Annotated in this window: 189 protein-coding genes and 1 riboswitch (2 of these 190 cut by a window edge); of the genes, 109 read left to right on the top strand and 80 right to left on the bottom strand. The window is 71.0% G+C overall.

The window, feature by feature from the left end; genetic code table 11:
- The 3 genes from LHA26_RS18010 to LHA26_RS18000 all read right to left on the bottom strand — a co-directional run.
- Positions 1–1,037: the 5' portion of a M61 family metallopeptidase gene (locus LHA26_RS18010; RefSeq protein WP_252168465.1), read on the bottom strand. 832 nt of this gene lie to the left of the window's left edge; the window shows 1,037 of its 1,869 coding nt (coding positions 1–1,037); it begins with the start codon at positions 1,035–1,037; the stop codon falls past the left edge of the window.
- Positions 1,038–1,316: 279 nt separating this feature from the next.
- Positions 1,317–1,949: an NAD(P)-dependent oxidoreductase gene (locus LHA26_RS18005; RefSeq protein ID WP_252168464.1), complete on the bottom strand. Its 633-nt coding sequence runs from the start codon at positions 1,947–1,949 to the stop codon at positions 1,317–1,319.
- Positions 1,946–2,113, bottom strand: coding sequence for a hypothetical protein (locus LHA26_RS18000; protein WP_252168463.1), 168 nt, complete (start codon positions 2,111–2,113; stop codon positions 1,946–1,948). Before LHA26_RS18000 ends, LHA26_RS18005 begins: the two co-directional genes overlap by 4 nt.
- 160 nt (positions 2,114–2,273) lie before the next feature.
- Here LHA26_RS18000 and LHA26_RS17995 point away from each other — a divergent pair, with 160 nt between their 5' ends.
- From LHA26_RS17995 to LHA26_RS17975, 5 genes are all read left to right on the top strand, one after another.
- Positions 2,274–2,846, top strand: coding sequence for a TetR/AcrR family transcriptional regulator (locus LHA26_RS17995; RefSeq protein WP_252168462.1), 573 nt, complete (start codon positions 2,274–2,276; stop codon positions 2,844–2,846).
- A 45-nt stretch (positions 2,847–2,891) separates the two neighbouring features.
- Positions 2,892–3,338 (top strand): MarR family winged helix-turn-helix transcriptional regulator, encoded by a 447-nt coding sequence (locus LHA26_RS17990; RefSeq protein ID WP_252168460.1) that lies wholly within the window; start codon positions 2,892–2,894, stop codon positions 3,336–3,338.
- A 5-nt stretch (positions 3,339–3,343) separates the two neighbouring features.
- The gene (locus tag LHA26_RS17985; protein WP_252168459.1) at positions 3,344–4,594 is read left to right on the top strand and encodes an MFS transporter; all 1,251 of its coding nucleotides are present in this window, start codon (positions 3,344–3,346) and stop codon (positions 4,592–4,594) included.
- Positions 4,591–5,349: a dienelactone hydrolase family protein gene (locus LHA26_RS17980; RefSeq protein ID WP_252168458.1), complete on the top strand. Its 759-nt coding sequence runs from the start codon at positions 4,591–4,593 to the stop codon at positions 5,347–5,349. The genes LHA26_RS17985 and LHA26_RS17980 overlap by 4 nt, the downstream gene beginning before the upstream one ends.
- A 355-nt stretch (positions 5,350–5,704) precedes the next feature.
- Positions 5,705–6,091: a RidA family protein gene (locus LHA26_RS17975; RefSeq protein ID WP_252168456.1), complete on the top strand. Its 387-nt coding sequence runs from the start codon at positions 5,705–5,707 to the stop codon at positions 6,089–6,091.
- Between the two features lie 160 nt (positions 6,092–6,251).
- Here LHA26_RS17975 and LHA26_RS17970 read toward each other — a convergent pair whose 3' ends face one another.
- Positions 6,252–7,136, bottom strand: coding sequence for a LysR family transcriptional regulator (locus tag LHA26_RS17970; RefSeq protein ID WP_252168455.1), 885 nt, complete (start codon positions 7,134–7,136; stop codon positions 6,252–6,254).
- A 234-nt stretch (positions 7,137–7,370) separates the two neighbouring features.
- Between LHA26_RS17970 and LHA26_RS17965 the strand changes: the two genes are divergently transcribed.
- The 8 genes from LHA26_RS17965 to LHA26_RS20205 all read left to right on the top strand — a co-directional run bounded on the left by LHA26_RS17965 (position 7,371) and on the right by LHA26_RS20205 (position 15,106).
- A complete protein-coding gene (locus LHA26_RS17965; protein WP_252168454.1) occupies positions 7,371–7,709 on the top strand; it encodes an EthD family reductase in 339 nt (112 codons plus the stop codon).
- 36 nt (positions 7,710–7,745) lie between these two features.
- Positions 7,746–8,666, top strand: coding sequence for an NAD(P)-dependent oxidoreductase (locus LHA26_RS17960; protein ID WP_252168453.1), 921 nt, complete (start codon positions 7,746–7,748; stop codon positions 8,664–8,666).
- Between the two features lie 12 nt (positions 8,667–8,678).
- Entirely contained in the window at positions 8,679–9,539 is an 861-nt protein-coding gene (locus tag LHA26_RS17955) for an alpha/beta fold hydrolase (protein ID WP_252168451.1), read from the top strand.
- A 41-nt stretch (positions 9,540–9,580) separates the two neighbouring features.
- Positions 9,581–10,147 carry a VOC family protein gene (locus tag LHA26_RS17950; protein WP_252168869.1) on the top strand — a complete coding sequence of 189 codons (567 nt, stop codon included), beginning with the start codon at positions 9,581–9,583 and terminating at the stop codon, positions 10,145–10,147.
- Between the two features lie 48 nt (positions 10,148–10,195).
- Positions 10,196–10,801, top strand: a complete 606-nt coding sequence (locus tag LHA26_RS17945; RefSeq protein WP_252168868.1) for a sigma-70 family RNA polymerase sigma factor — start codon at positions 10,196–10,198, stop codon at positions 10,799–10,801.
- A complete protein-coding gene (locus tag LHA26_RS17940) occupies positions 10,788–11,432 on the top strand; it encodes an NrsF family protein (protein WP_252168867.1) in 645 nt (214 codons plus the stop codon). The genes LHA26_RS17945 and LHA26_RS17940 overlap by 14 nt, the downstream gene beginning before the upstream one ends.
- Positions 11,433–11,547: 115 nt before the next feature.
- Positions 11,548–12,144 carry a DUF308 domain-containing protein gene (locus tag LHA26_RS17935; protein WP_252168866.1) on the top strand — a complete coding sequence of 199 codons (597 nt, stop codon included), beginning with the start codon at positions 11,548–11,550 and terminating at the stop codon, positions 12,142–12,144.
- A gap of 55 nt (positions 12,145–12,199) precedes the next feature.
- Positions 12,200–15,106: an aspartyl protease family protein gene (locus LHA26_RS20205; RefSeq protein WP_367890755.1), complete on the top strand. Its 2,907-nt coding sequence runs from the start codon at positions 12,200–12,202 to the stop codon at positions 15,104–15,106.
- Positions 15,107–15,872: 766 nt separating this feature from the next.
- On the opposite strand, the gene LHA26_RS17920 is transcribed toward LHA26_RS20205, so the two are convergent.
- The 3 genes from LHA26_RS17920 to LHA26_RS17910 form a co-directional block, all read right to left on the bottom strand.
- Positions 15,873–16,055 carry a hypothetical protein gene (locus LHA26_RS17920; RefSeq protein ID WP_252168865.1) on the bottom strand — a complete coding sequence of 61 codons (183 nt, stop codon included), beginning with the start codon at positions 16,053–16,055 and terminating at the stop codon, positions 15,873–15,875.
- 368 nt (positions 16,056–16,423) lie between these two features.
- Entirely contained in the window at positions 16,424–17,923 is a 1,500-nt protein-coding gene (locus tag LHA26_RS17915; protein WP_252168864.1) for an alginate export family protein, read from the bottom strand.
- A 49-nt stretch (positions 17,924–17,972) separates the two neighbouring features.
- Complete coding sequence (locus LHA26_RS17910) at positions 17,973–19,316, bottom strand: dicarboxylate/amino acid:cation symporter (RefSeq protein ID WP_252168863.1); 1,344 nt, start codon at positions 19,314–19,316, stop codon at positions 17,973–17,975.
- A gap of 223 nt (positions 19,317–19,539) precedes the next feature.
- Here LHA26_RS17910 and LHA26_RS17905 point away from each other — a divergent pair, with 223 nt between their 5' ends.
- The 13 genes from LHA26_RS17905 to LHA26_RS17845 all read left to right on the top strand — a co-directional run bounded on the left by LHA26_RS17905 (position 19,540) and on the right by LHA26_RS17845 (position 35,872).
- Positions 19,540–21,222, top strand: coding sequence for a sensor histidine kinase (locus tag LHA26_RS17905; RefSeq protein ID WP_252168862.1), 1,683 nt, complete (start codon positions 19,540–19,542; stop codon positions 21,220–21,222).
- Complete coding sequence (locus tag LHA26_RS17900) at positions 21,219–22,502, top strand: sigma-54-dependent transcriptional regulator (protein ID WP_252168861.1); 1,284 nt, start codon at positions 21,219–21,221, stop codon at positions 22,500–22,502. Before LHA26_RS17905 ends, LHA26_RS17900 begins: the two co-directional genes overlap by 4 nt.
- Positions 22,503–22,765: 263 nt before the next feature.
- Positions 22,766–23,095 carry a UrcA family protein gene (locus tag LHA26_RS17895; RefSeq protein WP_252168860.1) on the top strand — a complete coding sequence of 110 codons (330 nt, stop codon included), beginning with the start codon at positions 22,766–22,768 and terminating at the stop codon, positions 23,093–23,095.
- Positions 23,096–23,144: 49 nt separating this feature from the next.
- The gene (locus tag LHA26_RS17890) at positions 23,145–24,416 is read left to right on the top strand and encodes an efflux RND transporter periplasmic adaptor subunit (RefSeq protein WP_252168859.1); all 1,272 of its coding nucleotides are present in this window, start codon (positions 23,145–23,147) and stop codon (positions 24,414–24,416) included.
- Between the two features lie 14 nt (positions 24,417–24,430).
- Positions 24,431–25,111, top strand: coding sequence for an ABC transporter ATP-binding protein (locus tag LHA26_RS17885; RefSeq protein ID WP_252168858.1), 681 nt, complete (start codon positions 24,431–24,433; stop codon positions 25,109–25,111).
- Positions 25,112–25,121: 10 nt separating this feature from the next.
- Positions 25,122–27,560 (top strand): ABC transporter permease, encoded by a 2,439-nt coding sequence (locus tag LHA26_RS17880; RefSeq protein ID WP_252168857.1) that lies wholly within the window; start codon positions 25,122–25,124, stop codon positions 27,558–27,560.
- Entirely contained in the window at positions 27,553–28,797 is a 1,245-nt protein-coding gene (locus tag LHA26_RS17875) for a TolC family outer membrane protein (protein ID WP_252168856.1), read from the top strand. Before LHA26_RS17880 ends, LHA26_RS17875 begins: the two co-directional genes overlap by 8 nt.
- Before the next feature lie 33 nt (positions 28,798–28,830).
- Positions 28,831–30,216, top strand: a complete 1,386-nt coding sequence (locus LHA26_RS17870) for a sigma-54-dependent transcriptional regulator (RefSeq protein ID WP_252168855.1) — start codon at positions 28,831–28,833, stop codon at positions 30,214–30,216.
- Complete coding sequence (locus LHA26_RS17865; RefSeq protein WP_252168854.1) at positions 30,206–31,537, top strand: sensor histidine kinase; 1,332 nt, start codon at positions 30,206–30,208, stop codon at positions 31,535–31,537. Before LHA26_RS17870 ends, LHA26_RS17865 begins: the two co-directional genes overlap by 11 nt.
- Positions 31,538–31,613: 76 nt before the next feature.
- Positions 31,614–33,146: an 8'-apo-carotenoid 13,14-cleaving dioxygenase gene (locus tag LHA26_RS17860; RefSeq protein ID WP_252168853.1), complete on the top strand. Its 1,533-nt coding sequence runs from the start codon at positions 31,614–31,616 to the stop codon at positions 33,144–33,146.
- A 118-nt stretch (positions 33,147–33,264) separates the two neighbouring features.
- The gene (locus tag LHA26_RS17855) at positions 33,265–33,699 is read left to right on the top strand and encodes a DUF2231 domain-containing protein (RefSeq protein ID WP_252168852.1); all 435 of its coding nucleotides are present in this window, start codon (positions 33,265–33,267) and stop codon (positions 33,697–33,699) included.
- Positions 33,699–35,018 (top strand): PQQ-dependent sugar dehydrogenase, encoded by a 1,320-nt coding sequence (locus tag LHA26_RS17850; protein WP_252168851.1) that lies wholly within the window; start codon positions 33,699–33,701, stop codon positions 35,016–35,018. The genes LHA26_RS17855 and LHA26_RS17850 overlap by 1 nt, the downstream gene beginning before the upstream one ends.
- Positions 35,015–35,872, top strand: coding sequence for a transporter (locus tag LHA26_RS17845; protein WP_252168850.1), 858 nt, complete (start codon positions 35,015–35,017; stop codon positions 35,870–35,872). The genes LHA26_RS17850 and LHA26_RS17845 overlap by 4 nt, the downstream gene beginning before the upstream one ends.
- 18 nt (positions 35,873–35,890) lie before the next feature.
- Here LHA26_RS17845 and LHA26_RS17840 read toward each other — a convergent pair whose 3' ends face one another.
- A complete protein-coding gene (locus tag LHA26_RS17840) occupies positions 35,891–37,957 on the bottom strand; it encodes a TonB-dependent receptor (RefSeq protein ID WP_252168849.1) in 2,067 nt (688 codons plus the stop codon).
- Positions 37,958–38,170: 213 nt separating this feature from the next.
- On the opposite strand from LHA26_RS17840, the gene LHA26_RS17835 reads away from it, so the two are divergent.
- Positions 38,171–39,163: an alpha/beta hydrolase gene (locus tag LHA26_RS17835; RefSeq protein WP_252168848.1), complete on the top strand. Its 993-nt coding sequence runs from the start codon at positions 38,171–38,173 to the stop codon at positions 39,161–39,163.
- Between the two features lie 34 nt (positions 39,164–39,197).
- Here LHA26_RS17835 and LHA26_RS17830 read toward each other — a convergent pair whose 3' ends face one another.
- Both LHA26_RS17830 and LHA26_RS17825 read right to left on the bottom strand, forming a co-directional pair.
- Positions 39,198–40,487, bottom strand: a complete 1,290-nt coding sequence (locus LHA26_RS17830; RefSeq protein WP_252168847.1) for an MFS transporter — start codon at positions 40,485–40,487, stop codon at positions 39,198–39,200.
- Between the two features lie 74 nt (positions 40,488–40,561).
- Positions 40,562–42,277: a c-type cytochrome gene (locus LHA26_RS17825; RefSeq protein WP_252168846.1), complete on the bottom strand. Its 1,716-nt coding sequence runs from the start codon at positions 42,275–42,277 to the stop codon at positions 40,562–40,564.
- A 115-nt stretch (positions 42,278–42,392) separates the two neighbouring features.
- On the opposite strand from LHA26_RS17825, the gene LHA26_RS17820 reads away from it, so the two are divergent.
- Positions 42,393–43,301: an NAD(P)/FAD-dependent oxidoreductase gene (locus LHA26_RS17820; protein ID WP_252168845.1), complete on the top strand. Its 909-nt coding sequence runs from the start codon at positions 42,393–42,395 to the stop codon at positions 43,299–43,301.
- A 13-nt stretch (positions 43,302–43,314) separates the two neighbouring features.
- On the opposite strand, the gene LHA26_RS17815 is transcribed toward LHA26_RS17820, so the two are convergent.
- The gene (locus LHA26_RS17815) at positions 43,315–45,285 is read right to left on the bottom strand and encodes a glycoside hydrolase family 97 protein (protein WP_252168844.1); all 1,971 of its coding nucleotides are present in this window, start codon (positions 45,283–45,285) and stop codon (positions 43,315–43,317) included.
- A gap of 93 nt (positions 45,286–45,378) precedes the next feature.
- Here LHA26_RS17815 and msrA point away from each other — a divergent pair, with 93 nt between their 5' ends.
- On the top strand, positions 45,379–46,059 hold the full coding sequence (gene msrA, locus LHA26_RS17810) for a peptide-methionine (S)-S-oxide reductase MsrA (protein ID WP_252168843.1): 681 nt from the start codon (positions 45,379–45,381) through the stop codon (positions 46,057–46,059).
- 67 nt (positions 46,060–46,126) lie between these two features.
- Here the strand turns inward: msrA and LHA26_RS17805 are convergent, their stop codons facing one another.
- On the bottom strand, positions 46,127–48,418 hold the full coding sequence (locus tag LHA26_RS17805) for an O-linked N-acetylglucosamine transferase family protein (protein ID WP_252168842.1): 2,292 nt from the start codon (positions 48,416–48,418) through the stop codon (positions 46,127–46,129).
- A gap of 195 nt (positions 48,419–48,613) precedes the next feature.
- Here LHA26_RS17805 and LHA26_RS17800 point away from each other — a divergent pair, with 195 nt between their 5' ends.
- Positions 48,614–50,020 carry a carbohydrate porin gene (locus LHA26_RS17800; RefSeq protein WP_252168841.1) on the top strand — a complete coding sequence of 469 codons (1,407 nt, stop codon included), beginning with the start codon at positions 48,614–48,616 and terminating at the stop codon, positions 50,018–50,020.
- A 24-nt stretch (positions 50,021–50,044) separates the two neighbouring features.
- Here the strand turns inward: LHA26_RS17800 and LHA26_RS17795 are convergent, their stop codons facing one another.
- Entirely contained in the window at positions 50,045–51,049 is a 1,005-nt protein-coding gene (locus LHA26_RS17795; protein WP_252168840.1) for an SDR family oxidoreductase, read from the bottom strand.
- Positions 51,050–51,380: 331 nt separating this feature from the next.
- Between LHA26_RS17795 and LHA26_RS17790 the strand changes: the two genes are divergently transcribed.
- The 5 genes from LHA26_RS17790 (at position 51,381) to xylA (ending at position 58,861) form a co-directional block, all read left to right on the top strand.
- On the top strand, positions 51,381–53,915 hold the full coding sequence (locus tag LHA26_RS17790) for a glycoside hydrolase family 9 protein (protein WP_252168839.1): 2,535 nt from the start codon (positions 51,381–51,383) through the stop codon (positions 53,913–53,915).
- 73 nt (positions 53,916–53,988) lie between these two features.
- The gene (locus tag LHA26_RS17785) at positions 53,989–54,936 is read left to right on the top strand and encodes a polysaccharide deacetylase family protein (protein ID WP_252168838.1); all 948 of its coding nucleotides are present in this window, start codon (positions 53,989–53,991) and stop codon (positions 54,934–54,936) included.
- 22 nt (positions 54,937–54,958) lie between these two features.
- Positions 54,959–56,065 carry a glycoside hydrolase family 43 protein gene (locus LHA26_RS17780; protein WP_252168837.1) on the top strand — a complete coding sequence of 369 codons (1,107 nt, stop codon included), beginning with the start codon at positions 54,959–54,961 and terminating at the stop codon, positions 56,063–56,065.
- 5 nt (positions 56,066–56,070) lie between these two features.
- Positions 56,071–57,519 (top strand): xylulokinase, encoded by a 1,449-nt coding sequence (xylB, locus tag LHA26_RS17775; protein WP_252168836.1) that lies wholly within the window; start codon positions 56,071–56,073, stop codon positions 57,517–57,519.
- Between the two features lie 10 nt (positions 57,520–57,529).
- A complete protein-coding gene (gene xylA / locus LHA26_RS17770) occupies positions 57,530–58,861 on the top strand; it encodes a xylose isomerase (RefSeq protein ID WP_252168835.1) in 1,332 nt (443 codons plus the stop codon).
- A 39-nt stretch (positions 58,862–58,900) separates the two neighbouring features.
- Here the strand turns inward: xylA and LHA26_RS17765 are convergent, their stop codons facing one another.
- Positions 58,901–59,380, bottom strand: coding sequence for an RES family NAD+ phosphorylase (locus tag LHA26_RS17765; RefSeq protein ID WP_252168834.1), 480 nt, complete (start codon positions 59,378–59,380; stop codon positions 58,901–58,903).
- The gene (locus tag LHA26_RS17760; RefSeq protein ID WP_252168833.1) at positions 59,377–59,811 is read right to left on the bottom strand and encodes an Xre family toxin-antitoxin system antitoxin; all 435 of its coding nucleotides are present in this window, start codon (positions 59,809–59,811) and stop codon (positions 59,377–59,379) included. Before LHA26_RS17760 ends, LHA26_RS17765 begins: the two co-directional genes overlap by 4 nt.
- A gap of 97 nt (positions 59,812–59,908) precedes the next feature.
- Between LHA26_RS17760 and LHA26_RS17755 the strand changes: the two genes are divergently transcribed.
- Together LHA26_RS17755 and LHA26_RS17750 are read left to right on the top strand one after the other, a co-directional pair.
- Positions 59,909–60,451, top strand: coding sequence for a 3'-5' exonuclease (locus LHA26_RS17755; RefSeq protein ID WP_252168832.1), 543 nt, complete (start codon positions 59,909–59,911; stop codon positions 60,449–60,451).
- Positions 60,452–60,487: 36 nt separating this feature from the next.
- Positions 60,488–60,719: riboswitch (cobalamin riboswitch) on the top strand.
- A gap of 166 nt (positions 60,720–60,885) precedes the next feature.
- The gene (locus LHA26_RS17750; protein WP_252168831.1) at positions 60,886–61,938 is read left to right on the top strand and encodes a HoxN/HupN/NixA family nickel/cobalt transporter; all 1,053 of its coding nucleotides are present in this window, start codon (positions 60,886–60,888) and stop codon (positions 61,936–61,938) included.
- 6 nt (positions 61,939–61,944) lie between these two features.
- Here the strand turns inward: LHA26_RS17750 and LHA26_RS17745 are convergent, their stop codons facing one another.
- From LHA26_RS17745 to LHA26_RS17710, 8 genes are all read right to left on the bottom strand, one after another.
- Positions 61,945–65,223: an error-prone DNA polymerase gene (locus LHA26_RS17745; RefSeq protein ID WP_252168830.1), complete on the bottom strand. Its 3,279-nt coding sequence runs from the start codon at positions 65,221–65,223 to the stop codon at positions 61,945–61,947.
- Positions 65,220–67,118 (bottom strand): Y-family DNA polymerase, encoded by a 1,899-nt coding sequence (locus LHA26_RS17740; RefSeq protein ID WP_252168829.1) that lies wholly within the window; start codon positions 67,116–67,118, stop codon positions 65,220–65,222. Before LHA26_RS17740 ends, LHA26_RS17745 begins: the two co-directional genes overlap by 4 nt.
- The gene (locus LHA26_RS17735; protein WP_252168828.1) at positions 67,033–67,794 is read right to left on the bottom strand and encodes an ImuA family protein; all 762 of its coding nucleotides are present in this window, start codon (positions 67,792–67,794) and stop codon (positions 67,033–67,035) included. The genes LHA26_RS17740 and LHA26_RS17735 overlap by 86 nt, the downstream gene beginning before the upstream one ends.
- Before the next feature lie 110 nt (positions 67,795–67,904).
- Positions 67,905–68,480, bottom strand: a complete 576-nt coding sequence (locus LHA26_RS17730) for a histidine phosphatase family protein (protein WP_252168827.1) — start codon at positions 68,478–68,480, stop codon at positions 67,905–67,907.
- Positions 68,481–68,550: 70 nt separating this feature from the next.
- Positions 68,551–69,825, bottom strand: coding sequence for a cation:proton antiporter (locus tag LHA26_RS17725; protein ID WP_252168826.1), 1,275 nt, complete (start codon positions 69,823–69,825; stop codon positions 68,551–68,553).
- A gap of 83 nt (positions 69,826–69,908) precedes the next feature.
- The gene (locus LHA26_RS17720) at positions 69,909–70,571 is read right to left on the bottom strand and encodes an HAD-IA family hydrolase (RefSeq protein ID WP_252168825.1); all 663 of its coding nucleotides are present in this window, start codon (positions 70,569–70,571) and stop codon (positions 69,909–69,911) included.
- A gap of 63 nt (positions 70,572–70,634) precedes the next feature.
- Complete coding sequence (locus tag LHA26_RS17715) at positions 70,635–71,141, bottom strand: GAF domain-containing protein (RefSeq protein ID WP_252168824.1); 507 nt, start codon at positions 71,139–71,141, stop codon at positions 70,635–70,637.
- Entirely contained in the window at positions 71,138–72,076 is a 939-nt protein-coding gene (locus LHA26_RS17710; RefSeq protein WP_252168823.1) for a GGDEF domain-containing protein, read from the bottom strand. The genes LHA26_RS17715 and LHA26_RS17710 overlap by 4 nt, the downstream gene beginning before the upstream one ends.
- Before the next feature lie 336 nt (positions 72,077–72,412).
- On the opposite strand from LHA26_RS17710, the gene LHA26_RS17705 reads away from it, so the two are divergent.
- The gene (locus LHA26_RS17705) at positions 72,413–72,820 is read left to right on the top strand and encodes a BLUF domain-containing protein (RefSeq protein ID WP_252168822.1); all 408 of its coding nucleotides are present in this window, start codon (positions 72,413–72,415) and stop codon (positions 72,818–72,820) included.
- A 19-nt stretch (positions 72,821–72,839) separates the two neighbouring features.
- Here LHA26_RS17705 and LHA26_RS17700 read toward each other — a convergent pair whose 3' ends face one another.
- From LHA26_RS17700 to LHA26_RS17690, 3 genes are read right to left on the bottom strand one after another with little or no spacing between them, the layout of a single operon-like run.
- Entirely contained in the window at positions 72,840–74,573 is a 1,734-nt protein-coding gene (locus LHA26_RS17700) for a glycoside hydrolase family 13 protein (RefSeq protein ID WP_252168821.1), read from the bottom strand.
- Positions 74,574–74,619: 46 nt separating this feature from the next.
- Positions 74,620–76,464, bottom strand: a complete 1,845-nt coding sequence (locus LHA26_RS17695; protein ID WP_252168820.1) for an alpha-amylase family glycosyl hydrolase — start codon at positions 76,462–76,464, stop codon at positions 74,620–74,622.
- A gap of 56 nt (positions 76,465–76,520) precedes the next feature.
- Complete coding sequence (locus LHA26_RS17690; protein WP_252168819.1) at positions 76,521–79,454, bottom strand: TonB-dependent receptor; 2,934 nt, start codon at positions 79,452–79,454, stop codon at positions 76,521–76,523.
- Positions 79,455–79,752: 298 nt separating this feature from the next.
- On the opposite strand from LHA26_RS17690, the gene LHA26_RS17685 reads away from it, so the two are divergent.
- Positions 79,753–80,757: a LacI family DNA-binding transcriptional regulator gene (locus tag LHA26_RS17685; protein ID WP_252168818.1), complete on the top strand. Its 1,005-nt coding sequence runs from the start codon at positions 79,753–79,755 to the stop codon at positions 80,755–80,757.
- A 112-nt stretch (positions 80,758–80,869) separates the two neighbouring features.
- Positions 80,870–83,407: a glycoside hydrolase family 31 protein gene (locus tag LHA26_RS17680; protein WP_252168817.1), complete on the top strand. Its 2,538-nt coding sequence runs from the start codon at positions 80,870–80,872 to the stop codon at positions 83,405–83,407.
- A gap of 22 nt (positions 83,408–83,429) precedes the next feature.
- Here LHA26_RS17680 and LHA26_RS17675 read toward each other — a convergent pair whose 3' ends face one another.
- Positions 83,430–83,828, bottom strand: coding sequence for a hypothetical protein (locus LHA26_RS17675; protein ID WP_252168816.1), 399 nt, complete (start codon positions 83,826–83,828; stop codon positions 83,430–83,432).
- Positions 83,829–83,928: 100 nt separating this feature from the next.
- Positions 83,929–84,180: a hypothetical protein gene (locus tag LHA26_RS17670; protein WP_252168815.1), complete on the bottom strand. Its 252-nt coding sequence runs from the start codon at positions 84,178–84,180 to the stop codon at positions 83,929–83,931.
- 148 nt (positions 84,181–84,328) lie between these two features.
- On the opposite strand from LHA26_RS17670, the gene LHA26_RS17665 reads away from it, so the two are divergent.
- Together LHA26_RS17665 and LHA26_RS17660 are read left to right on the top strand one after the other, a co-directional pair.
- Positions 84,329–85,750: a M20/M25/M40 family metallo-hydrolase gene (locus tag LHA26_RS17665; protein ID WP_437441271.1), complete on the top strand. Its 1,422-nt coding sequence runs from the start codon at positions 84,329–84,331 to the stop codon at positions 85,748–85,750.
- A 55-nt stretch (positions 85,751–85,805) separates the two neighbouring features.
- A complete protein-coding gene (locus tag LHA26_RS17660) occupies positions 85,806–86,285 on the top strand; it encodes an OsmC family protein (RefSeq protein WP_252168814.1) in 480 nt (159 codons plus the stop codon).
- Positions 86,286–86,295: 10 nt separating this feature from the next.
- Here LHA26_RS17660 and LHA26_RS17655 read toward each other — a convergent pair whose 3' ends face one another.
- The gene (locus LHA26_RS17655; RefSeq protein WP_252168813.1) at positions 86,296–87,648 is read right to left on the bottom strand and encodes a M28 family metallopeptidase; all 1,353 of its coding nucleotides are present in this window, start codon (positions 87,646–87,648) and stop codon (positions 86,296–86,298) included.
- Between the two features lie 70 nt (positions 87,649–87,718).
- Positions 87,719–89,866 carry a sugar nucleotide-binding protein gene (locus tag LHA26_RS17650; RefSeq protein WP_252168812.1) on the bottom strand — a complete coding sequence of 716 codons (2,148 nt, stop codon included), beginning with the start codon at positions 89,864–89,866 and terminating at the stop codon, positions 87,719–87,721.
- 188 nt (positions 89,867–90,054) lie between these two features.
- On the opposite strand from LHA26_RS17650, the gene glf reads away from it, so the two are divergent.
- The 4 genes from glf (at position 90,055) to LHA26_RS17630 (ending at position 97,849) form a co-directional block, all read left to right on the top strand.
- On the top strand, positions 90,055–92,487 hold the full coding sequence (gene glf, locus LHA26_RS17645; protein WP_252168811.1) for a UDP-galactopyranose mutase: 2,433 nt from the start codon (positions 90,055–90,057) through the stop codon (positions 92,485–92,487).
- 46 nt (positions 92,488–92,533) lie between these two features.
- A complete protein-coding gene (locus LHA26_RS17640) occupies positions 92,534–94,180 on the top strand; it encodes an MFS transporter (RefSeq protein WP_252168810.1) in 1,647 nt (548 codons plus the stop codon).
- Between the two features lie 52 nt (positions 94,181–94,232).
- Positions 94,233–96,641, top strand: a complete 2,409-nt coding sequence (locus LHA26_RS17635) for a DUF3772 domain-containing protein (protein WP_252168809.1) — start codon at positions 94,233–94,235, stop codon at positions 96,639–96,641.
- 104 nt (positions 96,642–96,745) lie between these two features.
- Positions 96,746–97,849 (top strand): aldose epimerase family protein, encoded by a 1,104-nt coding sequence (locus LHA26_RS17630; protein WP_252168885.1) that lies wholly within the window; start codon positions 96,746–96,748, stop codon positions 97,847–97,849.
- Between the two features lie 10 nt (positions 97,850–97,859).
- On the opposite strand, the gene LHA26_RS17625 is transcribed toward LHA26_RS17630, so the two are convergent.
- Together LHA26_RS17625 and upp are read right to left on the bottom strand one after the other, a co-directional pair.
- On the bottom strand, positions 97,860–98,345 hold the full coding sequence (locus LHA26_RS17625; RefSeq protein WP_252168808.1) for a PilZ domain-containing protein: 486 nt from the start codon (positions 98,343–98,345) through the stop codon (positions 97,860–97,862).
- Between the two features lie 91 nt (positions 98,346–98,436).
- Positions 98,437–99,066, bottom strand: a complete 630-nt coding sequence (upp, locus tag LHA26_RS17620) for a uracil phosphoribosyltransferase (RefSeq protein ID WP_252168807.1) — start codon at positions 99,064–99,066, stop codon at positions 98,437–98,439.
- Between the two features lie 167 nt (positions 99,067–99,233).
- On the opposite strand from upp, the gene LHA26_RS20110 reads away from it, so the two are divergent.
- Positions 99,234–99,359, top strand: a complete 126-nt coding sequence (locus LHA26_RS20110; protein WP_302898092.1) for a hypothetical protein — start codon at positions 99,234–99,236, stop codon at positions 99,357–99,359.
- Between the two features lie 88 nt (positions 99,360–99,447).
- Here LHA26_RS20110 and LHA26_RS17615 read toward each other — a convergent pair whose 3' ends face one another.
- On the bottom strand, positions 99,448–99,813 hold the full coding sequence (locus LHA26_RS17615; RefSeq protein WP_252168806.1) for a response regulator: 366 nt from the start codon (positions 99,811–99,813) through the stop codon (positions 99,448–99,450).
- Between the two features lie 232 nt (positions 99,814–100,045).
- On the opposite strand from LHA26_RS17615, the gene ahpC reads away from it, so the two are divergent.
- The 3 genes from ahpC to LHA26_RS17600 all read left to right on the top strand — a co-directional run bounded on the left by ahpC (position 100,046) and on the right by LHA26_RS17600 (position 102,827).
- Positions 100,046–100,609: an alkyl hydroperoxide reductase subunit C gene (gene ahpC, locus LHA26_RS17610; RefSeq protein ID WP_252168805.1), complete on the top strand. Its 564-nt coding sequence runs from the start codon at positions 100,046–100,048 to the stop codon at positions 100,607–100,609.
- 76 nt (positions 100,610–100,685) lie between these two features.
- Positions 100,686–102,269, top strand: coding sequence for an alkyl hydroperoxide reductase subunit F (gene ahpF / locus LHA26_RS17605; protein WP_252168804.1), 1,584 nt, complete (start codon positions 100,686–100,688; stop codon positions 102,267–102,269).
- A gap of 150 nt (positions 102,270–102,419) precedes the next feature.
- Positions 102,420–102,827: a hemerythrin domain-containing protein gene (locus LHA26_RS17600; protein ID WP_252168803.1), complete on the top strand. Its 408-nt coding sequence runs from the start codon at positions 102,420–102,422 to the stop codon at positions 102,825–102,827.
- A gap of 6 nt (positions 102,828–102,833) precedes the next feature.
- Here the strand turns inward: LHA26_RS17600 and LHA26_RS17595 are convergent, their stop codons facing one another.
- Entirely contained in the window at positions 102,834–104,255 is a 1,422-nt protein-coding gene (locus tag LHA26_RS17595; protein WP_252168802.1) for a cyclic nucleotide-binding domain-containing protein, read from the bottom strand.
- Positions 104,256–104,782: 527 nt separating this feature from the next.
- Between LHA26_RS17595 and LHA26_RS17590 the strand changes: the two genes are divergently transcribed.
- The 5 genes from LHA26_RS17590 (at position 104,783) to LHA26_RS17570 (ending at position 113,124) form a co-directional block, all read left to right on the top strand.
- Positions 104,783–106,039 carry an efflux RND transporter periplasmic adaptor subunit gene (locus tag LHA26_RS17590; protein WP_437441270.1) on the top strand — a complete coding sequence of 419 codons (1,257 nt, stop codon included), beginning with the start codon at positions 104,783–104,785 and terminating at the stop codon, positions 106,037–106,039.
- A 105-nt stretch (positions 106,040–106,144) separates the two neighbouring features.
- Complete coding sequence (locus tag LHA26_RS17585; RefSeq protein WP_252168801.1) at positions 106,145–109,336, top strand: efflux RND transporter permease subunit; 3,192 nt, start codon at positions 106,145–106,147, stop codon at positions 109,334–109,336.
- Between the two features lie 11 nt (positions 109,337–109,347).
- Entirely contained in the window at positions 109,348–110,757 is a 1,410-nt protein-coding gene (locus LHA26_RS17580; protein WP_252168800.1) for an efflux transporter outer membrane subunit, read from the top strand.
- A gap of 41 nt (positions 110,758–110,798) precedes the next feature.
- Positions 110,799–111,788 (top strand): 2-hydroxyacid dehydrogenase, encoded by a 990-nt coding sequence (locus tag LHA26_RS17575; RefSeq protein WP_252168799.1) that lies wholly within the window; start codon positions 110,799–110,801, stop codon positions 111,786–111,788.
- 46 nt (positions 111,789–111,834) lie between these two features.
- A complete protein-coding gene (locus LHA26_RS17570) occupies positions 111,835–113,124 on the top strand; it encodes an Hsp70 family protein (RefSeq protein ID WP_252168798.1) in 1,290 nt (429 codons plus the stop codon).
- 16 nt (positions 113,125–113,140) lie between these two features.
- Here the strand turns inward: LHA26_RS17570 and LHA26_RS17565 are convergent, their stop codons facing one another.
- On the bottom strand, positions 113,141–114,337 hold the full coding sequence (locus LHA26_RS17565; RefSeq protein WP_252168797.1) for a threonine ammonia-lyase: 1,197 nt from the start codon (positions 114,335–114,337) through the stop codon (positions 113,141–113,143).
- A 177-nt stretch (positions 114,338–114,514) separates the two neighbouring features.
- Here LHA26_RS17565 and LHA26_RS17560 point away from each other — a divergent pair, with 177 nt between their 5' ends.
- Positions 114,515–115,318 (top strand): CsgG/HfaB family protein, encoded by an 804-nt coding sequence (locus LHA26_RS17560; protein WP_252168796.1) that lies wholly within the window; start codon positions 114,515–114,517, stop codon positions 115,316–115,318.
- On the opposite strand, the gene LHA26_RS17555 is transcribed toward LHA26_RS17560, so the two are convergent.
- On the bottom strand, positions 115,315–115,977 hold the full coding sequence (locus LHA26_RS17555) for an NAD(P)-dependent oxidoreductase (protein ID WP_252168795.1): 663 nt from the start codon (positions 115,975–115,977) through the stop codon (positions 115,315–115,317). The genes LHA26_RS17560 and LHA26_RS17555 overlap by 4 nt on opposite strands.
- 24 nt (positions 115,978–116,001) lie before the next feature.
- Positions 116,002–116,868: an SDR family oxidoreductase gene (locus tag LHA26_RS17550; RefSeq protein ID WP_252168794.1), complete on the bottom strand. Its 867-nt coding sequence runs from the start codon at positions 116,866–116,868 to the stop codon at positions 116,002–116,004.
- Between the two features lie 99 nt (positions 116,869–116,967).
- Here LHA26_RS17550 and LHA26_RS17545 point away from each other — a divergent pair, with 99 nt between their 5' ends.
- From LHA26_RS17545 to LHA26_RS17530, 4 genes are all read left to right on the top strand, one after another.
- The gene (locus LHA26_RS17545) at positions 116,968–117,864 is read left to right on the top strand and encodes a LysR family transcriptional regulator (protein ID WP_252168793.1); all 897 of its coding nucleotides are present in this window, start codon (positions 116,968–116,970) and stop codon (positions 117,862–117,864) included.
- Positions 117,865–117,951: 87 nt separating this feature from the next.
- On the top strand, positions 117,952–119,544 hold the full coding sequence (locus LHA26_RS17540; protein ID WP_437441272.1) for an amidase: 1,593 nt from the start codon (positions 117,952–117,954) through the stop codon (positions 119,542–119,544).
- 108 nt (positions 119,545–119,652) lie between these two features.
- A complete protein-coding gene (locus tag LHA26_RS17535; protein WP_252168791.1) occupies positions 119,653–120,603 on the top strand; it encodes a bifunctional helix-turn-helix transcriptional regulator/GNAT family N-acetyltransferase in 951 nt (316 codons plus the stop codon).
- An 86-nt stretch (positions 120,604–120,689) separates the two neighbouring features.
- Positions 120,690–121,241 carry a DUF2076 domain-containing protein gene (locus LHA26_RS17530; RefSeq protein ID WP_252168790.1) on the top strand — a complete coding sequence of 184 codons (552 nt, stop codon included), beginning with the start codon at positions 120,690–120,692 and terminating at the stop codon, positions 121,239–121,241.
- Positions 121,242–121,313: 72 nt separating this feature from the next.
- Here LHA26_RS17530 and LHA26_RS17525 read toward each other — a convergent pair whose 3' ends face one another.
- Positions 121,314–122,429 carry a glycoside hydrolase 5 family protein gene (locus tag LHA26_RS17525; RefSeq protein ID WP_252168789.1) on the bottom strand — a complete coding sequence of 372 codons (1,116 nt, stop codon included), beginning with the start codon at positions 122,427–122,429 and terminating at the stop codon, positions 121,314–121,316.
- Positions 122,430–122,451: 22 nt separating this feature from the next.
- A complete protein-coding gene (locus LHA26_RS17520) occupies positions 122,452–123,582 on the bottom strand; it encodes an aldose epimerase family protein (RefSeq protein ID WP_252168788.1) in 1,131 nt (376 codons plus the stop codon).
- Between the two features lie 414 nt (positions 123,583–123,996).
- Here LHA26_RS17520 and LHA26_RS17515 point away from each other — a divergent pair, with 414 nt between their 5' ends.
- From LHA26_RS17515 to LHA26_RS17505, 3 genes are read left to right on the top strand one after another with little or no spacing between them, the layout of a single operon-like run.
- Positions 123,997–126,792 carry a TonB-dependent receptor gene (locus LHA26_RS17515; protein ID WP_252168787.1) on the top strand — a complete coding sequence of 932 codons (2,796 nt, stop codon included), beginning with the start codon at positions 123,997–123,999 and terminating at the stop codon, positions 126,790–126,792.
- Positions 126,793–126,846: 54 nt separating this feature from the next.
- Positions 126,847–127,854, top strand: coding sequence for a family 43 glycosylhydrolase (locus LHA26_RS17510; RefSeq protein WP_252168786.1), 1,008 nt, complete (start codon positions 126,847–126,849; stop codon positions 127,852–127,854).
- The gene (locus LHA26_RS17505; RefSeq protein ID WP_252168785.1) at positions 127,851–128,885 is read left to right on the top strand and encodes an arabinan endo-1,5-alpha-L-arabinosidase; all 1,035 of its coding nucleotides are present in this window, start codon (positions 127,851–127,853) and stop codon (positions 128,883–128,885) included. Before LHA26_RS17510 ends, LHA26_RS17505 begins: the two co-directional genes overlap by 4 nt.
- 5 nt (positions 128,886–128,890) lie before the next feature.
- On the opposite strand, the gene LHA26_RS17500 is transcribed toward LHA26_RS17505, so the two are convergent.
- The gene (locus LHA26_RS17500) at positions 128,891–129,844 is read right to left on the bottom strand and encodes a helix-turn-helix transcriptional regulator (RefSeq protein WP_252168784.1); all 954 of its coding nucleotides are present in this window, start codon (positions 129,842–129,844) and stop codon (positions 128,891–128,893) included.
- A 251-nt stretch (positions 129,845–130,095) separates the two neighbouring features.
- On the opposite strand from LHA26_RS17500, the gene LHA26_RS17495 reads away from it, so the two are divergent.
- Together LHA26_RS17495 and LHA26_RS17490 are read left to right on the top strand one after the other, a co-directional pair.
- Entirely contained in the window at positions 130,096–132,090 is a 1,995-nt protein-coding gene (locus LHA26_RS17495; RefSeq protein WP_252168783.1) for a C1 family peptidase, read from the top strand.
- Positions 132,087–132,389, top strand: a complete 303-nt coding sequence (locus tag LHA26_RS17490; RefSeq protein WP_252168782.1) for a hypothetical protein — start codon at positions 132,087–132,089, stop codon at positions 132,387–132,389. Before LHA26_RS17495 ends, LHA26_RS17490 begins: the two co-directional genes overlap by 4 nt.
- Positions 132,390–132,411: 22 nt before the next feature.
- Here LHA26_RS17490 and LHA26_RS17485 read toward each other — a convergent pair whose 3' ends face one another.
- Complete coding sequence (locus LHA26_RS17485; RefSeq protein WP_252168781.1) at positions 132,412–132,792, bottom strand: DUF4267 domain-containing protein; 381 nt, start codon at positions 132,790–132,792, stop codon at positions 132,412–132,414.
- A 96-nt stretch (positions 132,793–132,888) separates the two neighbouring features.
- Between LHA26_RS17485 and LHA26_RS17480 the strand changes: the two genes are divergently transcribed.
- Positions 132,889–133,503 carry a TetR/AcrR family transcriptional regulator gene (locus LHA26_RS17480; protein ID WP_252168780.1) on the top strand — a complete coding sequence of 205 codons (615 nt, stop codon included), beginning with the start codon at positions 132,889–132,891 and terminating at the stop codon, positions 133,501–133,503.
- The gene (locus tag LHA26_RS17475) at positions 133,500–135,056 is read left to right on the top strand and encodes a cryptochrome/photolyase family protein (RefSeq protein WP_252168779.1); all 1,557 of its coding nucleotides are present in this window, start codon (positions 133,500–133,502) and stop codon (positions 135,054–135,056) included. Before LHA26_RS17480 ends, LHA26_RS17475 begins: the two co-directional genes overlap by 4 nt.
- Here LHA26_RS17475 and LHA26_RS17470 read toward each other — a convergent pair.
- Positions 135,050–135,865 carry a TrmH family RNA methyltransferase gene (locus tag LHA26_RS17470; protein ID WP_252168778.1) on the bottom strand — a complete coding sequence of 272 codons (816 nt, stop codon included), beginning with the start codon at positions 135,863–135,865 and terminating at the stop codon, positions 135,050–135,052. The two genes, LHA26_RS17475 and LHA26_RS17470, sit on opposite strands and share 7 nt — an antisense overlap.
- Before the next feature lies 1 nt (position 135,866).
- On the bottom strand, positions 135,867–136,019 hold the full coding sequence (locus LHA26_RS17465) for a hypothetical protein (RefSeq protein ID WP_252168777.1): 153 nt from the start codon (positions 136,017–136,019) through the stop codon (positions 135,867–135,869).
- 125 nt (positions 136,020–136,144) lie between these two features.
- Here LHA26_RS17465 and LHA26_RS17460 point away from each other — a divergent pair, with 125 nt between their 5' ends.
- From LHA26_RS17460 to LHA26_RS20105, 7 genes are all read left to right on the top strand, one after another.
- A complete protein-coding gene (locus LHA26_RS17460; RefSeq protein WP_252168776.1) occupies positions 136,145–137,218 on the top strand; it encodes a catalase family protein in 1,074 nt (357 codons plus the stop codon).
- 132 nt (positions 137,219–137,350) lie between these two features.
- Positions 137,351–139,645 carry a putative bifunctional diguanylate cyclase/phosphodiesterase gene (locus tag LHA26_RS17455; protein WP_252168775.1) on the top strand — a complete coding sequence of 765 codons (2,295 nt, stop codon included), beginning with the start codon at positions 137,351–137,353 and terminating at the stop codon, positions 139,643–139,645.
- Between the two features lie 158 nt (positions 139,646–139,803).
- Positions 139,804–140,556, top strand: a complete 753-nt coding sequence (locus tag LHA26_RS17450; RefSeq protein ID WP_252168774.1) for an SDR family NAD(P)-dependent oxidoreductase — start codon at positions 139,804–139,806, stop codon at positions 140,554–140,556.
- A gap of 70 nt (positions 140,557–140,626) precedes the next feature.
- Positions 140,627–141,784 (top strand): UV DNA damage repair endonuclease UvsE, encoded by a 1,158-nt coding sequence (gene uvsE / locus LHA26_RS17445; protein WP_252168773.1) that lies wholly within the window; start codon positions 140,627–140,629, stop codon positions 141,782–141,784.
- A gap of 35 nt (positions 141,785–141,819) precedes the next feature.
- A complete protein-coding gene (locus LHA26_RS17440; RefSeq protein ID WP_252168772.1) occupies positions 141,820–143,871 on the top strand; it encodes a S9 family peptidase in 2,052 nt (683 codons plus the stop codon).
- Between the two features lie 287 nt (positions 143,872–144,158).
- Positions 144,159–144,452 (top strand): DNA-directed RNA polymerase subunit alpha C-terminal domain-containing protein, encoded by a 294-nt coding sequence (locus LHA26_RS17435; RefSeq protein ID WP_252168771.1) that lies wholly within the window; start codon positions 144,159–144,161, stop codon positions 144,450–144,452.
- Between the two features lie 155 nt (positions 144,453–144,607).
- A complete protein-coding gene (locus LHA26_RS20105) occupies positions 144,608–145,612 on the top strand; it encodes a Tim44 domain-containing protein (RefSeq protein ID WP_302898091.1) in 1,005 nt (334 codons plus the stop codon).
- A gap of 51 nt (positions 145,613–145,663) precedes the next feature.
- Here LHA26_RS20105 and LHA26_RS17420 read toward each other — a convergent pair whose 3' ends face one another.
- Both LHA26_RS17420 and LHA26_RS17415 read right to left on the bottom strand, forming a co-directional pair.
- The gene (locus tag LHA26_RS17420; protein WP_252168770.1) at positions 145,664–146,206 is read right to left on the bottom strand and encodes a hemerythrin domain-containing protein; all 543 of its coding nucleotides are present in this window, start codon (positions 146,204–146,206) and stop codon (positions 145,664–145,666) included.
- Between the two features lie 84 nt (positions 146,207–146,290).
- A complete protein-coding gene (locus LHA26_RS17415; RefSeq protein WP_252168769.1) occupies positions 146,291–147,241 on the bottom strand; it encodes an alpha/beta hydrolase in 951 nt (316 codons plus the stop codon).
- Between the two features lie 125 nt (positions 147,242–147,366).
- On the opposite strand from LHA26_RS17415, the gene LHA26_RS17410 reads away from it, so the two are divergent.
- The 5 genes from LHA26_RS17410 to LHA26_RS17390 all read left to right on the top strand — a co-directional run bounded on the left by LHA26_RS17410 (position 147,367) and on the right by LHA26_RS17390 (position 150,934).
- A complete protein-coding gene (locus tag LHA26_RS17410; protein WP_252168768.1) occupies positions 147,367–147,636 on the top strand; it encodes a hypothetical protein in 270 nt (89 codons plus the stop codon).
- A gap of 50 nt (positions 147,637–147,686) precedes the next feature.
- A complete protein-coding gene (locus tag LHA26_RS17405; RefSeq protein ID WP_252168767.1) occupies positions 147,687–147,935 on the top strand; it encodes a hypothetical protein in 249 nt (82 codons plus the stop codon).
- A gap of 151 nt (positions 147,936–148,086) precedes the next feature.
- Positions 148,087–148,863 carry a cell wall hydrolase gene (locus tag LHA26_RS17400; protein ID WP_252168766.1) on the top strand — a complete coding sequence of 259 codons (777 nt, stop codon included), beginning with the start codon at positions 148,087–148,089 and terminating at the stop codon, positions 148,861–148,863.
- 137 nt (positions 148,864–149,000) lie between these two features.
- Entirely contained in the window at positions 149,001–150,026 is a 1,026-nt protein-coding gene (locus LHA26_RS17395; protein ID WP_252168765.1) for a GGDEF domain-containing protein, read from the top strand.
- 80 nt (positions 150,027–150,106) lie between these two features.
- Positions 150,107–150,934, top strand: a complete 828-nt coding sequence (locus tag LHA26_RS17390) for an ATP-grasp fold amidoligase family protein (RefSeq protein ID WP_252168764.1) — start codon at positions 150,107–150,109, stop codon at positions 150,932–150,934.
- On the opposite strand, the gene LHA26_RS17385 is transcribed toward LHA26_RS17390, so the two are convergent.
- On the bottom strand, positions 150,925–151,647 hold the full coding sequence (locus LHA26_RS17385) for an SDR family NAD(P)-dependent oxidoreductase (RefSeq protein WP_252168763.1): 723 nt from the start codon (positions 151,645–151,647) through the stop codon (positions 150,925–150,927). The two genes, LHA26_RS17390 and LHA26_RS17385, sit on opposite strands and share 10 nt — an antisense overlap.
- A 123-nt stretch (positions 151,648–151,770) precedes the next feature.
- Here LHA26_RS17385 and LHA26_RS17380 point away from each other — a divergent pair, with 123 nt between their 5' ends.
- Both LHA26_RS17380 and LHA26_RS17375 read left to right on the top strand, forming a co-directional pair.
- Entirely contained in the window at positions 151,771–152,133 is a 363-nt protein-coding gene (locus LHA26_RS17380) for a winged helix-turn-helix transcriptional regulator (RefSeq protein ID WP_367890754.1), read from the top strand.
- Positions 152,134–152,234: 101 nt separating this feature from the next.
- Positions 152,235–152,741, top strand: a complete 507-nt coding sequence (locus tag LHA26_RS17375) for a DUF1993 domain-containing protein (protein WP_252168762.1) — start codon at positions 152,235–152,237, stop codon at positions 152,739–152,741.
- 31 nt (positions 152,742–152,772) lie between these two features.
- Here the strand turns inward: LHA26_RS17375 and LHA26_RS17370 are convergent, their stop codons facing one another.
- The 4 genes from LHA26_RS17370 to LHA26_RS17355 all read right to left on the bottom strand — a co-directional run bounded on the left by LHA26_RS17370 (position 152,773) and on the right by LHA26_RS17355 (position 156,268).
- On the bottom strand, positions 152,773–153,285 hold the full coding sequence (locus tag LHA26_RS17370; RefSeq protein WP_252168761.1) for a cupin domain-containing protein: 513 nt from the start codon (positions 153,283–153,285) through the stop codon (positions 152,773–152,775).
- On the bottom strand, positions 153,282–154,160 hold the full coding sequence (locus LHA26_RS17365; protein ID WP_252168760.1) for an alpha/beta fold hydrolase: 879 nt from the start codon (positions 154,158–154,160) through the stop codon (positions 153,282–153,284). The genes LHA26_RS17370 and LHA26_RS17365 overlap by 4 nt, the downstream gene beginning before the upstream one ends.
- 205 nt (positions 154,161–154,365) lie before the next feature.
- Positions 154,366–155,298, bottom strand: a complete 933-nt coding sequence (locus LHA26_RS17360; protein ID WP_252168759.1) for a LysR family transcriptional regulator — start codon at positions 155,296–155,298, stop codon at positions 154,366–154,368.
- Between the two features lie 136 nt (positions 155,299–155,434).
- Positions 155,435–156,268 carry an RMD1 family protein gene (locus LHA26_RS17355; protein ID WP_252168758.1) on the bottom strand — a complete coding sequence of 278 codons (834 nt, stop codon included), beginning with the start codon at positions 156,266–156,268 and terminating at the stop codon, positions 155,435–155,437.
- 299 nt (positions 156,269–156,567) lie between these two features.
- Between LHA26_RS17355 and LHA26_RS17350 the strand changes: the two genes are divergently transcribed.
- A complete protein-coding gene (locus LHA26_RS17350) occupies positions 156,568–156,738 on the top strand; it encodes a hypothetical protein (RefSeq protein WP_252168757.1) in 171 nt (56 codons plus the stop codon).
- A 1-nt stretch (position 156,739) separates the two neighbouring features.
- On the opposite strand, the gene LHA26_RS17345 is transcribed toward LHA26_RS17350, so the two are convergent.
- Complete coding sequence (locus LHA26_RS17345; protein WP_252168756.1) at positions 156,740–157,291, bottom strand: hypothetical protein; 552 nt, start codon at positions 157,289–157,291, stop codon at positions 156,740–156,742.
- Between the two features lie 235 nt (positions 157,292–157,526).
- Here LHA26_RS17345 and LHA26_RS17340 point away from each other — a divergent pair, with 235 nt between their 5' ends.
- Positions 157,527–158,006, top strand: coding sequence for a YaiI/YqxD family protein (locus LHA26_RS17340; RefSeq protein WP_252168755.1), 480 nt, complete (start codon positions 157,527–157,529; stop codon positions 158,004–158,006).
- 48 nt (positions 158,007–158,054) lie between these two features.
- On the opposite strand, the gene LHA26_RS17335 is transcribed toward LHA26_RS17340, so the two are convergent.
- Positions 158,055–158,387, bottom strand: a complete 333-nt coding sequence (locus tag LHA26_RS17335) for a PilZ domain-containing protein (protein WP_252168754.1) — start codon at positions 158,385–158,387, stop codon at positions 158,055–158,057.
- A 224-nt stretch (positions 158,388–158,611) separates the two neighbouring features.
- Here LHA26_RS17335 and LHA26_RS17330 point away from each other — a divergent pair, with 224 nt between their 5' ends.
- Together LHA26_RS17330 and LHA26_RS17325 are read left to right on the top strand one after the other, a co-directional pair.
- A complete protein-coding gene (locus LHA26_RS17330) occupies positions 158,612–159,175 on the top strand; it encodes a GAF domain-containing protein (protein ID WP_252168753.1) in 564 nt (187 codons plus the stop codon).
- Position 159,176: 1 nt separating this feature from the next.
- Positions 159,177–161,003 (top strand): diguanylate cyclase, encoded by a 1,827-nt coding sequence (locus LHA26_RS17325; RefSeq protein WP_252168752.1) that lies wholly within the window; start codon positions 159,177–159,179, stop codon positions 161,001–161,003.
- Between the two features lie 46 nt (positions 161,004–161,049).
- Here the strand turns inward: LHA26_RS17325 and LHA26_RS17320 are convergent, their stop codons facing one another.
- Together LHA26_RS17320 and LHA26_RS17315 are read right to left on the bottom strand one after the other, a co-directional pair.
- Positions 161,050–164,820, bottom strand: a complete 3,771-nt coding sequence (locus LHA26_RS17320) for a PAS domain S-box protein (protein ID WP_252168751.1) — start codon at positions 164,818–164,820, stop codon at positions 161,050–161,052.
- An 82-nt stretch (positions 164,821–164,902) separates the two neighbouring features.
- Positions 164,903–165,292, bottom strand: coding sequence for a DUF4440 domain-containing protein (locus tag LHA26_RS17315; protein WP_252168750.1), 390 nt, complete (start codon positions 165,290–165,292; stop codon positions 164,903–164,905).
- A 151-nt stretch (positions 165,293–165,443) separates the two neighbouring features.
- On the opposite strand from LHA26_RS17315, the gene LHA26_RS17310 reads away from it, so the two are divergent.
- Both LHA26_RS17310 and LHA26_RS20100 read left to right on the top strand, forming a co-directional pair.
- Entirely contained in the window at positions 165,444–165,830 is a 387-nt protein-coding gene (locus LHA26_RS17310) for a VOC family protein (protein ID WP_252168749.1), read from the top strand.
- A 65-nt stretch (positions 165,831–165,895) separates the two neighbouring features.
- On the top strand, positions 165,896–166,348 hold the full coding sequence (locus LHA26_RS20100; RefSeq protein WP_302898089.1) for a MarR family winged helix-turn-helix transcriptional regulator: 453 nt from the start codon (positions 165,896–165,898) through the stop codon (positions 166,346–166,348).
- Here the strand turns inward: LHA26_RS20100 and LHA26_RS17295 are convergent.
- Positions 166,326–166,790 (bottom strand): ester cyclase, encoded by a 465-nt coding sequence (locus LHA26_RS17295; protein ID WP_252168748.1) that lies wholly within the window; start codon positions 166,788–166,790, stop codon positions 166,326–166,328. The two genes, LHA26_RS20100 and LHA26_RS17295, sit on opposite strands and share 23 nt — an antisense overlap.
- A 307-nt stretch (positions 166,791–167,097) precedes the next feature.
- Between LHA26_RS17295 and LHA26_RS17290 the strand changes: the two genes are divergently transcribed.
- Entirely contained in the window at positions 167,098–168,210 is a 1,113-nt protein-coding gene (locus tag LHA26_RS17290) for a YeiH family protein (RefSeq protein WP_252168747.1), read from the top strand.
- A 12-nt stretch (positions 168,211–168,222) separates the two neighbouring features.
- On the opposite strand, the gene LHA26_RS17285 is transcribed toward LHA26_RS17290, so the two are convergent.
- From LHA26_RS17285 to LHA26_RS17270, 4 genes are all read right to left on the bottom strand, one after another.
- Positions 168,223–169,038: a spermidine synthase family protein gene (locus LHA26_RS17285; RefSeq protein ID WP_252168746.1), complete on the bottom strand. Its 816-nt coding sequence runs from the start codon at positions 169,036–169,038 to the stop codon at positions 168,223–168,225.
- A 106-nt stretch (positions 169,039–169,144) separates the two neighbouring features.
- Positions 169,145–169,381, bottom strand: a complete 237-nt coding sequence (locus tag LHA26_RS17280) for a hypothetical protein (protein WP_252168745.1) — start codon at positions 169,379–169,381, stop codon at positions 169,145–169,147.
- Positions 169,378–169,599: a hypothetical protein gene (locus LHA26_RS17275; protein ID WP_252168744.1), complete on the bottom strand. Its 222-nt coding sequence runs from the start codon at positions 169,597–169,599 to the stop codon at positions 169,378–169,380. The genes LHA26_RS17280 and LHA26_RS17275 overlap by 4 nt, the downstream gene beginning before the upstream one ends.
- Before the next feature lie 249 nt (positions 169,600–169,848).
- Positions 169,849–170,715: an aldo/keto reductase gene (locus LHA26_RS17270; protein ID WP_252168743.1), complete on the bottom strand. Its 867-nt coding sequence runs from the start codon at positions 170,713–170,715 to the stop codon at positions 169,849–169,851.
- Positions 170,716–170,823: 108 nt separating this feature from the next.
- Here LHA26_RS17270 and LHA26_RS17265 point away from each other — a divergent pair, with 108 nt between their 5' ends.
- From LHA26_RS17265 to LHA26_RS17245, 5 genes are all read left to right on the top strand, one after another.
- Entirely contained in the window at positions 170,824–171,522 is a 699-nt protein-coding gene (locus tag LHA26_RS17265) for a dihydrofolate reductase family protein (protein WP_252168742.1), read from the top strand.
- A gap of 107 nt (positions 171,523–171,629) precedes the next feature.
- Entirely contained in the window at positions 171,630–172,280 is a 651-nt protein-coding gene (paoA, locus tag LHA26_RS17260; protein WP_252168741.1) for an aldehyde dehydrogenase iron-sulfur subunit PaoA, read from the top strand.
- Entirely contained in the window at positions 172,277–173,230 is a 954-nt protein-coding gene (locus LHA26_RS17255; protein ID WP_252168740.1) for an FAD binding domain-containing protein, read from the top strand. Before paoA ends, LHA26_RS17255 begins: the two co-directional genes overlap by 4 nt.
- Positions 173,227–175,446: an aldehyde oxidoreductase molybdenum-binding subunit PaoC gene (gene paoC, locus LHA26_RS17250; protein WP_252168739.1), complete on the top strand. Its 2,220-nt coding sequence runs from the start codon at positions 173,227–173,229 to the stop codon at positions 175,444–175,446. The genes LHA26_RS17255 and paoC overlap by 4 nt, the downstream gene beginning before the upstream one ends.
- 41 nt (positions 175,447–175,487) lie before the next feature.
- Positions 175,488–176,540, top strand: coding sequence for an NAD(P)-dependent alcohol dehydrogenase (locus LHA26_RS17245; protein ID WP_252168738.1), 1,053 nt, complete (start codon positions 175,488–175,490; stop codon positions 176,538–176,540).
- Between the two features lie 52 nt (positions 176,541–176,592).
- Here LHA26_RS17245 and LHA26_RS17240 read toward each other — a convergent pair whose 3' ends face one another.
- The 3 genes from LHA26_RS17240 to LHA26_RS17230 form a co-directional block, all read right to left on the bottom strand.
- On the bottom strand, positions 176,593–178,212 hold the full coding sequence (locus tag LHA26_RS17240; protein ID WP_252168737.1) for an NAD(P)/FAD-dependent oxidoreductase: 1,620 nt from the start codon (positions 178,210–178,212) through the stop codon (positions 176,593–176,595).
- A gap of 142 nt (positions 178,213–178,354) precedes the next feature.
- Positions 178,355–180,400 (bottom strand): alpha-glucosidase, encoded by a 2,046-nt coding sequence (locus tag LHA26_RS17235; protein ID WP_367890753.1) that lies wholly within the window; start codon positions 180,398–180,400, stop codon positions 178,355–178,357.
- On the bottom strand, positions 180,397–181,473 hold the full coding sequence (locus tag LHA26_RS17230) for an LLM class flavin-dependent oxidoreductase (protein WP_252168736.1): 1,077 nt from the start codon (positions 181,471–181,473) through the stop codon (positions 180,397–180,399). Before LHA26_RS17230 ends, LHA26_RS17235 begins: the two co-directional genes overlap by 4 nt.
- Positions 181,474–181,677: 204 nt before the next feature.
- On the opposite strand from LHA26_RS17230, the gene LHA26_RS17225 reads away from it, so the two are divergent.
- Both LHA26_RS17225 and LHA26_RS17220 read left to right on the top strand, forming a co-directional pair.
- Entirely contained in the window at positions 181,678–184,011 is a 2,334-nt protein-coding gene (locus LHA26_RS17225; protein ID WP_252168735.1) for a TonB-dependent receptor, read from the top strand.
- Between the two features lie 47 nt (positions 184,012–184,058).
- Positions 184,059–185,237 (top strand): MFS transporter, encoded by a 1,179-nt coding sequence (locus LHA26_RS17220; RefSeq protein WP_252168734.1) that lies wholly within the window; start codon positions 184,059–184,061, stop codon positions 185,235–185,237.
- 140 nt (positions 185,238–185,377) lie between these two features.
- Here LHA26_RS17220 and LHA26_RS17215 read toward each other — a convergent pair whose 3' ends face one another.
- Positions 185,378–186,391 carry a type VI secretion system protein TssA gene (locus tag LHA26_RS17215; protein WP_252168733.1) on the bottom strand — a complete coding sequence of 338 codons (1,014 nt, stop codon included), beginning with the start codon at positions 186,389–186,391 and terminating at the stop codon, positions 185,378–185,380.
- A gap of 110 nt (positions 186,392–186,501) precedes the next feature.
- Between LHA26_RS17215 and LHA26_RS17210 the strand changes: the two genes are divergently transcribed.
- Genes LHA26_RS17210 through tagH form a run of 3 tightly spaced genes read left to right on the top strand, consistent with a single transcriptional unit; the run spans position 186,502 to position 190,231 of the window.
- The gene (locus tag LHA26_RS17210) at positions 186,502–188,400 is read left to right on the top strand and encodes a type VI secretion system Vgr family protein (RefSeq protein WP_252168732.1); all 1,899 of its coding nucleotides are present in this window, start codon (positions 186,502–186,504) and stop codon (positions 188,398–188,400) included.
- Positions 188,397–188,936, top strand: a complete 540-nt coding sequence (locus LHA26_RS17205) for a DUF6931 family protein (RefSeq protein WP_252168731.1) — start codon at positions 188,397–188,399, stop codon at positions 188,934–188,936. The genes LHA26_RS17210 and LHA26_RS17205 overlap by 4 nt, the downstream gene beginning before the upstream one ends.
- Positions 188,933–190,231, top strand: coding sequence for a type VI secretion system-associated FHA domain protein TagH (gene tagH, locus LHA26_RS17200; RefSeq protein ID WP_252168730.1), 1,299 nt, complete (start codon positions 188,933–188,935; stop codon positions 190,229–190,231). Before LHA26_RS17205 ends, tagH begins: the two co-directional genes overlap by 4 nt.
- Before the next feature lie 90 nt (positions 190,232–190,321).
- Here the strand turns inward: tagH and LHA26_RS17195 are convergent, their stop codons facing one another.
- The 5 genes from LHA26_RS17195 to tssK are packed head-to-tail and all read right to left on the bottom strand — an operon-like array spanning position 190,322 to position 197,704.
- The gene (locus LHA26_RS17195) at positions 190,322–191,107 is read right to left on the bottom strand and encodes a PP2C family protein-serine/threonine phosphatase (protein ID WP_252168729.1); all 786 of its coding nucleotides are present in this window, start codon (positions 191,105–191,107) and stop codon (positions 190,322–190,324) included.
- Complete coding sequence (gene tagF / locus LHA26_RS17190) at positions 191,107–191,616, bottom strand: type VI secretion system-associated protein TagF (RefSeq protein ID WP_252168728.1); 510 nt, start codon at positions 191,614–191,616, stop codon at positions 191,107–191,109. Before tagF ends, LHA26_RS17195 begins: the two co-directional genes overlap by 1 nt.
- Positions 191,613–194,999, bottom strand: coding sequence for a type VI secretion system membrane subunit TssM (gene tssM / locus LHA26_RS17185; protein ID WP_252168880.1), 3,387 nt, complete (start codon positions 194,997–194,999; stop codon positions 191,613–191,615). The genes tagF and tssM overlap by 4 nt, the downstream gene beginning before the upstream one ends.
- A gap of 3 nt (positions 195,000–195,002) precedes the next feature.
- The gene (icmH, locus tag LHA26_RS17180; RefSeq protein WP_252168727.1) at positions 195,003–196,361 is read right to left on the bottom strand and encodes a type IVB secretion system protein IcmH/DotU; all 1,359 of its coding nucleotides are present in this window, start codon (positions 196,359–196,361) and stop codon (positions 195,003–195,005) included.
- On the bottom strand, positions 196,358–197,704 hold the full coding sequence (gene tssK, locus LHA26_RS17175) for a type VI secretion system baseplate subunit TssK (RefSeq protein WP_252168726.1): 1,347 nt from the start codon (positions 197,702–197,704) through the stop codon (positions 196,358–196,360). The genes icmH and tssK overlap by 4 nt, the downstream gene beginning before the upstream one ends.
- 366 nt (positions 197,705–198,070) lie before the next feature.
- Here tssK and LHA26_RS17170 point away from each other — a divergent pair, with 366 nt between their 5' ends.
- Genes LHA26_RS17170 through LHA26_RS17160 form a run of 3 tightly spaced genes read left to right on the top strand, consistent with a single transcriptional unit; the run spans position 198,071 to position 202,145 of the window.
- Complete coding sequence (locus tag LHA26_RS17170) at positions 198,071–198,823, top strand: response regulator (protein WP_252168725.1); 753 nt, start codon at positions 198,071–198,073, stop codon at positions 198,821–198,823.
- A 26-nt stretch (positions 198,824–198,849) separates the two neighbouring features.
- Positions 198,850–199,752: a cytochrome-c peroxidase gene (locus tag LHA26_RS17165; protein WP_252168724.1), complete on the top strand. Its 903-nt coding sequence runs from the start codon at positions 198,850–198,852 to the stop codon at positions 199,750–199,752.
- Positions 199,749–202,145: a DAHL domain-containing protein gene (locus LHA26_RS17160; protein ID WP_252168723.1), complete on the top strand. Its 2,397-nt coding sequence runs from the start codon at positions 199,749–199,751 to the stop codon at positions 202,143–202,145. Before LHA26_RS17165 ends, LHA26_RS17160 begins: the two co-directional genes overlap by 4 nt.
- A 6-nt stretch (positions 202,146–202,151) precedes the next feature.
- On the opposite strand, the gene LHA26_RS17155 is transcribed toward LHA26_RS17160, so the two are convergent.
- The 10 genes from LHA26_RS17155 to tssB form a co-directional block, all read right to left on the bottom strand.
- Positions 202,152–204,404: a serine/threonine-protein kinase gene (locus tag LHA26_RS17155; protein ID WP_252168722.1), complete on the bottom strand. Its 2,253-nt coding sequence runs from the start codon at positions 204,402–204,404 to the stop codon at positions 202,152–202,154.
- Between the two features lie 13 nt (positions 204,405–204,417).
- On the bottom strand, positions 204,418–207,060 hold the full coding sequence (gene tssH, locus LHA26_RS17150; protein ID WP_252168721.1) for a type VI secretion system ATPase TssH: 2,643 nt from the start codon (positions 207,058–207,060) through the stop codon (positions 204,418–204,420).
- Positions 207,057–208,094 carry a type VI secretion system baseplate subunit TssG gene (gene tssG / locus LHA26_RS17145; protein ID WP_252168720.1) on the bottom strand — a complete coding sequence of 346 codons (1,038 nt, stop codon included), beginning with the start codon at positions 208,092–208,094 and terminating at the stop codon, positions 207,057–207,059. The genes tssH and tssG overlap by 4 nt, the downstream gene beginning before the upstream one ends.
- Complete coding sequence (gene tssF, locus LHA26_RS17140) at positions 208,058–209,926, bottom strand: type VI secretion system baseplate subunit TssF (protein WP_252168719.1); 1,869 nt, start codon at positions 209,924–209,926, stop codon at positions 208,058–208,060. Before tssF ends, tssG begins: the two co-directional genes overlap by 37 nt.
- Entirely contained in the window at positions 209,926–210,450 is a 525-nt protein-coding gene (tssE, locus tag LHA26_RS17135; protein WP_252168718.1) for a type VI secretion system baseplate subunit TssE, read from the bottom strand. The genes tssF and tssE overlap by 1 nt, the downstream gene beginning before the upstream one ends.
- Positions 210,447–211,247: a type VI secretion system accessory protein TagJ gene (locus LHA26_RS17130; protein WP_252168717.1), complete on the bottom strand. Its 801-nt coding sequence runs from the start codon at positions 211,245–211,247 to the stop codon at positions 210,447–210,449. Before LHA26_RS17130 ends, tssE begins: the two co-directional genes overlap by 4 nt.
- Positions 211,248–211,353: 106 nt before the next feature.
- Positions 211,354–212,835, bottom strand: coding sequence for a hypothetical protein (locus LHA26_RS17125; RefSeq protein WP_252168716.1), 1,482 nt, complete (start codon positions 212,833–212,835; stop codon positions 211,354–211,356).
- An 81-nt stretch (positions 212,836–212,916) separates the two neighbouring features.
- A complete protein-coding gene (locus LHA26_RS17120) occupies positions 212,917–213,405 on the bottom strand; it encodes an Hcp family type VI secretion system effector (protein ID WP_252168715.1) in 489 nt (162 codons plus the stop codon).
- Positions 213,406–213,455: 50 nt separating this feature from the next.
- Positions 213,456–214,949, bottom strand: coding sequence for a type VI secretion system contractile sheath large subunit (tssC, locus tag LHA26_RS17115; protein ID WP_252168714.1), 1,494 nt, complete (start codon positions 214,947–214,949; stop codon positions 213,456–213,458).
- Positions 214,950–214,974: 25 nt separating this feature from the next.
- Positions 214,975–215,505 carry a type VI secretion system contractile sheath small subunit gene (tssB, locus tag LHA26_RS17110; protein ID WP_252168713.1) on the bottom strand — a complete coding sequence of 177 codons (531 nt, stop codon included), beginning with the start codon at positions 215,503–215,505 and terminating at the stop codon, positions 214,975–214,977.
- Positions 215,506–215,742: 237 nt separating this feature from the next.
- On the opposite strand from tssB, the gene LHA26_RS17105 reads away from it, so the two are divergent.
- From LHA26_RS17105 to LHA26_RS17095, 3 genes are read left to right on the top strand one after another with little or no spacing between them, the layout of a single operon-like run.
- A complete protein-coding gene (locus tag LHA26_RS17105) occupies positions 215,743–216,801 on the top strand; it encodes an acyl-CoA dehydrogenase family protein (protein ID WP_252168712.1) in 1,059 nt (352 codons plus the stop codon).
- The gene (locus tag LHA26_RS17100) at positions 216,795–217,544 is read left to right on the top strand and encodes a PIG-L deacetylase family protein (protein ID WP_252168711.1); all 750 of its coding nucleotides are present in this window, start codon (positions 216,795–216,797) and stop codon (positions 217,542–217,544) included. Before LHA26_RS17105 ends, LHA26_RS17100 begins: the two co-directional genes overlap by 7 nt.
- On the top strand, positions 217,534–218,112 hold the full coding sequence (locus LHA26_RS17095; protein WP_252168710.1) for a class I SAM-dependent DNA methyltransferase: 579 nt from the start codon (positions 217,534–217,536) through the stop codon (positions 218,110–218,112). The genes LHA26_RS17100 and LHA26_RS17095 overlap by 11 nt, the downstream gene beginning before the upstream one ends.
- Here LHA26_RS17095 and LHA26_RS17090 read toward each other — a convergent pair.
- On the bottom strand, positions 218,002–219,027 hold the full coding sequence (locus tag LHA26_RS17090; RefSeq protein WP_252168709.1) for a glycosyltransferase family 2 protein: 1,026 nt from the start codon (positions 219,025–219,027) through the stop codon (positions 218,002–218,004). The genes LHA26_RS17095 and LHA26_RS17090 overlap by 111 nt on opposite strands.
- Before the next feature lie 137 nt (positions 219,028–219,164).
- On the opposite strand from LHA26_RS17090, the gene LHA26_RS17085 reads away from it, so the two are divergent.
- The 5 genes from LHA26_RS17085 (at position 219,165) to treF (ending at position 227,696) form a co-directional block, all read left to right on the top strand.
- Positions 219,165–219,710 carry an RNA polymerase sigma factor gene (locus LHA26_RS17085; RefSeq protein WP_252168708.1) on the top strand — a complete coding sequence of 182 codons (546 nt, stop codon included), beginning with the start codon at positions 219,165–219,167 and terminating at the stop codon, positions 219,708–219,710.
- A gap of 40 nt (positions 219,711–219,750) precedes the next feature.
- On the top strand, positions 219,751–220,653 hold the full coding sequence (locus LHA26_RS17080; RefSeq protein ID WP_252168707.1) for a FecR family protein: 903 nt from the start codon (positions 219,751–219,753) through the stop codon (positions 220,651–220,653).
- 139 nt (positions 220,654–220,792) lie between these two features.
- Positions 220,793–223,447 carry a TonB-dependent receptor gene (locus LHA26_RS17075; RefSeq protein ID WP_252168706.1) on the top strand — a complete coding sequence of 885 codons (2,655 nt, stop codon included), beginning with the start codon at positions 220,793–220,795 and terminating at the stop codon, positions 223,445–223,447.
- 150 nt (positions 223,448–223,597) lie between these two features.
- On the top strand, positions 223,598–226,048 hold the full coding sequence (locus LHA26_RS17070; RefSeq protein WP_252168705.1) for a TonB-dependent receptor: 2,451 nt from the start codon (positions 223,598–223,600) through the stop codon (positions 226,046–226,048).
- A gap of 55 nt (positions 226,049–226,103) precedes the next feature.
- Complete coding sequence (gene treF / locus LHA26_RS17065) at positions 226,104–227,696, top strand: alpha,alpha-trehalase TreF (protein ID WP_252168704.1); 1,593 nt, start codon at positions 226,104–226,106, stop codon at positions 227,694–227,696.
- Here treF and ada read toward each other — a convergent pair.
- Positions 227,666–228,389, bottom strand: partial view of a bifunctional DNA-binding transcriptional regulator/O6-methylguanine-DNA methyltransferase Ada gene (ada, locus tag LHA26_RS17060; RefSeq protein ID WP_252168703.1) — the 3' portion only. The gene runs 413 nt beyond the window's last position; the window shows 724 of its 1,137 coding nt (coding positions 414–1,137); its start codon lies off the right edge, out of view — the gene reads right to left on this strand; its stop codon occupies positions 227,666–227,668. The two genes, treF and ada, sit on opposite strands and share 31 nt — an antisense overlap.

The following is a 228,389-nucleotide window of genomic DNA, read 5'->3' as shown; positions in this document are numbered from 1 at the left end:
CCCCAGAATTCGGTCTGCCCCTCATAGACCCACAAGAGGCTGTCGCTGACGGGCGTGTTATAGTCGGGCGCGAGCAGGTCGGCGGGGATGCGATACCGTCCGTTCCAGGCGTGCACATATTCATGCGCGATCAGATCGACGCTGTTGAGCTGCTTGCCGGGCTCGCGCAGATAGTTTGCCGGCAGGTCGTTCTCGCCCTCCTCGCGATGTTCGACGCCGCCCGTGCCGAGCCGGTCGGTGAGCGACACCAGCATGTCGTAGCGGGTGAAGGGCGGCGCGCCGAAGATCTTGCCCGCCTGCACGATCAGCGCGCGGAGCGGGCCGGCGGCGGCATCGGCGGGGGCGAGGTCGGCGGGATCGTCGGCGAGCAGCGCGACCGTTATCGGCTGCGCGGCGCCCGGCGTGAGCGGGATGATGCGGGACACTTTGGCGCCCCATACCGGCGCGTCGACCAGGCGCTCGAGGGCAACGGGCGCGAAGCGGATCGCACCCGCATCCTCGCCCGCCCGACGGAGCGCGCCATAGGCGTGCATGCCCTTGGGCAAGGTCAGCCGCGCCGCGACCTGGATCCGCGCGACATCGCTTCCTGCCGGATAGAGCAGCAGCCTCTGCCATTGCACATTGACCTGCGCCTCCCGCAGCGTGTCGGCATCGGACAGGATCTGGAAGTCCAGCGTCACCGAGGTCGCGCCCGGCGGTATGGCGAGGTGGAAGGCATGGACCTTGCGGGGATCGCGCCGCCACGCGATCCGGCGGCCATCGGCGGTCGCGACCAGACCGGCCAGCGCCTGGATCGGCACGGTGGGGGCGTGGCTGGCCGCCTCCCATTGCGGATAGAGAAGGGTCAGCGGCCCGGGCGTCGCGGGGATCGTCTCATGGACGGTGAAGATGGCATGGTCGGTATCGGTGGCGTCCACCGCCAGGCTGATCGGCGGGCCCGATGCGCTGCCCGTCTGCGCGTCGACCTTCCCAGCGGCGCCGAGCGCCAGCGCGCTGGATGCGATCGCCGTGAGCAACATTTTGCACGTCATCAGCATCTGTCCGTCCATCAGTGATCGCGCCAGGCGGATGCCGCTGCGCGCAAGGTCTCGGCCTAGATCGTCCAGGCGCGCGGGCCGCGTCGGGCGCTCTCAGCTCGGGGCGGCAGCCTCGCACCGGCGGCCACCCAGATCCCGATGCTCATCCCCCGCTCGCCGCCCCTGCCCAGGCGCAATCAGATGCCGTTCAAAACGTGCCGTAAATCCCCTGCGCTCACCCGTCTAGCGAGACGTAGCGGGAGCGCGAGCGGGCATTGTTCAGCCAAGCAGCCTGCGCGTTCAACGGGAGATCGCGTACATCTGGCCGGCCATTGCCGGGTCGGCCACCGCGCGCGCCAGGAAGTCGGCGAGGTCGCTCCGGGAGATCGTCGTGATATCAGGCAGCGTGCCTCCGGCGCCGACGCGGTAATGCTGGGTGAGCGGTCCGTCGATAAGACGCGCGGCGCGCACGATGGTCCAGTCGAGCCCCGAGCGCGCGACGAACGCCTCCATCGCCCGCATGTCGGCATATTTGTGCCGCAGCAACGGCTTGACGAGCGCGCGGTACCAGGCGGGCGCCGCAGGCTTGTCCAGCACGCCTATCGAGGACACGAGCACCAGCCGGGCCACGCCCGCCGCCCTCATACCGGTGACGATCGCGCGTGCGGAGTCGCGGTAGAAGGTCATCGGCCGCAGCGAGGCCCAGAAACCGGTCACCCCAAGCACGGACAGCACCGCCTCCTGCCCTTCCAGTGCCGCCTGGAACGAAGCCGGCTCCAGCGCATCGCAGCTCACCGCCCTTAGTCGGTCATACGAGAGGCCGAACGCTCGGGCGTCGCGGACCAAGGCGGTCGCCTTGTGGCCGCGCGCCAGAAGCTGCACGATCAGGTCCCGCCCGGTGCGTCCGCCGCCGCCGAACACCAGCAGCTTCATCGGGCGGTGCCCTGCGCGAGCGTCTCGGGCGGCGGGCTGAAGATAGTGATCGGGCATCCGTCGGGCTCGCCGAAGCTCATCGGCTCGAGAGGGTGAGGCGCGGCATGGACGCCGGCGACAGCGGCGACATCGTCCGTGACGACATGTGTGTAGGCGAACCGCATCTTCACCCTCCAGCAGGCGCTCCGCATCATAACGGTACGATACTGTGCCGTGCTGTATCAGCCGCACTTTCAAGCCGCAAGGCTTCGGACGGAGGGGACGATGCCCTGTCCCGATGCTAGAGAGCTATTGCGCAGGAGAGGGAAAGGCGGCGGCGAAGGCATGGCGGAAAAAGTCTCCCCCACTTTGGACAAGCGGGTCGCGCGATCGCGCGCGACCGTCCTCATGGAAACCTACCGCCAGTTGTCGGAGGGGGGGATTGGCGGGGTCAGCATCGATGCGGTCTCGAAGCGATCAGGCGTGTCCAAGACGACGATCTACCGCCACTGGCCGTCCCGCTCGGCGCTCCTGCTGGAGGCCTGCGCGAGCTTCGGAGCGCCGGCGCGGGTGCCGGGAACGGGTAGCCTTCGCGGTGATCTCCATGCCTTGCTGACAAGCCTGGCCGGCGCGCTGGACGGGACGCCCTGGAGCAAGGCCTATCCGTCGATTTTGGACGCGGCCGAGCGCGATCCGGAAATCGCCACTGTCCAGAAGCAGCTGCACGCGGCCTTCATGGCACCGTTCGAGGCCGTTCTGCAGCGGGCCTGTGCAGCGGGCGAAGCTTCGCTTCAGGGGCGCGCCACAAGCGAGCTCGTCGCACGCCTCGTGGGCCCGCTCTTCTTCCGGCGCTGGTTTTCGCGCGAGGCCATAGATGGCCGGTTCGTGGACGCGATCATAGACGCCGCCCTCAAGTAAGAAGGCAGGCTTGCAAGTCTGCCTTCTTATCGGTACGGCGGACGCATGGCGAAACCGAACGAGCCTCCCGGCGCCGAACTCGGCGCGCTGGTGGACGACCTGCTGCAATCGACGGGCATGCTGCTCCGGCGGCTCCGGTCGGAAGCGGCGGCGGAGGAGCTGAGCCTGTCCCAGGCGGCGGTGCTGGGGCGCCTCGCACGCCAGGGGGATGCGACGACGGCCGATCTGGCGCGCGCGGAAGGCGTGAAGCCGCAGTCGATGGGCGCCACTCTGGCCGGTCTCGAACAGCAGGGGCTGGTCGCACGGCGACCGCACCCGACCGACGGGCGTCAATTCCTGTTCCGGCTCACGCCCGCCGGCCAGGCCGCGCGCGACCGGCGACGCTTGTTGAAGCATAAATGGCTGACCGAGGCGCTGGGCGGCGTCACCCCCGCCGAGCGCGCGGCGTTGGGCAGCGCGCTTGCCATTCTTCGCCGCCTGAGCGCGTCCTGAGCGCCGTGGCGCGTTCCGACACTTTGCCGGCCCGGTTTCCGCTTCCGGCCAATCTCCGCGCGCTGGCGCATCGCAACTACCGGCTCTGGTTCGCCGGCGCGCTGGTCTCCAATATCGGCACCTGGATGCAGCGCACCGCGCAGGACTGGCTGGTGCTCACCATCCTGACCCACTACGACGCCCGCGCGGTCGGCGCCGTCATGGCCTTCCAGTACATTCCGCAGTTTCTGCTTCTGCCCTGGACGGGGCATGCCGCGGATCACCTCGATCGCCGACGCCTTCTGCTCCTCACCCAGGCCGTCATGGGCGTCCTGGCGCTGGGCCTTGGCGGGTTGACCATCTCGGGCATGGTGAGGCTGTGGCAGGTCGATGCGTTCGCCCTGCTGTTCGGCGTGGCGGCGGCGTTCGACGCACCGGTGCGGCAGACCTTCGTCGGCGACCTTGTCGGCGACGCGGACCTTGCCAACGCCGTGGCGCTCAACTCCACCTCGTTCAACGCCGCCCGGATGCTGGGTCCTGCGGCGGCGGGTCTGTGCATCGGCGCAATCGGCACCGGCTGGGCGTTCATCGTCAACGGCGTGTCTTTCCTCGCCGTGCTGGTGTCGCTGACCCGGCTCCGGTCGGATCAGCTGCACGGCCATGAGCGCCGCCCCCGCGCGACGGGCGCCATGCTCGCGGGCTTCGGCTATGTCGCCCGCCGGCGGGATCTGCGGACGATCACGGTCATGCTGTTCCTCATCGGCACGTTCGGCCTCAACACGTCGATCTTCATCTCGACCATGGCGGTCGGCGTCTTCCACGCCGACGCGACGCGCTTCGGCCTGCTCAGCTCGGCCATGGCCATCGGCACCTTCGCCGGCGCGTTCATCGCCACCGGCCGCGACCGGCCCCGTTTTGCGACGTTGACCGGCGGAGCCGCGCTCTTCGGCGCGGCGTGCGCCGCCGCCGCGCTCTCCCCGAGCTACTGGCTCTTCGCCTGTGCGCTGGCGCTGGTCGGCCTCGCGGCCCTGACCGTCACCAACTGCTCGAACACGCTGATGCAGCTTTCGAGCGCCCCCGAGATGCGCGGGCGGGTGATGGCGATCCGCCTCGCCATCGCGCTCGGCGGCACCCCGCTCGGCGCACCGCTGGTCGGCTGGGTCGCGCACGACGCCGGACCACGCTGGTCGATGGGCGTCGCGGCGGCGGCGGGCCTGGTCGCGGCGGCGATCGGCTGGCGATATCAGAACTGGACGGCAACGGAGACGGACTCATGACCCACGCGCGCCTGCACGTTCGCACCGACGACGGCGACTGCCCGTGCCAGCTCTTCGCCCCGGCAATCGGCGAGGGGCCCTGGCCGGCCGTGATCGTCTATATGGATGCGGGTGGCATCCGGCCTGCCATCGAGCAGATGAGCCGGCGTCTGGCCGATGCCGGCTATGTGGTGCTGCTGCCCGACCTGTTCTACCGCTACGGCCCCTATGGCCCGTTCGTGCCGAAGCAGGTGTTCGCGGGCGACTTCCGGGCGGTGCTCGGCCCATTGGTGGCGACGACGGACAACCTCAAGGCGGCCGAGGATAGCGGCGCGCTGCTGGCGATGCTCGACGCGCGCGGCGACGTGGTCGGGCGACGGGTCGGCGCCCTGGGCTTCTGCATGGGCGGGGGCATGGCGATCGCCGCGGCGGGCCGGTGGCCCGACCGCTTCGCGGCCGTCGCGAGCTTCCATGGCGGCCGGCTCGCGACCGACGCGCCGACCAGCCCGCACCTGTTCGCGCCCATGCTCGAGGCCGAACTCTATGTCGCGGCGGCCGAGGACGATGCGTCCTACCCCCCGGACATGGCCGAGCGGTTCGAGGCGGCGCTCGACGCGGCCGGCGTGCGCTATCGTGCCGAGACCTACCCCGCGGCGCATGGCTGGATGAAGCCCGACTTCCCCGTCTATGATCACGCGCAGGCCGAACGCGGGTGGCGCGCGATGCTGGACCTGTTCGGACGCACGCTGAAGGGATCCGCCGACGCGGCCAGCTAGGCGCATGGGACCCGTAGGCGGACGGTCGGGCCATCGGTGCGGCTCCCCCGCTTCTGCTTTCGTCCGTCGCGTAACTCTCATCGCCTTCGAGCTGTCCCGCCAGCGCGTATTCGGCTGCGTCGATGCCCGGCGGATCCTCTATAATGGCATCAAGAATTGTGCCTCGCGCCCGGCAGGAGCCGCTTCGGTTTGATAGGCTTTGCGGGGCGCACGCTCGAGCCGCTGCTGCGCGACAAGAGGCGAGGCGTGCCGCGCGTCGAAGATCGCCCTGTGCTGGACGGCCTTTCTGAACGCCGCGCTCCGGCGCGCCGGCCGCGAAAGAACAACCGCTTCCCCCAGGCAAGAGGACAGGCCCATGCGCATGACCCCCATCAATCCCCGCGACGGCATTTACCCGGCCACCGACGATTATGTGCACGCGATGGAAGTCATCGGCGCAGCCCGCTTTCTGTTCGTCAGCGGCACGATGGGGCTTGATGGCGAAGGGCACGCCCCCGAAGATCTGGACGCGCAGCTCGCGCTGATCTGGTCCAATATCCGCCGCATCCTCGCCGAAGCGGGCATGACGACGGGCCATATCGTGCGGCTGACAAGCTATCTGCGTGATGCCGCCTATGCCGAGGCGAACCAGAAGGCGCGCATCGAGGCCTTGGGCGACCGTCGTATCCCGACGACCGCGATCGTGGTCGAGACGCTGGTGCCGGAATGGCTGGTCGAGATCGAGGTCATCGCGGCCGCGTGAGCCGCTCGCACCTGCGCCTCGCCCTTCCGTGGGGCGCCGGTCGCGGAGGCACGGCCGCCGGAATGCAACGCCCGCGCCGCGGATCACCGCGTGAACCGCATCAGCCATGCCCGCGTCGCGGTTAGCCGACGCCCGCATGGGCCGCTGTTTGACAGGCCCGTCAGCCGCTGCCCTCGTCGAGCCGCCTCTCGTCGTGCAGCGCCGCATGGGCGACGACCCGCTCGATAAAGGCCCGCAAGCGGCTGAGATGGCGGAGGTCGCGATGGTAGCCCATCCAGATCTCGCGCCCCGGCGGCGGCGTGGGCGGGTCCAGACGGCGCAAGCCGGCCAGCTGGTCGCCGACCGGCCGTGGCAGCACCGCGATCCCGAGGCCCTGTGCGCAGAGCCGCGCCTGCACGTTGCGATTGTTCGATCGCACCGCGACGCGCGCGTTCGGAAAGCTCTCCGTCAGCCACGCAATGTCCGGGAACTGGCCCGTGGACGTGTCGTGGGTGATGAGCCGGAAGCCGCGGCCGTCGCCGAACACCGGCTCCGGCGCGTCGGCGGCGACATAGGCGCCGTAGCGCAGGCCCACCAGTCGTCGCTGCACAATGTCGGGCGTGTCGAACGGAACGATGCGGAAGGCGATGTCCGCTTCGCGCTGCGCGAGGCTGAACAAGCGCGTCCCCGTCAGCACCTCGATCTCCACCCTGGGATGGGCCTGTGCATAATCGGCGAGGACGGGAGGCAGCATATAGGCGCTGAACCAGTCGGCCGACGAAATCCGCAGCGTGCCGTGGAAATCCTGCGCCTGCCCGGCGAGGCGGCGCGCCATCGCCAGCGCGCTCTCCTCCATCTGCTCCGCCAGCGCGACGATCGACGCCCCTTCCTCGGTCGGGACCAGGCCCTCGGCGGTCCTCTGGAAGAGCGTCTGGCCGCTTGCCTGCTCGAGCGCCTTGAGCCGCCGGCCGACCGTGGGGTGACTGAGCTGCAGCGCGCGCGCCGCGCCGCCCAGCGTGCCTGCGCGCGCGACCGCCAGGAAGATCCGGACATCGCTCCAGTCCATCGCTCCGCCTTACAGATGTGAACCGCTGCCGGATAGACCGCCGGCGCGCCGGACCGACAGGCCCGGCGCGCAACCGCCTCGGCCGCGCGATCACAACTGAACGCCCGATGTGCAGAAACGTAAGTTTTCGCGGCATGACGCGCGCCTATCTCGTCCAGGCACAGGCAAGACGTCGGGGCCGCCCAAGATCGGCGCGCTCGACGGAGGTCAAATGCAACAGCGGGAGACGTGACCATGAACGATGGCAAACAGGCCGTCCGCACCTTCGTCTATTATGAAGGCGCCAGCGACGCGCGCTTCGATCGCGATTTCTACACCAATCATCATCTGCCCTTGTGCCTGGATTCGTGGGGTCGCTATGGCCTGCAAAGCGCGAGGGCCTTTTACGCTGCCGACGGTGCGGCCGGCACGCTGGTGATCTGCGAGTGCATTTTCCGCGACGAGGAGGCGCTGCAAGCCGCCTTCGCCTCTCCGGAGACACGGGCGGTAATGGCGGACGTGCCGCGCTTCACCGACCTTACGCCGATCCGCACCCGTCCCGTGCCGATGGACCCCTTCCCGTCGGTGGACTGAGGACCGCCCCTTCCGATCCGATCATGGGAGAATGAGATGCAGATCGGCATCATCGGGCTCGGCGCCATGGGCGCCCCGATCGCGCGCAACCTCGTCAAGGCCGGACACGAGGTGCGCGCGTGGAACCGCACCCCGCCGGCGCCGGACGCCATGTCCGGCCTCGTCCTTCTCGACGATCCGGCAGCCGCCTTCCAGGCCGAAGCCGTGCTCACTGTCCTTTCGGACGATGCCTCGATCCGGGAGGTCGTGCTCGAGCCAGGGCTTGTGCGCCGCGCCCGGCCCGGTCTGGTCCATGTCGTCGTCTCGACCATCTCGGTCGCCTTCGCGCAGGCGCTGGCGGAGCTGCACGCGCAAGCGGGGCTCGGCTATGTGTCGGCGCCCGTGCTGGGGCGCCCGGACGTGGCCGCCCGGGGCGCGCTCAACATGCTGGTGGGCGGCGCGGCCGCGGCGGTCGCGCGCGTCGAGCCCGTGCTCGCCGCGACGAGCCAGAGGCTGTGGCATTTGGGCGAGGCGCCCGAGCGGGCGAACGCCGCGAAGCTCGCGGCGAACATGATGATCGCGATGGCGATCGAGGCGCTCGCCGAGGGCGCGGCGATCGCGGAAAGCGTCGATCTCCCCCGCGCGCGCTTCTTCGAACTCGTGCTCGGCACGCTCTTCTCTGGGCGCGCTTACGAGACCTACAGCGCCCAGATTACCGACCGTGCCTACGAACCGAAGTTCAGGGCGGCGCTGGGGCTGAAGGATCTGAGACTCGCGGCGGAGGCGAGCGCGCGGACCGGCCGCACGCTGCCGATGCTCGAAGCGGTGCGCGCGCGATTGAGCGAAGCGGTCGCGGCGGGCCTTGGAGACAAGGACTGGTCGATCCTCGCCGAGCTGAGCCTGGAGAGCCGCGCCCCGCACCGGCTTGAGGGCGGCGCGACGCCGCCGCCCGCCGCCACCCAAATTCCAAGCAACTGAGGAGAGCAGGCGATGATCGCAGCTCTGGACGGATTTACGCAGCAGATGGTCCCGGCGAACGGAATAGCGCTTCATAGCGTCACCGGCGGCGACGGGCCGCCGATCGTCCTGCTCCATGGCTTTCCGCAAAGCTGGTGGGAGTGGCGCAAGGTCATGCCGTTGCTCGCCGATCGTTTCAGCGTGGTGGCGCTGGACCTGCGCGGTGCGGGCTTCTCCGACTGTCCGGCGGACGGCTACGACAAGGCCACGCTGGCCAAGGACGTGCACGCGGCGATGCGCGCGCTCGGGCATGAGCGCTATGCGGTGTGCGGCCACGATATCGGCGGCATGGTCGCGGTGGCGGTGGCGGCCACCCACCGCGACACGGTCACCCATCTGGCGGTGCTCGACGTGCCGCTTCCCGGGTGGAGCAAATGGGAGGCGACCGCCGCCGGCCTTTGGCATTTCGGCTTCCATATCAAACGCGATCTGCCCGAACGCCTGATCCATGGGCGCGAATATGACTATATCGCCGCCTTCGTGGCGGAGCGGATGTACGATCACACCCATTTCGATCCGGAAGATCTCGAGATTTTCGCACGCGCCCTGGCGCTTCCGGGCAGGACCCGCGGCGCGATGGAATGGTATCGCGCCTTTGCGGCGGACCATCCCGCCGCGCTCGCATGGAAGCGCCAGCCGCTTGAAATGCCCGTGCTAGCGCTTGGCGGCGAGCATCGCTTCGGCCCGCACATGGTCGACATGCTCAAGGAGTTCGCGCGCGACGTGACCGGCGGTTCGATCGCGCGCGCGAGCCACTATGTCGCGGACGAGCGACCGAAGGAGGTGGCGGCGGCGCTGATCCGCTTCCTTGGCCGGGCAGCGCCGGGCCGGTGAGGCGTTTCGGCCACCCCCCCACACATGCAAGGAGATCGACCATGTCTACCCCGTCGACGGTGCGCGGCATCAACCATATCGGCATCACCGTTCCCGACATCGAGGCCGCCAAGGCCTTCCTCGCGGCGGCGCTCGGCGGCCAGCTGATCTACCAATCCTTCGGCCCGGCCGATCCGCCCCGGCAGGGCGAGGCGTTCGAGCGCGCCACCGGCGCCGCGCCGGGCACGGTGGTCCGGGCGCAGGCGATGGTGAAGATCGAGACCGGGCCGGATCTCGAGCTGTTCGAGATGCACGGGCCCGATCAGGCCGCGCCGGCGCGGGCGAGCGATTTCGGGATCACGCATTTCGGGGTCTATACCGATGATATCGACGCGGCCGTCGCGCGCTTCGTCGCGGCGGGAGGAGCCGCGCTGACCGCGCCGCGATCGATCCCCTACGCCACCGAAAAGGGCGAGAGAAACAAGGTCTGCTACTGCCGCATGCCCTGGGGGACGACGATCGAGTTCATCACCTTGCCCGATCGCATGGCCTATCGCGACCACACCGCCCTGCGCCGGTGGCAGGACGAGGATCGCGCCGCTTCATCCGGTCAGTCATTCTCGCAATAAATCTTTTTAGGCGGTGACCATCGCGTCGCGAGCGACGAAGAACAGGGCATGGTGATCGATCCGATCTTCAGCGCCAAGCCGGCCCCGGCCCTGCCTCGATCGCGCGTCGACGCGGCGGCCGCAGGGCGCGGCGATGCCTGGGGCGCGCTGATGGCGGCGGCGCAATCCGGCCATGGCGGCGCGTACCAGCGGCTCCTGACCGAGATCTCGGCCTGGCTGGCGCAGTATTTCCGCCGGCGCCTGCCAGCCGGAGAAATCGACGACGCGGTGCAGGAGACGCTGATGGCGGTGCATCGCCGCCGCCACACCTATGATCCGCGCCTGCCGCTCGCCCCCTGGCTGGCGGGCATCGCCAGGCGCAAATGGATCGATCAGCTTCGCGGCATGGGGCGCCGCTCCGCCGACGCCCTTCCCGCCGATCTCGCCACCCCCGGCCACGAGGCGGCGGTGACCAGCGCCTCGGTGCTGGCCGGCCTGCTCGACCAGCTGCGCCCCGCGCAGGCGCAGGTCATCACGCTCGTCAAGCTGCACGGGTTCAGCGTGGAGGATGCCTCGCGCGAGACCGGCCTGTCCGCATCGGCCGTGAAGATGAATATCCACCGTGGCCTTGCTCGCCTTTCCTCGATCCTAGAGACAAAAGATGACGTCGACTGACGCGCTGATCCGCACCCTCTCCGCCGATCTCGTCGCCGTGAGGCGCCGAAGCGTGCCGCGCGAGGTGGCAGCGCTGGCGGCGGTCGGCGTGGTGGAGGCGGGCCTGCTCCTGGCCGCCGGCGCGATGCGTCCGGACATGGCGCAGATGATCTCGACACCCTTCATGCTGTGGAAGATCGGCAGCCTGGCGCTGCTGGCGGGCGTGACCGGCCTCGTGGCGGTGCGCTCGCTCGCCCCGCCCGCCACGCCGCGGCGGGGGATGATGGCCGCGCTCGCGCTGGCGGCGCTGACGGTCGTCGCGGGGCTGTTCGTCACCCCGACGGGAGCGGGCGGCTTGCCGCTGCTCCAGCGTCTCTCGCCCGTCCACGGCCTGCTCTGCGCGACCGCCATCACCGTGCTGTCGCTGCCGATGATGGCGGCGCTGGCGGTGCTGATGCGACGCGCGGCGCCGGTGCGGCCGCGTCAGAGCGCGCTCGCGTGCGGGCTGGCCGCCGCGGCCTCGGGCGCGCTGATCTTCACGATCTGCTGCCCCATGAACGATCCGCTCTACGTCATCGTCTGGTACGCGCTCGGGGTCGCCGCCGTCGCCTCGGCCGCGCGCTGGCTCCTGCCCAAGCGCTTCCGCCTCTAGACTCCCGCCGCGCCGCGCCCGCGCGGCCCGCCATTTCCCCGCGCGCTCGTCTCTCGAAGCCTGTGCCTCGGGATCGGACGGCGCGCGCCCTTTCCGCCTCGATCTGGAGTTCGCCATGACCATGAGTTTGACACGCCAACCGCCCGTGACCCGCGCCGGCGCCGCGTCCCACTGGCTCAAGCGCTATTATTTCACGCGCTTCCTCGTCTCGGCGCTGTGGGTGCTGCTCGCCTTCGCCGTTGCGCGGCATGTGCCGCCGCTCGCCGCGGTGATGCTGATCGGCTACCCGGCCTGGGATGCGCTCGCCAATTATGTCGATGCGCTCCGCAGCGGCGGCCTCGCGCGGAACCGGGCGCAGGCGCTCAACGTCGCGGTCAGCCTCGTCACCAGCTTCGCCGTATCGGTCGCGCTGGGCCGCGGCCCCCACGCGGTGCTGTTCGTCTTCGGCGTGTGGGCGTGGTTTTCGGGCGTCCTGCAACTCGCCGCCGCGGCCAAGCGGTGGAAGACCGCCGGCGCGCAATGGGCGATGATCCTCAGCGGCGCCCAATCCGCGCTCGCCGCCAGCTTCATGATCAAGATGGCGATCGGCACGAAGGCGGTCGGCATCGCCGACGTGGCGCCCTATGCCGCCTTCGGCGCCTTCTATTTCCTGGTGTCCGCCCTCTCGCTGACGGTGAGCGACGCCCGCAAGGCGACCAAGAAAAGCCGGTGAGCACGTCGCCGACCGCGCGCCTCCGCGCATCCTCTCACCCGGAGACGAGAGCCTCGTGACTTATGGCTATTTCCGGACGGCGCTTGCCGCGCTTCTCGCCGTCTCTTCCACGCAGCCCGCGGCGGCGGCGGGCGACGGGACGACCGCGGATCGGGGCCGCGCCGCGCCTCTGGCGCTCACCGTGACCCTCCCCAAGCGCTTTCCGACCAATGTGCACGGGCGCTTGCTGGTGTTCGCCGAACGGGCGACGCCCGCGAACGCCGGGGCCGACGAGATCGATCTCGATGACCAAGCCGGCGCCGTGGCCGTGGCGGCGCGCGACATAGCCGGCTTCGGCGCCGCCCGGCGCGCGATCATTGACACCGATGCGAACGCCTACCCCATGCGCTTCGCCGCGCTTCCGCCCGGTTCCTACCGGGTTCAGGCGGTGCTCGATCGCGATGGCGACTATACTTACGCCGGTCGCGGCGCGGGCGACCTGGTCTCCAAGGTCGTCACCCTCGCCTTCCCGGTCACCTCGCCTCCTGAGATCGCCCTGGAGCGCCGCCTTCCGCCCCCCGCCGGCCAGTTCGACACCACCGGCCTTCCACGCGCCGCGGCCGCGCAGATCGCCGCATCGCGTCCGCATCTTCATGACGAGCGCATCCCGTCGCCGACGCTCACACGCTTCCACGGCGGCCGCCGCCTCATCAAGGCATGGGTGCTGACGCCGCCCGGCTACGACCCCGGTGCGCGGATCACCTATCCGACCGTGTTCACCGCCGGCGGGTTCGGGGCGACGCACAAGCTCGACGGCCAGCAGCTCTCCCGCCAATGGCATCTGATGGAAACGGGCGCGATCCCGCCTGTGATCTGGGTGGCGCTCGATTATTCGACACCCAACGGGACGACCGAATTTGCCGACAGTGCCAACAACGGGCCCTGGGGCGAGGCGCTGATCCGCGATGTCCTGCCGAGCCTGGAACGGCGTTACCGCATGGATGCGCGGCCGAGCGGTCGCTTCCTCACCGGGCACAGCTCGGGCGGCTGGTTCGCGCTCTGGGCCATGGTCCGCTATCCGGCGCTTTTCGGCGGCGCCTGGGCGTCGGCGCCCGATCCCGTCGACTTTCACGATCTTCTCGGCGTGGATCTCTATGCGCCGGGGGCCAATATGTACCGGGCGCCGGATGGCGCGCCGCGCGTACTGGAGCGCGATCACGATCGCGTGATCACGACCATCAGGGACGCCGCGCGGCGCGAGGCCGTCCTCGGCACCAGGGGCGGGCAACTCCGCTCGCTCGAAGCGGTCTTCTCGCCGCGCGGCCGCGACGGCGAGCCCGCCCTGCTCTTCGACCGCCGGACCGGCGCCGTCGATCCGAGGGTGGCGGCCTATTGGCGGGAGCATTTCGATATCGCGCACCGGATCGAAGCCGCCTGGCCGCGCTCGGCGAGGCAGCTCGATGGCAAGATCCATGTCGTGGTGGGCACCGCCGACTCCTATGGTCTGGATGGTCCCGTGCACCGGCTCGATGCGCTTCTGCGGACGCTCGGCGCGCGGGCGGACATCCGCTTCGTGCCGGGCGCGACGCACAGCCTGTCGATGCTCTACGCGAAAGACGGCGACCGCGACGCCTTGTGGAAGGAGATGACGCGCGCGATGCAGGCGGTCGCCCGGCCCGATCCGGGCATCGCCGCCGATCGGACCGCATCCGCGCTCCCGCCAAGCGCCCCGCCCGTCTTCGCCGCCCTGGCCGACTGGGACATGAGCCGGGCGCGCGCGCTCGCGCACGCCATGCCTCCCGGCGCCGAACGATGCGCGGCCGAGGGCGTGATCGCGGTGCGGGAGAACCGGCTCGAACAGGCGGCGCGATCGCTTCCGCCCTGCCTGGCGACGCTGGAGCAGACACGGTCCTCCCATGCGCGCATGGCCTTCGAGGCGCTCCTCGATGCCGCCCTCCGCCAGGGCGACTATCGGCGGCGCCATGATCTGCTCGTGCGCTGGCTGCGCGCCCATGCGGGCGACACGGCGCCCGACCAAGCCGCCGATCTTCGGGACGAACTCGGAACGGCGGCGGCGTTGCGCGGCGTGCCCCGCCCGCGCGTCACCGGCCGCGCAATGGCCAGGCTGCGGAGCTATCTCAACCCACTGGGCACACGGACGGTCGATCTGACGGTGCGCGCCGTCACGCTGCCATGGCTGATCGATACCGGCGCCAATATCTCGGCCGTGTCCGAGAGCGCCGCGCGGCGCATGAACCTCGCCGTCCGGGACGCCGGCTACGAGGTCGTGGGGACGACCGGGCGAACGACGGCGACGCGGATCGCCGTTATAGACCGGCTGCCGCTCGGCGGCATCACGCTCCGCAACCTGGTGGCGCTGGTCGTACCGGACGCGGCCCTGCGCATCCGCTCTCCCCGCGCCGATTATCAGATCGCGGCGATCCTCGGCTATCCGGCGCTGGCGCAGCTCGGCCGCTTCAGCATCGATCCGGACGGCAGCGTCGAAATCGATCGCGCCGCGCCGCCGCTGCGATCGGGCGCGAGGCTCTACATGAACCGGCTGACGCCTGTCGCCGAGGTCGAGATAGCGGGCCGTGGCGGTCTGCTGAGCCTCGACACCGGCGCGAACAGGACCACGCTCTACGCACGCTATGCGGCCCGCTTCGCCGACCGCGCCCCTCGCTGGTCGCGCAAGCGCGAGACCGCGCTGGGGCTGGGCGGCGGCCAGGCCGGCGAGGTGCTGGTCGAGCCGGATCTCACGATCAAGGCCGGCGCGGCGACGATCACCGACCATGACGTGACCATCGCGCTGGACGGCGACCGGACGAACCCGGTGCTCGGCAATCTTGGCCAGTCCGGCCTGGCCTTGGCGGGGCGCTACACGGTCGACTTCCGATCGATGCGGCTGCTGCTGGGAGCGGAAGGGGCGCAGCGCAACGAGGTCGATGCGTCCTGCCGGGCAGGCGGCCCCGTCAGATGCTAGCGGACATCAGACTTCCTGTACGAATACACCCGGAGGTGCGACCGATCCTTCGATCCTTTACCGGTCCGCATCCAGGAGCGAACGATTGCCTAGTGCCGCCGCCGGAGAGATGGTCATACGTGTAAGCCAGGTTCATGACAGTGTCCGCCGCCCCAGTTCTCCGAAGGCGTATGTACAAAAGCCAAGCCAATGAACAAGTTTCTAGAATTCAAACCACAGAATAATACGAGCTGCTTGATGTCGGCACGCGCTTCTTCATCCGATCGGCGCCGCAAGCTCTCACTTGAGTATCAATCACGATTAACGCTTCCTGCAGCCCTGGCAGAAGATGCGTGCCATGTGGATCGGCGGCACGATTGGTAAGCCACACTCGGAGAGCCTGTCTCAAAGATTGGAAAAGCAACTGGCAGGCGTTTGTCTTCATCGCGCCCCCGGCAGCTTGGGCTGGGGATGGTGGCGGAGAGCCACACAAGATCGAGCGGGCACAACAAGCTGCAAACGTACAAATGTTCGGCGCTGGTCTTCGCCACGCCTCCGGTTGCGGACGCCTTGGAGCAGCAGGTGAAACCACAGCCGGCGCAGCGTACGAGCGACGGCTACGGCGTCGATTGCGAGACGGGCGCTCTGTCAGAAATGAGGACCAATGTGCCGACCGATTCCCTGCAAGTTGTGAGGCCACGCCTCCATCCGCGGATGTAATGGCCGTCGAAGGCCGCGCCGTCTTAACATAGGTCGTGCCACCACTTGGCCTAAAAGCGCTTGCCTCTCACACCTTAGCGGCATCGCTGAAGAAGGCATTCGCCCGCGCCGAAAGCCGGGCGGCAACGCGATCGGAGAAGATTCCCGCCAGAATGCCGATCGCGCAGAATGCCATGTAATTATTGCTCCCGGTGGCAATCGAGGAGGCGCTACCGAGGACCGCGCTGCCCCCGCTCAGCACCACCAACACGCACAGAGCAATTTGGTTGTAAGCTGTCGGGCAAGGACCCACTGAGGCGGCCTATCGCTGCTTGGACGATCCCATAAGCGGACATTGTTCCATTCGCCGTTTTGACGGCTCTGCCGGATCGAAGCGCATCCAGCCCCCTGGTGGAGCAGGCGCGAGCGTCAACCGGCCGCGTGAACTGGCAACCGGGCGCGCAGCGATGCATCGCCGGCGAGCCTGACCGACTCAGGGCCCACCACTTGAACCCCGAGGCATTGCGTTCTCGACGAGAAACCAGTGTGGTTCTCGGGCATAAGCCAAGCTCGTGGAGGGCATTAAGCTTCGTTTTGAGTCCAAGCATCTCGCCCAGCTGTCGCCGCCACACAGTGTCGTCAGAAGCGGAAGCTCGCCCAGCCCGCGACAAAGTCGGAACTTCGGAAGCCGGCCTGGGTCAGGGCGCCGCCGGCTTGGAGATGCTCGTAGCGGCCGGTGAAGGACAGGCGCGGCGTGATCGTCCAGACGAGCTGCGCGCGCGCGGTCTCCCCGATCTTGCGCGCGCGGACATTCTGCGTGCCCGCAAAGGCCGATCCATTGGCGCGATAGACCGCATCCTTCACGCTGTCCCGCCACGAAAACTGATACTCGATCGCCGCGCGGACCTTGGGCAGGAGCTGGACGCTGAGATTGGGCGCGGCCGCGATCAGGTTGGTGGGCGTCGCGTAGAGCTGGTAGCTGTAATAGACATTGTTGCCGAACGGCGCGAGCGCGGCATTCAGCCGTCCCTTGCCGTAGGAACCGCCGCCGCTGCCATAATCGGCGTGGACGCCGATCCGCGGCGCGGCGCGGCCCTTGCCCAGGCGATAGCTCTGCGCGACAAAGGCCTGCCAGGCGGAGATCGGGCGGCCATCGAAATGGCCCGCCTGGTGGTTGACCGTCCAGTCGAGATTGACGGGCCCGATATCGCCCCAGACATGAACGCCGTAGAATTGGCGCTCCTCGCGCGCCGACCGCCCGCCCCAGATCGCGGCCCGGTTGCGCAGCCGCCAGACGAACGGATCGAGATAGAGCTTCGACGTGCCGAACAGGTGCGTCGGCAGCACGATCCCGGTCGAGATGCCGGTGAAGCGGCGGCCGTCCGAGTTTAGGTCGTCGCCCGTGCCGCCCTGGGTGTTGCGCGTGACGGTGAAGTCAAACAGATCGATCCGGACGGATCTGGTCCGCGCCCATCCTCTGATCCCGTTGAAGGTGAGGAAGATGGTGTTGTTGTCGCGCGGCACGGTGAGCAAATTGGGTCCGTCGGCGAAGGTCTGGCGGCCATAGCGCAGGCCGACATCGGTATTGGCGAGGCGCCCCGTCAGATCCGCGAAGGATTGCTGGACGACGAGCGTGTTGCGCAGATTGCCCGAGGGCACGCCGATATTGGCGCCGCTGATGCCGCCATGGGCAAGCTCGCCATAGACGCGGAGGTGCTCGCCAATGTGAAGATCGGCGCCACCGACGATGCGGGCGATATCCTGGCGCTGCGCCTCGCTCTCCCGCAGATCGGGGTTGGTGGTCACGTTCATGCGCAGCCGCAGTTCACCCGACAAAGTGAGATAGACGAGTCCATCGGGCGTGAGCGGGAGATATTTGAGCCTGTCCAGGACATCCTTGCGCTGCGCCGCTTCGCGCGGTGCCCGCCAGACCTCCGCCCAGCGCGACTGATTGTAGCCGCCGGTGGTGACGCCATGGCCGATCGCCTCGGCGGGGTAACTTTCCGAAAGCGGCGCGGCGAGCGTCTGGCGCGGGCGATCGGACGGGCCGATGACTTGGGAGAGAGCGGGAGCGGCGCAGCCCAGGAGCGCGAGCGCGAGGGAGGCGGCGCCGATGCGGCGTCGCGGCAGGATCTGCATGGGATAGTCCTCGACATGGGCAAGCGGCGCGGCCGCCCGCCCGAGGGGATCATTCGGCCGGAACGGCGTCGGCGGGATGCGGCTCGCCGCGCGGACCGGCCTGACCGGCCAGCGCCTGGGCGAACCGCGCGCGATCCAGCCGCCCCTCCCAGCGCGACACGACCACCGTGGCGACCGCATTGCCGATGAAGTTGGTGAGGCTGCGGCACTCGCTCATGAAGCGGTCCACGCCCAGGATGAGCGCCATGCCGGCCACCGGCACGCTCGGCACGATCGAGAGCGTCGCCGCCAGCGTGATGAAGCCGGCGCCGGTGACGCCCGCCGCGCCCTTGGACGAGAGCATCGCGACGGCGAGGAGCAGCAATTGCTGGCCGATCGTCAAGTCGACGTTGCACGCCTGCGCGATGAACAGCGCGGCGAGCGTCATGTAGATGTTGGTGCCGTCCAGATTGAACGAATAGCCGGTGGGGACGACCAGGCCGACGATCGACTTGGGGCAACCCGCCCGCTCCATCTTCTCCATCAGTGAGGGCAGCGCGCTCTCCGAGGAGGAGGTGCCGAGCACGAGCAGCAGCTCGGCCTTGAGATAGCCGATGAGCTTGAGGATGGAGAAGCCAGCCGACCAGCTCACCGCGCCGAGCACGACAAGCACGAAGAAGAGGCTGGTCAGGTAGAAGGTTCCGACGAGCGCGGCGAGATTGGCGAGCGTGCCGACGCCATATTTGCCGATGGTGAAGGCCATCGCGCCGAACGCGCCGACCGGCGCCGCCCGCATCAGGATCGCGACGACCTTGAACATCGCCAGCGACAGGTCATCGAGCCCGCGCAGGATACGGTCCCCGCGCGGGCCGATCAGCGCCAGGCCGATGCCGAACAGGATCGCGGCGAACAGCGTCTGGAGGATGTTGCCCGCCGTCAGCGCCGTGAGGAAGCTTTCGGGGATGATACCCATGAGGAAGCCGGTGAGCGTCGTTTCGTGCGCCTTCGCGGCATAGTCGGCGATCTTGGCGGTATCGAGCGTGGCGGGATCGATGTTGAGCCCGGCGCCCGGGCGGACGACGTTGGCGACGATCAGCCCGAGGAGCAGCGCCACCGTCGAGAAGACCAGGAAATAGGCGAAGGCCTTGCCCGCCACGCGGCCTACCGCGGCGAGATCGCGCATGCCCGCGATGCCGGTCACGATGGTGAGGAAGATCACCGGCGCGATGATCATCTTGACGAGCTTGATGAAGCCGTCGCCGATCGGCTTCAGCGCCTCGCCCGTGGCCGGCGCGAAATGGCCGAGCAGCACGCCGAGCGTGATCGCCACCAGCACCTGGACATAGAGTTGCGCGTACCAGCTCTTGGCAGCGGCACCGCCCCCGCCTTCTTGCGTGTCGGTTCTCCGGATCATCGCATCACCTCTCCTCTCCGCCACTGCCGGGCGGTTGTGTCGATGCGCCATGATCCGCCTCTTCCCCTGCGGGCGAAGACGTCCGTGCTATTATTTGAATAACAATATCTGTCAGTGACTTAGCTGCCCCTGCCCGGCCACCGTGATGCAGAATTCGGCACAGGCTCCGGCGGCCTTGTGCAAATCCTTGCACAAGGCGGCGATCCCGCTAGGCTTGCGGTCCATGGCGCGGCCCGCACGATCGAACTGGCTCTGGGTGGTGGGCACGCTCGTCTGCGCGCTGGCCGTCGCCATGCTCGCGGGCGCGATCGCCAGGCATCGCGCCATGGCCGCGCTTGCCGCCTCGACGCGCGTCGATGCGCAGCTGCGCGCGTCGCTGCTCGACAGCGAGATCGCGCGCTACCGGCTCGTTCCGCTCGCGCTGGCCGACGATCGCGACGTGGTCGACACCCTCGCCGGGCGGCGGGGTGCTGCGGACGCGCTCGACCGCAAGCTCGAGGCGCTCGCGCGGACGACGGGCGCATCGGTGCTCTACCTCGTGGATCGACAGGGCATCGCGCTCGCCGCCAGCAACTGGAACACGCGCGCGAGCTTTGTCGGCGCCCGCTACGGGTTTCGCCGCTATGTTCGCGATGCGCTTGCCGCGGGGTCCGGCGCGCAATACGCCATGGGCACGGTCAGCCGCCGCCCGGGCCTCTTTCTCTCGCGCCGAACCAATGGCGGCGGCGTGATCGTCATCAAGCTCGAATTCGATCGGGTCGAGAAGGACTGGCGGCGCGCCGGCGGCGATACCTTCGTCGAGGATGCGCGCGGCATCGTCGTCGTCACCAGCCGACCGGCGTGGCGTTTCGCCGCGACGCGGCCGCTGTCGCGCGCGGACCTCGCCGCCGTGCATGTCGAGAGCAGCCTGCCCGCCGGCATGGTGCGCCCGCTGCGGATCGGCGGCGAGCGCGTCTCGCAGACGGTGCCCACCGCCTATCCGGGCTGGACCCTGACGCTGAGCCGCGCGGCCGAAGGGATCGAGCGGCCGGCCGCGCGTGCCGCGTCGATCGGCGCGGGTCTGGCGGTGATCGCATTGGCGGCGCTCGGCTGGGGATCGCGCCAGCGCGCCCTGCTCAATCGCCGGCGCACCGCCGAACTCGAGGAGGCCGTGGCGACGCGCACCGCCGAACTCACCCGCGAGATGGACGAGCGCGCCGCAAGCGAGGTGCGGGCCGCCGAGCTTCGCGAGGGTTTGCGTCAGGCCAACCGGCTGGCCACGCTCGGCCAGGTCACGGCCAGCGTGGCGCACGAGACCGCGCAGCCCGTGGCCGCGATCCGCACCTATGCGCAAACCAGCGCCACGCTGCTCGATCAGGGCGACGGCGAAACCGTGCGCGCCAATCTGGCGGCGATCGCGCGGCTCGCGGACCGGATCGGCGCCGTCACCAGCGAATTGCGCGGCTTTGCCCGCCGCAGGACGGATCATCAGCGCCCGGTCCTGCTCGCCGACATCGTCGACGGCGCGCGCCTCATCCTCAAGGAGCAGCTTCGAAGCGTGCGACTGGTGGCGCCGGCGATCGATCCGACGCTGGCCGTTTGGGGCGGGAAGGTCCGGCTCGAACAGGTGCTGGTCAATGTGCTGCAGAATGCGCTGGAGGCCACGCGCGGACAGGCCGAGCCGGCGATCACCCTCGATCTCGCGGTCGAGGAGCGCAGGCTGGTACTCGGAATTCAGGATAACGGCCCTGGCATCGGCGAGGATGTGGCGCGCCGGCTGTTCACACCCTTCGTCACCAGCCGGCCGGACGGGCTCGGGCTGGGGCTCGTCATCGCGCACGACATCATGATCGAGTTCGGCGGCGCGCTCCGCCATGTTCCAGGCCCCGCCGGCGCACGGTTCGAGATCGAGATGGTGCGGCCATGACCGACCGGCCCGTCGCGCTGGTCGAGGACGACGCCGATCTTGCGGCGGCGACGACGCAGCTTCTGTCGCTCAACGGCTATGCCGTGCAGCGCTTCGGCGAGGCACGCACCGCGCTGGCCGCAATTGACGCGGCGTATGAAGGGATCGTCGTCACCGACATCCGCATGCCCGGCATGTCCGGCATCGACTTGTTTCGCGCCTTGCACGAGCGCGACGCGGATCTTCCCGTCATCCTCATCACCGGCCACGCCGATGTCGCCACCGCCGTCGACGCGCTGAAGGCGGGTGCGTGGGATTTCCTGACCAAGCCGTTCGATCCCGACATCCTGCTCGGCGCGATCGGGCGGGCGACGGCGGCGCGCCGGCTGGTGAGAGAGAATCGGACGCTGCGCGATGGGGATGCGAACGGCGTCGCCGCCCGGCTGATCGGGCGCAGCCCGGCGATCCAGCGGATCCGCGACATGATCCCGGTGCTCGGCGACACCGATATCGATGTGATCGTGGAGGGCGCCACCGGCACCGGAAAGGCGCTGGTCGCGCGGCTGATCCATCGCGCGGGCCGGCGCGCGCGGCACCGCTTCGTCGCGATCGACTGCGCGACCGTGCCCGCCGCCGCCGTCTCCGATCTGTTCGGCGCGCAGGGCCTGATCGCCCGCGCCGATCGCGGCACGCTGTTCCTCGACAATCTCGATCGCGCCGAGGCGGCGCTTCAGCGGCGGCTGATCCCCTTCGTCGAGGATCGCTTGATCGGGCATGCCGCGCGCGAGCCTCGATCGCTCGATGTCCGCATCGTCGCCGCGCTCGACGAAGGGCAGAAGGTTTCGATCGACGTCGCGCTCTATCATCGCCTCGCGGCCGTGTCGCTGCGCCTGCCGAGGCTCGCGGAACGGCCCGAGGACGTGCCGCTCCTCGTCGCGCATTTCCTGCGAAGCCTTGCCGAGGCCCATCACCGGCCCGCGCCCGCGCTGGCGGACGCCACGATGCTGCTCAGCCGGCGCACCTGGCCGGGCAATATCCGCGAGCTCGAACTCGCGGCGGAAAGGCTGGTGCTGGGGCTGCGCGAGGATGCCGGCAGCGCAAGGACCGACGCGCCCCTGCCGGACCGCGTTCGCGAGTTTGAACGCGCCGCCATCATCGACGCCGTCACCGCCGCCAACGGCGAGATCGTCCGCGCGATCGAAGCGCTCGGCATCCCGCGCGAGACATTCTACTATCGCGTCAAACGCCTCGGGATCGACATCGCGGCGCTGCGCAAGCCGAGGGCGAGGCCTTCCGGCTGATCCGCAAGACCGGTTGAGCAAGCGGCGGGAGAGAGGGACGACCGCCGCGGTCCGCCCCAAGGGCTGACGCGCCGATCCGGCGCCTGACCCCCGCCACTGTCCGGTTCCGGACAGGGCTTCTGTCCGCTTCCGGACAGGCGCACCGGCGCCGACGGAGCGGCTTCCCCGCGTCGCCACGCTTTTCCCGCCCCGTTCCACTTGGCATGCATCCTGCAAAGTGGGGGAGGACCGTCGTTCCGGCGGTCTCGTGAAAGGATGACGGGATGCGCACTACCCTGCTCAAGCTCAGCCTGGCCGGTCTCGCCCTGATCGGCGGCGGCGCGGTCGCCGGCGTGGCGGCCGCCGCCGCCGGGCCCGACGCCGGCCTCCAGCGGATCGTCCTGCTGAGCGATCTCAACCTCCGCACCGCCAGCGGGCGCGCGGCCGCCGGCCGCCGCATCGCCACTGCCGCGGACCAGGTCTGCGACGACCAGGGCAGCCGCGATCTCGCGCGTGCCACCTGCCGCGCCCGCGCCCGCGCCGAGGCCTTGCGGTCGCTCGACGCGCGGGTCGCCGCCCTCACCGCCGCGCCCGTCCTTGCCGACGCGCGATGATCGGCATGAGGGAGCACCCGGGCGCGGCGGTGCGGGCGGGCGCGCGCGGATGAGCGAGGCGCCCGCATCCTCCACCCCACCGGGCGCGGCGATGGACCGGCGCATCGCGCGGCGCGCCGGCCGCCGCTGGCGTCTGCCCGCCGGCGCGGCCGCCGGCGTCGGGCTGCTGTTCGCGGCGTGGCACGTGCTGCCCGCGAAAGGCTCCACCGACATGGCGGCCGCCGATGTCGAGACCGGGCTGGTGACGCGCGCGCCGTTCGACGATGTGCTGCCGGTGCGCGCCACGGTGGCGCCCGCGATCACCACCTATGTCAGCGCGGTATCGGGAGGCCAGGTGGCGCGGCTGCTGGTTGCGGACGGCAGCATGGTCGCGGCCGGCCAGCCCCTGGCGACCCTGCTCAACCCCTCGCTGAAGCTCGACATATTGACGCGCGAGGCGGCCATCGCCAGCCAGCTCGGCACGGTCTCCGCCGATGATCTCGCCCTGGAAAAGGGCCGGCTCGATCGCGCCACCCAGACCGCCGCCGCCGGCTATGACCTGGTCAAGGCGCGGCGCGATCTCTCGGTGCAGCAGCAGCTCCACGAGCAGGGCTTCGTCTCGGATGCCGGCGTCGCCACCTATTCGGAACAGGCCCGGTATCAGGCGGACCGGCTCTCGCAGCTCAAGGCCGGACAAGCCTCGGAGCAGCGGATCGCCGCCCTCCAGGCCGGCCGCCTCCGCGATACGCGCACCCGGCTCGTCGGCACGCTGGCCGCGGTCGAGCAGAGCCTCGATGCCTTGACGCTCCGCGCGCCGGTCGCGGGGCGGCTCACCAATTTCACCGTCCAGCCCGGCCAGAACCTGAAGCCCGGCGATCCGGCCGGCCAGATCGACAGCGAGGGGCGCTGGAAGCTGGTGGCCGATGTCGACGAATATTATCTCGGCCGCGTCCGCGTCGGCCAAAGCGCCACGGGCGAAGGCAATCTCCGCCTCACCGTCATCAAGGTGCTGCCGGCGGTGACGGACGGCCGCTTCCGCATCGAGCTGGGCTTCGCGGGCGCCGCGCCGCCGCTCAGCCGGGGCCAGGCGATCGACGTCCGGGTGGTCCTCGGCGCGAGCCGGAGCGCGGTGATCGCGCCCACCGGCGCGTGGCTGGACAGCGGCGGCGGGGTCTCGGCCTTCGTGCTCGACGGCGCCGGCCGCCATGCCGCGCGGCGCGCGATCCGCGTCGGCGCGCGCAATCCCCGGGCGGTGGAGATATTGGCCGGCCTCCACCCCGGCGACCGCATCGTCACCTCCGCCACCGACACGATCAAGGGCGACGCCCTCAACATCCGCTGATCCGGAGACCTTCTTTGATCCAGCTTCAATCGATCCAGCGCCGCTACGTGTCCGACGAGGTGGAGACCACCGCGCTCGCCGATATCGACCTTGACGTGCGCGCGGGCGAGTTCCTCGCCATCATGGGGCCTTCGGGCTGCGGCAAATCCACATTGCTCAACACGCTCGGCACGGTCGATCGGCCCTCGGCCGGGCGCTATCTGTTCAACGGCCGCGATCTCGCGCAGCTCGACGAGGCGGCGCTCGCCCGGTTCCGCTCGGAGAGCCTGGGCTTCGTCTTCCAGAGCTTCAACCTCATCGACGAGCTGACCGTGCAGGAAAATGTCGAACTCGGCCTCGCCTATCGCCGGGGCGGCGGCGGCGATCGGCGCGCCCGGGTGGCGGCGGCGATGGACCGGGTCGGCATTTCGCACCGCGCGCGGCACTTTCCCCACCAGCTTTCGGGCGGACAGCAGCAGCGCGCGGCGATCGCGCGCGCCATCGTCGGCGCGCCCGAACTGATCCTGGCGGACGAGCCCACCGGCAATCTCGATACCGAGAATGGCGCGCAGGTCATGGACATTCTGACGAGTCTCAACGCCGAGGGAGCGACGATCGTGATGGTGACCCATTCGCCGGCCCATGCCGATATTGCGCGGCGCCGTATCGACATGCTCGACGGCCGCATCGTCTCGTCCGTCGCGCGCGCGCTCTGAGGAGGCCGGGATGGATCGCCTCGCCCTGACCGGCTTTCTCCGCGCGCTCGCGCGGCACAAGCTCTACGCCGCGCTCAATATCGGCGGCCTGGCGCTCGGCATCGCCGTGTTCCTCGTGCTCGGCCTCTATGTGCGGTTCGAGACGAGTTTCGAGCGCTGGCTGCCCGGCGCGTCGCAAATCTGGCTGCTCGAGACCCGCGCGGCGGACGATAATGGGCCGGAGGCGCGGCAGAGCACGCCCATGGCGCTGTGGAGCGCGATCGCGCGCGATCTGCCCGATACGCTCGGCACCCGGATCGACGCCAACCGCGCGATCGTCGTCCGCGACGGCATCGGCGTGAACGAGACGCTCGCCCAGGTCGATGCCGACTTCTTCAAGCTGTTCGAGCTGCCCGTGCTCGAGGGCAGCACGGCCGCGGGCCTCGCCGATCCCACCGCGATCGTCCTCACCCGCAAGACCGCCGCCAAATATTTCGGCACCGCGTCGCCCGTCGGCCAATCGATCCGGCTCGTCTATGACGGCGTCAGCCATGTCCACCACGTCATCGCCGTGGTCGCCGATCTTCCGCGCAACACCGATCTGGACGATTTCGGCCTGTTCGCGCGCCGGATCCTTACCGAGGATCCCGCCGATGACCGGTACCGGCGCGACCATGAATGGAATTATGGCGGCCCACAGACCTATGTCCGGTTCGCGAGCGAGGCGGCCGAACAGCGGTTCGCCGCCGCCCTGCCCGCGCTGCTCGCCCGCCATGTCGCCAGCGAGACGCCGGACGATCCCACCTATCACATCAAGATCGTGCCGAGGCGCCTCACCTCGGTCCATTTCGATACGCCCGGATCGCGGCTCACCGTCACCACGCTCGGCACGGTCGGCCTGCTCACCCTGCTTCTCGCGATCGTGAACTATGTCAATCTGGCGAGCGCGCGAGCCGGGCTGCGGGCGCGCGAGGTGGCGATGCGCAAGGTGCTCGGCGCCAGCCGCGCCGCCTTGCTCCGCCATTATCTGCTCGAAGCCGTCGCCACCGCCGCCATCGCCGCGCTTCTCGGCCTGGCGCTCGCCGAGGCGGGGCTGCCGCTGGTCAACGCCGCCGGCGGGCTGGCGCTCGTCATCCATTATGGCCCGAGCCATGGCGTGCTGCTGCCGCTCGCCGCGCTGGTGCTGCTCGTGGGCCTGCTCGCGGGCGCCTATCCCGCGCTGCTGCTGGCGCGCTTTCCCGCGGCGGCGGTGCTGGCCTCGGCCCGTGCGCCGGGTGGCGGACGCGCCGGGGCGCGCGTGCGCGAGCTGCTCGTCATCTTCCAGTTCGCGGTGGCGATCGCCTTCATCGTCGGCACGCTGGTGCTGGTCGCGCAGACACGGCATGTCCGCGCCGCCGATCTCGGCTTCCGGCGCGACAATCTGCTCGTGGTGAAGTCGCTCTCCTCATCGAGCCTCAGCGACGGCCAGCGGGATACCCTGCTCCACCACTTCGCCACGCTGCCCGGCGTGCGCGCGGTGAGCGCGGCCAATACGGTGCCCGGCCACGGCTTCTTCACCTCCTCCTCCAACTTTCCCGTGCCGGGGCTCGCCGGCGACGGACCTTCGGTGGATTTCTTCGAGGTGACGCCGGGCTATCTCGAGACGATCGGCGCGCGCCTGCTCGCCGGGCGCCTGTTCGACACCGCGCATCGCGGCGACTTCAATCCCAATGCCAAGAACCCGAAGGGCACCAACGGCCCGCTGCGGACCAATGTCGTCCTCAACCGCAGCGCGGTCGCGGCGCTGCACCTGGGGTCGCCCCAGGCGGCGATCGGCAAGAGCTTTGGCGGCGCCACGCCCAAGACGGTGATCGGCGTGGTCGAGGATCTGCGCTTCGATTCGCCCCGGCAGGTGGTCGCGCCCACGCTCTACAGCGCGGTCGAGCGCAATCCCGCCATGGTGATCGGCGTGATCCGCTTCAGCGGCGATCCGCAGGCCATGCTCGCCGCCGCGCGCGAGGCCTGGCTGCAAGACGCGCCCGAAGTGCCCTTCCAGGCCGAGACCGCCAACCAGGCGCTCGACAAATTCTACAAGCGTGACGTCCACACCGCGCGCCTTTTCACCATCGGCGCGCTGCTCGCCGTGCTGATCGGCTGTGTCGGGCTCTGGGGCCTCGCCTCGTTCAACACCGCGCGGCGGGTGAAGGAGATCGGCATCCGCAAGACGCTGGGCGCCTCCTCGGCGGATATCGTGCGGCTGCTGATCGGCCAGTTCCTGCGGCCCGTGCTGATCGCCAATCTGTTCGCCTGGCCGCTCGCCTGGCTGGCGATGCACACCTGGCTCGCCGGCTTCGCGGATCGCATCGCCCTGTCGCCGCTCTTCTTCGTCGCCGCGACCGTGCTGGCGCTGGTGGTCGCGCTGGGAACGGTCGCCGCCCAGTCGCTCCGCGCCGCGCGCGCCACCCCGGCCTGGGCGCTCCGCCATGATTAAGCCGGCGCTGCTCATGCTCGCCCTGCTGGCAGGGCCGGCGGGGGCGGAGACGCTGCGCGACGCGGTTCTGGCGGCCTATGCCTCGAACCCGGTGCTGGGGGCGGCGCGCGCCCGGCAGGAGGCGCGCGCCGAGGCGACGGAACAGGCGCGCGCCGGCGGCCGCCTCACCCTCGCGGCGGATGGCGCGGGCGGCTACGACAAGTTCGGCTATGGCAAGGGCGTCGGCGTCGGCGCCTCGGCGCAGCTGCCGATCTGGACCGGCGGGCGCGTGTCGAGCGCGGTGCGCGCCGCCAGTGCCGATGTCGCGGCGGGGGCGGAGGGGGTGCGCGATACGCAGGGCGCGCTGCTCGAGACCGTCGTCTCCGCCTATGCCACGCTGCTCTACGATCAGCAGGCGATGCGGATCGCCCGCGCCGATATCGCGCTGCTCGATACGCAGGTGGCGGATTCGCACGCGCGTTTCACGCTCGGCAACGCGACGCGCACCGATGTCGCGCGGCTCGAGGCGCAACGCGCGTCCGCCAACGCCACGCTGGCGAGCGTGGAGACGGCGCTCGCGGCCGATCTCGCGCGCTACCGGGCGGTGGTGGGCCATGAGCCGGACGCGCTCGCCCCGCCCGCCATCGCGCCCGCCGCGCTGCCGCCCTCGCGCGACGAGGCGCGGCGGCTGGCGCTCCTCGCCAATCCGCTCTACCGGCAGAGCCAGGCCGCCGCCGATGCCGATGCGGCGCGGATCGATCAGGCGCGCGCCAATGGCGCGCCCAGCCTGGCACTGGGCGGCGGCTATGCCCGCGACTATGATCTGGCCGGCCGCACCGGCAGCGGCTTTCCGGTGATCGCCAATGCGGGGCTGATGCTGCACGTCCCCATCCTCACCGGCGGGCTGGTCGCGTCGCAGGTGCGGCAGGCCCGCGCCGAGCATCGCGCGGCGCTGTTCGACATGGAGGCCGCCGCGCGCGATGCGGTGCGATCGGCCGATGCCGCCTGGGCCGCGCTCGCGGGCGCCCGCGCCCAGGCGGAGGCGAACCGGCAGAGCGTCGACGCCGCCGAACTCGCGCTCAAGGGCGTGCGCGCCGAATATGCGTTCGGCCTGCGCTCGACGCTCGATATCCTCGTCGCCGACGAGAGCCTGCGCGGCGCCCAGCTCGCGCTCGCCAGCAGCGAGAGCGCGATGCTGGTCGCGCAGGCGGCGCTGCTCCACGCCACCGGCCGCCTCGATGCCGACGCCTTTCCTTGAGCCCAGCGGCGCGCCCGCTAAGAACGACAAGCCATGCCGGATATGTTCGACCTCTGCCTGATCATCGACGACGATGAGGATGTGCTGCTCTCGGCGCGGCTGGTCATGCGCGACCTGTTCAGGCGCGTGGTGGTGGCGACGACGCCGCAGCAGGGCCTCGCCACGCTCGATGCGGCGCTGCCGGACCTGATCCTGCTCGATGCCAATTTCGCGCGCGGCGCCACCGATGGCGCCGAGGGCTTTCGCTGGATGCAGGCCTTTCTGGCGCGCGATCCCGCCGCCGCGATCGTGCTCATCACCGCCCATGGCGGCGTGCAGATCGCGGTCGAGGCGATGAAGCGGGGCGCCACCGATTTCGTGTCCAAGCCCTGGAACAACGAGCGGCTGCTCGCCACCGCCCGCACCGCCGCCGCGCTCCGCCGGTCGCGCGGGCGCAGCCCGGCGGCGCCGGCCGGGGCGCCGGCAACGACATCGCTGCTCGGCGCGTCGCCCGCCATGGCGCGCGTCCTCTCGCTGATCGACAAGGCCGCGCCCACCGAGGCCAATGTCCTCATCCTCGGCGAGAACGGCACCGGCAAGGAGCTTGTCGCGCGCGAACTGCACCAGCGCTCACGCCGCGCCGCCGGGCCGCTGCTCTCGGTCGATCTCGGCGCGATCGCGGAAAGCCTGTTCGACGCCGAATTGTTCGGCCACGCCAAGGGCGCCTTCACCGATGCCAAGACGGATCGCGCAGGCCGCATGCAGGCGGCGCAGGGCGGTACGCTCTTTCTCGACGAGGTCGGCAATCTGCCGCTGCATCTGCAGCCCAAGCTGCTCACCGCGCTGGAGAGCCGCACGGTGACGCCGGTCGGCAGCACGCGCGCGGTGGGAATCGACGTGCGGATCATCTCGGCCACCAACATGGCGCTGGACCAGCTCGCCGACGAGCGCCGCTTTCGCCAGGATCTGCTGTTCCGGCTCAACACGGTGGAGATCCATCTGCCGCCGCTGCGCGAACGGCCCGAAGATATCCCGCTCCTGCTCGATCATTATCTGCGCCTCTACGCGCGCAAATATGACAGGCCGGACAAGCCGGTGCCGGCGGCCGTGCGGGATCGGCTGATCGGCTTCGACTGGCCGGGCAATGTCCGCGCGCTGCGCCACGCCGCCGAGCGCGCGGTGATCCTGTCGGAAGGCGACCACTTCACCCTTGCCGATTTTCCGCTCGGACCGGCGCCCGCGCCCACGCCGCCGGTACAGGCGCCGGCCCAGGCGCATGGGGAGGATGCGGAGGGCGCGGATCTCAATCTCGACCGCGCCGAGCGGCGCCTGATCGAGCGCGCGCTCAAGAAACATGGCTACAACATCTCCAGCGCCGCCGCCGAGCTTGGTCTCACCCGCGGCTCGCTCTACCGGCGGATGGAGAAACATGGGCTTTGAGCGGCGGCTGGCCGCCGGCTTCGCGCCGCCGGCGATCGGGCTCGCGCTCGCCGTCACGCTGCTCGGCTGGCTGATGCAGCGTAGCGGCTTCTACGCCGACAAGCTGCTCGTCGCGCTACTGGCGCTGTCGATGCTGTGGCTGCTCTGGATGCGGACGCGGCGGACCAACCAGCTGATCGCGCGCTTCGTCGCGGCGCTGGAGCATGGCGATCTCACCCAGGGTTTCCGTTCGCGCGATCGCGGCGCGGGCCTGGACGAACTCGGGGCCGCGTTCGACGGCGCCTTGCAGCGGCTGCGCGCGGAGCGGCTGGCGAGCGCGGACGAAACCCGCTTCGCCGCCGTGCTCGCCGATGAGGCGCCGACGCCGATGCTCGCCATTTCCGGCGAAGGCGTGGTCCACCTCGCCAACAAGGCGGCGCGACGGCTGTTCCGCGAGAGCGACGGCCGCGCGGCCGCGCATTTCGCCCGCTATGGCGCCGAATTCGCGGATGCGCTGCGCGCCGCCGCGCCGGGCACAAGGCGTGTCTGCCGGCTGCTGTGGAACGGGCTGTGGCAGCGCGCGGTGCTCGCGGTCGCCGTGGCGGACCGGCAGGGGCAGCCCTGGCGCATCCTGTCGGTGCAGATCATCCAGGGCGAGCTGGACGCAGCCGAGATGGCGACCCAGACCGATCTGGTGCGGGTATTGACGCACGAGATCATGAACTCGCTCACCCCCGTCACCTCGCTGGCGGCAAGCGCCGCGCGGCTGCTGGCGCGCGACGATGATCCCGAAGCGCGCGGCGATGCGCGGCGCGCCGTCGAGGCGCTGGCGCGGCGGGCGGGCGGAATCGCGCATTTCGTCGAGTCCTACCGCAGCTTCAGCGAACGGCCGTCGGCGCGGATCGCGCGGTTCGCGGCCCTGCCCTGGCTGGACGAGCTGGTCCGCTCCTTCCGCGCCACGCCGCAGGCGGCGGGCGTCGCGCTCGCCTGCGCGCTGGAGCCCGAGGGGCTGATGATCGCCGCCGATGCCGATCTGCTCGGCCAAGTGGTGCTGAACCTGCTCAAAAACGCCGGCCAGGCCGTGTCCGGAATGGCGCGGCCCGAGGTGGCGCTGGCGCTGACGGGGGAGGAAACCGGGCGCGTGCGGCTCAGCGTCAGCGATAACGGGCCGGGCGTGCCCGCCGGGCTGGAGGAGGAGATCTTCCTGCCATTCTTCACCACCAAGGCGGATGGCACCGGGGTCGGGCTCAGCTTCGCGCGGCAGGTGGTGCTGCTGCACCAGGGCCGGATCGGCCTCGCCCCGCCGCTGCTCGGAGGCGCGACCATCCAGCTGATCGTGTGACGCGCCGCCGCCGCCATGTCACCTCCGGCGCGCCGGCGCGTTGAGCCTGTTCGGCGACAGGGAGGCGAGACACGGCATGGGCAAAGCGCAAGGCAGGGCGGCGGCCCCTTCCCCGCCCATGGCCGAGCGGCTGATGGAGGCCGCCGAGCGCGCCTTCGCCGCCATCGCCTCGCCCGTCATTGCGGGCATCGCCGCCTTCAACCGCGCCCGCGTGCCCGCGCGCGATGCGCCGCACCCGCTGCTCACCGGCATCCATACGCCGATGACCGAGGAACTGACGCTCGACGATCTCCGCGTCGAGGGGCAGATTCCGGCGGCGCTGGACGGCCGCTATGTGCGGATCGGGCCCAATCCGGTGGCGCCCGACCCGCGCCTCTACCATTTCTTCACCGGCGACGGGATGATCCATGGCGTGCGGCTACGCGGCGGCCGAGCGCTCTGGTATCGCAATCGCTGGATCCGCTCCACCGAGGTCGCCAAGGCGCGGCGGGTGACGCCCGCGCCGGGCCCGCGCCATATCTTCGACACGGTCAACACCTCCATCCTCCACCATGCCGGCGCGGGCTGGGCGCTGGTGGAGGCGGGCAGCACGCCGGTGCGCTTCGACGAGCATCTCGAGGCGCAGGCCTATGACGATTTCGCCGGCACGCTGCCCGGCTCCTTCACCGCCCATCCCCGCCGCGATCCCGCGACAGGCGAGCTGCACGCGCTCTGCTACGAGGCGACCGATCCCAAGCGCGTCCGCTACAATGTGGTCGATCAGGGCGGGCGCGTGCGGCGATCGGTGGTGATCCCGGTGTCGCATGGTCCGCTGATCCACGATTGCGCGATCACCGCGCGCTACGTGATCGTGCTCGATCTGCCGCTCACCCTCTCGATGCGGGTGGTGCTGGCGGGTCGCGGCTTTCCCTATCGCTGGAACCCGGATCATCCGGCCCGGCTGGGGCTGTTGCCGCGCGAGGGGGAGGCCGGCGATATCCGCTGGATCGCGCTGCCGCCCTGCTTCGTGTTCCACACCGTCAACGCGCAGGATCTTCCCGACGGGCGCGTCGCGCTGGACGTGATCGGCTATGATCGCATGTTCGCCGGCGACAATGAGGCGCCCGACGAACAGCCCAGGGGCCTGGAACGCTGGCTGATCGATCCCGAAGGCGGCACGGTGACGCAGACCATCCTCGACCCCACGCCGCAGGAGCTGCCGGTGATCGACGCGCGGCGCCAGGGTCGCCCCTATCGGTTCGCCTATGCGCTCGGCCTTCCCGCCGAGCCCAGCGAGACGCTGGTGGGCGAGGCGCCGCTCATCAAACATGATCTCCACGCCGGCACGCGCGCGATGCACGCCTTTGGCGCGGGGCGGATCGCGGGCGAGTTCGTCTTCGTGCCCGCCTCTCCGGAAGCGGACGAGGATGAGGGCTGGCTGATCGGCCTGGTCATCGGGGCCGATGGCCGGTCCACCGCGCTGGAGATATTGGACGCGCGGCGGATCGAGGCGCCGCCGGTCGCGACGGTGCGTCTGCCCCATCGCATCCCGCCCGGCATCCATGGTGCCTGGCTGCCGGCGGAGGCGCGCGGCCACGCCCGTCCGCAGGATCGGGGGCATCGCCACTAACCTGGGACAATGGCTTACGATTCCCGGCGGTTTTCACGAAACCAATAAGCGGCCGCCGGGTTCGTGTGTCCAGTCCATTGCCACCGCATGTCGCGATGCGGCGGACGCAGGAGGAATCATGGCGAGACCAGCCGCCGCCGGATATATCGCCCGGCCCGTCCACCCCTTCTTCGTCAGCCTCGGCGGCACGCTGCTGATGGCGGCCTTCTTCACCGACTATATGTACGCAAGCAACGCGCTGATGCAGTGGGCCAATTTCTCGGCCTGGCTGATCACCGGCGGGCTGGTGCTGGCGCTGGTGGCGACGATCATCCTGCTGGTCGAGCTGGCGCTGCGGCGCACCGGGCCGATCCGCTGGCTCGATTTCGCGCTGCTCGCGGTCGCCGCGCTGCTTTCGATCGCGAACGTCTTCATCCACACGCGCGACGCCTGGACCTCGGTGGTGCCGAGCGGCATCACCCTCTCGGCGATCACCGCCATCCTGCTGCTGATCGCCGGGCTCCGGGGCTGGCGCGTCACCGCCGATCCGGTCATCACGCGGGGAGATTACTGATGCGCGCGACCGCCGTCCGCCAATCCGCCCCGTTGCTCGCGCTGGCGGTGCTCGCCGCCTGCAGCGGCAAGGGCGGCGATCCGTCCCGTCAATATGGGCCCAACCCTTATCTGCCGGACGAACATCAATACTTTCTGCCCCCCATGAGTGTGCCCAAGGCGGTGGGCTGGAAGCCGGGCGAGGCGCCCAGCGTGCCGGCGGGGCTGCGCATCCAGCCGCTCGCCACCGGGCTGATGCATCCGCGCGTCGTCTATACCCTCCCCAATGGCGACATCTTGATCGTCGAGAGCAACAGCCCAGGGTCCAAGCCTTTCCGCCCCAAGGATTATATCCAGGGCAAGGTGAAGAACCGCGCCGGCGCGGGCGCCAAGGGCGGCAACCGCATCACTTTGGTGCGCGATACCAATGGCGATGGCGTGCCCGAGCTTCGCACGGTGCTGGTCGATCAGCTCCACTCGCCCTATGGCGTCGCCTGGGTGGATGGCACGCTCTATGTCGCCAACACCGATGCGCTGCTCGCCTTCCCCTATGCGCTGGGCCAGACCCGGATCACCGCGCCGCCCAAAAGGCTCGCGGATCTGCCCGCCGGCCCGATCAACCATCACTGGACCAAATCCATGGTGGCGAGCCCGGACGGATCCAAACTCTATATCGGTGTCGGATCGAACAGCAACATCACCGAAAATGGCATGGACGCCGAGCAGGGCCGCGCCGCCATCTACGAGGTGGATCGGCTGACCGGCGCCAAGCGCATCTACGCCACGGGGACGCGCAACCCGACCAATCTCGCCATCCAGCCCGGCACCGGCCAGCTCTTCGCGGTGGTGAACGAGCGCGACGAGATCGGCCCGGATCTGGTGCCGGACTATCTCACCTCGATCCGCGAGGGCGGCTTTTATGGCTGGCCGTACAGCTATTGGGGCCAGCATGTGGATGTGCGCGTGCACCCGCAGGATCCCGCCAAGGTGGCGCAGGCGATCAAGCCCGATTACGGCCTCAGCTCGCACGTCGCGGCGCTGGGCGTCACCTTCAGCCAGGGGCAGACGCTGTCGCCGCGCTTCGCCAATGGCGCCTTTGTCGGCGAGCATGGCAGCTGGGATCGCGATCCGCTGAACGGCTATCAGGTGATCTTCGTGCCCTTCGTCAACGGGCGGCCGAGCGGCAACCCGATCCCGGTCGTCACCAACTTCCTCGCGCCGGACAAGAAAACGGTGCGCGGCCGGCCGGTCGAGGTGGCGCTGGACCGCACCGGCGCGCTCTTGGTGGCGGACGATGTCGGCAATACCGTCTGGCGGGTGAGCCGCGCCGGCGGACGGTGAGCCGCGTCGACGGATCGGCGGCGGGCGCACTTTCGGCTGGACCAGCGCTGGGAGACTGGAAACGCGCCGCCCTGCCGCTCGCGCTGATGATGGCCGCGCCCGCCATCGCCGAGGATGGCGATCCGCGCTTCTGCCCCAGCCGCCCGTCGCTCGGCTCGTCCGCCTGCACGACCAAGCCGGGCGAGGTGCAGCTCGAAGTCTCGGCGGTGGACTGGCAGCGCGATCGCAGCGGCGCCGGGCGCGACACGAGCACCAATTTCGGCGATTTCCTCGCCCGGGTCGGGGTCGGCCCCAGCACCGAGATCCAGATCGGCTGGATCCCCTATGGCCGCGACCAAATGGTGGACGAACCCGGCGGCGCGGTGCAGCGCACGCACGGAATCGGCGATGTTTCGCTCGGTTTTCGCCAGAATCTGCGCAATCCGGACGGAAAAGGCCTCTCTTTCGGCATCGAAGGGGCGGTGACGCTGCCGACCGGACACGGCGCGATCGGCGGTGGCGATTGGGCGGCCAGCATCGACGTGCCCATCTCCTACCAGGTCAGCGATTTCCTGTCGCTCAGCCTGACGACCGAGGCGGATGCCGCGGTCGATCAGGATCGCAGCGGACGCCATTTCGCCGGCGACATGATCGCCACCGCCAGCCTACACCCGGTCAAGCGCGTCACGCTCTATACCGAGGCGGAGGTGGTGCGCGATCAGGATCCGAGCGGCCACACGACCCAGGTCTTCGCGGGCGAGGGGCTGGCGGTGAAGGCGTCGAAGCGGATCTCGCTCTGGGCCGAGACCGTGGCCGGGCTCAATGCCCAAAGCCCCGATGTCCGCACCTATACCGGCTTCACCATCCTGTTCTGATCCGCGCTGCGCCCCCGCTCAGAAGCTGAAGCGGGCGGTTCCGAGAAGCGAGCGCGGCGCGCCCGGCACGTTGAGCAACGGCGAGGTGCCGTGGCCCGCGACGATGTAGCGCGCATTGCCGAGATTATAGGCGTTGAGCTGGAGCCGGACCGGGCCGACCAGCACCCAGGCGACCGCATCCACCGTCACATAGTGCGGCAGCACGGTGGTGTTGGCGGGATCGGCCCAGCGATCGCCGACATAGTTGAGGCCGCCGCCCAGTCCGAACCGCCCGGCGAAACTCCGGGTGACGAAGGCGTTGACCGCGTGGCTGGGGGTAAGCGTGGCGCGCTTGCCGACAAAGCCGGGATTGGCCGAGGCGGTGACGCGGGTATCGAGATAGGCATAGCCGGCGGTGGCGTGGAAGCCCGAGGGCAGATCGGCCTGGGCCGACAATTCCACGCCGCGCGTCCGCTGGGTGCCGATCGGCACCAGCCGCGTGGGATCGAGCGGATCGCTGCCCTTGATATGCGTCCGGCGCAGCAGGAAGGCCGCCGCCTGGAGGTTGAGCCGGCCGCCCAGCAGCGTGTATTTCGCGCCGGCCTCGGTGTTCCGCGTCTGCTCCGGCGCGATATCGGCATTGTTGGCGGCGAGCGCGAAGCTTTCGGCCGAGGGCTGGAAGCTGCTGCTCCACGAGACATAATAGGACTGGGCGCGATCGGGCTGGAAGACCAGGCCGGCACGCGGGCTGAGCTTGCGATCGGTGCGTGCGAGCGGCGACTGGCCGGGCAGGCGCTGGACCGTCTTCTGCATGAACCAGTCGTAGCGGGCGCCGATCAGCGCCTTCAGGCCATGGCCGAGCGTGGCGAGATCCTGCACATAGAGGCCGCGATTATCGAGGCTGGTGCCGGTATCGGCGCTGAGCGCGGTGAAGCTCGCCGGATCGATCACGGGCAGCACCGGCCTGGTGAGCGAGGTGGTCGCCACCCGGCGCGCCAGCAGCGTCCGCGCATCCTTGGCCTGGTGCGCGATCTCGAAACCATAGAGCAGCACATGCTCCATGCCGCCGCCGTGCAGCGTCTGCGTCAGCTCGGCCAGGTTGGACCAGCCCTCCTCGTCGCGATCCAGCCCGCCATGTTGCAGCGTCACCGTGCCCGCGCCCACGTCCACCGCGGTCGAGGAGGTGTTGCGGCGGTTCAGGACGTAGCGATAATGGCGGAAGCCGTCGCGGAAGCCGAGCGCGTCGGAAAAGCGATGGGTGAGGATCAGCGTCTGCGAGAGCACGCGGCTCGCCGTCACATCGGCGTCGCGCGCATTGGCCGCGCCATAATAGGTGCCGCGCGGCACGTCGACGGGGCGGCCGTTGATCGCGGGAATGCCGAAATCGGTGAGCCGCCGGTCGCGCAGATAGTCGGCCGTCGCATAGAGGTTCGTGTCGCCGCCGGCGCCGAGCAGCAGCGAGGGCGCGAGCGCGAAGCGCTTGAGGAATTGCTGCTGGCGGAAGCTGCCATCATCCTCATAGGCACCCGTCAGCCGGAAGCCGGTGCCGCCATGGCGATCGAACCGGCCGACATCCCATTCGGCGCGCTTTTGATCGAAGGCGCCGGCGGAGAGCGTGAGCGAGGTGATCGTGACATCGGGCTGTTTCAGCACGCGGTTGATGAGTCCGCCGGAAGAGCCGCGCCCGTACAGCACGGCGGCCGGTCCCTTGATGACCTCGACCCGCTCGGTGTTGGAAAGATCGCGGAAGTAGAGCGCGTCGTCGCGGAAGCCGTTGACGAACTGATCGGCGATCGCGCTGAAGCCACGGATGCTCACCTGATCGCGCTGGCCATCGCCCGACGAGAAGGCGACGCCGGGCACATTTTTCAGCGCATCCTGAAGCGACAGCGCGCGCTGGTCGAACAGCAGCTGCGCGGGGACGACCGCGATCGACTGGGGAATGTCGCGCAGCGCCGCCGGGATCTTGGCGGCGGACGTGCGGACGGGCGCATAGCCTTCATGCTCGCCGCTGACGACGATCGCCTCCCCCTCGCCCGGCTCGGCGGGCGTCGCCGCACCGGCGACCGACGGCAGCAAAATGGCGCACGCAAACACAAGGCGCATCCTCTGCGCCGCACGATGACCGGACACTCTCACCCCCCTTCTGGTGCGAACGCCTCGCATTAGCGGCACCTGGGCGGACGACGCAACGCCAAAATGGAGGCGATGCCGCCCGCCCCGGTTCGCAGCCTCGCGCTACTCGGCCAAGTCTTTGTTCTTGTTGGCTTTGACTTGGCGGCTTCGGTCGGGAATGCTGGCTTCGGTCAGGAGAGATCGATGCGCTTGTTGAACCGACGCGAAACCTTGCTGGCCGCCTCGGCGGGCGGACTGCTCGGCGGTGCCGCCGCCGCCGCCTCACCCGTCGCCGCGCCCGGCGCCTGGCCCGCCTATCCCGCCGAGGAGATCGCGCTCTGGCCCGGCACCCCGCCCGGCGCGCCGGCGGTGCTGCCGGTGGAACAGGTGATCGAAACCGGCACCGCCGCGCATCATGGCCGCATGGTGAAGGGCATCGCCCGGCCCCGGATGAAGCTGTTCCGCCCCGCCAAGCCCAATGGCGCGGCGCTGCTGGTGATGCCGGGCGGCGGCTATTCGGTGATCGTGATCGACGTGGAAGGCTATCAGATCGGCCCCTGGCTCAGCGCGCGGGGCTGGACCGTGTTCGTCCTCTATTATCGCCTGCCGGGCGAAGGCTGGGCCGGGCGCGCCGATGTGCCGCTTGCCGATGCCCAGCGCGCCATGCGGCTGATCCGCGCCCGCGCGCGGGATTATGGCGTGGATCCGGAGAAGATCGGCGCGCTGGGCTTTTCGGCGGGCGGCCATGTCTGCGGCGATCTCGCCACCCGCTTCGCCACGCCCGTCTATGCGCCCATCGAACCCGCCGACCGGCTGAGCGCGCGGCCGGCGCTGGCGGCGCCCATCTATGCCGTCCAGTCGATGCAGGCGCCGCTCGCCCATGGCGGATCGCGCGACATGCTGCTGGGGCCGGACCCGTCCCCCGCGCTGGAGGCGGCGCACAGCCCGGCGCGCAACGTCACCCCCGCCACCCCGCCCTGCTTCCTTGCCCATGCCGAGGATGATCGGACGGTGTCCGTGGAGAACAGCCTCGAGATGCGCGCGGCGCTGAAGGCGGCAGGCGTGAAGGTGGAGACGCACCTGTTCACGGCGGGCGGCCACGGGCTGGGGCTGCCGGGCCCGATCGGCGCGCCGGCGCGCAACTGGCGGACGCTCTTCGCGCTGTGGGCGCAGGCGCAGGGACTGGGGCTGGGCTGAGCGCGGACGCGCGCGATCGACGGCGCGCTGGCGCTCAGGCGGGGCGCCGGCGGCCGATCGCGAGCAGCGCGACGAGGCTCACCGCCGCCGCCGCCGCGAGATAGCCCCCCACCGCGCCCAGGCCATGGCGCTCGGCCAGCGTCTGCGCGATCACCGGCGCCAGCGCGCCGCCCAGAATGCCGCCGATGTTGAAGGCGAGCGACGAGCCGCTGTAGCGCACGCGCGGCGGGAACAGGCCGGGCAGCCAGGCGCCGAGCGGACCATAGACGAAGCCCATCGCGGTCAGCGCTAGGGCGAGGCAGACAAACACCAGGTCGAGCCGCCCCGATCCGAGCAGCGGACCCCAGAGCGCGCCGACCAGCATCGTCCCCAGACAGCCCCAGATGAGCACGCGGCGCGGATCGAGCCGGTCCGCCCACCAGCCCGCCGCCGCGATCCCCGCCGCCATGAACAGGATCGCGCCGAGCTGGACGCGCAGGAAATCCTGCTTGGCATAGCCGAGCGCGGTGGTGCCATAGCCGAGCGCGAAGGCGGTCGCGCAATAATAGAGGGCGAAGCAGGCGACGACGCCGAGCGTGCCCGCCAGCGCGGCGCCGCCGTGCCGGCCGAGCACCTCGGCGATCGGCACGCGCGGCGGCGGCCCCTCGGCCTGCGCGCGCGCGAACACCGCCGTCTCCGTCAGCGTCAGCCGCACCCACAGTCCGAGCGCCACCAGCAGCGCGCTCGCCGCGAAGGGCACGCGCCAGCCCCAGGCGCGGAACTGGTCCGGGCTCAGCAGCGCGCCGAGCAGCAGGAAGAAACCGTTGGCGAGGATGAAGCCGACCGGCGCGCCGAGCTGCGGCACCATGCCGAAGCGGCCGCGCCAGCCGGGCGGCGCATTCTCCACCGCCAGCAGCGCTGCGCCGCTCCATTCGCCGCCCAGCCCCAAGCCCTGGCCGAAGCGCAGCAGGCAGAGCAGCAGCGGCGCCCACCAGCCGATCGTCGCGTAGCTGGGCAGGAGCGCGATCGCGGCGGTCGATCCGCCCATCAGCAGCAGCGAGGCGACGAGCGTCGATTTGCGCCCGATCCGATCGCCGAAATGGCCGAACAGCACGCCGCCCAGCGGCCGCGCCAGAAAGGCGAGGCCGAGGCTGGCATAGGCGGAAAGGAGCTGCGCCGAGGGCGAGGCGGCGGGGAAGAAGAGCGGGCCGAAGACGAGGCTGGCGGCGGTGGCGTAGATATAGAAATCGTAGAATTCGACCGCCGTTCCCACCAGGCTGGCGATCAGCACCCGCCGCGTCTGCCGCGCCTCGCTTCTGGTGAAGACCGCTTGCTCTGGCGTCACCCGCCGCTCCTCCGCTCATGCCCGGCGCCGCTCATAGGACGGGCGGCCGCCGGGCGCGAGCGGAGAGTGGCGCGTCAGCGGCCGCCGTGCGCGATCGACCAGATATAGGCGGCGACCGCGTCCGTCTGCGCCGGCGTCAGCGTCGCGCCGCCATAAGGCGGCATCGGCGCCGGATATTTCTTGGGATGCGGGACGCCGGCGACGATCACACGGCGGATCGCGGCGGGCGAGCCATCGCCCCACAGCCATTGCCCGTCCGACAGGCGCGGCGCCACCGCCGAGCCTTCGCCGCCGGGGCCATGGCAGCCGGCGCAGGTGCCATCGGCCACCGCGCCCGCATAGATGCGCCGGCCGAGCGCCACCATCGCGGCGGTCGCACCCGGCGGCACCGGGGCCGACGCCGCGGCGGCGCTGGCGGCCGGTGCGCGCACGGGGCCCGGCGCCGCGACGGCGACGCCGGTGAGCGCGGCATCGGCGGGACCGGAATAATGGATGCGCCAGATCCGTCCGGCCTTGTCGTCGCCCACATAGAGCGATCCGTCCGGCGCCATGGCGAGGCCCGAGGGCCGGTGCGCCGCGCCGCCGCTGGCCTTATCCGCGCCCGCGAAGCCGTCCGCGAACACGATCGCGGCGCCGCTCGCGCGGCCGTCCCGGAGCGGCTGGAAGACGATGTTGAAGCCGCCCTGCGGCCCCGGCGCGCGGTTCCACGAGCCGTGAAAGGCGATGAAGGCGCCGCCGCGATAGGCCTGGGGAAATTGCGTGCCGCCATAGAGCAGCAGCGCGTTGGGCGCCCAATGCGCGGGGAAGCTGGCGATCGGCGCCACCTTGGTGGCGCAGGCGCCGACCGCATGGCCGCCATCGCCGCCATATTCGGGCGCGAGCACCAGCTTCTTCTGGCCCGGATCATAATAGCAGCGCGGCCAGCCGAAATCGCTGCCGGGGCCGACCGCCACCAGCTCCTCGGCGGGCAGTTCCTGGCCCTGGACGGCGGTGTAGAGGCGCGGCCAATTCTCGTGCAGCTGATCGCGGCCATGCTGGGTGGCGAAGAGCCGGTCGCGCCCGTCGAGCGCGAGGCCCACGGCGTTGCGGATGCCGGTGGCGTAGCGCGCGGCCGGGGCGAAGGGCTGATCATGGCCGGCGGCATCGAAGCGCCAGATCCCGGCGCGCGTCGCAAGCTCGGCGCAGGGGGTCAGCCCCGGCGAGCCGGGCTGGCGATTGTCGCGCTGACAGGCATTGGTGGCGCTGCCCGAATTGACGAAAAGCGCGCCCGCGCGGGTGATGGCGATGCTGTGCGAATGATGGTCGCCGGTGGTGGGCAGGCCGCGCACCACGGTTTCGGCGGCGCCCGTGGCGCGGCCGGCGGCGGGATCGAGGCGGATCCGGCGGATCGCGTCGCCATCCTCCAGATAGACATAGCCGTCATGCAGCGCGAGGCCGGTGCCGCCGGTCGGCGCCTGCACGATATGCTCGATCGCCTCGGCATGGCCGTCGCGATCGGCGTCGCGCAGCAGGATCAGCCCCGCCGGGCCGCCGCCCTCGGCGCCGCCCTGGCTATTGGCATAGACCCGGCCCGCCGCGTCGACCGCGAGATGGCGGACATGGCCGAGCCCATCGGCGAAGACGGTGGCGCAGAAGCCGGGCGGCAGCACCAGCCCGCCATTATCGCCGGTGCAGCCGCCGCGCGCCGCCGCCGCGTGCGCACGCGGCGCGTCCGCCGGCGCCTGTGCCGACCCGCAGGCGGCGGCCAGCACGCACAGCCCGATCCGTCCGCCCCATCGCGTCTTGCCCATCGGGCCTCTCCTCATGCCTACGCCACCAAAACCCCCGCGCGCGAGGCTAGGCGGCGGCCCGGGGCCGCGTCAATCGCGCGGAACGGCGCGCGCGCTCGCGCTTTGTCGGCGCACCATGGACGATTGCATCATCATCGGTGCCGGGCCGGCCGGGCTCACCGCCGCCATCTATCTGGCGCGCTACCATCTCGACATCCGCCTGTTCGACAGCGGCTCGAGCCGGGCGGCGATGATCCCCTGCACCCATAATCATGCCGGCTATCCCGATGGCATTAGCGGCGTGGCGCTGCTCGAGCGGATGCGCGCCCAGGCCGCGCGCTACGGCGCGCGGTGCGAGCCGGTGCGTGTGGAGGCGCTCGCCACGGACGAGGCGGGCTTCCTGGTCCGCACCGGCACGGCCGAGTATCGCGCGCGCACCGTGTTGCTCGCCACCGGCGTGGTGAACCATCGGCCCAAGGCGCTGCTCCCCGATGTGCATGATCCGGCGCTGGCGCGCGGCCTGCTGCGCTATTGCCCGGTGTGCGACGGCTATGAGGTGACCGACCGGCGCGTGGCGGTGATCGGCACCAGCGACCATGGCATGCGCGAGGCGCTGTTCCTGCGCGGCTTCACGCGCGACGTGACGCTGATCGCGCCCGATGCCGCGCACAGCCTCGATCCCGCCTGCGCCGAGCGGCTCGACGCCGCCGGGATCGCGCGGATCGACGGACCCTGTGGCGGCTGGGCGATCGAGGGCGATCGGCTCGCGCTCGATACCGCCGCCGGCCGCCTCGCGTTCGACAGCGTCTATCCCGCGCTCGGCTCGCGCATCCGCTCGCATCTGGCGATCGAGGCGGGCGCGCGGGCGAGCGGCGACGGCTGCCTGGAGGTGGACGATCACCAGCGCACCAGCGTTCCCGGCCTGTTCGCGGCCGGCGACGTGGTAAAGGGGCTGGATCAGATCAGCCACGCCATGGGCGAGGCCGGGGTCGCGGCCACCACCATCCGCAACCTGCTCGACAGCCAGCGCCCGCTCTGGCGCTGAGCCGGCGCGCGCGTCAGGACGCCGGCTCGAAGATCAGCGCGGTGCCGCCGCTGCCCGCGAGCGCGGCGGGGATCGGCGTGCCGGCGGTGATGGTGGTGGTGGTGACGCCGAGCGCCTCCGGCGTCGCGCCGTCGCTCCACTGCCGCACCGTCCAGCGGCCGCCGCCGAGGAAATCGGTCGGGATGCTGATGCGCCGCGCGGTCTCGTCGGTGATCGCGCCGACATACCAGGCCTTGCCCGACCGCCGCGCCACCGCGACATAGTGTCCGAACGCGCCCGCGATGCCGCGCGTCTCGTCCCAGCTGGTCGGCACCTTCATCAGGAAATCGACGCCCGGAAACGGCTTGCCGGCGCTGTCGAGATAGGCCGAGGGCGCGTCCGACAGGCAGGCGAAGGGGCTGAGATAGACGACATAGAGCGCCAGCTGCTGGGCGCGCGTCGTCATCACCTCGGGGCCGACGACGCGCGGCTCGAACGCGGCCGGGGTGACGTTGCGGAAGCCGCCTGGGGTATAGTCCATCGGCCCCAGAAGGCCGCGCGTATAGGCGAGGCTGACATTGTGGTGCGCGGTGATGCGCCGCGTCCACTTGTTATACTCGGCCCCCATCACCCCTTCCTGGGTCATGAAATTGGGATAGGTGCGCTCCAGCCCGCGCGGCGCGAAGGCGCCGTGGAGATCGACCATGAGATGCTGCGCGGCCGCCGCGCCCAGCAATTTGTGGTAGAAGTCGACGATCCCCTGGTCCTGGCGATCCATGAAATCCACCTTGATGCCCTTGATGCCCCAGCGCGCGTAGAGCGGCAGCGCCTCGGCCATCTGGCGGTCCATCGCCTTCCAATTGGCCCAGAGCCACAGCCCCACACCCCTGGCGCGGGCATAGGCGACCAGCCCCGGCATATCGATGCCCGGCGCCGTCTGGGTGATGTCGCTGTCCGGCCGCACCCGGCCGCCGCCGCCCGCGCCCTTGGCCCAGCCTTCATCGATCAGCGTATAGGGCAGGTGGAGCGCGGCGGCGAGATCGATGAAGCGGCGATAGGTGGCGGTGTCGAAGCCGGGCTTGGGCACCATCGGCCCCGACCACCAGTCCCACGAGGCCTTGCCCGGCTTGATCCATTCGGCATCGGCGGCGAAGCGCGCGGGCGTGGCGAGATCGTCGATCAGCGTGGATTCGATCAGCCGCTCCGGCCGGTCGGCCAGCATCACCACGCGCCAGGGCGTGCGCACGGCCGCCGCCCCGGTCGCGATCGCGGGCTCGGCGGCGCCGGGCGCGGGCGTCAGCCGGGTTTCGACACCCAGGCCGCCATCGGCGCGGCCGCTGAAATAGGCGCCGGGAAAGCCTTCGATGTCGCTTTCGGCCAGCGCGAAGGTGGCGGTGCCGGTGCGGCACACGAGCGGCGCGTCATACAGGCTGTGCGCGTGGATATGGCTGGCGGCGACATCGTCGAACTCGCCCTCATGGCTGTTTTCGAACCGCCCCAGATTGAGGCCGGTACAGGCATAATCGGCGGGAAAGGCGAAGCGCGTCTCCTCGCCGCCGACAAAGCCGCCCGGTCCGCCGGCGGGCAGCAGGAAGCGGAAGGCGAAGCCCGCATCATAGGCGCGCGCCACCAGATCGATGCGGCGGCCATCGGCGGCGGCGAGGTGCAGCACCGCCTCGTCATAGCCATGATCCACCGCCGCCACCTTGCCATGGGCGGGGCGATAGCGATCGCGCCCCTCGCGGTGCTCGCTGCCGAGCAGGCGCAGCCCGGCGGCGGGAGCCGGCGCGGCATCGGGTCCGGTGGTGAAGAGCAGCCCGGCGGGCGACGGCGCGATCACCGTCTCGCCGGCATAGCGGAGCGCGTAGGACACGCCCCGGCCGGGCACCATCTCGAAACGGGCGGTCACCCGCCCATCGGGCGAGCGGAGATCGACCGCCGCCGCCTGCGCCGCGCCGCTCGCCAGCAGCATCGCCAAAAGCCCACCCGCGAAGCGCCCGTTCATCCCCTGCCCCTTTGCTTTTGCAATGTCTGACAAATGGGGTAGCGGGCCCTGGCCGCGCTTGGCAAGCGCCCCGCGCGATACTATTTTCCGGCCATGAAAACCGCGACCAGCCCCGCTCTCGCCCGCACCGCGCTCGGCCTCGCGCTGGGCGGCGCGGCCCTGCTCGCCCTCGCTCCGCTGCGCGCCGAGCCGGTGGTGCAGGCACCCGCCGCCGCGCTGCGCGAGCAGGCCGACGCCCCGCGCGAGACGGCGATCTTCGCCGGCGGCTGTTTCTGGGGCGTGGAAGGCGTGATGCGTCACGTGAAGGGCGTGGTGGCGACCACGGCCGGCTATGCCGGCGGCGACGCCGCCACCGCACGCTACGCGCTCGTCTCCACCGGCACCACCGGCCATGCCGAGGCGGTGCGCGTGGTGTTCGATCCCCGCCAGGTCGATTATGCGGATCTGCTGCGCATCTATTTCTCGGTCATCACCGATCCCACCCAGCGCGACCGGCAGGGGCCGGACGAGGGCACGCAATATCGGTCCGCCCTCTTCCCGCAATCGGCGGCGCAGAAGCGCGTCGCCGAGGCCTATATCGCCCAGCTCGGCCGCGCCCATCTCTACCCCGGCCCGATCGTGACGCGGATCGAGGCGGCGAAGGGCTTCTACCCGGCCGAGGCGCACCACCAGAATTATCTCGCCCGCAATCCGGACGATCCCTATATCGTGATCAACGACCAGCCCAAGGTCGCCGCGCTCCGCCGCCTCTATCCGGCGAGCTGGCGGGGCTGAGGGCGGCGCCGCGCCCCGGGGGCCGGCGCCTCCGCACGGCGCGACCGATGGCGCGCGCGCCGGCGGATCAGCCGGCCTCGGCGGGCGCCGCGATCCAGATGTGATCGGGCGCCCGGCCCTCGACATGGCGCTGCCAGGCGGCGGCGAAGCCGGCTTCGAGCGCGCGCGTATAGCCCTTGGTGTCGAACAGCGGGCAGGTGGTGCGCCGCGTCGCCAGCCGCGCGCGCAGCGCCGCCAGCCGCGCCGGATCGCGCGCGAGCGCCAGCGCCGTCTCGAAATAGGCGGCCTCGGACGTGGCGACAAGCTCGTCCAGCCCCGCCGCCACGACCAGGCTGGCGGCGACCCGCGCGGCGAACTGGCGGCCGGCGAGCGTCAGCACGGGCAGGCCGCCCCACAGCGCGTCGCTGGCGGTGGTGTGGGCGTTGACGGCGAAGCTGTCGAGAAACAGGTCGGCATGGCGTTGCCGGCCAAGATGCAGCCCATGGGCGAGCTTGGGCGCGAACACCAGCCGCGCGGGATCGATGCCGCGCCGATCGGCCTCGCGGCGGAGATTGGCGGTGGCGGTGGCGCCGCAATCCAGCAGCCACAGCACGCTGCCCGGCACCTCGCGCAGCAGCCGCGTCCAGATGTCGAATTCGCGCGGGCCTATCTTATAGCCCTGGTTGAAGCAGCAGAAGACAAAGCCCGTCTCCGGCAGGCCGAGCGCGGCGCGCGACGCGTCCAGCGGCAGGATCGGGCGCTGATCGTCGTTGGGCTGGTAGCTGAAGGGCAGCCGGATCAGCTTCTCGGCATAGCCGGGCTCCGCGCCCGGCGGCACCACCACCGGATCGGCGACCAGATAATCCATGAAATCGCCGCCGAGCGTGCCCGGATAGCCGAGATAGGCGATCTGCACCGGCGCCACCCGCTCGACGAACAGGCGCGCTCGCGAATCCTTGGTATAGCCCTTAAGATCGATCGCGATGTCCAGCGCATCCGCGCGCGCGCGCGCGACCGCCGCGTCATCGTTGAGCCCGCGCAGATCGACCAGCGCCTCCACATCCGCGCGGGCGCGCGTGGCATGGCCCTCGGCGGGGCTGAAATCATAGGCGCGGATCTCGAAGCGGCTGCGATCATGGCAGCGCAACAGGCCCGAGATCAGGTGCATGGTCGCGTGATCGTAGAGATCGGCGGATAAATAGCCGATCCGGATACGGCCGCCGGCGGCGCGCGCGGGGGCGGTGAAGCGGGTGCGCGCGGGCAGCAGCTCGGCCTCCGCGAAGGCGCGCGAACGCGCCAGCTGGCGCGCGGGATCATCCTCGAAGGGCAGCGCCGCGAAGGGCACGATCGCACCGCCGCCGCGCGCCGCGCCGATCGGCAGCGTGGCGAGCCGGTCGCGCATGCGCCAGTCGCACAGATAGGCCTGTTGCAACAGCAGCTGGCCCCAGGCGACATATTTGTCCGGCGCGAGCGCGACGGTGCGCTCGAAGGCCGCCACCGCCTCCTCGCCGCGCCCCGCCACGACCAGCGCATGGGCATAGGCGAACCAGGCATTGGCCTGGTCCGGCCCGGCGCGGGTGGCGAGCGCGAGCGTGCGCAGCGCCTCCTCGAGATGGCCGAGCGCCTTGAGCAGCCCGCCCAGATCGGTCAGCCCCTCGGCATGATCGGGCGCGACCGCGAGCAGCGCGAGATAGGCCTCCACCGCCGCCTGGTCGCGGCGCGCCTCGCGGTGCAGCGCGGCGCGCGCGTAGAGCGCCCCGACATGCGCGGGCTGCCGCGCCAGAAGCCGGCCATAGGCCGCTTCCGCCTCGCCTAGACGGCCCTCGGCGCGGTGGAGATTGCCGAGGTTGAACAGCGTATCGGCATCGTCGGGCGCGCGGGCCAGGGCATCGGCATAGGCGCGCGCGGCGCCCTCCGCATCGCCCAGCCCGCGCAGCGCGACGCCGAGATTATTGTGGTTGGCGGCATTGGCCGGCGCCGCCGCCACGGCATCGCGGAAGGCCTGGGCGGCGGTGACATGATCGCCCAGCGCCAGCGCGGCGGCGCCACGCAGCGTGTGCACCGCCTCCAGCCCCGGAAAGCGCGCGGCGAGCGGCGCGGCGAGCCTGAGGGTAACCGCATGATCGCCGCGCTGGTGCGCCGTCACCAGCTGCTCGAGCGCGGTGGCGGCCTCGCGCGTGAGGCCGGCCGACGCGGGCGCCGCGACGCGGGCGGACCCAGGCGCGGGCGCCGCCTCGAGCCGCGCCAGCGCCTGGCGGGCGGTGCTGTTATTGGGATGGCTGGCGAGCACCGCCGCCAGCAGCCGCCGCGCCTCGGCGAGATCGCCGCGCTTCTCGGCGCCGCGCGCCTTGCGGAACATCATATCCAAGCCGGCGGCCATGTGCGGAAATCCCGTTCTCGATCCGCGGCCGCTTCTAGGAGGCCTATGGATAACGGCCGGTTAAACAAGCCGATCCGCTTTGGACCCGAGCCGCGAGAAGGATGGACCGGTTCGCTTAATGGCGTTAGCGCAAGGCCCAGGGTCAGGTGGCGTATGGGGTTGATGATGATCGGCAGCGGCAGATGGGCGGCAGCCATGCTGGGATGGGCGGCGATGGCCGGCGCGGCGGCGGCGCAGCCGCCCGAGCCGCAGGTCAAGGCCGATACCGATGCCGGCGGCTCCACCTTCGGCAGCGCCGACGATGCCGCCAAGGCGCCCCCGCAGGGGCTCAGCAAGCCCCGCCGCCACGGCCGGGTGGATCAATCCCCCTCCTCACAGACCGCCGACACGCAGAACCGTCCGCCGCCCGGCCTGTTCGGCGACTGGCGCGGCATCCGCACCTGGCTGGGCGATCGCGGCGTCGATGTGACCGCGCGCTACGGCTCGGAAAGCGGCTACAATGTCGCCGGCGGCGATCGCAAGGTGTGGCGCGAGACCGGCCAGTTCGACGTCAGCGCCAAGGTCGATCTCGAGAAGGCGATCGGCCTCAATGGCGGCGCCTTCCAGACGGTGCTCACCTATCGGCGCGGCTATAATCTGGACAATAGCGCCGGGCTGCCGGTGCTGCAGCAGGTGCAGGAAGTCTATGGCCGTGGCCAGACGCTGCGCCTCACCCAATTCTGGTACGAGCAATCGCTGGCCGACGGTCTGTTCGACATCAAGCTCGGCCGCACCTCGCCCGGCGAGGATTTCGCCGCCTTCTCGTGCCATTTCATGAATCTGAGCTTCTGCGGCGCGCAGCCCGGCAATCTGATCGGCGACCTATGGCAGAATTGGCCGATCGGCCAATGGGGCGCGCGGCTGCGCGTCGAGCATGGCGATGTCTATGGCCAGATCGGCGTCTATGAGATCAACCCGCGCAATCTCAACAAGACCTTCACCATCGGCCATTTCGGCGGCGCGACCGGGGTGCTGGTGCCGGTCGAGATCGGCATGGTCAGCGCCACGCGCGGGCGCGGACTGGTCGGCTCGTACAAGATCGGCGCCTGGTACAGCAATGTGAAGGCGGACGATGTCTGGCTGGACATCAACCATAATCCGCGGCTCGTCACCGGGCTCGAGCCGCTGCAGCGCAACGCGCGCTACGGGCTCTGGGTCAATCTCCAGCGCCAGCTCACCGGCGAGGCCAAGGACGGCAAGTCCACCAAGGGGCTGACGGTGTTCCTCAACATCACCCAGGCCGACCGGCGCACCGCCGTCACCGACAATCAGATCGCGATCGGCCTGTTCCACAAGGGACTGCTGCCGCGCGTGCCGGGCGACGTGATCGGCTTCGCCGTGGCGCGGACCAACGTGAACGGCAAGGTGGCGCGGGCCGAGCTGCTCGCCGCGCCCGGCCAGGAGCCGCAGGACGCCGAATATGCGAGCGAGCTTTATTATGCCGTCCACCCGTACCAATGGCTCGAGCTGCGGCCCAACTTCCAGTACATCGTCAATCCCGGCGGCTATCATCACATGCACGATGTCGGCGTGCTCGGGATGAAGGCGGCGATCACGCTCTGAGCGCGACCGCCGCCCGCAGCGCGGTCAGGGCTGGCCGGTGCCGCCGGCCGCGCCATAGACCTGGCCGGTCGCGTAGCTCGCATCGGCGGCGGCGAGCTGGACATAGATGGAGCCCAGCTCGACCGGCTGGCCCGGGCGGCCGAGCGAGGTCTTGCCGCCGAACTGCTTGAGATCCTCCATGGTGGCGCCACCGGCGACCTGGAGCGGCGTCCAGATCGGGCCGGGGGCGACGCCGTTGACGCGGATGCCCTTGGGGCCGAGCTGCTTGGCCAGCGACTTGGTGAAATTCATCATCGCCGCCTTGGTCATCGCGTAATCGACCAGATTCTTCGACGGATCATAGGCCTGTTCGGACGTGGTCTGGATGATCGCCGAGCCGGGCTGGAGATGCGGCAGCGCCGCCTTGGTGATCCAGAACATCGCATAGACGTTCGTCTTGAAGGTCGCGTCGAAATCCTCGGTGGTGATGTCGAGCAGCGACTGCCGCTGCTGCTGGCGGCCGGCATTGTTGACGACGATGTCGAGGCCGCCGAGCCGGCGCACGGTTTCGGCCACCATCGTCTTGCAATGCGCCTCGCTGCGGATATCGCCCGGCAGCGCCACCGCCTTGCGGCCGGCCTGCTCGATCAGTGCGATCACCTCGCGCGCATCGGCTTCCTCTTCCGGCAGATAGCTGATCGCGACATCGGCGCCCTCGCGCGCGAAGGCGATCGCGGCGGCGCGGCCCATGCCGCTGTCGCCGCCGGTGATGAGCGCCCGGCGCCCGGTGAGGCGGCCGCTGCCGCGATAGCTGGATTCGCCATGATCGGGGCGCGGATCCATCTTGCCGGCGAGCCCCGGAAAGGGCTGCGACTGTTCGGCGAAGGGCGGCTTGGGGTAGGCGGTGGTCGGATCCTTGAGCGCGGCGCCGGACGCCGCCGGCTGGGCGGCGGGCGCAGCGGCCGCCTTGCCGCCGGCGGCGAGGCCGATGCCGGCGGCGGCGCCCATCACGGTGCGGCGCGAAAGCGTATCGGTACGATCATCGGACATGCGGCGTCTCCGGCAAGCATTGGGGCGGCGGCGCGCGGAGGGGCCGTGCGATCGCCAGGCGGGTGAAACTCCGCGGCCGCCCATCTGGTGCCCTGAACCCCGCGGAAAAGCCGGCGGAGATCGTAATGACGAGAAGCAATCGATTGAGATAAAAGATAAATCATTGCGCCCCCCGCGGCGGCGACGCATAGTTGCGGCGACGCGACGACAAGATCGCGATCGTCGGGGAGATGTTTCGATGCCGCCATGCCCGGTGCCTGTCCGCCGCGCGCCCGCAGGCCGCGCCGCCGCCTGATCCCCGCTATCCGCTATTTTCGAGAACAGGATCGCCATGCCCCTTTTCAGCTCGACCGCGCGGGCGGCGCTGGCCCTCGCGCTTGCCGCCGCCGCCAGCCTCGCCTCCGCCGCGCCCCCCGCCCCGGCATCGCTCACCCTCAACGACCAGGGCTATTATGAAGCGCCGGGCGTCGACTGGCTGTCGTTCAACAATGCCAATGAGGGCCTGTTCGCCGACGCCAAGATGAGCGGGATCGAACTCATCCAGCAGGATGTGCGCACCGTCACCAATGGCGACGTGCGGCTGGCGGCGACGCCGGGCCAATGGGATCCGGCCGGGCAGTTCGTGTCGCGCACCATCGACAAGGCGAGCGGCGCCGTCACCACCACGCTCGCCTATCCGGACAGCGGCTTCCGCTACATGACCCGCACGGTGCCGCAGGGCGATACGCTGCGCGTGGAAGTGGTGCTGCCCGAAGCGCTGCCCGCGGCGCTCGTCGGCAAGGCGGGATTCAATCTGGAATTCCTGCCCGCCGCCTATTTCCACCACAGCTATGCCGCCGATGACCGGACCGGCATCTTCCCGCTCTATCCCGCCAGCGCGATGACCGCGACCGCGACGCGCAACGCCGCCAGCGGGCGCAGCGAGGGGCCGGGCGCCGAGCCGCTGCCGATCGCGCACGGCCATCGCTTCGTGATGGCGCCGGAGGATCCGACCCACCGCGTCACCGTCACCGCCGAGGCCGGCGAGATCGCCCTGTATGACGGCCGCAACCAGGCCCAGAATGGCTGGTTCGTGCTGCGCGCGCCGCTGCCGGCGGGGCGCAGCGGCACGGTGCTGCGCTGGACGCTGGCGGCCCAGACCGCACCCGGCTGGCGCCGCCGCCCCAGCATCGCCCATTCGCAGCTCGGCTATCTGCCGGGCGGCCAGAAGATCGCGACGGTCGAGCTGGACCGCCACGATCCGGGCGCCGGCGCGGTCAAGCTGTTCCGGGTGGAGGCCGATGGCCGCTTCACGCCGGTGCCGATCGGCCCCACCCAGGATGCCGGCCGCTATCTGCGCTATCGCTACCGCCGCGCGGATTTCAGCGCCGTGCGCACCCCCGGCAGCTATGTGCTCGACTATGACGGCGTGCGCACCGCGCCCTTCCGGATCGCCGCCGATCTCTATGCGGATGCGTGGACGCCGACGCTCGACGTCTATTTTCCGATCGCCATGGATCATATGCGCGTCAACGAAGCCTATCGCGTATGGCACGGCGATTCCCATCGCGACGATGCCCGCCAGGCGCCGGTGAACCACGAGCATATCGATCTCTACGCGCAGGGCCCGAGCACCGACGACAAGTACAAGCCCGGCGAGCATATTCCCGGTCTGAACGTGGGTGGCTGGTTCGATGCCGGCGATTTCGACATCCGCACCGAAACGCACCATGCCGTGCTGCTCTCGATGGTGCGCACCTGGGAGCGCGCCCGGCCGATGCGCGACACCACCAGCGTCGACGAGCGGCTCCGCCGGGTCGAGATCCATGTGCCCGACGGCCAGCCCGATCTGCTCGAGCAGATCCGCCACGGCACGCTCCAGCTCGTCGCCCAGTTCGATGCCGTCGGTCATGCCATCAACGGCATCATGGAACCCGATGTCGGCGAATATACGCATCTCGGCGACGCCGGCAGCAAGACCGACGGCCTCATCTACGATCCCGCACTGGCTCCCGGCGAGGAGCGCGACGGGCATAGCGGCTGGCCGGACGATCGCTGGGCCTTCACCACCAAATCGAGCGCGCTCAACTATGGTTCGATCGCCACGCTGGCGGCGGCGAGCCGCGCGCTGGCGGGCTTTGACGATCAGCTGGCGGCGCGGGCGCGGGCACTCGCCATCAGCACCTGGGCGGAGGAGCAGAGCCATGCGCCCGATCTCTTCCACCATGGCAACACCACCGGCGGCCCGCTGATCGACGAGCAGTTCGGGGCGGCGGTGGAGCTGCTGCGCACCACCGGCGATCGCCGCTATGCCGATCAGGTGACGGCGCTCTGGCCGCAGATCGCGCCCGTCTTCTTCCGCAATGTGCAGGCGGTGGCGGCGGCGCTGCCGCTGATGCCGCCCGCCTTCCGCGCCACCGTGGCGCCGAGCGTGCGCGCCTGGAAGGCCGCGACCGACCGGATGATCGCCACCAATCCGTTCGGCGTGCCGATCACCACCGGCGGCTGGGCGGGCAATGGCGCGGTGCTCGGTTATGGGCTGGACAGCTACGCGCTCCACAAGGCCTATCCCGAGCTGGTCGACAGCGGCGGCGTCGCGCGGGCGATCGCCTATCTCACCGGCCACCATCCGGGCTCGGACATCAGCTTCGTCTCGGCGGTGGGCACGCGCTCCAAGGAGGTCGCCTATGGCAATAACCGCGCCGACTTCACCTTCCTGGCCGGCGGCGTGGTGCCGGGCGAGCTGCTGGTGAAGCCCGATTTCCCGGAGAACAAGGAGGATTGGCCCTTCTTCTGGGGCGAGAATGAATATGTCATCAGCGAAGGCGCGCATTGGCTCGAACTGGTCCACGACGCCATCGATCTGGGCGACGGCACGACGCGCTGAGCCGGGGCGCTTGACAGGATCGCCGCGAGCGAGGATGGTAGCGCTACCAGCACACAAGCGGCGGTGAGAGGGCATGAACGAGGCCGGCGGGCGCTTTCCGCGGAGCAAAAGGGCATCCGCACGGCGCCACGGCCTCGCGGCGCTGGCGGCGGCCGCCCTGGTGCTGGCGGGCGGCGCGCGCGCCGCCGGCCCCGCGATCGCCCTGACCTTCGACGATCTGCCCGCCCATGGCCCGCTGCCCGCGGGCGAGACGCGCGCCGGCATCGCCGAGGCGATCGCCCGCGCCGCCCGCGCGGCCGGATCGCCGCCGCTCTACGGCTTCGTCAACGGCGTGCAGACCGAGCGCGAGCCGGGCTCGGCGGCGGCGCTGGCGGCCTGGCGCGCGGCGGGCGATCCGCTCGGCAATCATGGCTGGTCGCATCTCGGCCTGAGTAAGATCGATCCCGCCACCTTCGAGCGCGAGCTTACCCGCAACGCGCCGCTGCTCGCGGATCAGCGCGCGCGATGGTTCCGCTTCCCCTTTCTCGACGAGGGCGCGGATCCCGCGCGCCGCGATGCGGCCCGCGCCATTCTCGCGCGGCACGGCTATCGCATCGCGGCGGTGACGATGAGCTTCGGCGATTATGGCTGGAACGAACCCTATGCGCGCTGCCTGGCGCGCGGCGACCAGGCGGCGATCGCCGGACTGGAGCGCAGCTTCCTCGCCGCCGCGCGCAGCGCGCTCGCCCAATCCCGCGCCGCCGCCCAGGCCCGCTACGGCCGCGATATTCCCTATGTGCTGCTGATGCATGCCGGCGCGTTCGATGCGCGGATGCTGCCCCGGCTGCTGGATCAATATCGCCGCGCCGGCGTGCGCTTCACCACGCTCGCGGCGGCCGAGCGCGATCCCGCTTATGCCAGCGATCGCGATCCGCGCCGGCCGTTCGACGCGGACGCGCTCCAGCATCATCTGCCCAGCCCCGAAATCGCGCCCGAGGATGCGGAATATGCCGGCGCCGGGCTTGCCAGCCTTTGCCAATGACGACGATAAACGGAGGGGACTCATGAGGAAGAGGATCATCATCGGCGCGGCGCTGGCCGCCGCCACGGCGCTCGGCGGCACCGCGCTGCTGCAGGCCGCCGCGCCCGCCAAGGCCGGCGCCAGCGCCGCCGGGCCGCGCGCGCCCAATGGCCGCCACTATCTTTCGCAGCCGCTCGTCCGCTCCATCTACACCGCCGATCCCTCGGCGCATGTCTTTGGCGGCAAGCTCTATATCTATCCGTCGCACGATGTGCCGACCAACATCCCCGACGATGATCTGGGCAGCGAATATGCCATGCACGATTATCGCGTGCTGCGCATGGATCGGCCGGGCGGCCCCGTCACCGTCGGTCCCGTCGCGCTCGACGTGAAGCAGGTGCCCTGGGCTTCGGAGAAAATGTGGGCGCCCGACGCCGCCTACAAGAACGGCACCTATTATCTCTACTTCCCCGCCTGGGACAAGCAGGGCATCTTCCGGATCGGCGTGGCGACGGGCCGCAACCCGATGGGGCCGTTCAAGGCCGAGCCGCAGCCGATCAAGGGCAGCTTCAGCATGGATCCGGCGGTCTTCACCGATCGCGACGGCACCAGCTACATGTATTTCGGCGGCATCTGGGGCGGCCAGCTGGAGAATTGGCACACCGGCAAATATGTCAAGGGCTCGATCACCGATCTCAAGCAGGACGATCAGCCCGCGCTCATGCCCAAGGTGGCGAAGATGAGCGCCGACATGAAGCAGTTCGCCGAGCCGCCGCGCGACGCGCGCATCATCGATGCGAGCGGCAAGCCGATCCTCGGCGGCGATCATGCGCGCCGCTTCTTCGAGGCATCGTGGATGTTCCGCAAGGGTGACACCTATTATTTCACCTACTCCACGGGCGACACGCATTTCCTCGCCTATGCGACCGGGACGAGCCCCTATGGCCCCTTCACCTATCGCGGCCATTTCCTGCTGCCGGTGCAGGGCTGGACGACACATCACTCGATCGTCGAGTGGCAGGGCAAATGGTGGCTCTTCTATGCGGACAGCCAGTTGTCCAACAAGAACCACCTTCGCAACGTGAAGATGACCGAGCTGCACTTCACCGCCGATGGCGGCATCCAGACCATCGATCCCTTCAAGGATTGACGCTTATGTATCTCGGAATCGATATCGGCACGTCGGGCGTCAAGGCGGTGGTGATCGACGCCGCCGGCGCGGTGCTCGGCCAGGGCAGCGCGCCGCTCACCGTGTCGCGCCCCCATCCGCTCTGGTCGGAACAGGATCCGGAAGCCTGGTGGCAGGCGACCGAGGCGGCGGTGGGCGCCATCCCGGCCGCGCTGCGCGCCGAGGTGCGCGGCATCGGCCTTGCCGGGCAGATGCACGGCGCCACCTTGCTCGATGCCGAGGACCGGCCGCTGCGCCCCGCCATTCTGTGGAATGACGGGCGCAGCCATGAGGAATGCGCGGCGATGGAGGCGGCGGTGCCCGATCTCCACGCCATCGCCGGCAATCTCGCCATGCCGGGCTTCACCGCGCCCAAGCTGCTCTGGGTGCGGCGGCACGAGCCCGATATCTTCGCCGCCACGCGCACCGTGCTGCTGCCCAAGGATTTCGTGCGGTTGCGCATGACCGGCGACAAGGCCTCCGACCTGTCGGACGCCGCCGGGACGATCTGGCTCGACGTGGCGCAGCGCGACTGGAGCGACGCGCTGCTCGCCGCCACCGGGCTCGATCGCAGCCATATGCCGCGGCTGGTGGAAGGGCCCGACGAGGCCGGGCGGCTGCGGGCCGATGTCGCGGCGCGCTGGGGCATGGCGACGGTGCCGGTGGCCGGCGGCGGTGGCGACAATGCCGCCGGCGCGGTCGGCGTCGGCGTGGTGGCCGATGGCGACGCGCTGCTCTCGCTCGGCACGTCGGGCGTGATCTTCGTCGCGACCGATCGCTATCGCGCCAATCCGCAAGGGGCGGTGCATGCCTTCTGCCACTGTTTGCCGGGGCTGTGGCACCAGATGGCGGTGCATCTCAGCGCCGCCAGCTGCATCGACTGGGTGGCCCGGCTGACCGGCGCCGATGGCCCGGCGGCGGTGTTCGCCCGCGCCGAGACGGTCGGCCCCGCCGGCGGCGGCGAGCTTTTCCTCCCCTATCTGTCGGGCGAGCGGACGCCGCACAATGATGCGCTGGTGCGCGGCGCCTTCCTCAGGCTCGATCATGACAGCGACCCCGCGCGGCTGGCGCAGGCGGTGCTGGAAGGCGTCGCCTTCGCCTTCGCCGACGGACTGGACGCGCTGCGCGGCGCCGGCACGCGCGTGGAGCGCCTGTCGGTGATCGGCGGGGGCGCGCGCTCGGCCTATTGGGGCCGCATCCTCAGCGCGGCGCTGGCGGTGCCGCTGGTCTATCTGCGCGGCGGCGAGGTCGGCCCGGCGCTGGGCGGCGCGCGGCTGGCGCAGCTGATGGTGGAGGGCGGCGATCCGCGCGCCATCTGCCTGCCCCCGCCGGTGGAGCGGGTGGTCGAACCCGATCCCGCCGATATCGCGCGTCTCGCCCCCAAGCTGGCCGCCTTCCGCGCCGCCTATCCGCATATCACCCCCAAGACCAAGTGAGAGAGACACGATGAGCGCCACCGATTATTTTGCCAACATCGCGCCGGTCACCTTCAAGGGCCCGGACAGCGAGGATGAACTCGCCTACCGCTTCTACGACAAGGACCGGGTCGTGCTCGGCAAGCGCATGGAGGATCATCTCCGCTTCGCCGTCTGCTTCTGGCACAGCTTCTGCTGGAACGGCTTCGACGTGTTCGGCGCCGGCACCTTCAACCGCCCCTGGCACGCGGGCGCCAATGATTCCGCCGCCGCCCATGCCAAGCGCGAGGTCGCGTTCGACTTCTTCTCCAAGCTCGACCTGCCCTATTATTGCTTCCACGATGTCGACGTGATGGCCGCCGCCGAGACGGTGACGGACTATCAGCGCCTGTTCGCCGAGGCGGTCGACCATCTCGAGGCGCTGCAGGGCCAGTCCAAGCGCAAGCTGCTCTGGGGCACCGCCAACCTGTTCAGCCATCCGCGCTATGCGGCGGGCGGCGCGACCAATCCCAATCCCGAGGTGGTGGCGTTCGGCGCGCTCCAGGTGCGCTCGGCGCTCGAGGCGACGCACCGGCTCGGCGGCGAGAATTACGTGCTCTGGGGCGGCCGCGAAGGCTATGAGACGCTGCTCAACACCGATATCGGCCGCGAGCTGGACCAACTCGGCCGCTTCCTCACCATGGTGGTGGAGCATAAGCACAAGATCGGCTTCAACGGCACCATCCTGATCGAGCCGAAGCCGCACGAGCCGACCAAGCATCAATATGATTTCGATACCGCCACCGTCTACGGCTTCCTCAAGCGCTACGGCCTCGAGAATGAGGTGAAGGTGAACATCGAGGCGAACCACGCCACGCTGGCGCGCCACACGTTCGAGCATGAGATCGCGACGGCGCGCGCGCTCGGCCTGTTCGGATCGATCGACGCCAATCGCGGCGACGATCAGAATGGCTGGGATACGGATCAATTCCCCAATTCGGTGGAAGAGATGACGCTCGCCATGGTCGAGATCCTGCGCGCCGGCGGCTTCACCACGGGCGGCTTCAACTTCGACGCCAAGGTGCGGCGCCAGAGCATCGACGCGGTCGACATGGTGCACGGCCATGTCGGCGCGGTGGACGTGATCGCGCGGGCGCTGCTCGCCGCGGCGGCGATCATCGAGGACGGCCGGATCGACGCCGCCCGGGCCGAGCGCTATGCCGGCTGGGATGGCGAGATCGGCCGCGCCATCACCGGCGAGGGCGCCTCGCTGGCGGCGATCGCCGATCTCGCGGTGGCGCACGACATCGCGCCCGCCCATGTCTCGGGCCATCAGGAGCGGCTGGAGAACCTCATCAACCGCTTCGTCTACAGCGCGCGCTGAGCCGCCGGGGCGCCGGCGGCCGCTCCTGGCCGCCGGCGCTCAGCCATAGAGGCGTTCGTCCCACCAGACCGGCTCGGGCAAGCTGTAGCTGATCCCCGCCGCATCGGGATGATCGAGATTGATCAGGATGTTGCGCTCCGGCCGCGCGGGTAGCGAGGGCACCAGCAGCAAGGCCGAGCGGCGTTCGGCGTGCCAGGCCGCGCCGAACAGCTTGCAGATGCTCTCGTCCTTGCCGTCCCAGCCGGGATAGGCGGCGGGCTGGAACATCTCGTAGCGAACCCCGGGCGCGATGGTGATGCGGATGAAATGCTGGTTGGGCGGCAGCACGCTGTTGGCGTGCACCAGCTTTTCCAGCATCGCCGTGGAATAATGTTCCGAGGTGTAGAGCAGCGGGCTGGCGGCGGTGTTCCAGCGGCCGGGATAGAGCCGCGCGCCCTCGCAATCATAGATGGGATAGGCGCCGTCGGGATCGCCGATGCGATAGGCGGTGAGCAGCCGGTCGGTGCGGATCGCGCTCACACGCCTCCGCCATAGGCGGCGCGGCCGAGCAGGTTGACCACCAGATCGGCGCCCGGGCTGGTGGCGAGCGCCACGTCGAGCGGCGGCTTGCCGTCGAGCATCGGATGCGGCCGCGCCAGAAACTCGCGCGCGCGCGCCGACTCCCCATAAATGTCCATCGCCATGCTGAACACCTTGGCGAGCCGGGCCAGGCGATCGCCCTCCTCGCTGGTGAGACGCTGCGACGCGGAGCGGCGGCGGCGTTCCAGCGTCGCCTTGGGCACCAGCCGGAACTTGAAGCGCGCGTCATCGGGCGCCACCGCATCGGCGAGCCGATCGAGCGCCGCGACGGGCAGGCCATGCTCGATCGAGGCGGCGAGCGCGAGCCGCGAGGCGGGCCGTCCCGCCGCCATGCCGAGCAGCGCCTCCACCGAGGCCGGTTGCGTGGCCATTGTCCATCTCCACATCAGCTGAGGCCGATATAGGCCTCTACCGAGGCGGGAGCAAGCGGGACGGCAGCCAAGCCCCGGCTCGCGCGTTGGCGCTGCGATGCTCGTCTTTCTCGATTTCGAGGCCTCGTCGCTCGGCCGGAACAGCTATCCGATCGAGGTCGGCTGGGTGTTCGAGGATGGACGCGGCGAGGATCATCTCATCCGCCCCGCGCCCGACTGGACCGACTGGGATGCGCGCGCGGAGGCGATCCATGGCATCCCCCGCGCCACGCTGGAGCGCGACGGCACGGCGCACGAGGCGGTGGCGGCGCGCATGGTGGCGGCCTTGGAGGGCCATATGCTGTGCGCCAGCGCGCCCTCCTGGGACGGGAAATGGCTGAGCGTGCTGCTCCGCGCCGCCGGCCTGCCGCGCCACGCGCTGCGGCTGCGCGACAGCGACGATATCCGCCGCGACGCCATCCTCGCCGGCTTCGGCACGCGGATCGCGCCCGACGCGCGGATCGCCGCCGCCGAGGCGCTGGCCGACAGGGTGAAGCGTGCCGCCGGCCCGCCCGCGCACCGCGCCCGCGCCGATGCGGAGGCCGAGCGCACGCTGTGGCTGGCGATGCGCGCCGCCGCCGAGGCGGATCCGCCGGGCTGAGCCGGGCGCTTGCCTCGCCCGCCGCGCGCCGCTAGCCTGGCGTCCGATCGCGCCGGTGCCCCACGGGGCCTAAGAGGGAATGCGGTGCGGGCGGTTCGCCGCCCAAGGCCGTGGCTGTCCCTGCAACTGTAAGCGGTGAGCGCGAGGCGCAGGGCGCCGTCCTTCGGGACGGCCCGGCCACTGGGAGGCGGGTTCGCCCGTCCCTGGGAAGGCGCGCCTCGCGTGATGACCTGCGAGCCAGGAGACCTGCCGGCGTTCGGTCGCTCTCGCCTTGGTCCAGGGGATGGCCCGGGCACGGCTGGTCCGTTCGAGCGACGCTGGCGGCGGGGCCGCACGGGCGATCCGGCGGGCGCGAGGCGTCCGGCCGCCGGCGCGCGCCCGGCCGCGCGCGCGGTCTGTCCCCGCCCGGTCGCGACGCCGGAACGGATGGACAGGTGACATCGGGATCTTTGCTCAAGCGCCGGATCGGCGTGCTCTATATCGCGCTGCTCGCCGCCAATGGCGGCGCCTGGATCTGGGCGCTGGCGCTGTTCGACCGCCAGCCCCTGATGCTGGGCACCGCGCTGCTCGCCTGGGGGCTGGGGTTGCGCCATGCGGTGGATGCCGATCACATCGCCGCGATCGACAATGTGACGCGCACCCTCATGCAGCGCGGGCGACGGCCGATCACCGTGGGGCTCTGGTTCGCGATCGGGCACAGCGCGGTGATCCTGATCGCCTCGGGCGCGGTCGCCTTCACCGCCTCCGCGCTGGCCGGCTTCGCGGCGATGCGCGCGGCGGGCGCGCTGCTCGCCACCCTCGTCTCGGCGGGGTTCCTGTTCGCGATCGCGGCGATCAACCTCGTCATCCTGCGCGGCGTGTGGCGCAGCTTCCGGGTGGTGCGCCATGGCGGCACCTATGCCGAGGAGGATCTCGATCTGCTGCTCGCCGGACGCGGACCGCTGGCGCGGCTGTTCCGACCGCTCTTCCGGCTGGTCTCGGCGAGCTGGCACATGGCGCCGCTCGGCTTTCTGTTCGGGCTCGGCTTCGACACGGCGACCGAGGTGGCGATCCTCGGCCTATCGGCGAGCCAGGCGGCGCAGGGCGTGGCGCTGGCGCCGGTGCTGGTCTTCCCCGCGCTGTTCGCCGCCGGCATGGCGCTGATCGACAGCACCGACGGGCTGCTGATGCTCGGCGCCTATGAATGGGCGTTCGTGCGCCCGATCCGCAAACTCTATTACAACATCACCATCACCGCCGTGTCGGCGCTGGTGGCGATCGTGATCGGCGGGATCGAGACGCTGGCGCTGATCGCGGGCCGGTTCGGGCTGCGGGGCGGCACCTGGGAGGTGGCGACCGCGCTGGGCGGCCGCTTCAACCTGCTCGGCTTCGCCATTATCGGCCTGTTCGCCGCCTGCTGGGCGCTGAGCTTCGCCATCTATCGCTGGAAAGGCTATGACGCGCTCGAGCCGAGACGCGCCGATCCCGTCGCCGCGCCGGCGGAATGAGCGGGCTCAGTGAAAATCGCGGCTGCGCTGGCGGATCAGCGTCTCGGGATCGGCGCCGCCGCCGAACGGCGGATAATAGCCGTTGTGCGCGGTCGGCAGGCGCGGCGTATCGCGCGGATCGCGGCCGCCGCCATGGGTGGCGCCATCGCCGGGGCCGGGGCGGAAGGGCAGGCCCTGATCGGCGATCGCGCGCAGCATCGGCGTATAGTCGATCACGCGATCGATGATGATGTGGGTGACGATGCCTTCGCGCTGCAACCGCCCGCGCAGCCCGACCATCGCCGAGGACAGGACGGTGCGGCGCTGCGCCTCGAACCGGTCGGGCCAGAGGATGCCGTTGGCGACGCCGGTCTCGTCCTCGATGGTGATGAACAACACACCCTTGGCGGATCCCGGCTTCTGGCGCACCAGGATGATCCCCGCCACCTCCACCGCGCGGCCATCCGGAACGCGGTCCAGCTCGGCCGCGGTGCGGATGCCCTGGCGGCGCAGCGCGGCGCGCAGGAAATGCAGCGGATGCGCGCGCAGCGACAGCTGGATGCTGCGATAATCCTCGATCACCTCGCGGCCCTCGGCGAGCGGCGCCAGCGTCACCAGCGGCTCCTCCGCCTCGTCGCCGGCGCCCGCCTCCCCGGCGCGGGCGGCGGCCGCCGCGAACAGCGGCAGCGGCGCCTCGGCCAGCCCCTTCACCCGCCACAGCGCCTGGCGCCGATCCTGGCCGAGCGCGTGAAAGCCATCGGCCTCGGCGATCCGCTCGATCGCGGCGCGCGGCACGCCCGCGCGGCGCCATAGCTGCTCGACACTCTCATAGGGCGCCTCGCCCCGCGCCGCGACGATCCGCGCGCCATGCATGTTGGCGAGGCCGCGCGCCAGGCGCAGCCCCAGCCGCACCGCCAGATAGGGGCCGGATCCGGGCTCCAGCGTGCAATCCCAGCGGCTGCGGTTGATGCAGGGCGGCCGCACCTCCACGCCATGGGCGCGCGCGTCGCGCACGATCTGGGCGGGCGCATAGAAGCCCATCGGCTGCGCGTTGAGCAGGGCCGCGCAGAAGATATCGGGATGATGGCATTTCATCCAGGACGAGGCATAGGCGATCTTGGCGAAGCTGGCGGCATGGCTTTCGGGGAAGCCGTAGGAGCCGAACCCCTCGATCTGCTTGAAGGTGCGTTCGGCGAACTCGCGCGGATAGCCGCGCGCCACCATGCCCTCCACAAGCTTGTCGTAGAAATGGCTGACCCCGCCGGTGAATTTGAAGGTGGCCATGGCCCGCCGCAGCGCATCCGCCTCGGCCGGGGTGAAGCCGGCGCCGACGATCGCCACCTTCATCGCCTGTTCCTGGAACAGCGGCACGCCCAGCGTCTTTTCCAGCACGGGGCGTAGTTCCTCAAGCGGATATTCGGCCTGTTCCTTGCCCTCGCGCCGGCGCAGATAGGGATGGACCATATCGCCCTGGATCGGCCCCGGCCGCACGATCGCCACCTCGATCACCAGATCGTAGAAGCGCGTGGGCTTCATGCGGGGCAGCATCGACATCTGCGCGCGGCTCTCGATCTGGAACACGCCCAAAGTGTCGGCGCGCTGGATCATCGCATAGACCTGCGGATCATCCTCCTGCAGCACCGGCGCGGCCATATCCATGACGAGGCCGCGATGCTCGGCGAGCAGCGCGAAGGCGCGGCGCATGCAGCCGAGCATGCCCAGCCCGAGCACATCCACCTTCATGAAGCGCAGCGCGTCGATATCGTCCTTGTCCCACTCGATCACCTGGCGGTCGGCCATCGCCGCCGGCTCGATCGGCACCAGATCGTCGAGCCGATCCTGGGTGAGCACGAAGCCGCCGGGATGCTGGGAGAGATGGCGCGGCGTGCCGATCAGCTGGCGGGCGAGATCGAGCGTCAGCGCCAGCCGCGGATCGCCGGTATCGAGGTTGAGCGCCGCGGCGTGGCGCTCGCCCACCCCTTCCACCGACCAGCCCCACACCAGCCCGGCCAGCGCGCCCGTCATATCCTCGGGCAGGCCCAGCGCCTTGCCCACCTCGCGCACGGCGCCGCGCGCGCGATAGCGGCTGACCACGGCGGTCAGCGCCGCGCGGGTGCGGCCATAGGTTTCATAGATCCACTGGATGATCTCCTCGCGCCGCTCATGCTCGAAATCCACGTCGATGTCGGGCGGCTCGCGGCGCTCGCCCGAGATGAAGCGCTCGAACAGCAGCTCGTGCTTGACGGGATCGATCGAGGTGATGCCGAGCACGAAGCAGACGCAGCTGTTCGCGGCCGAACCGCGCCCCTGGCACAGAATGCCGCGCCGTCGCGCCTCGGCGACGATGCGGTAGACGGTGAGGAAATAGGGCGCGTAGCCGAGCGTCTCGATCAGCCGCAGCTCGTGCGCGATCTGGCGGCCATAGGCGTCCGGCACGCCCTGCGGAAACATCTCCGCCGCGCCCTGGGCGGCGAGCCGCGCCAGCAGCGCCTGCGGGGTTTCGCCCGGGCTCGCCTCTTCCGGATATTGATAGCGCAGCTGATCGAAATCGAACCGGCATTGGGCGGCGATCTCGGCGGTGGCGGCGAGCGCGTCGGGATAGCGGGCGAAGCGCCGCGCCATCTCGGCGCCGGACTTGAGTTCGCGATCGGCATGGCGCTCGCGGCGGAAGCCGAGCGCATCGATGGTGCAGCCATGGCGGATCGCCGTCACCACATCCTGCAGCAGCCGCCGCTCGGGGCTGTGGTAGAGCACATCGCCGGTGACGACCGGGCGCACCCGCTTGGCGCGCGCCATACGGTCCAGCCCGTGCAGGCGCAGGGCATCGTCGGGGCGGCGGCGCAGCGCCAGGCTCATATAGGCGCGCGGGCCGAACAGGGCCGCCATGCGCGCCAGCGCCGCCTCGGTCGCGGCATCGGCGGCGTCGGGCAGCAAAATGCCGATCAGCCCCTCGCACCAGGCCGCCAGATCGTCCCAGTCCAGCGTGCAGCCGCCCTTGCCGGCGTGCGCCTTGCCGAGGCTGAGCAGCCGCGTCAGCCGCGACCAGGCGGCGCGATCGGTGGGATAGACGAGCAGGCTGGCGCCGCAGGCGAGATCCAGCCGGCAGCCGGGGATCAGCCGCACCCCGGTGGCGCGCGCCGCCTCCCAGGCGCGCACCAGCCCGGCCACCGAATTGCGGTCCGCCACCCCCAGCGCCGGCAGGCCGAGCGTGGCGGCGGCGGCGAACAGCTCCTCGCACGACGAGACGCCGCGCAGGAAGGAGAAGTGCGTCGTCACCTCCAGCTCGACATAGGCGGTGCCCGTCATGCGAAAATGCCATGGATGTGCCACGACAGATCGCCCGTGCCGGGATGCGCGCCATCGCCCCGACGGAACAGCCAGAAGCGTTCGCCGCGTTCATTCTCCACGCGGAAATAGTCCCGCACGGCATAGGCTTCGGCGGTGCGGCGCCACCATTCGCCGGTGATCCGCTCGGGCCCGTCGGCGCAGATCACGCGATGGGTGACGCCGCGCCACACGAAGCGGCGCGGCGGCTCGTCGGGCAGGCCCGCCAGGACATGATCGAGCCGCTCGGGCCGGCGCAGGATGCGCGCCGGGCGCGGCCAGCGGGTGGGCCAGGGCACCGCCTCGGCGAGCGGCGCGACCCGGCCGACGCTGCGCTCGGGCACGTCGCTTTCCAGCGCGCTGGGCGTGTAGAGCCGCGCCGGGCCGAGCCGCACCGCGATGCGATCCACCAGCGGCGCGAGATCGGGCGCCAGGCCGGTGCCGCCGGCGAGCGCGGCACGCGCCAGATCGGCCGCCGTCACCGGCGCGAGCGGATCGGCGCGCAGCACCACCAGCCGCATCGTCTCGATGCCGTAGCCGGGCTCGATCGTCTCGATCCGCATCGCCAGCAACCGCAGCAGATGCGCCGCCTCGCGCGTGGCGCGGGCGCAGCCGATATGCACCGTCTGCTCGGCCCGATCCACGCGCTGGCACACCAGCCGCACCAGCCGCGCGCCCAGCCCGCGCGCGCACAGCCGTTCGGCCAAGGTGGCGACCAGCTCGGCCAGCACGCGCGCGATCGTCTCGGCGGCGGCGATCGGCTCGGCGAAGCGCCGCTCGGCGATCACCGGCTCGATCGGGCGCAGCGCCGCGATCGGTTCGGCGCTCCGGCCCAGCGCCTGGTCCAGCCGGGCCAGCGGCGCCGCGAAGCGCCGGCCCAGCGGCGCGCGCGGCATCGCCACCAGATCGCCGATCCGCTCCAGCCCCAGCCGCCGCGCGGCATCGCGCTCCGCCGGGGCGATGCGCAGCGCCTCGATCGGCAGCGGCGCCAGCGCCGCCGCCTCGCCCTGGGGCGGGCACAGCCAGAGCGGCGCCGCGCGGAAGCGGGCCAGCGCATGGGCGGCGCCGACCGTGCCGGCAATGGCGATGCGCGCCTCCAGCCCGCGCCGCGCGCACAGGCCGAGGATGCGCCGCGCCATCCGCTCCTCGCCGCCATGAAGATGCGCCACGCCGGTGAGATCCAGCAGCAGCCCGTCCGGCGGATCGATCTGGACGATGGGCGTCCAGCGGCGCGCGGCGAGCGTGGCGAGCCGGGCGAGCAGCCGGGCATCGCCGGCGGGATCCTCGGGCTCCACCACCAGATCCGGCACCAGCGCCCGGCCATGGGTGATCGCCATGCCCGGCATCAGGCCCAGCGCGCGCGCGGCGGCACAAGCGGCGGCGATCACCATGCGCTGGCGCTCCGCCCGCGCCGTCACCAGCGGCGCCGCCGGCGCCGGGGCAGGGGCCGGAGCGGACAGCGCCGAAGCCGCGTCGGGACGGGGCGCGAACCGGCCCTTGAAGGGATTGTCCGCCGCTTCCGAACGGCGCCCCAGTTCGCGCGGGCTCGGCCGCTGATGCGCGGGCAGGCCGGCAATCTCGGCATCGCGCAGCGCGCGCCGCACGCTGCCGGCGGTCTCGCCCGCCTCGCGCATCGCGCCGCCGGCGGCCGCCGCCTCCGCCTGCGCCCAGCGCGCGCCGGGCCGCCAGCCGCCGCCGCGCGGGCAGGAACAGGCCGCGTCGCTCTCCGCCTCGCCCGTTTCGGCCAGGGCGGCGAGCGCGGGACCGGCGCCGCGCGCCTGTTCGGCCTGATCAGGCCGCCCGCCGGGCCGCGTCATCGAGCGGCGCAGCCGATCGATCGCGAGGCTCGGCAGGACGAGCGAGGCGACCCTGCGCATCGCATCCCTCCACTATCCAGCTATGGGGCGCACCGCCGCGCTGCCGCGCCAGCGCCACGCGCCAGCAGGCGCGCCCCACCCCCGGCACCGGCAGCGGCACCGAAGGCGCGCAGCCGATCCGCCAGCGCGTGACGGCGGCCGAAGGCTCGGCCAGCGGATCCTCGGCGGCGCGACGCCAGCGGCGCAGCAGCAGCGCCAGCGCGCCGCCCTCCTCGGCGGCGAGCTGGAGGCGGCGCGTCGCGGTCATGCCGATCCGCGTCACCTCGCCCACCACCGCCGCCGCGCCGCCATGGCGCAGCGCATCCTCCATCACCGCCAGCGCATCCGCATCGCGACCGGCTTCGATCTGGATCAGCCGGCCGGCGGGCAGGCCGGCGCCGGCGAGGCCCGGCGCGAAGAGATCGGGCCGCGCCATGATCCACAGCACCGGCGCGGCGGCGGCGCGGGCCGCGAGACCAGCGACGAACAGGGTGGCGGCGGCATCATCGCCGATCGCCACCGTCTCGCCCGCCACCTCGTGCAGCGCGGCACGCGCCAGCCCGCCGCCAGCGAGCCGCGAATCGATCTCCGGGAGATCGAAGCCAAGGCTCGCCCCCTCGCCCCGGCCGACCGGCGCGAGCGCACGGATTTCGGCCTTGAGGGCTTCCAGCCGGGCAGAGGCGGGACTAAGCGACATGACGAGGACACGACTCCGTTGTTCTCCTTATGTTCTTCTCGAACGCGCATGGAGTCAACCATCGGCGGGCGATGGCGACGGAGGGGCGGCGGCGCCGGCGCCGGGCCGGCTCAGCCGTTCCAGAGGCGGATCACCGGCTCGCTACGATCATGCTCATAGCCCAGCCGGCTGACGGCGGCGGTGCCGAGGATCAGCGCGCCGCCGAATTCCGGCGCCTGGCCGAGCCAGGTGGCGGCGAAGACGCGCAGGAAATGGCTGCTCGAGAAGATCAGCACATCCGCATCGAGCGCGCGCGCCGCCGCGACCATGCGCGCCGCGCGCGCGCCGACATCCGCCGCCGTCTCGCCGCCGGGGCAGCCATCGCGGAACAGGCGCCAATCGCCGCGCTCGGCGATGATCTCGCGCGTGGTGCGGCCCTCATAGGCGCCATAATCCCATTCGGCGAGATCCTCGCGCACCTCGGCGCGATCGCCGAAGCCGGCCAGCGCGCAGGTGTGGCGCGCCCGGCTGGACGGGCTGGTCCACACCGCCGCCACGCGCAGATCCGCAAGCCGCGGCGCCAGCGCGCGCGCCGCCGCCTCGCCCGCCTCGGTCAGCGGGATGTCGGTGCGCCCGGTATGTTGGCCGGACAGGCTCCAGGCGGTTTCGCCATGGCGGACGAGATGCAGGACAGGAAGATCGGACATAGCGGCTCCGCATGAGGGAAAGGCGGCAAGGCTTCGCGCCTACGGTCGATAAGGCAAGCTGTTCCAAGCTTTAGCCTCGCGCGCCGGCGTCCGCATCGGCCTTCTCGGCCGCCGCCTCCTCTTCCAGCCGGGCGCGATAGGCATCGGCGCGACGCATGACCGGCGTGGCACTGATGCCATGCAGCAGGATCGAGCAGAGCACCGCCAGCGACGCCGCCGTCCAGATCGTCTGGCTTTGCGGAAATTCGGCACGGTTGAGGCCATATTGCAGATAAAAGAAGGTGCCGATCCCGCGAATGCCGAAGGCCGCCATCAGCAGGCGCGAGGCCCAGGGCAAGGGCGCGCCGAGAAAGCCGATCATCGCGGCGGCCGGGCGCACCACCAGCATGAGCAGGGCGACGAAGCCAAACATGCCCCAGTCCAGCCGGTGCAGCCCCACCTTGCCCAGCCCCCAGCCGAACAGGAGCAGCACCAGCATCACCAGCACGCGCTCCACCTGCTCGGAAAAATCCGCCATGGCGCCGTGGAACGCATCCTCGGGCTTGGTCGATCGGATCGCCACCGCCGCCACGAACACGGCGATGAAGCCGTTGCCGTGCAGGATCTGGCTGATGCCATCGATCAGAAAGGCGATGCCGATCGCCGCCAGCCCCTCGCCCGTGTCGGAGAGTTTCAGCCGGGGCAGCTTGAACATCATCAGCCCGAAGCCGCGCCCCAGCACCAGCCCGATCGCCGCGCCGACCACCAGCTCGAGCGCGATATCCACCCCCAGCCAATGGCCGAGATCGAGCCGCCCCTGCTGCAGCGCCAGCGCGAGCGCGACGAAGGGCATGGCGAGCCCGTCGTTCAGCCCCGCCTCGGCGGTGAGGCCGAAGCGGCTATGACCGCCATCGCCGGTGCCGGGCGGCCCGGTCTGGACATCGGCGGCGAGCACGGGATCGGTGGGCGCCAGCATCGCCGCCAGCAGCAGCGCGGCCGGCGCGGCGAGGCCGAGCAGCGCCTGGCCGGCCAGGAAGAGCGCGCCGATCGTCAGCGGCATGGCGATCAGCAGCAGCCGCCACACCGGATCCCAGCGCCGCACGCCGAAGCGCCGGTCCAGCCGCAGCCCCGCGCCCATCAGCGCGATCAGGATCACCGCCTCGTTGAGCTGCTCGGCGAGCGCGCTCTGCCCGAACTGGCGGGCGTCCATATGCACCCAGCCGGTGAAGGACAGGCCATAGCCCGCCGCCAGGAACAGGATCGGCAGCGAAATCGGCAGGTGGCGCAGCAGCAGCGGCAGCCAGGTGGCCAGCACAAGCATGCCGCCCAGACCGGCGAGCAGGGCGGCATGGGGAAGATCGATCATCGCCCGGCCAACGCGCGACCGCCGCTAAGGCTCAGCGCCGATCGATTTTAGCGGGCACCCCACAAGGGATGGGCGCCGGCGGCTTAGCCGTCCACGAGCCGCAGCCGCCCGTCCGCCAGCGCCTCCACGCGCAGCGCCGCATAATCGGCGATGCGCGGCGAGGCGCTCTCCACCGCATGGCTGTGGGTGGCGGTGATGAGCAAGGTCGCCATGCCGGCAGCCTCGGCGGCGGCGAGCCCCACCCGCGTATCCTCGAAGACGAGACATTCCGCCGGGGCATGGCCGAGCCGCTCGGCGGCGAGCAGAAAGCCATCGGGCGCGGGCTTGCCGCGCGCGACATCGTCGGCGGTCACGATCACCTCGGGCAGCGGCAGGCCCGCCGCCGCGAGCCGGCGCAGCGCCAGCGCGCGCGGCGCCGAGGTGACGATCGCCCAGCGCTCGGCCGGCAGGCTGGCGAGCAGCGCGACCGCTCCGCCGATCGCCTCGATCCCGTCCAGCTCGTCAAGCTCGGCCTCGGTGATGCGCGCCGCCTCGGCCTCGGCATCGACGCCGGGCAGCCCCAGGCTCCGCACCGTGTCGACCGCGCGGGCGCCATGGATGGTGGCGAGGAAGGGCTCGACATCGAGGCCCTTGGCGCGTGCCCAGGCACCCCAGACGCGGTTGGCGGCCTTGATCGACGTCAACAGCGTGCCGTCCATGTCGAACAACAGGGCCTCGAAGACACGGCCGGACCAGGGTGACGACATGGGCGCAATTCCTCCTGGCGCCCCTATGGCGGCTGGGCTGCGGCGTGTCGAGCGCCGCCGCCCTCACGCGCGCGGAAGGATCAGCCGGGTGGCGCGCGCGGCGAGCGTTCCCAGCGTCGCCAGCGTGTCGGGCACGCAGGCGCGCGGCGCGGCATCGAACACGCACAGCGCGCCCAGCGCGAGGCCGGGCGCCACCGCGAGCGGCGCCGCCGCGTAGAAACGGATGCGCACCCCGTCCAGCACCAGCGGATTGCCGGCGAAGCGCGCATCCTCGCGCGCGTCGGGCACGCAGAATAGCTGCTCGGGCGTGAGGATGGCATGGGCGCAGAAGGCGCAGGCGCGGCTCGTCTGCCGCGCCATGATGCCGTGCGAGGCGACGAACCACTGGCGATCCCGGTCGATGATCGAGAGCGCGGCGGCGGGGGTCGCGCACAGGGCCGCCGCCGCCGCCACGATCTCGTCCAACGCCGGCGTGGCCACCAGGCCGAGCACGCCCGATCGCTCCACCATCCGCTGGCGCTCGGCCTCGTTGGCCGGGCGCGGCGCGGCCGAGAAGAAGGGCACGGTCATGCCGCGCGCTCCACCGCCGGCGGCGCGTCATCCAGCGCGTCGATCAGCGCGTCGAAGGCGGCATCCACGGGCAGCGGGAAGGCGTCGCGCAGCAGGCGGCCGGTGAGATCGGCGCGCGCGATGCGCAGGCAGTTCTTGCCGCCATGCTTGGCCTCGTACATCAGCTTGTCGGCCCAATCGAGGAAGCTGTCGGCGGGATCGATGCGCTCGTTCGGGAGCAGCAGCACGCCCATGCTGCACGTCACCTGGAACCCCGTCGCGGCCAGCGCGCGCGATAGCCGGTCGTGCAGCGATTCGGCGACCTGCTCGCCCTCGTCGCAGTGGCGCACGGTGAGCAGGGCGACGAACTCGTCGCCGCCGATCCGCGCGAACAGATCGTCGCCCCGCAGCGCGGCGGCGGCCACGCCGGCGAAGCTCTGCAACACGCGATCGCCCGCCGCATGGCCGTGCTTGTCGTTGATCTGCTTGAAGCCATCGAGATCGATATAGGCGAGCAGCACCGCCCGCCCGCGCCGCCGCGCCATGGCGAGCTTAGGCGCCAGCCGGGTGAAGAAGGCGGCCTTGTTGAGCACGCCCGTCAGGCTGTCGGTCTCGGCGGACCAGCGCTCAAGCGCCAGCGCCGTGCGCAGCGCGTGCGCCACCAGCGCCAGCAGCAGCAGCAGGATGAGGCGGCCGCTCATGTTCCAGATGATCGGCCCCAGCCCGATCATCGCCGCCGGCAGCGGATGCCACAGCCCGATGAGGATCATCAGCGTCTCGGCCAGCAGCGCCACGGCATAGCCGGCGCGCTCGCCCAGCAGCCAGGCAGCGCCGCAAGTGGCGAGCATGTAAAGAAGAAGCGGGCTCACCACCGGGCCGGACACGAAATCGAACACGGCCGCGGCGAGCAGCAGCGCGGCGGCGGCGGCGCGCGCGCGGCGCGGCCGCAAGGTCATGCTGTGGCGCACCGCCGCGATAAGAAATCGTGCCGCCCCAGATACTTTCGGCGCTTCGCCCATAATCCGTCTCCCCGCGACGCTGCTAGGACAGAGATGGTTAGCGACTTGTAAACCGACCAAGGCCGCACCGCCATCCTGCGATGAAGCGCACGCCTGCGGTCGAGCGGCTAAAGTGCGTGGTGCTACAAAGGCTTAGCGCTGGGCGGCAAAGTCACCAGCGCCGCGCTGACGCTCGCCGGGCACTGGCCGGGCCGGATTGTATCCATTTTGGACATCTTTTCCTAAGCCACGGGCAAAATGGCGCTATTGTCGAGATGGGGCGAGGAGGGGGCGATGCGTCAGATTGTCTATACGAGCGTCCGCCGGACACTCCTTGACGATGCCGCGCTGATCGCGCTGCGCCGGCTCGCCGAGCGCCGCAACGCGCGGCTCGGCGTCACCGGCCTGCTCGTCTATGATGGGCAGCGCTTCATCCAGGCGCTGGAGGGCGAAGCCGAGGCGCTGGCGACGCTGATGACGGCGATCCTGCACGATGCGCGGCACGAGGCCGTCGAGATTCGGGTCAATCGCGCCATCGCGCGCGCCGAATTCGGCGACTGGTCGATGAATTTCCGCCACGCCTGCAACAGCGCGGACGCCGGCCGGCTGGTGGCCACGGTCAAGGCGGATGTCGCGCGGGTGAGCGACAGCCACCTCCAGGCGGCCTTTATCGGCTTCGCCGTGCTGGGCTCCCGCCGCTAGCCGCGCCGGACGGCCCGGCTCAGCCGGCGCCCGGCCCCGAATGGACGACGCGCGTCTCGAACGGCGCGAGCGCGACCGCGCCCGCCAGCCGCGCCGGCCGGCGCGTCAGCGGATCGGTGCCGATGATGGCGTCGTCGGGCGCCAGGGTGAGGCTGGCCGGGCTGTCGGTGAAATTCGCCACCACCAGCAGACGCGCGCCTTGCAGCGTGCGCTCATAGGCGAAGATCTGGCGATGATCGGGCGCGATCAGGCGGAAGCGGCCGTGGCGGATCAGCGGCATCGCCTTGCGCAGCGCGATCAGCCGGCGATAGCGCTGGTACACGCCTTCGGGATCGGCGCGGTCCGCCGCGACATTGACGCGGTCATGATTGGGGTTGATCGCGAGCCATGGCGTGCCCGTGGTAAAGCCCGCCCCCGGCCCCGCGCTCCACTGCATCGGGGTGCGCGCATTGTCGCGGCTGCTGGCGCGCGCGCCGGCGAGGAAATCCGCCTCGCTCATCCCGGCGGCGCGCTGGATCTGGTGGAAGTTGAGCGTCTCCACGTCGCGATAGGCATCGATGCTGGTGAAGCCGGCATTGGTCATGCCGATCTCCTCGCCCTGATATACATAGGGCGTGCCCTTCATCAGGTGCAGCACCGTCGCCAACATCTTGGCCGAGGCGACGCGGTGGACGCCGTCGCTGCCATAGCGCGATACCGCGCGCGGCAGATCGTGGTTGCTCCAGAACAGCGAGTTCCAGCCCTTGTCCTCGAGCGCGGCCTGCCATTTGGCGAAGCTGGCCTTGAGCACGGGAAGATCGATCGGCTTGGGCTTCCACTTGCCCAGCTTCTCGTCCTGGAAACGGGTGACATGCTCGAATTGGAACACCATCGACAGTTCGTGGCGCGCCGGATCGCTGTAGAGCGGCGCGTTCTCGGGCGTGGCGCTCCACACCTCGCCCACCGTCACGCAATCATGCCCGCGCAGCGCGGCGGCGTTCATCTCCTGCAGATAGGGATGGAGTTGCGGGCCGTTGGCGGTGATGCCGCGGGGGATGTCCTTGCCGATCAGATCGATCACATCCATGCGGAAGCCGGCGACGCCGCGCGCCAGCCACCAGCGCATCATCGCATAGACCTGCTGGCGCAGCGCCGGATTGGCCCAGTTGAGATCGGGCTGCTGCGCCGCGAACAGGTGCAGATAATAGAGCCCCGCCACCGGATCGCGCGTCCAGGCCGAGCCGCCGAAATTCGAGCCGAGATCGTCGGGCGCGCCCTTGGCCGGCGGCGTTTCGCGCCAGATATAGTAATCGCGATAGGGCGAATGCGGGTCGGCGCGCGCCTGCTGGAACCAGGGATGCTGGTCCGAGGTGTGGTTCACCACCAGATCCATGACGATGCCGATGTCGCGGCGGCGCGCCTCGGCGATCAGCCGGTCCATATCGGCGAGCGTGCCGAAACGCGGGTTGATCGCCTCATAGTCGGAAATGTCATAGCCATTGTCGACCATCGGCGAGGCATAGACGGGCGAGAGCCAGATGAAGCCGATGCCGAGATCGCGCAGATAATCCAGCTTGGAGACGATGCCGGCGAGATCGCCCACGCCATCGCCGTTGCTGTCCGCGAAGCTCGCGGGATAGACTTGGTAGCCGGTGGCGCGCTGCCACCAGGGCTCGTCCGCCGCCGCCTGTCCGGCCGCACGGGCGGCCCCCGTTTGCTCCAGCGCGCCTGCCATGGCCAGCCCCACCAGCAGCGATCGTCGTGACATGGTCATGCCGTCTTCTCCCAGAAAGCGGCGGCGCTGAAAAGCCGCCGCCCGCTCACTCCGCCGCGCACACCGCATAGCCGAACGGCGCGAGCGCCACCGCGACGCTGCCGGGCGCGCTCGCCTGCGGCGCACAGGCCCCGGCCAGCGCGCGCCAGCGCACCGAACCGGTCTCCACCGCCACCTGCCCGCGGATCGGATGGGAGGCGGTGTTGAACAGCAGCAGCACCTCGCGCCCGTTTTCGGGATCGAAGCGCGAGGCGGCGAACAGACCGGGCGTCTCGCCCGCCGCGCGCACCACTTGGCGGCCGCGCCGCAGCGCCGGCGTGGCGGTGCGCAGCCGCGCCAGCGCGCCGATCGCGCGGTAGAGCGGATGGGCGGGATCATAATGCGCCACCTCATGGCCCGCGCGCGTGCCGATCAGGGCCTGATCGAGATAGGCGGGCGTGAGGCTGGCGAACTGGTCCTCGCGCGCGAACTGGTCCCCGCCGTGACCGACAAAGCCCTGCTCGTCGCCCGCATAGACGGTGGGCACGCCGCGCAGTGTCAGCATCAGCGCATGGCCGAGCAGGACACGCTCGAGGATCTCGGCATCCGGGGCGAGCGGAAAGGCGCGCCGCACCACCATGGCGAAGCGGCCGGCATCATGGTTGCTGACAAAGGTGGGCTGGATCGCCGCGCCGGCCTCGCCGCCCGCATAGAGGGGATCGAGAAAGAAGAGCCGGGCCAGCGCATCGGTGCCGCCCTCGCCCGCCACGCTCGCCAGCACCGCGTCGCGAAAGCCGAAATCCAGCACCGCCGGCAGGCCATCGACGCGCGTATGCTGCGCGAGCTTGGCGGCATCGGCGGCGGGATCGCCTTCGGTCGCGACCTCGCCGAAAATATGGAAGTGCGGAATGCCGGCGGCGCGGGCGCGCGCCTCCATCGCCGGCACAAAGGCGCGCCAGAAGGCGGGATCGACATGCTGCGCGGTATCGATGCGGAAGCCATCGACATGGAAGCGATCGATCCAGCCGCCATAGATGGCGATCATGCCCGCGATCACGCGCGGATCCTCGGTCATCACGTCATCGAGGCCGCCGAAATCGCCCATGGTCGAGCTTTCGCCCTTGAAGGTCGAGTTGCCGCGATTGTGGTAGAAACGCGGATCGTTGAGCCAGGCGGGGTTCTTGGCCCGCGCCTCGGCCGGCGGCACGAAGGGATGATAGGCATAATCGGGGTTGGTGAGCCGCGCGAAATTGGCCGTGGTGGCGATCGCATCGCCCGCGAAGCCGGCATTGATCGGCCGGCCCTGCACGCCGCCCTCGCGGAGATAGGGATAATCGGCGCGCGATCGATAGGGGCAATCGGGCGTCGCCACGCATTCGCGATATTGGATGATGTCGGCCGTGTGGTTGACGACGATGTCCATATACAGTTTCATGCCGCGCGCGTGCGCGGCCGCGACCAGCCGCGCGAAATCCGCATCCGTGCCGAAATGCGGATCGACATGCTCGAAATCGGTGATCCAATAGCCGTGATAGCCCGCCGATGCGTGATCGCCCGCGCCCTGCACCGTCTTGTTGCGGAAGATGGGCGCGACCCAGAGCGCGGTGGCGCCCAGACCCTGGATATAGTCGAGCCGGTCGATCACGCCCTGAAGATCGCCGCCATGGTAGAAATTGGGTGCGGCGGGATCGAAACCGGTGGCGAGGCGATCGCCCGTGCGCCCGCCCCGGTCATTGGCGGGATCGCCATTGGCGAACCGGTCCGGCAGCAGGAAATAGATGATCTCGTCCTGGGGCAGGCGCGCGCGATAATCGGGCGCGGCTTCGGACGCGGGGGCGGCCGGCGCGGCGGCGGGCGCGAGGCCGGGGGTCGCCAGCGCCAGCAGCGCGAGCAGGAGCGAGGCGGCTTTCATCGTCTCTCCCGGTCAGGCACGATCGGGGCGCCGCACGCGCGACGCCCCGTCGCGGATCAGAATTTGTAGGTGACGCCCACGAAGAAATCGCGGCCATAGCGCTGATAGTCGCGGATCTGGCGCGGATCATTATTGTAGTAGGTGACGAAGGGGCGATCGGTGAGGTTCTTGCCCTGCAGCAGCACCGACAGGCCCTTGAGCGGCCCTTCGCGGAAATCATAGCCGATCTGCGCGTCGAGGATCGCCTCGGCCTTGGCCTGAACCTGGGTCGGATCGGCCGAGAGCCCCTGGATCTCCGCCAGGAACTTGGAGCGGTAGCGATAGTTCAGCCGCGCCTGGAAGCCGTTCTTCTCGTAGAAGGCGGTGAGGCTGTAGACATATTTGGACAGGCCCGGAACGGTGAGGTTCACCGTCGGATTGCTGCTGTAGCGGATCGCGCTGTCCGTGATCGTGCCGGTGGCGAAGACGCCGAAGCCATCCAGATAATGGCTGAGCATCTTGAAGGGCAGCGACACCGTGCCCTCCAGGCCCTGGAGATAGCCCTTGCCGGTGTTGGCCGGCGCGGTGGCGAAGCCGATCTCCTCGCCCGGGGCGAGCAGCGCCTGCTGGGCGGCGGGCAGCAGCGAGACGAATCGCGAATAGTCGAAGGCGAGGCTGTTGTTCGGATCGACGTAATCGGACAGCTTCTTGAAATAACCCGAGAGCGCGACATAGCCGCCACCGGGGAAGTATTTTTCAAGCGAAACGTCGATATTGGTCGACTGATAGGGCTCGAGGTTGAGATTGCCACCCGTCGCCGAGAAGACCGGGAAGAGCGCCGGATTGCCACGCCCGACATTGCTGGTGTTGATCGAGAAGGTCTGGGTGATCTTCTCCTGGTCCATGCGCGGGCGCACCATGGTCTGCGACGCGCCCAGCTTCACATAGGTCGCCTCCAGCAGCTCCACCGAGAAGGAGGCGCTCGGCATCACGTTCCAATAGCTGTGCTTGCCCTGGATGGTGGCGAGCGTGAGCCCCGCGGTGACGGGGTCCAGCCCGGCCTGCACGCCCGTCGAGCTTTGCTGGGTATGGACCGCCTGCACGCCGAGCGAGCCCTTCACCGCCTTGCCGCCGACCTCGCCATCGATGTTCAGCTTGGCATAGCCCGTCCAGACATTCTCGGTGATGGTGAAGCGGCGGCCGAACTCGCCCGGATTGAGGTTGCGCGCCTGCTTGTAGAAGCTGCCGACCAGATCGGTGGGATCATAGGTCAGCATCTGCGGGATGCCGAGATAGCCGAGCGACACCGTATTCTTGAGCAGCGCGCTCGCGGGGATGGCGGCCGAGGTGGGGGTCTGGTCCCGCACCGCGCAGGTGGCGCCGCCGCCCTGCGGGCAGAGGAAATAGGAAGTGAAGTCGTTGGTCTTTTCGCGCCGGCTGTAATTGCCGCCGATCTCCCAGCTCTTCAGCACCGAGCCCTGGATATCGCCGGTCAGCGTGCCGCGCAGCGCCTTGAGATCGTCCTTGAAGCTCGGACGGTTGTAATAGCCGGCCTGGACGATCGCGCCCTGATCCGCCGCAAAGCCCCAGCCCTGCGGATCGGTGCTGCGGAAGAGCGTGGGATCGGCATAGTTGAGCGTCGTGGCGATATTGTAGATGCCGTTGTTCTGGCGCGTGATCGTCAGCGTGTCCGGGATGCCAGACTTGGCGAAGCCGGTGCCGGTGTAGCTTTCGAGCAGGTAATCGGTGCGCTTGGCGTGCGACCAGCTGGCATCGACATTGAGATGCAGCGTATCGGTGAAGCTGAACTGGTTGTTCCAGCCAAGCGAGAAGCTGTTCGCCCGGCGCTTCTGATAATCGTTGCGCTGCACGCCATAGACGTTGGTGAAGGTCGCCTGATCGACAATGCCGTTGCTCGCCGTCGCGCTCACCAGGGTCGGGTTCGAATAGGCGAGCGGAAACTCGATGCCGCGCAGCCGGCGCGTATCGGTGAAGTGCGAATACAGCGCGTCGAAGGTGGAGTGGAAGCGGTCGCTCGGCTGCCATTCCAGCGTGCCGACCACGCCATAGCGGTTCAGCGTCGCCGATTCGACATAGGGCTTGGCGCCGCCGAGGATGAGATCGCCGGCCGCGTCGGTGGGATAGCCCCAGCTATTATAGCGCTCATTCTGCGTCGGCGTGCGGGTGAGCGAGGCGCCCAGCGCGACGCCCAGCGTATCGCCCGCGAACTTGTCCACATAGGTGGCCGATGCGCGATAGCCGTAGCGCGAGCTGTCGGGATTGAGCGCCTTGAGCTGGTTCATCTCGCCGCGCGCGGAGACGACCAGCACGCGCTTGGACTGGGCGAGCGGGCGCAGCATCCGCAGATCGACGGTGCCGGCGATACCGGGCGCGATCAGCGAGGCGTCGGCCGTCTTGTAGACGTTGACGTTCTGGAAGAATTCGGACGGATACTGATCGAATTCGACGCCGCGATTATCGCCCACCGTCACCTGTTCGCGGCCGTTGAGCAAGGTCGTCGAGAAATCGGGGCCGAGGCCGCGGATCGAGAGATTCTGGTCGCGTCCCTCGACGCGCTGCGCCGCCACGCCGGGCAGCCGGGCGAGCGAGTCCGCGATCGAGACGTCGGGCAGCTTGCCGATATCCTCGGCCGAGATGGAATCGACGATCAGCGTCGAGTTGCGCTTGATCCGCGCCGCCGAGGCCAGCGAGGCGCGGATGCCCGTCACCACGATGTCGCCGCCGCCATTGGCCTGCGCGCCCGCCGGCTGGACCGGCGTCTGGCCGTCGGGGCTCGGCACCGGCTCGGTGCTGACCTGGTTGGCGCGCGCGGCGGCCTCGGCAGTGGGATCGGCGGTGACACCGGCGGCGCTGGCGCCGGGCTGCGGCGCAGCGTCTGGCGTCGTCTGGGCGGAAGCGGCGGCGGCGAACAGGCTGCCCGCACCACACAGCGCCACGCTACTTACGCGAACGGCCAGGCGCACGCGCGCCGACATGGACGGAAACCGCATCGGAAACCCCTCTCCTGAATTAGCGGACTCGGAACTCCCGGTCCGCTTTGTGCAAGCGATTGCGCATCTATGTTTCACTGCATTTCGCTGTCAAGCGGGTTGCTGACCTTCAAAATCTCCGGAGAAGACGGACTTAGGTCCGTATCTTTTCTGCAACACCCGGGGTTGCAGAGTGCATTCTGCGCGGTTATCGATTGCGCATCGCCTGCACTCCGTGTGCCTGCGGTACTTCCGGACGGAAACACCCTATAGAGCAGCGGCGGACCGCCTGCCGATCGTCCGGAAGCCAGGGGAGGATATGACCGATCGAGCCAAGACCCTCGCCGATCTGGCGGCGCTGGCCGGCGTCACGCCGGCGACCGTTTCGCGCGCGCTTGCCGGCAATGTCCGGATCAGCGCCGAGACGCGGCAGCGGGTGATCGATCTCGCCGAGCGCCACGGCTTCCAACTCAACCAGACCGCGCGCAACCTGCGGCTGGGGCGCACCCAGGCGATCAGCGTCGTCATCCCGCTCGGCCACCAGAGCGCGCAGCGTGTCTCCGATCCCTTCTACACCGCGCTGATCGGCAACCTGATGGAAGGCCTGGCGCGGCGCGACCACGCCATGCTGCTGTCCGCCGTCACGCCGCACAGCAGCAGCTGGCTGTCCAACATCGCGCGCAGCGGCCGGGTGGATGGCGTGATCGTGCTCTGCCAGTCGGATCAGGATGCGGTGCTGCGCGCCGCCGGCCGCGCCTATCGCCCGCTCGTCGTATGGGGCGAGAATCAGCATGATCTGGACGGCTATTGCTGCGTCGGCACGGATAATCGTGCGGGCGGCCGGATCGCCACCGAGCATCTGCTCGCGCAGGGCCGCCGCAAGATCGCCTTTGCCGGCATGACCGACATTCCCGAGCTGGCGGCGCGCTACCAGGGCTATCTGGAGGCGCATCTCACCGCCGGTGTCCAGCCCGGCCCGCGCATCGCGGTGCCGCTCGCCTTCGAACCATCGGAAATGCTGCTCCACGAGACGATGGCGAGCTATGACGATGTCGATGCCGTGTTCGCCGCCTCGGACATGATCGCGGTGGCGGTGATCAAGGCGCTGCACCATTGCGGGCGCCGCGTGCCCGATCAGGTCTCGGTCGTCGGCTATGACGATGTCAGCCTCGCCTCGCACATGATGCCGGCGCTCACCACCATCCGCCAGGATCTGCGGGTGGCGGCGGAGACGATGCTCGATCTGCTGTTCCGCCGCATCCAGGGCGAGACGCCCGGCTCGGTGGTGATCCCGCTGGAGCTGGTGCGGCGCCAATCGGGGTGACTTGACCGGCCGGCCCAAGCGCCGCATCACTGCGTAAACGTTTACCGTAATTGCTGAAACAATCAAACGCCGGCGCGCAGCATTGCAAGGCGCGACGAACCAAAGGGGAGAGATGGAGATGATCGGACTGCGCGCTTCGGCCGGGATGGCGGCGCTGCTCGCGGGCGTCGCCACGCCGGGCCTGGCCTGGTCGCAACCGGCGGCGCCGGCCGCCGTGGAACGGCCCTCCGCCGCCACCCTCACCCCCCTGCCCCATGGCGTCGAGCTGCGCGAAGGCGATCGGAGGATGCGCGTCGACGCGCTCACCGATCGCATACTGCGCGTGCGGGTGGCGCGCGACGGGCGCTATCCCGAGGATGCGAGCTGGGCGGTGCCCGCCGCGGTGCGCGCGCAGGGCGCCGCCGTCACCGCCGCGCCCGATGGCTTCGCCACCGCCGCGCTGCGCGTGCGGCTGGTCGGCAGCCCGGCGCGGCTGGTGGTGGAGGATCGCGACGGCCATGTCATCTCGGCCGATGCGGACCAGCCGCTGACGCGGGACGGGCGCGGCTTCACGCTCCGCAAGGCGCTGCCGCAGGGCGAGCATATCTTCGGCCTGGGCGACAAGACCGGCAGCGATTTCGATCGGCGCGGCAACAGCTATGTCGATTGGAACACCGACGCCTTCGGCTTCACCAGCAGCCAGGATCCGATCTACAAGTCGATCCCCTTCTTCATCGGCGTCGGCGGCGCGGGCGGCAGCTACGGCCTGCTGCTCGACAATAGCTGGCGCGCCTTTTTCGATTTCGGTCATCGCGACGCGGACACCATCGCGCTCGGCGCGCCCGATGGGCCGATCGACTATTATCTCATCGCCGGCCCGAGCACCGCCGATGTGGTGCGCGGCTATGCGGCGCTGACCGGCCCGTCGCCGATGCCGCCGCTCTGGGCGCTCGGCTATCAGCAATCCCGCTATTCCTACATGAGCGCGGCGGAAGTGCGCACGCTGGCGGCGCGGCTGCGCGCCGAGCGCGTGCCCACGGACGTGATTTGGCTCGACATCGATTTCCAGGACCGCAACCGCCCCTTCACCGTCAACAGCCAGGCCTTTCCGGATTTCGCCGGCCTCATCCACGATATGGGCGCGGAAGGGCTCAAGATCGTGGCGATCACCGATCTCCACATCCCGGCCCTGCCGGGCGCCGGCTATGCGCCCTATGAGAGCGGGCTGGCCGGGCATCATTTCGTCCGCAAGCCTGATGGCTCGCTCTATGTCGCGCCGGTCTGGCCAGGCCCCTCGGTCTTTCCCGATTTCACCGAAACCAGCGCGCGGCGCTGGTGGGGCACGCTGTTCAAGCCCTTCGTCGCCGATGGCGTGGCGGGCTTCTGGAACGACATGAACGAGCCGGCGATCTTCGAGACGCCGACCAAGACGATGCCGCTCGACACGGTGCACCGCGTCGCCAGCGACGATTTCGCCCCGCGCGACGCCAGCCATGCCGAGATCCACAATGTCTTCGGCATGGAGAATAGCCGCGCCACCTATGAGGGGCTGCTCGCGCTGCGCCCCGACGAACGGCCCTTCGTGATGACGCGCGCCAGCTATGCCGGCGGCCAGCGCTACGCGGTGACGTGGACGGGCGATAATCTCTCCACCTGGGATCATCTTCGGCTCTCGGTGCACCAGCTCGTCAATCTCGGCCTGTCGGGCTTCGCCTATGGCGCGGCCGATGTCGGCGGCTTCGCGGGCGGCCCGAGCGCGGACCTGCTCACGCGCTGGTTCGAGATCGGCGCCTTCACCCCCGTGTTCCGCGATCACAGCGCCAAGGGCACGCCGCGCGCCGAACCCTGGGTGGATGGCCCCGCGCACCTCGCCATCCGCCGCCGCTTCGTCGAGACGCGCTACCGGCTGATGCCCTATCTCTACGCGCTGGCCGACCAGACCGCGCGCACCGGCGACCCGATCATGCGGCCGGTCTTCTACGATTATCCCGAAGCGCTCAACGCCAGCTGCGATCAGTCGATGAGCTTTACGCTCGGCAAGGCGCTGCTGGTGGCGGCGCCGCCCAAGATGGAGTCGCCGCAAAGCTACGATGTCTGCCTGCCGGCGGGCGGCTGGTATGATTTCTGGACGGGCCAGCCCGTCGCGGGACGCACCACCGATGGCGCCGACCAGCCGATCCAGTCCGCCACCCAGGCGGCGGCCGGGCCGCGCACCGCCAGCCTGCGGCTTACCGAGCAGCCCCGGCTGGATCGTCTTCCCGTCTTCGTGCGCGCCGGCACCATTCTCCCGCGCCAGCCGCTGGTGCAGAGCCTGTCCGAAACCCCGCAGGGGCCGCTGGCGCTCGATGTCTATCCGGGCGACGACTGCGCGGGCGTGCTGTACGCCGATGACGGCCACAGCCTCGGCTATCGGCGCGGCGCCTTTCTTCGCCAGACGGTCCGCTGCACCGTGACGCCGACCGGGCTCAGCATCCGCTTCGCCGCGCGCGAAGGCCGGTTCACGCCCTGGTGGCGCGATATCGCGATCACCGTCCATGGCTGGCAAGGCGGCGGCGAGGCCCGGCTGGAGGGTCGGCGTATCGCGACGCAGGGCGATGCCGGCGCCGGCACGCTCACCTTCACCCTCCCCGCCCCGCGCGGCGCGGCGACGCTGACGCTGGCGCGGAACTAGGCCGTAAACGCTGCCGTCGCGATCATCGGGCCGGTGGCTTGCAGATCGCGACGGCCCGGCGGGTTACGGTGCCGAGCCCGGCGTCGAACTGCTGATCATCCGTAAGCCTCCCCGTCACCCGATCGAAAAGGAGATGCCGCGCCTGGCCGCCGCTCGCCATGTCGGACAGCTTCAGCGGCGATGATGCGGCATCGGCAATCGGATAGGTCTGCGCCTTGGTGCAGGATCCGTAACAATAGGTCCCGGCCGCCAAATCGGCTTTAAAGCTAAGAGCGTAGGGAATGGTTCGGGGGGCGCCATTCCCGATCTTCACGGTTTCCGTGCCATGGCAATCCTCCAGGATCGGCTGTGCCGCCAGGGGCGCCATCGCGGCAAATTGGGCGACGACCAGCGGAACCAGAAGAGTCGTTTTTGGCATCATGGCGCGTCGCTCCTTGTCCATCGCGCGGACCAGGACCCGGCCTGAGCCTATCGCAGCTTTGAGCGGATGCAATGCGGATGCGGCCGCGTTCGGGGGGCCTTCAGCGCCGTGAAGGGCGATCGCGCAGATCGCCTTGATCGCCCTCGTCGCCGTGGCCGATCTCCTGTCGTATCTCGATGCTGTGCCGAGCCCGTGCCCGGGCAGGATCGCACATGCCGAAGCCGGCCTCAATGCCGGTGACGATCCCGCGCGCGCGTCTTTTGCGACGCGCGAACGCCTGTGTTCTCGCGATGACGAGCGGGAGCCCCAGCACGATGATGAGGCCGACCACGGCCGAGATCGCCCATCGCATCCGCACCTCTCCGTCTCGCCTACCCCCTACTAGGCGCACCAGCGCTGGCAATCCACGGCCGGACGAGGGCGCCGACGCGGGCGCAGCACCGTGACATTCGCCGCGCTTGCCGCCAGGATGCGCGCGGGCACGCAACAAGGGATGGGCGATGACGCGCAATAAGCTTCTGGTTTCTGCGGCTTTTCTGATCGGGAGCATGGCCGGCGCCCAGCCGCCCGCGCCGGCGCCGCATATGCGCGCCGCGCCCGCGGTGGTGGCGGTGGATCCGCGCGTGGCGGCCTTGCGCGATGCGGCGCTGAACGACACGCTCGCCTGGGATCTGGTGGAAGGTCTCACCACCGAGATCGGGCCGCGCATGGACGGCAGCGCGGCCGAGGCGCGCGCGCGCGATTGGGCGGTGGCGCGGCTCACCGCGCTCGGCTTCCGCAACGTCCATGTCGAAGCCTATGATCTGCCGGTCTGGACGCGCGGCGCCGAAAGCGCGGCGGTGATCAGCCCCTATCCGCAGCCGCTGCGCATCGTCGGCCTCGGCAATTCGGGCGCGACGCCGCCGCAGGGGCTGACCGCGCCGATCGTCTTCTTCGCCAGCTATGCCGATCTGGCAGAGGCGCCACAGGCCAGCCTCAAGGGCAAGATCGCCTTCGTCTCCAATGCCATGCAGCCGACGCAGGATGGCTCGAGCTATGGCAGCGCGGGGGCTGCGCGCTTCGTCGGGCCGGCGATGGCGGCGGCCAAGGGCGCGGCGGCGATCCTGATCCGCTCGATCGGCACCGATCATGGCCGCGGCCCGCATGCCGGCGTCACCAATTTCCCCCAGGGCGTGACGCCGATCCCGGCGGCGGCGCTCTCGGTGGCGGATGCCGAGAATCTCGAGCGGATGGTCAAGCGCGGCGGCGAGGTGCGCGTGCATCTGCTGCTCGACGATCATCAGATCGGCCAGCGCCGCTCGGGCAATGTCGTGGCGGACGTGCCCGGCACCGATCCCGCCGCCGGCATCGTGCTGATCGGCGGCCATCTCGACAGCTGGGATCTCGGCACCGGCGCGATCGACGATGGCGCCGGCGTCGCCATCACCGCCGCCGCCGCCAAGCGCCTGCTCGACAGCGGCGCGCATCGCCGCACCGTCCGGCTCGTCTGGTTCGGCGACGAGGAGACTGGCGGCTATGGCGGCGAAGCCTATGCCCGCGCGCATCGCGGCGAGCTGCATGTCGTCGCCGCGGAAAGCGATTTCGGCGCGGATCGGGTCTGGCGCGTGCAGACGGGCTTCACCGGCGCGGCGGCGCCCGTGGGCGATCGCCTCGCCGCCGCGCTGGCGCCGCTCGGCGTCGTGCCGGGCGCGGGCGCGGTGCATGGCGGCACCGATGTCGAGCCGACGATCGCGGCCGGCGCCACCGGGGTCGATCTCAACCAGTCGGGCCTGCGCTATTTCGACTGGCACCACACGCCCGAGGACACGCTCGACCGGATCGATCCCGAGCAGCTGCGCCAGAATGTCGCCGCCTGGACGACGATGCTGGCGGTGGTGGCCGACGCGCCCGAGCCGCTCGCCCCCGCCGGCGGCACCCACTGAGGCTTGCCCCCGTCCCGTCGCCGCGGCAGGAGCGGCGGCGGGAGGGCAGGCGCGGATGGCCGAACGCACGCACGATTATGCGGTCACGATCAGCTGGACGGGCAATCAGGGCACGGGCACGTCGGGCCCGCGCGCCTATGCGCGCGCGCACAGCATCACCGCGCCGGGCAAGCCCGCCATCCCGGGCTCGTCCGATCCGGCCTTTGCGGGCGATCCGACGCGCTGGAACCCCGAGGAGCTGCTGCTCGCCGCCGTGGCGGCCTGTCACAAGCTCTGGTATCTCGGCCTGTGCGCCGGCCAGGGCGTGATCGTGCTCGACTATCGCGACACGGCCGAGGCGCGCATGATCGAGGAGGCCGATGGCGGCGGCCAGTTCGTCGGCGCGGTGCTGCGCCCCGCCATCACGCTGGCGCCGGGCAGCGATCTGTCGCACGCCGCCGCGCTGCACGCGGAGGCGCACCGGCTCTGCTTCATCGCCCGCTCGCTGGCCTTCCCCGTCACCGTGGAGCCCGAGATCCGCCTCGCCACGGCCTGACCGGCCGGCGCTATTCCTTGGGCTGGCCCTCGCCCTGCCAATGCGGGGTGAAGCGCCCATTGGCGAGCGTCTGCACCGGCCCGACCAGCGACTGGATGGCGCGGGTCATGAACGGAAAGTCGATATGGGCGAGATCGTCGGTCGGCTGGTGGTAGGTCGGCACCACCGCCCAGCCCGACAGAGTGTGCGCCACCACCCCCTTGAGCGCGAGCGCGTAATTGTCGGAGCGCTCGAAGAAATGCTCCTCCGGATAGGGATCGGGCGCAATCAGCGCGCCGCCCGCCTTGAGCGCCGCGCCCAGATCGGAGCGGGGAAAGCCCGTCATCATCAGCGCGCCAGCCGGCAGGCGCGGATCCTGCGCGCCGATCATCTCGAACTCGATATTGGCGACGAGGCTGGTCAGCGGCACCGGGGGATGCGCGCCGAAATAGCGCGAGCCATAGGTGCCCGCCTCCTCGCTGCCATAGGCGACGAACAACAGGCCGCGCCGGTGCGGCCCGGTGGCGGCGAGCGCGCGCGCCAGCTCCATCACGGCGGTGGTGCCCGATGCATCGTCATTGGCGCCGTGGAAGATGGTGCCGTCCGCGCGCTGGCCGAGATGATCGAGATGCGCGCTGAGCAGGATTACGCCGGCCTGCGGATCGGTGCCCGGCAGATAGCCGATCGCGTTGCTGGTGCTGCCCGGATCGCGCGCCACCGTCACGTCCAGCCGGGCGATCGCGCCCGCGCCGGCGCGCAGCGCCGCGAAGCCCGCCGCGTCGAGCGTGGCGAAGGCGGTGCGCCGCGCCGGCGGATCGCCCGCGACATAGCTCGGCATGGCCGGCGCCGGATCCAGGCTGGCGCGCCACGCCGCGCTGGCCGCGCTCGCCTCAATCACCACCAGCCCGATATGTTTGGCCCGGGCGGCGCGGAACAGGGCGGCCGGCTCCACGCGCGGCGCCGCGACGGCGACGATCGGCGCGTCCTCGGGCAGATCGGCGGGATCGCCCGAGGCGACCAGCGCGACCTTGCCCTCGATCGGGCCGAGCGGCCCCACCACCAGCGTCGGCGCGGGCAGCGCGCGGCCGGCCAGGCTGAGCCGCGGCGCCCCTTCGACGCGCGTATGGATCAGCGGCGCGGTCTGGACATAGCCCGTCAGGCCGGGCGCGGGCTTGAGGCCGAACGCCTCGAACTGGCTGCCCACATAGGCGGCGGCGATCGCCTCGTCGCGGGTGAAGCTGCCGCGCCCGCGCAGCGCATCGCTGGCGAGGAAACTCTCCTCGGCATGCACCCAGGCGGGATTGACAATCCAGCCCGGCTTGGGCGCGGCGCTCGCCATGGCCGCGCCCGCCAGCAACGCCAGGCCGATCCCCGTCTTCCGCATCGCGCGCTCTCCTTGATACCGGCGCCCTAGCTGCCCAAGCCGGGGCGCGGACACAAGCGGAGAAAGCCGGTCAGGCCGCCCGGCGTGCGGCCGGGGCCGGGGCCAGCGCGGCGGCGAAGGCGGCGAGCGCGTCGTCCAGCGGCGGCAGCGGTGCGCCCCGCCGGCTGGCGAGCGGCGCGCCCGCCGGCGCGGGCGCGGCGGTGGCGCGCACCAGCGCCGGATCGGCGCCCGTCGCCCGCGCCAGCCGGCGCCCCAGCCCGGCCCAGCTCAGCGCCGGCGCATGGCACAGATGCCAGCTGCCGCCGGCGTCGTCCTCCAGCAGGTCGAGCGCGGTGCGCACCAGATCGGGAAGGTGCGCGGGGCTCACCAGACCGCTGTCGCTGAGCGCCACGGCGGCGCCGTCGCGCAGCGCGCCCAGCCAGGCGGGCGGCGCGGCGGGATCGAGCAGCGGGCCGTGGCGGATGCGCAGATGCTGGCCGGCCAGACGGGCGACGCGGCGGTCGATCTCGGCGTGGAGCGCGCCATAGCGGGTGGCGGGCCGGGGCCGGGCCTGCTCGTCGCACGCCTCGGCCGCGTCGGCGACGGGGGCGAAGACGAGATCGGTGGTGAAGCTCAGGCTCGGCACGCCGCGCGCGGCGGCCCGCGCCAGCCGATCGGCGGCGGCGGCGGCGCACGCCACCAGGGCGGCGGGTGCGAGCCCTTCGGCCGCGCCGACCCCCGCCGCCGCCGGGCTCGCGTCGATCAGCGCCAGCGGCGATGGCGAGGCGGCGAGCGCGGCATCGAGATCCGCCGTCGCGATGGCGGTGACGGCAAGACCGCGCACCGCGCAGGCGGTGCGGATCGCGCGTCCGATCGCGCTGTCGCCGCCCAGCAGCAGCATCGGCGGGGGCGCCGGACGCGGTGCAGGCGGCCGATGCTCGGCGAGCGGCGCCGGGCGCGGCACGGGCGGATGTTCCAGCCGCAGCGGGCGGCGCCACCAGCCGGCGCCGCCCGCCAGCGGCGGCGGCGCCGCGCCCTCCGCCAGGGCGCGCACCAGCCCCGCCAGCGCGGTCGGCCGGGGCGTGCCGCCGCTCAGGTCGAACACGCCCGGCTCGTAGAGGCCGGGGCTGGTGAGCAGCGTGTTCCAGCCATGGCTGCCGAGCAGCGACCAGACGGTGACGGCCCGCACATCCACCCCGGCGCCGCGCAGCCGGACGGCGCTGTCCCACGCCTCCACCAGCCAGCGCAGCTGCTCCTCGCGGGTGCAGCCATTATGCGCCTCGGTGATGGCGAGCGGAATGCCGTAGCGCGCCCAGGCCTCGCCGAGCGCGCCCGCAAGCCCCGGCGGCGCCGGTTCCAGCACGCGGATGGCCTCGACATCGGCATAGCGATGCGTGTCGCTGCCGCCATGGCTGCGCGCCGGATAGCGATGCAGCCGGTGATCGAGGAAGCGGTCGCTGGTGAGATAATGGTTGATGCCGATCAGATCGGGCGGGCAGGGATCGTCGGCGATGGCCGCGAGCCGCGAGGCCAGGCCGTAGCGCGCCAGCCGCGCCCAGAGCGGATGATCCTTCGTCACCCGGCCGGTCAGCAGATCCCAGCTCGCCCAGCGGCGCAGATTGTCGAACGCGGCCTGGTCGCGCAGCGCGGCGGTGGCGTAGGTCCGGCCGAGATCGTCGGTCTGGATCAGCCGCGCGCGCGGGTTGATGGCGCGCACGGCGCGCATCGCCAGCCGCACGCCGTCGATCTGGTTGAGCAGCGCGCGCCAGAACTCCGGCTCGGCGCGCGCGTGCGGATACCAATGGCCGTAGAGCGCGGAGAAGCGCGCGGTGGTGAGCGGCTCGTTGACCGGCGTCCAGTCGCCGATCTCGGGATAGCGTTCGGCGACCGCGCGGGCATGGCGCGCCAGCCCGGCGGCGAAGCCGGCATCGTCGAGCAGGCTGGTGTAGCGCGGCCCGCTGCCATGATGGACCAGCCCGGCAATGACGCGGACGCCCCGTCGCGCCAGCGCCGCCATCGCCGCATCCGCCCAGCGCCAGTCGCAGGCATCGGGGCGCGCGGGGGCGATGCGTTCCCAGAGCAAGGGGTAGCGCAGCGTGCGCAGGCCCAAATCGGCGAAGCGGTCGATATCGTCCAGCCGGCGATCATGGCCGCTGCGCGCGAACTGATCCGAAAAGCCGTCGCCCACCCGGTTGATGGTGCATTCCGGGCCGCCCCAAAGCTCCACCGCCTCGTGCACGCTCACCTCCGCCGGGCTGATCCGATCGCGTGGCGGCCAACGGCCCGGCCCGCCGGCGGTTGCATTTCGAGCCCCTGCCGATCAGGCATAAACCCTTGTTAGACAACTACTTACCCTATGTTAGCCGCGAAACCAGCAGGGTCGTTTCGGGTTATTGAGACATTCATCTACCAGCAAGGTCAGCGCCCATGGTCCAGCCGCCGCACGCCCCCTCCGCCACGCCGAGCGGGGAGGCGGACGCCGCCGCGCCGACGCTGCTCTGCTTCAGCCATCTGCGCTGGGCCTTTGTGTTCCAGCGGCCGCAGCATCTGATAATGCGTTTCGCGCGGACGCGCCGCACCTGGTTCTGGGAAGAGCCGCGCCGCATCGAGGGATTGGCCGAGGCCCGGCTCGATCGCCAGACCTGCGCCGAGACCGGCGTCACCATCCTCACCCCCGAACTCCCCGCCGAGGCCGATCCGACACGCGAGACGGACATGCTCAAGGCGCTGCTCGACGCGCTCGTCGCCACCGCCTCCGGCCCGCTGATCCGCTGGTATTACACGCCGATGATGCTGCCCTTCTCGGCCCATGTCGCGGCGGACTGCGTCGTCTATGATTGCATGGACGAGCTCGCCAATTTCGATCACGCGCCGCCCGAGCTGCTGCCGCTCGAGGAGCGGCTGATCGCGCAGGCGGATCTCGTCTTCACCGGCGGCTACAGCCTGTACGAAGCCAAGCGCGATCGCCATCCTGCCGTCCATCCCTTTCCGTCGAGCGTCGACGCCGCGCATTTCGCCAAGGCGCGCGCGCCCGGCGCCGAGCCCGCCGACCAGGCGGCCATTCCGGGGCCGCGCCTCGGCTTCTACGGGGTGATCGACGAGCGCATGGATCTGGCGCTGCTCGATGCGGTCGCCGCCGCGCGGCCGGACTGGTCGCTGGTCATCATCGGCCCGGTGGTGAAGATCAGCGAGGCCGATCTGCCGCGCCGGCCCAACATCCATTATCTGGGCGGCAAGAGCTACGCCGCCCTGCCCGACTATCTGCGCGGCTGGGACGTGGCGCTGATGCCCTTCGCGATCAACGCCGCGACCCGCTTCATCAGCCCCACCAAGACGCCCGAATATCTCGCCGCCGGCCGGCCCGTCGTCTCCACGCCGATCACCGACGTGGTGCGCCATTACGGCGCGCTCGAGGCGGTGGAGATCGCCGACACGGCCGATGCCTTCGTCGCCGCCTGCGCGGCGTCGCTCGCGCGCGCGGCCGATCCCGGCGGCGCGTGGCGCGCGGCGGTGGCGGACAGCCTCGCCACCCTCTCCTGGGACCGGAGCTTCGCGGCGATGGAGGCGCTGATCGCCGAAGCGACGGCGCGCGGCGCGCATGTCCAGCCGATCGTCTCCCCCACCGCCGGAGGCGCGCCGGCGCCGCGCCATTATGACGTGATGGTGGTGGGCGCGGGCTTCGCCGGCGCGGTGATGGCCGAGCGGCTGGCGCGCGAAAGCGGCAAGCGCGTGCTGGTGGTGGACCGCCGCCCGCACATCGCGGGCAACGCCTTCGACCATGAGGACGAAGCCGGCATCCTCATCCATCAATATGGGCCGCACATCTTTCACACCAATTCGGCCGAGATCTTCGACTATCTCTCGCGCTTCACGGAGTGGCGCCCCTATGCGCACCGCGTGCTCGCCGATGTGAACGGCCTGCTGGTGCCGATGCCGATCAACCGCACCACGCTCAATCGCCTCTATGGCCTGGACCTGGACAGCGACGAGGCCGCCGCCGCCTTTCTCGCCAGCCGTGCCGAGCCGGTGGAGGTGGTGCGCAGCTCGGCCGATGTCGTGATCTCGGCGGTCGGCCGCGAACTTTATGAAACCTTCTTCCAGGGCTATACCCGCAAGCAATGGGGCATGGACCCGTCCGAGCTCGACAAATCGGTGACGGCGCGGGTGCCGACCCGCACCAATTGCGACGATCGCTATTTCACCGATCAGTATCAGGCGATGCCGGCCAAGGGCTTCACCCACATGTTCGCGCGCATGCTCGATCATCCCAATATCGATCTGCTGCTCGGCGTCGACTATGCCGAGGCGCGCGAGGCCTATCCGCACGATCACCTGGTCTTCACCGGGCCGATCGACGAATATTTCGGCTATCGCTTCGGCAAGCTGCCCTACCGGTCGCTGCGCTTCCAGCACGAGACGGTGGACCGCGAATGGGTGCAGGAGGTGGCGGTCATCAACCACCCCGCGCCCGACACGCCCTATACCCGCGTGACCGAATATAAGCATCTCACCGGCCAGAGCGCGCCGCGATCCAGCATCACCTACGAATATCCGAGCGCCGAGGGCGATCCCTATTATCCCATTCCGCGCGCCGAGAACCAGGCGCTGTTCAAGCGCTACGAGGCGCTCGCGCTGGCGCAGGCGGATGTCACCTTCGTCGGGCGGCTGGCCACCTATCGCTATTACAATATGGATCAGGTGGTGGGCCAGGCGCTCGCCGCGCATCGGCGGCTGGCGGCGCGCTGGGCGGCGGCGGGAGAGGCGCGGGTGCGGCCGGCGGCGGTCACCGCGCCTGCGGCCGCCGCGGGCCCCGCGGGCAAGATCGAGGCGGACGGCCCGCTCCGCGCCTCGGCGGCCTGAGCGCGCGCCGCGCCGGCCGGCGCGGCGCCCGATAGCGGGACAGGCGATGCTAGCCCCCCAGGCCGAACTCAGCGAGGGCGAACGCGCCCGGGGCATGCGCTATCTGATGGTGGATGCTGCCGCCGCCACCGCGATCGGCGCGATCAACAGCGGCGTGGTGCTGCTCACCCTGGCGCTGCACATCGGCGCCAGCAACATCCAGATCGGCCTGCTCGCCGCCATCCCGCTGCTCACCCAGATGCTGCAGGCGCCGGCGGTGACGCTGGTGGAGCGGGTGCGGCGGCGGCGGCTGATCTCGGTGAGCTGCGTGTTCCTCGCGCGGATCGCGCTGCCCATCTATGCCAGCGTGCCCTTCATCCCGGACGCGCGGCTCGCGGCCATGGTGCTGATCCTCGCGGCCCTGCTGCATTACGGGCTCAACGCCGTCGGCGCGTGCAGCTGGAACAGCTGGATCCGCGATCTCATCCCCGAGGCGCGGCTCGGGCAATTCTTCTCGCGCCGGGGGCTCTACGGCACCAGCGTCAGCATCGGCGCGACGCTGATCGGCGCCTATGCGCTGGATGCGGCGGGCCGTTCGCACGCGCTTGGCGACCGCATCTTCAGCGCGCTCTATCTCACGGGCTTTGTCCTCGGGCTCGTCAGCACGGCCGCGCTCGCGCGCGTGCCCGAACCGCTGATGGCCGATCCCGGCCCGCGCGTGCCGCTCCACCGGCTGCTCTGGCAGCCGCTGCGCCATGGCAATTTCCGCAATATGATCCGCTTCCTAGCGAGCTGGCAATTCGCGGTGAACCTGGCGACGCCCTTCTTCACCGTCTATTTCGTGCGCGAGCTCGGCTTCTCGATGGGCTTTGTGCTGCTGCTCAACGTCATCAGCCAGGTGGCCAATATCGCGGTGGTGCGGGCCTGGGGCCGGCTGAGCGACCGCTTCACCAACAAATCGGTGCTGGCGGCGGCGGCGCCCGTCTTCCTGCTCTCGATCGCCGCGATCGCCTTCGCCTCCAATTTCGAGGGGCTGGCGGCGCGGGGCGCGTGGCTGGTGCTGCTCCATGTCGTGATGGGCGCGGCGGGCGCCGGAGTGAGCCTCGCCTCGGGCAATATCGTGATGAAGCTCAGCCCGGCGGGCAGCGCCACCAATTTCATGGCGACCAACGCGCTGGCCGGGGCGCTGGCGGCGGGGCTGGCGCCGATCGTCGGCGGCTGGGCGGCGGATTTCTTCAGCCGCCGTCGGCTGGAGCTACACCTCACCTGGTTCGGCCCGCATGGCCCCAATCAGCTGTTAGGCGTCGCCTTCAGCCATTGGGAATTCTTCTTCCTGCTCTCGGCCCTGCTCGGCCTGTACGCGCTCCACCGCCTGTCGCTGGTCGACGAGCCCGGCTCGGTCGAGGGGCGCGCGGTGATGGGCTATATTCTCGGCTCCGCGCGGCGCACGCTGCGCAACGCCTCGTCGGTGGCGGGGCTGCGTCTGGCGGTCACCTTTCCCGGCGCCGAGCTGATCAAGGCGCGCGAGCGCAAGCGCTTCTTCCTCGAAACCCTGTTCGAGCGCATGGGCCGGGGCGAAGCCGCCGCGCCGGAGCAGGCGGTGGGCGGGCTGCTCGGCGCCGCCTTCGCCCCGCCGCCGCCCGATCGCGATCTCGATCGCCTGCTCGACCAGCTCGACGCCGCGCCGCGCGCGTCCGGCCGCGACCACGGTTGAAGCCGGCGCGGCTTGGTTGAACCGCCGCGGCGGCTTCGATAAGCCGGCCGCCATGATCCTGCGTCTCGCGCTCCTGCTGCTGCTGTCCGTGCTGCCCGCCTTGCCGCTGCGCGCCCAGGATGTCGCCGCCGCCAACGGCGCGATCGAGAGCCTCGCCCAGGCGGCCCGCGACTATAAGGCGATCGACACCGCCTTCACCGCGCGCAGCGACGCGACCGAGCGGCGTGGGCTCGAAGACCGCGCCAATGGCGTGCGCCAGGCGGCGGATGATGCCGTCGCGCTGCTCGGCCAGCAGATCGCGCTGGTCGACGCGCGGATCGCGCAGCTCGGCCCGGTCACGCCCGGGGTCAGCGAGGCGCCCGACATTCGCGCGCAGCGGCGCCAGCTGGCGATCAGCCGCTCGACGCTCGATTCCGCGATCAAGCGCGGCAAGCTGCTCTCGGTGGAAGCGCAGCAGCTCGCCGCCGAGATCGACGACAGCGCGGTCAACGCCTTTAACGAGCGGATCACCGCCCGCACGCCCTCGCCGCTGACCGGCCGCTTCTGGAGCCTGTTCGCCGAGGGCCTGCCGCGCGACGCGCGTCGCATCCGCGGCTTTGTCGGCGAGGAGACCGACGCGATCGCGCAGGGGTTAGCGCGGCCGACGCGCTGGCCGGCGCTGCTCGGCCTGCTCGCCGCGCTGCTGCTGCTGGGGCCGGCGCGCCGGATGCTGGCCCGCGCCGGCATGCGGCTGATGATCGAGCGGGCCCCGGCGAGCCGGCTGCGGCGCTCGGGCCTCGCGCTGTGGACGGCGCTGGTCGGCACGCTGCTGCCCGGCTTCGCCGCGCTCGCGCTGGTCAACGGGCTGGACGCGGCGGGCATGATCGCGCCGAGCTGGGATCGGCTGGGCGGCTTTCTGGTGCGGGTCAGCTTCGTCGCGGCGGCGATCGTGGCGCTGGGCGCGGCCCTGCTCCAGCCCAAGGCGCCGTCCTGGCGGCTGCCGCTCATCAGCGATGCCGCCGCCGCCGGGCTGCGCCGCTGGACGCGGGTGGCGGCGGGCGTGGTGCTCGCCACCGCGCTGCTCGGCAGCTTCACCGCCGAGGCGGGCAGCGGCAGCCCGCTCACCATCGCCACCGACGGGCTGACGGTGGCGCTCGACATGGCGCTGGTGTTCGGCGTGCTGCGCAGCATCGCCGGTTATCGCCGCCGCGCCGAGGCCGCGCGCGAGGCCGAGGGCGAGAGCGGCGGCGTGATCGCCGGGGGCACGGTGGCGCTCGCCGCCTGGGTGGCGGTGGCCTTCACCATCGTCGCGCTGCTCGCGGGCTATTTCACGCTCGCGCTCACCGTGGCGCGCATGCTGCTCTGGTGGCCGGTTGTCGCCTCCGCGCTCTATCTGCTGCTGATCGCGGCGGACGATCTCTGCACGGGATTGATCGCGCGCGACAGCCGGCTCGGCCTGTCGCTGCACCAGAGCTTCGGCGTGCGCGGCAGCCTGGTCGATCAGGCCGGCGTCTTCCTGTCGGCGCTGGTCCGGCTGATCCTCGTCGCGCTCGCCTTCAGCCTGGCGATGGGCCCGTTCGGCTCCAACATCACCTCGCTCTTCGACATTATCGACCGGGTGTCGCAGGGCCTCACCATCGGCCAGGTGACGATCGCGCCGGGCGCGATCCTGCGCGCGCTGGCGGTGCTGGCGGCGGGGCTGTTCGTGGTGCGCACCGCGCAGCGCTGGCTGACCGATCGCTATCTGCCCGCCACCGAGCTGGACGCCGGCGCGCGCAACTCCATCGCCATGGTCGCGCGCTATAGCGGGCTGATCCTCGCCACCCTCTGGGCGCTCGCCTCGCTCGGCATCGGCATCGAGCGCATCGCCCTGCTGCTCTCGGCGCTGTCGGTGGGCATCGGCTTCGGCCTGCAGGCGATCACGCAGAATTTCGTGTCGGGCCTGATCCTGCTCGCCGAACGCCCGGTGAAGATCGGCGATTGGGTGCGGATCGGCAGCGACGAGGGCGATATCAAGCGGATCAGCGTGCGCGCCACCGAGATCCAGATCGCCGACCGTTCGACGCTGATCGTTCCCAATTCCGAACTCATCACCAAGGCCGTGCTCAACAAGACGCTGAGCGATCCGCTCGGCCGCATCCAGCTGCAATTCTCGATCCCGCTCGGCGCGGATGTCGGCGCCGCGCGCGACCGGCTGCTCGCCATCTATGCGGAGACGCCGGCGGTGCTGGAGGAGCCCGCGCCGGCCGTCTTCATCGATTCCATCGTCGATGGGCGCGTGCTGCTCAACAGCTTCGCCCATGTCCGCAGCCCGCGCGAAGTCTATTCCACGCGCAGCGCGATCCTCTTCCGCCTGCTCACCGAATTGCCGGCGGCCGGGATCGAGCTGGGCGTCACGCCGCAGCAGATGCAGATCATCAGCGATGCCCGCGCCGCGCCCGCCGCCGCGCCCGATCCGGCCGCGCCCCAACCGGCGGGCTGAGCGGACGCGGCGGCGGCGCGGGATCGGCCTTGACGCGGCCGGGCCGGCCGCGCAGCACCGCCGAAACAGGAGCGGGCATGACTGGCAAGGCTTTGAAAAACGTGATGGCTCTCGCCGCGCTTTGCGGCGGAAGCGAGGCCGCGCTGGCCGGGGTCGACGTCGCGCCCTTCGGCACCATGGCCGATGGCCGGCCGATCCACCTCTATACGCTCAGCACCCCCGGCCTGACGGTGCGCGTCACCGATCTGGGCGGGATCATCACCGCCATCGAGACGCCGGACCGCGCCGGCCGCACGGCGGATATCGTGCTCGGCTTCGCCACGGCCGATCAATATCGCGCCCGCGACAACCAATATTTCTTCGGCGTGCCGGTGGGACGCTTCGCCAACCGCATCGCCGGCGCGCGGGTGACGATCGACGGGCAGAGCTATGCACTCGCCGCCAACAACGGCCCCAATACGCTGCACAGCGGCCGCCCTTATTATCACGAGCGGCTCTGGGCGGCGCGCCCCTTCACGCGCGGCGGCCGCAGCGGGGTGACGCTCGAACTGGTGAGCCCCGACGGCGATCAGGGCTTTCCGGGCCGACTGGTGCTGCGGCTGCGCTACAGCGTCGGCCCCGATCACGCGCTGCGGATCGACTATCGCGCCACCACCAGCCGGCCGACCTTCGTCAACTTCACCAACCACAGCTATTTCAACCTGGCGGGCGAAGGCAGCGGCGATGTCGGCGGGCAGAGCATCCAGATCCGCGCGGATCGGCTGGCCGAACGCGATGCCGCCGGGCTGCCGACCGGCCGCATCGTGCCGGTGACCGGCCCCTATGATCTGCGCGCGCCGCGCCGGATCGGTGACGGCATCGCGGCGATCAAGGCGCAGGGCGGCAGCGGCTATGACGATTCCTATGTTCTGGCCGACCGCCCCTTCGCGCGGCCGCGCCTGGTGGCCGAGGCGCGCGATCCGGCCTCGGGCCGCACGCTGACGGTGCTGACGACCGAGCCCTCGCTGCAATTCTACACCGCCAACAGCGCCTGGGGCACCGATGCGGGGCCGAGCGGGCGCGTCTATCGCCGCCATGGCGGCTTCGCGCTCGAGACCCAGCATCTGCCCGACAGCCCGCACCATCCCGACTTCCCGACGACGCTGCTGCGCCCCGGTCAGACGTTCCGCTCCACCACCCTCTATCGTTTCGGGGTGGAGGGCGGCTGAGCGGGCCCGCTCAGCCCGCCAGCACGCCGTACAGGATCCGGCCCACCCCGCCGAGCGCCGCCCAGCAGGCGACGGTGCTCGCGAAGATGACGATCAGGCGCGTGCCCACCGGCAGCTTGACCTCGCCCGGCAGCGGCGCCGGCAGCGCCATGCCGGCGGGCGCCGGGCCCGCCTCGCCGAAATCGCCGATCACCACGTTCGGCGTCTCGCGCGCATGGCGCACGTCCAGCTCGCTGATGCCGCGATCGAAGCGGAAGCCGTAGATCGTGCCCTGCTGCCAGATCACCTCGGCCTTGGTGCGGCCAAAGGCGGTGGCGCCCACGGCGACATGATCGCCCACGCGCAGCTCCGCCGGCGTTTCCGCCCGGAAGCCCGTGGTGGAGAGATCGTGAATCTCCATGTCCACCGGACCCTGGCCATGGCGGATGGTGCCACGCAGACGGACAGGGCGACGGCTCTCGCGATCCAATACTGTCAGTTCAGCCCGCAAACCCATGACGGATCCTCCTTGTCGAGGCCGTGCTACAGGGGCTTGGTTGCCGAAGCTTCACCAGCTCTGGTGAAGGTCAAATTAACTTGCGTCGTGCTCAGCGCGTGCCGAAGGTGCGGTCGCCGGCATCGCCCAGGCCGGGCACGATATAGCCATGATCGTTCAGCACTTCGTCCACCGCCGCCGTCCAGATCGGCACGTCGGGATGGGCGGCGCGCAGCGCCTCCACGCCCGCGCGCGCGGCGAGCAGGCAGACGAAACGCGGCGCCGTCACGCCCGCCGCCTTGAGCCGGTCCAGCGCGGCGATCGCGCTGTGGCCGGTGGCGAGCATGGGATCGACGACGATCACCAGCCGCGCCGCGATATCCTCCGGCGCCTTGAAATAATATTCGACCGCCTGGAGCGTCGCGGGATCGCGATAGAGGCCGAGATGCGCCACGCGCGCGGCGGGCACCAGATCGAGCATGCCCTCCGCCATGGCCAGGCCGGCGCGCAATATGGGGACGAACACCAGCTTCTTGCCCGCGATCTCGGCCGCCTCGATCGGCGCCAGCGGCGTTTCGATCCGCACTGGGCGCGTCGGCAGGTCGCGCGTCACCTCGTAACAGAGCAAAGTGGCGGTCTCGCGCATCACCGCGCGAAACATCTGGGTGGGGGTCGAGCGGTCCCGCAACAGGGAAAGCTTGTGCTGCACCAGCGGGTGGCGCACGATTGTCAGCCCTTCCATCCCCCGTCCGCCTCCCATGGCCCAAGCCGCAAACTACGCCGCAGCGGCCGAAAAGGCCAGCTTTTGCGCCGCGTCAGAGAGATTTGCGATTGCAGCATTGCGCAAAATCCGTTCGACCCCGCGCGCAAGCCTTGCCATGAAGATGTCATAGTTAACGGGGGACGGATGTGAACGGCACGATTTCGCGGGACAAGGCATTGTCGGTTATGGCGATGGTAGGCACCAGCGCCAGCCTGTGGGTGGGGATCTTCATGATCGCCCATGCCAGCGGGCTGTTTTCCACCAGCCTCTGATCAGCGACGCGGGGAAGGGCCGGGGGGCCTTTCGCCGCGTCATAATCAAGCACAAAGACGCGCCCGCCTCGCCGGGGGTGCGACCCTCCTAGAGCGCCAAGGCCTCCAATTCGCGCGCCAGCGAAACCAGGCTGAACGGCTTGGGCAGGAAGCGGCTTTCGTCGGGCAGATCGGTGGTGGACGGCCGCGTATCGCCCGAGGTGAGCAGCAGCCGGATCCCCGGCCAGCGCTGATGCACGCGCGAGGCAAGGCCCAGACCATCCATGCTGCCCGGCATGCGGATATCCGAGAAGACCAGCGACACGCCGGCATCTTCCTCCAGCAGCGCGAGCGCCTCGTCCGCATTCTCCGCCGCCTGCACCTCGAAGCCGAGTTCGCCCAGGATCTCGACGCTCAATAGCCGCACCAGCACCTCATCCTCGACGACGAGCGCTTTTCTAACCGATCGCCGCATCTCAGCCTTTCGAACCCGGTTTCGATCACGAACATATTTTCATGTCGGCATCAAAGGCAAGGCCGGTATTTGGAGATATATGCGGCGATGGCGGCCGCCGCTTCGCGCCGGGCGCGGTGGTTCCCTGTCCGGTGAGTGGGAGAATCGATCACCGCGTTCGGAATAAGCCGCTTTGTTCTCTGCTGCGTCGCACTAGATAGAGCCTCGCAACCCACGAGCAGCGGAGGAAAGCATGGCTCTCATCGGTACCCCGATCCAGCCTTTCAAGGTGGATGCCTATAAGGAAGGCAAGTTCGTTACCGTCAGCGACGCCGACGTGAAGGGCAAGTGGTCGATCTTCTTTTTCTATCCGGCCGACTTCACCTTCGTCTGCCCGACCGAGCTGGAGGATCTCGCTGACAATTACGAGACCTTCAAGAAGCTCGGCGTCGAGGTGTACAGCGTGTCGACCGACACCCACTTCAGCCACAAGGCGTGGCATGACAGCTCGCCCGCCATCGGCAAGATCAACTATTACATGCTCGGCGATCCCAACCATGTGCTCGCGACCAATTTCCAGGTCCTGCGCGCGGGTCAGGGCCTGGCCGATCGCGGCACCTTCGTTGTCGATCCCGAGGGCGTGATCCAGCTGATCGAGATCACCAGCGAGGGCGTCGGCCGCAATGCGGTCGAGCTGCTGCGCAAGGTCAAGGCCGCGCAGTATATCGCCGCCCACCCGGGCGAAGTGTGCCCGGCCAAGTGGGAAGAGGGCGAAGAGACGCTCGCCCCCTCGCTCGACCTCGTCGGCAAGATCTAAGCCGATCCGGATGGCCGGGGCCGCGCATTGGCGTGCGCCCCGGCCACCCCTTCCCCTTTAGACGTTGGAGACTCGGATGCTCGACGCCACCCTGAAGGCCCAGCTCAAGGCCTATCTCGAGAAGATCCAGCAGCCGGTCGAGCTCGTCGCCTCCCTCGACGAGAGCGCCAAGGCCCGCGAGATGCAGGCGCTGCTCGAAGATATCGCCGCTCTGTCGGACAGCGTGACCTATGTCCGCCAGGATGACGACAAGCGCCGCCCCTCCTTCATGATCCGCCGCAAGGGCACCGATATAGGCGTGCGCTTCGCGGGCGTGCCGATGGGGCATGAATTCACCTCGCTCGTGCTCGCGCTCCTCCAGGTCGGCGGCCACCCCGCCAAGCTGTCGCAGGACGTGATCGAGCAGATCCGCGCGCTCGACGGCGATTTCGTCTTCGAGACCTATTTCTCGCTCACCTGCCAGAATTGCCCGGAGGTGGTGCAGGCGCTCAATCTGATGAGCGTGATCAATCCGCGCATCCGCCACGTCGCCATCGAGGGCGGCGCCTTCCAGGCCGAAGTGACCGAACGCAACATCCTCTCCGTCCCCGCCATCTTCATGAATGGCGAGGCGTTCGGCCAGGGCCGGATGAGCGTGGAGCAGATCCTCGCCAAGCTCGATACGGGCAGCACCGCCCGCGCCGCCGAGAAGATCAGCGCCAAGGATCCGTTCGACGTGCTGGTGGTGGGCGGTGGCCCCGCCGGCGCCGGCGCCGCCATCTACGCCGCGCGCAAGGGCATCCGCACTGGCATCGCCGCGGAGCGCTTTGGCGGCCAGGTGCTCGATACCATGGCGATCGAGAATTTCATCTCGGTGCAGCACACCGAAGGCCCCAAGCTGGCCGCTCAGCTCGAAGCCCATGTCGGCGACTATGACGTGGACGTGATGAACCTGCAGCGCGCCGAGGCGCTGATCCCGGCGCGCCAGGAGGGCGGCCTGCACGAGCTGCGCCTCGCCGGCGGCGCCACGCTCAAGGCGCGCACCATCATCCTCTCCACCGGCGCGCGCTGGCGGCAGATGAACGTGCCGGGCGAGGATGATTATCGCAACAAGGGCGTAACCTACTGCCCGCACTGCGACGGTCCGCTCTTCAAGGGCAAGCGGGTGGCGGTGATCGGCGGCGGCAATTCGGGCGTCGAGGCGGCGATCGATCTCGCCGGCGTGGTCGCCCATGTCACGCTGATCGAGTTCGCCGCCGATCTGCGCGCCGATGCCGTGCTCCAGCGCAAGCTGGCGAGCCTGCCCAATGTCAAGGTCATCACCTCGGCGCTGACCACCGAGGTCAAGGGCGATGGCGAGCGTGTCACGGCGCTCAGCTACAAGGATCGCAACCACGATACGGTGCACGAGATCGAGCTGGAGGGCATTTTCGTGCAGATCGGGCTCGTCCCCAACACGGAATGGCTGAAGGATACGGTCGCGCTCACCAATCGGGGCGAGATCGAGGTGGATTATCGCGGCGAAACGTCCCGCCCCGGCATCTTCGCGGCGGGCGATTGCACCACCACGCCCTATAAGCAGATCATCATCGCTATGGGCGAAGGCGCCAAGGCGTCGCTCTCGGCGTTCGATTATCTGATCCGCCTTCCCACCGAGGAGACGGTCGCGGTCGCCGCCTGATCGCGCCTCCCCCGTCCTCCAGGCTCGGCTTCGCCTCTCCGGCCAAAGGTGAATCGCTGTAAATGCAGCAATTTAACCTTAGGTTGAGGGAGGCGAGCCTATGTCGGGGCCGGCGCCACCGGCGGGCGCCTGCGTACAGGGGAGAGGAAGATGGTCGCCGCGCTGCTTGTCAGCCAGCATGATTCAATGATCGCGCTCGCCGACGCGATTCTCGCCGGAGCGGACGCCGGGGATGCGACCCGGCTGGCCGGTCTGCGGCTCCAGCTCGCACGCGAGGTCCAGCGTCACACCGAAGCCGAAGCCCAGTTCTTGGGCGCGGCGGTGGCCGAGGGGCATGTCGCGGCCGATGCCGTATCCGCGCTGCACAAGCGCGTTCGCCATTGGCGCGGCGCGCTGGCGCATTGCAACGCCACCTGGCCGGGCGCCCGCGTCGCCGCCGATCCGGCTGGCTTCGTCGCCGATTTCGCGCCGCTCGCGGCGATGCTGCGCGAAGGCGCGCGCGCCGAAGAGGCGGAGCTGCTCGCGCCCGTGGTGCGGCGGCGCGCCGCCGCCGCCTGATCGCGCTCAGCCGGAACCGCCACGCAGCAGCGCGGCGAGCTTGCCGAGAAAGCCGGGCCGGTCCGCCACCGGCTGGCTGATCAGCGCCGCCGCGTCGCGCTCGATCAGCGCGAGCCCGCGCTTCACCGCGCGCTCCAGCGCCTCGCCCAGCCGCGGATCCTCGGCGAGCAGGCGCCGCAGCCCCGCGCAGGGCAGCTCGACATAGTCCACCGCCGTCAGCGCGGCCACGGTGACATGCCGGGGCTCGCCTGTCATCATGCTCACCTCGCCGATATATTCGCCCGGCCCGAGCCGGCCGATCGAGCGCTCGCCCGCCTCGCCGGGCCGCCGCACATCCAGCACGCCGGTGCGCACGATATAGATGGATTCGCCATGGCTGCCGCGCTCGAACAAAGGCGCGCCCGGCTCGAGATGCGCCGGGATCAGCGCCGGCGCGAGCTGCGCCAGCTGCTCGGTGCTGAGCGTGGCGAAGAGCGGCAGCTCGCGCAGCAGCTCGGCCAGACCGAAGCCGTTCCCCGCCTCCAGCCCATTGTGCCGCAGCAGCCGGCGCACCTGGCGCAGCACCTGGCCGCGCGCGGTGCCGAGATCGGCGCTGCGCGCAACGGTGTAGCTGATCGAGAAGAGCGTTTCGCGCGGGCCGATCGCCTTCAGCATCACCGCCGGGGCCGGCGTGTCGCACAAGGCCGGGCAGAGCAGCAGCGCCTGGTGGATCGCCTCGAACAGTCGGGCGGCGGGCGCGTGCGAGCGGATCGGGATCTCGACGCTGGCGCCGCGCCGCTCGGTCGGGCGGCTGCGGTTGATGAGCTGGCTCTTGGCGACGATGCTGTTGGGCACGGTGGCGATATCGGCGCTGTCCGTCTGCAGCCGGATGGCGCGCCAGTTCATCTCCACCACCACCCCCTCGACATCGCTTCCGATCGAGACCCGATCGCCGACGCCGAAGGGCTGCTCCACGCCCACGGCGATGCCCGAGAAGAGATCGGCCAGCGTGTTCTGCAACGCGAGGCCGAGCACGATCGCGATCACGCCCGAGGTGGCGAGCAGCCCGCGCACCGGCAGATCGAGCACCGAATTGAGCACCACGAACACCGCGCTCAGATAGATGCCGCCCGCGACGAGATCGGAGAAGAGCCGCGCCTGGCGCGAATGCGCGTCGCGGCCCAGCGCCAGCGCGCTCGCCGTCGCCACCAGCCGCGCGCCGACCAGCCACCACATCACCGCCAGCGCGCGCAGCCAGGGGCCGTCCGGGCCGGCGAGCGGGCGTGCGCTCGGAAGCGGCGCGGTGCCGCGCGCCATCAGCAGCGCCGCGATGGCGAGCAGCAGCACGCATTCGGCCGCGAGACGCTGCGCCGCCGGCCGCGCGCGCACCGCCCAGACGCCGAGCAGCGTGGCCGCGACGAGCCCGGCCGGGAGGAGAATCGGGTTCATGCGCGGTGCCGCTCCTTCCCCTTCAGGCTCGGCCGCGCCGGACGCGCGCGCCAAGCCGCTTCCGACGCCCCCTCTTTTTAGCGTCACAGTGCGGGAAAGGCTTAGTTTTTTATGGGGAAGCGGATGTGTTCAGCTTCCGTTGCAAAAGGCCATTGACGAAAGGCCCGCCCGGCCATTATGTACTTGGCGGTACAGAAGATCGTCACAGGGGCGATCGACCAGACCGAGGGGGCGCCGTCATGCTCCGCACGATCTATTTCACCCGGGCCTAGCCCGCAAGCGTCCACCCGCCGAACCGCCGCCGCTCCGCACCCCAGTGCGTGACGGATCGCCGGTTGCCGGCCCTTTTCCCGCGCCCTGATCCGGCCGCGCTCCTGTCGGGCACGGCGGATGGTCGCGCGCCCTTCTCCGGCCCCGCCGCGCCCGCGTGTCTGCGTCGCGGCGCGGCGTCGCCTGCTCGAAAGGAATGTCATGGCCGATCTCCTTCGATCGCCCCGGGTCCGTCTGCTCCGCCGGGAGCGCCGCGCATGACGATGCTCGGCACCATCACCGCCGCCGAAACCGCGCCACGCCCGCGCCGCGCGACGCTGTGGCGACGCGGCACGCTGCTGCTGCTTCCCGTCGCTCTGGTCGGCTATGGCGGCTACCGCCTCGTCCACCCCGCCGCGCCGGAGGCGGCCGCGCCGCCGCCCGCCAGCGTCACCACCGCCACCCCGCTGGCGCGCACCGTGACCGAGTGGGACGATTATGTCGGCCGCTTCACCGCCAGCCAGAGCGTGGAGGTGCGGCCGCGCGTCTCCGGCCAGATCGTCGCCCGCCATTTCACCGATGGCCAGATGGTGCGCAAGGGCCAGCTGCTCTTCACCGTCGATCCGCGGCCCTTCCGCGCCGCCGAGGGCGAGGCGCGCGCCGATGTCGCCGCCGCGCGCAGCAGCCTGGCGCTCGCCCGCGCCGATCTCGCCCGCGCCGAGCGGCTGAGCGGCGACGAGGCGCTCTCCGCCGGCGAGGTCGACCGGCTGCGCAGCCGCGCCCAGGCCGCCGCCGCCACGCTGGCCGGCGCCGAGGCGCGGCTCCGCAGCCGCGCGCTCGACGTGGAATGGACCGAGGTGCGCGCGCCGATCTCGGGCCGCGTCTCGGATCGGCGGGTGGATACCGGCAATCTCGTCACCGGCGGGCAGACCGGCACCGCCACGCTGCTGACCACGATCAACGCGATCGATCCCATCTACTTCAGCTTCGACGCCTCGGAGGCGCTGGTGCTGAAGGCGCGCCATGCCCGTGCCGCCGGCGCCGGTCCGGCGCGGGTGGAGGTGCGGCTCCAGGACGAGACCGACTATCGCTGGAAGGGCAGTCTCGACTTCGAGGATAATGGCCTCGACCAGCGATCGGGCACGCTGCGCGCCCGCGCCACCATCGCCAATCCGCAGGGCTTCCTCACCCCCGGCCTGTTCGGCAATATGCGGCTGGCGAGCGGCGGCACGGCGCGCGCGCTGCTGGTGCCCGAGGCCGCGATCCAGACCGACCAGGCCCGCAAGACGGTGCTGGTGGTGGGCCCCGACAATGTCGTGGCCGCCAAGCCCGTCACGCTCGGCGCCAGCCTGTCCGGCCTGCGCATCGTGCGCCAGGGGCTGGATCCGCGCGATCGCGTGGTGATCGGCGGCCTCCAGGCGGCGGTGCCCGGCAGCAAGGTGGATCCGCATCCCGGCCGGATCGCCGCCGATGCCGCGACGCCGCCCGCCACCGCCGAGACGCCGCCCGCCGCCCAGGCGAGCTTCGCCCGCTGACCCGATCGGGGCGGCCCGCCCCCTCTCCCCGGGGCCGCCCCGCGATCCCCGGCCGCGCCCCCCTCGAGCGGCCGGGGATCACCCCCTCTCGCAAGGACGAACGTCATGCGTCTTTCGCGCTTCTTCATCGCGCGCCCGATTTTCGCGGCGGTGCTGGCCGTGCTCATCACGGTGGTCGGCGGTCTCGCCTATTTCGGCCTGCCGATCGCGCAATATCCCGACATCGTGCCGCCGACCGTCACGGTCAGCGCGCAATTCCCCGGCGCCTCGGCCGAAACCGTGGCCGAAACCATCGCCGCGCCGATCGAGCAGGAGATCAACGGCGTCGACGACATGCTCTATATGTCGTCGCAATCGACCGGCGACGGCAAGGTGACGATCACCGTCACCTTCAAGACGGGCACCAATCTGGATGCCGCGCAGGTGCTGGTGCAGAACCGCGTCGCGGTCGCCACGCCGCGTCTGCCCGAGGAGGTGCAGCGTCTCGGCGTCGTCACGCGCAAGACTTCGCCCGACTTCCTGCTCGTGGTGAACCTCCAGTCGCCCGACGGCACCTATGATCGCGACTATATCTCCAATTACGCGCTCACCCAGGTGCGCGACCGCCTCGCCCGGCTCGACGGCGTGGGCGATGTGCAGCTGTTCGGCGCGCGCGATTATGCGATGCGGATCTGGATCGATCCGGGCCGCGCCGCCGCGCTCAACCTGACGTCGGAAGAGATCATCGCCGCGCTGCGCGCGCAGAATGTGCAGGTCGCGGCCGGCGCGATCGGCGCGCCGCCGGTCGATACAAACCAGGCCTTCCAGATCGGCATCGAGGCGCAGGGCCGCTTCACCAGCCCCGAGCAGTTCGCCGATGTCGTGATCCGCACCGATGCCGACGGCCGCCAGGTGCGCGTCGCCGATATCGGCCGGGTCGAGCTTGGCGCCGCCGATTACGGCACCAACGCCTATCTCTCGGGCAATCCCTCGGTGATCGTGGCGGTGATGCAGCGGCCCGGCAGCAACGCGCTCGCCGCCGCCGAGGCGGTGACGCACGAGATGAAGACGCTGTCCGCCCGCTTCCCCAAGGGGCTGCAATATCGCGTCGTCTACAATCCCACCGAATTCATCAGCCAGTCGATCGACGCGGTGTACCACACGCTGGGCGAGGCGGTGGTGCTGGTCGTGCTCGTCATCCTGCTCTTCCTGCAGAGCTGGCGCGCGGCGGTGGTGCCGATCATCGCCATCCCGGTGTCGCTGATCGGCAGCTTCGCCGTGCTCGCGGCGGTGGGCTATTCGCTCAACACGCTGTCGCTGTTCGGGCTGGTGCTGGCGATCGGCATCGTCGTCGACGACGCCATCGTCGTGGTCGAGAATGTCGAGCGCAACATCGAGCATGGCCTCTCGCCGATGGAGGCGGCGCGGGTCTCGATGGACGAGGTGTCGGCGGCGCTGGTGGCGATCGTGCTGGTGCTGTGCGCCGTGTTCGTGCCGACGCTGTTCCTCACCGGCCTGTCGGGCGCCTTCTACCGCCAGTTCGCGGTGACCATCTCGTCGGCGACGGTGGTGTCGCTGATCCTGTCGCTCACCCTCTCGCCGGCGCTTGCCGGGCGGCTGCTGCGCGCCAAGGCGCCGGCCGAGCCGGGCGACGGACGGATCGGCTGGCGCACGCTCGGCCGGCGCTTCGCCGATGGCTTCAACCGCGGCTTCGATCGGCTGGGCGATGCCTATGCGCGGCTCACCATCCGCCTTGTGCGGCGGCCGCGCGCCATGCTGGCCGCCTATGCCGGGCTGCTGGCCGCCACCGCCGGGCTCTTCTCGATCACGCCCGGCGGCTTCATCCCCGCGCAGGATCAGGGCTATTTCCTTGCCGTGGTGCAGCTGCCGGCGGGCGCCTCGCTCGCCCGCACCGATGCGGTGACGCGCGAGGTCGCCGCCCGCATCCTGCCGATCAAGGGGCTGCGCGCGGCGGTGATGTTCGCCGGCTTCGACGGGCCGTCGCAGACGGCGGCGCCCAACTCGGCGGCGATCTACTTCCCCTTCAACAGCTTCGCCGAGCGCGCCAAGCAGGGCGCGACCTATGCCGGCATCATGGCCCAGGCCAATCAGGCGATCGCGGGCTATGACAAGGCGCGCGTGCTGTTGGTGCCGCCGCCGCTGGTGCAGGGCATCGGCTCGGCGGGCGGCTACCGGCTGATGGTCGAGGATCGCGAGGGCGGATCGTATCTGACGCTCGCCAAGGCCTCGGGCGCGCTGATCGGCCAAGCCAATGCCGCGCCGGGGCTGAAGCAGGTCTATACCTTCTTCGATACCGGCACGCCGCGCATCTTCGCCGATATCGATCGCCGCAAGGCGGCGCTGCTCGGGGTTCCGCCGGAGCGTGTGCTGAGCACGCTGCAGGATTATCTCGGCTCGGCCTTCATCAACGATTTCAACCTTCTCGGCCGCACCTTCCACGTCACCGCCCAGGCCGAGCCGGCGGCGCGCGCGAGCGTCGCGGATATCGCCAACCTCAAGACCCGGTCGGACTCGGGGGCGATGGTGCCGGTCGGCGCCGTCTCCACCTTCCACGATAAGACCGGTCCCTATCGCGTGGTCCGCTACAATCTGATGCCGGCGGTGGAGGTGGATGGCGATACCGCGCCGGGCTTCTCCACCGGCCAATCGCTGGCGACGATGGAGAAGCTGGCCGATGCCGGCCTGCCGCGCGGCTATGATCACGAATGGACGGGCATCGCCTATCAGCAGAAGATCGCGGGCAACACCGCCGCGCTCGTCTTCGCCATGGCGACGCTGTTCGTCTTCCTCGTGCTCGCCGCGCAATATGAGAGCCTGACGTTGCCGCTCGCGATCATCCTGATCGTGCCCATGTGCCTGCTCGCCGCCATCGCCGGCGTCGATCTGCGCGGCATGGACAATAATGTGCTGACCCAGATCGGCCTGATCGTGCTGATCGCGCTGGCCGCCAAGAACGCCATCCTGGTGGTGGAATTCGCCAAGCAGGCGGAGGAGCAGCAGGGGCTCGGCCCGGTCGAGGCGGCGGTCCAGGCGGCGCGGACGCGCCTGCGGCCGATCCTGATGACCAGCCTGGCCTTCATCCTCGGCGCGGTGCCACTGGTGTTCGCCAGCGGGGCCGGGGCCGAACTGCGCCAGGCGCTGGGCACGGCGGTGTTCTTCGGCATGGCCGGGGTCACCGGCTTCGGTCTGCTCTTCACCCCCACTTTCTACGTGGTCTGCCGCGCGCTCGGCGACCGCCTGTCCCGCCGCCGGGGCGCGGGGGGCGCGGCCGCGCCGCTCGCCCAGCCGGCGGAATGAGGAGGATGACGATGATCCGTTCGGTCCTGCCGCTGCTCGCCGCCACCGCCTTGTCCGCCTGCGCGGTCGGGCCGGACTATGTCCGCCCCGCCCCGCCGGCGGCCAGCGCCCAGCCCTTTCTCGGCGCGGGGCTGGCCGGCGCCGATCCCGCCCGGCCGGTCGATGCCCAATGGTGGCGCCTCTATGACGATCCCGTCCTCACCGCGCTGATCGGCGACGCGCTCGGCGCCAACACCGATCTCCGCCAGGCCGTGGCGCGGCTGGAACGCGCCCGCGCCAGCCTGCGCGGCGCCCGCGCCGATCGCCTGCCCAGCACCGATCTGTCCGCCTCCACCACCTATCGGCGCCTGCCGTCCTGGCAGACCCTGGGCGCCGGTCGCCAATATTGGAGCGTCGATGCCGGGCTGGAGGCCGCCTATGAGGTGGATCTGTTCGGCCGGGTGAAGCGCGGCATCGAGGCGGCGCGCGCCGATGCCGCCGCCGCCCAGGCCGATCGCGACGCGGTGCAGGTGGCGATCGTCGCCGATACCGCGCGCGCCTATGCCGAAGCCATGGCCGGCGACGTGCAGATCGGCGTCGCGCGCCGGACGGTCGATCTGATCGAGCGCTCGCGCCGCGTCACCGAAGCGCGCGTCGCGGCGGGCACCGCCGAGCGGCTCGATCTGATCCGCATCACCGCGCTGCGCGACCAGCGGCTGGCCGAGGTGGCGCCGCTCGAGGCGGCGCGCGACGCCGCGCTGTTCCGCCTCGCCACGCTCACCGGGCGCGCTCCGGCGGCGCTGCCCGAGACGGTCCGCACCGGCGGGCGGCTGCCCCGGCTCGCACAGCCGATCCCGATCGGCGATGGCGCGGCGCTGATCGCGCGCCGCCCCGATGTGCGCGCCGCCGAGCGCCGGCTGGCGGCGGAAACGGCGCGCATCGGCGTCGCCACCGCGGATCTCTATCCGCGCATCTCGCTCGGCGGCCAGATCGGTTCGACCAGCGCGGGCCTGTCGGACGTGTTCGGCGGCGGCCCGTTCCGCTGGCTGCTGGGGCCGCTGATCAGCTGGAACTTCCCCAATCAGGAAGCGACGCGGGCGCGCATCGCCGCCGCCCGTGCCGACAGCCAGGGCGCGCTCGCCGGCTTCGATGGCGCCGTGCTCACCGCGCTCCAGGAGACGGAAACCGCGCTCTCCGCCTATGCGCACGAGATCGATCGCCACCAGGCGCTGGTGGCGGCGCGCGAGGCGGCGGCGCGCGCGGCGCGGGTCAGCCTCGCCCGCCAGCGCGAGGGCACGATCGATTTCCTGAGCGTGCTCGATGCCCAGCGCACACTGGCCGATGCCGAGGCCGCGCTCGCCGCCTCCGACGCGCGGCTCGCCTATGCGCAGATCGATCTGTTCAAGGCGCTCGGCGGCGGCTGGCAGGCGCGGACCGGCTGAGCCGGGCTGGCGCCGCCCGCGATCGGCCCTATAGCGGGGGCATGGCCAAGCCCGATCTGCTGATCCCCGCGCCCATGCACCCGCGCGTCGCCGCCGCGCTGGCGGCGTTCGCCACCGTCCACCAGCCCTGGCAGGCGGACGATCCGGCGGCGGCGCTGGCCGCCGTGGCGCCGCGCGTGCGCGGGCTGGCGGTGAGCACGCTCGCCGGCACCGTCGACGCCGCCATGCTCGACCGGTTTCCGGCGCTCGAAATCGTGGCGAGCTTCGGCGTCGGCTATGAGCGGGTGGATGCCGCGGCGGCGGCGGCGCGCGACGTGATCGTCACCAACACCCCCGGCGTGCTCGACGAGGAGGTGGCCGATCTGACGCTGGGCCTGCTGCTCGCGACGCTGCGCCAGATCCCGCAGGCGGATCACCATGTCCGCGCCGGGCGCTGGCCGGAGGGCGCCTTCCCGCTCTCGCCGAGCCTGCGCGGGCGGCGCGTGGGGCTGATCGGCATGGGCGGGATCGGCCGCGCGATCGCGCGCCGGCTGGAAGGCTTCGCGGTGCCGATCGCCTATCACAGCCGCCACCGCCGCGACGATCTCGCCTATGCCTATCACGCAAGCCCGATCGCTTTGGCCGAAGCGAGCGACGTGCTGATCGCGATCGTCCCCGGCGGCGCGGCGACGCGCCACCTGATCGACGCTTCGGTGCTGCGCGCGCTAGGCCCGGCGGGCGTGCTCATCAATGTCGCGCGCGGCAGCGTGGTCGACGAGGCGGCGCTGATCGCCGCGCTCGAGGCCGGCACGCTGCTCGCCGCCGGGCTCGACGTGTTCGCCGACGAGCCGCACGTGCCGGCGGCGTTGACCGCGCATCCGCGCTGCGTGCTGCTGCCGCATATCGGCTCCGCCTCGGAGGTGACGCGCGCCGCCATGGCCGATCGCGTCGTCGCCAATCTCGAGGCCTGGTTCACGGGCGCGCCGGTGCCCGATCCCGTGGCCGAGGCGGCGGCGCTCGCCCGCCGCGCCCAGGCCGCGCGCCCGGCTTAGTCCGCGCCGCCTTCCCGCTTCCGCCACTCCGCGCAAAGGGCCCGGCATGTCCCTGATCCTCGGCCTCGATTTCGGCACCACCAACAGCGTGGCGGCGATCGCCGGCGCGCCCGGCGCGGCGCCCGCGCTGATCTCCTTCGCCGGCCCCGCCGGCACATCGCCGCTGTTCCGCTCCGCGCTCTGCTTCTGGCAGGAAGCCGGCGCGCCCGATGGGCTGGCGCGCGAGGCCGGACCCTGGGCGATCAGCGAATATCTGGGCTTTCCGGAGGACAGCCGCTTTCTCCAGAGCTTCAAGTCCGTCGCGGCGAGCGCCAGCTTCGAACAGGCGAGCCTGTTCACGCGCCGCTACCGCTTCGAGGATCTCGGCCGCATCTTCCTGTCGAGGCTCGCCGCCCATGCCGGCGGCGCGCTCGACGGGCGGATCGCGCGGCTGATCGTCGGCCGCCCGATCGATTATGCCGGCCAGCGCCCCGATCCCGCGCTCGCCCGCGCCCGCTACGACGCGATGTTCGCCGGCCTCGCCGACGAGATCGTCTATGTCTACGAGCCACTCGGCGCCGCCTTCGACTATGCCGCCGGGCTCGATCGCGCCGCGACCGTGCTGGTCGCCGATTTCGGCGGCGGCACCAGCGATTTCTCGGTGGTGCGCGTGGCCGAACCGGGCGCGGCGCGGCGCTGCCGCCCGCTCGGCCATGCCGGCATCGGCATCGCCGGCGACCGTTTCGATTACCGCCTGCTCGATCGGCTGGTGCTGCCGCTGCTCGGCAAGGGCGGCCAATATCGCTCCTTCGACAAGCTGCTGGAGATTCCCCGCAGCTGGTTCAGCGATTTCGCCGATTGGTCGCGGCTGGCGCTGATGCGCACGCCGCGCACGCTGGCCGAGCTGGAGCGGCTGCGCCGCGCCGCGCTCGATCCCGAGGCGATCGGCCGCATGATCGGCGTGATCGAGCATGAACTCGGCTATCCGCTGTACGAGGCGGTGGGCCAGACCAAGCGCGCCCTGTCGACCGCCGAACGGGCGCCCTTCCGCTTCGAGGGCGGCGGGCTGCGGATCGAGGCCGAGGTGACGCGCGACGCCTTCGAGCGCTGGATCGCTGAGGATATCGCCGCGATCGAGGCGACGCTCGACCGCGCGCTCGCCGCCGCCGGGGTGACGGCGGACGCGATCGATCGCGTCTTCCTCACCGGAGGCACCTCGCTCATCCCCCGAGTCCGCCGCCTCTTCACGCAGCGCTTTTCCGCCGACCGCATCGCCGGCGGCGACGAATTCACCTCGATCGCCCAGGGGCTCGCGCGGATCGGCACCGAGGCCGATCCGGGCGCCTGGGCCAGCTGAGCGCCGGCGCGCCCCTCTAGAGGCGGGTGACGGCGAACTGGGCGCGAAGCGCCTCGACCACCGTCTCGCCATGGCTCGCGTCGCGCGCCTCGAACATCACCTCGAGCCGCGCCGCCTGCACGCTCGGCGAGGTGAACAGGCGGTGATGCGCCACCTCGATGATATTGGCGCCGGCGCGGCCGATCAGCGTCGCGATCTCGCCGAGCACCCCGGGCCGATCGGGGATGTCGAGCACCAGCCGAACCATGCGCCCGTCACGGATCATCACGCGCTGGAGCACGTTGGCGAGCGCGCGATTGTCGATATTGGCGCCGCACACCGGCACGCCGACGGTGCGGCCGCGGAAGCGCGCGCCCTGATCGAGCAGCGCGGCGACGCCGGCCGCGCCCGCGCCCTCGGCGACGATCTTGGCCTCCTCGGCGAGCAGCGCGATCGCCTGTTCGATGCGATGTTCGCTCACCGTCAGCACGCCCGCGCCATGGGCGCGCAAGATGGCGAGCGGCCGGCGCCCGACATCGCGCACGGCAATGCCTTCGGCGATGGTGCTGCCGCCCACCGCCACCGGCGCGCCGGACAATTCCTGCGCCATCGCCGCATAGCTATCCACCTCGACGCCATGCACCGCGATCGGCCGGCCCGCGCCCAGCGCCGCCAGCGCGCAGCCCGCCGCCAGCCCGCCGCCGCCCACCGGCACCAGCATCGCGTCGAGATCGGGCACCGCCGCGATCAGCTCCAGCCCGAGCGTGCCCTGGCCGGCGATGACCGCGTCATCGTCATAGGGATGGATGAAGACGAGCCCGTCGCGCTCGGCCAGCGCGCGGGCATGCGCCGCCGCCCCGGCGAGGCTGTCGCCATGCAGCACCACCTCGGCGCCCCAGCGCGCGGTGCGCGTGACCTTGGTGGCGGGGGTGATCGCCGGCATCACGATCACCGCGCGGATGCCGAGCAGCCCGGCATGGCGCGCCACCGCCTGGGCGTGATTGCCCGCCGACATCGCCGCCACGCCGCGCGCCCGCTCGTCCGCGCTCAGCAGCGCCAGCCGGTTGGCCGCGCCGCGTTCCTTGAAGGCGCCGGTGACCTGCAGCGTATCGAGCTTGAGCCACACCTCGGCCCCGGTCAGCCGGCTGATCGCATCGCTGTACAGCACGGGCGTCTGCACGATCTTGCCCGCGATCCGCGCCGCCGCTTCCCGCACCGCCTCATGCCCGATCACGCTTCGTCTCCCCTTCCACGCCGCGGCGTCCGGGCGGCTGATGGCGGCGCGATGCCATGCCCGGCCTCGGAAAGCGAGGGCCGCGCTTTCGGCATTCCCCAAGATCCGGCGGCCGCGCCGCTCTGCTAGCCTGCTCCGCGCAGGGTCGGCACGGGGGGCGCCATGGCGGGAATGGCAATGAGAGCGGTCGCGGCGGGGGCGGCTTGTCTGGCCGTGGCGGCGCTGTCCGGCACGGCGGCGGCGCAGAAGATGGGCAAGGGCGGAACGGCGATCGGCGCGGGGATGGAGCTGCCCGTCTGCGCCGCACCGGTCGGCACGGTGGCGTTGGTGGAGGCCAAGCGGCAGGATAATGCCAGCGGCCAGCTCTCGCCCGGCCTCGCGGCGCTGTTGAACGCGGCGCGCGCGCAGCAGGGCCAATCCGAGGCCACAACCGATCCGCTGCCGCTGCTCAAGCTGATCCTCGCCCGGTCGCAATGCTTCCGCGTGGTCGATCGCGGCGAGGGCTTCGATGCGCTTCAGCGCGAGCGGGCGCTCGCCGCCGGCGGCCAGACCAGCCAGGCCGCCCAGGGCGCCACGATCGAGGCCGCCGACTATCTGCTCACCGCCCAGATCGTCTATCAGGATGAGAATGCCGGCTCGCGCGGCCTCGCGCTGGGCGGATTGGGCGGGGCGTTCGGCGGCCTCGCCGCGCTGCGCCAGAAGAAGCTCGAGAGCCAGACGATGCTCACGCTCGTCGCGGTGAAGACCGGGGTTCAGGAAGCGGTCGCGACGGGATCGGCCCGCAAGCGCGATCTCAGCATCATCGGCGGCGGCCTGGCCGGGCTCGGCCTGGGCCTGCTCGGCGGCGAGGCGAGCACCGATATCGGCAAGGTCACCTCCGCCGCGCTGCTCGATGCCTATCGCCGGCTCGTGCCGCAGATACCGGCGGTGCGCGAGGGGCGCGTGGCGGTGACCACCCAGGTGCCGGAAGCCGAGCGTTAGGCGCCGCGCAGCAGCGGCGTGCGGCCGAGCCAGCGATCCTCGTCCAGCTGGTCCAGCACGAAGCGCGCGACATCGGCCCGCGCGATCCTGCCGCCCTGCACGCCCGCGAGATGATCGCGCGCGTCGATGGCGCCGCCGCCGGCGCCGTTGGTGAGCATGGTCGGGCGTACCAGCACCCAATCGAGCCCCGAGGCGCGCACGATCGCCTCCTGCCGATTTTTGTCGGCATAGACGGTGCGCAGCAGCAGCGGCAGGATCAGCCGGTCGAACAGCAGGCCGCCATGCCCCCGGCTGTCGCCCGCGCCGATGCCTGTGATGGCGATCAGCCGGGGCACGCCCGCCGCGCGCATGGCCGGCACCAGGGCGCGGGTGGCGTCGGACAGGAGGGTGACGCGGCGGAAGGGGCTGGCCGGCGTGCCGAGCGCGCTGATCACCGCATCGCGGCCGCGCACCGCCTCGGCCAGCACCGCCGGGTCGGTGGCATCGCCTGGGATCAGCGTCGCCCCCGGCAGCGCGGCGGCCGCCGCCGCCGCGGAGCGCACCAGCGCCGCGACATCCAGGCCGCGCGCCAGCGCCGCGCGCACGATCAATCGCCCGGTGGCGCCGGTCGCCCCCAGCACCAGAAGGCGGCGGGGGCGGCTTTGTGTGTTTGTGGACATGAGCGTCTCCTCGGAAAAGCGGGATCAGGCGGCGGTCAGCCCGGCCACGAACGTGCGATAATCGTGCAGCGGGCGGCCCAGCATCGCGGTGAGCCGCGCGCGATCCCCCGCTTCGGGGATCATGCCATGCGCGGCGAAGCGCGCCGCCATCATGCGCATGTCGAAGGCCATCCAGGCCGGCATGGTGGCGCGCAGCGTCTGCTCGAAGCCGGCGCCATCCTCGCCGCCATAGGCGATCTCGCGGTTGAGCGCCGCGCTCCAGACCGCCGCCGCCTCGGTGCCGGTCAGCGTGTCCGGGCCAACGAGCGGGATGCGCAGCCGCGGCAGCGGGCCGGGTGCGCGGTTGCGGCGCAGCAGCTCCAGCGCCGCCACCTCGCCGACATCGCGCGCATCCACCATGGCGATGCCCTTGTCGCCCAGCGGCATGGGGTAGACGCCATAGTTCGTCACCACATCGCGGATGGCGGCATCATTGTTCATGAAATAGGCGGGCTGGAGGATGGTGGCGGCCATGTCGGTCGCCTCGATCATGCGCTCCACCACCGCCTTGCCCGCGAAATGCGGCACGTCGGCATAGAGCGCGCCGTGGATCACCGAGAGATAGACGATCCGTTCGATCCCCGCCTCGCGGGCGAGGTTGAGCGCGGTGAGCGACTGGGTGACTTCGTCGGCGGCGACGGCGGTCAGCAGGAACAGCGTCGACACGCCCGACAGCGCGGCGCGGAAGCCGTCGATATCGAGCATATCCCCTTTGGCGAGCGCGACGCCGGCGGGCAGCTGCGCGCGGGCGGGATCGCGGACATAGGCGCGCACCGATGCGCCGCGCGCGACAAGCTGCTCAACGACGACACGGCCGATGGTGCCGGTGGCGCCGGTGACGAGGATGGTCATGTCTGCACTCCTTGTTTTCCGTGGACAGCGCCAATCTAGTGATCCACAAGCAGGGCAATAGATGCGCGTTTTGGACACGCCGTCTCGCTGGTGGAACACATGGATCTGCTCGCCCTTGCCGATTTTGTCCTGGTGGCGCGTCATGGCGGCTTCGGCCGCGCGGCGCGGGCGAGCGGCCGCCCCAAGGCCACGCTGTCGCGCCGCGTGGCCGAGCTGGAGGCGGCGCTGGCGCTGCGCCTGTTCGAGCGCGGCGGCCGCGATTTGAAATGCACCGAGGAGGGCCGCGCGCTCTATAGCCGCGCCGCGGCGTTGCTCACCGAGCTGGACGAGACGGTGGCGGCGATCGCGTCGGGCGGCCGCGAGGTCCGCGGGCGGCTGCGGATCAGCGCGCCGCTGCTCTTCGCCCAGGCGGCGATGGGGCGGCTCGCGGCCGAGTTCGTGCGCCGCCATCCGGCGGTGCAGCTGGAGGTGACCAGCGAGGACCGGCCCGTCGACATGATCGAGGAAGGCTATGATCTGGCGATCCGCGTCGATCCCGATCCCGATGACCAGCTGGTCGGCCGTGCCTTTCTCCATGATCGGCTGCTGGTGGTCGCCAGTCCCGCGCTGGCGCGACCGGCGGACGGCGCGCCCGTGCCCGCGATCCTGCGCCACCCCGAGCCCGGTTCCTGGACGCTGCGCGACGCCGCCGGCGCAGAGCACAGGCTCGCGATCGCGCCGCGCCTGCACCTCTCCTCGCTCGCCATGATCCGCGATGCCGCGCTGGCGGGCGCGGGCGTGGCGCGGCTGCCGCTTTCGCTGGTAAGCCAGGCCTGTGCCGAAGGCGTGCTGGTCAGCTGGGGCACGGTGCCGGGCTCGGAGATCGCGCTCTGGGCGCTCTATCCGTCGCGCCGCCTGCTGAGCGCGCGCGTGGCCGCCTTTCTCGAGCATCTCCGCCAGAGCTTCCCCACCGGCGCGCCCGAGGAGCTGGCCCGCTTCCAGGCCGCGCACGCCTGAATTTTAGGGCATCGCAGGGGCTTGCATCCGAACCGATCCGGCGGGACGATCGCCGCCGGGCGGACACGCACTAAGGGGATTGCCATGATGGATCGCGCACGGGCGCCACTTCTCGCTTTGGCCCTGCTCCTGCTGCCATCGGCCGCGCCGCCGCCCCCGGCCGCCCCGCCGATCGAGGAGCGCAGCCTCGCCGATCTGGGCGGCGCGCTCGCGCGCGGCGAGACGAGCAGCGTAGCGATCACCGCCGCCTATCTGGCGCGCATCGCCGCGCTCGACGGCCAGGGGCCGGCGCTACACGCGATCATCGCGCTCAATCCCGATGCAATGGCCGAGGCCCGCGCCAGCGACGCGCGCCGCGCGGCCCATGCCACGCGCGGCCCGCTCGACGGGCTGCCGCTGCTCATCAAGGACAATATCGAAACCGCCGATCCCGTGGCGACCACCGCCGGCAGCCTGGCGCTCAAGGACAATATAAGCCATGTCGATGCGCCGGTGGTGGCGCGGCTGCGCGCCGCCGGCGCGGTGATCCTCGCCAAGGCCAATCTTTCGGAATGGGCCAATATCCGCTCCACGCGCGCGCTTTCGGGCTGGAGCGCGATGGGCGGGCTCGTGCGCAACCCCTATGCGCTCGATCGCACCGCCTGCGGCTCGTCGAGCGGCACCGGCGCGGGCGTCGCGGCCAGTTTCGCGGCGGCGGGGATCGGCACCGAAACGGATGGCTCGGTGGTATGCCCCTCCTCGATCAACGGGCTTGTCGGGCTCAAGCCGAGCATCGGCATGGTCAGCCGCACGCGCGTGGTGCCGATCAGCCATTCGCAGGACACGCCCGGCCCGATGGCGCGCACGGTGCGCGACGCCGCGCTCCTGTTCGGTGCGATGGTGGGCCCCGATCCCGCCGACCCGACCACGACCGCGGCGGCGGGACGGGCGCAGGATTTCACGGCCGGCCTGCGCGCGGACGCGCTGCGCGGCCGGCGCGTGGCGGTGCTGACCCCGGCCACCATGACGCCCGCCGCCGCCGCGCTGTTCGAGGCCGCGCTCGCCACGCTGCGCCGCTGCGGCGCGGTGCCGGTGCCGGTCGCCCGCCCCGATCTCAAGGGGCTCGAGGAGGCCGAACAGATCGTGCTGCAGACCGAGCTCAAGGCGGATCTCAACGCCTATCTCGCCGCCACGCCGGCGGCGGTGCGCACCCGCAGCCTTGCCGCGCTGATCGCCTTCAACCAGCGCGAGGCGGCGCGCGAGATGCCGCTGTTCGGGCAGGAGCTGTTCCTCGCGGCGGAGCAGACCAAGGGGCTCGACGATCCCGCCTACAAGGCGGCGCGCGCGGACACGCTGCGCCGCGCCGCCGGCGCGCTGGATGGGATGCTCCACCAGGCCGGCGCGACTATTCTGGTGACGCCGACCTATGAGGCCGCTTGGCTCAGCGACACCGTCTATGGCGATCAATATGACGGGCCGAGCGCCTCGGGCCTGCCCGCCATGGCCGGTTATCCGCACCTCACCGTGCCGATGGGCGCGGTGCGCGGCCTGCCGCTGGGCCTTTCCTTCATCGGGCCGCGCTTCAGCGAGGCGGCCTTGCTGAACGCGGGCTATGCCTTTGAACAGGCGCAGCACGGCCGGACCGCGCCGCGCTACAGGCCGACGGTGGAAAGCGGCGCCGCGCTCGATCCGGCACGCTGAGCCGCGCGACGGTCTCGGATCCAAGGCGGCCGGACGGTTCGGGACGCTTGCGTCGCTCTGTTATAGCACGCTATATACCCTGCTATAGATCAGGCAGGAGGCTGGGCGATGGCTGACATATTGGCGGATCTCGGCGCGACCTTTCTGGGCAGCCGGCTCAAGCGTCTGGCCGAGCGGCTGCAGGGCGATGCCGCGCGCATCATCCGCGCCGCCGGCTTTCCGATCCAGCCCGCCCAATTCCCGATGCTTGCGGCGGTGGATCGCTATGGCCCGATCAGCGTCGGCCGCGCGGCGGAGCTGCTCGGCGTTTCCCAGCCGGTCGTGACGCGCACGCTGACGGGGCTGATCGACGCGGGGCTGCTCGAAACGACGCGCGATGAGGCCGATCTCCGCCACAAGACGATCCGCCTCACCCCGGCCGGAACGGGGCTGATGGCGCGCGCCAAGCCGCTGATCTGGCCGCGTGTCGATGCGGCGGTGCAGGAATTGTGCGCGCCGCTTTCCGGCGATTTCCTCACCCAGGTGGCGCAGCTCGAGGCGGCGCTCGACGCGCGGTCGCTCGAAGCGCGGGTCGCGGCGCGGCCGCCCGCCTTCAGCGTACTGCCCTGGTCCCCGGACCGCGCGGCCGATTTTTATCGCATCAGCGCGGAATGGGTGGAGGCGATGTTCCGGCTCGAGGAGAATGACATCCAAATCCTCACCCGCCCCGAGGAGCTGATCATCGCGCGCGGCGGCGACATCTTGTTCGTGGCGACGCCCGATCTCGGGGTGATCGGCACCTGTGCGCTGATGAAGATCGAGGACGGCGTGTTCGAGCTTACCAAGATGGGCGTCAGCGCGGCGGCGCGCGGGCGCAAGGCGGGCGAATTCCTGCTCGCCGCGACGCTGGAGCGCGCCCGCGCGATCGGCATGACGCGGCTCTATCTGCTGACCAACCGCAGCTGCGCGGCCGCCATCCACCTCTACGAGAAGCACGGCTTCGTCCATTCCGAGGAGATTATGGAGCGGTACGGCAGCCGCTACGCGCGCTGCGACGTGGCGATGGACTATCGCTGGTAGGCGCGCGCCGTCAGATGCGGTTCACCCGAAGCCGCCTAGAAAGCGTTTCCGGCATGCTTGTCCATCGTCCTTCGGAGGAGATTGCGATGACACCCGACGAACGCGCGCTGCTGGCCCGCTATCTCGATGATCTTAACGCCACCCGGGGCGTCCGCAAGGATGCCGAGGCCGATGCCCTGATCCGGCAGGCTTTGTCCGCCAATCCGGACGCGGCCTATCTGCTCGTCCAGCACGCGATCGTCGCGGACCAGTCGCTCTATGCGGCGCAGGCGCGGATCGAGGCGCTGGAGGCGCAGCTGCGCGAAACTCCGCCGCCCAGCTTCCTGCCCCCCGCCAGCCCCTGGCGGAGCAGCGGCGCGCCCGCTTATGCCGCTCCCGACGTCGCGCCGCCGCCGCCACAGCAGCGGCCCGGCCTCTTCTCGGCCGATAGCGGGCTGGGCAGCTTCCTCCGCAATGCCGGCACGACTGCGGCGGGCGTGGCCGGCGGTGAGATGCTGTTCAGCGGGCTCTCGGATCTGTTCGGCCACCATGGCGACGGCGCGCTGCGCGACCGCCCCGAGGAGACGGTCGTCAACAATTTCTACGGCGACGATGGCGACGGCGATATGGATCGCCCCGACGATCCCGGCAATTGGTGAGCCGGCAGGGCGCCGCCGCTGCCGGGGGGCGCCGCGCAGGGCCGCCCCGGGCGCGGCGCCCGGCTTTCGGAGCTAAGGCGTGGGGCTGTGGGTGAGGCGCGTGATCAGCTCCACCTCGGCCGGGCGATAGGGGGTGCCGTCCGTGTGCAGCACATCGTGGAACCACACGGTCGGCTCCTCCAACGTATAGGGCCGCTTCCAGCTGTCCCAGGGCAGGCGGGTCTGCTCCTTGCCGTCGACAAAGCCCCAGTTGATCATCGCGACATGGTGGCGCTTGCCGATCGGCAGCGAGCCATCGAAGGTCGAGCCGGCGCCGCGCGCCATATATTCGGTGCAGAGCACGGGCCGGCCATAGCCTTCCAGCAGCCCGATCCGCGTCTCCATCGATTCGGGCCAGCCATAATCGTGGAAGCTGATCACATCGGATTGGCCGAGCTGGACATCCTCGATCGGGCGATGGCGCGTGCCCGGCGCCCAGTCGGTGCCCAGCCACACCCCGCTGGTGAGCGGCTGGCTGGGATCGGCGCTGCGCGCCCAGGCGAAGACCTGCGGCAAGAGCCGCGTCACCATCTCGGCCTTGTCGGCGGGCTGGCCGGGATATTGCTCGGCCGGATTGTCGGGCTCGTTCCACACGTCCCATCCGAGGATTCGGTCATCCTTGGCGAAGCGGCCGATCACGCCCTTCACATAGGCCTCCAGCACCGGCCGCTGGCGCGGATCGGCGAGCGCGGCCGGGCCGGGGGATTGGACCCAGCCCGAATTATGCACGCCCGGGATCGGCGGATGCTGCGGCCCGAGCTTGGAATTCGGATCCCAGCAGCTGTCGAACAGCACGAACAGCGGCTTGATGCCATGGCGATGGGCGATCGCGAGGAACTGATCGATCCGCGCGGCGAAGCCCTGGCTGTCCTGCGCCCAGAGCTTGTCGTGCAGGAAGACGCGCATCGTGTTCATGCCCATCTTCTGCGCCCAGCCCAGCTCGAGATCGATGCGCGCCGGATCGAAGCTCTCGGCCTGCCACATCTCCAGCTGGTTGATCGCGGTGGCCGGCAGATAGTTGGCGCCGACAAGCCAGGGCTGGCGGCCGTACCAGCTCTTGGCCTCGGCCGGGGTCCAGCGATCCCGCGCGAGCGCCGGGCTCGCGCACAGCAGGGCGCCGGCGAGAAGCGTGGTAAGCGAACGGATCATGGCGTCTCTCCTGGAGCCGGGCTCAGCGCGCCGAGAAGCGGTAGCGGATATGGTTTTCATAGGTCTGGCCCGGATCGAGCCGCACCGACCCGAAGGCCGGCTGGTTGGGCGTATCGGGGAACATCTGCGGCTCCAGCACGATCGCGTCGCCCTCGCGATAGATATGGCCACGCTTGCCGGTGATGGTGCCGTCGAGGAAATTGCCCGAATAGAATTGCAGCCCCGGCTGATCGGACGATAGCTCCATCACCCGCCCCGAAGCCGGATCTTCCACCCGCGCCATCAGCTGCATCGCGCCCGGTTTGGTGGCCGACACGACCCAGTTGTGATCATAGCCGCGACCGTAGCGCAGCTGCGTGTCGCGGCCGTCGCGCACGCGCAGGCCGATCACGGTAGGGGTGCGGAAATCGAAGGGCGTGCCCGCCACCGGCTGGAGCTGGCCGGTGGGAATGGCGGTGGCGTCGGTGGGGGTGAAACGGGTGGCGGGGATCATCATCCGCAGCCCCATCGCGCCCGCCGGATCGCCCTCGCCCGCCAGATTCCAATAGGTGTGGTTCGAGAGATTGACGAGCGTCGGCCGGTCGGTCGTGGCGCGATAGACGATGTCGAACGTGCCGTCCGCGCCCAGGCTGTAGGTGGCGGTGGCGGTGAGCGTGCCGGGATAGCCCTGGTCGCCATCGGGGCTGACATAGCGCAGCGTCACGCTCGGCTGCGCGCCGCCGCTGGTGGCGATCACCGTCCACAGCACCTTGTCGAACCCCTTGGTGCCGCCATGCAGCGCGTTGGGGCCGTCATTGACCGGGGTCTGATAGGATTTGCCGTCGAGCGTGAAGCGGCCCTTGGCGATGCGGTTGGCGACCCGCCCGACCGTGGCGCCGAAGAAGTTCGGCTTGGCGAGATAGCCGGCGAGATCGTCATAGCCGAGCACGATATCGGCGCTGTGGCCGGCGCGATCGGGCACCGAGAGCGCCTGCACGCTCGCGCCGAGCGTGAGGATGGTGGCGCTGCGCCCCGCACCGTCGCTGAGCGTGATCGCCTCCACCGCCCGTCCATCGGGCAGCTGGCCGAACGGCGCGCGGCGGACGGTGCCGGCCGAGGCCGAGGCGGCCAGGGCGGCGGCGGCGACCGCCCCCGTAGCGAGTTTCCAGATCATCCGCTCTCCTCTCAATCGGCTCGCGGCCTTCAGCCCGCCGCTTCGCGTCTTGCTAATATTATATGATAAATGAGCGCAAGTCTGGAGTCGTGCGCTCGACCGTCGAGGCCAGGCTCACCCTCTTGTGCCCGTACAGACTCGGAGCATGAGGCTCCGATCGCGCCTCCTAGACCATCGTTCAAATTGCTACCATACGGTATGCAGCTGAGTTCAGGCCGTTCGTCGCACCGACGCCTCGCCTGATCGGTGCGTGATGCGAACCCGCCACAGTTTGGCGCGAGCGTGAAGCCGGTATTCACCATCCTCACTTTTTGGCTGGCCGAGCGCATAATTGTCGGATAATTGCCGCGGCTTCGGACATGGTCCGCAACAAATCACACCCCGCACGCGGAACGCGGCGGCCAGGAGAGAGAGATGAGGATCAAGAACGTGCTGCTAGGCTCCGCGTCGCTGGCGGGGCTGCTGCATCCGGCCGTCGGCATGGCCCAGGCACAGGATCAGGCCAGCGTCACCGCGCCCGCGCCCACCGCCAATGAGGGCGATCAGGCGCCCACCAACGCCACCGCCGCGCAGCCGGCCGCAGCCTCCAACGCCGCGCCCGCGCAGCCGACCCAGGAGATCGTCGTCACCGGCATCCGCGCCAGCCTCGCCGCCGCCGAGACGATCAAGCGCAAGTCGGACCAGATCGTCGACGCCATCGTCGCGCAGGATATCGGCAAATTCCCGGATCCGACGGTGGCCTCGGCGCTGCAGCGCGTGCCGGGCGTGCAGGTCGTGGTGGGCGACAATAACGAGATCCAGAACCCGCTCGTCCGCGGCCTGGGCGATATTCTCAGCACGCTCAATGGCCGCGAGGTGTTCACCGGCGCCGGGCGCGGCTTCTCCTTCCAGGATATTCCGGCCGAAGCGCTCGCCGGCGCGCAGGTCTACAAGAACAACAGCGCCAACATGATCGAGGGCGGGGTCGCCGGCCTCATCAATCTCGATCTGCACCGCCCGTTCGATTTCAAGGGCTTCACCATCGCGGGCTCGATCCGCAACACGCTCTCCACCAATCTCAACCAGAGCTACCCCTCGGCCAGCCTGCTCATCTCCGATCGCTTCGATACCGGCATCGGCGAGATCGGCGTGCTGGTGAACGCCTCCTATTCGCGGACCAAGTTCGATCGGCCGGTGGCGTTCGACGATCTGCTGCGCTCCGGCAATCACGGGCCGCCCGGCGCGGCCGGCGCGCTGCTGCCCACCGGCACCGGCGGCCTCAACCAGTTCGGCACCTATTCCCGGCCGCAGATCAACGCCTCGATCCAGTGGAAGCCCTCGCCCGATTGGCAGGTCTATGCGGACGGCATGTTCGCGGGCTATCGCAACCGCTCCTCCACCGCCTTCATCATCAACGATGCCTTTGCCGGCTCGCGCATCGGCAATTTGCAGACCGACAATAACTGCAACGACTATAGCGTGAACGGCGCGGGCTTCTACGATCCGGCCGGCACGGTGGAGCATCTCTGCAACGCCACCTCCTACACCTCGTACAATGGCGTGGGCTTCACCAGCAATCAGGCGCACCAGCAGCACACCAACGATTTCATCTTCGGCGGCGGCGTGAAATATGATCATGATCGCCTGCACGCCGATGTCGACGTGTCCTATGAAAAGTCGACCTATTACAGCAAGACGTTCATCATCGACATCGGCAAGCGCCTGCCGCAGATCGATATCACCACCAACCGCGACAATGGCGTGGACTTCAACGTGCCGGGCAATCCGCTGGCCCAGCCCGATGGCTTCTACTTCACCAACGGCCTCGACGACGATCGTCTGAAATCGAACGGCACGCTCTTCGCCACCCAGGCGGATGCCAAATATGATGTCGGCGGCCTGCTCGACGAGATCCAGGTCGGCGGCCGCTATGCCCGGCGCATCGGCCGCTATCAGGAGGTGATCGTCAATCCCGCCGCGCCCGGCGGCGCCTATGCGACGCCGGTGGACGGCCAGGGCCTGCCCGCCAATTTCCTGCAGACGGTACCCGGCGTGCCGCGCATCTATGGCGGCAGCCCCTGGCTCCAGCCCGGCACCGACGTGCTGCTCGATCCCGCCGTGGAGGATCGTCTGCGCCAGATCTTCCTCATCCCGACCGGCGACCAGCCCTATGATCCGGCCCGCAGCTTCTACGCCAAGGAGCAGACCTATGCCGGCTATGTACAGGGCAAGTACAAGATCGGCATCGTCGGCGATATCGCGCTCGATGGCCTGGTCGGGGTCCGCTACACCCGGACGGACCGCAGCATCGCCGGCACCGGATCGGTGATCGGCACCAATGGCGGCACCACGCTGGTGCCGGTGAGCCGCTCGACCAGCGACACCAATTGGCTGCCCAACGCCAGCGCGCGCCTTACCCTCACCAAGGGTCTCCAGGCCCGCGCCAGCTACGCCAAGGTCTTGTCGCGGCCCGATTTCGGATCGCTCAATCCTGGCCTCAACTATGCCGTCTCGACCAATCAGAACATCCAGAATGGCGGCTCGCAGGGCAATCCCGATCTCAAGCCGCAAAAGGCGGACGAGCTGGACGCGACGCTGGAATATTATTTCGGCCGCTCCAACTATATCTCGGCGGGCGTCTATCAGAAGACGATCAGCGACCGCGTCATCACCAATGGCGTCGATACGGTGATCGGGACCAATCACTACCTGATCCAGACCCCGCGCAACCTCGGCAAGGCGCGGCTGCGCGGGCTGGAGGTCAGCGCGCAATATTTCCTCGATTTCCTGCCCGGCCCGCTGTCCGGCTTCGGTCTGTTCGGCAACTACACCATCGCCGACAGTAAGGTGACGAGCCGCAGCGATCCGCTTTACGGCTTCCCCCTGCTCGGCGTCTCCAAGTACAATTACAATGCCGGTCTCTTGTATGAAAAGTACGGCGCTTCGTTCCGCCTGATCTATACCCACCGGTCTAAATACTATGATGGGGACAACACCACCTCGGTCAACATCCGGCCGGTGGATCAGCCGATCATCCTGAACGGCGTGCGGCCGAACGGGCGGCTCGATTTCAGCCTGAATTATGATGTGACCCGCAACATCACGCTGACCGCCGATGGCACCAACATCACCCGGGCGCGCTACGAAAGCTTCTATTATGCGGAGCTGAACCCGCACGATATCCGCTTCGATGACAGCACCTACTCGATCGGCGTGCGTTTCCGCTTCTGATCCTGTGCCCTTTGGGCCGGCGCCCGGCGCCGGCCCGCCTGCAAGGGAGGCCCCATGCCGTTCCGATCCGCCTTCGCGCTCGCACTCGCGCTCACCGTCGCCGCCGCGCCCGCGCCCGTCGCGCACAATCCGGTCTTCGCCGGCGCCGATCCCGATATCGTCGCTTTGTGCGGCCGCTGGTATGTCTATCCGACCGATTCCGGCGACGCGGCGGGCGGCTATGCGGCGACGCGCATCTATGCCTATGCCTCGCCCGATCTGCGGCACTGGACGCGCTCCGCGCCGGTGCTGACGATGCAGGCCATTCCCTGGGTGAATGACGATCACGCCCCCAGCCACGGCCTCTGGGCGCCCAGCCTCACCGCCGCGCATGGCCGCTATTATCTCTATTACTCGATCGGCCCGCAGAACCCGACCCCGAGCCGCATCGGCGTCGCCGTCGCCGACCGGCCCGAGGGGCCCTTCACCGATAGCGGCCGCCCGCTGCTGACCGGCGGCCAGGGCTTCGAGGCGATCGATCCCATGGTGTTCATCGATCCCAAGAGCGGCACGCCCTATCTTTATGCGGGCGGCAGCGCGGGGGCGACGCTCCGCATCTTCGCGCTCAAGCCCGACATGACCGAGATCGCGCGCGAGATCCCGGTCAAGACCCCGCCCTTCTTCACCGAGGGCGCCTTCGTGCACGAGCGGAACGGACTCTATTATCTGTCCTACAGCCACGGCCATTGGAACGGTCCGGACTATTCCGTCCATTATGCCACCGCGCCGACGCCCGTCGGCCCCTGGACCTATCGCGGCCGCATCCTGGCGGGCGATGCGCGTCATCAGGGCCCGGGGCACCATGCCTTCGCGATGAACCCCAAGACGGGCCAATGGGTGATCGCCTATCACCGCTGGCAGCGCGGTCCCGGGCCGGGGCCGTACCAGGGCACGCGCCAGGTGGCGATCGATCGCATCCGCTACGACAGCACGGGCGCGATCCTGCCGGTGGTGATGACGGATGGCGCGCCCCCCGCCTCGCCGCTGCCGCCCGCGCGCTGCGGCGCGGAGGCGCGGCGATGAGGCTCGATCGACGCACGCTGCTCGGCGCGGGCGGCGCGCTCGCCGCGGGCACGCTGCTGCGCGGCCCCGCCGCCGCCGGCGCGACGCCGCCGCTCAATGCGGGGCTGACCGGCTATCTCACCGGTCTGCACGATCCCGTCATCATCCGCGAGGGTGAGACCTATCATGTCTTCGGATCGGGCGGCTGGAATGGCCGGCCGGGGCCGAGCTGGCGCATCTCGCGCGATCTGAAGACCTGGACCGACAATGGCATGCCTTTCGGCATTCCCGATTGGGCCAAGCGCGCCATCCCGCAGGCGGAAAGCGTGTGGGCGCCCGATATCCACTTCGTCGACGGGCTGTACCGCCTCTATTATTCGGTCTCCACCGGCGGCAGCATGCGCTCCGTCACCGGGCTCGCCACCTCGCCGACGCTGGATCGCCACGCGCCCGGCTATGGCTGGACGGATCATGGCCTGGTCGTCGAAACCGCGCCGGGGTCGGGCTATAACGCGATCGACTCCAACTTCTTCCGCGATGCCGATGGGCAGGACTGGCTGTTGTTCGGCAGCTATTGGGGCGGGCTGAAGCTGATCGCGCTCGATCGCGCCACGGGCAAGCGCCGCGCGGGCGATACCGCGCTCCACGCCCTTGCCTATCGTCCCGCACCGGAGGGCGCGGACAATCCGATCGAGGGCGGCTTCCTGTTCCGCCACCAGGACTATGTCTATCTGTTCGCCAGCTTCGATTATTGCTGCCGCAAGCTCGCCTCCAACTATTACGTCGCCGCCGGCCGCGCGCGCTCGGTGCTGGGGCCGTTCGTCGACAAGAAGGGCCGGTCGATGATGGACGGCTATGCCGAGACGGTGCTGATCGAGCGACCCTGGGGCGGCACGCGCTGGCGCGGGCCCGGCCATTGCGGGCTGATGCACGATGGCGCGCGCGATCTCATCGTCTATCACGCCTATGATGCCGAGCATGACGCCGCGCCCACGCTGCGCCTCGCCGTGCTCAGCTGGGATGCGGAGGGCTGGCCCGTCGCGCTGAGCTGAGCCGCTCAGGGCGCGGGCGACGCCGCCGCGCGCGCCTCGCGCGGGGTGAAGCCGAAGCGCGCGCGGAAGCGGCGGTTGAAGTGCGACAGATCCGCGAAGCCGACGTCCAGCGCCACGTCGAGGATGCGCCGCGCGCCGCCGCGCAGCAGCGCCAGCGCGCGATCCAGCCGGATCGCCGCCAGCTCCTCGGCGAAGCTCTGGCCGAGCGCGTGAAAGGCGGCGTAGCCGCTGCGTTCCGAAAGCCCCACCCGCGCCGCCACCGCGCGCATGTCGAGCCGGGGCTCGCCATGATGCGTCACCATCACGTCGCGCATCGCCGCCACGCGCGCGCGGTGCAGCGCCGCCCCCGCCATCGGCGCGGCGCCGGCGCCGCCTTCGAAGGTGAGGCGCACCAGCTCGCGCAGATGGCAGGCGGCGATCGCGGGCACGGGCGCGCGCACCGCCTGACGCAGCACGGCGAGCATATAGCTGCGCAACAGCAGCATATGGTCTGCATCGGCGTGCAGCGCGGCGCCCGCCAGCGCCGCCTCGCCGCTCAGCGTGTCCCGCGCCACCTGGAGCATCGCCAGGCGGGTGTTGGGAAAATGGGTGAAGACGCGGCGGCCGTTGGTGACGAGCGCCCCGCCGCCCTGCGCCACCCGCACCCGGCTCTCGCCCTGCTCGATCAGCAGTTCGCCCGCCAGCGGTACGAACAGCGTGATATTGTCGTCGCCATCGGCGAGATGGCGCTGGCTGCGCTCCACATCCAGCGCGGCGAGATGCGCCTCGACCAGCCGCGCGCCGCGCCCGACATCGAGAATGGCATAGTCGAAACGGGCGGCCTCGGCATCGCGCGGGGCGGCGCGCGCGCCCACCAGCCGGGCGCTGATCTCCTCCGATATGAAGGCCGCGCGCCGCGCCGGCTCGATCGGCTCGGCGCTGATGCGGATCACCGGCTGGCCGGCTGCGCTCCCATCCAAGTCCTTTGCAGCCATAGCCAAGCCCCCGATACTCGACTCGGCTACAGCATAGCGCACTACTCATGATCGAGCGAGCCCGACAGTGTCGCCCGCGCGCGACAATCTGCCTGGCCCGGACTGCGCCGTTGACTGGTCGTGCCGTAGCGAGAGCTTGCATCGTCACGCTTATGTCTTCGCCGTGTCTGCGATCGGGTGGCAAGACGCGGTGAATTCGCCGGACTGGCGGAACCGAACGGGAGGGGAAGGCGAAGATGGCGGAACTCGATATCCACGAGGTGCAACAGGCGGTGGCGGAGGCCCGGGCCAAGTGGCGCGTCCAGGCGCCGCCGGCCGGCGCGGCCCGGCATCCGCTCGGCTGGAACCCGGCGCCGGGCGCGCTCGTCCAGGCGGCGCTGCAGCGCACCGCCCTGCTGGTGCGCGCGCCGGTGGCGCCCGGCAGCGCCGAGGGGCTCGGGTCGAGCCAGGCGCCGCTGCTCGGCGGCCCGCCGCGTCCCCCCAGCTTCGACTGGCGCAGCCGCAAGGTGATCGGCCCCGTCACCGATCAGCGCTGGTGCGGCTCCTGCGTCTCCTTCGCCACCGTCGGGCTGGTCTCGGCAATGGCGGCGATCGAGCTTGGCGTGCAGCCGCCCGATCTGTCCGAGGCGGACCAGCATTTCTGCTCGTCCCATGGCGCCGGCTGCGGCGGCTGGAATAATCATGACGCGCTCGATCAGATCCGCCAGCGCGGCGTCGTCGGCGAGGCCGATTTTCCCTATATGAGCGCGTTCGATACGCCGCCCGTCACCACCGATCCGAACGATCCCAACGCCCTGTGGGTGGCGCATTGCCGCGGCGTCGCCGATCGCCCGGGCAAGATCTGGAAGATCACCGCCTTCGCCGCCTTTTCCGGCGATGCCCGCAAGGACTATCTCGCCAAGGTCGGCCCGCTGGTGTGCGGCTTCCAGGTCTATGAGGATTTCGACAGCTATGGCGGCGGCCTCTACACCCATGTGACGGGCGCGCTGCGCGGCGGCCATGCCGTGCTGGTGATCGGCTATGACGATAACGCCGGCTGCTGGATCTGCCGCAACAGCTGGGGCAGCGGCTTTGGCGGGCCGGCCGATCCGGACGGCACCGGCGCCGGCTTTTTCCGCATCGGCTATGGCCAGTGCGGCATCGACAACGAGCCCATGTACGGCGCCACCGGCGTCATTCCTCCCAGCCCATCCGGCTGGCGCGGCTGGTGGCCGGTGGGAAATGGCCAGGCGGCGCCCAACGGCGCGGTGTTCGGCGTGTCGCGCGGGCCCGACCAGCTCGATATCTTCGTGCCCGGCGCGCATGGCGAGACCAACACGGCGGCCTGGCAGCCCGATTTCACCAGCTGGCACGGCTGGTGGCAGGTGCAGGGCGGCGTCGCCGCGCCGGGCAGCGCGGTGACGGCCGTGAGCCGCAGCCGCGACAAGCTCGACATCTTCACTTTGGGCACCGATCACCGCATCTACACCGCGGCCTGGGAACCGGGCTTCACCGGCTGGCATGGCTGGTGGCCGGTGCTCGATCTGCGCGGCGCGCCGGGCAGCTCGGTGTTCGGCGTGTCGCGCAGCGCGGACAAGCTGGACATTTTCGCGGTCGGCGCCGACCAGGGCATCTACAGCGCCGCCTGGGAACCGGGCTTTGCCGGCTGGCACGGCTGGTGGCGCATCCAGGGCGGCGCGGCGGCGCCGAACAGCTCCGTCACCGCCGTCAGCCGCAGCGCCGACAAGCTCGATATCTTCGCGGTGGGCACCGATCACAAGGTCTATACGGCCGCCTGGGAGCCCGGCCTGGGCTGGCGCGGCTGGTGGCCGGTGCTGGGCGGCGTGGCGGCGCCGGGCAGCTCGGTGTTCGCGACGGTGCGCGCCCCTGATCATCTCGACATTTTCTGCGTCGGCACCGATCGCGGCGTCTATACGGCGGCCTGGGAGCCGGGCTTTACCGCCTGGCATGGATGGTGGCGGATCGGTACGCTGCGCGCCATGCCGGGCACCTCGGTCCATGCCGTGTCGCGCGGGCTCAACAAGCTCGATATCTTCGCCGTGGGCGAGGACGGCACGATCTGCACCGCCGCCTGGGAGCCGGGGCTGGGCTGGCGCGGCTGGTGGCCGATCCTGAACGGGCGGTCCGCGCCCGGCTCGATGGTGAGCGCGGTGGTGCGGGCGCCCGATCATCTCGATGTCTTCGCGGTCGGCACCGATCACAAGGTGTGGACCGCCGCGTGGCAGCCATGAGCGACACGCCGGCCGATTTCAGCCTCACCGGGCGCGCCGGCACGGCCATCGTCCTGCCGATCGGCCAGCCGCCCGCCACCGGCCATGGCTGGTGGCTCGATCTTCCGCCCGGCCTCGCCCGGGTGGAGGATGCGCCGGCGCCCCCGCCCCCGGCCGCGGCGGCGCTGGGCGCGCCGGCGGGCGGGGCGCTGCGGGTCACCGGCGCGCCGGGCCGCTACCGCATCACCGCCCGGCTCGCCCGCCCCTGGGCGCGCGACCAGCCGATCCGCACGCTGGTGATCGACCTCGTGATCGAATGACCAGGCCCCGGCGACGCCGCGCCTAGATCCGGCCCAGCGCCAGCGGCACCGCCGCCGCCAGCATCAGCAGCGCGGTGGCGCCATGCATGCCGAAGGCGTGCGCCCTGGATCCCCGCGCGGCGAGGATCACCGTCATGTCGCCGATCGGGATCAGCGCGAAGATCAGCAGCACCAGCCCCAGCTGGGTCGACGGCGCCGCCGCGAGCAGCGCCAGCACCGCGAGCCCGCTGGCGCAATCCCGCACCCCCTTGAGCCTGAGCCACCAGGGAATGTGCGGGCCCGGCTCGGGCAGCGGCAGGCCGAAGCTGCGCGCGGCCGAGCGCGGCGTCGCCAGATACAGAATGCCGATCACGATAATCATCAGCGCGGCGACCAGCGCCACGCCCAAAGCCAAATCCCGCATCTCGACCTCCATCGATTGACGATCACCAGATAAACTAGCGTTGCTAGATTTTCAAGTGCTGCTAGGATGAGGCCGATCATGCGAGGAGAGCGGCGGATGACGGCGGCGGATCGGCGGAAGCGCGAGCGGGCGGAGCGGGGGCGGCGGATCATCGCGGCGGCCCGCGCGATCGCCGAGTCGGAGGGGTGGAGCGCGGTCACGATCCGTCGCCTGGCCGAGCAGATCGATTATTCCCAGCCCGTGCTCTACGCGCATTTCGCCAATCGCGACGCGATCGTGGCGGCGGTCGCGCTGGACGGGTTCGACGCGCTCGCCGCCGCGCTGGCGGAGGCCGCGCGCGCCGCCGCGCCCGGCCGGGCGGCGCGAGGCGTGGCCGAGGCCTATCTCGCCTTCGCCGATCGCCATCCCGCGCTGTATCAGGCCATGTTCGTGCTGCCGACCGGGCTCCGCTTCGCCGAGGCGGACACGCCGCCGCCGCTGCGCGCCGCCTTCGCCGCGCTGGCGGCGGTCGCGCCGCCCGAGGCGACCGATGCGCAGGGCTGGACGGAAACGCTGTGGGCGGCGCTCCACGGGCTGGCCGAGCTGGAGCGCACCGGCCGCATCCGCGCCGAAGCGCGCGCCGCGCGGCTCGCGCTGCTCGCCGGCCTGCTCTCGCCCGCCGCCGCCACCCCCGAGACGCCCGCGCGTCGCTCGGCTAAGCCTAGGGCATGACAATCCTGATTCCCGTGCTTGGCGATCAGCTCTCGCTCTCGCTCGCGTCGCTCCAGGGGGTGGATCCGGGCGCGGCGGTGGTGCTGATGATGGAGGTGGCGGAGGAGACCCGCTATGTCCGGCATCACAAGACCAAGCTCGTCTACATTTTGTCGGCGATGCGCCACCATGCCGAGGCGCTGCGCGCGGCCGGCTGGCGGGTGGATTATGTCGCGCTCGACGATCCCGAGAATAGCGGCAGCTTCACCGGCGAGGTGGCGCGCGCCATCCAGCGCCACGATCCCGCGTCGATCCGCGTCACCGAGGCGGGCGAATGGCGCGTGGCGGCGATGCTCGACAGCTGGCAGACGCTCTTCGGCCTGCCCGTCGAGATTTGCGCCGATACGCGCTTCATCGCCAGCCATGCCGTGTTCGCGGAGTGGGCCGAGGGGCGGCGCAGCCTCACCATGGAATTTTTCTACCGGGCGATGCGCGTCCGCACCGGCCTGCTGATGGACAAGGGCAAGCCCGCCGGCGGCCGCTGGAATTTCGACGCGGAGAATCGCAAGCCGGCGCCGCGCGATCTGCTGATGCCGCGCCCGCTCGCCTTCGCGCCCGATGCGATCACGCGCGCGGTGATCGCGCTGGTCGAGCGGCGCTTCGCCAACCATCCCGGCCGGCTCGACGGCTTCGACTATGCCGTGACGGCCGCCGATGCCGAACGCCAGGCCGCCGCCTTCCTCGCCAACGCCCTGCCCCAATTCGGCGATTATGAAGACGCCATGCTGATCGGCGAGCGCTTCCTGTGGCACTCGATATTGTCGCCCTATATCAATGCCGGGCTGCTCGATCCGCTCGATCTCGCGCGCCGCGCCGAGGCAGAATATCGCGCCGGCCGCGCGCCGCTCAACGCGGTGGAAGGCTATATCCGTCAGCTGATCGGCTGGCGCGAATATGTCCGCGGCATCTATTGGCGCGAGGGGCCGGACTATGTGGAGCGCAACGCGCTGCACCACACGCGCGCTCTGCCCGGCTGGTACTGGACCGGCGAGACCGACATGCGCTGCCTGGCCGAGGCGATCGGCCAGACCATCGCCACCGCCCATGCCCATCATATCCAGCGGCTGATGGTGATCGGCAATTTCGCGCTCCTGATCGGCGCCGATCCCAAGCAGGTGCATCGCTGGTATCTGGAAATCTATCTCGATGCCTATGAATGGGTGGAGCTGCCCAATACGCTGGGGATGAGCCAGTTCGGCGATGGCGGCCTGCTCGGGTCCAAGCCCTATGTCTCGTCGGGCGCCTATATCAACCGCATGTCCGATTATTGCCGCCACTGCCGCTACGACGTGTCGGCGCGCACCGGGCCCGATGCCTGCCCGTTCAACGCGCTCTACTGGGATTTCCTCGCGCGCCACGAAACGCGGCTGCGGTCGAACCGCCGGCTCGCCATGCCCTATCGCACCTGGGACCGGATGGACGCGCCCAGCCAGGCGGCGATCCGCGATCAGGCGGCGGACTTTCTCGCGCGGCTCGATCCCGGCACGGCCGAGGACGAGGCGGCCGGCTACTGATCGCCCGCGCGCGTCGCCAGCAGATGATGCAGCACGATGCCGCTGGCGGTGGCGACGTTGAGCGAATCGAAGCCCGGCGCCATCGGAATGCGCACGCTGGCGACGCGGCGGAGCAGGTCCGCGTCGAGCCCCGGCCCCTCGGCGCCGAGGAGCAGCGCGGTGCGCGGCGCGGGCGGCACCGCCGCGAGCAGGGTCGCGCCGCGCGGGCTGAGCGCGAGCCCGCGAAACCCGTGCGTCGCGAGCAGCGCGGGCAGATCGGCATCACGCGGCAGCCGCGCGAAGGGCACCAGCAGCGCCGCCCCCACCGACACGCGGATCGCCTTGCGATACAGCGGATCGCAGCAGTCCGCATCGAGCAGCACCGCCGCCACGCCGAATGCGGCCGCGTTGCGGAACAGGCCGCCCATATTGTCGTGATTGGCGATGCCCGAGAGCAGCAGCACGTCCGCCGCCGGCGGTAGTGCCGCGAGCAGCGCCTCGGCATCGGGCGGATCGATCCGCCGGCCGGTGGCGAGCAGGCCGCGATGCACGGCGAAGCCCGCAATCCGGTCGATCACCGGCTGGGCGGCGGCATAGACCGGGGTATCGGCGGGCAAGCGCGCCAGTATGTCGGCCATGGCGTCCAGCCGATGCGCCGCGATCAGCAGCGATTCGGCGCGGATGCCGGGCGCCCCCGCCATCTTCTCGATCACCACCCGCCCCTCGGCGATGAACAGCCCGTCGCGACCGATCAGGTCGCGCTCGCGTACCGCGTGATAGGGGGCGAGGCGCGGATCCTCCGGATCCGCCACGTCGACGATGCGCGCCACCTCACTCGTCCGAGAAGCGCTTCACCTTGTTGGGCAGATCCTTGCCCTTGGTGCGCCGCGACGGCGTCTGCACCGGATTTTTCTTCTTCCACGCCGCCCAGGTCATCGGGCCTTCGGGCGTCTGGATGATCGTCTCGTCAAGCGTGTCGGCCATCTCCGGGGCTTACACCAGCCGCGCCCGCGCCGCACGCTGTTTCGGGCCGGCGCGCAGGACCGATCGGCCGCGCCGCTCGTTGGCGCGCGATGACGGTCGGTGGCCGTCGCCAGCAGGAGCAGTGCATGATCGACGCCGTGCGGTATCGCCCCGACATCGAGACGATCGGCGCCGAGGAGGAGGCGACCATCGCCGCCTTGTGCGACGCCTTCGATACCATTCTCGAGACCACCGCCGGCGATTATGGCCATGCCGTGCGTGCGGTCCACGCCAAGGCGCATGGCGTGCTGACCGGCGAGATGACTGTGCTGCCGGATCTCCCGCCCGAGCTGGCGCAGGGTCTGTTCGCCACGCCCGGCCGCCACGCCGTGCTGATGCGCCTGTCCACCAATGCCGGCGACATTCTGCCCGACGCGATCTCCCTGCCGCGCGGGCTGGCGATGAAGGTGCTCGACGTGGAAGGCGCGCGCCTGCCCGGTTCCGAGGGGCGCGCGCAGGATTTCGTGATGGTCAACGGCACCGTCTTCCAGGCGCGGACGGCCGACCAGTTCCTCTCCAGCCTTAAGCTGCTCGCCAAGACGACCGATCGCCTCGAAGGCACCAAGAAGGCGCTGTCGGCCACGCTGCGCGGTGTGCGCGCCGCGCTCGACACGCTGGGGCTGGAAAGCCCGACGATCAACGCGCTCGGCGGCGCGCCCCAGGTGGAGCCGCTGGGCGAGACCTATTACAGCGTCACCCCCTTCCGCTATGGCGACCATATCGCGAAGTTCAGCCTCGCGCCGATCGCGCCCGCGCAGCGCGCACGCACGGGCGAGACGATCGAGATCGCCGGCCGGCCCGATGCCATCCGCGAGACGGTGCGCGCCGAAATGGCGGGGGCGCCGGCGGAATGGGCGTTTCGCGTCCAGCTTTGCCGCGATCTGGAGCGGCAGCCGATCGAGGATCCGACCCGCGCCTGGGACGAGGCAGAGGCGCCCTTCCAGCAGGTCGCGATCGTCCGCGCGGCGGCGCAGGATAGCTGGGCGCCGGATCAGGTCGCGCGGATCGACGAAGCGACGCGGTTCAGCGTCTGGACCGGCCTCGCCGCGCACCAGCCGCTCGGCAACATCAACCGCGCCCGCCGCGCGCCCTATCGCCACTCGGCCGATTTCCGCGCGCGCGTGAATGGCTGCCCCTATTACGAACCGGGCGGCGCCTGATCGGACCGGTCGCCGCATCCTGCTTCCCTCCAATGTCACCTGTAAAACGCCATTCACTCAGTGACTTGGCGGATGATCTTAACGCTTTCTCGACGATCGCGCGCCTAAAGCCGCAGCGTGGGGGAGGGAAAGGTGCGGCAGGCGCGGCTTCAGCTAGGATCGGGCAGCGGTCGGCGCTTCGTCGCGGCGGTGGTGGTGCCGGTAGTGGCGCTCGCGCTCGCGCTCACCTGGTTCGCCGTCTCGACGGTGCGCGATGCCGCGGCGCAAGCGGATCGCGTCTCGGCCGCGCGGCAGACCCAGGAGGTGCGGCTCGCCGTCAACGCCGCGCTCGACGAGCTGGCGCAGAGCCAGGCGGGCGTCGCGATCTGGAGCCCGCTGGTCGGCCAGCTCCGCCGCCCCCGGCCCGATTGGGCGTGGATCGACGACAATGTCGGCGTCTGGCTCAACTATGTCTTCCAGCATGATGTCGACGCCATTCTCGATGCGCGCGACCGGCCGGTCTATGTCATGCGCGATGGCGTGCGCGTCGCGCCCGCGCGCTTCGCCGCGCTCGCCGAGGCGGCGCGGCCGCTGATCGCGGCGGCGCGCGGCCGCAGCGGCGATCGCCCCAATCCGCACGAGCGCCTGCCCCGCACCGGCACCAGCGCCGATACCACGGTGCGCACCTCGCCGCGCGCCATCCACGCCACCGATCTCGTCGCCATCGCGGGCCGGCCGGCGGTGATGAGCGTGATGCGGATTATCCCCGATACCGATACGCTGCCGGAAACGCCGGGGGCCGAGCCCCTGCTCGTCAGCGTGCGCTATCTCGATACCGGCTTCGTCCGCGATCTCGCCAAGATCGAGCTGGTCGCCGCCGCCCGGATCGAGGCTGCGCCCGCGCTCCGCGCCGGCGAGCACGGGCTCGCGCTGCGCGCCAGCCGCGGCGCGGTGGCGGGTTATCTCGTCTGGCACGCGGACGAGCCCGGCCGTGCCGTGTGGCGCTCGATGGCGCCGGGCGCGGGCATGGCGCTCGCCGCGCTGCTCGCCACGCTCGCGGCTTTGCTCGCCAGCGTCGCCGCGCTGATGCGGCACAATGCGCGCTCGCTCCGCCGCCTCGCCGCCGCCCATCTGGAGCTGCAGGCCAAGGAGGCGCAGGCGCACCACCTCGCCTATCATGATCCGCTCACCGGCCTGCCCAACCGCGCCTTCTTCAACGCGGCGGTGGATCAGCATCTGGCCGAGGGCCGCTGGCCGGGCGCCTGGGCGGTGCTGCTCGCCGATCTCGATCGCTTCAAGCAGGTCAACGACACGCTCGGCCATCTCGGCGGCGATCAGCTGATCCAGGAAGTGGCGGCGCGGCTGCAGGCGCGGATCGGACCGGGCGATATCGTCGCCCGGCTCGGCGGCGACGAGTTCGCCATATTGCTGCGCGACCGGCCCGACGCGGCGGCGATCGATGCCGTGGCCGCCGCGATGGTGGAGGCGCTGCGCGCGCCCTTCCTGATCCTCGGCACCAACATGTTCATCGGCGGCAGCATCGGCATCGCCTGCGTGCCGGGCTGCGCGGGCGATCGCTCCGAACTGATGCGCATGGCCGATATCGCCATGTACCGCGCCAAGCTGGAAGGCCGCGACAGCCACCGCTTTTTCAGCCCGGATATGGACGAAAGCGTGCAGATGCGGCGCGGAATCGAGCAGGATCTGCGCGAAGCGATCGCGCGCGGGGGCGATTTGCGGGTCTATTATCAGCCGCAGATGGACGTTTCGGGCACGCGCGTGATCGGGCTGGAGGCGCTGCTGCGCTGGCATCATCCCAGCCGCGGCCTGCTTTCCCCCGATCTCTTCATCCCGATCGCCGAAGAAACGGGCATGATCCGCACCTTGGGCCGCTGGGTGCTGCGCGACGCCTGCGCCACCGCCCGCGCCTTCCCGGACCTGTCGATCGCCGTCAATCTCTCGGCGGTGCAGTTCCGCACCCCCGATCTCGCCGCCGAGCTGATCGAGATCGTCCGCGTCGAAGGCGCGCGGCCCGCGCAGATCGAGCTGGAAGTGACCGAGAGCGTGCTGCTCGACAATGACGGCCAGGCGCGCCGCGCGCTGACCGAGCTGCGCCGCGCCGGCTTCCGCATCGCGCTCGACGATTTCGGCACCGGCTATTCCAGCCTGTCCTATCTGAGCAAGTTCGAGGTCGATAAGATCAAGATCGACCGCAGCTTCACCAAGCGGCTGGGCGAGGCCGAGGATGCCGGCGCGATCGTGCACGCGGTGGTGCGGCTGGGCCATGCCATGGGGCTGGCGGTCTCCGCCGAGGGGGTGGAGACCCGCGAGCAGCGCGATTTTCTCGAGGATGCCGGCTGCAACGAGCTGCAGGGCTTCCTCTTCTCCGCCGCGGTTCCGGCCGAGGCGCTGCCCGCGCTGCTGCGCCGCGCGCGCCGCGCCGCCTGACGCGCCCCCGCGCACGACGCCCCCCTCACGCGGCTCAGTATGGCCAACGTTCTTCCTGTAGAACGCTGAGTGCCGGTCTTGGCGTCTACAAGCCCGATCGTTCCAGGCGCATCTGGGTGGGGCACCGGCGATCCTGCCGGACCGAGTGGAGATGCGAGATGAGCACCAGGTTTGAGAACAAGGTCGTGGTCGTCACCGGCGGCACCAGCGGCATCGGCCTATCGACCGCCAAGGCCTTTGCGGACGAAGGCGCGTCGGTCTTCATCACCGGCCGCCGCCAGGATGCGCTGGACGCGGCGGTGGCGGCGATCGGTCCCCGCGCCACCGGGGTGCGCGGCGACATGAGCGTGCTGGCGGACATCGACCGGCTGTACGACGCCGTCCAGCAGCGCCACGGGCAGATCGACGCGCTGTTCGTCAATGCCGGCGGCGGCAGCTTCGCCCCGCTCGGCGCCATCACCGAGGACCAGTATCAGCAGACCTTCGACACCAATGTGAAGGGCGTGATCTTCACCGTGCAGAAGGCGCTGCCGCTGCTGCGCGACGGCGCGGCGATCGTGCTCAACGCCTCGACCGCGGGCAGCTCCGGCACGCCGGCCTTCAGCGTCTATTCGGCCAGCAAGGCGGCGGTGCGCAACCTCGCCCGCACCTGGATCCTGGATCTGAAGGACCGCCACATCCGGGTCAACGCCGTCAGCCCCGGCGTCACCGAGACCCCGGGGCTCAACACTGCCTTTGGCGGCGGCGCGCAGGCGGAGGGCACCAAGGCCTATCTCGCCGGGCTGATCCCCGCCGGCCGGGTCGGCCAGCCCGAGGAGATCGCCAAGGCGGTGCTCTTCCTCGCCTCGGAGGAGGCCAGCTTCGTCAATGGCGTGGAGCTGTTCGTCGATGGCGGGCAGGTGCAGATCTAAGGCGATCGCCGCGTCGCGCCGCCCGCCCCCCGATCGGGAGCCGGGCGGCGCCTCCGCGTGTTGAGCCCACATGACCGATATCGCGCATCCGCTTCGCCTGGGCTTTCCCGTCAAGGTGATGGGCCGGCCCGGCTTCAAGTCCAACGACACACGGCGCTGGCAGAAAAATCCGCACCTGCGCTGCTCGCTCGAGCAGGTCGACGCGATCCTCGACTATCTGCGCGAGACGCGGATCGAGATGTACCGCCTCTCCTCCGATCTCGCACCCTACGCCACCCATCCCGATCTGCCGCAATTCCACGCCATGGTCGCGGAAAGCGATGCCGAGCTCCGCGCCTTCGGCGCCAAGGCGCGCGCCTATGGCATCCGCCTGTCCTTCCATCCCTCGCAATATGTGCTGCTCAACAGCCCGGATCCCGATCTCACCGCGAAATCGATCCTCGATCTCGCCAGCCAGTCCGAGATGCTGGACCGGATGGGCTGCGACGCGGAGGCGGTGGTCATCACCCATGTCGGCGGCGTGTACGACGATCATGCCGCCAGCCGTGAGCGCTGGATCCGCGGCTGGGAACAATGCCCGGATCATGTGCAGCGACGGCTGGTGCTGGAGAATGACGATCTCCGCTTCTCCGCCGCCGACGCGCTCTGGCTCCATGATCGGACCGGCGTGCGGCTGGTGTTCGACTATCAGCATTTCTGGTGCCTCAATCCTGAAGGACTGGCGCTGCGCGACACGCTGGAGCGGTTCCTCGCCACCTGGCCGGAGGGCGTCCGCCCCAAGATCCATTTCTCCAGCCCCCGCACCGAGATGCGCGCGGTGAAACAGGCGATCACGCCGCGCCAGCGCGCCGCCGCCAAGGCCGGGCGCCCGGCGGGCCGCGCGGGCGAGGTGACGGCGGCTCCCGTCAAGCCCGGCGCGCGGGTGAAGACGGTGCTGCGGCCGCCGATCTGGACCGGCCATGCCGATTTCACCAATCCCTTCGAGTTCGCCACCTTCATGCGCACCGCGCAGGATCTGGCCTTCGACGTGATGCTGGAGGGCAAGGCCAAGGACATCAGCCTGCTCAAGCTGCGCGGCGATCTGCTGCGGTTCGCGCCCGATGTCGCGGCGCGGTTCGGGATCACCGCCGAAGACGCGGCCGAGGCCGAGGGGGCGGAGGCCGACGCGCCGCTGGCCGCGCCCGAGCAGGAGGCGGATGTGGACGAGGGCGCGGCGCTGGCCTTCTGATTGCCCCGGTCCCCCGGGGCGTTCAGAAGGGCGGCATGATGCCGCCCGCCCCCGCCCGCCGTACCGCCCGCCTCGCCCTGCTGGCCGGCCTGGCGCTGGGCGCGGCGCCGCCGCCCGCCGCCGATCCGCTCGACGCGGTGCTGGCGCTGCCGCGCACCGCGAGCCTCGCCGGCGCCGCCGCCGCGCCGCGCTTCGCCTGGATCGACGAGGCCGACGGACTTGCCGCCTTGTGGACCGCGCTGCCCGGCGCGCCGCCACAGCGCCTCGCCATCGCCGCGTCCGAGGGCGAGCCGCTCGCCGATGTCGCGCTCGCCCCCGATGGCGCGGCGATCGCCTTCACCCGGGGCGGCGACGAGGAATTTCCCGATGCGCCGCCCAATGCCGATCGGCTGGCCACGCCGCCCGCCGCCGAAGTGTGGCGCGTGGCGGCGACGGGCGGCGTGCCGCTGCGGATCGGCGCGGGCCATGATCCGCTCTTCTCGCCGGATGGCACGCGCATCGCCTTCCTCGCCCGCCACGCGCTGTGGCTGTGGCGCGCCGAGAGCGGCGCCGAGCGGATCGCCACCCTGCCCGGTACGCCGGTCCAGCTGCGCTGGTCGCCCGATGGCACCCGGCTCGCCTTTGTCGAGGCACGCGACGGCCATGATCTGCTCGGGCTGATCCGTCCGGGCGATCCGCGCATCGACTATCTCGACACCGGCTTCGACAAGGCCTGGGAGCCCGTCTTTTCCGCCGATGGGCGAAGCCTCGCCTATCTTCGCGTGGCGACGCCTCCGGCCGACGCCGCGCCCGATGCGGGTGGCTGGTGGTCGGTCGCGATCGCCGATCTCGCGCGCGGCACCAGCCGCACGGTGTGGCGGGCGCCGGCCGGGCCGGGCGGTCGCTTCCAGGGGCTGGCGGGATCGAGCCTCGCCTGGCTTGCGGACGGCACGCTTATCCTCCCCTGGGAAGCCGGCGGCTGGCTGCATCTCTGGGCGATCGATCCGGCGGGCCGCGCCGCGCCGCGCGATCTCACCCCCGGTATCGGCGAGGTGGAGAGCCTGCGCGTCGCCGCCGATGGCCGCAGCCTCGCCTTTGCCAGCAATGCGGGCGATGCCGAGCGTCGCCATGTCTGGCGGCTGGTGCCCGGCGCGGGCCCGGCGCGGCGGATTGGGACCGGCCAGGGACTCGAGACCGCGCCCGCCTTTGCCGGCGACCGGCTCGCGCTGATCGCCGCCGATGCGCGGCATCCGGGCTATCCGGCCCTGGCCGCGACCGGCCTGCCGCCGCTGCGGCCGCCCGCCATCGCGCCGGCGGGGCCGATGCCGCGCCCGGTCCTCTTCACCGCCGCCGACGGTATGACGGTGCACGGAGTCTATTTTCCGCCCGCCGGCGCGGGGCCGCATCCGGCGCTGGTGTTCGTGCATGGCGGCCCGCGCCGGCAGATGCTGCTCGGCTATCATCCGCTCGGCTATTACGCCCGGGCCTATGCCTTCAACCGGCATCTGGCGGCGTCGGGCTATGCGGTGCTGGCGGTCAATTATCGCAGCGGCACGGGCTATGGGCTGCGCTTTCGCGAGGCGCCCGGCATCGGCCGCGCCGGCGCCGCCGAATATCAGGATGTGCGCGCCGCCGGCCAGTGGCTGGCGGCGCGGCCCGAGGTGGATGCGCGCCGGCTGGGGCTGTGGGGCGGCAGCTGGGGCGGCTATCTCACCGCGCTGGCGCTGGCCCGCGACAGCGCGCTGTTCGCCGCCGGCGCCGATTTCCATGGCGTCCATACGCTGGTCCGACCGCCCGATCCCGGCCTCTCGCCCGAGGCCGGGGCGGCGGCGCAGCGCGTGCAGTGGCAGGCCTCGCCGCTCGCCGCCGTGGCGCGCTGGCGGTCGCCGGTGCTGCTGGTCCATGGCGATGACGATCGCAACGTCGATTTCGGCCAGTCGCTGCTGCTGGCGCGGGCGCTCACCGCGCGCGGCGTGCCGGTCCGCACGCTGGTGCTGCCCGACGAGCGCCACGGCTTTCTCCGCCTGGCCGACTGGCGCGCCGCCTATCACGCGACCCAGGCCTTTTTCGACGCGACGCTGGCCACCCCGCCCCGCTCGGACCCGTGAGGATGCGCCGGCCGCAAAGAGCCGCAGCGGACGCCGTATCTACGATGGGCAGCAGGCCGGATGCACGATTTCTGACGCCGGACGGACCAAATTGCGCTATAATCGCGCCGAAAAGCTGATGCAGGTTAGCAGATACCGCCCATGGCCGCTGAAGGGGGTTCGCCATCTTTCATGGATGGAGCGCGAACGCCGGCATGGGCAAAGCGGATATCGGGGGAGTCGAGCGGTGTCGTGGGAAACGATCCGTCGCGGGCATCGAAAACGCCGGCCGGCGTGAGGAGAGGCAGGTGGAACCTTTGGGATTGAGCACCAAGGTGCTGGATGCGCTACACGAGGCAGGGATCAGCGCGCCCGCCGATCTGAACGCGCGCTCGCCACGCGAGCTGGCGCTGCTGCCCGGCGTCGGCACCACCAGCCTCGCCGAGCTGCTGGACGCGCTGGACCCGGCGGAGATGGCGCAGCGTCGCTCCTATGCGGCGCGCATCGCCGAGCTGAACGAGCGCATCGCCGCGCATCATGCCGCGATCGCCGCGCTCGAGGCCGATATCGCGGCGCTGCGGGCCGGGCGCGACCCCTATTGAGCCGCCGACCATGATCCGGATGCGCGGCACTCTCCCCTCGCACACGGAATAGGCCGCCAGCGGGCGCAGCCCTCCCCGGCCCGAGTCGCGCGGCCGGCCCGCGGACTGGCAAGCCGCCGGGACAAGGCCTACATGACGGGCCGAGGAGACAAGATTTGGCCACACCCGCGCTGCGCACCCGGGCGATCATCGCCGCCCTGCTGACCCTCTCCACCCTCGCCGTCGCGCCGGCCGAGGCGCGCCGTGGCGGCAGCTTCGGCAGCCGCGGCAGCCGCACCTATGGATCGGCGAGCTACGGATCCGCCGGCTATGGCTATGGCGCGCGCCGCACCGTGCCGCCGGTCGAACGCTCGATGACGCCGCGCCCGGCGCCGGGCACGTCCGGCTATGGCAATGAAGCGCGCGCGCCGGGCTATGCCGGCCAGACCAATTATCGCCCCGCCGGCAGCCGCTTCGGCGGCTTTGGCGGCGGCCTGATCGGCGGGCTGATCGCGGGCGGGCTGATCGGCCATTTTCTCGGCAACGGCATGGGCGGCGGCTGGGGCGCCGGCGGCGGCGGCGGCGGCGGCCTGCTGCTCGCGCTGCTCCAGATCGCGATCATCGGCGGGCTGATCTGGCTGGTGATCGGCTTCTTCCGGCGCCGCCAGACGGGTGGCGCCGCCCCGGGCTTCGCCCGCGATGCCGGCTATGCCGCGCCGCCGCCCGCGCAGACGGGCTGGGGCGCGCCCGCGCCCGCGACCGTCGATGCGGGCGAGGACATCGCCATCAGCCCGGCCGACCAGCAGGCGTTCGAGCGGCTGCTGGTGGATGTGCAGGATGCCTTCGGGCGGGAGGATTATGGCCGGCTCCGCCAGCTCACCACGCCCGAGATCATGTCCTATCTCTCGGAGGAGCTGAGCCAGAACGCCACGCGCGGCGTGCGCAACGAGGTGAGCGGCACGCGGCTGATCGATGCCGAGATCGTGGAGGCCTGGCGCGAGGCGAGCGGCGACTATGCCACCGCCGCGCTCCGCTACGAGAGCATCGACGTCATGCGCGATCGCGCGACCGGCGCGCTCGCCGCCGGCTCGGTGCAGACGCCAACCGAGACGACCGAGCTGTGGACCTTTGTCCGCCGCGCGGGCGATGTCTGGAAGCTGTCGGCGATCCAGGACGGCTGAGCCGGATGGCAGGCGCGGCGGCCACGTCGCCGCCGCGCGCCGCGCCGCGCCTCAGACGTGCTCGGAGCCGATATAGCGCTCCACTTCCTCGCGATACCGCGCGGCGAGCAGCGCCTGGCGCTCGGCCGGCACCTGCGCCTTGAGATCGAGGAACCAGTTGCTCTCCTCCTGGAACATATGGTGCGTCACCGCGCCGCGCAGATGCTCCAGCTTGTCGAGATAATCCTGGCTCATCGGCTCGATCTTGTCGAGCAGCGCGAGCTGGACCTTGGCCATGGACTGTTCCTCATAGGCGACGCCGGCATGGGATTTGTGCCCGCTATCGGCCATTTCCGGGTAGAGCACGGCCTCCTCGGCGATGCTGTGGCCGGTGAGCAGCACCGCGAGGCGGCGCTGCGCGGCGCGGCGGGTGTGGGCATCGTCGGCGATCCGCACCGCCTCGAACGCCTGCTCGATCGCATCGTGATGATCGAGGATGAGCGACAGCCAGTCGCCCGGCACCGTCTCGACCCGCGTCTCGGCGCGCACCCGCAGCCGATGCTCGTCGCTTTCGGGCGGCGTCGCGGCGCCGATGATCTTGTCCAGAAACGCCATGGAACATCCTTTCGGGCTGGGGCGGGCCGCCCATCGGGCCCGCCCCGCTCAAAGCCCTGAGCCCGACTAGATGTTCCTCTCAGATCAATGACTTGCCACAGGCTGCCCGGGTGTCGCGCCGGGCGGTGCGGGGTTGAGCAGGCCCTGGTCGGCGAGCCAGTCGGCCAGCCGGTCGGGCCAGTGGAGGACCGCGATGCGATCCGTCTCGTCGAGGTTGAAGGCGTGATCCGCGCCCGCATACATATGGAGTTCGGCGGGGACATGGGCGGTGCGCAGCTGCTCGTAGAGCTGCACCGAGGGCGCGGCGCAGCAGGCGTCGAGCGAGCCCGCGGTGATGAAGGCGGGCGGCGCCGTCGCCACCGCCTTGGCCGGAATGCCGAGCGGCCCGGGGAAGACCAGCACCTGGAAATCGGGTCGCGCATCGCCCTGCGCGAGCGGATCGGCGGCGCTTCCGCCGGGCGCTGGCGGCGGCGCGGGATTGTCCGCGATCAGCGAGACGAGTTCGCCGCCCGCCGAAAAGCCCATCACGCCGATGCGATGCGGATCGACCCCGAGCGCGGCGGCGTGCTGACGCACATAGCGCACCGCGCGCCGCGCATCCTCAGCCGCGTCGCGCGGGATGTCGTAGGGCGAGCCCGGCTCGCGGGCGAGGCGGTATTTCAGCACCAGCGCGGTGATGCCGAAGCGGTTGAGCGCCCGCGCCACCTTGATGCCCTCATTGGTCCAGACGAGCAGGCGATGGCCGCCGCCGGGAATGACGATGATGGCGGTTCCGGTCTGATGCAGCGCGGGCGGCCGGAACAGGGTGAGCGATGGATCATGGACGTTCTTGACCCAATAATCCTCCGCCTGCTCCGGTTCGTGCGCGCGGGCGCCGGCACCCGGCGCCCCCTGCGGCCAAAGCCGGATCGGCGGCCCCGCCGCCACCGGGATCGCGCCCGCCGGGGCGGCGGCCGGCGCCGCCTGCGCGCAGAGCGGCGCGGCGGCGATCGCCAGCCCCGCGCTCATCGTCCATTTCGCCCATCGTGACTTCATGCCGCCCACGGCGCACCCCTCTCCTCCGGCCGGGCCAGGCGCCCGCCGGATCACCAGTGAAGCGACTTAAGCGTGCGAAGACAATAGCTTGATTGGATACCGCCGGAACCGACCAAAGCGTCGGAATGGTCGGTACGCCCTTTTTGACTGCCGCGCGCGGCGGACAGGCGCGCAATTCGAGCGTCGGAGCGCCGGGGCGAGATCATCCTTCGGAAATCGCCCGACTTTTACATGCGCGATCGAAACGGAGCGGCCTTTCCCATTCAGATCCGCGCACGCTTCACCAAAGCGCCGGCGCCGGCCACGACGGGCCGCGCGGCTTTACTGAAGAAGCGGCGCGGTTGATCGGCTTTAATCGCGGCCACATCTTTTCCTGTTTCGGGACATGGCGTTGAGCGGAGCCTTTTGCGGGGTGAAACGTTATGAGTTCGAAAGGGGATAGGTCATGGATTATCTGCCGCTGGTGCATCGCGCCTGGGTCCATCTTCGCGATGAAGGCGGACCGATCCTGCAATCCGGAACGCTCGGGCAGATGATCCGCTGGATGCGCGGGCAGAGCCGCGAGGATCAGGCCCGCTTCTTCGTTTCGATCCAGCATCGCCGCGAACTCATCCCCTATGCCGAACTCGAGCGGATCGCCGCGCGGACGGGCTCGCTCGGCACCCGCCAGCCCCGGCTCGATCTCGCCGCCTGACCCCCTATCCCTGTCGTGACGCCGGCGGGCCGGGCTGATCGGCGCCCCGGACCATGCGCATCGGCTACGCAAGCCCCGGCCAGTTGAGGTTAACCCGATCGCAAGCGCTGCCCGGTAGAGCGGGCGGATCGTCTTCAACGGGTGTCCGCCAATGCGTCTCCGATTGGGTCTGGCCGCATTGGCGCTGCCGATGACCGCCTCGTGCATGCCGGCCGAGCTGGCCGCGCCAAGGCTGGCCGCGCCCGCCGCGCTCGCGCCGCGCCTCGCGCTGCTCTCCGTCGCGGATTGGCGCTACGGCCCCGAAGTCACCGCCGCCGCGCCGCAATTCGGCGGCGCGACGGGCGCGGGCGATGGCCTCGCCTGCCTCACCGCCGCGCTCTATTACGAGGCGCGCTCCGAAGGCGTGATCGGCGAGCGCGCGGTCGCGCAGGTGGTGCTCAATCGGGTCCGCGCCGGTCGGTTCGGATCGGATCTGTGCGCCGTCGTCTATCAGGGGCGCGAGGCGGGCGCCTGTCAGTTCGCCTTCGCCTGCGATGGCGCGCTGGATCGCCCGCGCGATCGCGTCGCCTGGCACCGCGCCGCGCTCGTCGCGCAGATCGCGCTGCGCGAGGGGCGGTTCGCACCGGTCGGCGACGCGCTCTACTATCATGCGGGGGCGACGCAGCCCGGCTGGGCGGCCGGGCTTTCGCCGATCGCGGCGATCGGCCGCCACTTCTTCTACGGCAAGGCGAACAGCGCCGCCGATGCGCCGCTCCGGCTCACCGCGCGCGACGCGCTCGCCGCGCCCGCCGGCGTCCGGGTCCATCATGGCGACGCGACGTCAAGCGAGGCGGTGGGCGAGACGATGGGCGAAGCCATGGTGCAGGTCCATGTCGGCGCCGCCGCCGCGCTTCCCGCCCCGCCCGCCGCCGCTGATCTCACCTCCTGATCGGGCTTCTCCTCCGCCTTTAGGCGAATGAGCGGTGCCCGCGCGCCGCGCGCGCCGCTTTCAACCGGCTATTAAGCGCTTCTCGGCCATAGACGCGCAAGCGGGGAGACTGCGGCTCCGCGCGGGATGAGGTCGAGATGCTGCGCAGCCTTTTGTCAATGCGGGAACGGACCGGCGGCCGGCTGGTGGACGAGGCGCGCGCGCTGGCCGAGCGCGCGCTCGCCTATTGCGCGGCGCAGGGCCTCGCGCCGACGCCGATCCCCTATGCCGTGGCCTATGAGGCGCAGCGCCTGCCCGACGGGCCGCTCGCCCGCGCGCTGGCCGCGATCGAGCTGACCGGCCTGCCGGTGAGCGCGGCGCAGGCGGCCGATCTCCACGCCCGCTTCATCGGCCCGGCGGCGGGCACCGAGGCCGAGGAAGCGGCGCGCGACACGCTGCGCCACCAGACGCTGCGCATCGCCGACATCGCGGCCGACGCCGCCGCCGCGACGGGCGATTTCAACCGCGATCTCACCGCCGGGCTCAAGGCGCTCGACGCCAGCGCCGCCGATCCCGGCGCCACCGTCGCCGGCATCGCGGCGATGCTGCGCCGGGCCGAGCAGGCGGAGCGCGATCTCGCCGCCGCCGCGCGCGAGATCGAGACGCTGCGCGAGGAATTGGACGCCGCGCGATCGGCGGCCGATCAGGATCTGCTCACCGGGCTCGCCAATCGCCGCGCGGTGGAGCGGCGGCTCGCCACGCGCGGGGCGGCACCGCTGGTGGTGGCGCTGTGCGATGTCGACCGGTTCAAGGCGATCAACGATCGCATGGGCCATGCCGTGGGCGATCGCGTGCTCCGCGCGGTGGCCGCGACACTCGCCGAAAGCTGCGCGCCGCATCTGGTGGCGCGCTGGGGCGGGGAGGAATTCCTCGTCCTGATCGAGGGGCTGAGCCTCGCCGCCGCCGCCGCGCTGGTGGAACGCGCCCGCGCGCGGCTGGAGGAGCGCCAGATGCGCGTGCGCGAGACGGACCAGCCGCTCGGCACCGTCACCTTCTCGGCCGGCGTCACCGAGATCGGCCCCGAGGGGTTTGAAGCCGCGATGCGCGATGCCGACCAGCGCCTCTACGCCGCCAAGATCGGCGGCCGCAACGCCGTCCATGCCGGGCGCGACGCCACGCGGTGACCGCCGCGCCCCGGTGGCCGCCTGCCACCGGTGCGCCACGGCTATTTTCGGAGCGATGCGGCGGCGCTAGGCATGGGTTAATGAAAGCGCCGCCCCTGCTTGCCCACGCCCGTGTCCACCTGACCTATGTGTGGCAGCATCGCCGCGCCTTGTGCCTGAAGGAGCCCCAGCGCCTCACCGAATGGATCCAGCATCGCAAATTGTTCGATCGCGACAGCCGCCTGCCGGCGCTGATCGACAAGGTGGCGGTGAAGGGGCATGTCGCGGCCCGGCTCGGCCCCGAATGGATCATCCCCACGCTGTGGCATGGCGAGGCCCTGCCCAAGCGTCCCGTCTGGCCGATCCCGCTGGTGGTGAAGGCGCGCGGCGGGTGCAACCAGCTGGCCTTTGTCCGCACCGAGGACGAATGGGCGGCCGCGCGGCGGCGGGCGCGGCGCTGGGGCGGCGCGCGCTATGGCCGCTGGCTCGACGAATGGGCCTATGCGCATGTCCCGCGCGGCCTGCTGGTCGAGCCCTATCTGGGATCGGGCCGCGTGCTCCCGATCGATTACAAGTGCTTCGTCTTTGGAGGGCGGGTCGAGTTCGTCCAGGTCCATCTCGATCGCGCGCGGGCGCATCGCTGGATCGTGATGGACCGGCAGTGGCGCCGCGCCTCGCCGCCGAGCGGGGATCCCGATCCCGCCGCCCCGGCCACGCTCGCCCGCATCATCGCCGCCGCCGAGACGCTCGGCGCCGGCCATGACTTCCTCCGCGCCGACTTTTACGAGATCGGCGGCGCGCCGCTCTTCGGCGAGCTTACCGTCTATCCCGGCTCCGGGCTGCTCCCCGTGCTCCCCGCCGCGCTCGATCATCGCATGGGCGAATTCTGGCGCGCGGCGCGGGCGGGCGGCGGCGCCGCTCAGACCTGACGCATCCCGCCGTCGACGCAGAGTTCCGCGCCGGCGATGAAGCTCGCCTCGTCGCTCAGCAGGAAGAGGGTGGCCGCCGCCACCTCGGCCGGGCGCGCCATGCGGCCGAGCGGGATGGGCGCGATCAGGGCCGCCCGGCCTTCTTCGGGCACGCGCGCCATCATGTCGGTGTCGGTCGGGCCCGGCGCCACCACATTCACGCGGATCCCGCGCGGCGCCAGTTCGATCGTCCAGGTCCGCGCATAGGAGCGCAGCGCCGCCTTGGTCGCGGCATAGGTGCCATAGGGCGAGATGCCGGCCACGTCCGCGATCGAGCCGACCAGCACCACCGCGCCGCCATCGGCCAGCGCGCCGAGCGCGGCCTGCAGACCGAACACCGGTCCCCGGACATTGACGGTGAAGTGGCGATCGAAATGCGCCTCGGTCTCGTCCGCCAGCGTCGCCGGTTCGGAGATGCCGGCGTTGAGCACCAGCGCGTCGATGCGGCCATGCGCTTCCTTCACCACCGCCACCGCGCGGGCGAGATCCCGCGGCACGCTGGCATCCGCGACGATACCGCGCGCGCCCCGGCCGATGCGCGTCGCCGCCGCCGCCACCGTCTCCTCGTCGCGCCCGGTCAGGAACACCAGCGCGCCCTCTCCGGCCAGCCGTTCCGCGATGGCGAGGCCGATGCCCTTCGCGCCGCCCACCACCAGTGCAACCTTGTCCGTCATTCCAGCCATCATGCCCTCCGCATCCTTGGGTGATGGCGATCCAGATATACGGCCTATATTTGCTATCAAGAACGCACTATGAAGTGCCTAGATATGCCGAACGATATCCAAGGCGATTGCTCCGTGCCGCAGGCGCGTGTCGACATGGCGCTGCTGCGCCCGGTGCTGGACAGGATCGCCGACAAATGGACGATCATGATCCTGACGGTGCTGTGCCCGCAGCCGTCGCGCTTCAACGAGATCAAGCGGCGGCTCGACGGCATCACCCACAAGGCGCTGGCCGACGCCTTGAAGCGGCTGGAGCGCAACGGGCTGGTGACGCGCACCGTGCTCCCCACGGCGCCGATCGGCGTCGAATATGCGATCACCCCCATGGGCCATGCGCTGCGCGCGCCCTTCGAGGCGATGTGCGCCTGGTCGCTGGCGCATGGCGATGCGATGGCCGAGGCGAGCGCCGCCTATGATCGCGCCCGCGGCGCGGCATAGGCGCGAGGGCATGTTCGCGGCCGCTCTTGCCCGGACTTGCGCGGCGGCGCGCGGGCGTACTAGCCGGGCCCCATGCCCGTCCACGCGCCCGCAGAGGAAGAATGATGCCCAGCCTGTACGCGATCACCGTCCCGGTCTTCACCCGCGCCCTGCGCAATCTCGATCACTTCCTCGCCAAGGCGGCCGATAGCGGTCTCGACGCGCAGGATCTGCTGGAGGCGCGGCTGGCGCCGGACATGCTGCCGCTCACGCGCCAGGTCCAGATCGCCTGCGATTCCGCCAAGCTCGCCATCACCCGCCTCGCCCAGACCGCGCCCCGCCCGATGGCCGACGAGGAGAAAAGCCTGGCCGAGCTGCGCGACCGCATCGCGCGGACCATCGCCTATCTTGAAGAGGCCGATCCCGCCGCCTTCGAGGGTCGTGAGACCGCCGAGATCCGCGTGAAATTTCCGACGCGGGAGATGGTCTTCACCGGCCAGAGCCTGATCACCGATTTCAGCCTGCCCAATGTCTTCTTCCATGTGACGACGGTCTACGCGCTGCTGCGGATGAAGGGCGTGGCTCTGGGCAAGATGGATTATCTCGCGGGCGGTCAGGACATTGGATGATCGGCCGGCGCGGCGCCACCTCTAGCGCCGCTCAGGCGTTCGACGCGGCCTCCGGCGCGGGCGGCGCGAACAGGACGTCGGTCTCGGCGCCGATCGCGGCCACGCGCGCCATTGCCTCGGCGGGCGCGAGGGCGCTGAACGGCGCGGCGCGGTCCGCCGCCGCCACCGCATCGAAGAAGGCCTGGTGTGCGCCGACCGAGATGCTGAGCAGGCGGGCGGGCTCGGTGCCCCGGTTGAAGAACATGTGGAGCGCGCCCGCCCGCGCGAGCACGACATCGCCGGCGACGCAGCGCTGGACGCGCTCGGGCGCGGCGTCCTCGGCGAACTCCACCACGCCGCTCAGGATGTAGAAGGCTTCGGGATAGCTGTGCGTGTGCAGGGGCACGCCCTCGCCCGGCGCGAGGCGCTGCTCGAAAAAGCAGAAATCGGCGCCGGCGTCGCGGCTGCGGACCTTCCAGGTCAGCGTGGCGCCAGCGATGGCGAAGGGCTCGCCTTCGCCGGCGGCAATGCGGATCAGAGCGGGGGCGGGCGGCGTGTCGGTCATGATGCGTCCTCGTGCAGAGCGGGGGCGGTGCGATCCCGGGCGGGCGCGCCGGGGATGGCGCGGGCCAGAAAGTCGCACAGGAGGCGGGTGACGAAGTCCGGCGCCTCGAGATTGGCGATGTGGCCCGCGTCCGGAATGCGGACGAAGGGGCAGCCGATCCGGTCCGCCATCGCCTGCCCCTCGGCGGGCGGCCGCGCCATGTCGCCATCGCCGGTGGCGACGAGCGTCGGCACCGTCAGCGCGCCGAGCGCCTCCAGCGCCTCGCGGCGGCCAAAGGTGATGCGGCCGAGCGGGGCGATGCTGTCGCGCAGGCGCGCCGCATCCCAGGCGCGGAGCCGCTCCGCCACCCGCGCGCGCATGCCGGGGCTGGCGCGATCGATCGCCGGCGTGAAGAACATCGCCATCGCCGTCGCCAGCACCGGCGGCGGGATCGTCCCGCTATCGGCGACGAGATCCAGCATGCCGAAATAGGCGTCGCGCGACGCCGCCGGCTCGGCCGCGAGCGACGTGGCGAGCAGCACCAGCGCGGACACCCGCCCGGGCGCCATCAGCGCCAGCTCGGCGCTCCACATGCCGCCCAGCGACAGGCCGACCAGCGCGCATCGGTCCACGCCCAGATGGTCGAGCAGCGCCAGATGATGGCCGGCGAGATCGCGCATGTCGCGGGTGGTCGACGGCAGCGCGCCGGAGCCGCCATGGCCCCAGAGATCGGGCAGGATCAGCCGGTAGCGCGCGGCCAGCGCGGCGATCTGCGGCGCCCACATCTCGTGATCGAACAGATAGCCATGGGCGAGAAGCAGCGCGGGTCCGGATCCCAGGATGCGCACGGTCATGGTCGAGCCGAAAATCGATATCCGGTGCAGTTCAGGGGACATGGCAAGGCTCTCACTGGACGCGACAGGCCGCCGGCGCGGCCGGGGCCTGATGGACGCGGCCCAGGCCGGGGCCAAGCGCATGTGTTCTCATCGCCGGCTGAGCGGAGATCACAAGGCGTCGCCGACACCGGCGGTTCTTCGTGCGCCAAATTCACGATGGATGCGTCCGAGCGCGGATGGCGGCGCGGGCCGGCGCGCCCGGCGGTCAGTCGCGATAGGGCGCGAACACATCGAACAGCGCCTTGCGCCACCAGCCATGGCCGGCGTCGCTCTGGAAGCGCGGATGCCACCAGAGATAGGCGATGCTGCGCGGCAGCGCGAGCGGCGGCGGGCGCACCACGCCCTGGTTGCGCGCGGCGGCGCGCAGCGCGACGGTGCGCGGCAGGGTCGCGATCATGTCGGACGAGGTCGCATACCAGGCCGCCGCCATGAAGCTCGGCACGGTCGCCGCCACCCGCCGGCGCAAGCCGCGCGCGGCGAGCGCGCTATCCACCTGATCGCTGTCCTCGCCGGTCATGCTCACCACCACGTGCGGCGCCTGCACATAGGCTTCGAGGCTGAGCGTGGCGGCTTGCGCGGCCGGATGATCCTCGCGCAGGACGCAGCAAAAGGGCTCGGCGATGATCCGGCTGCGCATCACCTCGCGATCGAGCGCGAGCGCCGCTTCCACCTCCGCCCCGGCGATCACGAGATCGAGCGCGCCGGTCGCAAGCTGATCGAGCACATCGGCGGCGAGCGGGCGGAAGCGCAGATCCACCTGGGGCGCGATCTCGCGCACCCGCGCCACCAGCATCGGCAGGATCACGAACAGCTGATAGTCGGGCGTGGCGAGGGAGAAACGGCGGCGCGAGGTGGCGGGGTCGAACTCCGGCTCCACCTCCACCAGGGCGGCGAGCTGCGCCAGGCCGTGCCGCAAGGCCGGCTGCAGCGCGAGCGCGCGCGGCGTCGGTTCGAACCGGCCGCGGGTGCGCACCATCAGCGGATCATCGAACAGCGCGCGCAGCAGGCGAAGCGAATGGCTTACGGCGGACGGGGTGACGGACAGGATTTCCGACGCGCGGGTGACATCGCGCGTCTCGAGCACCGCGTCCAGCACGCGCAGCAGGCGGAGATCGGCGTCGTTGAGCTTGCCGCGCACCACTGTCTCCGCCCTTCCTGCGCCGGCCATGATCCCCGGCCCGGCGCCGCCGCGCCTGCCGCTCGCACAGGCGCCGCGCGAGGGCAAGGCTGGGCCGCCGGGGCGCTATCGGGTCCGGCGGTTGCCGGCTTCGCCGCTAGAGCCGCCAGAATTGATAGAGGTTCAGCACCACCTCGAAGGCGATCAGCACGATCACCGCCAGCTCGAGCCGCAGCGAGCGCTTGTCCTGCACGAGATCGAGCAGCCATTCGGCGGCGTCGCCGATCACCTCCAGCTTGCGCTCCATGGCGCGCGCGCGGTCGCCCAGCTCGAACTCGGCCTCGAGCCGCCCATAGAGCCGATCGAGCGCGGGATGCTCCCAGAGCAGATCGGGCTTTTCGCTGATCTGGGCGCGCCCCACCACCCGGTGCTGCGCCGACAGGACATCGCCGATATTTTTCATCACCCGCCGGATCGGCATGCCGGCGCGTCCATTCTCGCGAAGATCGTTGATCAGCGGCTCCACCCGGTCGAACGCCTCGGCGATCCGGCCTTCGTCGCGGCCGAGCACCACGCTCCGCGCGAGCACCGTGGCGGTGAGGAGGAGCCGTTCGCGCGTCGCCTCGCGGAGCCGGATATGGCCGTCGGCGCTCACCGTCTCCTCGCCCTCGGCCCGAATCTCGATCGAGGCGGTCTCGACCTCGGGCTGGGCCAAGGGATCGACGATATGGCTGGCGAGACGCGCGATCAGCTCCCGCTCGCTCTCGGCGGAGGCGCCGAACAGCACGAGCACGCCGTAGCGGAACACAAAGGCCGCGCCCACGCCCGCGAGAACCAGGCTCTCGGTTTCGGCGAAGCCTTCGAGATTGCGGGTGTCGATGCGCGCGCCGAGCAGCAGCGCCCGGACATTGCCCCGGTCCGACCGGCCGGGCAGCGCCAGGCCCAGCACCTCGCGGACGCCCACGCCCGCGGCCCGCGCCAGCTCAGCCATGTTTCAGCGGATCCATGGCGGCTGGGTAGAACCGCAGAGCGCCGCGCGCCAGCGCGAAGACAGGTGACGTTCGTTCCGCCTTCGCGCCAAGACAAACACGCTTGGCGCCGCCGGACCTTTGGCGCCGCGTGGTAACGCTACCTCTTCTTGGGCCAATGCCAATCTATACTTATGATAAGCGAGCGGCACAGCATCCAAGATAAAGTATTAAGCGCGTATACCATTTCAGTCTATAGTCGACTTTAACGATTCGTTAACCATAGGCGATGCAGAATGGGCCATGAGGTTTAGGGTGGATCATGGGCCAGTTGCTTAACCCAGATGAAGATCGCGCGCGGTTTCGCGCGATGACGGCGCCGGCGCTGCAGCATGCCATCGATGACGCCCTCGAATCCAGCGAGACCGAGATTCTCTGGGCGCTGCTCGCCGAGGTGAAGCGCAGGGGCACGTCCGTCGAGATCGTCATCTGAATTAACCGTCTAAAGTATATTGCTTTCCGGCGCGCCTTGTCTTCAAATTGTCATCAACCCGCCGCTTGGAGCGGGAGAGGCAGGAGAGCGCGCCATGTCCGATCCGGACGGCCCCGAGCGGAGGCTGATCAGCCAGCCGCGTGGCCAGAACATTCCAGCCGATCTGGTGCGGAAGCTGGCCGAGCTGGACCGGCAGAAATCCGCCAAAACCTGCCCGTAACGCGCCAAAGTCGGCCATTTCGGTCGGCTTGCGGCACCGAAACCGCGCGTCTAGCTCCCACTCGACCGGGTTGGGAGACCTTCGATGACTGTTCAGGACGCCGCGCATCGACGTCGCGCGCCACACGCCGCGCCGCTTGCGGAGCTTGCCTCCTCGGCCCTGCAGCAGGAGATCGACAACGCCGTGGATCGCGCGGATGCCGAGCGCGTGCTCAGCCTGTTGGCGGAATGCGCCCGGCGGGGTGTCGATGTGGAGCTGTCCCTCTAACCAGTTCCAGGGCAATACCGTACCGCGACGTAGATTTTTTTCGCGTACTTTCTCAATCCGTAACATTCGCTTAACCATGCCGGGTCATGTCGTCTGAAGAACGGGGGCGGCAAGATGACACAACAGGAGTGCAGGCTGGTGGCCCAGCCTCGCGATCAGAAAATCCCGCAGGACTTTGTGCGCAAGCTGGCGGAACTCGATCGCCAGAAGGCGCAAGCCAAGCCGCGCGGCTGAGGCCGCCCGATCGGGCGCGTACCGCGCCACATTGCCCCTGGCATCGGGCCCGTGGCAGGGACGCGCCATGGAGCAACGCCCGCACATCCTCGTCGACGCCGATGCCTGCCCCGTCAAGGACGAGATCTACCGCGTCGCCTTCAGGCTCCGCATAGCCGTTACCCTGGTCAGCAACGCGCATCTTCGCGTGCCTCAGGATCCGCTGATCAAGCGAATCGTGGTGGGCCAGGGCTTTGATGCGGCCGACGACTGGATCGCGGCGCAGGCGAACGGGTCGACGCTGGTGGTGACGGCCGATATCCTGCTGGCCGATCGCTGCCTCAAGGCGGGCGCGGCCGTGATCGCGCCCAACGGCAAGCCGTTCACCGCCAATTCGATCGGCAACGCCATCGCCGTGCGCGCGATCATGAACGATCTGCGCGCGGGCGGTGATCGGATCGGCGGCCCCCCGCCCTTCGGCAAGGACGATCGGTCGCGCTTCCTGTCGAGCCTCGACGCGGCGCTGACGGCGGCGCTGCGCAAGCCGCCCGGCACGCCCCTCTTCTAGCGCCGGAGACGCGCGGCCGACCCATGCCGGCCGAGAACCTGTCCGCTGTCAGGCCGATTGCGCCAGAAGCAAAGCGGGGGTGAGCGGCACCGCGAAGCGGCAGCCAATCTCCTGCGCCTCGGTCCACATCACCTTGGCGGGGCGGCGCCGGCGGGTGCCGGCCAGCCGCACGAACACGCGGTCGCCACGCTTCAGCATGATCGGGCAGCGCGCCCGGAAGCCGCTGGGCGAAAGATTGCGCAGCGAGGCGGCAAAGGCGATGCCGTCGCCGGTCTCCACGCTCGCCGAGACCTGCACCGGAGCCCGCTCCGCGCCACGCCGCTCGATCACGAGTTCGGCCGTCGGGATCCCGGTCGGTTCCTGGTAAGCTACCTGATTCATATGCACTTTCTCGCTCCGCTGTCATGATTAACGACGCTGGTGCACCAAGTTTTAGGCCTGTTGATCCAAGGCTTTCCGCTCGGTTTCGCGACCGATCGGAGCGAGCGGGCCAGGCGCGCGGGTTAGACTTTCGTCTAACCCCCTCGGCATGGCCGCGCTGGTTAACGGACTGGTGGCAACGAGGCCTGAAATCGGGTGCGTGGGTAGCAGCGGCGGGCGAACGGATGGAGAAGCGTGTATTTTACTGTCCGGCGCCCTTCCCGGACGATGAGGCGGAGCGCCAGGCGGTCGTCGCCGCCCTGCTCCGCCAAAGCGGGCATTGCGACGCGGTGCGCGATCTCGTCGCCCAGGCGCGGGAGATGTTTGCGGCCACCGCCGGCGCGCTCACCATATTGGATGAAGGCCGGCAATGGCTCGCCTGCGCGATCGGCCTTGCGATAGCGTCCACGCCGCGCTGCGCGGCCTTTTGCGGCTACACCATTCGTCAGGACGCGCCCTTCTGCGTTCCCGATGCGCATCTGGACGAGCGGTTCAGCGGCAATCCGCTGGTCACCGGCGATCTTGGCCTGCGCTTCTATGCCGGCGCGCCCGTGCGGATCCACGGCCAGGCGGTGGGTGCTTTGTGCGTGATGGATCAGCGGGCGCAGGCGCAGCCGCCGCAGGCGCGGCTGGCGGCGCTGCGTCGCCTCGCCGACACCGCCGGCGCGCGGCTCGAGGCGCTGCTGGATACGCCAGCGCCCATGCCCATGCCCGCGATCGTTCCCTTCCCCGCGCAGCGGGAGGGCTAGGATGTTCTATTCGCTCCGATCCCGTGTGATCGTTCTGAGTTCGCTGGTGGTGCTGGCGGTCGTCGCGCTTGCCGCCGCGCTCACCGCGGTGTCGCTGCAGCTGCAAAGCAGTGCGCGCTGGGTCGAGCATACCCAGACCGTGCTGGAAATGGCCGCCAAGCCGATCGACCGGCTGCGCCGCGCGGAATCCGATCTGCGCGGGATGATCATCTCGCACGACCCGAGCCTGGGCGCCGCGATCGACGCGGATCTTCGCGCCACCCGTAGCGACATGGATCGTCTGGTTCAGCTCACCGCCGACAATCCGCCGCAACATGCGCGCGCCCTGCGCCTGCGCGCGGCGGTGCTCGACCGCATCGCCTTTCTGAGCGAAGGCACAAGGCTGGCGCGCGTCCAGCGGATCGCAACCGTCGCGCCCGTCCGCGTCCGGACATCCTGGCAGCTCATGCGGATGGTCGACCAGCGCCGCGACGAGCTGGTCGAGGCGGAGCAGGCGCTTCTTCTGGATCGCAACGCCTCGACCCATGCCTCGGCCTATTGGCTGCGCGTGCTCGCCATGGCGGGCGGGCTGATCGTGGGCTTCGCGGCGCTCACCATCGCCTTTGTCATCACGCGCGGGGTCGGCCGGCCGACCGCCGTGCTCAGCGAGGCGATGGAGGAGCTGGGATCGGGCGACGCCAGCGGACGGATCGCGCTGCGCACCATGGGCTCGCGCGAGTTCCGCCGGCTCGCGCGCGGCTATAATGTGATGGCCGAGCGGCTCGCCGAGGCGCTGGAGAAACAGCATCGCAGCGAGGAGGATCTCAGCACGATCAACCAGGAGCTGCTCTCGCGCAGCCATCTTCTGGAGGCGAGGAGCGAAGTCGCCGAATATCTGGGCGACATGATGCGCCGCCTCCAGGCGAGCCGATCGGATGCCGAATTCGCCAAGGTGATCGAGCGTTTCGTGCCGCTCGCGCTGCCCGATACGACCGGCGCGGTCTATACGCATAATAATTCGCGCAACCAGCTGGTGCGGGCCGCCGCCTGGGGCAGCGCCAGCGATCTGCCCGATACGATCGCGCCCGATGCCTGCTGGGCGATGCGCCTCGGGCAGAGCCACGCGCAATCGCCCTTCGCGCCCGATGTCGATTGCGCGCATGCCGAGGGACGCGAGGCCTATCATTGCGAGCCCCTGCTCGCGGGCGGCGAGCTGATCGGCATCCTCCACATCGCCGGCGAGGTCGACGGCGCCGACGAATATCGGCTGCAGGCGCTCAGCGAGACGCTGTCGTCCGCGCTGATGAACTATCGTCTGCAACGCAATCTGCGCGAGCAGACGATCCGCGACGCGATGACCGGCCTGTTCAACCGCCGCTATCTGGAAGAGGCGCTGGCGATCGAGATCGCGCGCGCGGCGCGCGCCCGCACCCCGCTCACCGTGGTGATGTGCGACGTGGATCATTTCAAGCGCTTCAACGACGAGTTCGGCCATGAGGCGGGCGATCATGTGCTGCGCATGGTGGCCGAGCAGATGCGCGCGCATTTCCGCGACGGCGATATTCTCTGCCGCTATGGCGGCGAGGAGTTCACCATCATCGCCCCCGGGGTAACCCCCGAGATCCTCGCCACTCGGATCGAGAAGCTGCGGCTCGCCATCTCGAAGCTGAGCCTCCGTCATGGCGGCCAGTCGCTGGGGCCGACCAGCATGTCGTTCGGCGTGGCGGCCCATGCGGGCGAAACCCAGGGCGAGGGATCGGGCCTGCTTCAGGCGGCGGACGAAGCGCTGTACCGCGCCAAGCGCGCGGGCCGGAACCGGATGGTGATCGCGGGCCAGCTCGCCGCCTGACCGGCGACGGCCCGCGCCCGGCGCCCGCGCGGCGCGCGGCGGCCTGTCAGCCCGGCGGGTCGCCCACGCCAAGCGCGCGCAGCCGGTCTTCCACCATGGCGGCGGTGAAGGGCTTGGGGAGCGCGGCGACCAGCGGATCCGGCGCCGCTTCGGCCGGGCCGGGGAGATCGCCGGCGAGCAGCACCGGCATGGCCGCGTGGCGCGCGCGCAGCTCCACCAGCAAGGCGGCGGCGGCCTGGTCCGGCAGATCGGCATCGATCAGCGCCGCGTCGTAGCGGCCCTGGGCGGCGCGCAGCCGGGCGAGCGCCTCGGTGGCGGTGGCGGCCTGATCGACGGCATAGCCGATCGCCGCCAGCGCCTCGGCGGTGAGCGCGCGGATGGTCGGCTCGGCCTCCACCAGCAGCAGCCGCCCGGTGCGGCCGATCTCGAGCATGTCGCGCACCTTGGCGGCGAGCGCGCGGAAGGTGAAGGGCTTGGAGATCATCTCCACCCCCGCGTCGAGCCGGCCGCCATGGACGATCGCGTTGCGCGTATAGCCTGACGTATAGAGCACGCGCAGCCCCGGCTGGAGCGCGCGCGCCTGTTCGGCCAGCGCCGCCCCCGTCATGCCCGGCATCACCACATCGGTGAAGAGCAGATCGATCGGCGCCTCCTGCCGCTCGAACAGCCGCAGCCCGGACATGCCATCGTGCGCCTCGAGCACGCGATAGCCGAGCTCGCGCAGGATCTCGACCGTATAGGCGCGGACATCGTCATCATCCTCGACGACGAGGATCGTCTCGGCGCGCTGGCTCCGCTCGATGCCGGTGGCGCCTTCACCCTCCTCGATCGGTTCGGGCAGGCTGCCGAGCAGGCGGGGCAGATAGATCTTCACCGTCGTGCCGCGCCCTTCCTCCGAATAGAGCTTCACATGGCCGCCCGACTGTTTGACGAAGCCATAGACCATCGAGAGGCCGAGCCCGGTGCCGCGCCCCACCTCCTTGGTGGTGTAGAAGGGCTCGAACACCCGCTCCATCGCCTCGCGCGGAATGCCCATGCCGGTGTCGGACACCGAGATCAGCACATAGGGGCCGGGCGCCACTTCCGCGTGGGCGCCGGCATAAGCCTGGTCGAGCATCGCATTGGCCGTCTCGATGGCGAGCGTGCCGCCGGCGGGCATGGCGTCGCGGGCGTTTACGGCGAGATTGAGGATCGCGCTTTCGAGCTGGTTGGGATCGGCCTCCACCCGCCACAGGCCGGGGGTGGTGACGACCTCCAGCCGCACCGTCTCGCCGAGCGCGCGGTTGAGCAGATCGGACATGCCCGCGACCAGCCGGTCGACATCTATCGGCTTGGGGGCGAGCGGCTGGCGCCGCGCGAAGGCGAGCAGGCGCTGGGTGAGCGCGGCGGCGCGGTCGGCGCCCTTCATGGCGTTGTCGAGCGCACGCCGGGCGCGCGGATCGGGCGCGCCGGCGGCATCGAGCGCGCGCCCCGCCATATCGATATTGCCCGTGACGACCGTCAGCAGATTGTTGAAATCATGCGCGATTCCGCCCGTGAGCTGGCCCACCGCCTCCATCTTCTGGGTCTGGCGCAGCGCCTCCTCGGCCTTGGCGCGCTCGGCCACCTCCTCGCGCACCCGCTCCTCCAGCCGCGCGGTGAGATCGCGCAGCGCCGCCTCCGCCTCCTTGAGATCATGGATATCGGTGCAGCTGCCATACCAGCGGGTGATCCGGCCCTCGCCGTCGCGCACCGGCTGGGCACGGCCGATCACCCAGCGGTAGAGGCCGGAGCGGTGCCGCAGCCGATATTCGATATGATAGGGCCGGCCGGTCGTCAGGCTCGCGCCCCACACCGCCTCGATCCGCGCCTGATCCTCGGGATGGAAGAGGCCGCGCCACGCCTCGCCTTCGGTGGAGCCGACGGGCACGCCCGTATAATCGTACCAGCGCTGGTTGAAGAAGTCGTGATAGCCGTCGGCGCGCGTCGCCCAGATCATCTGATCGACCGAATCGGTGATCGCGCGATAGCGTTCCTCGCTGCGGCGCAACGCGGCGTCGGTCTCGCTCTGCTCGATCGCGGCGGCGGCGAGCTGGGCGAGCTGGACGAGCATCGCTTCGTCCGCCTCGTCGAAATCGCCGCCGTCGCTTTTGTCGCTGAGCTGGACCAGGCCGAGATTGCTTCCGTCGCGCGCCACCAGCGGCACCGCCAGCCAGCCCCGCATCGGCGGATGGGCACTGGCCTCCGCGCTGAAGCCGCGCCAGCGCGGATGGCGTTCCAGCTCCGCCTGGGTGAGGCGCAGCGGACGATTCTGTTCGCAGACCAGGGCGTAGATGCCGCCCCCGCTGGGCGGCCGGTCATAGTCGCGCCACGCCTCATAGCGCGGCGAAAGCTCGATCGCGGTGATCGCCTGCGCCCAGTCCGCGCCGCGCGTCAGGCTGACCACGGCCTGTTCGGCGCCGACGATGCGGCGGGCGGCGCGCGCCACCTCGTCCAGCCGCGCGGTGGGATTGGGCGCGAGCGAGATGGCGAGCGCCGCGTCGGCCAGGCCGCGCAGCTGATCGCCGCGGCGCGCGATCACGGCCTGGGCGGCGCGATCGGCGCTGATGTCGCGCGCCTCGATGATCGTGCCCATCGTGCCGCCGCGCGGATCGACCACCGGCGAGGCGGTGAGCGCGACGGGGATGAAGCGACCGTCGCGGCGCACGAACGTCTCTTCGCCGCTAAAGCCCGCGCCGGTGGGAAAGGCGCGCTCGATCGGGCAGTCTTCGGGCGGATAGGGGCTGCCATCGGCATGGCTGTGGTGGATCACGTCATGCAGGCGGCGGCCGCGAATATCCTCCAGCCGCCATCCGGTCAGCCGCTCGGCGGCGCGGTTCATGAAGACGCAGGCCTGGCTCAGATCGATGACGAAGATGGCCATGCTGGTATTGGCGAGCACGGCATCCAGCCGGCTGCCGGTGTCGCGCAGCTCTTCCTCGGCGGTGCGCCGATCGTGGATGTCGAGCGCGATGCCGGACCAGGAGAGGCAGCGCCCGGTGCCGTCGAGCAGCGGCTGGCCGGCGGTGACATGCCAGCGATAGGCGCCGTCGCGCCGCCGCAGCGGCAGCTCCATCGACCAGCGGTCGCGCTCGGCCACCGCCGCCCGCCAGCCCTGCTGCGCCGCCGCGCGATGATCGGGATGCACCGCGTCGAGCCAGCCCTGGCCGCGCGTCTCGGCCTCGCTCATCCCGCTATAGGCGTACCAATAGGCGTTGCAGTAGGTGAGCGCGCCCGCGGCATCGGCCATCCACACGACCTGGGGGCTGACTTCGGTGAGGATGCGATAGCGTTCCTCGCTGTCGCGCAGCGCGCGCTCGGCGCGGACCTTGCCGGTCGTCTCGACGACGATCGCGATCACGCCGATCGGCGTGCCGTCCGGACCGTGGATCGGCGAATAGTCCAGGTCCATCCACACCGGCTCGGGCGCGCCGCCGCGATCCAGGGTGAGCGCCTGGTCACGATATTGCAGCGTTCCGCCGGCAAGGCCGACACGCATCACATTATCGTTGAAGTCCGCGATCTCCGCCCAGCCCTCGCGCACCTTGGAGCCGAGCAGCCGGGGATGGCGCGCGCCGGCGAAGACCGAATAGGCGTCATTGTAGATCATGATGCCGTCGACGCCCCACAGCGTGACGATCGGTACCGGCGAGGCGAGGATCAGCTCCACCGTGCTGCGCAGCGTGGCCGGCCAGCGCGCGATCGGGCCCAGGCCCGTGGCGGTCCAGTCGAAGGCGTTGATCAGCCGCGCCGCTTCGCCCGTCGCCCTGATCGCCTGCTCCGCCCTTCTGTCCGTCATTCGCCCGCCGGTACGCTACGCTGGAGATACAAGAGCCGGCCATAGCCGTGGTGGCAGGCCTTGGCGAGCCGCAGCCGCCGGATCAGCCGAGCGTCAGGTAAAGCTCCGCCTCGATCCGCCAGCGTCCACCCGCTTCGCGCCACTTGGCGGTATAATCGCCCTCGGCGCGCACCGTTCCGTCGCCCAAGGCGCGGCCCTGCCAATGGCCGTGCTCGAAGGCGATCGGTTCCACCGACGAGACGATCACGCGCGCCGGCGTGCGTACATAGAGGGTGCGGTCGGGCGCCGCGAACTCGCGGCGCCAGGCGCGGAGCTGCGCCGCGCTGCCGCTGATCACCGCGCTGTCCGTGCCGGCGACGAGCAGCGCGGCCGGCGCGAGCAGCGGCGCGATGGCGGTCGCATCGGCGTCCGCGAGCGCGCGGTTGAAGGCGGCCCGCGCAAGGCGGATGGCGATCTCGGCGGGCGGCGTCACGGCTTTCCCTCGCGCTTCTGCCGCCTCCTCCTGGACGCGCGGGCCGCGCGGCGCAAGGCGGTCGCGCGGGCCGCGCGACGGCGGCCGCCGCCTTGCCACGCGGCGCGGCGCACGGCATTCTTCGGGCGATAGAGGCGCGGGGAGGCCGGCGATGGCGGTGCTGGGCGTGGGTGGCTTTCTGTTTCGCGCCACCGATCCGGAGGGGCTGAAGGCCTGGTACGCCACCCATCTCGGTGTCGGCGCCGGCTGCGTCGGCGATCCGGCCTTGGCGCCCGATCCGCATTGCTGGCAGGCCGGGGCCGGGCCGCTGATGTTCGCCCCGCTCGCGCGCGACACGGACATGCTGCCGGCGGACAAGGGCTTCATGCTCAATTTCCGGGTCTCGGACCTGGCGGCGCTCCGCGCGCGGCTGGGCGCGGCCGGCATCGCGGTCGAAACCCGCGACGAATGGGATGCGCTCGGCGTCGGGCGCTTCGCCCGGCTCCACGATCCCGAGGGCAATCCAATCGAGCTTTGGGAACCGCCGGCCGAGGCTTGAGCGGCGCGGGCCCACCGCCTATGCCCGCGCCGGCGGAGCGGGCGGCGCTTCGGCACGAGGGCGGCATGGACGAGGATCGCGACGCGGCGCGGACGGCGCGCCTCCAGCTCGCCGAGGCGCTGCGCCGGGCGACGGGCGATTTCGTGCGCCGGGTGCGGGCACCCGCCGCCACCAGCACCGATGCCCAGGGCGAGGCGCTGGCGCTGCTCGCCCGCGCGGGGCCGATGAACGTGGCGGCGCTGGCGGAGCGGCGCGGGGTCACGCATCAGACGATGCAGCGCGTCGTCGAGGCGCTGGTGGCCGCCGGGCTGGTCGAGCGGCGGCCCGACCCGGCCGATCGGCGGAGCCGGCTGCTCGCGCTTTCCGACATCGGCGCCGCCCGCGTCGCGCGCGACCGCGCGGGGCGCGCGGCCCGGATCGCCGCACTGATCGAGGCCAGCCTCGCGCCGGAGGAAGAGGCGCGGCTCGCCGAAGCGATCGCCCTGCTCGAGCGGCTCAGCGCCGCGCCGGAGGGCTGAGCGTCGATGCGGCGCCCGCGCCCGTCGTCGCGGCGGCGAGGCCGGCGAGCGCGGTGGCGAGGCTGTTGAGGCCCCAATGCTCGATATAGCGACCCTCTGCGAGGCGCACTATGTCGATCACCTCGATCGTCACCGCCGCGCCGGTCGCCGCATGGCCGAGCAGCGCGCCCCGATGCGTGCCCCGGATCGTCTTGCGGGTGACGACCAGATCCCCCTCCGCGATCTGCGCGTGCACCGTCACCGCGAGCGGCCCGAGCGCCGGTCGCAAGAGGGTGGCGAAGCTCGCCCATAGCGCCTCGCGATCCGCCGGCGCGCCGGGCGGGGCGGTACGGTTGTGGAAGCCGGGATCGACCAGCGCCTCGAAGGCCGCGCGATCGCCCTGCTCGATCACCGCCGTGTTGAAGCGCCGCACCACCGCCTTGTTCGCCGCCAGCCTGTCCATGATCGCCTCGCAGAAACCGATCGCCTAGATATGCAGCAATGCTGTGCTTTTGCAAGAGGCTGCCGGATCGGCCGTCATCTGCGGCGGCGATTGTTCCGATCACGCGAGACGATCGCGCAGCGAGGCGCCGCCCGTCGCCTTGCCGGCCTCTGCGCGTTGAAAATGGTCATCGCGCCGTCGCCACGCGACGAGAGGCAATTGGACTGCCTGTGTTTCAATCGCACGAGGCGATTGGAACAAGCATAAGCAATCGTTGGAAGCGATCTTCTGCCAGCGTCAAGGTGCCGGCCTGTAGAAAGGCCTGAGCATGACCGCACCCTTTTTCCCCACCCGCACCACCACTCCGCTTGCCGCGCCCCGGCCTGCGGCGCCGGTGCGATCGGACGCGCGGCCCGCCCCGCTGTCGGCGCTGCGCGCTCTCCTGCCCGGCCTGCTGCTCTGCCTGATCGTCACCCTGTTCGCTTATGGCCTCGCCGCGGCCGAGCAGTGGCTGTTCGGCCGCGCCTGGCTCGAGGCGCTGGTGCTGGCGATCCTGCTCGGCACGCTGATCCGCACCGGCTGGGCGCCCGACGCGCGCTTCTCGGCCGGTATCGGCTTCAGCGCGAAGATCCTGCTGGAGGTGGCGGTGGTGCTGCTCGGCGCCTCGGCGAGCGTGGCGAGCCTCGTCGCGGCGGGGCCGGCGCTGTTGCTCGGCATCGCGGCGCTGGTGGCGGTGGCGATCCTCGCCAGCTTCGTCCTGGGGCGGCTGCTCGGGCTCGCGCCGCGCATGGCGCTGCTCGTCGCCTGCGGCAATGCGATCTGCGGCAACAGCGCGATCGCGGCGGTGGCGCCCGTGATCGGCGCCGAGGGAGAGGATGTCGCCGCCTCGATCGGCTTCACCGCCGTGCTCGGCGTGGGCGTGGTGCTGGGCCTGCCGCTGCTCGGCGCGATGCTCGGCCTCGCCGGCATGCGCTATGGCATGCTGGCGGGGCTCACCGTCTATGCGGTGCCGCAGGTGATCGCGGCGGCCGCGCCGCTGGGCGCGACGGCGGTGCAGGCGGGCACGCTGGTCAAGCTGGTCCGCGTGCTCATGCTGGGGCCGGTCTGCCTCCTGCTGGCGCTGCTGGCGCCAAGGCTGGGCGCGACGGGCGCGAACCCGGGCCCACGCCCCCGGCTCGGTCAGCTCGTGCCCTGGTTCATCCTCGGCTTCCTGCTGCTGCTCGGGCTGCGCTCGGCGGATCTGGTGCCGCATACCGCGCTGGCGCCGATCGCGCGGAGCGCGACGCTGCTGACCACCGTCTCGATGGCGGGGCTCGGCCTGGGAGTCGATCTGCGCGCCGTGACGGGCGCCGGCGGCCGGGTGACGCTGGCCGTCGCGCTCTCGCTCGCGGTGCTGATCGGCCTCGCCCTGGCGCTGATCCGGCTGCTGCCGCCTGCCTGACGGCGGCGGTGGTCAGTCCCGGCGGCCGAACCAGAGCAGGTGATGATCCTCGGTGCTGCCGGCGAAGGCGGGCACGACATGCTCCTCCACCGCGAAGCCGCAGGCGCCGAAGCGCGCGCGGAAGTCGGGATCGGGATAGGCCGACCAGATGCCGAGCACGCCGCCGGGCCGCAGCGCGCGATGCGCCGAGCGCAGCCCCCAGTCGCAATAGATGCGATCATTTTCCGGCCGCATGAACCCGTCCGGGCCATTGTCCACATCGAGCAGGATCGCCTGATAGGCGCCCTCGCTCGCGTCCAGCAGGGCATGGACATCGCCCATGGCGATGCGCACGCGCGGATCGTCGAGGCTGTCGCCGAACAGATGGGCGAGCGGGCCGCGCGCCCACTCCACCACGCCGGGCACCAGCTCCGCCACGATGATCTCGGCCGGCGCCGGCCAGGCGCCGCGCGCCGCGCGCAGCGTGAAGCCCATGCCCAGCCCGCCGATCAGCACTGGCCCCGCGCCATCCGGCAGGGCGGCGCGGGCGAGCGTGGCGAAGGCTTCTTCGGACACATGGTCGTGGCTGCCCATCAGCTCGTCGGCATCGAACTGGATCGAAAAGTCGCCCCCGCATTCGGCGAGGTGCAGCACCCCGCCGCCTGGGATCTCGGCGGTGCCGACGATCCGCACCGGCGGCCGGGGCGACGGCGCCGCGGGGGGCGGTACGGCGGCGAGGTCGGGCGCCGCGCGCAGCCAGGCGAGGCCGTCATTGGCGGCGACCATCCCGGCGTTGAATCTCACCGCCCGGCGGTGCCGCCGGTTGGCCGTGCGCAGGCGCCTCATCATCTTTTCCTGTCGGGGAGTAAAGCGCACGCCGCCGGGGCGGGCCGCAATCGGGAAGAGGCCGCCTCCCTGCGCAGGTTCGGGCCGCGCTGGCAAGAGGGGCTTGCGTTCAGCCCGGCTCGCGCAGCCGCGCCCGCAGATCAGCGCCGCGCAGCGGTGCGGCATCGTCGCTGAGGATGGTGTAGCGCCACCATTCCTCGCAATCCTCCTCGCGCACCAGCGCGATCAGCGCCGGCAGCGCGCCCCGCGCGATCTCGCGCGGGCGGCCGAAGGGCGCGCGGGGCCGGCCCGGCGCGCCCGGATCCAGCCGCATCAGCCGCGCCTCGATGGGTTCGACGGCGGTCATTGCGGCACCGGCGTGGCGGGCGCCGCGCGCGCATCGCGGCTGGCGGCGCGGCCGGCGGCGCGATCCGCCAGCGCCGTCCAGCGATCGGCGGCGCGCTGATGCTTCTCGCGGACATTGGCGAGCGTCGCCATGTCCGCCTCGCGCTGTTCGCGATCGGCCTGGGTGCGGCAAAAGCCGGCCTCGCCCGGCAGCGTGGCTGCGGAGGTGATGGTGGTCATGAGCAATTCCTTCGGCAAGAGGCGCGCGGGCACGGCGCGGAGGCCGCCGCGCGGCGGCGCGGCGTGCCCGATCGTTCGGGAAAGCTTCGGGGCATCGCGATCGCCATTGCTCTCCGTGACGCGCCTCATGGGGGCCAAGCGGGAGCGCATATCATCTCTCAGCCGCGCCATGCTCGAGCCGGGGACGCGGTGCCGCCAGTATCGCCGCGATGCCCGCCCGGCGCAAGGGCGGGCGTCGCCGATCGTGCGTCAGGCGGCGGCTTTGTCGAGCGTGGCGAAGTCCTCGTCGCTGAGCCGGATCGACGCCGCCGCGACATTCTCCTCGAGATGCGCGACATTGCCGGTGCCGGGGATGGGCAGCATCACCGGGCTGCGGCGCAGCAGCCAGGCGAGCGCGATCTGCCCCGGCGTGGCGCCATGCGCCTGGGCGATGCGATCCACCGCCCCGCCGGGCTTGGCGAGATCGCCCGCCGCGAGCGGGAACCAGGGGATGAAGCCGATGCCGTGCGCCTCGCAATAGTCCAGCACATCCTCGTCGGCGCGATCGGCGAGGTTATAGCGGTTCTGCACCGTCGCGACGGGGAAGATGCGGCGCGCCGCCTCGATCGTCTCCACCGACACCTGGCTGAGCCCGGCATGACGGATCAGCCCCTCGTCGAGAAAGGCGCGGATCGCGCCGAACTGCTCGTCCTGCGGCACCTTGGGATCGATGCGGTGGAGCTGCCATAGATCGAGCCGCTCCAGCTTCAGCCGCCTCAGGCTCATATGCACGCACTGGCGCAGATAATGCGGGTCGCCGATCTGCGGCCAGGGGCTTGGGTTGTTCGGATAGCGCACCAGCCCGCCCTTGGTGGCGATGGTGAGCCCGTCATAGGGCGCGAGCGTCTCGCCGATCAGCGTCTCGCTCACATAAGGCCCATAGCTGTCGGCGGTGTCGATCAGGTCGACGCCCAGTTCGGGCAGGCGGCGCAGCACGCGCAGCGCCGCGTCGCGGTCCTCGGGCTCGCCCCAGACACCCGGCCCGGTGATGCGCATCGCCCCGAAGCCGAGCCGGGTGACGGGGAGGTCGCCGCCAAGGGCGAACTGGCCGGATGGACGCGCGTCGGGATCGGGCATGGCGCAAGGCTCCGCAGCTGGATGGCCGCCCAACCGCCCAACGCCGCGCGGGTTCATCGATTCCGCGGCTGATGCGTTGAGTGGTGGCACTTGAGGGAGCGGCGCCGCATGACCATCCGGATCACCTGCCACATGGCCACCAGCCTCGACGGACGCATCCTGTCCGATCGCTGGACGCCCAAGGACGCCTTCGGCGACGACGTGTTCGAGGCGGTGCATGAAAGGCTGGGGGGCGGAAGCTGGCTGGTGGGGCGCGTCACCGGCGCCGAATTCGCGCGCGGCGAGGCCTATCCGGACACGGACGCGGCCGCCCTGCCCCGCACCCCCTGGCTGCCCCGCCGCGACGCGGACGCCTATGGCATCGTGCTCGACGCCGAAGGCAAGATCGCCTGGGGCCGCGCCGATATCGGCGGCGACGCGATCGTCGTGGTGCTGACCGAGGCGGTGACGGACGCGCATCTCGCCGGCCTTCGCGCGGATGGCGTGGGCTATATCTTCGCCGGCCAAGACAGGCTCGATCTCGCCGCCGCGCTCGCCACGCTGGAAGCCGAGCTGGGGCTCGATCGCCTGCTGCTGGAAGGCGGCGGCACCGTCAACGGCGCCTTTCTCCGCGCCGGGCTGGTGGACGAGATCAGCCTCGTCCTTGTCCCCGCCGTGGATGGATCGGGCGACGCGCCGTCGCTGTTCGACGCGCCCGCAGGATCCGATCACGCCGCGCCGCCGATCGGCCGGATCGCGCTCACCCATCAGGACCAGCTGCCCGGCGGTCTGCTGTGGCTGCGCTACGCGGTCAGCCGCGACGCATGAGCCCGGCTCATCGCCGCGATGAGCGATGCTTATGCTTCGTTTGCGGGACGAAGGGGTTAAGGGGGTAAGCCGGGCTCGATCCTGTGGATCGGGCGGAAAGGGATGGCATGGCGGACACGTCCGAAACTGAATTGTCGCGGCGCGGACTTCTCGCCGGCGGCGCCGCGACGGCGGTGATCGTCGCCGCGCCGGCCGCGGCCGCGCCCACCACCCCGGCCCCGCGCGCCGGGCCGGCGCCGTCGATCATGCCCGTCTCGCTCGAGGTGAACGGGCAGCGCCACGATCTCACGCTCGACACGCGCACCAGCCTGCTCGATGCGCTGCGCGAGCATCTTCATCTCACCGGCACCAAGAAAGGGTGTGATCACGGCCAGTGCGGCGCGTGCACGGTGATCGTCAACGGCGCGCGGATCAATGCCTGCCTCAGCCTCGCGCTCCAGCACCAGGGCGATCGGGTGACGACGATCGAGGGGCTCGGCACGCCGGCCGCGCTCCACCCGATGCAGGCCGCCTTCGTCAAGCATGACGGCTATCAGTGCGGCTATTGCACGCCCGGGCAGATCTGCTCGGCGGTGGCGGTGCTGGACGAGATACGGCAGGGCATTCCCAGCCATGTCCAGGCGGATATCACCGCCGCGCCGCAGGCGAGCCCGCTCGAGATGCGCGAGCGGATGAGCGGCAACATCTGCCGCTGCGGCGCCTATTCCAACATCGCCGAGGCCATGGCCGAGGTCGCGCAGGGAGGCCGTTCGGCATGAGGGCCTTCACCTATGAGCGCGCGGCCGATCCGGTCGCGGCGGCGCGCGCGGTGGCGGCGCGGCCGGGCGCCAAATTCCTCGCCGGCGGCACCAATCTGCTCGATCTGATGAAGATCGAGGTGGAGACGCCGGTGCATCTGGTCGACGTGCAGGATATCGGCCTCGATACGATCACGGCCACGGACGGGGGCGGGCTGCGCATCGGCGCGCTTGTCACCAACACCGCGCTCGCCGCCGATCCGCGCGTGCGCCGCGATTATGGCGCGCTCACCCGCGCGATCGTGGCGGGCGCCTCGGGCCAGCTGCGCAACAAGGCGACCACCGCCGGCAATTTGCTCCAGCGGACCCGCTGCCCCTATTTCTACGACACCAACATGCCCTGCAACAAGCGCACGCCCGGCGCGGGCTGCGCGGCGCTGGGCGGCGTGTCGCGCGGGCTGGCGGTGATCGGATCGAGCGACGCCTGCATCGCCACCCATCCCTCCGACATGGCGGTGGCGATGCGGCTGCTCGATGCGACCGTCGAGACGGTGAACGCCGAGGGCCGCACGCGCGCCATTCCGATCGCCGATTTCCATCGCCTGCCGGGCGACACGCCGCACATCGAAACCGTGCTGACCCCGGGCGAGCTGATCACCGCCGTGACCCTGCCCAAGCCGATCGGCGGCGTGCAGGGCTATGAGAAGGTGCGCGATCGCGCCTCCTATGCGTTCGCGCTCGTGAGCGTGGCGACAGTGATCCAGCCCGATGGCAGCGGCCGGGTGGCGCTGGGCGGCGTGGCGCACAAGCCGTGGCGCGTCGCGGCGGCCGATGCCGCCCTGCCGCAGGGCGCGCATGCGGTGGCGGCGCAGCTCTTCGCGGGCGCGCGGCCGACCAGGGACAATGGCTTCAAGCTGGTGCTGGCCGAGCGCGCGCTCGCCGGCGTGATCGCGCAGACGAGGACCGCATGAAGTTCGACAGCCCCGCCGGCCCCAATCCCATCGATCGGCAGCGGCTGATCGGCCGCCCGCAGGACCGGATCGACGGCCCCTTCAAGACCAGCGGCACCGCGCCCTATGCCTATGAGCATAACGCGGACATCGCCCATGCCGCCTATGGCTATGTGGTCGGCGCGGCGATCGCCAAGGGGCGGATCGCGGCCATGCATCTGGAGGCGGCGCGCGCCGCGCCGGGGGTGCTGGCGATCGTCACCGCCGCCAATGCCGGCCCGCTCGCCAAGGGCAAGTTCAACACGGTCAAGCTGCTCGGCGGCCCGGTGGTGGATCATTATCACCAGGCGGTGGCGCTGGTGGTGGCGGACAGTTTCGAGCAGGCGCGCGCCGCCGCCGGGCTGATCCGGATCGATTATGCGCGCGCCCCCGGGCGGTTTGATCTCGATGCCGCGCTGCCGGCCGCGCCCTATACCGGCGGCGACAGCAAGGAGGGCTCCGGCGCGCCGCCGATCGATCGCGTCGGCCAGTTCGAACAGGCCTTCGCCGCCGCCCCGGTGCGGCTCGACGCGCATTATGCCACGCCCGATCACAGCCACGCGATGATGGAGCCGCACGCTTCCACCGCCTGGTGGACGGGCGACCAGCTCACCGTCTACACCTCCAACCAGATGATCGACTGGGGGCGCGGCGATCTCGCCAAGACGCTGGGCCTGCCCAAGGAGAAGGTGCGGCTGATCGCGCCCTATGTCGGCGGCGGCTTTGGCGGCAAGCTCTTCCTGCGCGCGGACGCGCTGCTCGCGGCGCTGGGCGCGCGCGCCGTCGGCCGGCCGGTCAAGGTGGCGCTGCAGCGGCCGCTGATCGCCAACAACACCACCCATCGCCCCGCCACCCGCCAGCACATCCAGATCGGCGCCACGCGGGACGGCATCATCACCGCGCTCGCGCACGAGAGCGGATCGGGCGATCAGCCCGATGGCAGCCCGGAAACCGCCGTCAACCAGACCAAGCTCCTCTATGCCGGCGCCAATCGCCGGATCGCGATGAAGCTGGCGGTGCTCGATCTGCCCGAGGGCAACGCCATGCGCGCGCCCGGCGAGGCGCCGGGGATGATGGCGCTGGAGATCGCGATGGACGAGATGGCCGAGAAGCTCGGCATGGATCCGATCGCCTTCCGCATCAAGAACGACACGCAGGTCGATCCCGAAAAGCCGCAGCGGCGCTTTTCGCAGCGCCAGCTGGCGCGCTGCCTCACCGAGGGCGCGGCGCTGTTCGACTGGTCGCGTCGCGATCCCCGGCCGGGCCGCCACCAGGATGGGCGCTGGCTTGTCGGGCTTGGCGTCGCCTCGGCCTTTCGCAACCATATCAACATGGCGTCGGGCGCGCGGGTGCGGCTGGAGCGGGGCGGCCGGGTGACGGTGGAAACCGACATGACCGATATCGGCACCGGCAGCTACACCATCATCGCGCAGACCGCGGCCGAGATGATGGGGCTTCCGCTCGAGGCCGTGACGGTGCGGCTGGGCGACAGCGCCTTCCCCGTATCGGCGGGATCGGGCGGGCAGTTCGGCGCGGCCAATGCCACCGCCGGCGTCTATGCGGCGTGCGTGGCGCTGCGCCGCGCGGTCGCGGACCGGCTCGGCCTCGATCCCGAGGCGGCCGAGTTCAGCGACGGCCAGGTGCGCGTGGGCGGCCGCAGCGCCGCGCTCGCCGACGCCGCCGCCGCCGGTCCGCTCACCGCCGAGGATCGGATCGACTATGGCGATCTCGACAAGACGTGGCAGATGTCCACCTTCGGCGCCCATTTCGTCGAGGTCGGCGTCGACCGCTATACCGGCGTCACGCGCGTGCGGCGGATGCTGGCGGTGTGCGCCGCCGGCCGCATCCTCAACCCCAAGGCGGCGCGCAGCCAGGTGATCGGCGCGATGACGATGGGGGTCGGCGCCGCGCTGATGGAGCGGCTGGATGTCGATCCGCGCTTCGGCCTGTTCGTCAACCATGATCTCGCCGGTTACGAAGTGCCCGTCCACGCCGACATCCCGCACCAGGAAGTGGTCTTCCTCGAGGAAAGCGATCCGCGCGCCAATCCTATGAAGGCCAAGGGCGTGGGCGAGCTGGGCCTGTGCGGCGTCGGCGCGGCGGTGGCGAACGCCATCTACAACGCCACCGGCGTGCGCGTGCGCGACTATCCGATCACGCTCGACAAGCATCTCGCGCATCTGCCGGCGCTGGTCTGAGCGCCCGCCCGATTTTTCCCCCCGATGTTGAAGGACTGAACATGGCCGTCCAAGCCTATGGCGCGCACGCCGCCGACACGCCGCTGGAGCCGATCGCGATCGAGCGCCGCACCCCCGGCGCGCACGACGTGCAGATCGAGATCGCCTATTGCGGCGTGTGCCACTCGGATCTCCACACCGTCCGTTCCGAATGGGCGGGCACGCTCTATCCCTGCGTGCCGGGGCACGAGATCGTCGGCACCGTCTCGGCGGTGGGCGACGACGTGACCGACTTCAAGCCGGGCGACGTGGTGGGCGTGGGCTGCATGGTGGACAGCTGCCAGCATTGCCCCTCCTGCGGCGAAGGGCTGGAGCAATATTGCGAGAACGGCTTTGTCGGCACCTATAACGGCCCGACTCCCGATGCGCCCGGCCACACGCTGGGCGGCTATTCGCAGCGGATCGTCGTCAGCGACAAGTTCGTGCTCACCATCCGCCATCCCGCCGAACAGCTGGCGGCGGTGGCGCCGCTGCTGTGCGCGGGCATCACCACCTATTCGCCGCTGCGCCACTGGGCCGTGGGACCGGGCCAGAAGGTGGGCATCGTCGGCATTGGCGGGCTCGGCCATATGGGGGTGAAGATAGCCCATGCCATGGGCGCGCATGTCGTCGCCTTCACCACCTCGGAGGCCAAGCGCGACGATGCGCTGGCGCTCGGCGCCGACGAGGTGGTGGTCTCGCGCAACGAGGCGGAGATGCAGGCCCATGCCAACAGCTTCGACTTCATCCTCGACACGGTGGCGGCCAGCCATGATCTCGATGCGCTGACCAGGCTGCTCAAGCGCGACGGCACGCTGACGCTGGTCGGCGTGCCCGAGCATCCCCACCCCGCTCCCGATGTCTCGGCGCTGATCTTCAAGCGTCGTTCGATCGCCGGTTCGCTGATCGGCGGCATCGCGGAGACGCAGGAGATGCTCGACTTCTGCGCCGAGCACGGGATCGTCGCCGATATCGAGATGATCGCGATCCAGGATATCGAGACCGCCTATGACCGCATGCAGCGCAGCGACGTCAAATATCGCTTCGTGATCGACAGCGCCACGCTCGCGGCCTAGCCCCCGCCCCGGCCGGGCGCGCGCGTCGCGTCCCGCCGGCCAGGTCGGCGCCTCACCCGGTCAGCGCGAGCGCGACCGCTTCGGCCACCTTGATGCCGTCGATCGCGGCGGAGAGGATGCCGCCGGCATAGCCCGCCCCCTCGCCCGCCGGGAACAGGCCGGCGGTGGAGAGGCTCTGATAGTCGCGGCCGCGCGTGATCCGCACCGGCGAGCTTGTGCGCGTCTCCACGCCTGTCAGCACCGCGTCGGGATCGTCATAGCGGGCGATCTGGCGGCCGAACACGGGCAGCGCCTCGCGAAAGGCCTCGATCACGAAAGGCGGCAGGCACGCGGCGAGATCGGTGGGGCGCACGCCGGGCTTGTAGGACGGGGTGACCGCCCCGAGCGCGGTCGAGGCGCGTCCCGCGAGCAGGTCGCCCACGCGCTGCACCGGCGCGGAATAATCGCCGCCGCCCGCCACGAAGGCGCGCTCCTCCCAGTGGCGCTGCAGGTCGATCCCGGCGAGCGGGCCGCCCGGATAGTCCCGGGCCGGATCGATCCCGACGACGAGGCCCGAATTGGCGTTGAACTCGGCGCGCGAATATTGGCTCATGCCGTTGGTGACGACGCGGCCCGGTTCCGAGGTCGCCGCCACCACGCGGCCGCCCGGACACATGCAGAAACTGTAGACGGTGCGCCCGTTGGCGCAGTGATGCGCCAGCGTATAGGCGGCCGCGCCGAGATCGGGATGGCGCGCGCAGGCGCCGAAGCGCGCCTGATCGATCCAGGATTGCGGATGCTCGATCCGCACCCCGAGCGAGAAGGGCTTGGCCTCCATATGCACGCCCCGCGCGTGCAGCATGGCGAAGCTGGGCCGGGCGCTGTGGCCGATCGCCAGCACCACCGCATCCGCCTCGATCACGCCGCCATCGGCCAGCACCACGCCGCGCACGCGCGCGCGGCCATCGGCGCCGGGTTCGAGCAGCAGATCCTCCACCATGTGGCGCCAGCGATATTCGCCGCCGAGCGATTCGATCGTGCGCCGCATCGCCTCGACCATGGTGACGAGGCGGAAGGTGCCGATATGCGGATGCGCCTCGGTGAGAATTTCGGGCGGCGCGCCGGCGGCGACGAACTCGGTCAGCACCTTGCGCCCGAGATGCCGGGGATCCTTGATCTGGCTCCACAGCTTGCCATCGGAAAAGGTGCCCGCGCCGCCCTCCCCGAACTGGACATTGCTTTCGGGATCGAGCTGCCCGCGCCGCCACAGGCCCCAGGTGTCCTTGGTCCGTTCGCGTACCATCTTGCCGCGATCGAGGATGATCGGGCGGAACCCCATCTGCGCGAGGATCAGCCCCGCGAACAGGCCGCAGGGCCCGGCGCCGATCACCAGCGGACGCGGCCCGGCGCGGTGTGCCGGCGCCTGGGCGACGAAATGATAGCGCGTGTCGGGCGTCGGCCGCACATCGGGATCGCGCGCCAGCCGGGCGAGCAGCTCTTCTTCGTCCGCCACCTCGACATCGACGGTATAGACCATCTGGATCGCGCTTTTCCGGCGCGCGTCATTGCCCCGGCGGGCGATGGTGTAGCCGAGCGGCGCATCCTCGGCGAGGCCCAGCCGGGCGCGGATCGCGGGGAGGAGGGCGTCGGCCGCGTGGCCGAGCGGCAGCTTCAATCCGGTGAGACGTATCATGGCTTCTTCCCGGCGCACGGCCCGGCCGTGGCCCCGCCGCGCGGCGGCGGCGACGTGAACCGGGAGCCGATAGGCAGAGGCCGGCGCGAAGTCCACCGCTTTCGCCACGGCCTGCGCGCGCCGCGCGCGCCGCGCCGCCGCGTCAGGCCAGCGCGAAATCGCGGCCGATGGCGCCGAACAGCGGGGCGAAGGGGCTGTCCTCCGCATAGAAGACGGGCGGCGCGCCGAGCGGCGCCGGCACGTCCGCCGCGGCGCCGCCGGCGTGGCACGCGCCCGTCCACAGATGGATCCAGCACCGCCCCGCCGGCAGATAGGGGCGCGCGCGCGCCATCCCCGCCTCCAGCACCGGCGCCACGATCAGATCGCGGCCATAGCCATAGGCCGTCTCGATGCCCCAGCATGCGGGATCATCCTCATGATCCAGAAACAGCGGGCGCTGCAGCGGCAGGCCGGTGGCGACAGCTTCCTCGCACAGCCGCGCCACATAGGGCGCGAGCGCGGCATGGACGCGGCTCATCCGCGCGAAATGGGCTAGCACCGTCGCATCCTGATCCAGCTGAAGATTCTCCTCGGGCCGATTGCCCTCATGGCTGCGCATCACGGGCGTGAAGGCGGCGAGTTCGCTCCAGCGCATCAGCAGCTCGGGCGTGCGCCGCACGCCATAGAGGCTGGTATAGCCGCCGAGATCGCCATGGTGATAGGCATTGCCCACCAGCCCCGCCGAGAGCGCGGCACGCACGACGGTGCCGATCCCGTCATGGCGCGAGAAATCGACCAGCTGGTCCCCCGCCCAAAGCAGCGGACAGAGGCCCGACAGGCCCGAAAAGCCGGCGCGCATGAAGAACAGCGCGTCCCCGGTCCGCCCCCGCCCCGCAATGCCGCGGCGGTTGACCTCGGCCCAGAGCAGCGGCCAGCGATTATGCGCAAGCAGCGGATCGCTGCCATCGGCCAGCCGCAGATCGACCGGCAGATATTCGCCGAAATCGGCCATCCAGCCGGACAGGCCGGCGTCGAGCAGTTCGCGCCCGATCACCCGCTCGGCGAACCAGTCGATCGCCTCGGGCCGGGTGAAATCGACGATCGCCGCCTCGAACTCGCCGAAATCGACATGATAGGGCGCGTCCGCGTCCAGCCGAAGCGCGAGCAGGCCGGCGGCCTGCGCTTCGCCATACAGCGCGCCGTCCACCGCCAGATAGGGGTTCACATAGCCGAGGAACCGGATGCCGCGCGCGGCCAGCGCGGCGATGCGCGCGGGCAGATCGGGGTAGCGCGCGGCGTTGGCGCGCCAATCCCAGAAGAGGCGGCGGCCGAAGCTGGTCTGCCGCACTCCCACCCAATCCTCGCACCACAGGCCCGACACGGCGGCGCCGGCGGCGAGGATCGTCTCCAGCCGCGCGAAGCTCGCCGCGCCATCCTTGAGGCCGATGATCGCGCCTTCATAGGCCCAGCGCGGCAGCCGCGGCGGCCGGCCGAACCAGTCGGACAGGATCGTCACCAGCCCGGCGAAGCGCGGCGCGGCGGCCAGCCGGATCCGCGCGGGGATCGCCCAGGCCTCGATCTCGTGGCCGGTGGGATCGGTGAAATCGAAGCAGCTATAGGCGCTCGTCTCGACATGCAGCGCGTAGCGGCGCGAGGAGAGCAGCGTCGGCTGGGGATAGTTGGTGGTCCAGTAATCGCCGCCGGCGCCGCCCTCGCGATCCGCCTCGAAGGTGACGGGGCTGGCCTTGTCGCGGCCGATTCCGGGCTCGGACGTCCAGAAAGGGAAGCGGCGCCCCGCCATATCGACATAGGACATTTGCTCGCCGCCGCCCCAGAGCCGCTCGCCGGGCTCCGCGACGAGGCGCAGCCAGAAGCGGTTGAGCGCGGGATCGAGCGGCTCCAGCGCCAGCCCGTCGGCCTCGAGCCGCACGCGGAGCAGCGGCGCCGCCCCCGGCGCGGGCGCGAGCAGCAGCCCGGCCCCGTCGCCGCCCTCTTGCAGCGGCGTAGCGTGGCGGAGCGCGATCCGCTCCTCCAGCCGATCCGCCAGCGCGAAATTGCCGCGATCCATGCGCACCCGCGCCGCGCCGCGCCCGACGAACAGCGCCGGCCGATCCGCCGCGTGGCGCAGGATCATCCGGTCCGCCAGCCAGAGCGTGACGCCCTCGGCCGACCAGTGCAGCCGCGGCGCCGCCGCCGATGGCGCGCTCACGCGCGGCTCAGCGGCGCGTGCGGCAGCCGGGGCAATACGTGGCGCGCGAAGAGATCGGCTTCCGAAGCATGCGGATAGCCCGACAGGATGAAGGCCTCGATGCCCATGGCGCGATAGGCCTCGAGCTTGGCGAGCACCTGATCGGGATCGCCGACGATGGCGGCGCCGCAGCCCGAGCGCGCGCGGCCGATGCCGGTCCAGAGCTGGGGCTCGGCATAGCCATCCTCGGCGGCGCCGTCGCGCAGCGCCGCCTGCGCGGCCACGCCGGCCGACTGGCTATCGAGCGACCGCGCGCGGATCGCCGCGCCGGTGGCATCGTCGAGCCGCGAGAGCAGCCGGTCGGCGGCGCGCCGCGCGGCCTCCTCGGTCTCGCGGACCACGACATGAACGCGATAGCCGAAGCGCAGCGTGCGGCCATGGCGCGCGGCGCGCGCGCGCATATCGGCGATCAGGTCGCGCACCGCCGCCTCGCGGTCGGGCCACATCAGATACACGTCGCAACCCTGCGCCGCCGCTTCGCGCGCATCCTCCGACAGGCCGCCGAAATAGAGCGGCGGGCAGCGCCCCGCCACCGGCGCGACGCGCGGCGGCTCGACCGCGAACTGCCAGAACTCGCCGCGATGATCGAGCGCCTCGCCGCCGAGCAGCGCGCGCAGGATCGTCATCGCCTCCAGCGTCCGGCGGTAGCGCGGCGCCGAGTCGAGCCGCTCGCCCGGGAGATCGGACGAGATGATGTTCACCGTCAGCCGGCCTTGCAGCATCTGGTCGATGGTGGCGATCTGGCGCGCGAGCTGGGGCGGCCACAGCTCGCCCACGCGCACCGCCATCAGCAGCTGCAGCCGGCGCAGCAGCGGCGCCATGGCGGCGGCAAAGGCGGTGGTATCGATGCCGAGCGCATAGCCTGAGGGAAGCAGCAGATTGTCATAGCCGCCGCTCTCCGCCTGAAGCGCGATATCGCGGCAGTGGGCGAAGCTGGAGCGCAGCCGCGGATCGCTGACGCCGAGAAACTCGTAATCATCGTCGCACAAAGCGGAAAACCAGCTCACCTCGCACTCGCCCTGCATCGCGCTCATCAATCCTCCACCTGCTGCCGCTTGGCCCCGGACGCGGGCTCGCCGCGTTATGCGCCCGACGCGCGACCGATGCCAGCGGCCGCACGCCTAGCAGCAAAGCCTAGCCGGGCGCTCAAGATAAGCTTGGGCCGGGCCAAGAAGCATTGCGCTACACGGGCTTCGTTCGCTCGGGCAGCGAGGGCGGGCGACAAAGGGGAGCGGATCATGGGGTGGAGACAGGGATGGAGCGCGGCCTTGTGGGCGGCGGCGGCAACGCCGGCGCTGGCGCAGGGCGGCGCATCGGCGGCCAGCGACCCGGCCGCGACGCCGGCACCGGCGCCGGGCGAGATCGTGGTCACGGCGCAGAAACGCTCCGAGAGCCTGCAGAAAGTGCCGCTTGCCGTGTCCGTCGTCTCGGGCGAGGCGGTGGCGGCGCAGGGCCGGCCGAGCCTGGAGAGCGCAGCCAGCCTGATCCCCGCGCTCAACTTCCAGAAGTCCGGCACCACGCTCAACCAGTCGCTGTTCCTGCGCGGCGTCGGCACCGCCACCTTCTCGATCGCGGGCGAACCCTCGGTGTCGACCGTGATCGACGGCGTCGTCTATAGCCGGCCCGGCGAGGCGTTCTCCGATCTGATCGACATCGACCAGATCGAGGTGCTGCGCGGCCCGCAGGGCACGCTGTTCGGCAAGAATGCCTCGGCCGGCGTGATCAACATCACCACGCGCCAGCCGGGCCGGCGCTTCGGCGGCTATGCAGAGGCGAGCTTCTACACCGCCAGCGAGGTGCGCACGCGCGGCGCGGTGGACGTGCCGCTCAGCGACACGCTGCTCACCCGGTTCAGCGGCTTCTACGGCCGCTACAACGGCAATATCCACAATGTCGCGCTCGGGCGGCGGGTGAACGGCTATCAGCATGAGGGCGGCCGCGCCCAGATCAACTGGACGCCGAGCACGACCGCGCGCTTCGCGCTGATCGCCGACTATCACCACAATAACGACGATTGCTGCGCCGAGGTGATCGGGACGGGACCGCTCAACGCCGCCGGCCAGCCGATCGCCAGCGCCGCCTTCGCCGCTCTGCCGGCGCCGCGCGGCGACAAGAGCCGCGCGATCGCGCAGGATCTGGTGACGCGCACGCGCGAGACGGGCTATGGCATCTCGCTGCAGGGCGATTTCACGCTGGGCACGCAGACGGTGACGACGATCACCGCCTATCGCGACTATAAGAATACCGAGATCCGCGACGGCGATTTCCTGCCGCGCGCCTATGCGGGCTTCAACCAGCTGCACGATTTCGGGCCGCAACGGGGCCACACCTTCAGCCAGGAGGTGCGGATCGCCTCGCCCTTGCGGCAATTCCTCTCCTATGTCGTCGGCGCCTATTACTCGCGCGCCTTTTCGGAGCGGATCTTCCGCCGCGACGATCAGGTCTGCACCAGCGCCGCGCCCGCGACCAGCCTGGTACCCTGCGACAGCGCCGCCGCCCGGCCTTCCACCTTCCCCAGCGGCACGGCCGATTTCGGATCGGTGTTCAAGACCATGTCGCTGTTCGGCCAGGGCACGGCCAATCTCACCAGCCGGCTGCGCCTGATCGGCGGCGCGCGCTTCACCGCCGACGAGCTGACCGTGTTCCACAGCCGCGACACGCTGCTCGCCGGGCCGGGCATCAATCCCAGCTTTCCCGCCACCCCGACCGGCACGGGCCAGCCCGCCGGCCGCTTCAACGGCAAGGCGACCAACACCAACCTCTCGGGCAAGGCGGCGGTCCAATATGACCTGACGCGCGCGGTAACCGGCTATGTGAGCTATACGCGCGGCTATAAGGGCCCGGCGTTCAACGTCTTCTACAATCTCACCGCGACCGGCACCAACGCCATCGCGCCGGAAACCTCGAACAGCTTCGAGATCGGGCTGAAGAACAGCCTGTTCGGCGGCACGCTCGTGCTCAATCTCGACGCCTTCTACGCAAAATACCACAATTTCCAGGCCAACAACCCGGATCTGGTGGCGGGCGTGGTGGTCACGCGCTTCACCAATGCGGGCGCCGTCTCGACGCGCGGCGGCGAGGCCGATCTGCTCTGGCGGCCGTTACGCGACCTGTCGGTGACGGGCGGGATCGCCTATACCGACGCGCATGTCGATCGCTTCTTCCAGGCGCCGGGCGCGCCGGCCACGGCCGTGATCCCGGCCGGCACGTCGCTCCAGTTCGCGCCGCGCTGGAAGGGCTCGCTCGCCGCCGATTACCGCTGGCGCACCGGCGGCGCGATCGATCTCTTCTTCGGGGCGCAGGGCAATGCGCAATCCAAGCAGCTGGCGCTGTTCTCGCCCGATCCGGTGCAGCGGCAGCTCGCCACGATCAAGGGCTATGGCCTGATCAACCTGTCCGCCGGGATCGGCGATCGCGGCGATCGCTACCGGCTGACGGTGCAGGTGCGCAACCTGCTCGACCAGAGCTTCGCCGCTGCGATCCAGAATGGCGGGCCCTCGGGCAGCTATCGCTACCAGATCCCGCGCGATGCCGATCGCTATGTCGGCGTCACCGGGCGGGTGAATTTCTGAGCGGGGGCGGCGCCGATCCGCGGCTGGGCGCGCGCCAATGGGCGATCGTGGCGCTCGCCTTCGCCGCGATCATCCTCAATTATGTCGACCGCCAGATGCTGGCGCTGCTCAAGCCCAGCCTCCAGGCGGAGTTCGGCTGGAGCGAGCGCGCCTATGGCCATATGGCCTCCGCCTTCCAGTTCGCCTCCGCGCTGGCCTTTCTCGGCGCGGGCTGGCTGATCGACCGGCTCGGGCTGCGTCGCGGCTTCGCGCTGGGCGTGGCCACATGGAGCCTGGCGGCGATGGCGCATGCCCTGGTCGCCAGCGTGGCCGGCTTTATCGGGGTGCGCGCGCTGCTGGGCGCCGCCGAGGCGATCGGCACGCCCGCCCAGGTCAAGACCGCCGCCACCTATTTTCCCGAGCGGCAACGAACGCTGATGCTCGGCATCGGCAACATGGCGTCGAATCTCGGCGCGGTGGCGGCGCCGCTGGCGATCCCGCCGCTGGCGCTGGCCTTTGGCTGGCGGGCGGCCTTTCTGCTCGCGGGCGGGCTGGGGCTGGTCTGGGTGACGGCGTGGCTGGCCGTGCCGGCGCCGGCGCCCGTGGCGCGGCCGCCGGCCGAGACGGCCCGCCGCCCCGCGCTGCGAGCGGACCGGCGCCTCGCCGCGCTGATCGCCGCCAAGATGTTCTCGGACAATGTCTGGTGGTTCCTGCTCTTCTTCACGCCCGATCTGTTCCACCGCCGCTTCGGCCTGTCGCAGGGCGCGCTCGGCGCGCCGGTGGCGCTGGTCTATGCCATGGCCGCGCTGGGCGCGCTGGCGGGCGGATGGTTCCCGGCCCGGCTGCGCGCGCGAGGTGTCAGCCTCGATCGCGCGCGCAAGGCGCCGATGCTCGCCTGCGCGCTGCTGATCCTCGCCGCGCCGGCGGTGCTGCTCACCGCCAGCCCCTGGGCGGGCGCGGCGCTGCTCGGCCTCGCGCTGTTCGCGCATCAGGGCTTTTCCACCAACGTCTTCGCGCTCGCGACCGATCTGTTCGCGCCCGATCTGGTCGGCCGCGCCATCGGCATCGCCGCCTTTGCCGGCAATCTCGCGGGCATGGCGATGATCGAGGCGGCCGGCTGGTCGCTCGATCGGGGCCATGGCTATGCCCCGCTGCTGATCGCGACGGGCGGCTCCTATCTGATCGGCCTGGCCCTGGTGCAGCTGTGCGTGCCCCGGCTGGCGCCGGCGCCCCCGACCGCGGGCTGACACGCCGCCGGCGACCATCGGCCAAGCGGCGCGGCCCGGGTTTCAGGTGAAACCGCTTAGCGGTTCCGGTCCGGCGCGTCGCGGTTCTATGGCTCGCGCGATCAGCAGGCGCGGGACAGGAGATCGGCATGGGCCATGGATCAAGCCCCGAGGCGCGACTGGAGCAGCGCGCCGGCATCGGCGAGCGCGGCCGGCGCGATATCCTCCAGAACGGCCATGAAATCGAGCGCGACCCAGTGTTTGGCGCGTTCCAGCAGGAGCGGCACCGGGCTGCCGGGTTCCTGCGCCCGATAATAGCCGATCACCGCATCGAGCGCGCGGACGACATCCTCGCGCGAGCCGATGCGCCCCGGCCGGGCGGCGGCAGCACCGGCGCCGGCCGGGACTGCCGGATCGGCCTCCGCGTCTTCGGTCCCGGCATCGGTGGCCTCCGGCTCGTCTTGGGGCAGGACGTGGCGCAGCGCCGCCTCGAGCGAATCCAGCCAGGCGTAGAGCGCGGCGAAATTGGTGCCCGTATCGCTGCCCGCATGCGCCATGAGCAGCCGATCGGTGGCCCGCAGCGCCTCGCGCAGCGCGATCAGGTGGGCCATGGCGTCGGTCAGCGGGGCGAGGCCGGCTTCGTCCAGCGCGGCGCGGAACGGACCATAGCCCGGCTCGGTCTCGCCACCGCGCGCGAGCCGGATCAGATCGGCGGCGGTGAAGCGGCCCAGCCGGGCATGATCCACCAGCACGAGCCGTTCCAGCGGGGCGAGGAACTCGCGATAGCTGGTGAGCGTGTCGCAGGCGCCGCGCCGGGCGGCGAAGCCATAGTCTTCCAGCCTTGGATGCGCCGTCTCCCAATAGCGTTCCAGCAGACCCGCCAGCGCCTGCGCGCCGCAGGCCACCGTCGCGAGATCGCCCGCCCGCGCCCCCGCGCGGCAGAGATAGACGGGCAGCCACACATCCTTGGTGCGCGCGCTCTGCGCGACGATCGCGGCGATGATGGTGCGCCAGTCAAGGTCCGGCGCATCGGCCGCCTGCCCCGAGGCATCGATCGAAACCGGCGTGTCGAACGCCTGTTCGATGAGGTGGCGCTGAGGATCATAGGCGAGATCGGGGCCGGCGGGATCGTCGCCGGGCACGGGCGCGAGAAGCGTCTCGAGATCGGGCGTCATGCCCTGCTCCCTTCTGGGCTGAGTGCGGATGCGCCCCGCTTTAATCGGGTCCGCCCCGCCTTCAATCGACGCAATCGCGACAAATGTAACCCGGCGGGAGGGCGCGCCGCGTGAAGCGCCAGGCCGAAATCACGCTCGACGCCGGCGCCCCGATCCGGCTGATCCACTTCGAGGCGACCGAAAGGCTGAGCGGCCTGTTCACGATCGAGGCCGAGGTCGTGCTGGAGGACCGGGTGGATTTCCTGCCCCATCTCGGCAAGCCCGCTTCGATCGAGGTGTTCGAGCTGGAGCGCTCGGTGCGCTTCTTCCACGCGCTGCTGATCGAAGCGCTCTATCTGCGGCAGGAAGACCAGGGCTTCCACTACCGCCTCATCCTGCGGCCCTGGCTGCATCTGCTGGAGCATAATCGTGCCTATCGGATATTCGAGCAGAAGACCGTGGTCGAAATTGCGCGCGTCGTGCTGGAAGGGCAAAGCCGCCGGGTTGACTATGGCAAGCTCCAGAACAGCTATCAGCCCTGGCCTTATTGCACCCAATATCGTGAAAGCGACTTCGCCTTCCTCTCCCGATTGATGGAGCGCGAAGGCATTTACTATTATTTCCGCCATGAGCGGGACGAGCATGTGCTGGTGCTGGCCGATGGCCCCGGCGCGCACCAGCCCGCGCCCGGCTATGAGACGATCAAGCTCCGTCCGGACTGGTCGGGCCGCAGCGGCGGCCTCGCCGAGAGCCTGTGGACATGGCAGGAAGCGGTGACGAGTGGCGGCGAGACGCGCGTCCTGCTCCAGAGCTTCGACTATCAGACCAGCGAGACGCGCCACGGCACCGCCGAGAGCGCCGCGCGCAACGCCGCCGACGGCCAGGACGATCACGAGTATAGCGGCGATTTCGTGGACGAGGCGCTGGCGGCGCACTGGGCGCGGGTGCGGCTGGAGGCGGCGCGTGCCGAGCAGCGCCGCTACAGCGGCGCCGGCGATGCCATCGGGCTGCACTGCGGCGGCCGTTTCCGGCTCGATTCGGATGCCGCCTTCGGCCGGGGCGAGACGTTTCTGATCACGTCGCTCCGCTACAGCCTCGACGCCGAACCCTATCGCTCGGGCAATCCCGCCGAGGCGCGGCGCGTCGCGATCGAGGCGGTGCCCGCCGAAACCAAGTGGCGCGCGCCGCACCGCACGCCGCGCCCCAGCGCCGGGCCGGAGACGGCGATCATCATGGCGGGCGGCGCCGATGACGGCGCGGCCGATCCGCTCGGCCGGGTCCGCGTGCGCTTTCTCTGGGGCCGGCCCGACGAGGCGCCGCTCGCGGCGCGATCCTGCTGGCTGCGCGTCGCCCAGGGCTCGGCGGGATCGGGCTTCGGCCATGTCGCGCTGCCGCGCACCGGGCAGGAGGTGATCGTCTCCTTTCTCGATGGCAATCCGGATCGCCCGATCGTCACCGGCCGCGTCTATAATTCGGAGCATCTCCACCCCTATGATCTGCCCGCGCACCGCACCCGTGCGCTGTTCCGCTCGCGCAGCATCGGCGCCTCGGGCAGCTATGCCGGCGCCGCCGCCACCCCCGCCGGACCGGGCTATAACGAGCTGATGTTCGAGGATCGCGGTGGCGCCGAGCAGGTCTATCTGCGCGCCCAGCGCGATCGGCTGGTGGAGGTGCTGCTCGACGATGCCGCGCGCATCGGACGCGACCGCACCGCCACGGTGCACCGCGACGACGAGACCCGCGTCACCACCGGCGATCATCGGCTGACGGTGGCGCAGGGCGCCGCCACGATTGAGGCGGCGAAGAGCATCAGCCTGCGTGTCGGCCCCAACAGCCTCACCATCACGCCGCTCGGCATCACGCTCACGGTCGGGCCTTCGGTGATTTCGCTCACCGAGATGGGGCTGGCGATGAACGGCCTCACCATCACCGCCGAGGCCGAGACGGTGATGACGCTGAACGGCAGCGTCGCCACGCTGGCGGGGGAGGCGATGCTGAACCTGCTCGGCGGCGCGCTGACCATCCTGTGAGCGACTGGCCCGCCACCATCTGGACCGAGGCCGGCCAGATCACGGCGCTGCTCGGCTGGCCGCCCCAGCCGGACGAGCGGGCGCCGCCGCCCCGCTTCTTCGAGGCGCTGCGCGCGGCGGGGCGTGATCGCGACGCGATCCGCTTTCTCGCCCAGGCGCTGCCCCGGTTCGAGGCGGTCGCCTGGGCCGCGCGCATGGTGGCGTCACAGGGCCGCGCCCCCGATCCGGCGCTGCTGGCGGCGGTGACCGCGTGGCTGCGCGATCCATCGGAAGCCCATCGCCGCGCCGCCGGCGCGGTGGCGGCGGCGCGCCCCGCCGCCAGCCCCGCGCGCCTGTGCGCCTTCGCCGCCTTCACCGCCGGCGGCTCGCTGGCGCCGGACGGGGCGCCCCCCTTCGCCGCGCCGCGCGCCACCGCCGGACGTTTCGTGGCTGGCGCGGTGCTCGCCGCCGCCGCCGAACAGGCCGATCCGCCGGCCGCGCGGGCGGCCGCGCTCGACGCCGGTCTTCTCCTCGCCCGCCAGGGACATCAGCCATGACCCTCACGCTCACCATCGCCGGCCGCGACACGCTCGACAATGGCCAGCCCGCCTGCTTCCGGCTCGATCGCCACGGCGCGCTGATCGGACGCTCCACCCATGCCGATTGGTGCCTGCCCGATCCGCGCAACCATGTTTCGGCGCGGCATTGCGAGATCAGCTATCGCGACGGAACCTATCTGCTGGTGGATCGCAGCACCAACGGCACCTTCGTCAACGGCGCCGAGACGCGGCTGACCGCGCCGCATCCGATCCGCGACGGCGATCGGCTGGACATCGGCGCCTATGCGATCCACGCCAGCCTGTCGGCGCCGGATGCCGCCGCGACCGCGCCTCCGGAAGCGGGATCGGAAGCGGAGCCGGCGCCCGCCGCCTGGAGCGCGTGGCCGGACACGCCGACCTCGCCCGCGGCGGCGCCGCCGCTCACCCCGCCGGTCGCGGATGGAGGCGGCTGGGATACGCCGGCGCCGCTCGCGCTGCCCTCGGCCTGGTCGAGCGCGCCCGCCGCCGCGGCGCCGCCTTCGGCCGTCGATCTCTGGGGCCAGCTTGCCCGCGAGAGCGACATCGACTGGTCGCAAGGCGGTTTCAGCGCGCCGCCGGCAGCCCTCGCCGCCGACCGGCCGCTCGCACCCGAAGCGCCGGCCGCGCCGCGTCCGGCCGCCCCCGCCGCTTCCCCCGCCGCCGCTGCGCCGCCGGAGGGCGGCTGGGCGCAGTTCGTCGCCGGGCTGGGCCTGACGCCGGAGGCGCTGGACACGCCACCGGCACCGCTGCTCGCCACCGCCGGCGCGCTGCTGCGCCAGCTCGTGTCCGGCCTGGTGCTGATGGTGGATGCCCGCGCGCGCGCCAAGGCGCAGCTCGGCCTGCAGGGCACCAGCCTCGAACTGGAGGGCAATAATCCGCTGAAGTTCGTGCGCGCGCCCGAGCGCGCTTTGCGGCAGCTGCTCGCCCCGGCCGAACCCGGCTTCATGCCCGCCGCGCGCGCGGTGGAGGATGCGTTCCAGGATCTCCAGGCGCACCAGATGGCGACGCTCGGCGCGATGCGCGGCGCGCTGGCGGAGACGCTGGCGCGGTTCTCTCCGGCCGCGATCCGCGCGCGCCAGCCGGCCGGCGGCTGGCGCGCGCGGCTGCGGCCCGGCGCGGCCGACGCCGCCTTGTGGCGCGCCTATGAAGCCGAGTTCGAGGGCGTGGTGCGCGGTGCGGACGAGGCGTTCATGGATCTGTTCGCCCGCGAGTTCCGCCGCGCCTATGAGGATCAGGTGGCCGAGATGAAGGGCCGCCGCCCGCCGCCGGGCTGAGCGCTCACTCCGCCAGATACAGGCCGCCGGCATAAGGCGGCGAGCGGGTGCGGACGATCGCGCCCGACGCGGACGGTCGGTCCGGTCGCGCTACCATGTGGCGCGTTCGCCTTTGCCCTCGCCCGCCGGCCGCTGGCCGAGCTCGACCAGCGTGGTCGCGTCGCATCCGATCACGGCGACGCTGACATTGTCCGGCGCGCCGCGCTCGAGCGCGCAGGCGATCAGCGCGCCCGCCACAATGGCGGGCGGCGTATCGATGAGCCGGGTCTCGATCTCGAGCGGAGAGACGAGCCGGCTCAGCCCGTCGCTGCACAGCAGGAAGACGTCGCCGGCCGCGACATCGCCCTCGATCCGGTCCAGCAGCAGCGTCTCGCGCACGCCGACCGCGCGCGACAGCACATGGGCCATGGGATGATTGTCCGCCTCGTCGCGCTCGAGCAGGCCGGACGCGACCATCTGCTCCACCTGCGAATGATCGGTGGTGAGCCCGGCCAGCAGCCGGTCGCGGCAGCGATAGGCGCGGCTATCTCCGGCCCAGAGCACGGCGTAGCGGTCGTCGCGGATCAGCAGCGCGACCACGGTCGAGCCGATCGCCCCGCCCGCCTCATGGCCCGCGCGGCAGATCTCCGCATTGGCGGCCTCGAGCGTCGCCGTCACCGCCGCGACCGCGTCGTCGAACGCATCGGGCAGGACGACGCCGTCGAGCGCGCGGACGATCGTCGCCGACGCCCATTGGCCGCGCGCATGGCCGCCCATGCCATCGGCGATCGCCCACAGGCCGTCGCGCGGCCGGGCGAGCACCGAATCCTCGTTGATCTTGCGCACCCGGCCGACATGCGTGCGCACGCCCTGCTCGTAGCGAAGCATCAGTCCCATCAGCGCGTCCTTCCGCATAGTCTGGTCGCCGCGGCCGGCGGGCGCCACGCGGCGTCCCAGTCGCGGACAAGAAGTCCTTCAATCCGTTCGGGCGTCGTCGCCGCTTCCGCGTCCAGCGCGGCGAGCACCGCGTCCGCCGCGCCGCCCGCCACGATCGCGTGGCGCAGCCCCTGAAGCGCGCGCTCCGCCAGCGCTAGCGCCGTCGCCTCGTCCCACAGCGCCGCTCGCCGCCAGCCCAGCACGAGCGGGAAGAGCCGTCCGGCGCGATCCTGCGAGGGTGCCGCCGCCCCCGCCTGCCAGAAGGGCTCGTCCAGGCCGGGCGCGAGCAGAAAGCCCTGCGCGGGCTGGGCCGAGAGCCAGGCCGCGCCTGCGGCACCCGCCGCTGCCGCCCGCTCCATCGTGGCGAGGCAGCGCGCCTCCCAGGCGCGGCGCTGGCCGGGCGGCATCCGCCACACAAAGTCGCCATGAGCGGGGAGCTTGCCGCCGAGAAAGGCGTGCGCGCCGGTCATAGCCGCTCCGGACAGCGGATCGCGAACGGGCCGTCGGGCGCGAGCGCATCGCCGGGGCCCGAGAGGCGGAGCAGCAGCCGCGCCGTGCGATCGCCCTCGCCAAAGCTGGCGAGCATCGCGCCCGGCCCGGCCGGCTGGAGATGGGCGGCGTCGAGCAGGTGGAAAAGCGCCCAGGGCCCCGTCGCCGCGTCGCGCCGCAGCACCCGCGCGCCGCCGCCGAGCAGCGCGACATGCGCCTCGGGCAGCGCGGTCGGCGCCCAGATCAGCACGTGCGGCGTGGCATCCTTGCGGTCGAGCCGATAGCTGGTGCCGCCCGAGGCGAGCTCGACCGCGTCGAGGCCAGGGCCCAGCCCGGCCAAAGTGACGCTCAGCGTCACGCCGCCCGCCAGCAGATCGCGCAGCGCGGCCGCCTTCTGAAAGGCCATAGCGCTGGCCGGGGCGAAGCGCGCCGCCACCGGATCATCCGCGCGCCAGCGCCAGGTCCGCGTGCCCGTCACCAGCAGCGGCGCCAGCCGATCGCGGACAAAGCCGTCGACCGCGCCATTGGCGCCCCAGACGCGCTGGACATCGGCCAGGCCGGCATCCTGCCGCGCCTCGCGCACAAAGGGATAGCCGCCCCGGCGCGCATCGAGGCAGGCGGGGCGGACGGTCGCGGCATAGGCCTGGTTGAGCGTGGCGTCGGCGGTGCGCGCCGCCGCGCCCTGGCCGCCGCGCAGCGCGCCGGCGACAAAGGGCTGGAGCGCGGCGGGGGCGTCGAGCCCGGCGGCCGAAAGATCGCCGAGCGCGCCGGCGAGCCGGCCCTGCACCGCGCCGCCATCCAGCGCCGCGCCCGGCACGGCGGTGGCGGTGGTGGCGGCGGCGGCCTGGCGGATCGCGCCGACCAGCCCGTCCACCGGCGCCCCGGCGAAGCGATCGAGATCGGCGAAATGGGCGGCGATCTGCGCCGCCGCGTCGCGGGCATCGCCCGCCGCCCCGCCCGCCGCCTCGGTCTGGTCGAGCTGGGTGTTGCGCCGCACCTCGCGCAGCAGCGCGGCAAGTGGCGAGGGCGTGCGGACCAGGGCGGCCAGCCCGGCGCGGTCCGCGAAATAGCGCCCCGGCTGCGGCGTGGCGACCACGGCGTCCCACGCCTGCATATAGTCGCGCGCATAATCCTGCGCCACCGCCGCGCGCATGGCGGGCAGCTGCGCGCGGATCGTCGCGCGCTCGGCATCCGGCCCGAGCACCCAGAGATTGCGGTCCAGCTCGGCCTCGACATGGAGCAGGCCGGGACGATAGGCGCGGGCATAGCCTTGCCGCGTGAAGAACCAGGGCACGCGCAGCTGCAGCACCGCCGCGCCATTGGCAAAGGCGCGCGCATCGCCCGAGGCGAGCAGCCGATCGGCGCGCCAGTCCGCCGCGCCGGAGGCGGCGGCGCGCTGGCGCAGCACGGCATAGGCGCGATCGCCGAGCGAGAGCGTCTGCACCGCCGCGCGGCTGTCCGCGATCAGCCGGCCGTCGAGCGGCGCGCGCCGCCCCGGCCAGACCCGGCCGAGATCGGGATCGGCGAGCAGCGCGTCGAGATGCCGCGCCAGCCGGTCGCGCAGATCGGCGCGATCGGCGCCCGGCAGCGCGGCGGTTCGCCAATCCTCCACCACCCAGGCGCGCACCGCGTCGCGATCCAGCCGGCCATAGCCGCCGAGCATCAGATAGGCCTTGAGCGGTTCGTAGAGCCGTTCGGGCTGCGCCGCCTCGGCGCGCATCACCGCTTCCAGCCGCAAGAGCAGCCGGGGCAGCAGGACACGCTGGAGCGCATCCAGATAGGCCTGGCGCGCGGCATCGGCATGGCCCGCCTGGAACAGGCCGAAGCGCATCGCGCGCGGCGGCGGCCCCTGCTGCTGATCGGCATAGCCGCGCGCCAGCGTGCGCAGGCGCTCCAGCAGCGGCAGCGCGGGCTGGAGATCGGGATCGCCGGGCCCGACCCGCGCGAGATCGATCCCCGCCGCCTGATCCAGCGCGATCGCCTCCTGCCCCTGGCCGGTCAGGCGTGTCTGCAATGCGCTGTTGGCGGCGAAGCTGCGCGCCCACAGCCCGGTGACGGCGAGGCCGAGCAGCGCCAGCGCCGCCACGCCGCCGCCCAGCTGCAGCCGGCGGCGGCGGCGCAGCGCCGGATCGGCGCTGGCCAGGCCGGCTTCGGGGATGACCAGTTCGGTCAGCAGCCGGTTGAGGAAATAGGCGCGGCCCGATCCCGGGGCCGGCGCGCCGCGATCGGGCTCGTACAGCTCGGCCATCGCGCTCAGCACGCGATCCAGCGGCGCGCCGGCCTGCACGCCGCTGGCGAAATAGAGGCCGCGCAGCCTGTGCCCGTCCGAAGCGGTGGCGGGCAGCACGCCCTCGACGAAGCGCGCGACACGCGCGCGCAGCGCGATCAGCTGCGGCGGAAAGCCGAGGATGAGGCTGCGGCGACGCTGGTCGGCCTCGTCCTGCAGCCGCCGCGCGCTGCGCGCCGTCACCGCCTCGATCATCGTGTCGAAGCCGGCCATGACCGAGGCGAGATCGCCCGCGCCGGCGAGCGGCAGCGTCGCGCCCAGCACGGCGCGCCGCCCCTCCGCGTCAAGATCGGCGAAGAATTCGGTGAAGCCGGCGAGCAGGTCGGTCTTGGCGAAGAGGATGTAGACGGGCGCGGAGACGCGCAGCGTCCGGCGCAGCTCGTCGAGCCGGCGGCGCACCGCGCCGGCATGGGCGTCAAGCTCGGCCCGGCTCGCCCCGGTCAGCATGTCGATCCCGAGCGTGACGAGGATGCCGTTGATCGGCTGGAGCGGGCGCGTGCGACGCAGCAGTCGCAGAAAGGCCTGCCATCCGGCGGCATCGACGGCGGCGTCCGAATCCTGCGTAGTGTAGCGGCCGGCGGTATCGACCAGCACCGCATCCTCGCCAAGCCACACATCGAGCGCGCGCGTGCCGCCCAGGCCGGGCACGGCGCCGTCGCTCCAGGGAAAGCGCAGCCCGGACTGGAGCAGCGCCGTGGTCTTGCCCGCGCCGGGCGGCCCGATCAGCAGATACCAGGGCTTGGCATAGAGATAGGCGCGTCCGCGGCCGTCCGCGCGAAGCCTGGCCAGCGCGGCGCGCATCCGCTCCGTCACCGCGCGCGTCTCGTCCGCGGCGGCGTCCCCCGTGTCGGCCGGGGCCAGCGCGTCGGCGAGGCGCGCCGCGCGGCGCCGGGCCGTCCAGATGCGATAGCCCGCCGCCAGCGCGAAGCCGAGCGCCACCAGCGCCAGCAGCGCCAGCCGCACCCAGGGCGCGCGCAGGGCGGGCACCAGCGCCGGCAGGCCGACCGCGAGCACCAGCCCCATCACCATCGCGCTCGTGCCCGCCAGCGTCCACCAGCCGCGCACAATCCGTTGCATCACTTATTGGCTCCTGGGGATGACGATCTCGACGCGGCGGTTGAGCGCGCGGCCGGCCGGACTGGCATTGGAGGCGATGGGCTGGGCGGCGCCGAAGCCGATCGCGGTGACCCGGCCGGGATCGGACAGGCCCGCCCGCACCAGCGCCGCCACCGTCTCGGCGCGCGCCCTGGCGAGCGCGAGATTGTCCGGGAAGGCGAGGGTGGCGATGCGCGCGCTGTCGGTATGGCCCTCGATCCGGACCGGGCCGGGTTCGCGCTCGAGCGCGGCGGCGATGCGCTGGAACAGCGCCGCCCGGCCGGGTTCGAGCCGGTCCGACCCCGAGGCGAAGAGCTGGCCGACCGTGGTGCGCACGCGGAGGCTGTTGGGATCCTCCTCCACCACCACCAGCCCGCGCGCCACCGCATCGGCGAGGAAGGCGGACACGCGACGATGCAGCGCATCGTCGGGCGGAGACGGCGGCGGCGCGGCGGCGCGCGCGAGCCGCAGCGGCTGATCGGGATTGATCGCCAGCAGCGTCGTCAGCGCCGGGCCGCCGGTGGCGATCAGCGCCAGCCTGAGCCCGACAAAGATAAGCAGCAGCAGCGCGGCCAGGCCGCTCGCCGCCAGCGTCAGCGGCGCCCAGGGCGAGACGCGCGCCGCCGCGCGCGGCGTGCCGCGCCAGTGCGGCACCAGCTCCACCGGCGAGATCTGGCGCGCGTGCGGGAGCGCGGCATAGGCGCTGGTGAGGATCTGGCGCAGACGGCCGCCGCCCTCGCCGCCAATCCGGTGCCGCCCCTCGAAGCCGGCGGCAAGGCAGGCATGGTACAGCTCGATCAGCGCGGCATGATCGGCGGGACGCGCGAGCATCTCCTGCAGCAGGGCCCAGAAGCGATCGCCGCCGATGGTTTCGCCAAAGCCGCGCACCACCATGCTGCGCCGCGCCCATTCGGCGCCGTCGGCGGCGCGGCCCGGCAGATTCTGCGCGACATCGTCGATCGTCGCGAACACCGCATAGCGCGCCCGGCGGCGCGTTTCCTCGTCCAGCCCCTGGCCTTGCAGCGCCTCGTCGAAGCGCATCGCGGCGGCGGTCATGCGCTGGTGCAGCTGCGGCAGGGCGATGGAGAGCCGGCCGGCGCGCACCGCCGCGATCAGCGCGAGCAGCGGCGCCGCCGCCTCGGTCAACGGATTGCGCGGGCGGCCGCGCGGCGGCGGCGCGGGCATATCGTCATCGATCAGCGCCCTTTGCGCGAGCGGCGGCGGCGGCGGCGCGGCGGCGGCGCGGGCGCGGCGCTCCTGAAGCGGGCTCGGCTGGAAGATCGTCCGCTCGCCCGCGCCCTCGCCCTCGTCGCCGAGCGCGTCCTCGCCGCGGCCCGCCGTCATCGCCCGCCGGCCTTGCGCACGCACCACAGCTCGAGCGCGAGATCGGGCCAGTCGCCCGCGACATGCAGGCCGAGCGCGGGCGCGGCGGCGAGTTCCGCCCAATCGGCGGCGGCGCGGTCCAGCTCGAAATAGACATGGCCCGGCAGGCTGCGGATCTGCGGCGGCGGCGTCGGCACATGGCGCAGCGGCACGCCTTCGAGGGCGGATTCTACGATCTGCCGCATCTTCTGCACCGATCCGATCTTCGCGACGGACGGAAAGCGCGCGCGCACCTCGTCCAGCGACAGCCGGGCGCGCACGGCGAGATAGAAATAGCCCGTCTGGTACAAGGCGGGATCGGTGTTGCGCGCGGTATAGGCGCCCGGCCCCGCCTGCTTCAGCGGCAATTGCACCGCCGCGCGATCATAGACGGCCGACAGCGCCGCCTGGATCACCTCCACCACCGGCTCGAAGCTTTCGCGCAGCTGGCCATGATCATAGGCCGGCAGGCGCGGCGGCCGCCGCTCGGCGGTGGTGAGCGTCGCCAGCTCGCCCGCCATGCCGAGCAGCGCCTCGAACAGCCGCTCGGGATGCACCATGGGCAGCCGGGCGAGATGCTCGAGCTGCGGCGTCCAGCGGTTGAGCGCCTGCAGCAGAAGGAAATTGGCGAAGCTCTCGGCGCCGCCATCGGTCGCCTCCACGGCCCTTCGGGCGAGTTCCTCGATCCGCTGCGTGGCGCGGCCGATAATGTCGGCGAGGAAGCCCGCCAGCCGCGGGCTGGCGCGGATATCGAGCGCCGGCGGAATATAGCGCTCGTCGAACAGCAGCGCGCCGTTGCGCGTCTCGCGCACGCGGGCCAGGCCCAGCAGGACGCGGCCATAGGTCTGGTCCGGGGTGACGCCGAAGCGGAGATTGGGCCGGGCGAGTTCGATCGGCTCGGCGGTCCGCTCCTCGGCGAACCCGTCGATCACCGCTTCCTCCTCCACCACATAGCGCACCGCCGCCGCGCCCGGATCGTCGCGCTCGCGATATTCCACGGCGCCGGGCTGGATCGCCGGCAGCGTCAGCTGCACCAGCGCGTCGCGGCTGTCGCCCGCCATGTCGAGCGGCGCCGGCGGCGGCGCGTCGCCGGGAATGGCGAAGACCAGGCCATCGGGCATGATCCCGACCAGCCGATCGACCGCGAACTTGCCGAGCGCCGCCAGATCCTGGTTGATCGCAAGCTCGATCACGCCCCAGCGCCACGGACCGGCGGCGCGCGCCTGCGCCGCCAGCATCGCATCGCCATGGCGCTGCTGCTGCTGGAAATGCTGCTGGCGCAGGAACTGCCCCTCGCGCCACGCGACGCGCGCATCGCCTACCATATACCGCCAGTCGGACCGGCGAAGAGAGCAAGCATTATCCAGCCCATGTCGATCTGTCCCGAAACCAATCGGGCGCACCATGCGGTGGCGGAGATTTCAGCCCAATGTCGGGCACGGTCTTCCAAGTTTCAGTTGTAACCCAGGCGCTCTATACGAATCCTGGATTGCCGCGCACGCCGGCGCGATCGCCGCCATCAGGAGGTTCCTCGTCGCGCCCCGCCTGCTTTTCTGCCGATCGCGTCCTTGTTTCGCCTCGTCGCGAAGCCTAGTGGCAATGCGTCGGCGCAGTGTCCGTCATCGTTGTCGGGCGCGCCGAACAGGATAGAGCGGTATCCTTTGTTGCGTAGCGGAGGAGGCGGGTCCGTCATGGGCGTGCTGGAAGCATTTGACACGATCACCGAACCACACGCGGCCCGCATCCTCGTGGTGGACGACGAGCCGGCGATGCAGCGGATGATCGTCACCTATCTCAACGAACAGAATATGCGGGCCAGCGCCGTATCGGGCCGCAAAGGCCTGCTGCACACGCTGGCGGTGCGCGAACCCGATCTGATCCTGCTCGATCTCCATCTCGGCGAGGATGACGGGCTCGATCTGCTGCGCGAGCTGCGTGGCAAGAGCATCGTTCCCGTCATCCTCATCACCGGCCATCGCCGCGACGAGATCGACCGCGTCGTCGGGCTCGAGCTGGGCGCGGACGATTACATCACCAAGCCGTTCGGCATGCGCGAGCTGCTGGCGCGGATCCGGGCGACGCTGCGGCGGCGGACGATGGACAGCCTCACGCCGGCGCGCCGCAGCGAGCATCGCTATGGCTTCGACGGCTGGCTGTTCGACCAGCGCGCCCGCCAGCTCACCAGCCCCGCGGGCGACGCCGTGGCGCTCACCAAGGGTGAGTTCGCGCTGCTCAGCGCCTTTGTCGCGGCGCCCCGGCGCACGCTGAGCCGCGAGCATCTGCTCCAGGCGACGCGGCTGCACGAGGATGTGTTCGATCGCAGCATCGACGTGCAGATCCTGCGCCTGCGCCGCAAGCTGGAGGATGATCCGCGCGCGCCCCGCTTCATCCGCACCCAGCGCGGCGCCGGCTATATCTTCGACGTCGACGTGCAGATCGGTTGAGGCGCGGGGCGGCCCTCGGCGCGGCTTTGCTGGCCGCCGGCCTGGCGGGCGGCGCGGCGCCGCCGGGGCGGCCGCCGGCCGATGGACGCCGCCCGATCGCGCCGCTGCCGGCGCCGCCGCCTGCCGCGCTGCGCGACCGGGTGGCGCTCGGCGCGCGTCTCTATGGCGATCCGCGCCTGTCGGCGAGCGGCCGCATAAGCTGCCAGTCCTGCCATGATCTCGCCAGCAACGGCGCCACCGGCGCGCGGCGCGATCCCGGCGACAATGGCGCGGCCTCGCCGTTCAACACGCCCACCGTCTTCAACAGCGCGCTCAATTTCCGCTTCAACTGGCAGGGCGGCATGCCCACCCTGCCCGATGTGGTGGCGGCCTCCCTGCGCAATCCGCATGTCATGGGCGGCAGCGCCCCGGGATTGCGCCGGCTGCGCGCCGATCGCACGCTGCTGCTCCAGGCGCGCGCCGCCTATCGCCGCGATCTCGACGAGGCGGTGCTGATCGATGCGCTGAGCCGCTATGTCCGCACGCTCACCACCCCCGGCGCGCGCTTTGATCGCTGGCTCGGCGGCGATCGCGCCGCGCTCACCGCGCAGGAGCAGCGCGGCTGGGAAATGTTTCAGGCGGTGGGCTGCGTCTCGTGCCACCAGGGCGCCAATATCGGCGGCAATCTGTTCGAGCGGCACGGCATCTTCCATCCGCTCGCGGCCGGCGGCCCGCCCGTGCTGCGCGTGCCGAGCCTGCGCAACGTGGCCGCGACCGCGCCCTATTTCCATGATGGCAGCGCGCCGACGCTGGCCGGCGCGGTGCGCGCCATGGCCTATGCCCAGCTCGACATCACCCTCTCGGAGCGCGACGTGCGCGACATCGTCGCCTTTCTCGGCACGCTTACCGGTCACTATGAGGGCCGGCCGGTGCACCCGGCGGCGCGATGAGGCCCCGGCGCGCGCTGTTCGCGGTGGGGCTGCTGATCGCCTGCGCCGCCCTGTGGATCATCCTCTGGCCCGGCGCGCGCCAGCGCGACTGGCTGGCCGGCGGGGCCCGCGCGCTGGGCGCCTTCACCATGGCCGATCGCGCGCTGCAACGCGATGTGCTGATGGCGCGCGCCGGGCTGATCCGCAATTATGACCCGCTCACCCAGGAGAGCGCCGACATGCGCGCCGCGCTGGCCGAGCTCGACCGCGCCACCGCGCCGGATCCGGCGGCGACGGCGGCGGCGCGGCGGCTGGGGGCGGGCGCCGCGCGGCGGCTGGCGCTGGTGGAGCGGTTCAAATCGGACAATGCGCTGCTCCAGAACTCGCTGGCGCGGCTGGCCCATGTCTCGGCCTCGCCGCATGTATCGGAAGCGGCCAGCCTGCTCGCCGCCAAGATCCTGCGGCTCACGCTCGATACCACGCCCAATGCGGTGGATGCGGCGCGCGCCGCGCTGGCCGACTATGAGCGCGCCGCCCATCAGGGCGATAGCGGCGAGGCGCGCCAGCTCTATGCCCATTCGCGGCTGCTGGTGCGGCTGCTCCCCGAAGTGGACCGGATCGTCGCCGCCATTCTCGACGCGCCGGTCGATCGCGAGATCGCGGCCACGCGCGCGGCGCTGGCCTCGGCGACGACGCGGATGGACGAGCGGGCGCGGCATCGCCGCCTGGTGCTGGCGATCGCCAGCGGGCTCACCGCCGCGATCCTGGTGCTGCTCGCCATCTCGCTGCACCTCCATGTCCAGTCGCTGCGGCGGCGCGGCGATTTCGAGCATCTCCACGCCACCATTCTCGGCCTGATGATGGACGTGCGCGCCCCCGACCTGCCCGACCGCATAAGGCGCGCGCTGGCGCGGGTCGCCGCGCATGTCGGCGCCGACCGCGCCTATCTGCTGCTCGACGACGGGCGCGCGCCCGCCTTTCTCTGGTCGCGTCGCGGCGGGCTGACCGCGCCCTATGCCCGGGCGATGGTGGAGGCCGCGTCGAATATCGCCGCCTGGCGCGACGATCATATCGCGCTCGCGCCGCGCCAGGCGCTGGCCGCCGAGCCCAAGGCGGCGGTGTCCCAGCACGGCGCCGTGCCCGCCTCGCTCGTGCTGCTGCGCGCGCCCGAGAGCGAAGGCGCGGTGGTGCTGGGCATCGAGCGCGTGCGCGGCGCGCTGCGGCTCCGTCCGGAAACGCTGGCCGGGCTTTCGACGGCGCTGGTGGCGATCCTGCAGGCGATCCATCGCGATCGCCTCGAAGCCGAGCGGCTCGCCTTTGAACGCAAGGCCGCGCGCGGCCGCCGGATGGAGACGATCGGCGCCTTCGCCAGCGGCATCGCGCATAATGTGAACAACATCATCGGCGCGATCGCGGGGTTTGCCGAAACCGCCGAGCTGCATGTCGGCGCCCGCTCGCCCGCCGCCGCCAGCCTCGCCGAGATCCGCACGGCGGTGGGGCGCGCGCGCATGCTGGTGGATCAGGTGCTGCGCTTCGGCCGCCGTGCCGAGCATCCGCACGAGCGCGTGGCGCTCGGCCCCTTTATCGAGGAGACGGCGCGGCTGCTGGGCGCCTCGCTCCCGGCCGGCGTGCGGCTGCGGCTGGGGCCGGTGCTGCCGCCGATCACGCTTCTCGCCGATGCCGCGCAGGTGCAGCAGGTGCTGCTCAATCTCTGCCACAATGCCGCCGTGGCGATGCCGGAGGGGGGCACGATCGGCTGCGAGATCGAGCATGTCCGCACCCGCGATCCGCGCCAGCTCAGCCACGCCGTGATCCGGGCGGGCGATTATGTCGTCATCGCGGTGACCGACCAGGGCCATGGCATCGCCCCCGCGATCCTGCCGCGCCTGTTCGATCCCTTCTACACGACGCGCCAGGGCGGCACCGGGCTCGGCCTCTCCACCGCCTGGGACATCGTCCAGCAGCATGGCGGATCGATCGACGTGCGCAGCACGGTCGGCCGGGGCAGCCGCTTCTCGGTCTGGCTGCCGATCGCCGACGCCGAGCAGCCCGGCCCGGAGGCGACGCCCCAGCGCGGCGAGGGCCAGGCCATCCTGCTCGTCAATCCCGATGCCGAGGCGCTGCAGCGCGACGAGGAGCTGGTCGCGGCGCTCGGCTATGAGCCCTGGGGCGCGACCAGCCTCGCCGCCGCCGCGCCGCTGATCGAGGCCTGCGACGCCATCCTCATCGCCGGGGTGGATGGCGGCTTCTGCGCCGAGGCGACCGCCGCGCTGCGCCCGCGCGCGCGGGGCAAGACCTGGCTCACCGCCTCCCCGAGCCTCGCGGACGATGCGGAAGGGCTGCGCTATCCGCTGCGCGCCTATGAACTGCTGCTCGCGCTGGCGGCGGTGCGCAAGGCGCCCGCGTCCGGCTGAGCCGGCTCAACAGCCCTCGGCGGTGCCGATCGCGGTCCAGCGGCTGCCGCGCTGCATCTCGATCCGCCCGCCATAGCGGCGCAGCGGCGTCTCGCCGAACTGGCCGCTGACGATCTCGCAGCGATTCTTGAACACCCGCTCGACGCAAATGGCGCGCGAGCTATAGCCCAGCTCGTCCCACTGCTTGCCGGACCAGCGCCGGCACGCCGCGAAATCGCCCGAGTCGGTGGCGCCGCTATGGCTTTTGAAGGCGGGGCGCAGCGATTCGGTCGCCGCCAGCGCGGGGGCGGGCGTGAGCGGCGCGGCGGGCGCGGGCGCGGGCGCGGGCGGCGCGGCCGCGACGGAGGCAAGCGGCGGCGCGGGCGCCGTCCCGGCACGGTCCGGCGGCAGCACGCGCAGCCACACGGCGCGGCTGCGCCAGCCGGCGGCGGCGCCCGCCGACAGCCGCTCCGCGAGCGCGGAGGCGGAGCGGGCCGCGCCGGGATCGAGGCCGAGCGGCGCCGGCGCATCGAGCAGCACCAGCCCCGCCACACCCGGCGCGCGGAAACAGACGCCGACCTGGAACCGGCCATCGCCGCCATCCTGCGCCAGCGCCGGGCGCGTTCGCGCGAGCCGGCTCAGCGCCGCGCGGCTGCCCGCCACGAGGCGCGTGCCGCCATCGGGATCAAGCGCCAGCAGCGCGAGATCGCGGCGCGGATCATCCTCGATCAGCGTGAGATCGGCGCGCGCCGCGCCCGGGCCGCAGCCGGGCGCGGCGGCCGCCAGCGCGATGCGAGTGCCGCCCGCGAACAGGCGCAGGCCCGGCCCGTCGGCGCGATCGAGCGCGCGCCCCGCCTCCAGCAGCGCGCAGCGGCCCGTATCCACCGGCAGCACATCGGCGGCGATCACGCGGGGCAGCGCGAGCCCATGCGATGCCGCCTCGGTGCGGAGCTGCGCGTCCAGCGTCGCCGGATCGCCGGCCGCCCCCGCGAGGCGGAGCGCGCCGCCGCCCGTCCGCGCGCCGAGCCAGGCGCAGGGCATGGCGGCCAGCGCCTCCGGCAGCGCCGGCGTCGGTGCCGCCGCCGGCCCGGAGGCCGCCGGCGCGCGGGGCGGCGGCGCGGGGCGCAGCGGCGCGGCGGCGGGCGGGCGCGACGGCGGCGCGGGCGGATCGCCTCGTCCGTGCCGCAGCATCAGGCCGCCGGCGGCCAGCGCCGGAACGAGCAGCGCGAGCGGCGCCCAGCGGCGTGTCGCGCGCCGCGCCGGCATCGCACGCGAAACGGGCGGTGCGGGCGCGAACAGCGTCGGCGGCGCGTCCGGCGCGGCCTCGGTCGTTTCGGGCGCGGCCTCGGGAAGCGGCGGCAGCGCGTCGATCTCGGCCCGCACCGCCGCCATCGACCGCAGCCGCTCGGCCGGATCGGGCGCCAGCATGCGCCGGAAGAGCGGCGCCAGCGCGGGCGGCAGATCGGCGAGGTCCGGGGGTTCGCGACGGCGCGCGATCGCCTCGGACAGGGTCTTGCCCATGTCGGGCGCCTTGCCGCGCGCATAGGCGAGCAGCACCAGCGCGGTGGAATAGACATCGGTCCAGGGGCCGAGCGCGCGGTCATAGTCGCCGAACTGCTCGGGCGCGACATAGCCGAGCTTGCCCGCGAAGCCATCGCCCACCACCGTCTCGGCGCCCAGTTCGAGGCTTTTGGCGATGCCGAAATCGATGATCTTGGCGCGCTCCAGCACGCCGCCCGGCAGCAGGATATTGTCGGGCGACATGTCGCGATGGATGGCGCCATAATCGTGCGCCGCCTCCAGGCCCGCGACGAGCCGGCGGGCGAAGCGCAGCACGGCGGCGGGGCTCGGCCGCCGGCCATCCAGATGCGCGGCGAGCGGCTCGCCATCGATGAAGTCGGTGACGATATAATAGAGATCGAGATCGGGATCGCGGGCGAGCACGCGATACTGGACCACCGCCGGGTGGGTGATGCGGGTGAGGATCTGCGCTTCCTTGCGGAACATGGCGCGCACCTTGGGATCGGCGGCCAGATGGCCGCGGATCGCCTTGATCGCGACGCGCTCGTCGCTCTCGATATTGACGCCCTCGAACACCTCGCCCATGCCGCCGCGCGCCACGAACCGATCCACGCGATAGATGCCGTTGAGCAGATCGCCCGGCTCCAGCCCGATCTCGCGCCGGGGCGCGCGGCGCGGCGTCGAGGCGCCGGCGCTGGTCTCGGGCGCGATCACGGTGCGGCCGTCCTCGGGCGGCGGCGCGTCGGAGTCGGCGATCATCGCCCGGCTCCGCTCACGCGGCCACCTCGCGCACCGGCGCCGGCGCGGCCTCGTCCGCCTCCTCGTAGCGATAGACGAACGCATCGCCATCCACGCCGATGGCGATCGCCGTGACGCGGCGACCGGCGGCCTGGCGCTCGAGGATCGCGGTGGAAATATCGGGCAGCAGGCCGGTGGTGAGGATGGCGTCGATCATGCGGCCGCCCGAGGCCAGCTCGCGGCAGCGCGCCACGATCAGCGCCACCACCGCCTCGTCATAGACGAGCGTCGCGCCCCGCGTCTCGGCCACGCGCGCGACGATGCGATCCAGCTGGAGCCGCACGATCGCGCGCAGCACCGGCTCCGACAGAGGCTGGTAGGGCAGCACGATCAGCCGCCCCAGCAGCGCTGGCGGGAAGAGCGCGAGCAGATCGGGCCGCAGCGCATCGGCCAGCGCTTCGGGATCGGGGCGCGTCTCCTCCTCGGCGCAGAGCGCGGCGATGCGCTCGGTCCCGGCGTTGGAGGTGAGCAGGATGAGGGTGTTGCGGAAGTCGATGAAGCGCCCCTCGGCGTCTTCCATATAGCCCTTGTCGAACACCTGGAAGAACATCTCGTGCACATCGGGATGCGCCTTCTCGATCTCGTCGAGCAGCACCACCGAATAGGGCCGGCGGCGCACCGCCTCGGTCAGCACGCCGCCCTGGCCATAGCCGACATAGCCGGCCGGCGCGCCCTTGAGCGTGGAGACGGTGTGCGCCTCCTGGAACTCGCTCATATTGATGGTGATGAGGCTGTCGCCGCCGGCATAGAGGAGATCCGCCAGCGCCAGCGCCGTCTCGGTCTTGCCGACGCCCGACGGGCCGCAGAGCAGAAAGACGCCCACCGGCTTGACCGGATTGTCCAGCCCCGCGCGGCTGGTGCGGATGCGCTTGGCGATCGCCGCCATGGCATGATCCTGGCCGACCACCCGCCGCCGCAGCCGCGCCTCGATCGCCAGCACCGAGGCGATCTCGTCCTTGACCATCCGGCCCACGGGAATGCCCGTCCAATCCTCCACCACGGCGGCGACGCTGTCGGCATCCACCTCGGCAAACACCATCGGCCGGTCGCCGCGCGTGGCGTCGAGCCGCGCCCGCGCCGCGTCGATCCGCGCGTCCCGCGCCGCCCCGTCCGAGGCCGCGCCGGCGCGTGCCTCGGCCAGCGCCGCCACCGCCGCCTTCTCCGCCGCCCAGCGCGCCTCCAGCGCGGCGCAGGCCGCCTCCGCCTCGGCGCGCTGCTCCTCCAGGGGGGCGCGGCGATCGGGCGCGAGCCGCGCCTCGGCCTCGCGCGTCGCCACCTCGAGTTCCAGCGTCAGCCGCTCGATCCGGCGCCGCTTATCCTCCACCGCCGCCGGCGTGGCATGGAGCGACACCGCCACCCGCGCCGCCGCCGTATCCAGCAGGCTCACCGCCTTGTCGGGCAGCTGGCGCGCGGGCACGTAGCGCTGCGACAGCCGCACCGCCGCCTGCACCGCCGCATCCAGAATGGTGACGCCATGATGCTCGGCGATCACGCCGGCCACGGCGCGCAACATGGCGACCGCGCCTTCCGCGTCCGGCTCGTCCACGGCGATCGGCTGGAAACGCCGGGTGAGCGCCGGGTCCTTCTCCACATATTGCCGATATTCCGCCCAGGTCGTGGCGGCGATGGTGCGCAGCCGGCCGCGCGCCAGCGCCGGCTTGAGCAGATTGGCGGCATCGCCCGTGCCGGCCTGGCCGCCGGCGCCGATCAGCGTGTGCGCCTCGTCGATGAACAGGATGATCGGGCGCGCCGCGCCTTCCACCTCGTCGATGATCTGCCGCAGCCGCGCCTCGAACTCGCCCTTCACCCCCGCGCCCGCCTGAAGCAGTCCGAGATCGAGCGCATGGAGCGAGACATGGCGCAGCGCCGGCGGCACGTCGCCATCGGCGATGCGGCGCGCCAGCCCCTCGACGATCGCGGTCTTGCCGACCCCCGCCTCGCCGGTGAGGATCGGGTTGTTCTGGCGCCGTCGGAGCAGGATGTCGATCGCCTGCCGGATCTCGGCGTCGCGCCCGACGATGCGGTCGATCTCGCCCGCGCGCGCCCGCGCCGTCAGATCCACCGCATAGCGGGCGAGCGCGGATCCGGCCGGGTCGGCGAGCGGCAGCTCGGGTGCCGCCGCCGCCGGCGGCCCCGCCGCCTCGCGCGAGCCCGCGAGCAGATCGGCAAAGGCCTCGCCCAGCCGATCCGCGCCGAGCTTGCGGAATTCCGCCGAGATGCCGAACAGGATCGCGCGCAGCGTCGGCGTCTTCAGCATGGCGAGGAGGAGGTGGCCGGTCCGCACCTGGGGCGCGCCGAACAGCAGCGAGGCATAGAGCCAGCCCTTCTCGATCGCCTCCTCGATATGCGGCGAGAAGTCCGATACGGCGGTGGCGCCGCGCGGCAGCCGATCCAGCGCCGCGAGAAGATCGGCGGCGAGTACCGCATCGTCGAGCCGGAAGGCGGTGCGCAGCGCCGCCAGATCATTTTGCGGATCCTGCGCCAGGATGTGGAGCCAGTGCGCCAGCTCGACATAGGGATTGCCGCGCAGCCGGCAGAAGCCGGTCGCGGTCTCGATGGCGGTGCGCGCGGTGGGCGCGAGCCGCCCGAACAGAGCGGCGCGGCTGATCTCGGTCATGGCGTGGGCATCCTTGTGCGGGCGGCGAGCCGGCGCGCGCTCGCGCCGAGCCGGGTATCGGTGCGGGGTTTGGCCGAAGCGGGCGTGGCGCCGAGCCAGCCGCTCCAGCCGAGCCGCGCGCCGCCGCCCAGCCGCGCCGAGCGGATCGCGGCGGGCGCGACGGCGAGCGCCACGTCCCAATCGAGATGCGGCGGCGCGAAGGCATCGAGCGCTTCGGCGATCAAGGCGAAGCGGCGGCCGCCGGGCAAGGCCTCGTCGAGCGTCGCGGCGTCGGGAATGGCGAGGGTGACGCGGAAGGCATCGGCGACGCTGCGCTGGCGGACGCCGCTGACCGCATCCTCGCCGAGCCGCACATAGGCGCGGCCGAGCCGGCTGCGCTCCGCGCCCGCGATGTCCCGCCAGCGCGGCACGAACTCGGTCACGCGCACGGGCAGCCGCATCAGATCGGTCAGCGCGTCGGCCAGGGCGGCGGGGCTGCGCGGCCCTACGAACAGCCCGGCATAGCGCAGCCGCGCGCGCGCCGGGAAGACGCGGGCCGTGCCCTCCCCCGCGCCCGTCAGCGCCGCGACATAGGCGGCGAAGCGGTCCGCCTCGGGCCGGTCGGCGCTGGCGGCGGGGCTGGCATTGGCCCAGCTGCGATAGAAAAGCTGGAGCATGCGGCCCGCCAGCACGTCCAGCCAGTCGCCAAAGGGGCGGGTGCGCGAATAGCGCCGCTCATAGGCGGCGAATTCGGACAGATGGAGCGGCAGCGGCGCCATCGGTCCGGTCAGGCCGAGCCAATGGCCTTCGAGCCGGGGCCGCCCGCGCCGCTCCGCGATCGCGGACAAGGTGGCGGCCGGAAAGGCGAGCGCGGGCGTCTGGGCGAGGCTGGCGATATCCTGCGCCGGCAGCCGCGCCTCCCCGATGCGCGGCAGCGCGCGGGCGCGTGCTTCCGCCCCGCGCAGCAGCGCGAGCGGCTCCAGCGCCTGGCTGCGCGCGGCCGCGCGGGCGAGATAGGTCAGATGGTCGGACGCTGGCCGAGCCGGGCGGGCCATGACGCGAACCTCTGCTGATCGGTGGTTTCAAACACGCATTCGGTGAAGCTGTTGATCGCGGCGAATTCGGCGAGGAAGCGCTCGAGCACGGCGGCGAACAGGAACAGCCGGCCATTTTCGAACCGCGCCTCATCGAGCGTGATCGTCAGCTGCTGGCCGCGCACGAAGCCGGCCGGCCCGGCCCCCGGCACCCGCCGCGCGACGGGGGCGGCGCGCACCGCGCGCAGCCCGTCCAGCTGGCGCCGCAGCGCGGCATCCTCGATCCGGCCGTACAGCGCCAGATGCGCGCGCAACGCCGCCGGATCGCCCTCGGGATCGGCCGCGAAGCCGGTATAATTGGGCGTGAGATGCGCGATCACGCGCCAGGCGCCGTCATGCAGGCCGAGCGGCGGGCGCGGCGGCGTGGGCGGCCGAAGCATCTGCACGCTCCGCACCGGCGCGTCGTCGGCGCGCAGCGCACCGGCGGCGCCGGTCCGCACCAGCTCGGGCAGATCGCGGTTGGTGACCAGCGCGCGGACGGACAGTTCCTGCACATCCTCCAGCCGCTCGGGCCGCCCCGGCGCGGTGAGGCTCAGCCAGGTCTCGGTGCCGACATAGTCGCTGCGCCGTCGCGCCCGCTGCTCGCGCGTGGAGAGGCGACGCGGGCGCAGCCGCGGCACATAGAAGAGCGCGTCGGTCCAGTCGTAGAGCAGCCCGGCGAAATCGTGGAGCGGCACGACCGCGCGTGGCGGGCCGCCCGCGCGATCATGCGCCCGCACCTCCAGCAGGCGGTAGATCTCGAAGCCGAGCGGGCGGGTGCGGTCCGCGATCACCTGGCGCTCATGCTCGAACCCGGTCAACGCGATGCGATCCGCCTGCTTCTCGAACAAATTGATGGCCGGCGTCGCGAAGAGGCGGAGATTGGCCGGCGATACCGCCCCGGCCAGCGCCGGCGCCGGCCGCGCGAACAGGATGACGATATCGCACGCCATGGCCTCGCCGGCAGCGGCGAAGGCTGCGTCCAACCCGTCCAGCCGCGCGAACAGGAAGCGTTCGGGGCAGGCGAAATATTCGGCGAGCAGGCGATAGCCGCGATGCACGCGCCGATCAATCGGCAGCAGCGCGCTCGCCTCGTCCAGGCCGTGCTGCGCCGGCACCGGCAGCGGCGTCGCCGTCAGGCTTCCGACCGGCCGCGCGACCGCCGCCACCGCATCGCCGATCAGCTGGCGATACAGCTCGCCCGGCACCGCTTCGGCGCCATCGAGATAGAGCGGCAGCGCGCCGGGCCGGAGATCGCCCAGCCGCGCCCCGCCGTGGGTCTGGAGACGCAGCCGCAGGCCCGCCTCGATCGGCCGGTCGCCGGCCAGCCCCGCCGGTACGAACGGCGCCACCGCCGCGCGCCCGCTCAGATATTCGGCCGAGGCGATCGACAGCGGCCAGAGCGTGACACTGTCCCCCGTCAGGAAGGTGACGGGGGTCGCGTCGGCATCGGAGGCGAGCGCCTGCAGGCGCGTGTGGCGCGGTAGCGTCACGCCTTCGGCGAGCGCGCTGTCGCCGGCGCGCGGCTCGAACCCGACCACGCACATGGACGGCGTGGGCGCGCAATATTGCGGCTGGATGGCGCTCAGCAGATGCTGCGTGAAATCGGGAAATTGATCGTGCAGCTTGAGCTGCACGCGCGCGCCGAGAAAGGCGACGCCTTCGAGCAGCCGCTCGACATAGGGATCCACCTCGCTCGGCGCGCCGAGCCCGAGCCGACCCGCCACCGCTTCATGCTCCTCGCCAAACTCGCGGGCGGCTTCGCGAAGATAGCCGAGCTCGTCATTGTAGAAGCGGAGCAGCCGGGGATCCATCAGGCGCCCCAGATCGTCGCCGCGCCGGTGTCGATCTCGACATCGGTGCGGAACTCGACCGGCAGCGCCCGCACCGCCGTGGTGAGATCGCCGCGAATGGTGAAGGCGATGCTGTTGGCGCGCGCGTGTCCGCCATCCACGTCGACATCGAGGCTGCGGCGTTCCACGCGCGGCTCGAACCGCAGGATCGCCTCGCGCATGTCGCGCGCACGCGCCTGGACGGACTGGCGCGTCAGCAGCTTTCCGGTGAGATCGGCGAGGCCATAATTAAGCACCGACCGCGCCACCTCGGGCGCCTGATCCAGATCCTGCGCCGAGGCGAGGCTGGTGGTGTTGAACAGCCAGTTCAGCTCGCGCAGAACCGTGGCGCGCAGCGCGGCCTCGCTGAAGCGCTCGAGCCGGGGCACGGTGTAGAAGCGCGGCGCGCGGTCCAGCCCGGTGATCTCGGCATCGTCGTCACGCAGCCCGTCAAGCTCCAGATCGGCGACGAGCTTGTCGAACAGGCTGGGGTTGATCCGGCTCATGACGGATCGGCGAAGCGGATCTGGCGAATGTCGAGCAGGCCGAAATCCTCGCCCGTGCTGATCGTCCAGCTGCGCTGGCCGACACCGCGCACCTGACCATCCGCGCCGCGCCATTCCGTGCGCCGCGCGAGGCGCAGCGCATCGTCCGGCTCGGCCTCGGTACCCGGGTAGCGCACGGGCAGCAGCGCGGCGAGCGTCGGGCCCGCGCGCAGCCGCAGCGAGGCGGGCAGCCAGACGAGATCGCGCATGTCGCGCGGGCCCTCAATGTCGATCGCTTCCAGCGCGGCGAAGGGCAGCAGCCCCCAGCGCCCGGCCACGATCGCCTCCAGCATCGGGCCGAAGCGCGTGTCCGCATCGAAGAGATAGGCGAAGGGCGCGCCGTTGAGCGTCCCGGCGGTGTCGGGACAGGCATCGAGCGCCTCGGCGCGGCGCGCGGGATCGGCGTCGGGCCCGATGGTGGCGGCAAGCGTCGCGGCCCAGGCGGGCGCCTCGGCCAGCAGCGGCGCGGGCGCGGCGCCGGCGCAGGCCCGGGCGCGCGCGGCCTCGGCGGCCAGCGCCTGGCCATAGGCCATCTCCAGCATCCGCGCCTCGGGCGACAGCGCCGCCAGCGCGCGCAGCTGGGCCTCGGCCTTGTCCCAGGCGCCCGCGACGCAGAGCAGCTGGAACAGCGCCATGCGCGCGCGCTGATCGTCCGGCCGGGCGCGCAGCGTCGCGACGAGCCCGGCTCGCGCCTCCGCAATCTCGCCCGCGGCGAGATCGGCCGCGATCCGCGTCTCCTCGGTGTCGACCATCGTCATGCCCGGCTGATCCTCTCGCTGTCCGCGCGGCCAAGCGCCGCCGCCCCCGGCCTAGGCGGGCGCCGCTGCGGCATGGTTTCAGGAGCGGCGCGGCGCGTTACCATTGTCATGAAGTCGGCACCGGCGGCGGCGGCCGCGTGGGCGGCGGCATCCGGATCGGCGGCGCGCCGGGCACGACGATCTCGAGCGCGGCGGGAAAGCTGAGATTGGGCAGGCGCGGCGCCGCCTCGGGCGCGGGCGGGCGGCGGAACTCCGCTTCCAGCTCGGCCAGCAGCTGGTCCGCCGCATCGGGCTTCTTGCCGACCAGGCCCAGCTCCTTGGCGAGCGCGTGGCTGTCCTTGAACAGGCTCATGAACTGGCGCATGAAACCCAAGCCGAGCGCGGTGCCGCCCGCCGCCGGGCCGGGATGGCCGGGCGCCAGCTTCAACGCCGCCTCGATCGCCGCGCCCGATCGATCCTGAAGCCCGAGCGGCGCGTTATAGCCCGCGAGCGTGACCGCGAGATTGGTGAGCAGCGTCACCACGCGATCGGCCCGGACGATCGCGCCCTCGCGGGTTTCGAGCGCCTTGAGCGCCTTGAACTGATTTTCCACAAGGGCCAGCTCGGCCAGCCCCGTCTGGCAGCGGGTCCAGGCGCCGGAAATGGTGGCGCGGCCGCGAAAGCCGGGCGATCGCACGCCATCTTCCAGCAGGCCCGTGACATCGCGCCGCAGCCGGGCGAGGCGCGGCCGCTGGCCCGCGTCGCCCTGCTCCGCCTCATATTGCTCGATCAGATCGAGCAGTTCGTAGAGCCGGCGGCCAAGCTGCTCGGCGCGCGCGTTGAGATGGCCGAGCTTGCCCTTATAAGCGTTCAGCTCGGTCTTGATCCGCGTGAAGCCCGGCAGCGGATCGCTGTTGAAGCTGGCCGCCATCTTGCCGAGCGTGAGGGCATGGGCCAGCGCCCCGCCCAGCTGCGCGGCGCGGCCGGTCGTTTGGCCCTTGGCATAGGCGGCGCGCAGCCGCTGGATCTCGGCCAGCAGCCGCGCGCGGCTTTCCTCCGCGGTGCGATAGGCCTCGCTGAACTTCTTGGTCGCGTCGGTCAGGCCGCGCACCAGGCTGACGATGAGAAACGCGATCGACACGCCCGAGGTGGGCGGCGCCAGCCCGGCGGCGACCGCGACGAAGGTGAGCGTCAGGCCGATGCGCGCGATTTCCTTGCCGCTGTCCAGGCGATAGTCGCGCCAGGCGGCGCTGCCGCGCAGCGCGCCGCCAAGCGCCTCGACCACGATCGCCTGAAGGCGCGGCGTGGCGCGCTGGAACACGCCTGCCACACGCGCCCGCAGGGCCGGATCGGCGCGGCTGTTATCGTTGATGAACGGGAAGATCTCGCGCTGGATCACGTCGCGTATGGCGGCGGCGAGCTTCAGCTGGACATCATTGTTGAGCACGGGGCTCTGGCGGAAGCGCTGGCGCAGCGGCGCCGCCATGGTGACCTCGAAGACGATCGGAATATCGTTGAGCGAGGCGTGCAGGCCCTCGGGCTGCATGCTGCGAACGATCCGACCCAGGCTGCTTTCGAACAGGATGAACGGCACCGCGCTGGCCATCATCGGTCTCCGGGGCATGAGGGTCGCGGGTCAGCCGCCGGCCGCCGACGCCCCGCGGGCGGGGCGGCCGGGCGCGGCCGCGGCTCAGGCCGCCTGGTTCTTCAGAATGTCCCACTTGAAATCGGGGCTGCCGCCGCCCGAGCTGCCGGTCTTCGACTGTTCGGTATATTTGACGTCGATCTTCTCGAAATTGAGCGAGACGACCTCGGTGGTCCGCTCGTCGCCGCTGCTGCCGCCGTGCTGGACATTGCTCACCATTACCTCGGTCATGGTGATGACGAGATATTCCAGCGGATTGTCGCCGCCGGCCTTGCGCACCGTCAGCGTCGCCGTGGAGAAATGCTTGCCCTGGGCGCAGCTCAGCAGGATCGGCGTGCTCGCCAGATCGACGAACTTGGTGACCGACAGATCCTGGAAATTGGCCTTGCCGGTGCCGGCGCCGCCGCCGAGATGGGCGGTGCCGGTGTTGCTCATGCCCCAGCTCCAGCCGATGATATCGATTTCTTTGCTGTGCTTGGCATCTTCCGATTCACCATTCACGCCTTCAAGCTTCAGGAACATATCGACGGCCATGATGCACTCCGCTCAACAAAGGATAGAAAGTTCGGGAAGGACGGGCTGAATTACTTCTCGGCGCGCGGCAGCCGCGAGACCATGCTCAGCGACACGTCCATGCCTTCGAGCTGATAATGGGGGATCATCCGGAACAGCCCGCGATAGAAGCCGGGATTTTCCGGATCGGGGATCACTTCCACCGCGGCCTGCTTCAGCGGCTTGCGCGCCTTGGTCTCCTCGGTCGAGAAGTCCGGCTGGACATCCACATATTGCATGATCCAGCTTTGCAGATCCGCCTGAAGCTGCGGCGCCTCGCGCGAGGAGCCTATCCAGTCGCGCACCATGCACTTCAGATAATGGGCGAAGCGGCAGCTGGCGAAGATATAGGGCAGCCGCGCCGAGAGGCTGGCGCTGGCGGTCGCGTCGGCATCCTCATAGGCCTTGGGCTGGTGCAGCGTCTGCGCGCCGATGAAGGTGGCGTGATCGGTGTTCTTGCGATGCACCAGCGCCATCAGCCCCGCCTTGGACAGCTCCGCCTCGCGACGATCCGAAATCGCGATCTCGGTCGGGCATTTGGCGTCCACGCCGCCCTCGTCGGTGGGGAAGAGCGCGGTCGGCAGATCCTCGACCGTGCCGCCCGATTCCACGCCGCGGATGCGCGTGCACCAGCCATAGGTCTTGAAGGCCTCGGTGATGCGCACCGCCAGCGCATAGGCGGCGTTGAGCCAGAGATACTGGTCGTGATCGCCCGCCACCTCTTCCTCGAAGGCGAATTCGGGCACCGGATCGGTCGCCGCGCCATAGAGCGGCCGGCCCAGGAAGCGCGGCAGGGTGAGCGCCAGATAGCGGCTGTCGTTCGAGGCGCGGAACGAGCGCCAGGCCATATAGTCCGTCGCGTCGAACTGCTTGGCGATGTCGCGCGGGTTGGAAAGCTCGCGCCAGCTGTCCATGCCGATCAGGCGCGGTCCGGCGGCGGCGAGCACCGGGCAGTGCGCCGCCGCGCCGATCTTCGCCAGGCCCTTCATCACCTCGATATCGGGGCCGCTATGATCGAAATAATAGTCGCACACGATGGCGCCATAGGGCTGGCCCCCGAGCTGGCCGAACTCCGCCTCGTAGATGCGCTTGAACAGGGGGCTCTGATCCCAGGCGGCGTCGCGATACTGGCGCAGCTGCCGGCGCGTCTCCTCCTTGGAGATGTTGAGCACCCGGATCTTTAGATCCTTGCCCGTCGAGGTGTTGCCGACCAGATACCAGAGCCCGCGCCACGCCGATTCCAGCGCCTGGAATTCGGGATGGTGGATGATGCGGTTGATCTGCTCGGTGAGTTTGCGATCGATCGCGGCCTTGAGCGCGTCGACGGTGAGGAACACATCCTCGCCGATGACGGCGGCATCGGCGAGCGCCTGATGCGCCAGCGTCTGCACCGCCTGTTCGATGCGCGCGCGCTTGGCCTCGCTGCCGGGCTTAAACTGCTTCTGGAGCAGCAGCGTGAAATCATCCAGCTCGACCGTGGAGGCGGCGGTTTCGGCCGTCGCGGGCTGGAAAGTGTCTTGAGCCATTCTCTGTCTCCGGGGCGGGGGCGCGTCAGCGCTCGGCCGGGTCGGACGCATCCGTTTCGGACGCGGGGCGGGTGGCGGCGAGCGCCTGCATCAGCGCGGGATCCTTCAGCACGCGATCCAGCAATTCCTGCGCGCCGGCCTTGCCGTCCATGTAGAGCATGAGATCGTTGAGCTGCTCGCGCGCGTCCAGCAGCGCGGCGAGCGCCGGCACCGCGCGCGCCACCTGGCCGGGGTTGAAATCCTCGAGCGTGCGGAAGCTCAGATCGATGCCGAGCCGCCCCTCGCCGGTCAGGCTGTTCTCCACGGTGAAGGCGGCGCGCGGCGCGATCCGCTCCATCCGCTCCTCGAAATTGTCCATGTCGAACTCGAGAAAATCGCGCTCCTCGTGCGGCTTCTTCTCGACCAGGCTCTTGCCCGAAAGGTCCGACATCACCCCCATGACGAAGGGGATCTCGATCTTCTGGCGGGAACCATAGGTTTCCACCTCATATTCAATATGGACACGCGGCGCCCGATTTTCCTTGATGAAGCGCTGTCCGCCTTTCGCCGATACCATGTGCTTGGCCCTTTCCTGGGCGGAACCGGTCCGGGTCGGGGTCCGCCTGCGGTCGTGCAGGCCTTGTGGTGGTGCCGGGCTTCAGCATGGTTTCAGCCCCGGCGCGCCGGGTTACGATTGTCACGCGGCGCGTCTCGGCGCTCCCCTCGGGAACCAGCGCCGAGGGCCGCGCGCTCCTGTCCTATGTTAGGGGGAGATTGGCCGGTGCATAGGGCGGCGCGGGCATCGGGCGATGCCATGCTGATACCCCGCGTCCGCGCGCTCGCCGCGCGCTGGGATGCGGGCAATGACGATGAATCCTTCCCGACCGAGCGGCTGCGTGCGCTCGAGGCGGCGGGGGCGTGGGACGCATTCCGCGTGCTGGACGATGCCGAGGCGACGCGGCAGCTGTGCGCGGTGCTGCGACTGATCGGCGGCGCCGATCTCAGCCTCGGCCGGGTTTTCGAGGGCCATGTCAACGCCATCCAGCTGATCGAGGCCTATGGCGACGCGCGCCAGCGCGCACGGCTGACGCAGGATCTCGCGCAAGGCGCCGGCTTCGGCATCTGGAACACCGAGCCCGCGCCCGGCGTGACGATCACGCCCGCGCCCGGCGGCTGGCGGCTGGCGGGCGCCAAAAGCTTCGCCACCGGCGCCGGCCATCTCGATCGCGCGCTCATCACCGCGCGCCGGCCGGACGGCGGCCGCCAGCTGGTCCTGGTCGATATCGGCGGCGCGGCGGCGCGTGCGGACAGCAGCGGCTGGCGCGTGCGCGGCATGCGCGGCACGCAGAGCGGCCTGTTCGACTTCTCGGGCATGGTGCTGGACGATACGGCGCTGATCGGCGCGCCGGGCGACTATGAGCGCGAGCCGCGCTTCTCGGCGGGGGCGTGGCGCTTCACGGCGGTCCAGCTCGGCGCGGTCGAGGCGCTGCTGCGGCACTGGCGCGATCATCTGCGCGCCAGCGGCAAGGCGGAAGACCCGCTCCACCGGCGGCGCTTCGCCGCTGCCGTGGTGGCCACGCGATCGGCCGGCCTGTGGGTGGCGCAGGCGGCGATGCTGGCGGAGGCGGCGCGGCCCGAGGCGATCGCGCATGTGCTGATGACGCGCGGCCTGGTCGAGGAGGCTGCGCTTCAGACGATGGAGGGCGCGGCGCGCGGGGTTGGCACCGCCGCCTTCTTCGAATCGAGCCGGATCGATCGCATCACGCGCGATCTCGGCCTCTATCTGCGCCAGCCCGTGCCCGATCAGGCGCGCGACCGCGCCGCCATCGCATGGCTGGAGGCGGATAACTGGGGCGAGGACGGCTGGTGGTGAGGCCCGATCGCGCCGCCTGGGGCCGCGTGCTGCGCCGCGCGCGGCCGCTCTCCGCCGCTGAGGCCGCGCGCGCGGGCGGCTGGCTGATCCTCGCGCCGCATCCCGACGACGAGACGCTGGGCGCGGGCGGGCTGATCGCGGCGCTCAGCGACGCGGGCGCGCGCGTCGCCGCCGCCTTCCTCACCGATGGCGCGGCCAGCCATGTCGGCGCGCCCGGCTGGAGCCCGGCGCGTATCGCCGCCGCGCGCGCGGGCGAGGCGGGCGCGGCGCTGCGCGTGCTCGGCCTCGCCGTCCCGCCGCTGTGGCTCGGCTGGCGCGATGCGGCGCCCCCTGCCCCCGATACGGACGTCTATCGGAACACGGTGGCCCGCCTCGTCGCACTGTGCCGGCGGCGGCGCCTCCGCCAGGTGGTGGCGAGCTGGAGCGGCGATCCCCATTGCGATCATGCGGCGGCGGCCCGCATCGCCGCGGATGTGGCGGCCGCGCTCGGGGTCGTACCGCGCTTCTACGCGGTATGGGGCTGGACCCGCCCCGATCTGGACGCACGGCTGGCGCGCACGCGCGCGCTGGCTCTGCCCGTCGCCCGCTGGCGCGGCCGCGCGCGTCGCGCGCTCGCCTGCCACCGCTCGCAGCTGGGTGGCCGAATCCACGGCGCGCGCGAGGCCTTCGTCCTGCCACGGACGATGCGCGCGCTGGTCGATCTTCCCTATGCGCTGCTGCTGGAGCCCCGAGATGCGTCGTGAACAGTCCATCGACTCCGGCTGGTTCGAGGCGCTGTACCGTGAGCAGGGCGATCCCTGGCAGTTCGAGACCAGCGCCTATGAGCATGACAAATACGCCCATACGCTTGCCGTTCTCCCGCCCCGGCTGGGTTCGGTGCTGGAGGTGGGCTGTGCGATCGGCGTGTTGACCCAGAGGCTGGCGCCGCGCTGCGATCGGCTGCTGGGGGTGGATGTCTCGGAGACCGCGCTCGCCGCCGCGCGGCGCCGCTGCGCCGCCCTGCCGCAGGTGACGCTCGAGGCACGGCGCCTGCCCGAAGCGCCGCCGCCCGGCGCGTTCGACGCCATCCTCCTCTCCGAAGTGCTCTATTATTGGGACGCGGCCGATCTCGCGCGGATGGCGGACTATATCGGCGCGGCGCTGCGGCCCGACGGGCTGCTGCTGCTGGTCCATTGGACCGGCGAGACGGATTATCCGCAATCAGGCGACGAGGCAGTCACCGCCCTCCACCGCCGGCTCGGGCCGCGCATCGCCGTGCTCCGCCAGGAGCGGCGGGAGCGGTATCGGCTCGACCTGTGGCGCCGTCGCTGAGCGGCGCGCGCGGATCATCGCCCCCGCCGCCGCGATCGCGGCCGGCAAGGTCCGGAAGCTGAGCCGGTCGCCCGGCCGCGCGCGATCCGGCTCCAGCGCCAGCGGAAAGCCATAGGTCTCGTGGAGCGGCGCATAGGCGGGCTGGCTGATCCAGCGCGCCACCGTATCCGCCATGCCGTGCCGCGCGCGCCCGACCGGGCGGCTGGAGGTGAAGACGCGCACATCCAGCGGATGGCGGATCCGGCCGCCCTGCCGCCGCACCGCCGCGAACAGCGCGCGATCCTCGGCCACGGGCGGCGTCGGCGCGCCGCCGATCCGGCGATACATGGCGAGGTGCAGCGCCATGCTGGCGCCGCCCTCGTAGAAATGGCGCGGCCAGGGATCGCGCGGATCGGGCGCCCGGTCCGCGCGCAGCCAATCCAGCGCGGTGCCATAGCGGCCCAGCATCGTCAGCCGGTGCGCCGCCTGCGCGCCCAGAGCGGCGCGCTCCGCGCGTCGGGTGAAGGCGCGGCCGGCCACCGCATCGCATCCCGCCTCGAAATGGGCGAGCGTGCGGAGCAGCCAATCCTCCGCCACGATCGTATCGGCATCGGTGGAGGCGAGCACATCGCCGGGCGCCTGGAGCAGATCCGCCGCCGCATCCAGCGCCAGCCGCCGCGCCCAGCCGGCATGGCGCGCGCCCGGCCGCAGCGACGCCGCCGCCCAGCGCAGCCGCGCATGGCGCAGTCGGGTGCGCTCCAGCAGCGCCACCGTGCCATCGGTGCATCCATTGGCGAAGACGTAGAGCGTGACCGGCGCCGCCACCCGCGCCGCCGCCCGATCGAGCGCGGCGAGACAGGCGGGCAGCCACGCCTCCTCGTTCATGGCGGGAATGGCGATGGCGATGGCGCGATCGCGGCGCAGGGCGTGGAGCATCGCCTCTGCCAACTATCCTATGTTGCAGGCGTTCCTTGATCCGCATCGGAGGGTGCGACCGGCGATCCCCCGCCGCGGGGCTTCCCTTTCCCGCCCCCGCTCCGCTACCATCTCGGCAGACAATGGGGATGGCCGCTGTGCAGGCGCACGCATCGGGGGAGGAGGGAGAGGCGGAACGGCGGCGCGTGCTCGCCGGGCTGGCGCGTGCCTATGCCGCGCCGCTGCGCCGCTTCTTCGAGCGTCGTACCGCGCGCGGCGCCGATGTGCCCGATCTCGTGCAGGATGTGTTCCTCCGCCTCAGCCGCATGCCGGACCCGGGCGCGATCGAGAAGCCGGAGCATTTCCTCTTCGTCACCGCCGCCAATGTGCTGAAGGATCGCGCCCGGCGCGAGATGGTGCGCGGCGTCGGCCTGCACGATCCGATCCTCGACGATTCGCTGCCCGGTTCGGATTTGCCGCCCGATCGCGTCTTGGAGGGAAGGGAGGCGGCGGCACGGCTGGAGGCGGTGCTGCGCACGCTTCCCGAGCGGACGCGCGACATTTTCGTCCTGCGCGTGCTGGAGGGCATGAAGATGGCGGACGTGGCGCGCGCCCTGGGCATTTCCACCCGCGCGGCGGAGAAGCACCAGGCCAAGGCGCTGGCGCGGGTGACCGAGGCGTTGGAGGCGTGGCGCCATCGCTGAGGATCCCATCCTGATCGAGGCGGCCGGCTGGGTCGAGCGGATGCGCGACGCGCCGCACGCCGCCACCGCGCGCGCCTGCGCGGCGTGGCGGGCTTCCAGCCCCGCCCATGCCGAAGCCTTTGCGCGCGCCCAGGCGGCCCGCGAGGCGGCGCAGCAATGCGCGCCGGCGCCGGCTTTGCTCGCGCTCCGCCACGAGGCGGTCGCGCGCGCGGCGCTGGCGCGGCCGCCGCGCCGGCGCCTGGCGCTCGCCGCCGGGGCGTTGCTGCTCGCCGGCGGCCCGCTCGCCGCCTGGACGATCGAGCGGATCGCGCGCCCGCCCGAGCCGCCCGCCTTCACCCGCAGCGTGCGGACCGGCATCGGCGAGCGCGCGGCGGTGACGCTGCCGGACGGATCGCGCATCACGCTCGATACCGCGAGCCGGCTGTCGGTCCGCTATCAGGGCGGACGGCGCAGCGTCGCGCTCGACGGGCAGGGCTGGTTCGAGGTGCGGCCGGGCGCCGAGCCCTTGATCGTCTCGGCCGGCGGCCGCACGCTGAGCGTGGACCCTGGCGCGTTCGACATCCGCACCGATCCCGCCGGATTGCGCGCGCTGGCGGTGGACGGCGGCCTCACCATCGACGGCACGCGGATCGGCACCGGGCAAATGCTGCTCACCCGCGCCGACGAGGCGATCGTGGCGCGGCCGCGCAACCTCGTTCCGCTGACCGGCTGGCGCCAGGGCCTGCTCCAGTTCGAGGACGTGCCGCTTGCCGAGGCGGTGGCCGAGTTCAACCGCTATCGCCATCGACCGATCCGGCTGGCGGATCCGGCGGCGGCCCGGCTGCGCCTGTCGGGCTCGTTCCGCACGGCGGAAGGTCCCGCCTTCGTCGATGCGCTCGTGGCGGGCTTTCCGGTCCGCGTGAAACAGGATAGCCCCGACGCCATCGTCCTCGCCTCGCGCTAGGCGGGGGCGCGGCGGGGGCTGGGCCTTGGTCGAAAAAAAATGTGACGGAGAGGTTCGGATTTCGGACGCGGGCGCGTCTCTCCCCCTGAAGGGTCCGCGCACGACGGGCTCGCCTGGGAGAAGGAGGGTGACATGGCGCATGCCGCCGCCGCGTCTGTGGACGCTGGCGCTCCTTCTCTGCTGCACCACTCCGCCGGCCCGCGCCGAACCGCCGCTGCGCTTCGCGATCCCGCGTCTCACTCTGGCGGATGCGCTCTCCCTCTATGCGCGGCAGAGCGGGCGGCAACTGCTGTTCGCGCCGGCCGAGGTGCGCGGACGCACGGCGCGGCCGGTGACGGGCAGGATGACGCCCGACGCCGCGCTGGACCGGCTGCTCGCCGAGACGGGCTTCCATGCCCGGCGCGCGGCGGGCGGCGCCTATCTTCTGGAGCGCGACGCCATGCCCGCGTCTAAGGCGGCGCCGGTGCGCCCGGCCGCCCCGCCCGCGCCGCCCCCCGCCCCGCCGACGGTGCGCGACATGGAAGATATCGTGGTCGTCGGCACGCCGGGCGGCGGCGGCGCCCGCCAGCAGGACGCCGCCTTCGCGGTGACGCGGATCGGCGCGGACCGGATCGGCCGGCTCGCGCCCAACAGCCCGGCGGATATTCTGGCGCTGGTGCCCGGCCTGACGGTGGAGACATCGGGCGGCAAGAATGGCGCCAACATCTTCGTGCGCGGCTATCCTTCGGGTGGCGACGCGGAATATGTCACCTTCCAGGAGGAGGGCGTCCCTTTCTTCCCGCCCGCGACGCTCTCCTTCCTCGAAAATTCGCAGCTCGTGCGGATCGACGAGACGGTCGAGCGGGTCGAGGCGGTGCGCGGCGGCACCGGCGCGCTCTTCTCCTCCGGCCAGCCCGGCGTGACGGTCAACATCGTGCAGCGCGAGGGCGGCGCGACGCTGGCGGGCGATGCCAAGCTTTCGGTCACCAGCTTCGGCGATCGCAAATGGGACGGCTATGTGAGCGGCCCGCTCGATGCGCAAACGCGCTTCATGCTGGGCGGCTATTATGGCGCGGGCACGGGCATCCGCTCGCCCGGCTATACGGTGGACCGCGGCGGCCAGATCAGCGGCAATCTGCGCCGGCGCCTGGGCGGCGACGGCACGCTGCTGCTCTTCGCGCGCTATCTGGATGATCGCAGCCAGTGGCTGCTCCCCATTCCGGTGGTGCAGCAGGGCCGGCGCATCACCGCCTATCCCGGCTTCAGCGCGGGCACGGGCACGCTCGCCGGGCCCGATACGCGACGCGGCACGCTCAACGACGGGACGCGCTACGATCTCGATGATGGTCGAGGCGCGCGGCTCGTCCATCTCGGCGGCAATTGGGACCAGCCGCTCGGCGCGGGGCTGACGCTGCGCGACAAGCTCAGCCTGCTCGCGGGCCATGCCGATACCACCGGCCTCGTCTCCGCCGCCGAGCCGCCACAGAGCGCCGAAGCGTTCGCCGCGCGGCTGGGCGGGCAGATCGCCACGCTGCGCACCGCCAACGACAATCAGCCCGTGGCCTTCAGCCAGCCCGTGGTGGAAGCGGGTGTCTGGCTGGTCTCCAAGCGGATCTCGGCGCTGGTCAACGACGCCTCGCTCGAATGGCTGGCGGGCGCGAGCAAGGCGACGATCGGACTCTATGCGGCGCGCAGCCGCTCGCGCGATCGCTGGACGATCGGCAACACGCTGCTGCTGACCGCCACGCCCCAGGCGCGCCGGCTCGATATGGTGCTCGCCGATGGCCGGATCGTGACGCGGGACGGCTTTACCAGCGGCGCCAACTTCCTGGTCGATGCGCGCTACACCGCCGACGACGCCGCCTTCTACGCGGTCGAGGAAATCCGCGTCGACACGCGGCTCCGCCTCGATGGCGGGCTGCGCTACCAGCACCACGCGGTCGATGGCCGCATCGCCGACAATGGCGCCAGCGGCCCCGCCGGGCCGGACGGCGATCCGCTCACCCTCTACGACAATGGCGATGCCCGGCTGACCGGAACCACCACGCCGGTGCGCTATCGCGGAGGCGCCTGGTCGTGGACGGCGGGCGCGCATTATGCGGCGAGCGCCGCGCTCGGCGGCTTTGTGCGCTACAGCCGCGGCCATAGCTTTCCCTTTTTCGACAATCTGCGCGACGGCATCCGCGTGGCGCCCAGGATCGATACGATCGAGGGCGGGGTGACGCTCACCACCGCGCCGCTCAGCCTTGTCGCCACCCTGTTCCACAACCGGTTCGACGGGCTCGCCACCACCGTCATCACCGCCGGCGCACCGCTCGCCTCGATCGGCGGCGCGCGCGCCACGGGGCTGGAACTGGAAGGCGTGGCGCGTCCGCTCGCCGGCTTGTCGATCAACGTCTCGGGCAGCTGGCTCGATGCCCGCTATCATCGCTTCTACACCGATGCCGGTCAGACCGATCTCAGCGGCAACCGCGTGCAGCGCCAGCCGCGCTGGCAATGGCGGATCGAGCCCGCCTATGATCTCCGGATCCGATCCGTGCAGGCGCGCCTCTCCACCACCGTCCGCTTCATGGGCGATCGCTTCTCCGACGTGCAGAATGCCCAGCTGCTGCCGCGCTTCATCCAATGGGACGCGGCGCTGACGCTGGATCTCAGCGCCCGGTTCCGGCTTCAGATCGTCGCGGACAATCTGCTCGACACGATCGGGCTGACCGAGGCCAACCCGCGCGCGCTCGGCGCGCAGGCGAGCGGCGCGATCTTCGGCCGCCCGATCCTCGGCCGCGCGGCCGAGTTCAGCGCCCGCTACCGGTTCTGATGCCGTGACCAGCCAAAGGCCTCCGCCGCGCAGCCCGCCCTGAGCGGGCGCCGCCCCCTTCCCTCGCTGCCCCGATCCCGCGCGGCACCGCCGCGCCGGGCCGGGACCGCGCATGCCCGATGCATCATCCTCATTCCTTGGAGTAAGCCCATGTCCCGCACGACCTTGACCCTCGCCACCGCGACGCTGTTGGCGGCCACCGCGCTCAGTGGCGCCGCGTTGGCCCAGGCGCCCGCCACACCGGATGCCGCCACGGCCGCCGGCACCGCCCCGCCGCCCGTCGCCGAGGCGCCCGCCGCCGATGCCGGCCCGCAACAGGCGCAGGAGATCGTCGTCACCGGCAACGCCAATCGCGAGGGTCTGCGCAAGCTCGATGCGAGCTATTCCATTTCCACCGCCTCGGCCCAGCAGATCCGCGACGTCGCCCCCATTTCCACCGCCGATCTGCTCAAGATCGTGCCGGGCGTGTGGGTCGAGACATCGGGCGGCTCGGTGGGCGCCAACGTCTTCATCCGCGGCTTCCCCTCCACCGGCGACGCGCCCTTCCTCACCGTCGAGATGAACGGCTCGCCGATCTTCGCCCCCTCCTCGCTCTCCTTCCTCGAGGACAGCTCGCTGTTCCGTATCGACGATACGGTCGAGCGGGTGGAGGTGCTGCGCGGCGGCCCGAGCCCCATCTTCTCCAACGGCCAGCCCGGCGCCACCTCCAACTTCATCCTCAAGGAAGGCACCGCCGATCCGCACCTGTCGCTGCGCGCCACCTATGGCACCGAGGGCATGTATCGCGGCGATTTCGTCGCCCAGGGGCCGATCAGCGGCGACACCAGCTATATGATCGGCGGCTTCTACCGCTATTCGGACGGGCTGCGCCACACCGGCTTCACCGGCGATCTCGGCGGCCAGATCACGGGCAGCGTCACGCACCGCTTCGATGCGGGCAAGCTCACCGTCTATGGCCGCTATCTCGACGACAAGAACGCCTTCTACACGCCGATGCCGCTGATCGAGGATGGCAGCGGCAAGTTCCGCACCCTGCCCGGCTTCGACGCGCGGTTCGACACGCTGGTCGGCAAGGAGATCGAGGTCACCCAGATCGAGACCGGCCCGAGCGTGAATGGCGGGCCGACGCAGAAGAAGCAGATCGATCTCTCCAACGGCCGCGGCGCGCGCATCTACACGGTGGGCAGCACCTTCAATTATGATTTCGGCGCCTTCCAGGTGCAGAACAATGTCAACTTCACCAAGGGCCAGGCCAATACCAGCGCGCTCTTCACCGGCAGCAATCCGCAGACCGTGGCGCAATATCTGAACGGCCGACCGGGCAGCGTCACCTATGCCGATAGCGGCGCGGCGCTGACCGGCGATCAGCAGACCATCCAGGCGGGCATCTGGTCGGTCGAGAAGCATATCGAGAGCTTCACCGACGAGCTTAAGCTCTCGAAGGAGATCTTCACGGGCAATACCCTCACGCTGGGCGGCTATTACGCCCATGTGAAGGACCACGACATCTGGTATCTCGGCAACAATGTGCTGCTCGCGCTCGAGCCGCAGGCGCGCGTGCTGAACGCCAGCCTTGCCGATGGCACGCAGCTGACGCGCAACGGCTTCACCAGCGGCGCCACCTATGCCGTCAACAATGCGTACAAGAGCGACAATATCGCCGGCTATGTCAGCGACGAATGGAAGATCGGCCAGCTGCGGCTGGATGGCGGCGTCCGCGTGGAGCGCGTCAAGCTGAAGGGCGTGCTGGAGAATCTCAGCACCGGCGATCTCGATGGCAATCCGCTGACGGCCTACAATAATGGCGCCACCTATCTGAACGGCACCTATGGCGCGGCGCGCTACGCCAAGACGCAGGTCAGCTGGACGGCGGGTGCCGATTACGCCTTCACCAACCAGCTCAACGGCTTTCTACGCGCCAACCAGGGGGCGCTGCTGCCGCAGTTCGACGATCTGCGCGGCAACGCCACCGCGCTGCAGAACATCAAGCCGCAAAAGGCGCGCCAATATGAAGTGGGTCTCAAAACCTCGACCCGCTTCTACGACGTGTTCCTCACCGGCTTCTACAACCGCTTCCGCAACCTCATCTTCCAGGACATCATCAACGGCGCCAATGTCGTCCGCTTCGGCGGCTCGCGCGCCTACGGGCTCGAGTTCGAGGGCGCGGTGCGGCCGGTCCAGGGGCTGCAGATCGCCACGCGCGGCGTGATCCAGAACGGCAAGTTCAAGGATTTCGGTGCCAACACCGGCAATAACGTGAACCGCCAGCCCAAATTCCTAATCGCGGTGATCCCCTCCTACACCTTCCGGACGGAGTGGGGCCAGGCGCGGCTGTTCGGCACCTATACCCATGTCGGCAACCGCTATGCGGACATCGAGAACCAGCAGCAGCTCGGCAAATATGACACGCTCGACCTGGGCGCGGCGATCGATCTCAACGACCGTTTCTCGATCCAGGCGACGGTCGAGAATGTCACCAACACGCTTGCGCTCACCGAAGGCAATATCCGCACCAGCGGCGCGGCCAATGCCAATGGCTATTTCCTGGGGCGTCCGATCTTCGGCCGCCACGCCACCATCACCGCCGCCTATAAATTCTGATCCGGTTCCGCCGGCCGGGCGAGCAGGTCCGGCCGGCCCTTGTCGAGGGTTTCCGATGCCAGTGTTTCTTTCCGCCGCGCTTCTGGCGGCCGCGGCGCCGTCTGCCGCCGCGCCCGCACCCGCGCCCGCCGCCCGCCAGAGCCTGGCCGTGGCGGCCGGCGCGGCGACGCCCGAGGATCTGTACGGGCCGCTGTTCCGCGCGGTCGAGCTCGCGCGCGTCTTTCCCGACAGCAAGACCTTCGCCGACATGATCCCCAATGCCGCCCCGGCCGACATCATGGCCGCCTACCGCGCCGAGCGGCCCGCCGGGCGCGATGCGCTGGCCGCTTTTGTCGCCCGCTTTTTCGTCCAGGCCGAAGCGCGGCCGGCGCAGGCGCTGCCGCTGCGCGCGCACATCCAGTCGCTCTGGGCGATCCTGTCCAAGCCGCCGCTCGCCACCAAGGCGGGATCATCCGCGCTGGCGCTGCCCTATGCCTATGTCGTGCCGGGCGGCCGCTATCAGGAATTCTACTATTGGGACACGTACTTCACCATGCTCGGCCTGAAGGCGGACGGGCAGACGGCGATGGTGGAGTCCATGCTCGACAATTTCGTGTCGCTGATCGAGCGCTACGGCCATATCCCCAACGGAACGCGCAGCTATTATCTGAGCCGCTCGCAGCCACCCTATTTCGCGCTCATGCTCGCCCTTTCGGACAATCATGATCCGGCGGTGGCGCGGCGAAGGCTGGCCGCGCTCAAGGCCGAGCATCGCTACTGGATGGCCGGCGCCGCCTGCCTCGATGCGAGCGGCGCCTGCCAGCACGTGGTGCGCATGCCCGATGGCAGCCTGCTCAACCGCTATTGGGACGCGCGCGACACGCCGCGCGATGAATCCTATGTCGAGGACGTCGCCACCAGCGCCGCCGCCGGGCCGCGCCCGGTCAATCGCGATCTGCGCGCCGCTGCCGAAAGCGGCTGGGATTTCAGCGCGCGCTGGCTGGGCGATTATCAGGGCCTGGCGACGATCCGCACCACCGAGATCGTGCCCATCGATCTGAACAGCCTGCTCTGGGCGATGGAGGAGAGCCTGGCGCGGCGCTGCGCCGAGGCGGGCGATGCCGCCGCCGCGCGGGACTTCGCCGCGCAGGCCGCCGCGCGCAAGGCGGCGATCGGCCGCTGGCTCTGGTCCGCCGACGAGGCGCGCTTCGTCGATTGGGATCGCGCCCGCAAGGCGCCGACCCCGATCGTGTCCGCGGCGTTGCTGACGCCGCTTTTCGTCGGCCTCGCCACGCCGGACCAGGCGCACGCGACAGCCGCGCGCGTGCGGCGCGATCTGCTCGCCCCGGGCGGCATGCGCACCACCACGCGGCGCACCGGCCAGCAATGGGATGCGCCCAATGGCTGGGCGCCGCTGCACTGGATCGCGGTGGAGGGCCTGTCCCGCTATGGCGAGGACGCGCTGGCGCGCACCATCGCCGATCGCTGGCTCGCCACGGTAAACCGTCTCTACAAGGCCACCGGGCGCGTCGTCGAAAAATATGATGTCGAGACCCAGGCACCCGGCGGTGGTGGCGAATATGCGGTGCAGGATGGCTTTGGCTGGACCAACGGCTCGGTCAGCGCGCTGATGCAGCGCTATGGCATCGCCGATCGCGACCTGCCCTGATCCGGCGGCGGCGCGGCGTCCGGCGCCCCGCCCTCCCGCTCGCGATCGAGCAGCGCGCGCTTGCGATTTACGCCCCAGCGATAGCCGCCCAGGCCGCCATCGCCGCGCAATACGCGATGGCAGGGCACCAGCACGCCGATGCGGTTCGCCGCGCAGGCGCTGGCGGCGGCGCGCACCGCGCGGGGTGCGCCGATGCCCCGCGCCACATCGGCATAGGATATCCGCTCGCCCGGCTTGACGCCGAGCAGGAAGCGCCACACCCGGATCTGGAACGCCGTGCCGCGCAGATCGACGGGCAGATCCGGGCTGGGCGCGCCGCGCGACAGATGCGCGTCAATCGCCTCCATCCACGCATCGAGCGCGGCGTCGTGCGGGGCGGCGGCCGCGCGAAGCTCAGCCCGTGGAAATTCGGCGGCGAGCTGCGCGCGCAGCGCCTCGGGCCCGTCGCCAAACTGGGCGAAGCACACGCCCCGCCCGCTCGCCGCCATCATCAGCGGACCGAGCGCGGTATCCCGCGTGGCGTGGACGATCATTTCCCCCGCACCCCCCGCGCGATAGGCGGAGGGCGTCATGCCAAGGCCGTCATCGACCAGCGCGTAGAGGCGGCTCGTCGAACCATAGCCGGCCTCGGCCATCGCCCCGAGCACGCTGTCCCCGGCCCGCAGTCCGGCTTTGAGCGCCGCCAGCCGTCTG

The organism is Sphingomonas morindae, from assembly GCF_023822065.1.
GTDB lineage: Bacteria > Pseudomonadota > Alphaproteobacteria > Sphingomonadales > Sphingomonadaceae > Solisphingomonas > Solisphingomonas morindae.
The sequence above is the reverse complement of the archived record's forward strand: the minus strand, read 5'-3'. Positions and strand labels throughout refer to the sequence as shown.

What these genes read in the sequence shown, in the direction of transcription:
- LHA26_RS18005 (WP_252168464.1), bottom strand. Translation starts at nt 1,949, where the DNA reads ATGAAGCTGCTGGTGTTCGGCGGCGGCGGACGCACCGGGCGGGACCTG.
- LHA26_RS18000 (WP_252168463.1), bottom strand. Translation starts at nt 2,113, where the DNA reads ATGCGGTTCGCCTACACACATGTCGTCACGGACGATGTCGCCGCTGTC.
- LHA26_RS17995 (WP_252168462.1), top strand. Translation starts at nt 2,274, where the DNA reads ATGGCGGAAAAAGTCTCCCCCACTTTGGACAAGCGGGTCGCGCGATCG.
- LHA26_RS17990 (WP_252168460.1), top strand. Translation starts at nt 2,892, where the DNA reads ATGGCGAAACCGAACGAGCCTCCCGGCGCCGAACTCGGCGCGCTGGTG.
- LHA26_RS17980 (WP_252168458.1), top strand. Translation starts at nt 4,591, where the DNA reads ATGACCCACGCGCGCCTGCACGTTCGCACCGACGACGGCGACTGCCCG.
- LHA26_RS17975 (WP_252168456.1), top strand. Translation starts at nt 5,705, where the DNA reads ATGCGCATGACCCCCATCAATCCCCGCGACGGCATTTACCCGGCCACC.
- LHA26_RS17970 (WP_252168455.1), bottom strand. Translation starts at nt 7,136, where the DNA reads ATGGACTGGAGCGATGTCCGGATCTTCCTGGCGGTCGCGCGCGCAGGC.
- LHA26_RS17965 (WP_252168454.1), top strand. Translation starts at nt 7,371, where the DNA reads ATGAACGATGGCAAACAGGCCGTCCGCACCTTCGTCTATTATGAAGGC.
- LHA26_RS17960 (WP_252168453.1), top strand. Translation starts at nt 7,746, where the DNA reads ATGCAGATCGGCATCATCGGGCTCGGCGCCATGGGCGCCCCGATCGCG.
- LHA26_RS17955 (WP_252168451.1), top strand. Translation starts at nt 8,679, where the DNA reads ATGATCGCAGCTCTGGACGGATTTACGCAGCAGATGGTCCCGGCGAAC.
- LHA26_RS17950 (WP_252168869.1), top strand. Translation starts at nt 9,581, where the DNA reads ATGTCTACCCCGTCGACGGTGCGCGGCATCAACCATATCGGCATCACC.
- LHA26_RS17945 (WP_252168868.1), top strand. Translation starts at nt 10,196, where the DNA reads ATGGTGATCGATCCGATCTTCAGCGCCAAGCCGGCCCCGGCCCTGCCT.
- LHA26_RS17940 (WP_252168867.1), top strand. Translation starts at nt 10,788, where the DNA reads ATGACGTCGACTGACGCGCTGATCCGCACCCTCTCCGCCGATCTCGTC.
- LHA26_RS17935 (WP_252168866.1), top strand. Translation starts at nt 11,548, where the DNA reads ATGACCATGAGTTTGACACGCCAACCGCCCGTGACCCGCGCCGGCGCC.
- LHA26_RS17915 (WP_252168864.1), bottom strand. Translation starts at nt 17,923, where the DNA reads ATGCAGATCCTGCCGCGACGCCGCATCGGCGCCGCCTCCCTCGCGCTC.
- LHA26_RS17910 (WP_252168863.1), bottom strand. Translation starts at nt 19,316, where the DNA reads ATGATCCGGAGAACCGACACGCAAGAAGGCGGGGGCGGTGCCGCTGCC.
- LHA26_RS17905 (WP_252168862.1), top strand. Translation starts at nt 19,540, where the DNA reads ATGGCGCGGCCCGCACGATCGAACTGGCTCTGGGTGGTGGGCACGCTC.
- LHA26_RS17900 (WP_252168861.1), top strand. Translation starts at nt 21,219, where the DNA reads ATGACCGACCGGCCCGTCGCGCTGGTCGAGGACGACGCCGATCTTGCG.
- LHA26_RS17895 (WP_252168860.1), top strand. Translation starts at nt 22,766, where the DNA reads ATGCGCACTACCCTGCTCAAGCTCAGCCTGGCCGGTCTCGCCCTGATC.
- LHA26_RS17890 (WP_252168859.1), top strand. Translation starts at nt 23,145, where the DNA reads ATGAGCGAGGCGCCCGCATCCTCCACCCCACCGGGCGCGGCGATGGAC.
- LHA26_RS17880 (WP_252168857.1), top strand. Translation starts at nt 25,122, where the DNA reads ATGGATCGCCTCGCCCTGACCGGCTTTCTCCGCGCGCTCGCGCGGCAC.
- LHA26_RS17875 (WP_252168856.1), top strand. Translation starts at nt 27,553, where the DNA reads ATGATTAAGCCGGCGCTGCTCATGCTCGCCCTGCTGGCAGGGCCGGCG.
- LHA26_RS17870 (WP_252168855.1), top strand. Translation starts at nt 28,831, where the DNA reads ATGCCGGATATGTTCGACCTCTGCCTGATCATCGACGACGATGAGGAT.
- LHA26_RS17865 (WP_252168854.1), top strand. Translation starts at nt 30,206, where the DNA reads ATGGGCTTTGAGCGGCGGCTGGCCGCCGGCTTCGCGCCGCCGGCGATC.
- LHA26_RS17860 (WP_252168853.1), top strand. Translation starts at nt 31,614, where the DNA reads ATGGGCAAAGCGCAAGGCAGGGCGGCGGCCCCTTCCCCGCCCATGGCC.
- LHA26_RS17855 (WP_252168852.1), top strand. Translation starts at nt 33,265, where the DNA reads ATGGCGAGACCAGCCGCCGCCGGATATATCGCCCGGCCCGTCCACCCC.
- LHA26_RS17850 (WP_252168851.1), top strand. Translation starts at nt 33,699, where the DNA reads ATGCGCGCGACCGCCGTCCGCCAATCCGCCCCGTTGCTCGCGCTGGCG.
- LHA26_RS17840 (WP_252168849.1), bottom strand. Translation starts at nt 37,957, where the DNA reads ATGCGCCTTGTGTTTGCGTGCGCCATTTTGCTGCCGTCGGTCGCCGGT.
- LHA26_RS17835 (WP_252168848.1), top strand. Translation starts at nt 38,171, where the DNA reads ATGCGCTTGTTGAACCGACGCGAAACCTTGCTGGCCGCCTCGGCGGGC.
- LHA26_RS17825 (WP_252168846.1), bottom strand. Translation starts at nt 42,277, where the DNA reads ATGGGCAAGACGCGATGGGGCGGACGGATCGGGCTGTGCGTGCTGGCC.
- LHA26_RS17820 (WP_252168845.1), top strand. Translation starts at nt 42,393, where the DNA reads ATGGACGATTGCATCATCATCGGTGCCGGGCCGGCCGGGCTCACCGCC.
- LHA26_RS17815 (WP_252168844.1), bottom strand. Translation starts at nt 45,285, where the DNA reads ATGAACGGGCGCTTCGCGGGTGGGCTTTTGGCGATGCTGCTGGCGAGC.
- msrA (WP_252168843.1), top strand. Translation starts at nt 45,379, where the DNA reads ATGAAAACCGCGACCAGCCCCGCTCTCGCCCGCACCGCGCTCGGCCTC.
- LHA26_RS17805 (WP_252168842.1), bottom strand. Translation starts at nt 48,418, where the DNA reads ATGGCCGCCGGCTTGGATATGATGTTCCGCAAGGCGCGCGGCGCCGAG.
- LHA26_RS17800 (WP_252168841.1), top strand. Translation starts at nt 48,614, where the DNA reads ATGCTGGGATGGGCGGCGATGGCCGGCGCGGCGGCGGCGCAGCCGCCC.
- LHA26_RS17795 (WP_252168840.1), bottom strand. Translation starts at nt 51,049, where the DNA reads ATGTCCGATGATCGTACCGATACGCTTTCGCGCCGCACCGTGATGGGC.
- LHA26_RS17790 (WP_252168839.1), top strand. Translation starts at nt 51,381, where the DNA reads ATGCCCCTTTTCAGCTCGACCGCGCGGGCGGCGCTGGCCCTCGCGCTT.
- LHA26_RS17785 (WP_252168838.1), top strand. Translation starts at nt 53,989, where the DNA reads ATGAACGAGGCCGGCGGGCGCTTTCCGCGGAGCAAAAGGGCATCCGCA.
- LHA26_RS17780 (WP_252168837.1), top strand. Translation starts at nt 54,959, where the DNA reads ATGAGGAAGAGGATCATCATCGGCGCGGCGCTGGCCGCCGCCACGGCG.
- xylB (WP_252168836.1), top strand. Translation starts at nt 56,071, where the DNA reads ATGTATCTCGGAATCGATATCGGCACGTCGGGCGTCAAGGCGGTGGTG.
- xylA (WP_252168835.1), top strand. Translation starts at nt 57,530, where the DNA reads ATGAGCGCCACCGATTATTTTGCCAACATCGCGCCGGTCACCTTCAAG.
- LHA26_RS17760 (WP_252168833.1), bottom strand. Translation starts at nt 59,811, where the DNA reads ATGGCCACGCAACCGGCCTCGGTGGAGGCGCTGCTCGGCATGGCGGCG.
- LHA26_RS17755 (WP_252168832.1), top strand. Translation starts at nt 59,909, where the DNA reads ATGCTCGTCTTTCTCGATTTCGAGGCCTCGTCGCTCGGCCGGAACAGC.
- LHA26_RS17745 (WP_252168830.1), bottom strand. Translation starts at nt 65,223, where the DNA reads ATGACGGGCACCGCCTATGTCGAGCTGGAGGTGACGACGCACTTCTCC.
- LHA26_RS17740 (WP_252168829.1), bottom strand. Translation starts at nt 67,118, where the DNA reads ATGCGCAGGGTCGCCTCGCTCGTCCTGCCGAGCCTCGCGATCGATCGG.
- LHA26_RS17735 (WP_252168828.1), bottom strand. Translation starts at nt 67,794, where the DNA reads ATGTCGCTTAGTCCCGCCTCTGCCCGGCTGGAAGCCCTCAAGGCCGAA.
- LHA26_RS17730 (WP_252168827.1), bottom strand. Translation starts at nt 68,480, where the DNA reads ATGTCCGATCTTCCTGTCCTGCATCTCGTCCGCCATGGCGAAACCGCC.
- LHA26_RS17725 (WP_252168826.1), bottom strand. Translation starts at nt 69,825, where the DNA reads ATGATCGATCTTCCCCATGCCGCCCTGCTCGCCGGTCTGGGCGGCATG.
- LHA26_RS17720 (WP_252168825.1), bottom strand. Translation starts at nt 70,571, where the DNA reads ATGTCGTCACCCTGGTCCGGCCGTGTCTTCGAGGCCCTGTTGTTCGAC.
- LHA26_RS17715 (WP_252168824.1), bottom strand. Translation starts at nt 71,141, where the DNA reads ATGACCGTGCCCTTCTTCTCGGCCGCGCCGCGCCCGGCCAACGAGGCC.
- LHA26_RS17710 (WP_252168823.1), bottom strand. Translation starts at nt 72,076, where the DNA reads ATGACCTTGCGGCCGCGCCGCGCGCGCGCCGCCGCCGCCGCGCTGCTG.
- LHA26_RS17705 (WP_252168822.1), top strand. Translation starts at nt 72,413, where the DNA reads ATGCGTCAGATTGTCTATACGAGCGTCCGCCGGACACTCCTTGACGAT.
- LHA26_RS17700 (WP_252168821.1), bottom strand. Translation starts at nt 74,573, where the DNA reads ATGACCATGTCACGACGATCGCTGCTGGTGGGGCTGGCCATGGCAGGC.
- LHA26_RS17695 (WP_252168820.1), bottom strand. Translation starts at nt 76,464, where the DNA reads ATGAAAGCCGCCTCGCTCCTGCTCGCGCTGCTGGCGCTGGCGACCCCC.
- LHA26_RS17690 (WP_252168819.1), bottom strand. Translation starts at nt 79,454, where the DNA reads ATGCGGTTTCCGTCCATGTCGGCGCGCGTGCGCCTGGCCGTTCGCGTA.
- LHA26_RS17685 (WP_252168818.1), top strand. Translation starts at nt 79,753, where the DNA reads ATGACCGATCGAGCCAAGACCCTCGCCGATCTGGCGGCGCTGGCCGGC.
- LHA26_RS17680 (WP_252168817.1), top strand. Translation starts at nt 80,870, where the DNA reads ATGGAGATGATCGGACTGCGCGCTTCGGCCGGGATGGCGGCGCTGCTC.
- LHA26_RS17675 (WP_252168816.1), bottom strand. Translation starts at nt 83,828, where the DNA reads ATGATGCCAAAAACGACTCTTCTGGTTCCGCTGGTCGTCGCCCAATTT.
- LHA26_RS17670 (WP_252168815.1), bottom strand. Translation starts at nt 84,180, where the DNA reads ATGCGATGGGCGATCTCGGCCGTGGTCGGCCTCATCATCGTGCTGGGG.
- LHA26_RS17665 (WP_437441271.1), top strand. Translation starts at nt 84,329, where the DNA reads ATGACGCGCAATAAGCTTCTGGTTTCTGCGGCTTTTCTGATCGGGAGC.
- LHA26_RS17660 (WP_252168814.1), top strand. Translation starts at nt 85,806, where the DNA reads ATGGCCGAACGCACGCACGATTATGCGGTCACGATCAGCTGGACGGGC.
- LHA26_RS17655 (WP_252168813.1), bottom strand. Translation starts at nt 87,648, where the DNA reads ATGCGGAAGACGGGGATCGGCCTGGCGTTGCTGGCGGGCGCGGCCATG.
- glf (WP_252168811.1), top strand. Translation starts at nt 90,055, where the DNA reads ATGGTCCAGCCGCCGCACGCCCCCTCCGCCACGCCGAGCGGGGAGGCG.
- LHA26_RS17640 (WP_252168810.1), top strand. Translation starts at nt 92,534, where the DNA reads ATGCTAGCCCCCCAGGCCGAACTCAGCGAGGGCGAACGCGCCCGGGGC.
- LHA26_RS17635 (WP_252168809.1), top strand. Translation starts at nt 94,233, where the DNA reads ATGATCCTGCGTCTCGCGCTCCTGCTGCTGCTGTCCGTGCTGCCCGCC.
- LHA26_RS17630 (WP_252168885.1), top strand. Translation starts at nt 96,746, where the DNA reads ATGGCTCTCGCCGCGCTTTGCGGCGGAAGCGAGGCCGCGCTGGCCGGG.
- LHA26_RS17625 (WP_252168808.1), bottom strand. Translation starts at nt 98,345, where the DNA reads ATGGGTTTGCGGGCTGAACTGACAGTATTGGATCGCGAGAGCCGTCGC.
- upp (WP_252168807.1), bottom strand. Translation starts at nt 99,066, where the DNA reads ATGGAAGGGCTGACAATCGTGCGCCACCCGCTGGTGCAGCACAAGCTT.
- LHA26_RS17615 (WP_252168806.1), bottom strand. Translation starts at nt 99,813, where the DNA reads ATGCGGCGATCGGTTAGAAAAGCGCTCGTCGTCGAGGATGAGGTGCTG.
- ahpC (WP_252168805.1), top strand. Translation starts at nt 100,046, where the DNA reads ATGGCTCTCATCGGTACCCCGATCCAGCCTTTCAAGGTGGATGCCTAT.
- ahpF (WP_252168804.1), top strand. Translation starts at nt 100,686, where the DNA reads ATGCTCGACGCCACCCTGAAGGCCCAGCTCAAGGCCTATCTCGAGAAG.
- LHA26_RS17600 (WP_252168803.1), top strand. Translation starts at nt 102,420, where the DNA reads ATGGTCGCCGCGCTGCTTGTCAGCCAGCATGATTCAATGATCGCGCTC.
- LHA26_RS17595 (WP_252168802.1), bottom strand. Translation starts at nt 104,255, where the DNA reads ATGAACCCGATTCTCCTCCCGGCCGGGCTCGTCGCGGCCACGCTGCTC.
- LHA26_RS17590 (WP_437441270.1), top strand. Translation starts at nt 104,783, where the DNA reads ATGACGATGCTCGGCACCATCACCGCCGCCGAAACCGCGCCACGCCCG.
- LHA26_RS17585 (WP_252168801.1), top strand. Translation starts at nt 106,145, where the DNA reads ATGCGTCTTTCGCGCTTCTTCATCGCGCGCCCGATTTTCGCGGCGGTG.
- LHA26_RS17580 (WP_252168800.1), top strand. Translation starts at nt 109,348, where the DNA reads ATGATCCGTTCGGTCCTGCCGCTGCTCGCCGCCACCGCCTTGTCCGCC.
- LHA26_RS17575 (WP_252168799.1), top strand. Translation starts at nt 110,799, where the DNA reads ATGGCCAAGCCCGATCTGCTGATCCCCGCGCCCATGCACCCGCGCGTC.
- LHA26_RS17570 (WP_252168798.1), top strand. Translation starts at nt 111,835, where the DNA reads ATGTCCCTGATCCTCGGCCTCGATTTCGGCACCACCAACAGCGTGGCG.
- LHA26_RS17560 (WP_252168796.1), top strand. Translation starts at nt 114,515, where the DNA reads ATGAGAGCGGTCGCGGCGGGGGCGGCTTGTCTGGCCGTGGCGGCGCTG.
- LHA26_RS17555 (WP_252168795.1), bottom strand. Translation starts at nt 115,977, where the DNA reads ATGTCCACAAACACACAAAGCCGCCCCCGCCGCCTTCTGGTGCTGGGG.
- LHA26_RS17550 (WP_252168794.1), bottom strand. Translation starts at nt 116,868, where the DNA reads ATGACCATCCTCGTCACCGGCGCCACCGGCACCATCGGCCGTGTCGTC.
- LHA26_RS17545 (WP_252168793.1), top strand. Translation starts at nt 116,968, where the DNA reads ATGGATCTGCTCGCCCTTGCCGATTTTGTCCTGGTGGCGCGTCATGGC.
- LHA26_RS17540 (WP_437441272.1), top strand. Translation starts at nt 117,952, where the DNA reads ATGGATCGCGCACGGGCGCCACTTCTCGCTTTGGCCCTGCTCCTGCTG.
- LHA26_RS17535 (WP_252168791.1), top strand. Translation starts at nt 119,653, where the DNA reads ATGGCTGACATATTGGCGGATCTCGGCGCGACCTTTCTGGGCAGCCGG.
- LHA26_RS17530 (WP_252168790.1), top strand. Translation starts at nt 120,690, where the DNA reads ATGACACCCGACGAACGCGCGCTGCTGGCCCGCTATCTCGATGATCTT.
- LHA26_RS17525 (WP_252168789.1), bottom strand. Translation starts at nt 122,429, where the DNA reads ATGATCCGTTCGCTTACCACGCTTCTCGCCGGCGCCCTGCTGTGCGCG.
- LHA26_RS17520 (WP_252168788.1), bottom strand. Translation starts at nt 123,582, where the DNA reads ATGATCTGGAAACTCGCTACGGGGGCGGTCGCCGCCGCCGCCCTGGCC.
- LHA26_RS17515 (WP_252168787.1), top strand. Translation starts at nt 123,997, where the DNA reads ATGAGGATCAAGAACGTGCTGCTAGGCTCCGCGTCGCTGGCGGGGCTG.
- LHA26_RS17510 (WP_252168786.1), top strand. Translation starts at nt 126,847, where the DNA reads ATGCCGTTCCGATCCGCCTTCGCGCTCGCACTCGCGCTCACCGTCGCC.
- LHA26_RS17505 (WP_252168785.1), top strand. Translation starts at nt 127,851, where the DNA reads ATGAGGCTCGATCGACGCACGCTGCTCGGCGCGGGCGGCGCGCTCGCC.
- LHA26_RS17495 (WP_252168783.1), top strand. Translation starts at nt 130,096, where the DNA reads ATGGCGGAACTCGATATCCACGAGGTGCAACAGGCGGTGGCGGAGGCC.
- LHA26_RS17490 (WP_252168782.1), top strand. Translation starts at nt 132,087, where the DNA reads ATGAGCGACACGCCGGCCGATTTCAGCCTCACCGGGCGCGCCGGCACG.
- LHA26_RS17485 (WP_252168781.1), bottom strand. Translation starts at nt 132,792, where the DNA reads ATGCGGGATTTGGCTTTGGGCGTGGCGCTGGTCGCCGCGCTGATGATT.
- LHA26_RS17480 (WP_252168780.1), top strand. Translation starts at nt 132,889, where the DNA reads ATGACGGCGGCGGATCGGCGGAAGCGCGAGCGGGCGGAGCGGGGGCGG.
- LHA26_RS17475 (WP_252168779.1), top strand. Translation starts at nt 133,500, where the DNA reads ATGACAATCCTGATTCCCGTGCTTGGCGATCAGCTCTCGCTCTCGCTC.
- LHA26_RS17465 (WP_252168777.1), bottom strand. Translation starts at nt 136,019, where the DNA reads ATGGCCGACACGCTTGACGAGACGATCATCCAGACGCCCGAAGGCCCG.
- LHA26_RS17460 (WP_252168776.1), top strand. Translation starts at nt 136,145, where the DNA reads ATGATCGACGCCGTGCGGTATCGCCCCGACATCGAGACGATCGGCGCC.
- LHA26_RS17450 (WP_252168774.1), top strand. Translation starts at nt 139,804, where the DNA reads ATGAGCACCAGGTTTGAGAACAAGGTCGTGGTCGTCACCGGCGGCACC.
- uvsE (WP_252168773.1), top strand. Translation starts at nt 140,627, where the DNA reads ATGACCGATATCGCGCATCCGCTTCGCCTGGGCTTTCCCGTCAAGGTG.
- LHA26_RS17440 (WP_252168772.1), top strand. Translation starts at nt 141,820, where the DNA reads ATGATGCCGCCCGCCCCCGCCCGCCGTACCGCCCGCCTCGCCCTGCTG.
- LHA26_RS17420 (WP_252168770.1), bottom strand. Translation starts at nt 146,206, where the DNA reads ATGGCGTTTCTGGACAAGATCATCGGCGCCGCGACGCCGCCCGAAAGC.
- LHA26_RS17415 (WP_252168769.1), bottom strand. Translation starts at nt 147,241, where the DNA reads ATGAAGTCACGATGGGCGAAATGGACGATGAGCGCGGGGCTGGCGATC.
- LHA26_RS17410 (WP_252168768.1), top strand. Translation starts at nt 147,367, where the DNA reads ATGGTCGGTACGCCCTTTTTGACTGCCGCGCGCGGCGGACAGGCGCGC.
- LHA26_RS17405 (WP_252168767.1), top strand. Translation starts at nt 147,687, where the DNA reads ATGGATTATCTGCCGCTGGTGCATCGCGCCTGGGTCCATCTTCGCGAT.
- LHA26_RS17400 (WP_252168766.1), top strand. Translation starts at nt 148,087, where the DNA reads ATGCGTCTCCGATTGGGTCTGGCCGCATTGGCGCTGCCGATGACCGCC.
- LHA26_RS17395 (WP_252168765.1), top strand. Translation starts at nt 149,001, where the DNA reads ATGCTGCGCAGCCTTTTGTCAATGCGGGAACGGACCGGCGGCCGGCTG.
- LHA26_RS17390 (WP_252168764.1), top strand. Translation starts at nt 150,107, where the DNA reads ATGAAAGCGCCGCCCCTGCTTGCCCACGCCCGTGTCCACCTGACCTAT.
- LHA26_RS17385 (WP_252168763.1), bottom strand. Translation starts at nt 151,647, where the DNA reads ATGACGGACAAGGTTGCACTGGTGGTGGGCGGCGCGAAGGGCATCGGC.
- LHA26_RS17375 (WP_252168762.1), top strand. Translation starts at nt 152,235, where the DNA reads ATGATGCCCAGCCTGTACGCGATCACCGTCCCGGTCTTCACCCGCGCC.
- LHA26_RS17370 (WP_252168761.1), bottom strand. Translation starts at nt 153,285, where the DNA reads ATGACCGACACGCCGCCCGCCCCCGCTCTGATCCGCATTGCCGCCGGC.
- LHA26_RS17365 (WP_252168760.1), bottom strand. Translation starts at nt 154,160, where the DNA reads ATGTCCCCTGAACTGCACCGGATATCGATTTTCGGCTCGACCATGACC.
- LHA26_RS17355 (WP_252168758.1), bottom strand. Translation starts at nt 156,268, where the DNA reads ATGGCTGAGCTGGCGCGGGCCGCGGGCGTGGGCGTCCGCGAGGTGCTG.
- LHA26_RS17350 (WP_252168757.1), top strand. Translation starts at nt 156,568, where the DNA reads ATGGGCCAGTTGCTTAACCCAGATGAAGATCGCGCGCGGTTTCGCGCG.
- LHA26_RS17345 (WP_252168756.1), bottom strand. Translation starts at nt 157,291, where the DNA reads ATGTTACGGATTGAGAAAGTACGCGAAAAAAATCTACGTCGCGGTACG.
- LHA26_RS17340 (WP_252168755.1), top strand. Translation starts at nt 157,527, where the DNA reads ATGGAGCAACGCCCGCACATCCTCGTCGACGCCGATGCCTGCCCCGTC.
- LHA26_RS17335 (WP_252168754.1), bottom strand. Translation starts at nt 158,387, where the DNA reads ATGAATCAGGTAGCTTACCAGGAACCGACCGGGATCCCGACGGCCGAA.
- LHA26_RS17330 (WP_252168753.1), top strand. Translation starts at nt 158,612, where the DNA reads ATGGAGAAGCGTGTATTTTACTGTCCGGCGCCCTTCCCGGACGATGAG.
- LHA26_RS17325 (WP_252168752.1), top strand. Translation starts at nt 159,177, where the DNA reads ATGTTCTATTCGCTCCGATCCCGTGTGATCGTTCTGAGTTCGCTGGTG.
- LHA26_RS17320 (WP_252168751.1), bottom strand. Translation starts at nt 164,820, where the DNA reads ATGACGGACAGAAGGGCGGAGCAGGCGATCAGGGCGACGGGCGAAGCG.
- LHA26_RS17310 (WP_252168749.1), top strand. Translation starts at nt 165,444, where the DNA reads ATGGCGGTGCTGGGCGTGGGTGGCTTTCTGTTTCGCGCCACCGATCCG.
- LHA26_RS20100 (WP_302898089.1), top strand. Translation starts at nt 165,896, where the DNA reads ATGGACGAGGATCGCGACGCGGCGCGGACGGCGCGCCTCCAGCTCGCC.
- LHA26_RS17295 (WP_252168748.1), bottom strand. Translation starts at nt 166,790, where the DNA reads ATGGACAGGCTGGCGGCGAACAAGGCGGTGGTGCGGCGCTTCAACACG.
- LHA26_RS17290 (WP_252168747.1), top strand. Translation starts at nt 167,098, where the DNA reads ATGACCGCACCCTTTTTCCCCACCCGCACCACCACTCCGCTTGCCGCG.
- LHA26_RS17285 (WP_252168746.1), bottom strand. Translation starts at nt 169,038, where the DNA reads ATGATGAGGCGCCTGCGCACGGCCAACCGGCGGCACCGCCGGGCGGTG.
- LHA26_RS17280 (WP_252168745.1), bottom strand. Translation starts at nt 169,381, where the DNA reads ATGACCGCCGTCGAACCCATCGAGGCGCGGCTGATGCGGCTGGATCCG.
- LHA26_RS17275 (WP_252168744.1), bottom strand. Translation starts at nt 169,599, where the DNA reads ATGACCACCATCACCTCCGCAGCCACGCTGCCGGGCGAGGCCGGCTTT.
- LHA26_RS17270 (WP_252168743.1), bottom strand. Translation starts at nt 170,715, where the DNA reads ATGCCCGATCCCGACGCGCGTCCATCCGGCCAGTTCGCCCTTGGCGGC.
- LHA26_RS17265 (WP_252168742.1), top strand. Translation starts at nt 170,824, where the DNA reads ATGACCATCCGGATCACCTGCCACATGGCCACCAGCCTCGACGGACGC.
- paoA (WP_252168741.1), top strand. Translation starts at nt 171,630, where the DNA reads ATGGCGGACACGTCCGAAACTGAATTGTCGCGGCGCGGACTTCTCGCC.
- LHA26_RS17255 (WP_252168740.1), top strand. Translation starts at nt 172,277, where the DNA reads ATGAGGGCCTTCACCTATGAGCGCGCGGCCGATCCGGTCGCGGCGGCG.
- paoC (WP_252168739.1), top strand. Translation starts at nt 173,227, where the DNA reads ATGAAGTTCGACAGCCCCGCCGGCCCCAATCCCATCGATCGGCAGCGG.
- LHA26_RS17245 (WP_252168738.1), top strand. Translation starts at nt 175,488, where the DNA reads ATGGCCGTCCAAGCCTATGGCGCGCACGCCGCCGACACGCCGCTGGAG.
- LHA26_RS17240 (WP_252168737.1), bottom strand. Translation starts at nt 178,212, where the DNA reads ATGATACGTCTCACCGGATTGAAGCTGCCGCTCGGCCACGCGGCCGAC.
- LHA26_RS17230 (WP_252168736.1), bottom strand. Translation starts at nt 181,473, where the DNA reads ATGAGCGCGATGCAGGGCGAGTGCGAGGTGAGCTGGTTTTCCGCTTTG.
- LHA26_RS17225 (WP_252168735.1), top strand. Translation starts at nt 181,678, where the DNA reads ATGGGGTGGAGACAGGGATGGAGCGCGGCCTTGTGGGCGGCGGCGGCA.
- LHA26_RS17215 (WP_252168733.1), bottom strand. Translation starts at nt 186,391, where the DNA reads ATGACGCCCGATCTCGAGACGCTTCTCGCGCCCGTGCCCGGCGACGAT.
- tagH (WP_252168730.1), top strand. Translation starts at nt 188,933, where the DNA reads ATGACCCTCACGCTCACCATCGCCGGCCGCGACACGCTCGACAATGGC.
- LHA26_RS17195 (WP_252168729.1), bottom strand. Translation starts at nt 191,107, where the DNA reads ATGGGACTGATGCTTCGCTACGAGCAGGGCGTGCGCACGCATGTCGGC.
- tagF (WP_252168728.1), bottom strand. Translation starts at nt 191,616, where the DNA reads ATGACCGGCGCGCACGCCTTTCTCGGCGGCAAGCTCCCCGCTCATGGC.
- tssM (WP_252168880.1), bottom strand. Translation starts at nt 194,999, where the DNA reads ATGCAACGGATTGTGCGCGGCTGGTGGACGCTGGCGGGCACGAGCGCG.
- icmH (WP_252168727.1), bottom strand. Translation starts at nt 196,361, where the DNA reads ATGACGGCGGGCCGCGGCGAGGACGCGCTCGGCGACGAGGGCGAGGGC.
- tssK (WP_252168726.1), bottom strand. Translation starts at nt 197,704, where the DNA reads ATGGTAGGCGATGCGCGCGTCGCGTGGCGCGAGGGGCAGTTCCTGCGC.
- LHA26_RS17170 (WP_252168725.1), top strand. Translation starts at nt 198,071, where the DNA reads ATGGGCGTGCTGGAAGCATTTGACACGATCACCGAACCACACGCGGCC.
- LHA26_RS17160 (WP_252168723.1), top strand. Translation starts at nt 199,749, where the DNA reads ATGAGGCCCCGGCGCGCGCTGTTCGCGGTGGGGCTGCTGATCGCCTGC.
- LHA26_RS17155 (WP_252168722.1), bottom strand. Translation starts at nt 204,404, where the DNA reads ATGATCGCCGACTCCGACGCGCCGCCGCCCGAGGACGGCCGCACCGTG.
- tssH (WP_252168721.1), bottom strand. Translation starts at nt 207,060, where the DNA reads ATGACCGAGATCAGCCGCGCCGCTCTGTTCGGGCGGCTCGCGCCCACC.
- tssG (WP_252168720.1), bottom strand. Translation starts at nt 208,094, where the DNA reads ATGGCCCGCCCGGCTCGGCCAGCGTCCGACCATCTGACCTATCTCGCC.
- tssF (WP_252168719.1), bottom strand. Translation starts at nt 209,926, where the DNA reads ATGGATCCCCGGCTGCTCCGCTTCTACAATGACGAGCTCGGCTATCTT.
- tssE (WP_252168718.1), bottom strand. Translation starts at nt 210,450, where the DNA reads ATGAGCCGGATCAACCCCAGCCTGTTCGACAAGCTCGTCGCCGATCTG.
- LHA26_RS17130 (WP_252168717.1), bottom strand. Translation starts at nt 211,247, where the DNA reads ATGACGATGGTCGACACCGAGGAGACGCGGATCGCGGCCGATCTCGCC.
- LHA26_RS17125 (WP_252168716.1), bottom strand. Translation starts at nt 212,835, where the DNA reads ATGATGGCCAGCGCGGTGCCGTTCATCCTGTTCGAAAGCAGCCTGGGT.
- LHA26_RS17120 (WP_252168715.1), bottom strand. Translation starts at nt 213,405, where the DNA reads ATGGCCGTCGATATGTTCCTGAAGCTTGAAGGCGTGAATGGTGAATCG.
- tssC (WP_252168714.1), bottom strand. Translation starts at nt 214,949, where the DNA reads ATGGCTCAAGACACTTTCCAGCCCGCGACGGCCGAAACCGCCGCCTCC.
- tssB (WP_252168713.1), bottom strand. Translation starts at nt 215,505, where the DNA reads ATGGTATCGGCGAAAGGCGGACAGCGCTTCATCAAGGAAAATCGGGCG.
- LHA26_RS17105 (WP_252168712.1), top strand. Translation starts at nt 215,743, where the DNA reads ATGCTGATACCCCGCGTCCGCGCGCTCGCCGCGCGCTGGGATGCGGGC.
- LHA26_RS17095 (WP_252168710.1), top strand. Translation starts at nt 217,534, where the DNA reads ATGCGTCGTGAACAGTCCATCGACTCCGGCTGGTTCGAGGCGCTGTAC.
- LHA26_RS17090 (WP_252168709.1), bottom strand. Translation starts at nt 219,027, where the DNA reads ATGCTCCACGCCCTGCGCCGCGATCGCGCCATCGCCATCGCCATTCCC.
- LHA26_RS17080 (WP_252168707.1), top strand. Translation starts at nt 219,751, where the DNA reads ATGCGCGACGCGCCGCACGCCGCCACCGCGCGCGCCTGCGCGGCGTGG.
- LHA26_RS17075 (WP_252168706.1), top strand. Translation starts at nt 220,793, where the DNA reads ATGCCGCCGCCGCGTCTGTGGACGCTGGCGCTCCTTCTCTGCTGCACC.
- LHA26_RS17070 (WP_252168705.1), top strand. Translation starts at nt 223,598, where the DNA reads ATGTCCCGCACGACCTTGACCCTCGCCACCGCGACGCTGTTGGCGGCC.
- treF (WP_252168704.1), top strand. Translation starts at nt 226,104, where the DNA reads ATGCCAGTGTTTCTTTCCGCCGCGCTTCTGGCGGCCGCGGCGCCGTCT.